207 protein-coding genes, 2 tRNA genes, 1 other RNA gene and 1 pseudogene are annotated in these 230,686 nt (G+C 68.3%); 119 read left to right on the top strand and 92 right to left on the bottom strand.

Going from position 1 to position 230,686, the window contains the following annotated elements; genetic code table 11:
• Nucleotides 1-99 precede the first annotated feature (99 nt).
• From IU452_RS01060 to IU452_RS01035, 6 genes are all read right to left on the bottom strand, one after another.
• A complete protein-coding gene (locus IU452_RS01060) occupies nt 100-1,350 on the bottom strand; it encodes a KasA/KasB family beta-ketoacyl-ACP synthase (protein ID WP_195106960.1) in 1,251 nt (416 codons plus the stop codon).
• 293 nt (nt 1,351-1,643) lie between these two features.
• On the bottom strand, nt 1,644-2,156 hold the full coding sequence (locus IU452_RS01055; protein WP_195106959.1) for a DUF1772 domain-containing protein: 513 nt from the start codon (nt 2,154-2,156) through the stop codon (nt 1,644-1,646).
• 80 nt (nt 2,157-2,236) lie between these two features.
• Nucleotides 2,237-2,974 carry a respiratory nitrate reductase subunit gamma gene (narI, locus tag IU452_RS01050; RefSeq protein WP_195106958.1) on the bottom strand — a complete coding sequence of 246 codons (738 nt, stop codon included), beginning with the start codon at nt 2,972-2,974 and terminating at the stop codon, nt 2,237-2,239.
• Complete coding sequence (gene narJ, locus IU452_RS01045) at nt 2,971-3,651, bottom strand: nitrate reductase molybdenum cofactor assembly chaperone (RefSeq protein ID WP_195106957.1); 681 nt, start codon at nt 3,649-3,651, stop codon at nt 2,971-2,973. Before narJ ends, narI begins: the two co-directional genes overlap by 4 nt.
• The gene (gene narH / locus IU452_RS01040; RefSeq protein ID WP_195106956.1) at nt 3,648-5,357 is read right to left on the bottom strand and encodes a nitrate reductase subunit beta; all 1,710 of its coding nucleotides are present in this window, start codon (nt 5,355-5,357) and stop codon (nt 3,648-3,650) included. Before narH ends, narJ begins: the two co-directional genes overlap by 4 nt.
• Before the next feature lie 2 nt (nt 5,358-5,359).
• The gene (locus tag IU452_RS01035; protein ID WP_195106955.1) at nt 5,360-9,070 is read right to left on the bottom strand and encodes a nitrate reductase subunit alpha; all 3,711 of its coding nucleotides are present in this window, start codon (nt 9,068-9,070) and stop codon (nt 5,360-5,362) included.
• Nucleotides 9,071-9,521: 451 nt separating this feature from the next.
• On the opposite strand from IU452_RS01035, the gene IU452_RS01030 reads away from it, so the two are divergent.
• Nucleotides 9,522-9,962, top strand: coding sequence for a YdeI/OmpD-associated family protein (locus IU452_RS01030; protein ID WP_195106954.1), 441 nt, complete (start codon nt 9,522-9,524; stop codon nt 9,960-9,962).
• Here IU452_RS01030 and IU452_RS01025 read toward each other — a convergent pair whose 3' ends face one another.
• From IU452_RS01025 to IU452_RS00995, 7 genes are all read right to left on the bottom strand, one after another.
• Nucleotides 9,963-12,260, bottom strand: a complete 2,298-nt coding sequence (locus tag IU452_RS01025; RefSeq protein ID WP_195106953.1) for an arylsulfatase — start codon at nt 12,258-12,260, stop codon at nt 9,963-9,965.
• Nucleotides 12,261-12,341: 81 nt separating this feature from the next.
• A complete protein-coding gene (locus tag IU452_RS01020; RefSeq protein ID WP_195106952.1) occupies nt 12,342-13,130 on the bottom strand; it encodes an alpha/beta fold hydrolase in 789 nt (262 codons plus the stop codon).
• A 4-nt stretch (nt 13,131-13,134) separates the two neighbouring features.
• A complete protein-coding gene (locus IU452_RS01015; RefSeq protein ID WP_195106951.1) occupies nt 13,135-13,506 on the bottom strand; it encodes a nuclear transport factor 2 family protein in 372 nt (123 codons plus the stop codon).
• 117 nt (nt 13,507-13,623) lie between these two features.
• A complete protein-coding gene (locus tag IU452_RS01010; protein WP_195106950.1) occupies nt 13,624-15,360 on the bottom strand; it encodes an NTP transferase domain-containing protein in 1,737 nt (578 codons plus the stop codon).
• A 49-nt stretch (nt 15,361-15,409) separates the two neighbouring features.
• On the bottom strand, nt 15,410-16,153 hold the full coding sequence (locus IU452_RS01005) for a VOC family protein (protein ID WP_195106949.1): 744 nt from the start codon (nt 16,151-16,153) through the stop codon (nt 15,410-15,412).
• Between the two features lie 40 nt (nt 16,154-16,193).
• Entirely contained in the window at nt 16,194-16,508 is a 315-nt protein-coding gene (locus tag IU452_RS01000; protein ID WP_195106948.1) for an MGMT family protein, read from the bottom strand.
• A gap of 1 nt (nt 16,509) precedes the next feature.
• Nucleotides 16,510-17,271 carry an alpha/beta fold hydrolase gene (locus IU452_RS00995; RefSeq protein ID WP_195106947.1) on the bottom strand — a complete coding sequence of 254 codons (762 nt, stop codon included), beginning with the start codon at nt 17,269-17,271 and terminating at the stop codon, nt 16,510-16,512.
• A gap of 85 nt (nt 17,272-17,356) precedes the next feature.
• Between IU452_RS00995 and IU452_RS00990 the strand changes: the two genes are divergently transcribed.
• The 4 genes from IU452_RS00990 to IU452_RS00975 all read left to right on the top strand — a co-directional run bounded on the left by IU452_RS00990 (nt 17,357) and on the right by IU452_RS00975 (nt 25,658).
• Nucleotides 17,357-17,947, top strand: coding sequence for a TetR/AcrR family transcriptional regulator (locus IU452_RS00990; protein WP_195106946.1), 591 nt, complete (start codon nt 17,357-17,359; stop codon nt 17,945-17,947).
• 185 nt (nt 17,948-18,132) lie between these two features.
• Nucleotides 18,133-21,756: an ATP-dependent helicase gene (locus tag IU452_RS00985; protein WP_195107450.1), complete on the top strand. Its 3,624-nt coding sequence runs from the start codon at nt 18,133-18,135 to the stop codon at nt 21,754-21,756.
• Nucleotides 21,757-21,769: 13 nt separating this feature from the next.
• Nucleotides 21,770-25,270: an ATP-dependent helicase gene (locus IU452_RS00980; protein WP_195106945.1), complete on the top strand. Its 3,501-nt coding sequence runs from the start codon at nt 21,770-21,772 to the stop codon at nt 25,268-25,270.
• Between the two features lie 124 nt (nt 25,271-25,394).
• Nucleotides 25,395-25,658, top strand: coding sequence for a hypothetical protein (locus IU452_RS00975; RefSeq protein WP_195106944.1), 264 nt, complete (start codon nt 25,395-25,397; stop codon nt 25,656-25,658).
• A 9-nt stretch (nt 25,659-25,667) separates the two neighbouring features.
• Here the strand turns inward: IU452_RS00975 and IU452_RS00970 are convergent, their stop codons facing one another.
• Nucleotides 25,668-26,066 (bottom strand): DoxX-like family protein, encoded by a 399-nt coding sequence (locus tag IU452_RS00970; RefSeq protein WP_195106943.1) that lies wholly within the window; start codon nt 26,064-26,066, stop codon nt 25,668-25,670.
• 77 nt (nt 26,067-26,143) lie between these two features.
• Here IU452_RS00970 and IU452_RS00965 point away from each other — a divergent pair, with 77 nt between their 5' ends.
• The 3 genes from IU452_RS00965 (at nt 26,144) to IU452_RS00955 (ending at nt 30,484) form a co-directional block, all read left to right on the top strand.
• Nucleotides 26,144-27,229: a potassium channel family protein gene (locus IU452_RS00965; protein WP_195106942.1), complete on the top strand. Its 1,086-nt coding sequence runs from the start codon at nt 26,144-26,146 to the stop codon at nt 27,227-27,229.
• Between the two features lie 23 nt (nt 27,230-27,252).
• Nucleotides 27,253-28,161 carry an NAD(+) diphosphatase gene (nudC, locus tag IU452_RS00960; RefSeq protein WP_195106941.1) on the top strand — a complete coding sequence of 303 codons (909 nt, stop codon included), beginning with the start codon at nt 27,253-27,255 and terminating at the stop codon, nt 28,159-28,161.
• 271 nt (nt 28,162-28,432) lie between these two features.
• Nucleotides 28,433-30,484 carry a CocE/NonD family hydrolase gene (locus IU452_RS00955; protein ID WP_195106940.1) on the top strand — a complete coding sequence of 684 codons (2,052 nt, stop codon included), beginning with the start codon at nt 28,433-28,435 and terminating at the stop codon, nt 30,482-30,484.
• A 3-nt stretch (nt 30,485-30,487) separates the two neighbouring features.
• Here IU452_RS00955 and IU452_RS00950 read toward each other — a convergent pair whose 3' ends face one another.
• Entirely contained in the window at nt 30,488-30,739 is a 252-nt protein-coding gene (locus IU452_RS00950) for a mycoredoxin (RefSeq protein ID WP_324192376.1), read from the bottom strand.
• A 62-nt stretch (nt 30,740-30,801) separates the two neighbouring features.
• On the opposite strand from IU452_RS00950, the gene IU452_RS00945 reads away from it, so the two are divergent.
• The 3 genes from IU452_RS00945 (at nt 30,802) to IU452_RS00935 (ending at nt 33,869) form a co-directional block, all read left to right on the top strand.
• Nucleotides 30,802-33,003 carry an ATP-dependent DNA helicase UvrD2 gene (locus IU452_RS00945; protein ID WP_228816392.1) on the top strand — a complete coding sequence of 734 codons (2,202 nt, stop codon included), beginning with the start codon at nt 30,802-30,804 and terminating at the stop codon, nt 33,001-33,003.
• Between the two features lie 107 nt (nt 33,004-33,110).
• Nucleotides 33,111-33,425, top strand: a complete 315-nt coding sequence (locus tag IU452_RS00940; RefSeq protein ID WP_195106938.1) for a hypothetical protein — start codon at nt 33,111-33,113, stop codon at nt 33,423-33,425.
• 159 nt (nt 33,426-33,584) lie between these two features.
• The gene (locus IU452_RS00935) at nt 33,585-33,869 is read left to right on the top strand and encodes a WhiB family transcriptional regulator (RefSeq protein WP_416382269.1); all 285 of its coding nucleotides are present in this window, start codon (nt 33,585-33,587) and stop codon (nt 33,867-33,869) included.
• 71 nt (nt 33,870-33,940) lie between these two features.
• Here IU452_RS00935 and IU452_RS00930 read toward each other — a convergent pair whose 3' ends face one another.
• Nucleotides 33,941-34,549, bottom strand: coding sequence for a helix-turn-helix domain-containing protein (locus IU452_RS00930; protein ID WP_324192375.1), 609 nt, complete (start codon nt 34,547-34,549; stop codon nt 33,941-33,943).
• Nucleotides 34,550-34,689: 140 nt separating this feature from the next.
• On the opposite strand from IU452_RS00930, the gene IU452_RS00925 reads away from it, so the two are divergent.
• Nucleotides 34,690-35,799: an aryl-sulfate sulfotransferase gene (locus tag IU452_RS00925; RefSeq protein ID WP_195106936.1), complete on the top strand. Its 1,110-nt coding sequence runs from the start codon at nt 34,690-34,692 to the stop codon at nt 35,797-35,799.
• 386 nt (nt 35,800-36,185) lie between these two features.
• Here IU452_RS00925 and IU452_RS00920 read toward each other — a convergent pair whose 3' ends face one another.
• A complete protein-coding gene (locus tag IU452_RS00920; protein ID WP_195106935.1) occupies nt 36,186-37,529 on the bottom strand; it encodes an ABC1 kinase family protein in 1,344 nt (447 codons plus the stop codon).
• 199 nt (nt 37,530-37,728) lie between these two features.
• On the opposite strand from IU452_RS00920, the gene IU452_RS00915 reads away from it, so the two are divergent.
• Nucleotides 37,729-38,001, top strand: a complete 273-nt coding sequence (locus IU452_RS00915) for a hypothetical protein (protein ID WP_195106934.1) — start codon at nt 37,729-37,731, stop codon at nt 37,999-38,001.
• Here the strand turns inward: IU452_RS00915 and IU452_RS00910 are convergent.
• The 4 genes from IU452_RS00910 to IU452_RS00895 all read right to left on the bottom strand — a co-directional run bounded on the left by IU452_RS00910 (nt 37,929) and on the right by IU452_RS00895 (nt 43,285).
• Nucleotides 37,929-38,864, bottom strand: coding sequence for a hypothetical protein (locus IU452_RS00910; protein ID WP_228816257.1), 936 nt, complete (start codon nt 38,862-38,864; stop codon nt 37,929-37,931). The genes IU452_RS00915 and IU452_RS00910 overlap by 73 nt on opposite strands.
• A gap of 271 nt (nt 38,865-39,135) precedes the next feature.
• Entirely contained in the window at nt 39,136-40,674 is a 1,539-nt protein-coding gene (locus tag IU452_RS00905) for a cytochrome P450 (RefSeq protein WP_195106933.1), read from the bottom strand.
• 147 nt (nt 40,675-40,821) lie between these two features.
• Nucleotides 40,822-41,625 carry an alpha/beta fold hydrolase gene (locus IU452_RS00900; protein WP_195106932.1) on the bottom strand — a complete coding sequence of 268 codons (804 nt, stop codon included), beginning with the start codon at nt 41,623-41,625 and terminating at the stop codon, nt 40,822-40,824.
• 250 nt (nt 41,626-41,875) lie between these two features.
• A complete protein-coding gene (locus IU452_RS00895) occupies nt 41,876-43,285 on the bottom strand; it encodes a zinc-dependent metalloprotease (RefSeq protein WP_195106931.1) in 1,410 nt (469 codons plus the stop codon).
• A 50-nt stretch (nt 43,286-43,335) separates the two neighbouring features.
• Here IU452_RS00895 and IU452_RS00890 point away from each other — a divergent pair, with 50 nt between their 5' ends.
• Complete coding sequence (locus tag IU452_RS00890) at nt 43,336-44,361, top strand: PDZ domain-containing protein (protein ID WP_195106930.1); 1,026 nt, start codon at nt 43,336-43,338, stop codon at nt 44,359-44,361.
• 114 nt (nt 44,362-44,475) lie between these two features.
• On the opposite strand, the gene IU452_RS00885 is transcribed toward IU452_RS00890, so the two are convergent.
• On the bottom strand, nt 44,476-45,072 hold the full coding sequence (locus IU452_RS00885; protein ID WP_195106929.1) for a PPA1309 family protein: 597 nt from the start codon (nt 45,070-45,072) through the stop codon (nt 44,476-44,478).
• Nucleotides 45,073-45,262: 190 nt separating this feature from the next.
• Between IU452_RS00885 and IU452_RS00880 the strand changes: the two genes are divergently transcribed.
• Nucleotides 45,263-48,259 (top strand): UPF0182 family protein, encoded by a 2,997-nt coding sequence (locus IU452_RS00880; RefSeq protein ID WP_195106928.1) that lies wholly within the window; start codon nt 45,263-45,265, stop codon nt 48,257-48,259.
• Nucleotides 48,260-48,435: 176 nt separating this feature from the next.
• On the opposite strand, the gene IU452_RS00875 is transcribed toward IU452_RS00880, so the two are convergent.
• On the bottom strand, nt 48,436-48,984 hold the full coding sequence (locus IU452_RS00875) for a transglycosylase family protein (protein WP_195106927.1): 549 nt from the start codon (nt 48,982-48,984) through the stop codon (nt 48,436-48,438).
• A gap of 626 nt (nt 48,985-49,610) precedes the next feature.
• On the opposite strand from IU452_RS00875, the gene IU452_RS00870 reads away from it, so the two are divergent.
• Nucleotides 49,611-49,684, top strand: a tRNA-Met gene (locus IU452_RS00870).
• Nucleotides 49,685-49,763: 79 nt separating this feature from the next.
• Here the strand turns inward: IU452_RS00870 and IU452_RS00865 are convergent.
• Nucleotides 49,764-50,747 (bottom strand): YafY family protein, encoded by a 984-nt coding sequence (locus IU452_RS00865; protein ID WP_324192373.1) that lies wholly within the window; start codon nt 50,745-50,747, stop codon nt 49,764-49,766.
• Between the two features lie 62 nt (nt 50,748-50,809).
• Here IU452_RS00865 and IU452_RS00860 point away from each other — a divergent pair, with 62 nt between their 5' ends.
• Nucleotides 50,810-52,180 carry an FAD-binding oxidoreductase gene (locus IU452_RS00860; protein ID WP_195106926.1) on the top strand — a complete coding sequence of 457 codons (1,371 nt, stop codon included), beginning with the start codon at nt 50,810-50,812 and terminating at the stop codon, nt 52,178-52,180.
• Here IU452_RS00860 and IU452_RS00855 read toward each other — a convergent pair.
• Both IU452_RS00855 and IU452_RS00850 read right to left on the bottom strand, forming a co-directional pair.
• Nucleotides 52,133-53,011 carry an NAD-dependent protein deacetylase gene (locus IU452_RS00855; RefSeq protein ID WP_195106925.1) on the bottom strand — a complete coding sequence of 293 codons (879 nt, stop codon included), beginning with the start codon at nt 53,009-53,011 and terminating at the stop codon, nt 52,133-52,135. The two genes, IU452_RS00860 and IU452_RS00855, sit on opposite strands and share 48 nt — an antisense overlap.
• A gap of 88 nt (nt 53,012-53,099) precedes the next feature.
• A complete protein-coding gene (locus IU452_RS00850; RefSeq protein WP_195106924.1) occupies nt 53,100-53,339 on the bottom strand; it encodes a CsbD family protein in 240 nt (79 codons plus the stop codon).
• Between the two features lie 144 nt (nt 53,340-53,483).
• Here IU452_RS00850 and IU452_RS00845 point away from each other — a divergent pair, with 144 nt between their 5' ends.
• From IU452_RS00845 to IU452_RS00830, 3 genes are all read left to right on the top strand, one after another.
• Nucleotides 53,484-53,759: a YggT family protein gene (locus IU452_RS00845; protein WP_195106923.1), complete on the top strand. Its 276-nt coding sequence runs from the start codon at nt 53,484-53,486 to the stop codon at nt 53,757-53,759.
• 91 nt (nt 53,760-53,850) lie between these two features.
• Nucleotides 53,851-55,980 (top strand): bifunctional serine/threonine-protein kinase/ABC transporter substrate-binding protein, encoded by a 2,130-nt coding sequence (locus tag IU452_RS39105; RefSeq protein ID WP_416382255.1) that lies wholly within the window; start codon nt 53,851-53,853, stop codon nt 55,978-55,980.
• Between the two features lie 289 nt (nt 55,981-56,269).
• Nucleotides 56,270-57,751 carry a bifunctional phosphatase PAP2/diacylglycerol kinase family protein gene (locus tag IU452_RS00830; RefSeq protein WP_324192371.1) on the top strand — a complete coding sequence of 494 codons (1,482 nt, stop codon included), beginning with the start codon at nt 56,270-56,272 and terminating at the stop codon, nt 57,749-57,751.
• Between the two features lie 10 nt (nt 57,752-57,761).
• Here the strand turns inward: IU452_RS00830 and IU452_RS00825 are convergent, their stop codons facing one another.
• Both IU452_RS00825 and IU452_RS00820 read right to left on the bottom strand, forming a co-directional pair.
• On the bottom strand, nt 57,762-59,525 hold the full coding sequence (locus IU452_RS00825; RefSeq protein ID WP_195106922.1) for an Hsp70 family protein: 1,764 nt from the start codon (nt 59,523-59,525) through the stop codon (nt 57,762-57,764).
• A gap of 60 nt (nt 59,526-59,585) precedes the next feature.
• A complete protein-coding gene (locus tag IU452_RS00820; RefSeq protein ID WP_195106921.1) occupies nt 59,586-60,509 on the bottom strand; it encodes a LysR family transcriptional regulator in 924 nt (307 codons plus the stop codon).
• A gap of 486 nt (nt 60,510-60,995) precedes the next feature.
• On the opposite strand from IU452_RS00820, the gene IU452_RS00815 reads away from it, so the two are divergent.
• Together IU452_RS00815 and ald are read left to right on the top strand one after the other, a co-directional pair.
• Entirely contained in the window at nt 60,996-61,442 is a 447-nt protein-coding gene (locus IU452_RS00815; RefSeq protein WP_195106920.1) for a hypothetical protein, read from the top strand.
• Between the two features lie 215 nt (nt 61,443-61,657).
• On the top strand, nt 61,658-62,767 hold the full coding sequence (gene ald / locus IU452_RS00810; RefSeq protein WP_195106919.1) for an alanine dehydrogenase: 1,110 nt from the start codon (nt 61,658-61,660) through the stop codon (nt 62,765-62,767).
• 304 nt (nt 62,768-63,071) lie between these two features.
• On the opposite strand, the gene IU452_RS00805 is transcribed toward ald, so the two are convergent.
• Nucleotides 63,072-63,587: an Lrp/AsnC family transcriptional regulator gene (locus tag IU452_RS00805; RefSeq protein WP_195106918.1), complete on the bottom strand. Its 516-nt coding sequence runs from the start codon at nt 63,585-63,587 to the stop codon at nt 63,072-63,074.
• Nucleotides 63,588-64,084: 497 nt separating this feature from the next.
• Here IU452_RS00805 and IU452_RS00800 point away from each other — a divergent pair, with 497 nt between their 5' ends.
• From IU452_RS00800 to proS, 14 genes are all read left to right on the top strand, one after another.
• Nucleotides 64,085-64,504 (top strand): hypothetical protein, encoded by a 420-nt coding sequence (locus IU452_RS00800; protein WP_195106917.1) that lies wholly within the window; start codon nt 64,085-64,087, stop codon nt 64,502-64,504.
• The gene (locus IU452_RS00795; RefSeq protein WP_195106916.1) at nt 64,501-67,638 is read left to right on the top strand and encodes a type I polyketide synthase; all 3,138 of its coding nucleotides are present in this window, start codon (nt 64,501-64,503) and stop codon (nt 67,636-67,638) included. The genes IU452_RS00800 and IU452_RS00795 overlap by 4 nt, the downstream gene beginning before the upstream one ends.
• A complete protein-coding gene (locus tag IU452_RS00790) occupies nt 67,622-72,907 on the top strand; it encodes a non-ribosomal peptide synthetase (RefSeq protein WP_195106915.1) in 5,286 nt (1,761 codons plus the stop codon). The genes IU452_RS00795 and IU452_RS00790 overlap by 17 nt, the downstream gene beginning before the upstream one ends.
• A complete protein-coding gene (locus IU452_RS00785) occupies nt 72,904-75,963 on the top strand; it encodes a type I polyketide synthase (RefSeq protein ID WP_195106914.1) in 3,060 nt (1,019 codons plus the stop codon). Before IU452_RS00790 ends, IU452_RS00785 begins: the two co-directional genes overlap by 4 nt.
• A 1-nt stretch (nt 75,964) precedes the next feature.
• Entirely contained in the window at nt 75,965-81,691 is a 5,727-nt protein-coding gene (locus tag IU452_RS00780; RefSeq protein ID WP_195106913.1) for a non-ribosomal peptide synthetase, read from the top strand.
• The gene (locus IU452_RS00775; protein WP_195106912.1) at nt 81,688-83,469 is read left to right on the top strand and encodes a fatty acyl-AMP ligase; all 1,782 of its coding nucleotides are present in this window, start codon (nt 81,688-81,690) and stop codon (nt 83,467-83,469) included. The genes IU452_RS00780 and IU452_RS00775 overlap by 4 nt, the downstream gene beginning before the upstream one ends.
• On the top strand, nt 83,466-84,449 hold the full coding sequence (locus tag IU452_RS00770; RefSeq protein ID WP_195106911.1) for a hypothetical protein: 984 nt from the start codon (nt 83,466-83,468) through the stop codon (nt 84,447-84,449). The genes IU452_RS00775 and IU452_RS00770 overlap by 4 nt, the downstream gene beginning before the upstream one ends.
• 2 nt (nt 84,450-84,451) lie before the next feature.
• Complete coding sequence (locus tag IU452_RS00765) at nt 84,452-86,227, top strand: HAD-IIIC family phosphatase (protein WP_195106910.1); 1,776 nt, start codon at nt 84,452-84,454, stop codon at nt 86,225-86,227.
• A complete protein-coding gene (locus IU452_RS00760; protein WP_195106909.1) occupies nt 86,217-86,468 on the top strand; it encodes an acyl carrier protein in 252 nt (83 codons plus the stop codon). The genes IU452_RS00765 and IU452_RS00760 overlap by 11 nt, the downstream gene beginning before the upstream one ends.
• On the top strand, nt 86,465-87,982 hold the full coding sequence (locus IU452_RS00755) for an SDR family NAD(P)-dependent oxidoreductase (protein WP_195106908.1): 1,518 nt from the start codon (nt 86,465-86,467) through the stop codon (nt 87,980-87,982). The genes IU452_RS00760 and IU452_RS00755 overlap by 4 nt, the downstream gene beginning before the upstream one ends.
• Complete coding sequence (locus tag IU452_RS00750) at nt 87,945-88,925, top strand: ABC transporter ATP-binding protein (protein WP_195106907.1); 981 nt, start codon at nt 87,945-87,947, stop codon at nt 88,923-88,925. Before IU452_RS00755 ends, IU452_RS00750 begins: the two co-directional genes overlap by 38 nt.
• Nucleotides 88,912-89,703 (top strand): ABC transporter permease, encoded by a 792-nt coding sequence (locus IU452_RS00745; RefSeq protein ID WP_195106906.1) that lies wholly within the window; start codon nt 88,912-88,914, stop codon nt 89,701-89,703. Before IU452_RS00750 ends, IU452_RS00745 begins: the two co-directional genes overlap by 14 nt.
• 47 nt (nt 89,704-89,750) lie before the next feature.
• A complete protein-coding gene (locus IU452_RS00740) occupies nt 89,751-91,019 on the top strand; it encodes an AbrB family transcriptional regulator (protein WP_195106905.1) in 1,269 nt (422 codons plus the stop codon).
• Nucleotides 91,020-91,206: 187 nt separating this feature from the next.
• Nucleotides 91,207-92,646 carry a proline--tRNA ligase gene (proS, locus tag IU452_RS00735; RefSeq protein ID WP_195106904.1) on the top strand — a complete coding sequence of 480 codons (1,440 nt, stop codon included), beginning with the start codon at nt 91,207-91,209 and terminating at the stop codon, nt 92,644-92,646.
• Nucleotides 92,647-92,656: 10 nt separating this feature from the next.
• On the opposite strand, the gene IU452_RS00730 is transcribed toward proS, so the two are convergent.
• From IU452_RS00730 to IU452_RS00720, 3 genes are read right to left on the bottom strand one after another with little or no spacing between them, the layout of a single operon-like run.
• Entirely contained in the window at nt 92,657-94,027 is a 1,371-nt protein-coding gene (locus IU452_RS00730) for a DUF2252 domain-containing protein (protein ID WP_195106903.1), read from the bottom strand.
• 59 nt (nt 94,028-94,086) lie between these two features.
• A complete protein-coding gene (locus IU452_RS00725; RefSeq protein ID WP_195106902.1) occupies nt 94,087-94,479 on the bottom strand; it encodes a rhodanese-like domain-containing protein in 393 nt (130 codons plus the stop codon).
• Nucleotides 94,480-94,514: 35 nt separating this feature from the next.
• Nucleotides 94,515-95,039 (bottom strand): cysteine dioxygenase, encoded by a 525-nt coding sequence (locus IU452_RS00720; protein WP_195106901.1) that lies wholly within the window; start codon nt 95,037-95,039, stop codon nt 94,515-94,517.
• Nucleotides 95,040-95,222: 183 nt separating this feature from the next.
• Between IU452_RS00720 and IU452_RS00715 the strand changes: the two are divergent.
• Together IU452_RS00715 and IU452_RS00710 are read left to right on the top strand one after the other, a co-directional pair.
• Nucleotides 95,223-96,202: pseudogene (locus tag IU452_RS00715) on the top strand (ABC transporter substrate-binding protein).
• 1 nt (nt 96,203) lies between these two features.
• A complete protein-coding gene (locus IU452_RS00710; RefSeq protein ID WP_195106900.1) occupies nt 96,204-97,811 on the top strand; it encodes an ABC transporter substrate-binding protein in 1,608 nt (535 codons plus the stop codon).
• Between the two features lie 3 nt (nt 97,812-97,814).
• Here IU452_RS00710 and IU452_RS00705 read toward each other — a convergent pair whose 3' ends face one another.
• Nucleotides 97,815-98,879 carry an aminotransferase class V-fold PLP-dependent enzyme gene (locus tag IU452_RS00705; RefSeq protein WP_195106899.1) on the bottom strand — a complete coding sequence of 355 codons (1,065 nt, stop codon included), beginning with the start codon at nt 98,877-98,879 and terminating at the stop codon, nt 97,815-97,817.
• Between the two features lie 64 nt (nt 98,880-98,943).
• On the bottom strand, nt 98,944-99,888 hold the full coding sequence (locus IU452_RS00700; RefSeq protein ID WP_195106898.1) for an MBL fold metallo-hydrolase: 945 nt from the start codon (nt 99,886-99,888) through the stop codon (nt 98,944-98,946).
• Between the two features lie 47 nt (nt 99,889-99,935).
• Between IU452_RS00700 and IU452_RS00695 the strand changes: the two genes are divergently transcribed.
• From IU452_RS00695 to IU452_RS00665, 7 genes are all read left to right on the top strand, one after another.
• Nucleotides 99,936-100,364 (top strand): MerR family transcriptional regulator, encoded by a 429-nt coding sequence (locus IU452_RS00695; RefSeq protein WP_195106897.1) that lies wholly within the window; start codon nt 99,936-99,938, stop codon nt 100,362-100,364.
• Between the two features lie 384 nt (nt 100,365-100,748).
• Complete coding sequence (locus tag IU452_RS00690; protein WP_324192369.1) at nt 100,749-101,540, top strand: hypothetical protein; 792 nt, start codon at nt 100,749-100,751, stop codon at nt 101,538-101,540.
• Between the two features lie 91 nt (nt 101,541-101,631).
• Nucleotides 101,632-102,345, top strand: coding sequence for an SDR family NAD(P)-dependent oxidoreductase (locus tag IU452_RS00685; protein WP_195106896.1), 714 nt, complete (start codon nt 101,632-101,634; stop codon nt 102,343-102,345).
• Nucleotides 102,346-102,470: 125 nt separating this feature from the next.
• Nucleotides 102,471-104,357, top strand: a complete 1,887-nt coding sequence (locus IU452_RS00680) for an elongation factor G (protein WP_195106895.1) — start codon at nt 102,471-102,473, stop codon at nt 104,355-104,357.
• Between the two features lie 41 nt (nt 104,358-104,398).
• Entirely contained in the window at nt 104,399-105,409 is a 1,011-nt protein-coding gene (locus tag IU452_RS00675) for an isopenicillin N synthase family dioxygenase (protein ID WP_195106894.1), read from the top strand.
• A gap of 18 nt (nt 105,410-105,427) precedes the next feature.
• Nucleotides 105,428-106,624 (top strand): GNAT family N-acetyltransferase, encoded by a 1,197-nt coding sequence (locus IU452_RS00670; RefSeq protein ID WP_195106893.1) that lies wholly within the window; start codon nt 105,428-105,430, stop codon nt 106,622-106,624.
• Nucleotides 106,625-106,723: 99 nt separating this feature from the next.
• A complete protein-coding gene (locus tag IU452_RS00665; RefSeq protein ID WP_195106892.1) occupies nt 106,724-107,662 on the top strand; it encodes an NAD-dependent epimerase/dehydratase family protein in 939 nt (312 codons plus the stop codon).
• Between the two features lie 2 nt (nt 107,663-107,664).
• Here IU452_RS00665 and IU452_RS00660 read toward each other — a convergent pair whose 3' ends face one another.
• Entirely contained in the window at nt 107,665-108,186 is a 522-nt protein-coding gene (locus tag IU452_RS00660; protein WP_195106891.1) for a dihydrofolate reductase, read from the bottom strand.
• Between the two features lie 468 nt (nt 108,187-108,654).
• On the opposite strand from IU452_RS00660, the gene IU452_RS00655 reads away from it, so the two are divergent.
• From IU452_RS00655 to IU452_RS00640, 4 genes are all read left to right on the top strand, one after another.
• Nucleotides 108,655-109,545: a DMT family transporter gene (locus IU452_RS00655; RefSeq protein ID WP_195106890.1), complete on the top strand. Its 891-nt coding sequence runs from the start codon at nt 108,655-108,657 to the stop codon at nt 109,543-109,545.
• Between the two features lie 90 nt (nt 109,546-109,635).
• Nucleotides 109,636-110,355: a methyltransferase domain-containing protein gene (locus IU452_RS00650; RefSeq protein WP_195106889.1), complete on the top strand. Its 720-nt coding sequence runs from the start codon at nt 109,636-109,638 to the stop codon at nt 110,353-110,355.
• A gap of 287 nt (nt 110,356-110,642) precedes the next feature.
• On the top strand, nt 110,643-112,199 hold the full coding sequence (locus IU452_RS00645) for a mannitol dehydrogenase family protein (RefSeq protein ID WP_195106888.1): 1,557 nt from the start codon (nt 110,643-110,645) through the stop codon (nt 112,197-112,199).
• Complete coding sequence (locus IU452_RS00640; protein ID WP_195106887.1) at nt 112,196-112,885, top strand: HAD family hydrolase; 690 nt, start codon at nt 112,196-112,198, stop codon at nt 112,883-112,885. The genes IU452_RS00645 and IU452_RS00640 overlap by 4 nt, the downstream gene beginning before the upstream one ends.
• 144 nt (nt 112,886-113,029) lie before the next feature.
• Here IU452_RS00640 and IU452_RS00635 read toward each other — a convergent pair whose 3' ends face one another.
• Nucleotides 113,030-113,332 (bottom strand): hypothetical protein, encoded by a 303-nt coding sequence (locus IU452_RS00635; protein ID WP_195106886.1) that lies wholly within the window; start codon nt 113,330-113,332, stop codon nt 113,030-113,032.
• Nucleotides 113,333-113,459: 127 nt separating this feature from the next.
• Between IU452_RS00635 and IU452_RS00630 the strand changes: the two genes are divergently transcribed.
• The 3 genes from IU452_RS00630 to IU452_RS00620 are packed head-to-tail and all read left to right on the top strand — an operon-like array spanning nt 113,460 to nt 118,176.
• Nucleotides 113,460-116,324 (top strand): FAD-binding and (Fe-S)-binding domain-containing protein, encoded by a 2,865-nt coding sequence (locus IU452_RS00630; RefSeq protein ID WP_195106885.1) that lies wholly within the window; start codon nt 113,460-113,462, stop codon nt 116,322-116,324.
• Nucleotides 116,321-117,421 carry an enolase C-terminal domain-like protein gene (locus tag IU452_RS00625; RefSeq protein ID WP_195106884.1) on the top strand — a complete coding sequence of 367 codons (1,101 nt, stop codon included), beginning with the start codon at nt 116,321-116,323 and terminating at the stop codon, nt 117,419-117,421. The genes IU452_RS00630 and IU452_RS00625 overlap by 4 nt, the downstream gene beginning before the upstream one ends.
• Before the next feature lie 41 nt (nt 117,422-117,462).
• Entirely contained in the window at nt 117,463-118,176 is a 714-nt protein-coding gene (locus IU452_RS00620) for a TetR/AcrR family transcriptional regulator (RefSeq protein ID WP_195106883.1), read from the top strand.
• Nucleotides 118,177-118,237: 61 nt separating this feature from the next.
• Here IU452_RS00620 and IU452_RS00615 read toward each other — a convergent pair whose 3' ends face one another.
• Together IU452_RS00615 and IU452_RS00610 are read right to left on the bottom strand one after the other, a co-directional pair.
• Nucleotides 118,238-119,236, bottom strand: a complete 999-nt coding sequence (locus IU452_RS00615; protein ID WP_195106882.1) for an AurF N-oxygenase family protein — start codon at nt 119,234-119,236, stop codon at nt 118,238-118,240.
• A 70-nt stretch (nt 119,237-119,306) separates the two neighbouring features.
• Nucleotides 119,307-120,368 carry a glucose 1-dehydrogenase gene (locus tag IU452_RS00610; protein WP_195106881.1) on the bottom strand — a complete coding sequence of 354 codons (1,062 nt, stop codon included), beginning with the start codon at nt 120,366-120,368 and terminating at the stop codon, nt 119,307-119,309.
• Between the two features lie 258 nt (nt 120,369-120,626).
• On the opposite strand from IU452_RS00610, the gene IU452_RS00605 reads away from it, so the two are divergent.
• Together IU452_RS00605 and IU452_RS00600 are read left to right on the top strand one after the other, a co-directional pair.
• Nucleotides 120,627-121,739, top strand: coding sequence for an NAD-dependent epimerase/dehydratase family protein (locus tag IU452_RS00605; protein WP_195106880.1), 1,113 nt, complete (start codon nt 120,627-120,629; stop codon nt 121,737-121,739).
• 100 nt (nt 121,740-121,839) lie between these two features.
• Complete coding sequence (locus IU452_RS00600; RefSeq protein ID WP_195106879.1) at nt 121,840-122,406, top strand: hemerythrin domain-containing protein; 567 nt, start codon at nt 121,840-121,842, stop codon at nt 122,404-122,406.
• A gap of 85 nt (nt 122,407-122,491) precedes the next feature.
• Here IU452_RS00600 and IU452_RS00595 read toward each other — a convergent pair whose 3' ends face one another.
• The 3 genes from IU452_RS00595 to IU452_RS00585 form a co-directional block, all read right to left on the bottom strand.
• Nucleotides 122,492-122,896 (bottom strand): hypothetical protein, encoded by a 405-nt coding sequence (locus IU452_RS00595; protein ID WP_195106878.1) that lies wholly within the window; start codon nt 122,894-122,896, stop codon nt 122,492-122,494.
• Between the two features lie 10 nt (nt 122,897-122,906).
• Nucleotides 122,907-123,587, bottom strand: coding sequence for a DUF6745 domain-containing protein (locus tag IU452_RS00590; RefSeq protein WP_195106877.1), 681 nt, complete (start codon nt 123,585-123,587; stop codon nt 122,907-122,909).
• A gap of 466 nt (nt 123,588-124,053) precedes the next feature.
• Nucleotides 124,054-125,016, bottom strand: a complete 963-nt coding sequence (locus tag IU452_RS00585; RefSeq protein WP_195106876.1) for an enoyl-CoA hydratase/isomerase family protein — start codon at nt 125,014-125,016, stop codon at nt 124,054-124,056.
• A 158-nt stretch (nt 125,017-125,174) separates the two neighbouring features.
• On the opposite strand from IU452_RS00585, the gene IU452_RS00580 reads away from it, so the two are divergent.
• On the top strand, nt 125,175-125,384 hold the full coding sequence (locus IU452_RS00580) for a hypothetical protein (RefSeq protein WP_195106875.1): 210 nt from the start codon (nt 125,175-125,177) through the stop codon (nt 125,382-125,384).
• A gap of 16 nt (nt 125,385-125,400) precedes the next feature.
• On the opposite strand, the gene IU452_RS00575 is transcribed toward IU452_RS00580, so the two are convergent.
• Together IU452_RS00575 and IU452_RS00570 are read right to left on the bottom strand one after the other, a co-directional pair.
• Complete coding sequence (locus IU452_RS00575) at nt 125,401-126,687, bottom strand: diguanylate cyclase domain-containing protein (protein WP_195106874.1); 1,287 nt, start codon at nt 126,685-126,687, stop codon at nt 125,401-125,403.
• A gap of 29 nt (nt 126,688-126,716) precedes the next feature.
• Entirely contained in the window at nt 126,717-127,526 is an 810-nt protein-coding gene (locus IU452_RS00570; protein WP_195106873.1) for an SAM-dependent methyltransferase, read from the bottom strand.
• A gap of 169 nt (nt 127,527-127,695) precedes the next feature.
• Between IU452_RS00570 and IU452_RS00565 the strand changes: the two genes are divergently transcribed.
• The 4 genes from IU452_RS00565 to IU452_RS00550 all read left to right on the top strand — a co-directional run bounded on the left by IU452_RS00565 (nt 127,696) and on the right by IU452_RS00550 (nt 130,303).
• Nucleotides 127,696-128,754, top strand: a complete 1,059-nt coding sequence (locus tag IU452_RS00565; protein ID WP_324192368.1) for a low specificity L-threonine aldolase — start codon at nt 127,696-127,698, stop codon at nt 128,752-128,754.
• A gap of 160 nt (nt 128,755-128,914) precedes the next feature.
• The gene (locus IU452_RS00560; protein ID WP_195106871.1) at nt 128,915-129,091 is read left to right on the top strand and encodes a CopG family transcriptional regulator; all 177 of its coding nucleotides are present in this window, start codon (nt 128,915-128,917) and stop codon (nt 129,089-129,091) included.
• 1 nt (nt 129,092) lies between these two features.
• Nucleotides 129,093-129,440, top strand: a complete 348-nt coding sequence (locus IU452_RS00555; RefSeq protein WP_195106870.1) for a VOC family protein — start codon at nt 129,093-129,095, stop codon at nt 129,438-129,440.
• A gap of 5 nt (nt 129,441-129,445) precedes the next feature.
• Nucleotides 129,446-130,303 carry a class I SAM-dependent methyltransferase gene (locus IU452_RS00550; protein WP_195106869.1) on the top strand — a complete coding sequence of 286 codons (858 nt, stop codon included), beginning with the start codon at nt 129,446-129,448 and terminating at the stop codon, nt 130,301-130,303.
• On the opposite strand, the gene IU452_RS00545 is transcribed toward IU452_RS00550, so the two are convergent.
• Nucleotides 130,300-131,085, bottom strand: a complete 786-nt coding sequence (locus IU452_RS00545) for a maleylpyruvate isomerase N-terminal domain-containing protein (protein WP_195106868.1) — start codon at nt 131,083-131,085, stop codon at nt 130,300-130,302. The two genes, IU452_RS00550 and IU452_RS00545, sit on opposite strands and share 4 nt — an antisense overlap.
• Before the next feature lie 181 nt (nt 131,086-131,266).
• On the opposite strand from IU452_RS00545, the gene IU452_RS00540 reads away from it, so the two are divergent.
• Both IU452_RS00540 and IU452_RS00535 read left to right on the top strand, forming a co-directional pair.
• Nucleotides 131,267-132,484: an oxygenase MpaB family protein gene (locus tag IU452_RS00540; RefSeq protein ID WP_195106867.1), complete on the top strand. Its 1,218-nt coding sequence runs from the start codon at nt 131,267-131,269 to the stop codon at nt 132,482-132,484.
• A gap of 215 nt (nt 132,485-132,699) precedes the next feature.
• Entirely contained in the window at nt 132,700-133,527 is an 828-nt protein-coding gene (locus IU452_RS00535; protein WP_195106866.1) for a DUF6319 family protein, read from the top strand.
• Nucleotides 133,528-133,593: 66 nt separating this feature from the next.
• Here IU452_RS00535 and IU452_RS00530 read toward each other — a convergent pair whose 3' ends face one another.
• Nucleotides 133,594-135,129 carry a GGDEF domain-containing protein gene (locus IU452_RS00530; protein WP_195106865.1) on the bottom strand — a complete coding sequence of 512 codons (1,536 nt, stop codon included), beginning with the start codon at nt 135,127-135,129 and terminating at the stop codon, nt 133,594-133,596.
• 458 nt (nt 135,130-135,587) lie between these two features.
• Here IU452_RS00530 and IU452_RS00525 point away from each other — a divergent pair, with 458 nt between their 5' ends.
• The 3 genes from IU452_RS00525 (at nt 135,588) to IU452_RS00515 (ending at nt 139,234) form a co-directional block, all read left to right on the top strand.
• Nucleotides 135,588-137,333, top strand: a complete 1,746-nt coding sequence (locus tag IU452_RS00525; protein ID WP_228816254.1) for a sodium:solute symporter family protein — start codon at nt 135,588-135,590, stop codon at nt 137,331-137,333.
• A 12-nt stretch (nt 137,334-137,345) separates the two neighbouring features.
• Entirely contained in the window at nt 137,346-137,594 is a 249-nt protein-coding gene (locus tag IU452_RS00520; RefSeq protein WP_195106864.1) for a hypothetical protein, read from the top strand.
• Between the two features lie 104 nt (nt 137,595-137,698).
• Complete coding sequence (locus tag IU452_RS00515; protein ID WP_195106863.1) at nt 137,699-139,234, top strand: M28 family metallopeptidase; 1,536 nt, start codon at nt 137,699-137,701, stop codon at nt 139,232-139,234.
• 195 nt (nt 139,235-139,429) lie between these two features.
• Here the strand turns inward: IU452_RS00515 and IU452_RS00510 are convergent, their stop codons facing one another.
• Together IU452_RS00510 and IU452_RS00505 are read right to left on the bottom strand one after the other, a co-directional pair.
• Nucleotides 139,430-139,624: a hypothetical protein gene (locus IU452_RS00510; protein WP_195106862.1), complete on the bottom strand. Its 195-nt coding sequence runs from the start codon at nt 139,622-139,624 to the stop codon at nt 139,430-139,432.
• A 3-nt stretch (nt 139,625-139,627) separates the two neighbouring features.
• The gene (locus IU452_RS00505) at nt 139,628-140,080 is read right to left on the bottom strand and encodes an STAS domain-containing protein (protein WP_195106861.1); all 453 of its coding nucleotides are present in this window, start codon (nt 140,078-140,080) and stop codon (nt 139,628-139,630) included.
• A gap of 297 nt (nt 140,081-140,377) precedes the next feature.
• Between IU452_RS00505 and IU452_RS00500 the strand changes: the two genes are divergently transcribed.
• On the top strand, nt 140,378-140,701 hold the full coding sequence (locus IU452_RS00500) for a hypothetical protein (protein ID WP_195106860.1): 324 nt from the start codon (nt 140,378-140,380) through the stop codon (nt 140,699-140,701).
• 6 nt (nt 140,702-140,707) lie between these two features.
• Here IU452_RS00500 and IU452_RS00495 read toward each other — a convergent pair whose 3' ends face one another.
• The 4 genes from IU452_RS00495 to IU452_RS00480 all read right to left on the bottom strand — a co-directional run bounded on the left by IU452_RS00495 (nt 140,708) and on the right by IU452_RS00480 (nt 143,144).
• Complete coding sequence (locus IU452_RS00495) at nt 140,708-141,121, bottom strand: arsenate reductase ArsC (protein ID WP_195106859.1); 414 nt, start codon at nt 141,119-141,121, stop codon at nt 140,708-140,710.
• A 16-nt stretch (nt 141,122-141,137) separates the two neighbouring features.
• The gene (gene arsB / locus IU452_RS00490) at nt 141,138-142,196 is read right to left on the bottom strand and encodes an ACR3 family arsenite efflux transporter (protein ID WP_195106858.1); all 1,059 of its coding nucleotides are present in this window, start codon (nt 142,194-142,196) and stop codon (nt 141,138-141,140) included.
• Nucleotides 142,193-142,564 (bottom strand): ArsR/SmtB family transcription factor, encoded by a 372-nt coding sequence (locus IU452_RS00485; RefSeq protein WP_195106857.1) that lies wholly within the window; start codon nt 142,562-142,564, stop codon nt 142,193-142,195. The genes arsB and IU452_RS00485 overlap by 4 nt, the downstream gene beginning before the upstream one ends.
• A gap of 67 nt (nt 142,565-142,631) precedes the next feature.
• A complete protein-coding gene (locus IU452_RS00480; protein WP_195106856.1) occupies nt 142,632-143,144 on the bottom strand; it encodes an ArsI/CadI family heavy metal resistance metalloenzyme in 513 nt (170 codons plus the stop codon).
• 99 nt (nt 143,145-143,243) lie between these two features.
• On the opposite strand from IU452_RS00480, the gene IU452_RS00475 reads away from it, so the two are divergent.
• Complete coding sequence (locus IU452_RS00475) at nt 143,244-143,603, top strand: Rv2640c family ArsR-like transcriptional regulator (RefSeq protein ID WP_195106855.1); 360 nt, start codon at nt 143,244-143,246, stop codon at nt 143,601-143,603.
• A 2-nt stretch (nt 143,604-143,605) separates the two neighbouring features.
• Here the strand turns inward: IU452_RS00475 and IU452_RS00470 are convergent, their stop codons facing one another.
• From IU452_RS00470 to IU452_RS00445, 6 genes are all read right to left on the bottom strand, one after another.
• Complete coding sequence (locus IU452_RS00470; protein WP_195106854.1) at nt 143,606-144,013, bottom strand: RidA family protein; 408 nt, start codon at nt 144,011-144,013, stop codon at nt 143,606-143,608.
• A gap of 18 nt (nt 144,014-144,031) precedes the next feature.
• On the bottom strand, nt 144,032-145,498 hold the full coding sequence (locus IU452_RS00465) for a PepSY-associated TM helix domain-containing protein (protein ID WP_228816253.1): 1,467 nt from the start codon (nt 145,496-145,498) through the stop codon (nt 144,032-144,034).
• Nucleotides 145,499-145,732: 234 nt separating this feature from the next.
• On the bottom strand, nt 145,733-146,311 hold the full coding sequence (locus tag IU452_RS00460) for a hypothetical protein (RefSeq protein ID WP_324192367.1): 579 nt from the start codon (nt 146,309-146,311) through the stop codon (nt 145,733-145,735).
• A gap of 64 nt (nt 146,312-146,375) precedes the next feature.
• On the bottom strand, nt 146,376-148,034 hold the full coding sequence (locus tag IU452_RS00455) for an acyl-CoA synthetase (RefSeq protein ID WP_195106852.1): 1,659 nt from the start codon (nt 148,032-148,034) through the stop codon (nt 146,376-146,378).
• A gap of 208 nt (nt 148,035-148,242) precedes the next feature.
• Nucleotides 148,243-149,910, bottom strand: a complete 1,668-nt coding sequence (locus tag IU452_RS00450; RefSeq protein ID WP_195106851.1) for an acyl-CoA synthetase — start codon at nt 149,908-149,910, stop codon at nt 148,243-148,245.
• A gap of 127 nt (nt 149,911-150,037) precedes the next feature.
• Nucleotides 150,038-150,877: an NAD(P)H-binding protein gene (locus tag IU452_RS00445; protein WP_195106850.1), complete on the bottom strand. Its 840-nt coding sequence runs from the start codon at nt 150,875-150,877 to the stop codon at nt 150,038-150,040.
• An 89-nt stretch (nt 150,878-150,966) separates the two neighbouring features.
• On the opposite strand from IU452_RS00445, the gene IU452_RS39100 reads away from it, so the two are divergent.
• Nucleotides 150,967-151,854, top strand: a complete 888-nt coding sequence (locus tag IU452_RS39100; RefSeq protein WP_195106849.1) for an AraC family transcriptional regulator — start codon at nt 150,967-150,969, stop codon at nt 151,852-151,854.
• A 10-nt stretch (nt 151,855-151,864) separates the two neighbouring features.
• Here IU452_RS39100 and IU452_RS00435 read toward each other — a convergent pair whose 3' ends face one another.
• The 4 genes from IU452_RS00435 to IU452_RS00420 all read right to left on the bottom strand — a co-directional run bounded on the left by IU452_RS00435 (nt 151,865) and on the right by IU452_RS00420 (nt 156,697).
• Complete coding sequence (locus IU452_RS00435; RefSeq protein WP_416382268.1) at nt 151,865-152,815, bottom strand: alpha/beta hydrolase; 951 nt, start codon at nt 152,813-152,815, stop codon at nt 151,865-151,867.
• 80 nt (nt 152,816-152,895) lie between these two features.
• Nucleotides 152,896-153,921 carry an asparagine synthase C-terminal domain-containing protein gene (locus tag IU452_RS00430; RefSeq protein ID WP_228816346.1) on the bottom strand — a complete coding sequence of 342 codons (1,026 nt, stop codon included), beginning with the start codon at nt 153,919-153,921 and terminating at the stop codon, nt 152,896-152,898.
• Nucleotides 153,922-154,036: 115 nt separating this feature from the next.
• Nucleotides 154,037-155,275, bottom strand: a complete 1,239-nt coding sequence (locus IU452_RS00425; RefSeq protein ID WP_195106847.1) for an acyl-CoA dehydrogenase family protein — start codon at nt 155,273-155,275, stop codon at nt 154,037-154,039.
• 30 nt (nt 155,276-155,305) lie between these two features.
• A complete protein-coding gene (locus IU452_RS00420; protein ID WP_416382254.1) occupies nt 155,306-156,697 on the bottom strand; it encodes an acyl-CoA dehydrogenase family protein in 1,392 nt (463 codons plus the stop codon).
• Between the two features lie 264 nt (nt 156,698-156,961).
• Between IU452_RS00420 and IU452_RS00415 the strand changes: the two genes are divergently transcribed.
• A complete protein-coding gene (locus tag IU452_RS00415) occupies nt 156,962-158,440 on the top strand; it encodes a glycosyltransferase family 39 protein (RefSeq protein ID WP_324192365.1) in 1,479 nt (492 codons plus the stop codon).
• 94 nt (nt 158,441-158,534) lie between these two features.
• On the opposite strand, the gene hisN is transcribed toward IU452_RS00415, so the two are convergent.
• Together hisN and IU452_RS00405 are read right to left on the bottom strand one after the other, a co-directional pair.
• Nucleotides 158,535-159,320, bottom strand: a complete 786-nt coding sequence (gene hisN, locus IU452_RS00410; RefSeq protein ID WP_195106845.1) for a histidinol-phosphatase — start codon at nt 159,318-159,320, stop codon at nt 158,535-158,537.
• Between the two features lie 37 nt (nt 159,321-159,357).
• Nucleotides 159,358-159,966: an NAD(P)H-dependent oxidoreductase gene (locus IU452_RS00405; RefSeq protein WP_195106844.1), complete on the bottom strand. Its 609-nt coding sequence runs from the start codon at nt 159,964-159,966 to the stop codon at nt 159,358-159,360.
• 155 nt (nt 159,967-160,121) lie between these two features.
• Here IU452_RS00405 and IU452_RS00400 point away from each other — a divergent pair, with 155 nt between their 5' ends.
• The 13 genes from IU452_RS00400 (at nt 160,122) to ssrA (ending at nt 171,103) form a co-directional block, all read left to right on the top strand.
• On the top strand, nt 160,122-160,985 hold the full coding sequence (locus IU452_RS00400; protein WP_228816252.1) for a helix-turn-helix domain-containing protein: 864 nt from the start codon (nt 160,122-160,124) through the stop codon (nt 160,983-160,985).
• Between the two features lie 63 nt (nt 160,986-161,048).
• A complete protein-coding gene (gene prfB, locus IU452_RS00395) occupies nt 161,049-162,167 on the top strand; it encodes a peptide chain release factor 2 (protein ID WP_195106843.1) in 1,119 nt (372 codons plus the stop codon).
• 218 nt (nt 162,168-162,385) lie between these two features.
• On the top strand, nt 162,386-163,243 hold the full coding sequence (locus tag IU452_RS00390) for a mechanosensitive ion channel family protein (RefSeq protein ID WP_195106842.1): 858 nt from the start codon (nt 162,386-162,388) through the stop codon (nt 163,241-163,243).
• A complete protein-coding gene (locus tag IU452_RS00385; protein WP_195106841.1) occupies nt 163,230-163,388 on the top strand; it encodes a hypothetical protein in 159 nt (52 codons plus the stop codon). Before IU452_RS00390 ends, IU452_RS00385 begins: the two co-directional genes overlap by 14 nt.
• An 86-nt stretch (nt 163,389-163,474) precedes the next feature.
• Complete coding sequence (ftsE, locus tag IU452_RS00380) at nt 163,475-164,164, top strand: cell division ATP-binding protein FtsE (protein WP_195106840.1); 690 nt, start codon at nt 163,475-163,477, stop codon at nt 164,162-164,164.
• Nucleotides 164,164-165,069 (top strand): permease-like cell division protein FtsX, encoded by a 906-nt coding sequence (gene ftsX / locus IU452_RS00375; protein ID WP_195106839.1) that lies wholly within the window; start codon nt 164,164-164,166, stop codon nt 165,067-165,069. Before ftsE ends, ftsX begins: the two co-directional genes overlap by 1 nt.
• A gap of 185 nt (nt 165,070-165,254) precedes the next feature.
• Entirely contained in the window at nt 165,255-167,312 is a 2,058-nt protein-coding gene (gene recQ / locus IU452_RS00370; protein ID WP_416382253.1) for a DNA helicase RecQ, read from the top strand.
• A 153-nt stretch (nt 167,313-167,465) separates the two neighbouring features.
• Nucleotides 167,466-167,699: a hypothetical protein gene (locus IU452_RS00365; protein ID WP_195106837.1), complete on the top strand. Its 234-nt coding sequence runs from the start codon at nt 167,466-167,468 to the stop codon at nt 167,697-167,699.
• A 5-nt stretch (nt 167,700-167,704) separates the two neighbouring features.
• Complete coding sequence (locus tag IU452_RS00360) at nt 167,705-167,929, top strand: hypothetical protein (RefSeq protein ID WP_195106836.1); 225 nt, start codon at nt 167,705-167,707, stop codon at nt 167,927-167,929.
• Nucleotides 167,930-168,220: 291 nt separating this feature from the next.
• Nucleotides 168,221-168,868 (top strand): slipin family protein, encoded by a 648-nt coding sequence (locus IU452_RS00355; protein WP_195106835.1) that lies wholly within the window; start codon nt 168,221-168,223, stop codon nt 168,866-168,868.
• Nucleotides 168,869-169,076: 208 nt separating this feature from the next.
• Complete coding sequence (gene smpB / locus IU452_RS00350) at nt 169,077-169,550, top strand: SsrA-binding protein SmpB (RefSeq protein ID WP_195106834.1); 474 nt, start codon at nt 169,077-169,079, stop codon at nt 169,548-169,550.
• On the top strand, nt 169,547-170,410 hold the full coding sequence (locus IU452_RS00345; protein ID WP_195106833.1) for an EamA family transporter: 864 nt from the start codon (nt 169,547-169,549) through the stop codon (nt 170,408-170,410). Before smpB ends, IU452_RS00345 begins: the two co-directional genes overlap by 4 nt.
• A gap of 320 nt (nt 170,411-170,730) precedes the next feature.
• Nucleotides 170,731-171,103, top strand: a transfer-messenger RNA (tmRNA) gene (gene ssrA / locus IU452_RS00340).
• 41 nt (nt 171,104-171,144) lie between these two features.
• Here the strand turns inward: ssrA and IU452_RS00335 are convergent.
• Nucleotides 171,145-171,834, bottom strand: coding sequence for a DUF899 domain-containing protein (locus IU452_RS00335; protein WP_195106832.1), 690 nt, complete (start codon nt 171,832-171,834; stop codon nt 171,145-171,147).
• 180 nt (nt 171,835-172,014) lie between these two features.
• Here IU452_RS00335 and IU452_RS00330 point away from each other — a divergent pair, with 180 nt between their 5' ends.
• Complete coding sequence (locus IU452_RS00330) at nt 172,015-172,464, top strand: phospholipase A2 (RefSeq protein WP_195106831.1); 450 nt, start codon at nt 172,015-172,017, stop codon at nt 172,462-172,464.
• Between the two features lie 83 nt (nt 172,465-172,547).
• Here IU452_RS00330 and IU452_RS00325 read toward each other — a convergent pair whose 3' ends face one another.
• From IU452_RS00325 to IU452_RS00315, 3 genes are all read right to left on the bottom strand, one after another.
• A complete protein-coding gene (locus IU452_RS00325; protein WP_324192364.1) occupies nt 172,548-174,143 on the bottom strand; it encodes a putative glycoside hydrolase in 1,596 nt (531 codons plus the stop codon).
• A 175-nt stretch (nt 174,144-174,318) separates the two neighbouring features.
• Nucleotides 174,319-176,337, bottom strand: a complete 2,019-nt coding sequence (locus tag IU452_RS00320; protein ID WP_195106830.1) for a glycosyl hydrolase family 18 protein — start codon at nt 176,335-176,337, stop codon at nt 174,319-174,321.
• Nucleotides 176,338-176,607: 270 nt separating this feature from the next.
• Nucleotides 176,608-176,781: a hypothetical protein gene (locus IU452_RS00315; protein WP_195106829.1), complete on the bottom strand. Its 174-nt coding sequence runs from the start codon at nt 176,779-176,781 to the stop codon at nt 176,608-176,610.
• Nucleotides 176,782-177,025: 244 nt separating this feature from the next.
• Here IU452_RS00315 and IU452_RS00310 point away from each other — a divergent pair, with 244 nt between their 5' ends.
• Entirely contained in the window at nt 177,026-177,841 is an 816-nt protein-coding gene (locus tag IU452_RS00310; RefSeq protein ID WP_324192363.1) for a lytic polysaccharide monooxygenase, read from the top strand.
• 93 nt (nt 177,842-177,934) lie between these two features.
• On the top strand, nt 177,935-178,132 hold the full coding sequence (locus IU452_RS00305; protein ID WP_195106828.1) for a hypothetical protein: 198 nt from the start codon (nt 177,935-177,937) through the stop codon (nt 178,130-178,132).
• Between the two features lie 29 nt (nt 178,133-178,161).
• On the opposite strand, the gene IU452_RS00300 is transcribed toward IU452_RS00305, so the two are convergent.
• Nucleotides 178,162-179,610: a sensor histidine kinase gene (locus IU452_RS00300; protein WP_195106827.1), complete on the bottom strand. Its 1,449-nt coding sequence runs from the start codon at nt 179,608-179,610 to the stop codon at nt 178,162-178,164.
• Nucleotides 179,603-180,280, bottom strand: coding sequence for a response regulator transcription factor (locus IU452_RS00295; protein ID WP_195106826.1), 678 nt, complete (start codon nt 180,278-180,280; stop codon nt 179,603-179,605). Before IU452_RS00295 ends, IU452_RS00300 begins: the two co-directional genes overlap by 8 nt.
• 121 nt (nt 180,281-180,401) lie before the next feature.
• Between IU452_RS00295 and IU452_RS00290 the strand changes: the two genes are divergently transcribed.
• The gene (locus IU452_RS00290; protein WP_195106825.1) at nt 180,402-180,761 is read left to right on the top strand and encodes a PepSY domain-containing protein; all 360 of its coding nucleotides are present in this window, start codon (nt 180,402-180,404) and stop codon (nt 180,759-180,761) included.
• A 92-nt stretch (nt 180,762-180,853) separates the two neighbouring features.
• Here the strand turns inward: IU452_RS00290 and IU452_RS00285 are convergent, their stop codons facing one another.
• Nucleotides 180,854-181,615, bottom strand: coding sequence for a 3-hydroxyacyl-CoA dehydrogenase (locus IU452_RS00285; RefSeq protein WP_195106824.1), 762 nt, complete (start codon nt 181,613-181,615; stop codon nt 180,854-180,856).
• A 156-nt stretch (nt 181,616-181,771) separates the two neighbouring features.
• Nucleotides 181,772-182,203, bottom strand: coding sequence for an SRPBCC family protein (locus IU452_RS00280; protein ID WP_195106823.1), 432 nt, complete (start codon nt 182,201-182,203; stop codon nt 181,772-181,774).
• Between the two features lie 113 nt (nt 182,204-182,316).
• Here IU452_RS00280 and IU452_RS00275 point away from each other — a divergent pair, with 113 nt between their 5' ends.
• Both IU452_RS00275 and IU452_RS00270 read left to right on the top strand, forming a co-directional pair.
• Entirely contained in the window at nt 182,317-182,976 is a 660-nt protein-coding gene (locus IU452_RS00275; protein ID WP_324192362.1) for an ABC transporter ATP-binding protein, read from the top strand.
• Nucleotides 182,973-183,749 carry an ABC transporter permease gene (locus IU452_RS00270; protein WP_195106822.1) on the top strand — a complete coding sequence of 259 codons (777 nt, stop codon included), beginning with the start codon at nt 182,973-182,975 and terminating at the stop codon, nt 183,747-183,749. The genes IU452_RS00275 and IU452_RS00270 overlap by 4 nt, the downstream gene beginning before the upstream one ends.
• Before the next feature lie 7 nt (nt 183,750-183,756).
• On the opposite strand, the gene IU452_RS00265 is transcribed toward IU452_RS00270, so the two are convergent.
• Entirely contained in the window at nt 183,757-183,915 is a 159-nt protein-coding gene (locus IU452_RS00265; RefSeq protein ID WP_195106821.1) for a hypothetical protein, read from the bottom strand.
• 441 nt (nt 183,916-184,356) lie between these two features.
• On the opposite strand from IU452_RS00265, the gene IU452_RS00260 reads away from it, so the two are divergent.
• From IU452_RS00260 to IU452_RS00245, 4 genes are read left to right on the top strand one after another with little or no spacing between them, the layout of a single operon-like run.
• The gene (locus IU452_RS00260; protein WP_195106820.1) at nt 184,357-184,689 is read left to right on the top strand and encodes a hypothetical protein; all 333 of its coding nucleotides are present in this window, start codon (nt 184,357-184,359) and stop codon (nt 184,687-184,689) included.
• Nucleotides 184,670-185,188, top strand: a complete 519-nt coding sequence (locus IU452_RS00255; protein WP_195106819.1) for a DUF6879 family protein — start codon at nt 184,670-184,672, stop codon at nt 185,186-185,188. The genes IU452_RS00260 and IU452_RS00255 overlap by 20 nt, the downstream gene beginning before the upstream one ends.
• A complete protein-coding gene (locus IU452_RS00250; RefSeq protein ID WP_195106818.1) occupies nt 185,185-186,027 on the top strand; it encodes a helix-turn-helix domain-containing protein in 843 nt (280 codons plus the stop codon). Before IU452_RS00255 ends, IU452_RS00250 begins: the two co-directional genes overlap by 4 nt.
• Before the next feature lie 28 nt (nt 186,028-186,055).
• Nucleotides 186,056-187,009, top strand: coding sequence for a TIGR03557 family F420-dependent LLM class oxidoreductase (locus IU452_RS00245; RefSeq protein ID WP_195106817.1), 954 nt, complete (start codon nt 186,056-186,058; stop codon nt 187,007-187,009).
• A 14-nt stretch (nt 187,010-187,023) separates the two neighbouring features.
• On the opposite strand, the gene IU452_RS00240 is transcribed toward IU452_RS00245, so the two are convergent.
• Nucleotides 187,024-187,458: a DoxX family protein gene (locus IU452_RS00240; RefSeq protein WP_195106816.1), complete on the bottom strand. Its 435-nt coding sequence runs from the start codon at nt 187,456-187,458 to the stop codon at nt 187,024-187,026.
• Between the two features lie 99 nt (nt 187,459-187,557).
• Between IU452_RS00240 and IU452_RS00235 the strand changes: the two genes are divergently transcribed.
• On the top strand, nt 187,558-188,124 hold the full coding sequence (locus IU452_RS00235; protein WP_195106815.1) for a TetR/AcrR family transcriptional regulator: 567 nt from the start codon (nt 187,558-187,560) through the stop codon (nt 188,122-188,124).
• A 2-nt stretch (nt 188,125-188,126) separates the two neighbouring features.
• Here the strand turns inward: IU452_RS00235 and IU452_RS00230 are convergent, their stop codons facing one another.
• Together IU452_RS00230 and IU452_RS00225 are read right to left on the bottom strand one after the other, a co-directional pair.
• A complete protein-coding gene (locus tag IU452_RS00230) occupies nt 188,127-189,029 on the bottom strand; it encodes a PE-PPE domain-containing protein (protein ID WP_195106814.1) in 903 nt (300 codons plus the stop codon).
• Nucleotides 189,030-189,044: 15 nt separating this feature from the next.
• Entirely contained in the window at nt 189,045-189,872 is an 828-nt protein-coding gene (locus tag IU452_RS00225) for an IclR family transcriptional regulator (protein WP_195106813.1), read from the bottom strand.
• A gap of 88 nt (nt 189,873-189,960) precedes the next feature.
• On the opposite strand from IU452_RS00225, the gene hutH reads away from it, so the two are divergent.
• The 5 genes from hutH to hutI all read left to right on the top strand — a co-directional run bounded on the left by hutH (nt 189,961) and on the right by hutI (nt 196,948).
• Nucleotides 189,961-191,508 carry a histidine ammonia-lyase gene (gene hutH / locus IU452_RS00220; RefSeq protein ID WP_195106812.1) on the top strand — a complete coding sequence of 516 codons (1,548 nt, stop codon included), beginning with the start codon at nt 189,961-189,963 and terminating at the stop codon, nt 191,506-191,508.
• Entirely contained in the window at nt 191,505-193,157 is a 1,653-nt protein-coding gene (gene hutU, locus IU452_RS00215) for a urocanate hydratase (protein WP_195106811.1), read from the top strand. Before hutH ends, hutU begins: the two co-directional genes overlap by 4 nt.
• A complete protein-coding gene (locus tag IU452_RS00210) occupies nt 193,154-194,365 on the top strand; it encodes an allantoate amidohydrolase (protein WP_195106810.1) in 1,212 nt (403 codons plus the stop codon). Before hutU ends, IU452_RS00210 begins: the two co-directional genes overlap by 4 nt.
• A complete protein-coding gene (locus IU452_RS00205; protein ID WP_195106809.1) occupies nt 194,362-195,657 on the top strand; it encodes a formimidoylglutamate deiminase in 1,296 nt (431 codons plus the stop codon). Before IU452_RS00210 ends, IU452_RS00205 begins: the two co-directional genes overlap by 4 nt.
• A gap of 103 nt (nt 195,658-195,760) precedes the next feature.
• Nucleotides 195,761-196,948, top strand: coding sequence for an imidazolonepropionase (hutI, locus tag IU452_RS00200; RefSeq protein WP_195106808.1), 1,188 nt, complete (start codon nt 195,761-195,763; stop codon nt 196,946-196,948).
• A gap of 4 nt (nt 196,949-196,952) precedes the next feature.
• Here hutI and mscL read toward each other — a convergent pair whose 3' ends face one another.
• On the bottom strand, nt 196,953-197,396 hold the full coding sequence (gene mscL / locus IU452_RS00195; protein WP_195106807.1) for a large conductance mechanosensitive channel protein MscL: 444 nt from the start codon (nt 197,394-197,396) through the stop codon (nt 196,953-196,955).
• A 148-nt stretch (nt 197,397-197,544) separates the two neighbouring features.
• On the bottom strand, nt 197,545-199,368 hold the full coding sequence (locus IU452_RS00190) for an APC family permease (RefSeq protein ID WP_195106806.1): 1,824 nt from the start codon (nt 199,366-199,368) through the stop codon (nt 197,545-197,547).
• Between the two features lie 144 nt (nt 199,369-199,512).
• Here IU452_RS00190 and IU452_RS38780 point away from each other — a divergent pair, with 144 nt between their 5' ends.
• Complete coding sequence (locus tag IU452_RS38780) at nt 199,513-200,244, top strand: helix-turn-helix domain-containing protein (protein ID WP_324192361.1); 732 nt, start codon at nt 199,513-199,515, stop codon at nt 200,242-200,244.
• On the opposite strand, the gene IU452_RS00180 is transcribed toward IU452_RS38780, so the two are convergent.
• Nucleotides 200,226-200,606 carry a VOC family protein gene (locus IU452_RS00180; RefSeq protein ID WP_195106805.1) on the bottom strand — a complete coding sequence of 127 codons (381 nt, stop codon included), beginning with the start codon at nt 200,604-200,606 and terminating at the stop codon, nt 200,226-200,228. The genes IU452_RS38780 and IU452_RS00180 overlap by 19 nt on opposite strands.
• A gap of 171 nt (nt 200,607-200,777) precedes the next feature.
• Between IU452_RS00180 and IU452_RS00175 the strand changes: the two genes are divergently transcribed.
• Nucleotides 200,778-201,785, top strand: coding sequence for an AraC family transcriptional regulator ligand-binding domain-containing protein (locus IU452_RS00175; protein WP_195106804.1), 1,008 nt, complete (start codon nt 200,778-200,780; stop codon nt 201,783-201,785).
• Here the strand turns inward: IU452_RS00175 and IU452_RS00170 are convergent.
• The 3 genes from IU452_RS00170 to IU452_RS00160 form a co-directional block, all read right to left on the bottom strand.
• Complete coding sequence (locus tag IU452_RS00170; RefSeq protein WP_195106803.1) at nt 201,782-201,973, bottom strand: hypothetical protein; 192 nt, start codon at nt 201,971-201,973, stop codon at nt 201,782-201,784. The two genes, IU452_RS00175 and IU452_RS00170, sit on opposite strands and share 4 nt — an antisense overlap.
• A gap of 312 nt (nt 201,974-202,285) precedes the next feature.
• Nucleotides 202,286-203,989, bottom strand: coding sequence for an AMP-binding protein (locus tag IU452_RS00165; protein WP_195106802.1), 1,704 nt, complete (start codon nt 203,987-203,989; stop codon nt 202,286-202,288).
• Nucleotides 203,986-205,662: an AMP-binding protein gene (locus IU452_RS00160; RefSeq protein ID WP_195107434.1), complete on the bottom strand. Its 1,677-nt coding sequence runs from the start codon at nt 205,660-205,662 to the stop codon at nt 203,986-203,988. The genes IU452_RS00165 and IU452_RS00160 overlap by 4 nt, the downstream gene beginning before the upstream one ends.
• A 68-nt stretch (nt 205,663-205,730) precedes the next feature.
• Here IU452_RS00160 and IU452_RS00155 point away from each other — a divergent pair, with 68 nt between their 5' ends.
• On the top strand, nt 205,731-206,582 hold the full coding sequence (locus tag IU452_RS00155; RefSeq protein WP_195106801.1) for a helix-turn-helix transcriptional regulator: 852 nt from the start codon (nt 205,731-205,733) through the stop codon (nt 206,580-206,582).
• A gap of 187 nt (nt 206,583-206,769) precedes the next feature.
• Here the strand turns inward: IU452_RS00155 and IU452_RS00150 are convergent, their stop codons facing one another.
• Nucleotides 206,770-207,309, bottom strand: coding sequence for a YceI family protein (locus tag IU452_RS00150; protein WP_195106800.1), 540 nt, complete (start codon nt 207,307-207,309; stop codon nt 206,770-206,772).
• 93 nt (nt 207,310-207,402) lie between these two features.
• On the opposite strand from IU452_RS00150, the gene IU452_RS00145 reads away from it, so the two are divergent.
• Nucleotides 207,403-207,726: a hypothetical protein gene (locus IU452_RS00145; RefSeq protein WP_195106799.1), complete on the top strand. Its 324-nt coding sequence runs from the start codon at nt 207,403-207,405 to the stop codon at nt 207,724-207,726.
• A gap of 170 nt (nt 207,727-207,896) precedes the next feature.
• A complete protein-coding gene (locus tag IU452_RS00140) occupies nt 207,897-209,255 on the top strand; it encodes an MFS transporter (RefSeq protein WP_195106798.1) in 1,359 nt (452 codons plus the stop codon).
• A gap of 21 nt (nt 209,256-209,276) precedes the next feature.
• Here IU452_RS00140 and IU452_RS00135 read toward each other — a convergent pair whose 3' ends face one another.
• Nucleotides 209,277-209,483: a CsbD family protein gene (locus tag IU452_RS00135; RefSeq protein WP_195106797.1), complete on the bottom strand. Its 207-nt coding sequence runs from the start codon at nt 209,481-209,483 to the stop codon at nt 209,277-209,279.
• A gap of 173 nt (nt 209,484-209,656) precedes the next feature.
• Between IU452_RS00135 and IU452_RS00130 the strand changes: the two genes are divergently transcribed.
• The 9 genes from IU452_RS00130 to IU452_RS00090 all read left to right on the top strand — a co-directional run bounded on the left by IU452_RS00130 (nt 209,657) and on the right by IU452_RS00090 (nt 213,720).
• Nucleotides 209,657-210,223: an RNA polymerase sigma factor gene (locus IU452_RS00130; protein ID WP_195106796.1), complete on the top strand. Its 567-nt coding sequence runs from the start codon at nt 209,657-209,659 to the stop codon at nt 210,221-210,223.
• The gene (locus tag IU452_RS00125) at nt 210,214-210,798 is read left to right on the top strand and encodes an Asp23/Gls24 family envelope stress response protein (protein WP_195106795.1); all 585 of its coding nucleotides are present in this window, start codon (nt 210,214-210,216) and stop codon (nt 210,796-210,798) included. Before IU452_RS00130 ends, IU452_RS00125 begins: the two co-directional genes overlap by 10 nt.
• Nucleotides 210,795-211,172 (top strand): Asp23/Gls24 family envelope stress response protein, encoded by a 378-nt coding sequence (locus tag IU452_RS00120; RefSeq protein ID WP_195106794.1) that lies wholly within the window; start codon nt 210,795-210,797, stop codon nt 211,170-211,172. Before IU452_RS00125 ends, IU452_RS00120 begins: the two co-directional genes overlap by 4 nt.
• Entirely contained in the window at nt 211,169-211,510 is a 342-nt protein-coding gene (locus IU452_RS00115; protein WP_324192360.1) for a hypothetical protein, read from the top strand. Before IU452_RS00120 ends, IU452_RS00115 begins: the two co-directional genes overlap by 4 nt.
• 94 nt (nt 211,511-211,604) lie before the next feature.
• Nucleotides 211,605-212,096 (top strand): Asp23/Gls24 family envelope stress response protein, encoded by a 492-nt coding sequence (locus IU452_RS00110; RefSeq protein ID WP_195106793.1) that lies wholly within the window; start codon nt 211,605-211,607, stop codon nt 212,094-212,096.
• Nucleotide 212,097: 1 nt separating this feature from the next.
• Nucleotides 212,098-212,286 (top strand): hypothetical protein, encoded by a 189-nt coding sequence (locus IU452_RS00105; protein WP_195106792.1) that lies wholly within the window; start codon nt 212,098-212,100, stop codon nt 212,284-212,286.
• Entirely contained in the window at nt 212,283-212,612 is a 330-nt protein-coding gene (locus IU452_RS00100) for an Asp23/Gls24 family envelope stress response protein (protein WP_195106791.1), read from the top strand. Before IU452_RS00105 ends, IU452_RS00100 begins: the two co-directional genes overlap by 4 nt.
• Nucleotides 212,609-213,148 carry a DUF6286 domain-containing protein gene (locus IU452_RS00095; RefSeq protein ID WP_195106790.1) on the top strand — a complete coding sequence of 180 codons (540 nt, stop codon included), beginning with the start codon at nt 212,609-212,611 and terminating at the stop codon, nt 213,146-213,148. The genes IU452_RS00100 and IU452_RS00095 overlap by 4 nt, the downstream gene beginning before the upstream one ends.
• Entirely contained in the window at nt 213,145-213,720 is a 576-nt protein-coding gene (locus IU452_RS00090; protein ID WP_195106789.1) for an alkaline shock response membrane anchor protein AmaP, read from the top strand. The genes IU452_RS00095 and IU452_RS00090 overlap by 4 nt, the downstream gene beginning before the upstream one ends.
• A 72-nt stretch (nt 213,721-213,792) precedes the next feature.
• On the opposite strand, the gene IU452_RS00085 is transcribed toward IU452_RS00090, so the two are convergent.
• Entirely contained in the window at nt 213,793-214,047 is a 255-nt protein-coding gene (locus tag IU452_RS00085) for a hypothetical protein (RefSeq protein WP_195106788.1), read from the bottom strand.
• 323 nt (nt 214,048-214,370) lie between these two features.
• Between IU452_RS00085 and IU452_RS00080 the strand changes: the two genes are divergently transcribed.
• Together IU452_RS00080 and IU452_RS00075 are read left to right on the top strand one after the other, a co-directional pair.
• Nucleotides 214,371-214,721 (top strand): Asp23/Gls24 family envelope stress response protein, encoded by a 351-nt coding sequence (locus IU452_RS00080; RefSeq protein WP_195106787.1) that lies wholly within the window; start codon nt 214,371-214,373, stop codon nt 214,719-214,721.
• Nucleotides 214,718-215,893 carry a DUF6286 domain-containing protein gene (locus IU452_RS00075; RefSeq protein ID WP_195106786.1) on the top strand — a complete coding sequence of 392 codons (1,176 nt, stop codon included), beginning with the start codon at nt 214,718-214,720 and terminating at the stop codon, nt 215,891-215,893. The genes IU452_RS00080 and IU452_RS00075 overlap by 4 nt, the downstream gene beginning before the upstream one ends.
• Here IU452_RS00075 and IU452_RS00070 read toward each other — a convergent pair.
• Complete coding sequence (locus IU452_RS00070) at nt 215,791-217,089, bottom strand: D-arabinono-1,4-lactone oxidase (protein WP_195106785.1); 1,299 nt, start codon at nt 217,087-217,089, stop codon at nt 215,791-215,793. The two genes, IU452_RS00075 and IU452_RS00070, sit on opposite strands and share 103 nt — an antisense overlap.
• A gap of 56 nt (nt 217,090-217,145) precedes the next feature.
• Nucleotides 217,146-217,802 carry a TetR/AcrR family transcriptional regulator gene (locus tag IU452_RS00065; protein WP_195106784.1) on the bottom strand — a complete coding sequence of 219 codons (657 nt, stop codon included), beginning with the start codon at nt 217,800-217,802 and terminating at the stop codon, nt 217,146-217,148.
• 171 nt (nt 217,803-217,973) lie between these two features.
• Here IU452_RS00065 and IU452_RS00060 point away from each other — a divergent pair, with 171 nt between their 5' ends.
• Complete coding sequence (locus IU452_RS00060) at nt 217,974-219,473, top strand: MFS transporter (protein ID WP_195106783.1); 1,500 nt, start codon at nt 217,974-217,976, stop codon at nt 219,471-219,473.
• Between the two features lie 71 nt (nt 219,474-219,544).
• On the opposite strand, the gene IU452_RS00055 is transcribed toward IU452_RS00060, so the two are convergent.
• Nucleotides 219,545-220,768, bottom strand: a complete 1,224-nt coding sequence (locus IU452_RS00055) for a lipase family protein (protein WP_195106782.1) — start codon at nt 220,766-220,768, stop codon at nt 219,545-219,547.
• Nucleotides 220,769-221,427: 659 nt separating this feature from the next.
• On the opposite strand from IU452_RS00055, the gene IU452_RS00050 reads away from it, so the two are divergent.
• The 4 genes from IU452_RS00050 (at nt 221,428) to IU452_RS00035 (ending at nt 225,706) form a co-directional block, all read left to right on the top strand.
• Entirely contained in the window at nt 221,428-221,832 is a 405-nt protein-coding gene (locus IU452_RS00050) for a DUF190 domain-containing protein (protein WP_195106781.1), read from the top strand.
• Nucleotides 221,833-221,950: 118 nt separating this feature from the next.
• A complete protein-coding gene (gene pgm / locus IU452_RS00045) occupies nt 221,951-223,588 on the top strand; it encodes a phosphoglucomutase (alpha-D-glucose-1,6-bisphosphate-dependent) (protein WP_195106780.1) in 1,638 nt (545 codons plus the stop codon).
• 109 nt (nt 223,589-223,697) lie between these two features.
• Complete coding sequence (locus IU452_RS00040) at nt 223,698-224,906, top strand: MFS transporter (protein WP_324192359.1); 1,209 nt, start codon at nt 223,698-223,700, stop codon at nt 224,904-224,906.
• A gap of 62 nt (nt 224,907-224,968) precedes the next feature.
• Complete coding sequence (locus IU452_RS00035) at nt 224,969-225,706, top strand: DsbA family protein (protein ID WP_416382252.1); 738 nt, start codon at nt 224,969-224,971, stop codon at nt 225,704-225,706.
• 74 nt (nt 225,707-225,780) lie between these two features.
• Here the strand turns inward: IU452_RS00035 and IU452_RS00030 are convergent, their stop codons facing one another.
• Nucleotides 225,781-226,017 (bottom strand): hypothetical protein, encoded by a 237-nt coding sequence (locus IU452_RS00030; RefSeq protein ID WP_195106778.1) that lies wholly within the window; start codon nt 226,015-226,017, stop codon nt 225,781-225,783.
• Nucleotides 226,018-226,061: 44 nt separating this feature from the next.
• Nucleotides 226,062-227,480, bottom strand: a complete 1,419-nt coding sequence (locus IU452_RS00025; protein ID WP_195106777.1) for an HNH endonuclease signature motif containing protein — start codon at nt 227,478-227,480, stop codon at nt 226,062-226,064.
• A gap of 155 nt (nt 227,481-227,635) precedes the next feature.
• Here IU452_RS00025 and IU452_RS00020 point away from each other — a divergent pair.
• A tRNA-Ala gene (locus tag IU452_RS00020) sits at nt 227,636-227,711 on the top strand.
• Between the two features lie 504 nt (nt 227,712-228,215).
• Here the strand turns inward: IU452_RS00020 and IU452_RS00015 are convergent.
• The 3 genes from IU452_RS00015 to IU452_RS00005 form a co-directional block, all read right to left on the bottom strand.
• Nucleotides 228,216-228,680, bottom strand: a complete 465-nt coding sequence (locus IU452_RS00015; RefSeq protein ID WP_195106776.1) for a GNAT family N-acetyltransferase — start codon at nt 228,678-228,680, stop codon at nt 228,216-228,218.
• Between the two features lie 69 nt (nt 228,681-228,749).
• Nucleotides 228,750-229,547 (bottom strand): IS21-like element helper ATPase IstB, encoded by a 798-nt coding sequence (istB, locus tag IU452_RS00010; RefSeq protein WP_195106775.1) that lies wholly within the window; start codon nt 229,545-229,547, stop codon nt 228,750-228,752.
• Nucleotides 229,547-230,548 (bottom strand): IS21/IS408/IS1162 family transposase, encoded by a 1,002-nt coding sequence (locus tag IU452_RS00005; RefSeq protein WP_416382251.1) that lies wholly within the window; start codon nt 230,546-230,548, stop codon nt 229,547-229,549. The genes istB and IU452_RS00005 overlap by 1 nt, the downstream gene beginning before the upstream one ends.
• Nucleotides 230,549-230,686: the final 138 nt, after the last annotated feature.

Genomic DNA, 230,686 nt, shown 5'->3' with positions numbered 1-230,686 from the left:
TGCCCTTCGCGCCGTTCTCTTTCATGCCCTTCGCGCCGTGTCCTCTTTCATGCCCTTCGCACCGTGTCCTCTTTCATGCCCTTCGCACCGTGTCCTCTTTCATGCCCGGCCGAAGGCCAGGGCGACGTTGTGCCCGCCGAAGCCGAAGGAATTGTTCAGCGCGTAGTCGATCCGCTCGTGTCGCGGTGCCCCCGCCACGATGTCGAGATCGACCTCGGGGTCCTGGTTGTCGAGGTTCAGCGTCGGCGGAATCACCTCGTCGCGGATGCTGAGCACGGTGAGCACCGACTCCAGCGCACCCGCCGCCCCGATCGAATGGCCCAGTGCCGACTTCGGCGCGTAGACCGCCGGATGGTTGCCGACGGCCGCGCTGATCGCCTTGGCCTCGGCGGTGTCGCCGATCGGTGTCGCCGTCGCGTGGGCGTTGACGTGGGTGATGTCCTGCGGGGTCAGGTCCGCGGTCTGGATGGCCCGCGTCATCGCGCGGGCCGCGCCCTTACCCTCCGGGTCGGGCGCGACGAGATGGAAGCCGTCGGAGGTGATGCCCGCGCCGAGCAGGCGGGCGAGGGCCGTCGCGCCGCGCGCCTCGGCGTGCGCCTCGGTCTCGATGACCATGAGCGCACCGGCCTCGCCGAAGACGAAGCCGTCCCGATCGCGGTCGAACGGGCGGGAGGCGCCCTTCGGGTCGTCGTTGCGGGTGCTCATGGCCCGCATCATCGAGAACGCCGCCAGCGGCACCGCATCGATATAACCCTCGACACCACCGGTGACGACGATGTCGGCATCGCCCATGGCGATCATCCGCCAGGCATTGGCGATGGCCTCGGACCCGGACGAGCAGGCCGACACCGGCGTGACCACACCGGCCCGCGCGCCGAGCTCGAGACCGACCACCGCGGAGGGCCCGTTGGGCATCATCATCTGCACGGCCAGCGGCGAGACGCGCCGATAACCATGGGTGGCAAGGGTATCGGTGGCCTGCACGACCGCATCCCCGCCGCCCTGCCCGGTACCGATCGCCACCGCCAGCCGGTCCCGGTCCACCTCCGGTTCACCCGCGGCCCGCCACACCTCCCGGCCGAGAACCGTCGCCAACTGCTCCACATACGCCAGCCGCCGCAGTTCCACCCGGCTCAACAGCGTCGCGGGCTTCACCTTCAACGGCCCCCCGATCCGCACCGGCAGATCGAACTTGTCCACCCACGGTTCCTCGAGCCGACCGATGCCGGATTCCCCCGCCAACAGCCCGGCCCAGGTCTGCTCGACGTCTCCGGCGATCGACGTGGTCGCGGCCACCGCCGTCACCACGACATCCGGGAACCGCCCGTCCGCCGCAAACGGATTGTGCATCTGCCTCACCCTCCCATGCCCCGACCCCTCTTGACCCATCTGCTCCACCCTAGGGATAAAACGGACGCCGCGCCCGACGAGCGGAAGCAGTTCGCCGACGCGCCCGGCGAACTCGGTGTCCTTCACGGGAATTGCCGCCGTTACATGGCACTATCGTGTCGACCCGGTGACCGCGCCTCGCCCGGACGACATTCTCGATGAGGCGCGGGCACCGGGTGGAGTGATCGGAGACGGGAAAGCGGGTGCTCGTGTGAGCACCCGCTTTCTTGTTCCCGACGATCCGCCGCCGGTGATCAGCCCCGTCCGGCGCGCAGGGCCATGGCCAGGAAGCCGATGGCGCCGGTATTGGCCACCGCGCGCAGGATGTTCAGGGTCACCCAGGGGTTTTCGAACTGTTGGCGCAGGGCGGCGAAGTCACCGCCGCCGGCCTCGGCGAGTTGGTTGTTGAGCGGGATATTGCCCACGGCGGTGATCAGCAGGCTGACCACGTTGAGGGCCAGCGCGATCAGGATCCACCACAGCACCGTGCGCTGGTCGGCGCGCAGATGCAGGGCGGCGGCGAGGCCGGTGAGCACGACCGACCCGAGGAAGCTGAGCAGGAACATCGGGTTGACGATGACCACGTTGATCTTGTTCATCACGTCCACGAAGGTGCGGTCGTCGACCTTGCGCAGGGCGAGCATCACCGAGCTGGCGTAGGCGTAGTAGACCCCGGCCAGCAGGCCGGTCGTAATGGTGGCGGCCACCAGGGAAATCGTGCCGATCGAGGTGGTGGCGGAGGCGGTGGCGGTTGTCGTCGCTTGCATGTCTACGAGTACACCGTGCCGGAGTGAGACTGCACATCGTTGTGACGCTCGCTCGCATAATCGGCCGTCCACGACCTCCGTCACCGAGGCGGCGGCACCACCGGCGCGTCCCAGGCTCGGGCATAGCGCCGCTTGTCCACCACTTGCGGTTGCTTGCTGCGGTAGACGACATAGGGCCGCACCAGGTAGCCGATGGGTGCGCTGAACATGTGTACCAGGCGGGTATAGGGCCACACCCCGATCAGCGTGAGCACGATCAGCCCGTGCGCCTGGAAGGTCCAGGGCGTGCCGACCATCAGCTCCGGATGTGGGTTCACGGTGAACAGGCTGCGGAACCACGGCGACACCGTCTCCCGGTAGTTGTAGGTGCCCCACAGCAGGTTGCTGCCCATCGTGTTGAGCAGTCCGGAGCCGAGTGCGGCGGCCAGCAGGATGTACATCAGCTTGTCGTTGCGGGTAGTGGCCTTGCGCACGGCGGGCACGGTGATGCGGCGATACAGCAGGATCGTGATCCCGGCGACGACGGTCAGGCCCGCGACCGACCCCGCCGACACCGAGATCAGGTGGTAGACGTGCTCGGAGATGCCGACTGCCGCGGTCCACGACTGCGGGATGAGCACACCCAGGACATGGCCGCCGATCACGCCCAGCATCCCGAAATGGAACAGCGGACTGCCCAGCCGCAGCAGCCGCGACTCGTAGATCTGGGAAGACCGTGTCGTCCAGCCGAATTGGTCGGTCCGATACCGCCACAGATGGCCGAGGACGAACGAGGTGAACGCGATATAGGGCAGGGTCGCCCAGAGCGTGGCGGTCATCGCCGGCCCTCCGATCCGGTGAACAGCAACGGGTCCATGGCGAACGGCTCGAGGCCGACCTCCTCCTCGGGCGGGCCCGCGGCGGCGAGTTCGGCGATGCGGCGGCGGTCGGCGGTGGTGAGCGGCGGCAGCGTCGCGACCACGGCGGTCAGCACATCGGCATACGGGGAGCCCATGTCCGCCAACGACAGCCGCAGCAGCTCGATCACGGGCACGTGCTCGCCGAGCAGCCGTTCTCCGCCGAGGGGATCCACGGTGGCGGCGAATTCGAGCAGTACCGGCAGGTGATCGGGCAGTTCGCCGTCGCCGAGTTCGACTCCGGCGTGCCGGTAGGCGTGTTTGAACCGCAGCAGCGCCAAGCCGCGTTTGCGGGTGTCGCCGTAGGCGTAGTAGGTCAGGTGCAGGCTCGCCCGGCGGCGCAGGTCGAAGGTTTCGACGTACTGCTGTGCGAGGGCGATCGGGTCGGCGGCACGCAGATGGGGCAGGAAGGCCTCGAGGCGACCGCGCACTCCGGCAGGCAATTGCGCTGTCGCCGCAGACAATTCGTCGACCATCGCCAGTGTCTCGGCGCTCGGATAGTCCAGCAGCAGGGCGGCCAGGCGCCACACCAGCCGCCGGTCGCGCTCGGACATCGGCACGGCCGGTTCGGGGCGCCGCCTGACCCTCAGCAGACTCATCGGATCGCTCCCGTCGGTTCCGGCGTGGCAGTCGGATCGGTATCGGGAAGCGAAGCCTCGTTCGGCGCGGAACCGTTGTGCCCGTTGGCCTTCGGCCCCGAACCGTTGCCGTTGCGTGCGGGCAGCAGTCCGTCGGTCGACCTGCCGTCCCAATTGAGCAGGTTCACCCGCGTCGTTTTTTCCTCGGGTGCGGCGTCATTGGTGTCGGTGAGGTGGAACTTCTCGGCCATCACGTCGAAGGCCGTCATACCCGGGCCGCCGTCGGTGTCGAGGCTGCACCCGGTCGCCAGCGAATCGAGTTCGTGGGCCCGGGAGGTGGCCCCGCTCGGAATCACGTAGCGATGTTCGTATTTGGCGATGGCCAGCAGCCGGTACATCGCCTCGATCTCCTTGGGGGCCAGCCGCACCGATTCGGGAATCGACAGATCCGGCTCCTGACCGAGATTGATCGAGCGCATGAACGACCGCATGGCCGCCAACCGCTGCAACGCGGCCCGCACCGGCCCGACATCGCCCGCGGTGAACAGTTCGGCGAGATATTCGACGGGGATACGCAGCGCGTCGATGGCGCCGAACAGATTCGACGCGCGTTCACCATCGTGACCGGTCTGTGACAGCACGTCCACCACCGGCGACAGCGGCGGCACGTACCAGACCATCGGCATCGTCCGGTACTCCGGATGCAGCGGCAGCGCGATCTGATAGTCGACGATCAGCTTGTAGACCGGTGAATCCTGGGCGGCGGCAATCCATTCCGGGGAAATCCCGGCGCGTTCGGCCTCGGCGACGACCCGCGGGTCGTGCGGATTGAGAAACACCCCCAGCTGCGCCGGATACAGATCCTTCGGATCGCTGACCGAGGCCGCCTCCAGCACCGCGTCGGCGTCGTAGAGCAGCACTCCGATATAGCGCAGGCGCCCCACGCAGGTCTCCGAACAGACCGTCGGAATGCCGACCTCCACCCGCGGATAGCAGAAGGTGCATTTCTCGGCCTTGCCCGTCTTGTGGTTGAAGTAGATCTTCTTGTACGGGCAGCCGGTGATGCACTGCCGCCAGCCCCGGCAGCGATCCTGATCGACCAGCACGATGCCGTCCTCGGCGCGTTTGTAGATCGCCCCGGACGGGCACGACGCCGCGCACGACGGGTTGAGGCAGTGCTCGCAGATGCGGGGCAGATAGAACATGAAGGTCTGCTCGAATTCGAGCTTCACCTGGTCGGACAGCTTCGCCAGCAGCGGGTCCCGGCCCACCTGATCCGGGCCCGAGCCGAGGTCGTCGTCCCAGTTGGCACCCCAGGTGACCTTCGTATCCTCGCCGGTGATCAGCGATTTCGGCCGCGCCACCGGGGTGGTGTCCATGGCCGGGGACGACAGCAGGGTGTCGTAGTCGTAACTCCACGGGTCGTAGTAGTCGCCGATGGTGGGCAGATCCGGATTGGCGAAGATATTGAGCAGCCGCTTGAACCGCGACCCCGACTTCAGCGTGAGCCGCCCGCGCTTGTCCAGCGTCCAGCCGCCCTTCCACCGCTCCTGATCCTGATACTGGCGCGGATAACCCTGTCCGGGACGGGTTTCCACGTTGTTGAACCACACGTACTCGGTGCCGGATCGGTTGGTCCACGCCTGTTTGCAGGTCACGCTGCAGGTGTGGCAGCCGATGCATTTGTCCAGGTTCATCACCATGGCCAGCTGTGCCATGACACGCATCTCTAGTACTCCACTTCCTGCGAACGTTTCCGGATTGTGGTGACCTCGTCGCGCTGATTTCCGGTGGGGCCGTGATAGTTCAGAGCGAACGACTGCTGCGCGTATCCGCCGATGAGATGGGACGGTTTGATCATGATGCGGGTGAGCGCATTGTGGATGCCGCCCCGTTTACCCTTGGCGCCGAGGGGAGTACCTTCGCCGTCTTTTTGGGGACCCTCGATGCGCGGGACATCCACGGCCCGGTCCTGCGCGTGGTACATGAACACCGTGCCCTCGGGCATGCGATGCGAGACGATGGCGCGGGCCACAACGATCCCGTTGCGGTTGCTCGCCTCGATCCAATCGTTGTCCTGCACACCGATTTTCGCCGCGTCGCGATCGGACATCCAGATCGCCTGCCCGCCCCGCGACAGCGTCAGCATGTGCAGGTTGTCCTGATACGCCGAGTGGATCGACCACTTGGAGTGCGGCGTCAGATACCGCACGGTCACACCGGCCGCGCCGACGCTGCCGATGCCGGGCTCGCGGAACAGCGCCGACATGTCCAGCGGCGGGCGGAAGATCGGCAGTTGCTCACCCAGTTCGATCATCCAGTCGTGATCGAGGTAGAAGTGCTGGCGACCGGTGAGGGTGTGCCAGGGCTTGAGCCGTTCGGTGTTGATGGTGAACGGCGAGTAGCGCCGCCCGCCGGTCTCGGATCCGGACCATTCCGGCGAGGTGATCACGGGGACCGGCCGGGCCTGGGTGTCGGCGAAGGTGATGCGCTTGCCCTCGTGTTCGGCGGCCAGATCCGCCAACCGGGTTCCGGTGCGCCGCTCGAGAGCGTGGAATCCCTCGACCGCAAGCCGCCCGTTGGTGGTGCCCGACAGTGCCAGGATGGCCTCGGCGGCGTGGGTGTCCTTGGCCAGCGACGGGCGGCCCTGCGCGATACCGGAGACGATGGTGCCGTTGACGCCCTTCAGGTAGTCGACCTCGGCGTCGGGGTGGGTGGTGACGCCCTTGGTGGTCACGCCGAGAGTGTCGATCAGCGGGCCGAGCGCGGCCATCTTCTCCGCGATCCGCAGGTAGTCCCGTTCCACCACAACCAGTTTCGGCATGGTTCTGCCGGGAATCGGCTCGCATTCACCGGCCTTCCAGTCCAGCACCCGCCCGCCTGGCTGGGCCAGGGCGTCGGCCGAATCGTGTTGCAGCGGAACGGCGACCAGATCCTTGCGGGTGCCCAGATGCTTCTCGGCCAGCCAGGAGAAGCCGCGGGCAATGCGGTGGAACGCCTCGAAATCGGTCTTGGCCTCCCACGGCGGGGAGATGGCGGGGGAGAAGGCGTGCACGAACGGGTGCATATCGGTGGAGGACAGATCGTGCTTCTCGTACCAGGTCGCCGCGGGCAGTACGATATCGGAGAACAGCGTGGTGCTGGTCATCCGGAAATCCAGCGACAGCAGCAGATCCAGCTTCCCGGTGGCCGCCTGGTCGCGCCACTCGAGCTCCTGCGGGCGGACGCCGGTGGCCTCGGTGGTCTGCAGGTTCGAGTCGGCGCCCAGCAGATGCTTGTGAAAGTATTCGTTGCCCTTGCCGGAAGAACCGAGCAGATTGGCCCGCCACACCGTGAGGCAGCGCGGAAAGTTCTCCGGCGCATCGGGGTCCTCGCAGGCGAACCGCAGCGCACCGGACTTCAGGCCCGTCACGACATAGTCCTGCGGCGACCAGCCCGCCGCTTCGGCCTCGTCGACCAGATCCAGCGGATTGCGGTTGAGGGTCGGATAGCTGGGCATCCACCCCAGCCGCGAGGCCAGCGCGACGTTGTCGGCGGCGGTGCGGCCCGAGAAACGTCCCGAACCCAGTGGGGAGGCGAAGGATTCGGCGGTGAACGGGTCGTAGCGCCACTGATCGTTGGCCAGATACCAGAACACCGTGCCCTGCATCTGCCGCGGCGGCCGCTGCCAGTCCAGGCCGAAAGCCAGTGTCGACCAGCCCGTCACCGGGCGGCACTTCTCCTGCCCGACGTAATGCGCCCACCCGCCGCCGTTGACGCCCTGGCAGCCGGTCAGCAGCGTCAGGGTGAAGAATGCGCGATAGATCTGGTCGGAGTGGAACCAGTGGTTGGTACCCGCGCCCATGAGAATCATCGAGCGCCCGCCGGAACGCTCGGCATTGTCGGCGAATTCGCGGGCGATCCGCTCGGCCTGGACGGCGGGGACGCCGGTGATCGCCTCCTGCCAGGCGGGGGTGTAGGGCTGGCTCGCATCGCCGTAGCCGGTCGGCCACTCGCCCGGCAAGCCCGCGCGCGCCACACCGTACTGGGCCAGCAGGAGGTCGAAGACGGTCGTGACCCGTTTGCCCGCGACCATCATGGTCGGCACGCCGCGGGTCACCACCGCCGCGGCATCGTCGTAGCGGGGAAGCTGCACGGCCGCAACATCGTCGGTGCGGCCGTACAGAGTCAGCAGGGGATCGGTTTCCCCGAGGTCGAGATTCCACCGGCCGGCGCCGGATTCGGTGAAGCGGTGGCCCAGCGAGCCATTGGGCACCACCGGCCGGCCGTCGGCGTCCAGCAGCACGGTCTTGTGCTCGGCGCCTTCGGTGGTGTCGCCGAGATCGGCGGCGGTGAGGAACTTTCCGGGCAGCCAGGTGTGTCCCACATACTCGCCGTCGGCGCTCCAGCCCCCGTCCTTGTCGTCGAGCGCCACCAGGAACGGCAGATCGGTGTAGCGCTTGATGTAGTCGAGAAAGCGCGGCGTGGACCGCTCGACGAAGAAGTCGGTCAGGATCACGTGACCCATCGACATGGCCAGTGCCGCATCGGTTCCCGGTCGCGCGGCCACCCACTCGTCGGCGAATTTGGTGTTGTCGGCGTAGTCGGGGGAGACCACGACCACCTTCTGACCGCGATAGCGGGCCTCGGTCATGTAGTGCGCGTCCGGGGTCCGGGTAACCGGGACATTGGAACCCCACATGATCAGGTAACCGGCGTCGAACCAGTCCGCCGACTCCGGCACGTCGGTCTGATCGCCGAACACCTGGGGTGAGGCCACCGGCAGGTCGGCGTACCAGTCGTAGAACGACAGCATCGACCCGCCCAGTAGCGATATGAACCGCGCGCCCACCGCATGGGAGACCATCGACATCGCGGGAATCGGCGAGAATCCGGCGACGCGATCCGGGCCGTACCGCTTGATCGTGTACACATGTGCCGCAGCGGCGATTTCGGCCGCCTCCCACCATTCGGCGCGCACGAATCCACCCTTGCCGCGGGCGGCCTTGTAGCGCCGGGCGCGCTCGGGATCCTCGACGATCTCCTCCCAGGCCAGCACCGGATCCTTGCGGCGGGCCTTGGCCTCCCGATACATCTCGAGCAGCGCGCCGCGCACGTACGGATAGCGCACGCGCGCAGGCGAATACGTGTACCAGGAGAACGAGGCGCCGCGCGGGCAGCCGCGCGGCTCGTACTCCGGCTTGTCCGCACCCACCGAGGGGTAGTCGGTCTGCTGGGATTCCCAGGTGATCACGCCGTCGGAGACGTAGATCTTCCACGAACAGGATCCGGTGCAGTTCACGCCGTGGGTGGAGCGCACCACCTTGTCGTGTGCCCAGCGGTTGCGGTAGAACTCGTCGGCGTCGCGCCCGCCCACTTTGTGCACGGTGCGATGGTCGGGCGAGACCTCACCGCGGGTGAAGTATTTGCCCACCTTCAACAGCGCGTCACCGGCGTCCATCGACGGCTTCCCGGATGAATCGGAGGGGGTCGGTCCCTTTGTCTGCGCAATAACCACAACGCCCCCTTCGAGCTGTCACACCTGGCTACTGACTCGACTGTAAGTACCCGGAAGAGGCGGGCAAAACGGTTCTCTCACACCGCTCGAACGGGTTCGGTGAGCTGTGAGATCGGAGAAACGTGCCGGTCACTGGACAATTGCGGCAAACCGTCCCGGAGGCGGGGCCGACCTGCGGCAATGCGCCGACCGCCGCGGAAATCGACCGCACGGCAGGAGCTGTCGCGACCCTGCGGTGATGCTTCGGAAACGACGGGTTCTCGGGTGCTTTACAAAACTTTACAAATCCCGCCGCCGACTTCTCTCCCGCGTAATACTACCGAACGGAATATTTGCCGGAAGATCGCGCGAGGCATCCACCGGTCCCGGCATCGGCCGAACTAGGGTGCGATACATGCAGCGATTCGAGGCGACCATCGAACCCGCGCGCGGCGGCGGGGCCTACGTGGCGGTTCCGGCGGCGGTGATCGAGGCCCTGGGTGGCGGCGGCCGGATTCCCGTGCGCGCCACCTTCGACGGCATCGACTACACCGGCTCGATCACCTCCATGGGTGCGGGCCCGTGCATCGGACTGCTGAAGTCGATCCGCACGGCACTGGGCAAGGGCCCGGGCGACACGGTCACCGTGACCGTCGAACGCGACAGCACCGAGCGGACTGTCGAGGTCCCCGACGATCTCGCCGCGGCACTCGCCGAGGCCGGTCTGCGCGCGGCCTTCGACAAACTCTCCTACTCCCACCGCCGCGAGCACGTGCGGGCCATCACCGACGCCAAACGGCCCGAAACCCGTGCCCGGCGCATTGCCAAGGCCGTGGACATGCTGCGCGAGGGGTAGTCACTCCGCGACGAGTTCGGCCTCGGACTCGACCGCACGCACTGCCCGCTCGGGCACCCGCAGCGGGCCGGGGGTATAGGTGACCGCGCGCAGCTCGCCGGTATAGCGGAAGGGGCCGCGTCGCTGCCGCAGCTCCCAGGCGACCGGGCCGCGAGCGTCGACCCCGACGGAGATGCCGGTCCACGGCGCCATGCCGACCAGTTGCACTCGGTCGAGCAGCTGGGCGACCGGGTCGCCGTCGATGCTGATGGTGAAATCCCAGCGCAGGCGCGGCCGGACGAGCGCCGTCACCGTGACCCACCGCGCACCTGCCGGAATCGGCGCGTCCGTCTCGGCATAGCGGCCGTAGCTGTTGAAGCCGAACACCACTCGCCCGTCCTCCACGTAGAGCAGATAACCCCCTTGGGGATCGCCGTGTGCGACCAGCACGCCCTCGTCGCCGGGCCGATACCCGGTCAGCTCGGCGGTGACGGTGAAGTCGCGGTAGGCGATCAGGCGCTGGGAGCGGTAGCGCTCCAGCGTCGGGGTGCCCGGCAGGATGCGCAGTGGCCGCGACAGCCGCGCCTCCTCCGGGCGTCGCCGGGCCAGATCCTTGCGGGTGATCAGCGGAAAGACGGTATTGCGCCAGGCCGCCTCGTCCCAGGCGCGCGCCAGTTCGGCCACCTTCTGCGGGTGCTGCGGGGCGACATCGTGCAATTCGGTCGGATCGGTGCGTACATCGAACAGCTGCCAGCGCGGGGCATCGATATCGGTGCCGGGTTCGTGCAGTGCCAGCAGTTTCCAGCCGTCTCGGTAGAAACCGCGATGGCCCGTCATCTCCGAGTACTGCTCGACGTGGCGGGACCGGGCCTGCGCCTCGCGCAGGACCTCGACCGCGGAGACGCCATCGAAATCCTTGGCGGGCAGGCCGTTGCGGGTGCTCGGCCGGTTCACGCCCGCCAGCTCCAGCAGCGTCGGCGCGAGATCGGTGACGTAGACGTATTCGCGGCGAATCTCACCTGCGGGCAACCCTTTCGGCCACGACACGATGAACGGTACGCGCACGCCACCGGCGAAGGTCTGCCCCTTGTAGAACCGGAACGGTGTGTTGGACGCCTGCCCCCATCCGCGCGGATAGTGCACACCGAGCCGGGCGGTGCCGATCAGCTCCTCGTCGTGCGGGACGTCGCCGACCCAGCCGGGATCGTCGACGTGCGCGAATTCGGCCAGATAACTGCGGGTTCCGACCGGCCCGCCCTCGGCGGTGCCGCCGTTGTCGGAGGTGAAGACGACGATGGTGTCGTCGAGTTCCCCGAACCGGTCCACCACCTCGAGCAGGCGGCCCAGGTTCTGGTCGATGTTGTCGACCATTGCCGCGTAGACCTCCATGTAGCGGGCGAAGCGTCGCTGCTGGTCGGCGGGCAGCGAATCCCATTCCTGCGCCTCGTATCCCGGCTCGGTATTGCGCGGCTTCTGTCGCGTGCCCTCGGGGAACAGGCCCTGAGCCAGCTGTGCGGCGAATCGGCTCTGCCGCAACCGGTCCCAGCCCGCGGCATAGCGGCCCCGGTACTTGGCCAGGTCGACATCCTTCGCCTGCAACGGCCCATGTAACGCGACATGAGCGAAGTAGAGGAAGAAGGGCTTGGTCGCGTCGTGGGCGCGCAACTCCTTCAGATAGGAGATCGCCTTGTCGGTGAGATCGTCGGTGACGTAATAGCCCTCGGGATACTGCTCGACATCGACGACGGAGCCGTCGGAGACGATCTGGTTCGGGTGGTAATACGAGTTGAACCCCTCGAGCGAGCCGTAGTACCGGTCGAAGCCGCGCCGGGTCGGCCACGAATCGCGAGGAGCCGCCGGGTTCATCGTCGCGTCGCGCACCAGATGCCACTTGCCGACCGCATAGGTGGCATACCCGTTGTCCCGCAGTATCTCCGGGAGTGCCAGCACGTCGTCGGCCAGTTCCAGCCGCAGCCCGGGGTAGCCGGGATCGGCATTGGCGACGAACCCGAAACCCGCGCGGTGGGCATTGATTCCGGTCAGCAGCGCCGCCCGCGACGGTGAGCACAGGGGAGTGGTGTGATAGTTGGTGAGCCGAATCCCGCGCTTTGCCAGACGATCCAGCGTGGGTGTCTCGATCTCGGCGCCGAACGGCCCGATATCGCTGTAGCCCATATCGTCCACCAGCACCACGATGATGTTGGGTGCGCCCGCGGGCGCGGTCGGCGGATACGTCCATCCCGGCGTGGAGTCGGCGGTGGTGCGCCCGATCCTGCCGGTGAAGTCCTCGTATCCGCGGGCGTATTCGGGCACAGGCATGACCACCAGCAAACAACCCGGCCCGCCCGGTTCACCAGGGTTTCGCGCAGGGTGCGCACAAACGGGCCGGGGCGCGCGGTCTCAGGCGAAAAAGTCTCTGACGCGGGTGGTCCAGGTTTTGATGTCGGCTACCGATCTCGCTATGTGCAGGGTGGAGTTGGGCATCAGGTCGTGCAGTCGGTGGGCGGTGGACAGCGGGTGTAGGGGGTCGGTATCCCAGGCCAGGATGAGGGTGGAGTGGGGCAGTGTCGCGATGTCGGTGGGGTTCGGGAGTTCGGACATGCCGACTCCCCGCAGGATCGACGCGAGCAACTCGTCGGGGACATCCGGGGTCGGGTCGAATTGCGGATAGTCGGCGAAGATGGGCAGCGGCTGCGCGTGGGCCGCCTTCTCGCGCCAGGCCGCGGCTCCGATTCTGTCGATCTCGTCCGCCGCATCGAGGTACCACCGCGCCGCCCGGTCGGGTCCGGTCTGCCAGGAGGCGGGCGGTATCAGCAGGGCCAGCCGGCGGAAGCGGTCCGGGGCCGCGATCGCGGCACGCAGCGCGCAGTCCGATCCCAGGGAGGAGCCCGCGAAGTCCATGGGCTCGTCGAGGTCCAGAACATCCAGCAGCGCAAGCAGGTCCGCGGTGAAGTTCTCGAAGAGGTAGTCCTCGGCCACCGGTCGGCCGGTCGATCGGCCGTGGCCGCGCTGGTCGTAGGTGAGCAGGCGGCGGCCCGCGCCCAAGGCGTCGAAATCGAACAGATCCAACCGCCGAACGGCCGCCCGGCTCAACGGAACTCCGTGCGCATAACCGACCGGTGAGCCGGAGCCGGTGAACTGGTAGGCAATTCGCGCACCCGGCCGCTCGAGATATCTGTCCGAGCTCATCGGTCTACCCGGCGGTCATCGCGGTGAACGGGGCCATGTCGAAATAGTCTCGCCATGCCACGATTTTGCCGTCGCGGACCTCGAAGGTGCCCATGACCGGGAGTTCGATCTTGTTGTCGCCGATGGTGAAGCGGTCGGTGCGCTCGTTGAGGACGGTGTCGCCGACCCCGGCCTGGTGATGGACGGTGAAGTGGATATTGCCGAAGCTGCCGAGGAAACCGCGCAGGAACTCCAGGATGGCGGGCTTGCCGACCAGAGGTTCCATCGGAATGTTGTGGTAGACGGCGTCGTCGCTGAAGTATTCGGCGATGGATTCGGGGGTACCGGTGGCCCATTCCGCGCAGAAGGCGGTGACGAGATCGCTCGCGGTGGTCATGCGTCCTCCTCTTTTAGAACGCGTTTCAGGATGCCGGGCTGTCGTGATACGCGCAACCTACTGTCCCGGTGAAACGATCCGACGCCACCGCGCGCTCGGAACGGTAGTGACCGGCAATCACCCACGCAGGGGCAGGAATTCGACCAGGTCGCCGTCGGTGGCGTTCGGGGGGACGACGGCCAGGCCGTCGCGGTCGAGGAGGCCCGCGAGATGGGCCGTGCGGATGTGGGGGTCGCCGGTGCAGCCGCCCTCGGGGTGGGCGCGGGCGGGCACGATTCGTGGGACGGGGCCCGCGATTTCGGCGGCATTGGCCAGAGGCAGGAGAAGGGGGCGCGACGGTGTGCGGCCGATGCGGCCCTCGACGATCGCCGGGGCCAGCGCCAGCAGCGTCGCGACCGCCGCGTACGGGTTACCGGGCAAACCGAGAACCGTGGTGCCGCAGCCTGTTTCGGCCACCACCGTGGATCCGCCCGGCCGCAGGTGCAGACGGTGGACGAGGATCCGCGCCGCGGTCCGCTCCAGGGCGTCGCGGAGCTGATCGGCGGCTCCGCCGCCGGTGGCGCCGACGACGACGAGCAGGTCGCAGTCGTCGGCGGCGACCAGCACCTCGTCGAAGCCGTTGGCGGTATCGCGCAGGTGCACGCGGTCCAGCGCCTGAATGCCGTGCCAGGACAACAGCTCCGGCAGTACCGGCCCGATCGAGTCGCGGGTCTGCCCGGCGCGCAGGGGTCCCTCGCTGCGGATCTCGTCACCGGTCATCACGATGCGCGCCCGCAGCGGTCCGCGGACCACGGCCGCGGCGACCTCGGCGGCGGTCGCCACCGACACCAGCGCGGCCGAGACCGGCGTGCCCTCGGCGGCGAGGAGATCACCCGGCTGCCAGTCCTCGCCGCGGTGGCGGACGTCGTCGCGGACCGGGGTGTCCGGCAGTCGATGCAGCAGGCCGTCCGCGTCGATCCGGACGAATTCGTCGCGCACGACGGTGCTCGTCCCCTCCGGCACGTGCGCGCCGGTGGCGATGCGCACCGCCTCCCCGGCCAGCAATCCGACCGGGCGCTGACCGCCCGCGAAACCCACATCGCGCCGCAATCGCCACGGCCCGTCGCCGGAGACCGCGTAGCCGTCCATGGCCGACACATCGAACCGGGGCAGCGCGTCGGCGGCCGTCAGCGGCACCGCCAGGGCCGCGCCCCGGGCCGAGCGCAGCGCAACCTGGTGGGAGGGGAGCCGGGAAAGACCCTCGCGCAAGATATTTCGCGCCTCGTCCAGCGTCAGCGGCGACGCCTTGGCGCGGGCCCGGCGGATATCGTCGGCGGTGTCACAGTCGGCGACGCCCTCCAGGGGCACCATGACCGTATCCATCGGCACCAGCGCCTTCATGGGCTGGTTGACCAGCGAGTCCAGGCGGTCCACTCCGGCCAGCAGGGCCGAGCGCCGCCACAATCCCACCAGATACTGCGGCCGACCCGAGTCGTCGGCCGCGAACACCGCATCGGCGCCGGATTCGGTTGCCTGCCCGATCAATTCGTCGACCGCGGCGGCGGTGAGGAACGGCATGTCGGCGGCCAGGACGACGATCAGGTCGGCGGGGAAGTCGCACTCCTCCAGGGCCCGCAGCCCGGCCGCGATCGCCGCGACCGGACCGGAGCCGGCCGGGACCTCCTGAACCTGCCGGATCCCCGGGGCGAGTTCCGGCCGGTGCGGGCCGACGACGACGGTGCGGACACACCCCGCCACGGCGGTGAGGGCCGTCTCCAGCATCGACTGCCCGCCGACCACGATCGCGGGCTTGTCCACCCCACCCATCCGGGTGGCTCGCCCGCCGGCCAGCACGATCGCGTCGACGGTGGTCACGAGCGCTCACCCCGCAGGTTGATCATGGCGCCGATGGTAGGCGATCGAGTCAGTCGGCTCGCGCCCGCAGCAGGCGGAACTCGTAGGTCTCCGGATCGGACAGGACGGCGTGCGCAGTGTCGACGGAGTGGGACGCGTGCGGCCGCACCGCGGTCGCACCCGCCGCGCGCAACCGGGCCAGGTCCTCGGCCGGATCGTCGGTGGAAAACGACGCCAGTTCCAGATGGACGCGGCCGCGGGCTCCGCTGTCGGTGCGGGACCGGACGAATTCCACCCACGGTCCCTGCTCGGTCGCGGACCGGATCCCGGCCGAGTCGGCCTTGTCGTGGACGATCGGCCAGCCCACCGCGGTCGACCAGAATCGAGCCAGGCGGGTGGGGTCGTGAGTCTCGACGACAATCGCGGCCACCGCGCCGGTGCCGAGGTACTCCTCGCGCGGCTCCAGCACGCAGAATTCGTTGCCGTCCGGATCGGCCAGCACCGTCCACGGCGCCGCGCCCTGGCCGATATCGACCGGTCGCGCACCTAGCGCCAATGCTCGGTCCACTTGCAGCCGTTGGTGATCGGGTGAGCGGGCGGCCAGATCGAGGTGGATGCGATTCTTACCGGACTTCGGCCGCGTCGCGGGCAGGAAGGTCAGCGCCACATCGGGTGCATCCGGATCGGGTGCGGCCACCTCGATCCGGTCGGGCCGGTCCACCGCGACCTCCCAGCCCAGCAGCCGGGCCCAGAAGCGCGCCACGGCCCGCGGGCGGACCGCGTCGAACGCCACGCACGCCAGACGGGTGGACATGGTTCCACCGTAGCCGCCCCGCCGGGACGTCCGGGCCGTTTCAGGCTGTGCCGCGGCGGGATTCGAACCGGAACCGGGCGGCGGCCAGGTCGACCCGGTCGCCGCGAATCGGGCAGCCCTCCTCGGCGAGGTGCCGCAGCTGCCGGTGCGCCAGATGCGGTGCCGGGGTGCCGTCCGCGCGCAGCACACGATGCCAGGGTAGGTCCGCGGCATCGGTGCGCATGATCCAGCCGACCGTGCGCGGGGTCGACAATCCGGCCGCCGCGGCGATATCGCCGTAGGTGGCGACGCGGCCCGGCGGGATCGCGGCCACCAGCTCGCGCACGCGCTCGATCTCGGCATCCGTGGTGGGCATCTCAGAGCACCGATCGGATGACGGCGGCGGTTTCGGCCGGGCGGGCCTGGGGGACCATATGGTCACAGTCGAATTCGTGGATGGTCAGCCGATCCTCCAGTTGCTGGGCGAGCGCGGTGCACAACCGGTCGGTGACGAACGGCGATTTCATCGCCCGCACCAGAACGGTGCGCAACTGTGCGGGCGGCGCGACGACCTCGCGGGCCAGCTGTCCCCAGTAGGAGACGACCGCGGGCAGGCTCATCCGCCACGCCATCCGTCCGGCGGGAGTGGCGACCAGGTGCTCGGCGAGTTCGTCCGCCAGCAGTCGCGGTTCGACCTCGCCCCAGGCGGTTTCGAGCTTGTCCAGCCGCGCCGCATCGACGTCGGCGTAGTCGGGCGCGGCCAGCATGCTCTCGGTGATATTCAGCAGGAACTGCGGGTCCAGGCCGATGGCCGGATCGAGCAGGGCCAGCGCGCGCACCAGATCCGGTCGCCGGTGTGCCAGATGCATCGCGGCCGCGCCGCCGAACGAATGCCCCACCACCACCGCCGGTCCGTCGTCCAGCAGCCCGATCAGATCATCGACCACCGCCTCGAACGTCCACGGCGGTAATGCGGTGGACCGCCCGTGCCCGCGCAGGTCGGGGGCGACGATGCGCAGATCCGGCAGGTGCTCGGTGGCCAGTGCCGCCCAGCGCCTGCCGTGTCCGGTCAGGCCGTGCAGGGCGAGGACGAGCGGGCCGTCGGACGGGCCGAAACGATGAACGTGGAGAGCGGACACTCGATCATTGTGCCGCGTAGAGAGCTGGTGCCCTATCCCTAATAGTATTAGGTTGAGCGTTGATCGCCGAGGAAGAGAGGTTGTGATGTCACCCCGAGCAGGACTGACGGTGGAGCGTGTCGTCGCCGCCGCGGCCGAACTCGCCGACGAGATCGGGTTCGACAATCTGACCCTCTCGGCGGTCGCCCGGAAATTCGGCGTGAAGGATCCGAGTCTGTATGTGCACGTGCGCAATCTGCACGATCTGCGGGTGCGGGTGGCGCTGCGGGCCAGTGCCGAACTGAACGATCGGATCGGCCTCGCCGTCGCGGGCCGGTCCGGTAAGGATGCGCTGGTCGCCTTCGCCGACGCGTACCGTGCCTATGCTCTCGACCATCCGGGCCGGTATGCGGCGACGCAGATCCGGATGGATCCGGCCGAGGTCGCCGACGAGCCCGCTTTCCGGCGCGGTGTCGAACTGACCGCGTCGATCCTGCGCGGCTACGGTCTGGCCGACCCGGTGGGTGTGGACGCGGCCCGCCTGCTGCGCAGCACCTTTCACGGTTTCGCCACCATCGAGGCCGCGGGCGGCTTCGCCCACTCCCGCCCCACCGACGTCTCCTGGCGGCACATCCTCGACGTCCTGCATCAGACCTTGTCGAACTGGCCGACCGGTGCCCGGGAAAGCGACACCTGACGAAATTCGAAAGTGTGTTCGAATTTCGGTAGTCCGGATTTGCGGGCAGTGCGGCAGAGTCGGTTATGCGCGCGCGGCGCGGGCTGGGTGGCCTATCACAAGATGGCCACTTTCGGTGTGAGCGACACAGTTTGCGGGGCGGAAAAGTATTTCTGTCGGGGGTGTCTGTTGAAATAGCGGCCGTGATGCGATCGGATAGCTCGGTGCGACTGGTGCGCCGCGGCGAGACGGCACCCCGCCTGCGGGAGTGGGGGGCCGACGTCCGGACGCTGTTCGCGAGCGGGGGAGTGGATCCGGGGTGGCGGCCCTGGCAGGTGCTGGGCGGGCCGGGGACGGGGAAGACGTCGCTGCTGGTCGATGTCGCCGCCGATCGGATCGCCGACGGCGACGATCCGGAATCGGTGCTGGTGCTGACCCATTCGAAGGCCGCCGCGCTGCGCGTACGCAATGCCATCACCCGGCAGTTGGCGTCCCCGCACGGTGGCGTGCCGGGTGCGACCCGGGAACCGCTGGTGCGCACGGTGCATTCGTATGCCTTCGCGATCCTGCGCATGCACGCCGCCACCCACGGCAACCCGCCGCCGCGCTTGCTGACCGGTGCCGAACAGGATGTGGTGCTGCGGGAGATGTTGCGCGGGGAGCTGGAGGATATCGCCCGCGGCGCCGAGGAATTGTGGCCGCAGCGGTTGCAGCCCGCGCTGGGGACGATCGGATTCGCCGAGCAATTGCGCGACCTGATGTTGCGCGCCACCGAACGCGGCCTGGGGCCCGAGGATCTGGTCGAATTGGGCCGCCTGCACGACCGGCCGGAATGGGAGGCGGCCGGTCGCTTCCTGGAACGCTACGAGCAGGCGATGCTGCTGCGCTGGTCGGTCGGCATCGAGGCGCCGGAGGCGACCGCGCCCGCCCTGGACGCGGCCGAACTGGTGGGTGCCGCGCTGGATGCGTTGCTGCTCGATCGGGCGTTGCTCGACGCCGAACGCGACCGCATCCGCTGCCTGCTCGTCGACGACGCCCAGCACCTGGACCCGCTGGCGGCACAGCTGGTCCGGGCCATCGGCGGCGGCCCGGCGACGACGGTGGTGGCCGGGGACCCGGATCAGGCGGTGTTCACCTTCCGCGGGGCCGACAGCCATTTCGTCGCCGATCTCGATGCGCCCGCCGAGCGGCGAATCATCTTGCGCGACAACCGCCGATCCGCCGCGGCGGTGCACGGTGCCGTCGCCCGCATCTCGGCGCGCCTGCCCGCCCTGGCGCCGCATCGGTTCGAGGTCGACGACACTGCCGACGGAGCCGCGGGCGAGGTCCAGGTGCGGGTGCTCACCACCCCGGCCAAGGAGGCGGCGCTGATCGCCGACCACCTGCGCCGCGCCCACCTCACCGACGGCGTGCCGTGGTCGCAGATGGCGGTCGTCGTGCGCTCGGTGCCGCTGTCGCTGGCCCCGCTGCGCCGCGCCCTGCTGGCCGCGGGAGTGCCTGTGCAGCAACCGAAACCGGACGTCCCCCTGGCCCGCCGCCGCGGTGCGGCCTGGATGCTGCTGTCGCTGCGCGCCCTGCTGTCCGGCGAACGCGCCCGCCCCGACATCTTCACCGACGACGACGCCCTCGACCTGCTCACCGGCCCCCTCGGCGGCGCCGACCAGATCAGCCTGCGCCGCCTGCGCCGCGGCATCCGCCGCACCCTCCTGGAACGTGCCCCTCGCCGCCCCGAGCATGTCGATCCCCGAGAGGCCACCGCCGACCCCTGGGCCGACGACCTTCCGACCGGCGGCGACCCGCCGGTGGTTTCCGATCCCGGCACGGCCGGGAATTCGTCCTCCGAGCCTCGGACTACCGAGAATGCTGAAGATGCGGGTGGCGAGGACGGCGACGGAGCGGCGGATGCGAACCCTGAGGTCAGCGACGGCAATCGGGGTGCGGTAGCGGTAGGGGACCGGCAAGCGAAATCCGGGTCCGAGCGCAGGCGGGAGTCCAGCGTCGATGACGACTTCGCTTGGGAGGCCGTGGATTCGGCGTGGTCGGCGGATCTGGATCGGTCGTCGGCCGAGGTGTTGCGGGATCTGGTCACCGGGGTGGGGGACTTTTCGATCCTGGAGCGGTTGACCGAGGTGGAGGCGGCGCCGCTGCGGCGGGTGCTGAAGGCGGTGGCGCGGGCGCGGCGGGCCTGGCGGCGCGGGGCGGGGCTCGAGGATGTGCTGTGGGCGCTGTGGACCGGATCGAATCTGGAAAAGCGCTGGGTCGGGCAGTCCGAACGCGGCGGGGCGGTGGGCATGCAGGCGGATCGTGACCTGGACGCCGCGGTGGGACTGTTCGACGCCGCGGCCGCCTATGTGGACCGATTACCGCGCGCGACCGTCGAAGGCTTCGTGGAATATCTGGAACAGCAGGAGATTCCGCAGGATTCGGCGCCGCTCACCGATCCCGGCGAGGCGGTCGCCATCGTCAGCGCGCACGCGGCGGCCGGGCGGGAATGGGAGGTCGTCGCGGTCGCCGGTGTGCAGGAGGGGATCTGGCCGAATCTGCGGCCGCGGGGCACCCTGCTCGGTGTCGAGGATCTGGTGGATCTGGTTGGGGGAGTGTCCGATTCCGGCGAGCGCGTGAGCCGGGCCGCGCCCATCCTGGCCGAGGAGCGCCGGCTGCTGTTGCTCGCGTGCAGCCGAGCCCGGCGGTCGCTTCTTGTCACGGCCGTGGAATCGGTGAGCGGTGACCGCGATCTGGTGCCGTCGCGATTCCTGGCCGAACTCGATCCGCAGGCCGCCCCGGGCGAATCCGGACGCATCCCCGCCCCGGTCGATCCCGGCCGGGCCCTGGTGATGCAGGCTCTGATAGCCGAATTGCGCAGTGTCGCCTGCGACCCCGAGGACGCCCCCGACCGTCGACAGCGGGCGGCCCAGCAGCTGGCCCGGCTCGCGCGCGCGGGCGTCCGCGGCGCGCACCCCGACGACTGGTACGGGACCGCCGCGGTGAGTTCACAACTGCCGCTGTGGGATGACGAGCAGGGCCCGGTGTCGCTGTCGCCGTCGACGGTCGAACTGCTGAAGACCTGCCCGCTGCGCTGGGCGCTGGAACGCCACGGCGGCAGCGACGGCGACAATCCCCATGCGGTCAAGGGCAATCTGGTGCACACCCTGGTGCAGGCCCTGGCCGGGCAGGTGACCGAGGCCCAGGTGAAGGCCGCGCTGGTGCGGGCGTGGAAGGCGATCGACCCCACCTCCGGCGACACCGGACCGCACAGCTGGCATTCGCGTCAGGAGCTGCGCCGCACCGAATCCATGCTGGACACCTTCCTCGCCTGGCTGCGCAACACCCGCACCGAACTGACCCAGCTCGGCGTGGAGGTGCCGGTGGACTGCGTGCTGCCGGCCCGCGGCCCCGACGAATATCCGGTGCGCATCCGAGGGCGCGTCGACAGGGTGGAGCGAGACGCGTTGGGCCGCTTCGTCATCGTCGACGTCAAGACCGGTAAGACACCGATCACCAAGCAGGCCGCTCAGGATCATGCCCAGCTGGCCACCTACCAGGTCGCCGCGGCGGCGGGCGCGCTCGACGACGGTTCCGCCGATGCCGAACCGGGTGGGGCGCGGCTGGTGTACGTCGCGAAGCCGAACAGTAAGGAGGGCGCCACCCAGCGGCTGCAGACCCCGCTCGACGAGGAGGGAATCGACCAGTGGCGCGGCACCATTCACGAGGCCGCCGCCGCCACCCGCGGACCCAGCTATCTCGCCATGCGCAACGACGGCTGCCGGCACTGCTCGGTCTCCGGCAGCTGCCCCGTGCAGGACAGCGGCCGCCAGGTGACCGATACGTGAGCGGGCGCGGGGCATGAGGATCACGCCGTGGCAGCTGGCCGATGCCCTCGGCCTGCCGCCGCCGACCGACGAGCAGGCCGCCGTGATCGCCGCCCCGCCCGGGCCGACGCTGGTGGTCGCGGGCGCCGGAGCCGGTAAGACCGAGACGATGGCCGCGCGCGTGGTGTGGATGGTCGCCAACGGGCTCGTCGTGCCCGATGCGGTGCTCGGCCTGACGTTCACGCGAAAAGCCGCCCAGCAGTTGACGACTCGCATCCGCACCCGGCTGGCGCGGCTGGCCGGATCGCCCCTGCTGCGGGAGATCGATCCGGACGGGCGGCTGCGGGCGCTGTTGACCGGCTCCGAACCGGAGATCAGCACCTATCACTCCTACGCCGGGCGGCTGCTGTCCGAGCACGGCCTGCTGCTGCCGGTGGAACCCAACGCGACCCTGCTCACCGAGACCCAGCTGTGGCAGCTCGCCCATCGCGTGGTCACCACCTGGGACGGCGATCTGGACACCGAGCGCACCCCGGTATCGGTCACCGAGGCCGTGCTGGCGCTGTCGGGTCAGCTGGCCGAGCACCTGGTGGAGCCCGAGCAGCTGGCCGAGGCGCACACCGAGCTGGAGAAGCTGGTGTTCACCCTGCCCGCGGGTCCTCGTCAGCGCGGCGGGCCCAATCAGGAGCTGCAGAACATCGTCGCCGTGCAGAAGGAGCGCGTGGCCCTGCTGCCGCTGGTGCAGCGTCTCACCGAGGAGTTACGCCGCCGCGGCGCATTGGATTTCGGCTCCCAGATGTCGCTGGCCGCCCGCCTGGCCGCCGAACATCCGGAGGTCGGCCACGCCGAACGCGACCGCTTCCGCCTGGTCCTGCTCGACGAATACCAGGACACCGGCCACGCCCAGCGCATCCTGCTCGCCGCCCTTTTCGGCGACCTCGGCAATACTCACGGAAATCCGGATTCCTCGGTGGAACAGGGTGTTTCGGTCGACCTCGGCGAATTCGAAGGGCGCGATGAGGAATACGGCCCAGGTCGGCTGGCGGTGACGGCGGTGGGCGATCCCATGCAGTCGATCTACGGGTGGCGTGGAGCTTCGGCGGCGAATCTGCCTCGCTTTGCGACCGATTTCCCCAGGGCGCCGGGGGTTCCCGCGCCGATTCTGCCGTTGTTGACCAGTTGGCGCAATCCGCCGGAGGCGCTGGATCTGGCGAATCTGGTGGCCGAACCGTTGCGGGAGGCCGAGGGCGGCGTCGGTGTGGATGCGCTGCGTCCGCGACCGGATGCCCCGGCGGGGACGGTGGCCCTGGCGCTCACCGAAACCGTTGCGCAGGAACGAGAGTGGGTTGCCGAGCGGATTGCGGCCGAATGGGAGGCGCATGCCGATGCGGGCGCGCCGCCGCCCACCTCCGCGGTGCTGGTGCGCCGCAACGCCGATGCGGCCCCGCTGGCCGAGGCGTTGCGCGAGCGCGGGCTACCGGTGGAGATCGTCGGATTGGGCGGCCTGCTGGCCACTCCCGAGGTCGCCGACGTCGTGGCCACCCTCCGGCTGATCGCCGATCCCGCCGCGGGCAGCGCGGCCACCCGGATTCTCACCGGTGCGCGCTGGCGCCTCGGCGTCACCGACCTGGCGGCACTCGCGCGCCGCGCGCGGGAACTGTCGATCGTGAAGCCGCGCGATCAGGCGGCCGCCATCACCGACGGCGCGGCGCTGGCGCAGGCGCTGCGCTCGGTCGCGCCGGAACCGGCCGAACAGGCGGGCCTCGTCGACGCCATCGCCGATCCCGGTGCACCCGAACAGTATTCGGAGCACGGCTACCAGCGCATCGTCGCACTGGGCCGGGAGCTGGCGGCCCTGCGCGAACGCAGCGGCCAATCGCTCCCGGAACTTGTCGCCGACGTGGAGCGCACCATCGGCGTCGGCGTGGAGACCCAGGCCCGCCGGGCGGCGGCCGGTGGCGGCGCGGGCCGCGAACATCTCGATGCCTTCTCCGAGGTCGTCGCCGGATACGCCGCCGACCACCGAGCCACGCTGCCCGGCCTGCTGGCCTTCCTGGCCGCCGCCGAGGAGGTCGAAAACGGTTTGGAGCCCGGCGAAGTCGAGGTGGCCCGCGACCGGGTACAGATCCTGACCGTGCACGCCGCCAAGGGGCTGGAGTGGGAGGTGGTGGCGGTCCCGCATGTGGTCCGCGGCGTCTTCCCCTCCGGCACGGCCGCGGGCACCTGGCTGGGGGCGCTCGCCGAACTGCCGACCTCGCTGCGCGGCGACCGGCAGCGCGACGACGCCCGCGACGGCGTGCCGGTGCTGGATCTGGCCGACCTCTACGACCGCACCGATCTGGAACAGGCCATCAAGAAACACAAGGACGCCCTGGGCCGGCGCCGCTTCGACGAGGAGCGGCGCCTGTTCTATGTGGCGCTCACCAGAACCGAACGCGCACTGTTCGTTTCGGGTCATCACTGGGCCGAGACCGGCGCCACCCCGAAGGGCCCCTCGGATTTCCTGCTGGAGCTGAAGCACGCGACCGAGGCGCCCGGCTCGGCACCGGCCACCACGATTCGCATCGACCACTGGGCCGACCCGCCCGCCGCCGAGGCGGTCAACCCCTTCACCGACAACCCGGCCTCGGCCGCATGGCCGCGCGACCCCCTCGGCAAACGCCGCGGCGCCGTCGAGGAGGGTGCGACGCTGGTCCGCGACGCTCTCACCGACCTGCCGCCGGAATCGAGAGAATCGGCCCGCGGTTCCGGCCAGCAATTGACCCTGTTCGCCGAGGAGGGCGGGGAGCCCGACGAGCCCGACGACGACCCCGAGGGCTGGGCCGCCGATGTCGACGCCCTGCTCGCCGAGCATTTCGCCGCCGCGGACGGTGTGCGCGAGGTCGAACTGCCCGAGCAGCTGCCCGCGACGGCCCTGGTGGATCTGCGCGCCGATCCGGCGAAACTGGCCGCGCGCCTGCGCCGCCCGCTGCCGTATCCGCCGAGCCCGTTCGCCCGGCGCGGCACCGCATTCCACGCCTGGCTGCAGCGCTGGTTCGGGGCGACGCGCCTGCTGGATCTCGACGAACTGCCCGGCGCCGCCGACAGCACCGAAACCGATGCCGAGCTGACCCGGCTGCAGGAGGCGTTCCTGTCCTCCCCGTGGGCCAACCGCAATCCGGTCGAGGTGGAGGTCGCCTTCGAAACCTCGATCGCGGGCACCCTGATTCGCGGCCGCATGGACGCGGTCTTCACCGAACCCGACGGCCGCTGGCTGGTGGTGGACTGGAAGACCGGCGCCGAACCCACCCGCGCCGAGGAACCCGCGGTCGCCATGCAGCTGGCCGTCTACCGCCTGGCCTGGGCCCGCCTGATCGCCACCCGCACCGGCGCCACCGAGGCCGACATCCTCGAAAAGACCGGCGCCGCATTCCATTACATCCGCACCGGCCGCACCATCGCCCCCGCCGACCTTCCGGGCCCGGACGAACTCGCGCAGCTGATCCAGGCCGCGGCCCCCGACTGGTCCACCCCCACCGAGGACGAACCGGCCTGAGTCGAGTACCCACATCCATACCATCCGGTTACGGGGGAATCGAGACCGGCATCGTCGAGCGGATGCCGCACGGGGAGTACGTTGAGGGCGAGTGTCAGAGGAAGGCGAAAGCGGAGGACGAGCAGTGAGATTCGTCAGGCGGGCCATTGCGCGCCGCGCGACCGCGGACGACTACGGCCTGCTGGTCCCGGTGGCGACGGTGTTCGACCGGGATGCCGCCGAGGCCGTGCGTGCCCTGCTGCGGTCCTGTGGCATTCGCGCCACCGCGGGGCCTGCGGCGCCCGGTCGGGTACAGCGCGCGCTGCGCCGGACCGAGGGTCTGCGCATCCTGGTATTCCCCGAGGATGCCCACCGCGCTCGCGAATTCCTGTACCGCCATACGGTCTGAGCGATCCGGCTACGGCCGGGCGGACTCCCGGCTCACCTTCAACGACTGGGTGACCAGTGGAACCTGCATCGGCAGGCGTACCACGGAAATGAACTTCAACAGGGGAGATGCCTTCGAGTTGCCGAGGCAGTCGGCGGTGAACTGGACGTTGGCCGGGAACACGGCGATGAACAGCAGCGCCGCCAGCAGGCCGCCCAGTCGCCTGGTCCGTGGGATCGCCAGCGCCGCGCCCACCGCCAGTTCGGCGGCACCGGACCAGTAGGTGTAGGTCCGCGCCCGGCCCGGCAGCATGCGCGGGACGATCGCGTCGTAGAACTTCGGCACGGTGAAATGCAGGACACCCGAACCGAACAACAGTGTGGTGAGCAGGTACAGGCGCCGAGGATTCGACGGGCGGTCGACTGTCATGTCACACACCCTGTCATTCGCGTGCCGCCGCGTCGAGTCCACCCGCTCCCGGTACGCTGCGGTTCTGTGGCGCAGATATGGCTCGACAGGCCCCGGTGATCCCCGTGTTCGACGACCCTCCCCATGGTCTGCGTCGGTTGACCGACCGTCCCGATTACGCGCTCGTCGGCATCCTGCGCATCCCGGAAATCCAGACCAGTCCTTGGGTTTCGCTGGCCCGGCGGGTCACCTTCGCGGTCTTCCTGCTGGTCGCCGCCACCTTGGTGGTCTACTTCGGCCGCCACGGATACCGCGACAACCAGGGCGGCGAACTGTCGCTGCTGGACGCGGCGTACTACTCGACGGTGTCGCTGTCCACCACCGGCTACGGCGACATCACGCCGGTCACGCCGGAGGCGCGGTTGATCAATACGATCGTCATCACGCCGTTGCGCGTCCTCTTTCTGATCGTCCTGGTCGGCACCACCCTGCAGGTGCTCACCGAACGGTCCCGGCAGGTGTTCAAGATTCAGCGATGGAGGCACAGGGTGCGCAATCACACCGTGGTCATCGGGTACGGCACGAAGGGCCGCACCGCCGTCGACGCGATGCTCGGTGATGGGGTGCAGCCCGCCGATATCGTCATTGTCGACACCGATCACGTGGTGCTGGAGGCCGCGGCGAATGCGGGCCTGGTGACCGTGCACGGCTCGGCCACCCAATCCGATGTGCTGCGGCTGGCCGGTGTGCAGCATGCGGCGTCGGTGGTGGTGGCCGCCAATCGCGACGACACCGCGGTGCTGGTCACGCTGACCGCCCGGGAACTGAACCCGAAGGCCAAGATCGTCGCCTCCATCCGCGAGGCGGAGAACACCCATCTGCTGCGGCAGTCGGGCGCCGATTCGGTGGTGGTGTCCTCCGAGACGGCGGGCCGGCTGCTCGGCATCGCCACCACCACTCCGAGCGTGGTCGACATGATCGAGGATCTGCTGACCCCGGAGGCCGGATTCGCCATCGCCGAGCGGGATGTGGAAGCCGACGAAGTGGGCGGCTCACCTCGGCACCTGCGCGACATCGTGCTGGGCGTGGTGCGCGACGGCAGCCTGATTCGCGTGGACGAGCCGGAGGTCGATGCGCTCGAGGCCGCCGACAAGCTGCTTTACATCCGCCGCGTGCCCAAGTGAGATCGCCGGATACGCTCGGTGGCGTGTCCGGATTCGAGCTGCACCACGTTCCGCTGTTGTCGCGCTCCGCGCTCGATCGTGCCGAGGAGTTGCGCTCGGACGAACAGGCGCTGAAGGAGGGCTGGTCGACCGCGAAACTGTTGCGGATGAATCGGCGCGGTCAGGTCCGCATCGAGGGCGAGGAGATCGTCTGGGATGCGGCCACCTCGCTTGCCGCCGAACCGATTCCGGAGGCGGTATTCCTGGGCGTGGACGGCGGGATCCACCTGTGGGCCACGCGCGACAACGATCTCGACGGCCGGTTGATGGATCTGCGCACGGTCGGCATCGTCCTGCGTCTGGATGATCTCACCCTGGGCGTGCTGTCCACCGCCCTGGCCCTGCTCAACTGGCACGACAAGGCGAAGTTCAGCGCCGCCGACGGCACCCCCACCCGGCCCGCGAACGCCGGGTGGACGCGGTTGTCCGAAGCCGGGCACGAGGAGTTTCCGCGCATCGACCCGGCGGTGATCTGCCTGGTCCACGACGGCGGGGATCGCGTCCTGCTGGCCCGCCAGCACACCTGGCCCGAGGGCATGTTCTCGCTGCTGGCCGGTTTCGTGGAGGCGGGGGAGTCGCTGGAGCGCTGCGTCGAACGCGAGATCCGCGAGGAGGTCGGCGTCGACGTCCGCGAGATCCGCTATCTGGGCAGCCAGCCGTGGCCGCTGCCGCGGTCGCTGATGCTCGGCTTCACCGCGGTCGCCGACCCGGATCAGCCGCTGACCTTCGCCGACGGCGAGATCGCGGAGGGGTACTGGTTCACCCGTGACGAGGTCCGCGAGGCGCTGGGCCGTGGTGCGTGGGGGTCGAAGGGGTCCGAGGGCGCGCGCCTCATGCTCCCCGGTTCGATCTCCATTGCCCGGACCATCGTCGAAGCCTGGGCCGCCGCCTGAGTGTGAGTTGAATCACCAACTGATCTTTAGCTGTCTGATTGCCCTTGTTTAATTCCGCCGGAAACAGAGGTGTCGGTCGTCACCTTCGGGCCGGTCGGACCGTAATGTGAGGGCATTTCCTAGGGCTCCTTTGCTGGTCAAGTAGGCCGGTGTACGGCGTGAGAATGTGAGCGATATCTGTTTCATTTGCCGTAACCGGCAGTTGCTTATTGTCTGCTGATGGCTACACTTCCGGACATCTGACCATTTCGAGAGAGGTGGGTCACAGACGATGAAGTACGCACTGCTCGCCACGGCGACCGCGACCGCTGCCGCGCTCACTCTCCCCCTCCTCGCCGTTCCGGCCTCCGCCGCGCCGGTCGCGACCGGTCCCGACGGCGGCGTCGCCGGGGCGGCCTGGACCGCCACGGAGGACGGCCCGCAGCAGTACCCGAACATCAACATCCAGTGGGATGTGCCGATCACCATGAGTGACGGAACAGTGTTGAAGGCCAATGTGTATCGGCCCGCCGACGCCGCAGGACGTCCCATCGATGTGCAGACGCCGGTCATCGTCAGCCTCACGCCCTACACCAAGCTGGTCTCCAACATCGTCGACCATGCGATTTCCATTCCGGGACTCTCGGATGCGCTGATCAACCTGCTGCGGATGATCGACCTCAGCGGGACTCCGCTGTCCGGCGTCACCGATATCACGAAAGCGTTCGGCGGCGGCGAGCTGCGCAGCTTCACGGTCGACCGGCAGCTGATCAAAAGCGGCTACGCCCAGGTCGTCGTCGATACTCGTGGCACCGGATTTTCCCAGGGCGTCTGGGACGCGCTACGCGAGCGTGAGCAACAGGACTCGGTCGAGGTGATCGACTGGGCGTCCAAACAGCCGTGGTCGGACGGCAAGGTCGGGATGAGCGGGATCTCCTATTCCGCGATCAACCAGTTGCAGGCCGCGCAGATGCATCCACCGGCGCTGAAGACGCTGTTCACCATCGTGCCGGGTAGCGACCTGAACCAGGACGTACTCTTGCCGGGCAATGGCTTCGGGATCACCTTCATCTCGCTGTGGCTCACCGCGATCAACACCCTCAAGTGGGTGCCCGATGCGCAATCGATCCTGACCGGCAAGTTCGACACCAAGTGGCTGACCGATCGCATCGATAGCCCGCTCACCTTCATGGATCTGCTCCTCAACGCCTATGCCAGCGTGCGGGTCGAAGATATGAGTCCGTTGATGAAGGACGTCCTCACCCAGTTCTCGTCGACTCGCCGGGCGTGGCTGGGGCATGCGGACCAGGTGCAGGTGCCGACCTTCGTCGTCGGTGGCTGGCACGACCTGTTCACCTATTCGGAATCCAAGATCTACAACGACCTGCCGCTGCCGCCCGGACAGAAACAGTTGCTGATGGGCAACACCTATCACATCAATTCCGGCAATGAATACGGCAAGCCCGGCCTGCCGCCGCGGGTCGACGTGCTGCAGCGGGCGTGGTTCGACAAGTGGCTCAAGGGCATCGATAACGGTATCGACACCTACGGCCCCGTGACGCTGCGTCAGCAGGGTGGCGGCTGGATCACCCAGGACGGTTTCGGGCCGTCGGCCCCGGCCGAGGAGGCTTCGCAGTATCGGCGGATGTACCTGTCGGCCAACCGCAGTGGCACCGCGACCAGCGTCTACGACGGTTCGCTGACCGCCGGGCCGAACGGTGATACCGCCCGGCTGACGGTGGCGCCGGGGCTGACGACGCTGTGCTCCAACGACTCCGCTCAGGCCACGGTCGGCGAGCTGTCGATCATCGACGGGTGTGCGAAGGATTCCCGGATCGCCGAATTGAACGGGCTGACGTTCACCAGTGCGCCGGTGGCCGAGCCGACCTCCATTTCCGGTCCGATCGCGGTGCGGCTCAATACGGTTCAGGACGCGGCGGACGGCTATTGGACGGTCACGGTCAACGACGTGGCACCCGACGGGCAGTCCACCGTGCTGACCTCCGGCCAGCTGCTGGCCTCCGCGCGAGCCATCGACGAGGAACTCAGCTCCCGGTCGCCCAACGGCGACTACACCGATCCGCGCCCCTATGCCTCCCTGGACAAGCGGCAGCCGACGGTGCCGGGGCAACCGACGACCCTCGATATCGGGCTGTCGGCAACCGAGGCGGTGCTGCAGCCGGGGCATCGGCTGCGCCTCGACGTGTTCGCGCTGAACCTCGCCAAGAGCCTGCCCATGACGCCGTTCCTGATCGACAGCGGACTGAAGCCCGAACACGTGCAGCTGGATCCCGACGCACCGAGCTTCGTCAACGTCCCGGTGCGTGGCAATCCCGGCTGGTAGTTCTCAGGCGATCGCGGCCAGTGCCTGCCTGACCTGGACGAGGGTGGGGTTGGTCGCGGTCGAGCCGTCACGGTACTTCACGGTCGGCACCACATGGTTGCCGCCGTTGACGCTGCCCACGAACTCGGCGGCCGCGGGATCCTGCTCGATGTCGACCTCGGTGTAGGTGATGCCGGCCTCGTCGAGTTGCTTCTTGAGCCGACGGCAGTAGCCGCACCAGGTCGTCGAGTACATGGTCAGGTCGGTAGCTGTCACGCATCCTGTAACAGGGCAGTAGCCGAACCTGTTCCCCGGGCTTGTCGGACCCCGCTGTCATGATGGACCCCGTGCCCGCACCGACGACTTCGCCCCAGCCTCGGCTCGACGGACTCGATGCCGAGCAGGCCGCCGCCGTGCTGGCGCCGCGGGGGCCGGTGTGTGTGCTCGCGGGCGCCGGGACCGGGAAGACGCGCACGATCACGCACCGCATTGCCCATCTGGTGTCGGCCGGACATGTGCGGGCCGGTCAGGTGCTGGCGGTCACGTTCACCGCGCGGGCGGCGGGGGAGTTGCGCAATCGGCTGCGGGCGCTGGGGCTCGGGGGCGAGGCGAATGCGGTGCAGGCGCGCACCTTCCACGCGGCCGCGCTGCGCCAGCTGCGCTATTTCTGGCCGCAGATCATCGGTGACGTGCCGTGGCGATTGATCGACAGCAAACTCCCGATCGTCGCGCAGGCCGCCCACCGGGCGGGGCTGGCCACGGTCACCGAGAGCGTGCGCGACCTGGCCGGTGAGATCGAGTGGGCGAAGGCCTCGCTGATCGCCCCGGAGGACTATGTCGCCGCCGTGGTGCGCCACCACCGCGAGACCCCGTACGAGGCGCGCAAGGTCGCCGACGTCTACACCGGATACGAGGAGTTGAAGCAGAGCCCCGCCGGGGCGGAGGGGCGGGACGGTCCCTGCCTGCTGCTGGACTTCGACGATCTGCTGCTGCACACCGCCGCCGCGCTGGAGGACTATCCGGCCGTGGCCGAGGAGTTCCGGGGCCGCTACCGCTGCTTCGTGGTGGACGAATATCAGGACGTCACCCCGCTGCAGCAGCGGGTGCTCGACGCCTGGCTCGGCGATCGTGACGATCTGACGGTGGTCGGCGACGCCAACCAGACCATCTACTCCTTCACCGGTGCCAGTCCGGGCTTCCTGCTGGACTTCTCCCGGCGCTTCCCGGATGCCACCGTGGTCCGGCTGGAACGCGACTACCGGTCCACCCCGCAGGTGGTCTCGCTGGCCAATCAGGTGATCGGTGCTGCCCGTGGCCGTATCGCGGGTACCCGGCTGCAACTGGTCGGGCAGCGCGCCGACGGCCCGGAGCCGGTATTCGCCGAATACGACGACGAGTCCGCCGAGGCCGCGGCCGTGGCGAAGGCCATCGCGCGGCTGATGGGCAAGGGCATCCCGGCGGCGGAGATCGCCGTGCTCTATCGCATCAACGCCCAGTCCGAGGCGTACGAGCAGGCGCTCACCGAGGCCGGTATCCCGTATCAGGTGCGCGGCGGGGAGGGTTTCTTCCAGCGCGCCGAGGTGCGCCAGGCCGTCTCGGCGCTGCGCCAGACCGCCGCCCGCGACGACCTGCCCGATGCCCGCGGTGCCGAACTGGTCACGCTGGTGCGTGCGGCCCTGGCCCGGCTGGGCCTGACCGCCACCGAGCCCAGCGGCGCCCAGGCCCGCGAACGCTGGGCGTCGCTGGTGGCCCTGGTGCAGCTCACCGAGGAATTGACCACGCACGATGCGGAGCTGGACCTCGCGGGCCTGCTGCGCGAACTCGCCGCCCGCGCCGAGGCCCGCCACCCACCGACCGTGCAGGGCGTCACCCTCGCCTCGCTGCATGCGGCCAAGGGGCTCGAGTGGGATGCGGTATTCCTGGTCGGCCTCGCCGACGGCACCCTGCCGATCGCGCACGTGCTGGGCGAGGGCGGCGCCGTCGTGGACGAGGCGGCGCTCGAGGAGGAGCGGCGGCTGCTGTACGTCGGGGTCACCCGCGCCCGCGAGCACCTGCATCTGTCGTGGGCGCTCTCGCGCGGCGAGGGCGGCCGTAAGACACGGCGGCGCAGTCGCTTCCTCAACGGCCTGATCCCCGAGGATTCGCCCGCCTCGCGCATCGCCCATGCGTCGGGTGACCGCCGCGGCGGGCCGAAACGCAGCCACCCCGCCTGTCGCGTGTGCGGCCGCCCGCTGCTCGGCACCACGGCCACCATGCTCGGGCGCTGTTCGCGCTGCCCGGCCGACCTCGATGCCGTCCTGCTGGATGCGCTGCGGGAGTGGCGGCGGGAGAAGGCCGACGAGCTGTCGGTCCCGCATTTCGTGGTGTTCAGCGACACCACGCTGACAGCCATCGCCGAGCAGCTGCCCACCGACGACCGGGCGCTGGTCGCCATCCCCGGAATCGGCGCCAAGAAACTGGGGCAGTTCGGTGCCGATGTCATAGCGATAGTGCGTTCGAGGCTGCGTGCGCAAGACCATAAAACTGCAGGTGAAAAATAGGTTGTGCGGTTGTGATTCGCCCCCGTAGGGTGGGGATCACGCACCGGGAGGTCATTCCGGCGCGCACAGTGACCAAACGGATTACGAGTAAGGAGGGAGGCAGACCAATGAACGGCATCACCACCAACACAGCGTTGATCGGCGTTGCGCCGACGGCGATTCCGTGCGTGCCTGTCTCCCGGGGGGTCCTCGCTTTGCAGGGGACCGGTCTGTCCGCCGTAGCCATCTTCGGAACCGAACACCTCGGGCCGAAGCATGTCTTCATGACGGACAAGCCCATGCGGAGCTGGCACCCGGTGTATGCCGACGCATTTGCCGGCGCCAACGCAGCAGCCGACCGTATTACGGCTGGCCTGCAGGCAGCCCGCCTCCGCGACGCAAGCCCAGCGACCGTGTTCAGGAGTCGTCACCGACTCAGGTAGGGGTCACCTCCCCAAGCCTCCTGGCCACGGATCGCAAGAAGCGAGACCGTGGCCATAGTTTTATCGGCACTTCAGCCATCGGCACCGGTTTCGCGGACAACCAAACGACCGCTGCACGAGCTGAAGGAGCAAGACGTGTCTACCGCGACCGTTACTCGCGTGACATGCCGATCGACCGTGGCCCCGACTTCCCGCACCCGGGGAGTCGCGCTCACCCTGCCTTGCCGGGTCGGCGACCCCGACCTGTGGTTCGCGGAGAGCCCGGCCCAGCTGGAGGAGGCCAAGGCACTGTGCGCTACCTGCCCGATCCGTAAGGGCTGCCTGGCCGCCGCGCTGGATCGTGGTGAGCCCTGGGGTGTCTGGGGCGGGGAGATCTTCGACCAGGGTGTCGTCATCGCCCGCAAGCGGCCGCGTGGCCGCCCGCGCAAGGTGGCCGTGGCGTAATGGTCACCGCGCATGATCGGGAACGCGAACGAGCCCCGCATCTCTGTCCGAGGTGCGGGGCTCGTCCTCTCTCAGCGCCTCCGATGCGGCGGATGGCGGACCACCAACCCGTCGGTGACCGCCAGCAGGACGGTCACCGTGTCGTCGGTGTGCGCCCACCAGCGGTGTTGCACGCCTCCGGTGCAGTAGTACGCGTCCCCGGTGGACAGCACGATCTCCTCGCCGTCGGCGACGACGGTGATCGTGCCGCGCACCACATAGATCAATTCGTCGTTCTCGTGGGCGAATTCGCGCCCGCCGCGGCCGGTGCCGCCGGTGAACTCCAGGGCGCGCAGGTCCCGGCGGCCGTGCACCAGCGAGCGGACCGATCCGTCACCACCCGGATCGGCCTGGGCGAGAACCGAATCGGTGCCCGCGCGCACCACCGCCTCGCCGGGCGTGGGGTCGGCCTCGGCGAGCAGTTCGGTCGCGGTGGTGCCCAGCGCGTCGGCGATCCGCTGCAGTGAGCGCAGGCTGGTATTGGTGCGGCCGTTTTCGAACTGACTGAGGAACGAGGGCGAGAGCGCGGTGCGCTCGGCCAATTGGGCCAGGGTCAGCTTTGCCGCCAGCCGCCGATTGTGCACGACATCGGCCAGGCTCAGTCGACGCGCTCGTTCCAACACCTCACTGTCCGCGTGCACTCGACCCAACCTCTCGCCGGTATGCCTCATTGTCGGCCCCGCGCCGACGTAGCCCAGTTTTTACCTCACGATGATCGCAAGTGTTCAGCGAACCTCCTCTGTACTGAATATTCAGTATCAGTAGATTTTCAGGAGGTGTGGTGGAGCAGAACACGCTCAGGCGGCGGGGAACAGGTCTGATCGGGATCGATCCGGAGCTGTCGTGGCCCGGGTACACGCTGTATGCGCCGCTGGCGAGCCGGGGTGTGGTGGAGCTGGTGGATGCGCAGGGCGAGCCGGTCCACCGGTGGTCGCTGCCGTATCGGCCGGGGCGGCACGCGCGGCTGCTTGCCGACGGCACCCTCGCCTACAACGGAGCGACGCTGGCGATCGAGCCGCCGTTCGCGATGTGGCGCAAATACAGCGGCGGGTCGATGGGCAAATACGACCCGAACGGCGTGCTGCTCAGCGAATTTCGCGACGACTACCAGCATCACGACGCCCATCACTACGACGACGGACGCATCCTCTACACCGCGGTGGAACCGCTCACCGGTGCGGCCGCGCGGCGCATCGAGGGCGGGGTTGCGGGCACCGAGGCGGACGGTGTCGTCTGGGCGGACGTGATCCGCGAGGTCGCGGCCGACGGCACGCCGCTCTGGGAATGGCGAGCATTCGAGCAGCTGGATCCCGCCGAATTCGGATTGCAGCCGCACTACTGGCGCGAGCATTGGCCGCTGATCAACAGCGTGCACCCGCTCGACGAGCACACCGTGGTGGCGAGCCTGCGCAGCGTCTCGGCGGTCATCACCATCGATCGGCGCACCGGCCGGTACACCACGCTCGCGGATCGGACCACCGTCGCCCAACAACATCACGCCACCCCGGTCGGCGACGGCAAGATCCTGATCTTCGACAACGGCACCTTCCGCACCGGCGAATCGGTCCCCTACAGCCGAGTCATCGAAATCGACGCCCGCACAGGCGAACTCGTCTGGACCTACCAGGACTCCCCACGCGAGGCCTTCTTCACTCCGTTCATGGGCGCCGCCCAACGCCTCCCCAACGGCAACACCCTCATCACCGAAGCCGCCTTCGGCCGCATCTTCGAGGTAACCCCCACCCTCCGCACCTGCTGGGAATACATAGTCCCCTCCTTCCCCACCTACCCCGACCCCACCACCGCCAAGCTCTTCCCCGCCCCCTCCAACGCCATCTTCCGCGCCTACCGCTACACCCCACCCGAAATCCCCTGGCTAAACCCCCGCTGAACCCCACCCTCACCCAACGCAGTCCCTTCTTCCCGCCGCCCACCTCCGCATCTCCACACACGAGCGCCCGTCTTAGTCTTTCCCCGCCCAAGTAGGTGCGTCTGCCGTTTCCCTGTACTCGCGCATGCCTTCGCCATTCCCAGAGCGCTCGCCTTCGCCATTCCCAGAGCGTGTGTCTTCGTCACCCCTGAGGCGTGTGCCTTCGTCACTTCCAGGGGGCCTGCCTCGGTCACCCTCGAGGCGTGTGTCTTCGTCACTTCCAGGGCCAGCCTCGGTTACCCCCGGGAGCCTGCCTTCGTCGTCCTCTGTCGGGTGGGTGCTGTCTTCATTCCCTGCACCCCGGCGCCTCAGCGCCGGGGTGCAGGGCTCGTGAGGTGGGTGGGAAGTCAGCTGGCGGTTCGGTATTCGGCGTAGCCGGGGACCCAGTCGTGCATCAGGCGCATGAAGGGGACCTCGGCCTCGAGTTGGGCGCAGATGCCGATCGAGCCCATCAGTACCCGGAAGACCATGGCGTGTTCCGGGGGGAGTTGGAGCGCCCAGGAGGTCTTCATTTCGGGGCTCGTGATGTCGGTTGCCTTGCTGGCGACGCGCTGCATCCACCGGCGGGTGAAGTGGAAGGTTTCGGTGCGGATGGGGTCGGAGAACGGGCGCAGGAAATCGGCGATCTCGCGATGGGTCACCGTCTTGCCGGGTAGCACCCAGCCGTTGTCGTGCATCAGCTGGGTCAGTTCCTCGTAGCGGTCCTCCACCGCCAGCGCCACCATCCGGCCGAGGATCGGCGGGAAACCGTTCGGCAGCGGTGCGCATGCGCCGTAGTCGATGACCGCGAGCTTGCCGTCGGGCAGCATCAGGAAGTTGCCGGGGTGCGGGTCGCCGTGCAGCAGCCCGACCGTGGCCGGGGAACAGAAGTCGAATTCGGCCATCAGCCCGGCCACCCGGTTGCGCAGGTCACGGGTGCCCTCCGGATCCGCATTGCCCCGGGCGATGATCGCCGACACCGGGGTGGCGTCGAGCCATTCGGTCACCAGAACCTTCGGCGAGCTGGCCACCACCTTGGGCACCCGGAAACGCGGATGCCCGTCGAAACCCTTGGCGAATGCGCGCTGGTTACCGGCCTCGATGCGGTAGTCCAGCTCCTCTTCCATCCGTTCGCTGATCTCGGCCAGCACCGGCTTCACATCGGCGGTCTGCAGCAGGGTGGCGATCATTCCGGCCATCCGGTTCAGCGTCTTCAGATCCGCGCGCAATGCCTCGTCGGCGCCGGGATACTGCACCTTCACCGCGACCGTGCGGCCGTCGGACCAGACGGCCTTGTGGACCTGGCCGATACTCGCCGAGGCGGCCGGGGCGTCGTCGAACTCCCGGAACCGCTGCCGCCACGCGGTGCCCAGCTGCTGATCGAGGACCCGGTGGACGGTCGCCGCCGACATCGGCGGGGCCGCGGCCTGCAGTTTGGTGAGCGCCTCGCGGTAGTGCTCGCCGAACTGCTCGGGCACCGCCGCCTCCATCACCGACAGCGCCTGCCCGAATTTCATTGCGCCGCCCTTGAGTTCGCCCAGGACGGTGAACAGTTGCTCGGCGGCCTTCTGGTTCAGTTCCGCGTTGATTTCACCCTTGTCGCCCCCGGCGAGCTTGCGACCGAATCCCACGGCGGCGCGGCCCGCGATCCCGAGCGGGATCTTGGCCAGTTTGGCGTTGCGGGACGAGCGACGGCGCACAATCTCGGACACCTCCCCATCATGGCGGACGTACCGTGCGGTGTGCCATGAGAATTGGGTGAACCGGACGGTCGCCGCAGGGTGTGCATTCCGTCACAGCACGGTGGCCGCCCGGTGTTTGCCGGTGGCGGGCCCCGGACGATCGGGGCTGTACCTGCCGCTGACCGGCGCCGATACTGGCCGACGACTCACCTCGAGGAACGGAGGGAAGATGCGAGCTCGACGACTGGCCGCCGGTGGTGTGGTGGCCGCCGCACTGCTCGTACCGGCGCTGTCGACAGCGGCGGCGAATGCTTCGGAACCCCTGGTCGCCGACTCCGCGGCGATCCAGCCGATCGACGAGGTTCCGCCGGTGGTCACCGGATCGGCCGTCGTCGATGGCGTGCTCGGTAGCTGGGGACATGTCGTGCCCTATCTGATGGCGGGTCGCTGGGGTTGTGCGGTGCTGGCGGCGGCCGGATCGTCGTACGCCTGCGGCGGCTGAGCGTCGGCATCGGACCGCCGTGCGGCGCGACAGCCACAAGCCGCATGCGGGCCCCACTGCCGCCGCTCGATGCGATGCGACTGGGGGTCCAGTTCCAATGTGGTGTCCAGGGTCTGCGGTGGACTCTCGGCCCGCCCGGCCATGATCGTCTCCAGCTCGCGCAGCACCAGCGCCGTGGTGGCGGCGATGGTCGCGGGCGAGGCGTGCCCGACCCGTCCGAGCAGCTGTCCGGCCAGATGCGGCCACTCCGCGTCCAGATCGCGGCGGGTCAGATCGGCACAGCGCAGACAGCTGGTGCCGCCGGGCAGCACCAGCGGGCCGACGATGCCGCGGCCGTCGCGGATGCGGACCTGAAGGTGCGGAATCCGGTGCAGCACGAGGTCGTTCACCAGATGCGGTTCGGGCACCAGGGCGTCGGCGAGCACCACCAGATCTGCCGACCATGCGGAGACGGGGGAGCGGGCGTCGTATTCACGGGACCGGGTCGGCCGCAGCCCCAGTGTGCGCGCGCCCGCGGCGATCGCATCCGACAGCGGCCCGCGCCCGTGCACCCGCACGGCCCGTACCTCGGCCGCGCGGGCATGCGGCCGCACCAGCAATCCGGCCCCGTCCAGTTCGGCGAGCACCGCCAGCGCATCCGCGACGGCCACGCCGAAACGGGCTGCCTGCCACACGATCTGCGGATGGCTGCGCAGCCCGTCCAGTAACCGCAGGAATTCCAGCACGGTATCGGCCTGCCACCCCGGCGGATCCAGCACCATCGCCCGCTCCGGATCCCACCCCAACTGCACCACCCCCGACGGCCGGCGCAACACGGCCAGCCGCGGATGCAACATCGGCCCGCGTGGGCAATTCAACGTCATATCCGCAGTATCGCGGGCCCGTCCGGGACGGCAGTTGCCGAAAGCCCTGGTTATCCACAGAAAACCGGCTCATCCACAGGGCACCTCATGAGGACAACGTCCTGTCCGCGCCCGCTCGCCCATGTCCGCCCCACCGCCTCCCGTCCACGCCTGCGGAATTCCGCGTCTCAGCCCTTCCTGTCCGCTATGCCGCGTTCCGGTATCCCGCTGCCCGCCACCGTCTTTCCGGCGCGCTGGTCGAAATGTCGGAACCGGGTCGACAGGGCCGCAGTCACACAGCTTGATGGTGGCGGCGGGCCGGGCGTTCGGTCGGGTGCATCCATACCGGCTCGTCCGGGCCGCCGGTGAACGAGATCTGGGGGCGAATAGGCTTGTCGTTCACGGGGTTCAGCTCCAGGCGCTGGGCCATGGTGGCCAGTACGAGCACGGCCTCCATGGTGGCGAAGCCGTAGGCGACGCACATGCGCTTACCGGCGCCGAAGGGGAGGGACGCCTGCTTCTGTGGTGTCTGCAGGTTCTCGGGCAGGTATCGGGTCGGGTCGAATTCGTCGGGGCGGTCCCAGATTCGGTCGTTGTGATGGACGCCGTGCAGCATGACCGCCACGGTGGTGCCCGCCTTGATCGGGTATCCGCCGAGCACATCGTCGCCGACCGCGACGCGGGCCAGCCCGATGATCGGCGGATAGACGCGCATGGTCTCCGACACCACGGCCTTGGTCCACACCAGCCGGTCGACGTCCTCGGCCGTCGGCACCCGCCCGGCCAGCACGGTGTCCAATTCCTCGTACAGCCGTTCCCGCACCTCGGGATGCTTGCCGAGCAGATGCCACGTCCACGCCAAGGCCGTTGCGGTCGTCTCCATTCCGGCGCCGATGAAGGTCATCAGCTCGTCGCGGATCTCCTGATCGGTGTAGGCGTATCCGGTCTCGGGATCGCGCGCATCCATCAGCAGCGCCAGCAGATTGTCCTTGCGGGTGATCCGCCCGGACCGATGATCGGCAATGAGCTGATCGATCACCGTCTCGACATGCCGCAGATCGCGCATGGCCCGGGGCGCGGTGAGCCAGCCCGCGGCGCGCATCAGCCGCATGGGCAACCGCGGGTTGTCGGCCGCCTCGGGATGCGGACCGTGCCGCAGCACCCACGTCGACATCGCCCGGATGGGTCGGCTCAGATTGGTCATGAAACCGACCCCGAAGAACCGCAACAGATTCGCCAGCCGCACCTGCGCCATCGGCCCCGCCAGATCGGTGCCGAACATGGTCCGGGCGATGATGTCCAGAGTGAGGCGGTTCATTTCGAAATTGACGTCGACCGGGCTGTCCGGCCCCGCGGCCGCGATGCGCTCGACGGCATCGAGCGCCGCCTCCGTCATCGGACCGGCGAACCGATCGACATTGCGCTTACCGAATACCGGTTGCACGAGCCGTCGGTTCCGCATCCACCGCCGGTCGTCGAGATCGGTCACCAATCCGCGCCCGAAGGCGACCGCGAGCATGTCGTACTCGGCGCTCTTGGCGTAGTTGTTCTGGTTGGTCACCAGGACGTGGCGGGCCAGTTCCGGGCTGCGGACGACCACGAACCGCAGAAACGGTATCCGCGCGACCATCACATCGTCCTGACCCGGCATGCGGGTCGCGTATTCGGTGATGGTGTGGTCGCGCACCCGGGGTACGGTCTTCACCGCCAGCTTCCACGACTCCCACCACGACACCCGCGTGTCGTGCCAGCGGATGAAGGTGGGCAACCAGCGGGATGGATGCAGGACCGCAGGATGCGATGCCCCGGTCGTCTTCGAGAGCGCTGCCATCGTTGCCGTGACTCCCTCCGCTACCCCTGAATGCGGCCAGTGTACATATGTGCACCGAATCATCCAAGGGGGTTGGAGGGGCCTTCAGCTGCCCCGACTCGTCCCGCTCGCATGTCGGTCGGGGAAACGAGTGAACGGCGAGAGATGTCAGCGGGTCGCGGCATCGGCCTGCCGGACGAGTGCGGTCACCGCCTCGGGATGGGAGACGAGTACCGCGTGCGAGCCCGAGATCTCGGTGACCCGGGAGTGGCAGCGTCCGGCCATGGCGCGTTGCGCGGCGGGCGGGACCGCGTTGTCCTGCTGGGGGATGAGCCACCAGCTCGGGTGCGCGTCGCAAGCCGGGGCGCCGTTGGGTTCGAGGAATGCACCCGGCGCGACCGAGTGCTGGGTCGCGGCCATCCGAGCGGCGGTATCCGCGGGGACGTCCGCGGCGAAGGCGTCGTGGAAGTACGCGGGGTCGATGTAGAGGTCGCCCGCGCGGCCGTACGGATCGTCCGCGAGCTTCGGCGCCACCACCGGCGGCATGAGCTTACTGCCCGGATATCGGATCGGGTCGGTGCCGAGCGCGGCCGGCTCGCCCTGTCCGGGCGCGAGGGCCGAAACGTACACCAGGGCCCGCACATTCGCCGCGCGCCCGGCATTGTTGATCACCGCGCCGCCGTAGGAGTGGCCGACCAGGATCACCGGGCCGGAGATGCTGTCGAGCGTGGAGCCGATGGCGGCCGCGTCGGAGGAGGGCCCGCGCAGTGGGTTGCCGGGGGCCACCACGGGGTAACCCAGCTCGCGCAGCTGACCCGCGACACCGTCCCAGCTGGCCGGGTCGGCGAAGGCGCCGTGCACGAGGACGACGGTCGGCAGCTGTTCCGGCGCGGCGGCGGCCACACCGGAACTCAACGCCAGCGCGGTCAGCGGCGCCGACAGGGCCATCAGCATCCGGCGGCAGGCTCGCATGAGCACTCCTCTCCTCGGCCGCAACGGCCGCCCAGCTCGGTCCCACATGAGTGGGCGGCACCGCGGAACGTGTAGTAGCCAGGAGATCGCTATTGGTTGGCGATCAATCCTCGCGGGTCACCATACTCCCGCGGTGCAAGGTCACCAACCCTTGATAGCCGCCGATAAACGCGCAATTACCGCCACATGCAGCGGTCCGGTCGAGGGCTTGGAGCGCTGGTTTGCTGACTATTGCCTTGGGTGGAGCGGATCAGGAATGCTCGCCCTCGCCGCCGTCGGCATCGTCCTTCGGCTTCGACTCACCCCGGCGCTGTTCGCGCTCGCGCGCTTCGGTTTCGGCCAGCTGGGCCAGCGGGTCGTCGAAAACGTTTGCCCCACCGCCGATCACGCCGTCGATGAAACCGGCGGGATTGTCCAGATCCTCGGAGCTGGGGAGCAGATCCGGATGCGACCAGACCCCGTCGCGGGCCTCCAGACCCGCATCGGTGGTCAGGCGCCGCCACAGCGTGGCCGCCTCGCGCAGCTTGCGCGGCCGCAGTTCGAGTCCGACCAGCGTCGCGAAGGTCTGTTCGGCCGGACCGCCCGTGGCGCGGCGCCGCCGCAGCGTCTCGGCGAGCGCGCCCGCACCGGGCAGCCGATCGCCGACCGCATCGGTGACGACGACCTCCACCCAACCCTCGATCAGCGCCAGCAGCGTCTCCAGCCGTTCCAGCGCGGACTTCTGCTCGGGAGTGGTCTGGGGCTCGAAGGTGCCCTGCGCCAGCAGTTCCTCGAGCTTCGACGGGTCGGTGAGCATCATCGGGTCGATGCCCTGCGCGGCCTGCTCGATGGCCGAGAAGTCCATGCGGATGCCGCGCGCGTAATCCTCCACCGCGCCCAGCACCTGCTGCCGCAGCCACGGCACGTGGGCGAACAGTCGCTGATGGGCCGCCTCCCGGGCGGCCAGATACACCAGGATCTCGCTCTCCGGCCGCTCCAAGCCCTTGCTGAATTCGGTGATCGCCGTCGGCAGCAGCGCGGACGTCCCGGCCGGACCCAGCGGCAGGCCGATATCGGTGGAGGTCAGCACCTCCTGGGCGAGCTGACCCAGCGCCTGGCCCAGCTGCGAGCCGAATGCCAGGCCGCCCATCTGGCCGAGCATGCCGATCATCGGGGCGGCGAACTCCTTCGCCTCCTCCGGCAGGGCCGCTGTCCACATGCCCGAGACCTGCTCGGCAACCGGATCGCACAGGCGCTTCCAGGTCGGCAGCGTCTGCTCGATCCAGTCGTTGGCCGTCCAGGCCGCGGTCTTGGTCGCACCGGCGGGCAGCATGGTGGCGGCATCCAGCCACAGCTCGGCCAGATGTGCCGCATCGTCGACCGCGCGCTGCGCACCCGAGGACACCGGGGGTACGGTCGCGCCCAGCTGCTGGCGGGCCAGCTGCTTGGCGACGTCGTAGTTCACCGGGCCGCTCGACTGCGAGCCGGGCTGGCCCATGGTGGAGAACATTTGGCCCAGCGAGGTCAGCATCTGCCCGAGCGCGGCCGGATCGAATCCCGCGCCGGACCCGCCGATCGAGAACCCGTGCGGGTTGTTCGCGCCCGAGGCCGACGGATCGTCCCGCTTGTTGCGGTCATCGTCGTCGTCACGGTTCGAGAATCCGAAGGGCACGTCACTCATACCCCTAACGCTACTCGGGTGCCAGAACCCGAGCCGCTACTGTTGGCCGGGTGAACCGTCGGATCCTCACCCTCTTGGCAGCCCTGATACCCGTGCTGGTGCTCGGTGTCGTGGGCAGTGCCGTCACGGTGCCGTTCGTCGCACTCGGGCCTGGTCCCACGTTCAATACGCTGGGTGAGGTAGATGGCAAACAGGTCGTCGACGTGCAGGGCGCACCGGTGGATCCGACCGCCGGCAACCTCAACATGACCACCGTCTCTGTTCGCGACGGGCTGAATATCTTCGAGGCGTTCGGGTTGTGGGCCGACGGCCGCTACGGACTGCGGCCGCGCGCGGAGGTGTATCCGCCGGGTATCCCGCGTGACGAAGTCGACAAGTCCAATGCGGAGGACTTCAAGAATTCGGAGAACAACGCCGAAATGGCGGCGCTGCACTACCTGAAGTACCCGACGGTGGTGAAGGTGCGCACCGTCACCGACAACAGCCCCGCCAAGGATCTGCTCCGGACCGGTGACGAGTTCGTCAGTGTGGCCGGGAAACCGATCACCGCCGCCAAGGACGTCGTGGAGACCGTCCGCGCGACCCCGCCCGGGACCGCCGTGCCCGTGGTGGTGCGCCGGTCCGGACAGGAACAGACCGTCGAGGTGAAAGTCGGTGCCCAGCCGGAGGACTCCGGTAAAGGATACCTGGGAGTCACGCTGGACGAGCAGCCGAACGGTCCCGTTCACGTCGACTTCAATCTCAGCGATATCGGCGGCCCGTCGGCGGGCCTGATGTTCAGCCTGGCCCTGGTGGACAAGATGAGCACCGGAAAACTCAACGGCGGCAAGTTCATTGCGGGCACCGGCACCATCGATCCCGACGGCAAGGTGGGCCCGATCGGCGGCATCCAGTACAAGATGATGGCCGCCCGCGAAGCCGGCGCCGAGGCGTTCCTGGTCCCCGCGGACAACTGCGACGAGGCCCGCCAGCGCATCCCCTCCGGCCTGAAACTGGTGAAGGTCGACAACCTCACGGGCGCGGTCCAATCCCTCGAGGCCATCACGACCGGCAAGGACGCCCCGACCTGCGGGTGAGGGATCCCGGCGAAAAGCATGCCGGGAAGTGAGGTTTGCGGCATGCCGGGAAGTGAGGTTTGCGGGCACGCCGGGACCTGAGGCTCGAGCAGGCGGGGACGAGCCCGGCGGGTGCTAGTCCGGCACGTTCTCCAAGGTGTGGCGCAGGGCCTCGATGAGGTTGGGGGCCAGGTTGGGGTAGGTGCGCAGGTCGATGTCGTCGGCGAAGGGGTCGTCCTCGTCGTCCTCAGGGCGCACCTGCAGCAGGCACAGCGAGGCGCCGTCGCGCAGGACACCGGCGAACAGGCGGGCGTCACGCCGGCCCGGATGGGTCTCGGCGGCATCGCGGGCCGCGCGGTCGGCGGCGTCGCGGTCGGCCAGCAGCGGGGCGATCGCATCGTCGAGGGTCTGCTCGGCATCGGGCGGCAGCACCACGATCTGCTGCACCAGGACGCAGCCCTGTACCGCCGGGGGCCAGCTGGTGGTGGCGAGGAATTCGTCGAGCGCCATCTGATCGCGGCTCACATCGTCCGGAAACGGTTCCTGGGCAATCGGAGTCAGCTCCGCCCCGTCGTCGAGCTGATCCTGCAGGGTCGGCTCCGCGGCCACCAGGTCCACGGTGGGGACCAGCGCGAACATCTGCGGCGGCCGATCCCATCCCTCCGCATCGGCGAACTCCGCCACCTCGCGGATGCAGCGGTAGAGGGCGGCGGCCGGGTTGTCCAAAGTCACGCGCGCAGAGTCTAGGGTGCCGATGCGCCACCACGATCGCGGGCCCGCGCCATCGGGCGTTGACGGCAGTAGTGCTGTATTACTAGTCACACGGCGAGGACTGCCGTCCCCACCGGTGCGTTTTACGTAGAGTGGGGCGCGAACGGTCCGCAAGGACCACCCGCAACAACGGAACTGGGAGAGTGGCATCGTGGGCATGCGCCCCCCGACAGGCTTACCTTCGCTGTCCCGACGCAGCCGGGTGCTGCTGGTGACGGCCCTCGTATTGGCGGCACTGCTGCTGATCGGGCCACGATTGACCGACGCCTATACCAACTGGCTATGGTTCGGCGAGGTCGGATTCCGACGCGTCTACACCACCGTGCTGTTCACCCGGATCCTGCTGTTCCTGGTGGTGGCCGTGGCGGTGGGCGCGCTGATCTGGCTCGCGATGCTGATCGCCTACCGCACGCGTCCGGTGTTCGTGCCGGTCTCGGGGCCCAACGATCCGATCGCGCGGTACCGCACCACGGTGATGGGGCGGCTGCGGCTGTTCGGGATCGGCATTCCGGCCGTGGTCGGCCTGCTCTCGGGCCTGGTGGCGCAGTCGAGTTGGGTGACGGTGCAGCTGTTCCTGCACGGCGGCTCGTTCGGCATCAAGGATCCGCAGTTCCACCTGGACGTCGGTTTCTACGCCTTCGATCTGCCGTTCTACAAGATGCTGTTGAACTGGCTGTTCGTCGCGGTCGTGATCGCGTTCTTCGCGAACCTGGTGACCCACTACGTCTTCGGCGGCCTGCGGCTGTCCGGCCGCGAGGGCAACCTCACCCGCCCGGCCCGCATCCAGCTGGCGGTGATCGCCGGACTCTTCGTGCTGCTCAAGGCGATCGCCTACTGGTTCGACCGGTATTCGCTGCTGTCGAGCACGCGGCAGGAGCCGACCTTCACCGGCGGTTCCTACACCGATATCAATGCCGTGCTGCCGGCCAAGCTGATCCTGATGTCGATTGCGATCATCTGCGCGCTGGCCTTCTTCGCCGGGATCGTGCTGCGGGATCTGCGGGTTCCGGCCATGGCGGCGGCGCTGCTGGTGTTGTCGTCGATCCTGGTCGGCGCGGTGTGGCCGCTGATCGTGGAGCAGTTCGAGGTGCGCCCGAACGCCGCCGCCAAGGAGGCGACCTACATCGAGCGCAATATCGATGCCACGCGCCGGGCGTACGGGCTCACCGACGTGCAGTACGTCGATTACAAGGGCAGTACCGACAGCAGGAATCTGGCCGAGCTGTCACCGGCCGACCAGCAGACCATCCGCAATATCCGGCTGCTGGATCCGAACCTGCTGACCCAGACCTTCATCCAGCGCCAGCAGCTGCAGAACTTCTACGGTTTCCAGGATCCCCTGGACATCGACCGCTACGCCATCAACGGCGAGATTCAGGACTACATCATCGCGGCCCGAGAACTGGTGCCGCAGAACCTGTCCGGTAACCAGACCAACTGGATCAACAAGCACACCGTCTACACCCACGGCAACGGCTTCGTCGCCGCACCGGCCAACCGGGTCAATGTGGCCCCGCCGAAGGAGACCCAGCAGGCGGCCTCGGCCGGAGGCAACAGTGCTTCCGCCGGCGGCTACGGCTACCCGGTCTTCAACGTCGGTGACCAGTCGACGGTGAGCGATCTGTTCACGCCCAAGGACAAGCAGGCGATCAAGGTCGATCAGCCGCGCATCTACTACGGCGAGCTGATCGCCAAGTCCGACGCCGACTATGCCATCGTCGGCGGCAACGGCGACCAGCCGCACGAGTACGACACTCCCAACGAGCTGTACACCTACACCGGTAAGGGTGGCGTCCCGATCGGGAACTGGTTCAACCGCTTGGCGTTCGCCGCCAAGTACGCCGAGCGCAACATCCTGTTCTCTGGCGCGATCGGCTCGGATTCGAAGATCATCTTCAACCGCAATCCGCGCGACCGGGTGCAGCAGGTGGCGCCGTGGCTGACCGCCGACGGCAACATCTATCCCGCGGTCGTCAACGGGCGCATCCAGTGGATCGTCGACGCCTACACCACGCTCGACAATTACCCCTACGCGCAGCACGCCTCGCTGGACGGCTTGGTTGCCGACAGCATCGACCAGACCACCGGCCGCATGCTGCCGCGCAAGGAGGTCAGCTACATCCGCAACTCGGTGAAGGCCACCGTGGATGCCTACGACGGCACGGTGACGCTGTACGAGGTGGACAAGAACGATCCCGTGCTGAAGGCGTGGGAAGGCGTGTTCCCGAATGCGGTGAAGCCGGAGAGCGCGATCACGCCGGAGCTGCGGGCGCACTTCCGCTACCCGGAGGATCTGTTCAAGGTGCAGCGGGAGATGCTGGCCAAGTATCACGTCAACGATCCGCGAGAGTTCTTCACCAACAACGCCTTCTGGTCGGTGCCCAGCGATCCGACCTCGGACACGCCGACCAGCGCCAACCAGCCGCCGTACTACGTGCTGATCGGTGACCCGAAGACCGGGAAGCCGGCATACAAGCTCACGAGCGCGATGGTGGGATTCAAGCGGCAGTTCCTGTCCGCCTACATCTCGGTCGGCTCCGATCCGGACAACTACGGCAAGTTCACGGTGTTGCAGTTGCCGACGGATTCGCAAACCCAAGGCCCGCAACAGGTTCAGACGTCGATGACCACCGATGCGCGAGTATCGAACGAGCGGACGACGCTGACCGGCGGCAATACCAACAAGATTAAATATGGCAACTTGTTGACGCTTCCGATCGGCGAGGGCGGCATCCTCTACGTCGAACCCTGGTATCTGGAACGCAATGCCGGGCCCAATACCGCATCCTTCCCACAGCTGGTGCGCGTGCTGTCCAGCAACGGTGACAAGGTGGGCTATCAGCCGACACTGGGTGACGCCCTCAACGACGTGTCGAGCGGTTTGGGCAATGCGGCGACCCAGCAGCCGGGGCAGGCGGCGATCAATCCGTCGCCCAACGCCAATCAGCCCCCGCCGACACAGGGAACCACGCCACCCCCGGTGACTCCGCCGACCGGTTCAGGGGGTAAGGACGCCGCGGTGAGGGGACTCAACGACGCGCTGAAGGGCGTCGAGGACGCCCAGAAGTCCGGCAACCTCGGCCAACTGGGCCAAGCCCTGGAGAACCTCCAGAGGGCGATAGACGAGTACAACAAGGCCGGAGGCTGATCCCGGGAAGGCCGGAGGCCGATCCCTTGTCGGAACGGCGAAACGCGAACGGCGCTGCCATCACCATCGATGGCAGCGCCGTTGCCGTTCGGGCCGCCGCACAGCAGTGTCGTCCTGTCGCCGTACGGCCGCACCGGGGCTCTATTGGGTTCCCCCGCGCGCTTTTTGCGCGGGGGTCAGCGGCCCAGCGTTTCGATCAATCCACTGTTCTGCTGCAGCAGCTGCTGGTACTGGTCGCCGAAGCCGAACTGCTTGGCCAGCTGGTCGCCGGTGGTCTTGGCCTGATCGATCAGGGCCTGGCGCTCGGTGGGAGCCGGGACCGGGACGGCCGGCGCCGGCTCGGGCGTGGGTTCGGGCTCGACGGCGGCCTCGTCGGTGGAAGCGCCCCAGCGCAGGTACTGGCCGCAGACCGGCCAGGCGCCCACGCCCTGGGTGGCGAGCACGTTCTCCGCCACGCGGATCTGCTCTTCCTTGCTGGCATTGGCGGGATTGCCGCTGCCTCCGTTGGCGGCCCAGGTGCTCTGCGTGAACTGCAGACCACCGTAGTAGCCGTTGCCGGTGTTGATGTGCCAGTTACCGCCGCTCTCGCACTGAGCGACGCCGTCCCAGTCGTGGGCCGGGGCGGCGGAGGCGGTGTTGGCCGTGGCGAACGGGACGGCAACAAGGGCACCCGTGACGGCGGCGAGGCCGAGGGCGCGACTGCTGATCTTCCGGTTCTTGTTCATGGTGGTTTCCCTCCCTGCGCCCACCAGCACGGCGGTTGCCCGTCGTGGCCCTGCCCCCAGGAGGTCGGGGTTCCCCGAACCGCGGGGCAGGGCACCGGTGTGCAGCGGTTCGGGTCGGAGCCCATCACGGTTTGATCCGGGCCGAGACAGACCATAACGAACCGATCTCAACAGATCACGTCTTGATAACAGAGAGAATTGCATGAAACGAATAACTGCCGAATCAGCGTCGATGCAGGTTGGCTATGCTGAATTTCAATATTCTGGTCGGTCTGTTATCTACCCGTTATGTGTTCCATATCACTGTGAAATAGTGACGTAGGTCACGTTTTAACGCCCTTGCGTTGGCGTTACGCATGTGCGTGGGGGTGAATCGGACAGCGACATGCGGCTAGGGCCGGGGTAGGGACCCTGAGTGTCTCGGTGTTCCGCGCCCCTCGCGCGCGCCGGGCGTCTCCCCGGAGTTCGCTGGACGCTTAGCCGCGTCTTAAGGTGACCTTCGTCACCGGCGCTGGCAGCAGGCTCATCCGACCCTCTCCCATGATCAACTCTGCGAGCTTGTAAATGCCGTCCGACCAGGCGATTTGCTATCGACTCGAACCCGTGTGTAATGTTGTGTTCACCGACGCGGGGTGGAGCAGCTCGGTAGCTCGCTGGGCTCATAACCCAGAGGTCGCAGGTTCAAATCCTGTCCCCGCTACTAGCGGCCCGGGCCGGAGAAATGAAAGTTTCTCCGGCCCGGGCCATTTTGTTTTCGAACTGCCGGAAAGATGGCCGGATCAGGTTCCCGGCAGCTCCTCGCGCAATCGGCGCAGTCGGTCGGTGACGTCCTCGGATGCCTCCAGCAGGGTGACGTCGGTGTCGAGAGATGCAATGGCGGCGACGTACTGGGTGATCAGTTCGGCGGATTCGCCGGTGAGCCGGACGAGGCAGCCGCGCGGTCCGCGTTGTTCGATGGTGCCCGGGACCTGGGCGAACAGCTTGGCTCGCAACGTGTCCGGGGCGAGGGCGACCTCGAGCCGGGCGGTGTGGCGGTACGTGGCGGTGGCGAGCGATCGCGCCAGGTAGGTCGTGGGGTCCGGAGCCGGGAGCGGGCGCGGGGTGAAGCGGGCGTGTGCGGGCAGTGGGCGCGCGATCCGGTCCACCCGGAATGTGCGCCAATCCCCGCGGTCGACGTCGTAGGCGATCAGGTACCAGCGGTCTTCGAGAGTGACCAGGTGATGCGGCTCGACCCGGCGGGGGCTGCCGGTGCCGGTGCGGGCGAGGTAATCGAAGCTCACCAGGTGATGGTCATGGCAGCAGGAGGCGAGCGCGGCCAGCGTCGCGGGGTCGGTGAACGGGATATTGTGTGCGGGGGCCGCGACGGCCGTGCGTGCCAGCGCGGACAGTAAGGGGCGCAGGCGATTCGGCAGGACGCGTTCGAGTTTGGCCAGCGCACGGACCGTGCTGTCCTCGATCCCCGGGAGGGCACCGGCACTGATCAGCCCGATCGCGACCGCCAACGCCTCCTCGTCGTCCAATACCAGCGGGGGCAGGTTTCGACCGGAGACCAGCCGATAACCGCCCGCGGTCCCGGAGGTGCTGTCGACCGAATAGTCGAGCGCACGCAGCCGGTCGACGTCGCGGCGCAGCGTCCGATCGCTGACGCCCAGCCGGGCCGCGAGTTCGGCACCGGACCACTCGCGTCTGCCCTGTAATAAGGACAGCAGCCGCAGCAGGCGTCCGGGCATGTTCTTGCGCACCGATCCCGATTCCTCGCTCACCTCACCAGATTGCCTGTCCTCGCGGACAAGATGTGGCCGCAAGGGCTCATAGCGTGGATTTCATGAACGATCTGAACAATCGACTCACTGCCCGTGTGGAGGGCCCGGTATATACAGCACAGACCGACGGATACGACGACGAGCGGACCGGCTTCCAACTGCTCGACCCGCACCGGCCCGCGGTGATCGTGGGTGCGACCGGGACCGCGGACGTGCAGACCGCCGTCGAGGCGGCCGCGGCGCATCGTGTCCCGGTCGCCGTCCAGGCCACCGGCCACGGCCTCGCCGCCCCAACCGACGGCGTCTTGATCAACACGAGCCGCATGTCCGGCGTGTGGGTGCATCCCGACGACCGCACTGCGTGGGTGGAGGCGGGTGCGACCTGGTCGGACGTGATCGCGGCCGCGGCGCCGCACGGTTTGGCGCCGCTGTCGGGCAGCCTTCCCGGAGTCGGCGCCGTCTCCTACACCCTCGGCGGCGGCATCGGCCTGCTCGCCCGTCGATACGGTTTCGCCGCCGACCATATTTCTCGCATCGATCTGGTCACCCCGGACGGCCGACTTCGCCGGGTGACCGCCGATTCCGACCCGGATCTGTTCTGGGCGCTCGGGGGCGGCGGCGGCAACTTCGGCGTGGCCACCGGCATGCTGATCGACCTCGTGCCGGTCACCCGAATCTACGGCGGCAGCTTGTATTTCGACGTCGAAGAAGAACCCGGCGTACCCGAGGCGTGGCTGCGCTGGACCGCCGACCTGCCGGAGGAGATGACCTCGGCAGTGACGATCATGCCCTTCCCGGATCTGCCGATGCTGCCGGAACCGTTGCGTGGCAGGCACATCGCCCAGATTCAGATCTCCTACCTCGGTGCACCGGAGGACGGGGACCGGCTGGTGAAACAGCTGCGCTTGCACGGACCGCTCGTGCTCGACACCGTGCGCGACATCCCCTTCACCGAATCGGGCGCGATCTTCGACGAACCGGACCAGCCGCATGCCTACCGATCCCGAAATGCGTTGGTGGACAAGCTCGATCCGCAGGCTCTCACCGACCTGACGAAGACGTGCGGTCCCGCGGCTCCCGTCATGACGGTCGTGGGCGTGCGTCACCTGGGCGGTGCACTCGCGCGTTCACCTCGGATCCCCAACGCAATTGGCCACCGCAATGCCGCCTACAGCGTCTCTGTCCTGTCCCCGGTACCGAACGGTGCCGAGGACACGGTGCGCGCCGCCCACTACGACGCGTTGAAACCGTTCGCCCCCAACACCGTCGGCTGCTCGCTGAACTTCACCTTCGGCGCGCTCACTCCCGACGAGATCCGCTCGGCCTTCGCGCCCGCGGACTACGAACGGCTCACCGGAATCAAGGCACAGTACGACCCGCACGGGCTATTGCGCCCCAACCATCCCATCTCGTCGCCTCAGCGGGTCCGATAGGCGATCGGCGAGCCGGGCCAAGGTTTCCGAGCATCCCGCATCCAGTCGCAGCGTCGCCAGCTCGTCACCCCGGGTGCGCCCGCGATTGATGATGATCACCGGCTGCCCGGATCCGGCGGCCCGGCGGACGAACCGCAGGCCCGACATGACCGTCAGTGACGACCCGGCGACGAGCAGCACCTCCGCCTCGTCGACCAGGTCGTAGGCGGCGGCCACCCGGTCCTTCGGCACGTTCTCGCCGAAGTAGACGATGTCGGGTTTGAGCATGCCGCCGCAGCGTTCGCAGTCGACCATCCGGAAGCTCGCGGTATCGGTGACCACCGCATCGGCATCGGGGGCGACCTCCAGCCCGTCGGTGGTGACGGCCTCGGCGAAGCCCGGGTTGGCGGCCTCGAGCCGGTCGGCCAGGGTCATGCGGGAGATCAGCGCTGCGCAACCCAGACAGCGCACCCGCGCATAGGTGCCGTGCAGATCGATCACCCGGCGCTGGCCCGCCTTGGTGTGCAGCAGATCCACATTCTGGGTGATCAGGCCGGTGATCACGCCCGAGCGCTCGAGGCGGGCCAGCGCCCGATGCCCGGGATTCGGCCGGGAAGCGTCCATGCGCCGCCAGCCCACGTGATTGCGCGCCCAGTAGCGCTGCCGGAAGACCGGGTCGCCGACGAACTGCTGGTAGGTCATCGGCGTGCGCGGTGGTGAATCCGGGCCGCGGTAGTCGGGGATGCCGCTGTCGGTGGAGATACCGGCACCGGTCAATGCGGTCACCCTGCGCCCCGCGACCAGCTCCACCAGCCGATCGAGGTCGGCGTCCCCGGGGTGGGCAGCGGACATGAGTCCAGCGTACGACGGCGGCGGAACCGCACGAAAAACGGTGGGTGTCCGAATCGGACACCCACCGTCTTCCGTGACACCGGCTCGATTACTGTTGGTAACCCTGTTGCCGTGCCTTGTCGATCTCGGCCTCCGCGCGAGCCTTCTCGGCCGCGGCCTCCTTTTCGGCCGCTGTGCGCTGCGACTCGGCCTTGTCCTGTTGGGCGCGTCCCTCGCCTGTGAGATTCTCGTTACCGGTGACGATGCCGCCGGCCTCCTTGACCTTGCCTTTCACGTCCTCGACGACACCCTCGACGCCTTCGCGGGGGCCACTTTTGTCCTTGGACACATCTACCTCCGAAGTCGGACACTGCCGGGACGTCTCTGGCATACCCGGCGAGACGAATCGGAAACGACCGCGGGCAACTTCGATCCGCGCTCGCGCGTTGACACTGTGAGGAGGTCGCCCCGGCCACCCACGAAGGAGTTCGCCATGGACCTGATCGGAACCCTGCTCGGGTATGTGCTGACGGCGTTCCTCTTACTGCTCATCGCCCGTGTGATCGTGGACTGGGCGGAGGTGCTCGGCAATCCTCCGCACTGGGTGAGCCGGGTTCGCCGCTTCACCCATGCCTGGACCGAGCCGGTCATCGCCCCCGTGCGGCGGGTCCTGCGGCCGATCCGTGCCGGTGGGATATCGATCGACCTGGCGTTCACCGCCGTGTTCATTGCGGTGCTGATCCTGCGCTCGATCGCCTTCGCCCTCTGATTCGGGCCTTCGCCGAGAGCGAACCCGCACCTGCGCAACGCTTTCCGTTACGCGCACAACGCCGCGGATGCCGCATACGATGAGATCGTGAATGAGCGGTGCGGGTGAGATGCTGCGCGCTGGTGAGGTTTTCGCCGGGTACGTGATCAAGCGTCAGCTGGGACACGGCGGTATGGGAGCCGTGTATCTGGCGCGACACCCGCGCCTGCCCCGGCTGACCGCGGTGAAGCTGCTGAATCCGCAGTTGTATGCGAACGAGGAGATCCGGGCGCGATTCGAACGCGAGGCGGATCTCGCTGCGCAGCTGGACCATCCGAATATCGTCACGGTGTACGACCGCGGTGTCGAGGACGGCCGGTTGTGGATCTCGATGCAGTACGTGGACGGCCTCGACGCCGGAACCCTCGACCCGCGGACGCTGGCCCCGGAGCGGGCGGTGGAGATCATCGCCGAGACGGCGAAGGCGCTGGACTATGCCCACGCGGTCGGCGTGCTGCACCGCGATGTGAAACCGGCAAACATCATGCTGGCCCGCGGACGGGCGGGGCAGGGTGAGCGAGTCCTGTTGACGGACTTCGGCGTTGCCCGATTACGGGACGAGGAACAGCGTCTGACGCGGCCGGGATCGATCGCCGCGACCCTGGCCTACGCCTCGCCGGAGCAGTTGGCCGCGGTCGCGGTCGGCCCTCGATCGGATCAGTATTCGTTGGCGTGCAGTCTGTTCTGGCTGCTGTCGGGCTCGACCCCGTTCGCCGCGGACAGCACCGCTGCCATGGTCGCCGGTCATATGCAACAGCCACCGCCACCGGTGAGCAGCCGACGCCCCGGCCTGCCGCCCGCCCTGGATGCGGTGCTGGCCAAGGCCATGGCCAAGCGACCCGACGAACGATTCGGATCCTGTACGGAATTCGCCCTCGCGGCGCGACAGGCGTTGACCGAGGCGGCCGGGCACCCGCAGCCGTCGGCGGATCGGCCGATGGGCATCGCCGGTGTGGGTGGATTGGTCATGGCCGCTGTCCTCGCGATCGCGACGGGAATCATGACCGCCGATTCACCTCCGATGGCGAGTTCCCTGGCCCGGACCACCGTCACATCCGGCGCCGAGGCGCAGCGAAGCATTCACGGCCCCGGGCCGATTCAGCCGGTGGTGCAGATCGATGCCCAGGGCGCGCAGGCTCCCGAACTGGACACCGCCGCCACTCCGGCCGGAGACGGCAAGGCGGTCTGTCAGCCCATAGCGATCGCCGTAGCCGCACCCGTCTCGGGGCAGAATTCGAAGCTCGGCGCCACGGTGAGCGGTGGGGCGAGGCTGGCCGTCGACCAATTCGTGAAGGCGAACCCCGGATGCCACGTCTCGCTGCTGCCGTTCGATACCACCGACAACCCGCAGGTGGTCACCTCGTTCGCGCCGCGGATCGCGAACGATCCGTCGATCGTCGCCGTGATCGGCCCGGTCTGGGGCAGTGACGTCCGCATCGTCGGACAATCCTTCAGCGACGCCGAACTGCCGTTCCTGACTCCGACGTCCACCAGCCAGAGTCTGTCCAAAATGGGCTGGCGCAGCTTCTTTCGCGGCCTCGCCGCCTCCAACGTCCAAGGCCCCGCCCTGGCCAGATATCTCGTCGACACTGCGCGCTTCCGCAAAATCTGCGTCGTCAAGGACAACACCGACTACGGTGCCGATCTGTCGAAGGCCGTATCGGGCGCCCTGGGTGCGGTGGCCGATTCGGGCTGCGCGGCCGACATCGCGGTGGGCGAGCGAGATTTCACCGCGGCGGTGAGCAAGGTCGCCGCCGCCGCCCCGGACGCGATTGTCTACGCCGGTGCCTATCCCGAGGCGGCCGTGCTGGTCCGGCAGCTCAAACAGGCCGGGGTCACCGCCGCCTTCGCCGCCCTCGACAGCACCTACAACCCGAATTTCCCTGCCCAAGCTGGAGAGTCGGCCAAGGGCACGATCATGTCGTGTGCGTGCGGACCCTTCCACACCCAATTCACCACCGATTACAAATCCCTCCACGGCCTGCCGCCGGGCGCCTACTCCGTGGAGAGTTACGACCTCACCACGATCGTCCTGAAGGGCATCGCCTCCGGCCACACCACCCGCCGGGCCATGCTCGACTACCTGCGCGGCTACCACGGCCCCGGCCTGGCACGCACCTACAAGTGGACCGACACCGGCGAACTGGCATCCCAGCGGATCTGGATCTACAAGGTCAACTGACCTCCGACCTAGCGTTGCAATCGCTGAATCGGGGAGATCGGTCGGTAGTGTCGACCCGGTGAGCAAGCTTGCGAGCGAACTATTGGCACAGTGCGTTTGGCGCACGGTGCCGACGAGCGTTGGCGAGGAGGTGCGGTGAGCGAGCTTGCGAGCGAAGCATTGGCACAGTGCGTTTGGCGCACGGTGCCGACGAGTGCTGGCGAGGAGGTGCGGTGAGCGAGCTTGCGAGCGAAGCATTGGCACAGTGCGTTCGGCGCATGGTGCCGACGAGCGTTGGCGAGGAGGTGCCGTGAGCCGAGGGGTGCGCCGGAATTTCTTCGGGGTCGGTCGGTTCGATCGAGCCGTGAGCGGGGCGGTGGCCCAGTTGCCGGTTTCCGCGGTGGATCGCGGGATGCGGCGATTGACGCGGTCGGCGGACCACGGCGTGGTGTGGTTGACCTTGGCGGCGGTGCTGGCCGGGCGCAAGGGGGCGCCGCGGCGCGCGGCCCTGCGCGGGGTGGCCTCGCTCGCCGGTGCGAGCTTCCTCGCCAATATCGTCATGAAGGGGATCTTCGCCCGCCGCCGCCCGGCCGCCGAACTCCTGCCGCCGCAACGGCGATTGGTCCGGCGGCCCGCCTCGTCGTCGTTTCCGTCGGGTCACAGCGCCTCGGCCATCGCATTCGCCACCGCGGTGGCGATGGAGAGCCCGCGCAGCGCGGCGGCGGTCGCCCCGCTGGCCGCCACCATCGCCTACTCCCGGGTGCACACGGGCGTGCACTGGAGTTCGGATGTGGTCGCGGGCGCGGCTGTCGGGGCCGGGGTCGCCTTGGCCACGCGACGCTGGTGGCCGGTGCGCGAACCCGCCACGCATGCCCGCCCGGTCAGCCCGGTGCCCCGGCTGGTGGACGGTAAAGGCTTGGTGGTGCTGGTGAACCCGATGTCCGGCGACCCCGGACACGACCCGTTCGACGACATCGCCGCGACCTTGCCCGCCGCGCAACTGCTGCGCACCGCGCCCGACTGCGACTGGGCCGACCAGTTGGAGCAGGCGCTGGCGGCCCGCAGCGAGCCGACCGAGGCCATCGGCGTCGCGGGCGGCGACGGTACGGTCGCGGCCGTGGCCGAGGTGGCGCTACGGCATCGGCTGCCGCTGGTGGTGATTCCCACCGGCACCTTCAATCATTTCGCGCGGGACGTCGGCGTGGACGGTCTGGTCGAGGTGGTGGCGGCAGCCGAATCCGGCGAGGCGGTCTCGGTCGATGTGGCGCGAGTGCGGCTCGACGACTCGGCCACCCGCTATTTCGTCAACACAGCCAGCCTCGGCGCCTATCCGGAATTGGTGCGGCTGCGGGAGAAGTGGGAGCGCCGCTGGGGAAAATGGCCGGCCTTCGCCGCCGCCCTGCTGGTGACCCTGCGACGCGCAGAACCGATCCGGATCCGGATCGACGACCGCTGGCACAAGGTGTGGTTCCTGTTCGTCGGGAACGGCCCCTACGACCCGCACGGGGCAGTCCCCGCATTTCGGCCCCGCCTGGACACGGGGCTACTCGATATCCGTTGGCTGCGTGCGGATCTCGAGTTCTCTCGCGTTCGGGCGGTACTGGCCCTGCTGCTCGCAGCGATCGGGCACAGCAAGGTCTACGCCGAGCGGACGGTGCGCGAGCTGACCGTGCACCTGCCGACCCCGCGGCCGCTGGCCACCGACGGCGAGGTGCTCGACGAGGCGGCCGTCCTGCATTTCGAGGTAGCCGGGCAGATCGCGGTGTACCACAGAAAGGAACCGGGAGACTGACCCGGATCGGTCAGTGTCCCGGCGTGGAATGCCCGGAGAAGCCGGAACCGCCGCCGGAGAAATGAGTGGCGGAAGCGCCGGTCGAACCGGTGGTGGCGGTGCCGCCGGAGATGGGGGCGTGACTCGTGGACGCGGATGTACTCGAACCGGCTGAGGACGTATCGCCGGAAACCGCTGTGCCCGAGGGGCTTCCGGTATTCGATGGAGTGGGGGAGGTGCCGGACGTGGTCATGCCGCCCGTCGTCGTCTCGGAGGTGGTGTCTCGGGTATCCGAGGTGCCGGTGGTGCTCGATCCCTTCGAATTACCCTGTCCCGTAGATGAATCCGTACCCGTCGACGAAGTCCCTTGCCCCGCAGGCGTATTGGGCTTACCGGTAGTCGAATCCCCTTGACCGGCAGTCGAAGACGATCCATCCGTCGCGGAACCGGACGTCCCCGAATCGGTTGGCGACGTGGTTGCGGGCTGGCCGATGGTGATTCCCGACGGTTCGGTCCCCGAGTGGTCGCCGCGGGGCGTCGGAGCCGCGGGTGCGTCGAACGGTAACGGATTACTGAATCGGGACGGATCGCCGTAGGTCGCGGCCGGTACCTGTGCCGGTGTGGAATCGGACAGGGGGCGCTCGGTACCGACCGATGCCGGGGGCGCGGAATCGCTTGCGGGAGCGGAATTTTGCGCCGGATCAGGAGCGGTGTCGGCAACCGCAGCGGACAGCACCGGTTCGGGGAACCCGGCCCCCACCTCGGCCTGTGCGCCGGACTCCGGCCCGGGCAGCCTATCGATCACCGGCACCTGCGTCCACAGCGCATCCGAGTCGCCCGACGACGTCAGCAGCGACGCCGCCGACAAGGCCAGCACCGACAGGGCGGCGGCCCCGGACACCAGTGTCGGCCGGATCCGCCGCTCCCGAGCGCTGTGGTCCGCCGGAGGCACCGCGGCCAGGGCCGCTCCCGATGCGGCGCAGTGGCCCGGATCGGCCGACATGACCACCGGCGGTCCGAGTTCGGCCAGTACCCGCGCCACCTCCGGGGCACGAGCGGCCCCGCCCACCACCAGGATGCGCCCGATATCGCCGATGCTCAGCTGTGCCGCGCGCAGGCAGTCCCACACCACCGCGAGCGAGTCGCGCACATGCCAGCCGCGCAGTTCATCGCTGTCGGCTACCGACGACGGCAACTCGCCGTCCACCGGGGTCATCACCTCGCCGACATAGCGCACGATCATCGCGCCCAACGGCCGACCGCCGAAATCGTAAGAGCGCAGGGGACTTCCGATAATCCTGCGATCCTCGCCGTCGGCCACCTCGACCACCGTGACATCCAGGCTCGTCGCGCCGAGGTCGTACACCAGTACGAAGCCGGGGCGAAGGGGGCCGTGCTCGTGCTCGAGCCACGCCACGGCCGCGACCGGCTCGGGCAGCAGCCGCACCCGCCGCGCACCGGTCAGGTCGAAGGCCTGGCGCAGCAGCGCCACCTGTTTGTCGTCGTAGCACGCCGGATAGGTCGCCACCACACCCGCGGCGGGCGGCACCGAGCCCAGCAACTCGCCCACGAGCGCGGCGGTCAGATTCGCCGGGGACCACAATCGCCCGCCGACGGTCACCGTCTCCGGACGGCGGGCCAGATCCGCGAAATCGGTGACGGCTCCGCCGGAGTCGACGGCCACCGCGGTCGGCCGGGTCGTCACCGACAGACTCGAGTCCGCGCACACCGCGGCCGACACGGTGTTCACCGCACCGACGCCGATTCCCACGCCGACCGTATTCGGACCAACCATATGAATTCACCTCGGGAGAATGTGGGAATGACGTATGCGGGGCGTCTGACCGACGGCCTATCAGCGCGCCTCGAGTAGGCCTGCGGCCCGGAACTTGCGAACCAGTTCCATATCGCCGATGACGCCGAGGAATTTTTCGATGTAGGGCGACATGTCTTTGACGTGAACGGTGAGTTTCCGTTTTATCCGAGGGGCCGGTCGAGTAATCGACAACAGACGCGAACAATTATGCAGAGCCATTTTCGGTACCAGGGCGACGCCGATTCCGTGTTCCACCAGACTCAATGCGGTGGGCACATCGGGCGCGGTCACGACATATTTTATCTCGACATTTGCCCGGCCCGATTCCTGAACCAGGGTGCGGGCGATGTCGGAACTGGCGCAATAACCGATCCACGGCACCTCGGCCAACCGCTCCCAGCTGCCGTCGAATCGGCTCTCCTGGCTGCGATGGCACGCGACGACGAGCTCCTCCTCGCCGACGGTGTGCACGAACTTGGCCGAGGACCGGGTGAGCGGGCCGATGGCGACGTCGACGGCGCCGCGGTCGAGCGCCGCGCCCAGCTCGGACATGGTCGCGAACGACCGCACCTCGATATTGTCGATGTCGCACTGCAATCGGAGCCGATAGATCAGCGGCGGCATCAGCTTGTGGGCGACGGTGGAGGTCGTCCCGATGGTCAGCACGCCGTCGCTGAACGATTGCCCGATCGCCAGCGCCTGATAGGCGTGATCGATGACGTTCGAGGCCTGGGCGAAGAACTCGCGGCCGAACTTGGTCAGGCTCGAGCGGCGCGACTGCGGGTCGAACAGCTTGCGGCCCAGCGCGACCTCGAGCGCGCCGATCTGCTGCGACATCGCCGAGGGGGTGACGCCGAACTTGCGGGCCGCCGCCGACATCGAGCCCAGCCGGACCGTGCTCACGAAGTAGTCGAACTGTCGTAACGTGATGCTGTTGGGGGTGGAGAGTGGATTTTCAGCCATCGGTGACCTCCGTGCGGGGCGGTCGACTCATCGGCCGCGTCCGGACGGCCGAGGCCGACGGCCGAGGGGGGAGCGGGTCACCGGGTGCAGATGTGCGCCGATCGACGGGATCGGCAATCCCAAACGTTCCATTGCTTCATTTCATGTTCATGGAGATTCGATCCGGCGTAATTGCAGAAAAGGGCTCCGAGACGCCGTGCCGGGTTGTGGGGCGATGGTATCCGTGCAGTAGTTCTAGCGTCAAACTTCCGTTTCTGATTCGGGTGTTAACTAGATCACCTTCGAACGTCAAGTGCATTATCGTACAAGCGTCAACCCCGCCATCGAAAATTCAGTGAACGAGGGCGCGACGGGCCGGATCCTGCACCGATGTCTTAACTTCTGTGAAGAACCGCTAACGTTTCTGTTCGGAAGTACTTGCGCCACTTAGGCTTTCGCCGTGAAACGGCCCGGGCACGATCCGGGGATTTCCGAGGAAAGTAGCTGATGGGTAGACATAGTGCACAACGCAGGCCCGTCGTCTCCGTGCAGTTGGCGATGATCTCGACAGCCGCGCTGCTCACGGCCGCCATCTCCGCCGACCAGGTGTCTTCGCATTCGGAGCGATTCACGGCGGGCCCGGTCACTCCGAAGCAGGCCGCGCCGGGCCACTTCGAGGGCTCGACAGCGGTGCCGCCGATCGGGGGAGCGGCAGTCGCTCCGGCTCCGGACGACAGGGTTTTCGCAGGTGAGCCGGTGCCGGGGAGCGGCACCGACGAGGTTGCGTATCGAGGACGCGGGGGCGTCGCACCCGAGACGGCCGCCCCCGGCGAGCCGCATACCGATCTGCTGGGGGCGATCGTGGAGGCGTGGACCGCGGGGGCCGTCCGCGGCTTCGATGCGCTGTCGAAGTTCGAGCGCTACCTCATCTCGCAGATCCCTGGAATGCCGTGACCGAGCCGAGCCGCCGACGGGGTCGAAGATGTTTCGAGATGACCGGGGGCGGCGGTCGCCGATCCGACTATATGAATGAAAGGCGCGGCCTCTGAAGAATTATCTTCACTGAACTGGATCTGTTTGCGCAGTTTCTTCATACTTCCTGGTAACGGGGTGAACCAGCTCATAGCCGGTCACCCGTCGATCGTCCAGTGGAGACAGAAGGAGTTCAGGTGAAGATCGGGATCCCCCGCGAGGTGAAGAACCACGAGTATCGCGTGGCGTGCACCCCGGCGGGCGTTCGTGAGCTGGTGTCGCGTGGGCACCAGGTGTTCATCGAGTCCGGGGCCGGTGCCGGATCGGCCTTCGCCGATGACGCCTACACCCTGGTCGGCGCGCGTGTGCTGGACACCGCCGACGAGGTCTGGGCCACCGCGGATCTGGTGCTGAAGGTGAAAGAGCCGATCGCCGAGGAATATTCGCGGATGCGCGAGGATCAGGTGCTGTTCACCTACCTGCATCTGGCCGCCTCCGCCGAGTGCACCGACGCCCTGCTGAAGTCGGGCATCACCTCGATCGCCTACGAAACGGTCACCGGCCGTGACGGTTCGCTGCCGCTGCTGGCCCCGATGAGCGAGGTCGCCGGCCGGCTGGCGCCGCAGGCGGGTGCCTATCACCTGATGCGCAGCGGCGGCGGCCGCGGTGTGCTGATGGGCGGTGTGCCCGGCACCCGCCCGGCCAAGGTCGTCGTCATCGGCGCGGGTGTCGCCGGGCGCAATGCCGCCGCCGTCGCGGTCGGAATGCACGCCGACGTCACGGTTCTCGATCTGAACATCGCCCCGCTGCGGGAGCTGGACGCGCAGTACCAGGGCCGGGTGCGCACCGTCATCTCCAACTCCCAGGAGGTGGAGAACTCCGTGCGCGAGGCCGATATGGTCATCGGCGCGGTGCTGGTGCCGGGCGCCAAGGCGCCCAAGCTGGTGTCCAATGAGCTGGTGGCGCAGATGAAGCCGGGTTCGGTGCTGGTCGATATCGCCATCGACCAGGGCGGATGCTTCGCCGATTCGCGCCCGACCACCCACGCCGAGCCCACCTACCGGGTGCACGATTCGGTGTTCTACTGCGTGGCCAACATGCCCGGCGCGGTGCCCTACACCTCGACCGTCGCCCTGACCAATGCCACGCTGCCCTACGTCATTTCGCTGGCCGACAAGGGTTGGCGCGAGGCCACCGCGGCCGATCGCGGCCTGGCCGACGGCCTGAGCACCCACCGCGGCATGCTGCTCTCGGAATCCGTTGCCGCCGCTCACGGATACGAGGCCCAGTCGCTGTCGGCGGCGTAATCGGTGTTCCCCCGACACCCGTGGTCCCGGCGAAAAGCGTGCCGGGACCACGGGTGTCGGGGAAGCCAGGGCTGCTGGGGGCCCGGTGCTCGAGAGCCTGAGCCGCGGGCGGTGGAAGGCCGGGGCTGCTGCTGGCCCGGTGCTCGAGAGCCTGAGCCGCGGGCGGTGGAAGGCCGGGGCCTCGGCTGTCCTACTCATTTCCGGCGTGCCATCCCCGTGCCCGGCCTGCCATCCCTTGTTCCCGGCTCGTCGCCCTTCGTTTCCGGCTCGTCGCCCTTCGTTTCCCGGCCGCTTGCGGCCGGGATCAGCGCAGTGGGCGCGTGCGGGGGCGGACGTGCTCGAAGATGAGGATCGTTTCGGTGCGGGCGACGGCGGGGTGGGCGCTCAGATGCTCGAGGACGAACAGTCGCAGTTCCTCGGTGTCGGCGGTGGCGACGTGGATCAGGTAGTCGTCGGCGCCGGCGATGAAATACACATTGAGCACCTCGTCGAGGGTGGCCAGCTGTTCACCGAACGCGGCCAGCTGCGGGCGCGCATTGGCGTGCACGCGCACCGAGATCATGGCCTGCAGGCTGCGCCCCAGCGCCGCGGGATCGATATCGGCGTGAAACCCCCTGATCACACCGCGTTCTACCAGCGAGCGCACGCGGCCCAGACAGGTTGACGGCGCGATACCCGCCGCCGCGGCCAGGGCGTTGTTGGTCATCCGTCCGTCGCGCGCCAGCTCATCGAGCAGGATCCGGTCGACGTCGTCGAGAACCACGCTCTGCCGCGGATTTGCTGCCGCGGTAGGGCCGACGGCGCGATCGTTCTTCTTCACGACCCACACCGTACCGAACGGGATTCGTAACGCCGGGTGCTTCCGGAACGATCTTCGGGGCAGTACCCGATCCCGTCGGCGTTCGCCAGGTCGTACGGGGTGGTTGAAGAGCTAGCTAACGGTTAGCTAACGAACCTATCAATTCATCGTGATATGCGGCCTGAAATATGTCGAGCTAATGCTCGGCGAACCGGCGAAAAATGGTGCAAATCGGGCATTCGGGCCTTCGCCGACATAGCTTGAAGCTGCAATAAACCGGTGCTTGACGTCACAGATCAGGGCCTATTCCTGCTGTGGACAGTACTTCCGGGTGGTAGTACTGTCCTCTCATGTCCACGACGTTCGGTAGTTGGCAGCACATTTCCGGCGCCATGTGTTGCTAGAGCCTGGTGAACCGTCGCTGAGGCACAAATGAATGAGGGGTGAACGGTCTCCAATGACGCCGATCGCATTCGCCTGAAACTAATTTTCACCAAGACTTCGAGCGGATTCTGGCGATGAAACTCTTTTGCGTGTTGTTCCTGGCCTATCTCGTGCTGGCAGAGCCCTACTTCGAGATAAGCTCGGTCAAGAAATTCACCCAACAGTTCGGCAACCGAGCCGACGCGCGCATCAAGCTCTACCAGGGCGGTGTGCTGCGGACCTGGCTGGCGCTGGCGGTGGTGGTCGTCGCCTTCCTGATCAGCGGGACCTCGCTGACCGAGTTGGGCCTGGGCGGCTTCGACACAGCGGTGTTCCAGCACTTCACCACGGCTGAGAAGATCATCAGCCTGGCCATCGTGGCGATCTACGTCGGATACCTGACCGTGCCGGCGGTGGTGCCGCTGACCGGCAAGGCCGGTCGCGAGTGGATCGCGGAGAAGATCGAGTACGTCGTCTTCATCACGCCCGCGGACTCACCTCCGCGGTTGCGGTGATCTTCGTCGGCCGGGTCTCCGCCTGGCTGGGGAAGTCGCTGCCGCCGACACTGCCGTGGGAGTTCCCGACCGTGAGTGCCATGGCCGACGGCCTGGCCTCCGGGGCCGTCGACCAGGTGGAGCCCGAGGCCGAGCCGGTCGTCGAGGCGGCGCCCCGGACGCGCGGCGCCCAGGAACCCGTCGCCATCATCGGCATCGGGTGCTCGGTCGGTGACCGTCGCGGACCCGAGCAGCTCTGGGAGACCCTGCTGCAGGGCCGGGAGCTGGTCGGTGCGGCTCCGGTCCACCGCGGCGGCGGGCCGGTCGGCGACACCTCCGAGCAGCGGGCCCGGTTCGGTTCGTTCGTGCCGGACCCGTACGCCTTCGACGCCAAGTACTTCGGCGTCTCGGCCGACGAGGCCGCGTTCATGGACCCCCAGCATCGGGTCCTGGCCGAGACCGTGGCCGATGCCCTGGCCGACGCTGGTCTGCCCGCCGACCGGCTGGCCGGGTCCGCGACCGGCATGTTCGTCGGCATCAGCTCCGGTGAGCACGCGCGCAACCTGGGGCGGACCGATCAGAACGGCACCTCCATCGCGGCGGTGATCGGGACGGCGAGCAGCATTGCGGCCAACCGGCTCTCCTATCACTACGACCTGCGCGGCCCGAGCATCAGCGTCGACACGGCCTGCTCGTCGTCGCTGGTCGCGGTGCACATGGCGCTGCGCAGCCTGCACGACGGCGACTGCGATACGGCGGTGGTGGGCGGTGTCCAGCTGACCCTGGAGCCGCAGATCACCGATTCGCTGGCCGATGCGGGCATGCTGTCCCCCGACGGGCGCTGCAAGACCTTCGACGACCGCGCCGACGGATATGTGCGCGGCGAGGGCAGCGCCGCGATCGTGCTGAAGCCGCTGTCGCAGGCCGAACGCGACGGCGACCGGGTCTACGCGGTCCTGCTGGGCAGCGCCGTCAATCAGGACGGCCGCACCAACGGGTTGACCGCCCCCAACTATCGCGCCCAGGTCGACGTGCTGCGCCGCGCCTACCAGCGGGCCGGTGTGTCACCCGGCGACGTCCAATACATCGAGGCGCACGGCACCGGCACCGCGCTGGGTGATGCGGTCGAGGCGCGCGCCTTGAGTGCGGTCCTCGCCGACGGCCGTGGCGAGCAGAAGGCCCTGGTCGGTTCGGTGAAGACCATGGTCGGCCATCTCGAGGCCGCCGCGGGCATCATGGGCCTGATCAAGACCGCGCTGGCCCTGCACCACGAGCAGGTCCCGGCCAATCTGAACTTCGACACCCCCAACAAACATCTCGACTTCGAGCAGCTGCCGTTCCAGGTGGCCGCGCAGAACACGTCCTGGCCCGCCCACGAGGGCCGGGCCCTGGCCGGTGTCAGCTCCTTCGGCATGGGCGGCACCAATGCCCACGTCGTGCTGACCGCCGGTCCCCGCCCGGTCCGCCCGGCGGCGGCCCCGGCCAAGGCGCCCGAAAAGCCCTACCTGTTCACGGTTTCCGGCCGCACCGAACAAGCCGCGCTGGCCTCGGTGGACCAGTGGGTGGAGCTGTTGGGAACCGAGGTGGATCTGCCTGCGCTGTCGTATGCCTCGACCGCGCGCAGCACCCATCATCCGTATCGAGTGGCCGTGGTGGCCAGTGGTCGCGACGAGCTGCGGCAGCGGTTGGAGGCCGTTGCGGCGGGGTCGCTGCCGCTGGGGGCCGCCGCGGGACGGGTGCCGCGCGGCGGGGCCGGCGGAGTCGGCTTCCTGTTCGCGGGGCAGGGCAATCAGTGGCTGGGCATGGGCCGCACGCTGGTCAAGCGGCAGCCGGTGTTCCGCGACACCCTGATGGCCGTCGATCGGGAGCTGCGCCCGCTGCTGGGCTGGTCGCCGTTCGCGATCGTCGACCGCGGGCGCGACGCCGACGAGCTCGCCGACACCGCGGTGGCGCAGCCGGTGATCTTCGCGGTGCAGATCGCGCTGGCCGAACTGTGGAAGTCCTGGGGCATCATCCCGGACGCGGTCGGCGGGCACAGCGTCGGCGAGGTCGCGGCCGCCGTGGTGAGCGGCGCCCTCGACCGCGCGACCGGCGCCCGCATCATCGCCGCGCGCGCCCGGGCCACCGCCAAGGTGCGCGGCAACGGGATCATGGCCGTGGTCAACCTGCCCGCCGACGAACTCGCGCCCCAGCTGCCGGCGACTGTGCACATCGCCGGCCGCAACGCGCCCCGTTGGACCCTCATCGGCGGCGATGCCGAGGCCCTGGAGGCACTGCTGGCACGGCTCGAGCAGGACTCGGTGCTGACCCGGCGGCTGCCGGGCGAGCACGCCTTCCACACCCCGGCCATGCAGGACTGCCTGGCGCAGTTCCGGGCCGAGCTGCCGGAGTTCACCCCGAGCGCGGGGCAGATCCCGTTCTTCTCGACGGTCACCGGCGGCCTGCTGGAGGGCACCGCCCTGGACTCGCAGTACTGGCTCGACGAGGTGGTACGCCCGGTGGCCTTCGCCGATGCCGTCGGCGCGATGATCGAGGCGGGTGCCAACACCTTCGTCGAGATCGGACCGCATCCGGTGCTCGGCGGCATGGCGAAAGCCATACTGCGCCATCAGGATCGCAGCGGTATCGCGGTGCCGTCGCTGGCGCGCGATCTCGACGATCTCACGGTGCTGCTGTCCTCGGCGGCCGAGCTGCACGTGCGCGGCCACGAATTGGACTGGGGCGCCATCGATTCCGCCACGCGTCCGCTGGTGCGGTTGCCGCTGTACCCGTTCGACCGCAGCTCGTACCGGGTCGTGGACGGCGCGCCGCACATCGAACCGGCTCCGGCGAGCGAGCGCCGCACCACCCTGTTCGACGAGGATGCCGATTTCGTCGCTCCCCGAACCGAATACGAGCAGTTCGTCGCCGAGATGTGGGCCGAACTGCTGGGTCTCGAGCGCATCGGCGTCTTCGAGAACTTCTTCCGCATCGGCGGGCATTCGCTGCTCGCCACCCGGTTCGCCCGCCGGGTCCGCGAACTGTTCGACATCGAGTTCCCGCTCCGCGTCATGTTCGAGGAGCCGACCGTGGCCAAGGTGGCGGCCGCGCTGGAGGAACTGCTCGTCGAGCAGGCAAATGCGTTGTTGGAGAACGAACATGAACTCACCAGCTAGCAATCTGGCACTGGCACGGCTGCGCGAGAAGCGCGCCGCGGGCGCCGGCGGCACCGGAATCCCGGTGCGCAGCGGCAGTGGTCCGTTCGCGGCCACGCCCGCCCAGCGCGGAATCTGGCTGCACGAACAGCTGGCCGACAATGCCGCGCTCTACCACGTGCCGGTCGGCCTGCGGATCACCGGCGAGCTCGACCCGGAGGCGCTGCGCAGCGCCGCCGCGGCCGTGGTGCGGCAGCAGCACGCCCTGCGCACGGTGTTCACCGCGACCCCCGATCTGCAGGCCGAGGTCCGCGACGACCTCGAACTCGATTGGCAGCTGCACGATCTGCGGCTGGTGCCCGGGTCGGCGCGCGAACAGGCGGCCGATGAGCTGCTCGTCTCCCGCGCGACCACCCGCTTCGATCTGCTGTCCGGCCCGCCGGTGCGATGGACGCTGGTGCGCCTGGCCGAGGCGGAGTGGATTCTCGCGGTGGTCGCCCACCACCTGGTGCTCGACGGCCTGTCGATGACGCTGCTGGTCGACCAGCTGTGGTCGGCCTATGGCGGCTCGGCCGCAGCGCCGGCGCGTCAATACGCCGACTTCGCGGAATGGGTTGCGGGACAACCGGCCCGGACCGCCGCCATCGAGCGGCGCGCCGGTCGGCTGCGCGGCGCCCCGGCGCTGGACGTGGCCGTCGGCCGTCCCCGGCCCCCGCGGGTCCGCAACGACGGCGCCCGCCTGCACGAGCCGGTTCCGGCCGCACTGGCCGCGACCATCCGCGATGCCGCCGCGGCACACGGCGTTCCGCCGTTCGTGTACCTGCTGGCCTGCTACCAGTTGACCCTGGCGGCGCACACCGGGCAGTACGACTTCTGCGTCGGCATTCCGATGGCCGCTCGCCCGCACGACGAGTTGGCCCGCACCATCGGCCATTTCGTCAACACCGTGCCGGTGCGTTCGGACCTTGCTGCGGGACAGACGTTCTCGGAGCTGCTGCGGCTCACCCGGGATACGGCGCTGGCCGCCTACGAGGACGAGACCCTGCCGTTCGAGCGCATCGCCGAGGCGGTCGGCGGGCCGTGGGATCCGCGCTTCAGCCCGGTGTTCCAGGTGCTGTTCGTGCAGCAGCGGCTGGAGCGCCCGGATCTGAGCAAGTTCGACCTGACCGTCGACTGGCAGACCATCGAGACCGGCGCCACCCTCTACGACCTGGTGATGCACGTCGCCGAGGCCGGGACCGATCTGGCCGTCGAACTCGCCTACAACACCGCCGTACTCGACGCCGCCGCGGCCGATCGCCTGGTTCGCGACTTCTTCGCACTCGCGCAGACGGCCGCCGCCGATCCGAACGCCGCGGTGACGGATCTGCTGGCCGGGCTGCCGCGCCACCACCTGGCCGTGCGCGTGACGGGCGACCGTCCCGAGCTGATCGCGGGCCTTGCCGAGGCACTGCATCGCGGCGGCGTGCCCGCGCAGGTCACGGCGGCGACCGAGACGGCCGACGGCCGTGCCGACCTGATCGTGGTGGATGCCGAGACGACCGCGGCCGCGGCGGCCGTGCACACCGGCGTCGGCGTGCTGGCGGCGCCCGCGCTCGACTCCTACGAGTCCGGCTGGCAGCTGGGTCGGCAAGTGCTGGCCTGGACCAGCGAGCGTGCGCCGGAGCAGGTGCCCGCCTCGGTCGCCGACTGGCTGGCCGCGCAGCAGGCCGAACCGATCTCCGAAACCCCCGAACGCCCTGTCGCAGTAGCGGATTCGCCGGAGGCCGACGGCTCCGCCGAACCGGTGGGCCCGCTGGAGACCCGCTTGGCCGAACTCTGGGCGCGGGCGCTGGACGTGCCCGCGGTCGGACGGCACGATGATTTCTTCCTGCTCGGCGGCACCTCGATCGCGGCCACCCGGCTGCTGTCGCAACTGGTCGACGAATTCGGCGTCAACATCTCGCTGCGCGATCTGTTCGAGCGCCCCACCGTCGCACAGGCCGCGAAACTGCTGGAATCGGCCGCCGTGCAAGGTGATTCGGTCACCCCGCTGCGCCCGGCGCCCCGTGCGGAGGGCGACCTGCTGCCGGTGGCCTACGCCCAGGAGCGGCTGTGGTTCCTGGAAACCTTCGCCCCCGGCAACAGCACCTACATCATGCCGGGCGGGCTGCGGCTGCGCGGCAAGGTCGATATCGCCGCGCTGGAGTCGGCGCTGGGCAAGATCGAGCAGCGCCACGAGGTGCTGCGCACGGTCTACCTGACCACCGACGAGGGCGAACTGCGCCAGCAGGTCCGCCCGTTCACCCCGCGCCCGCTGCCGGTCACCGACCTCACGACCCTGCCGCCGCAGGAGCGCGCGAAGGTCGAAGACGAGCTCACCACCGCCGTGTACGGCGGGCCGTTCGATCTGGCCGAGGGCCCGGTGTGGCGGTATCACCTGCTCGTCACCGGCCCCGACGAGTACCTGCTGATGGTGGCGCTGCACCACATCGTGTGCGACGGCTGGTCGATCGCCGTTCTGAGCCAGGAGATTTCGGCACACTACGCCGCCGGGCGGTCCGGTGCCGAGGCCGAGCTGCCGCCGCTGTCGGTGCAGTACGCCGACTACGCGATCTGGCAGCGCGAGAACGCCGACCACCTGGACAACCAGCTGCAGTACTGGCGCGAAACCCTCGCCGGGGTTCCCAACACCGAGATCGCGGGCGACCGCCGCCGCCCGCCCCGCCGCAGCTCGCGCGGCGCGGTGGAGCGGTTCACCGTCGATCCCGAGGTCATGGCGGAGATGCGGAAGATCGCCTCCGCACAGGGCGTGACGACCTTCTCGGTGCTGCTGGCCGCGTTCTACACCCTGGTGCACCGCTACACCCGCCAGCAGGATCTGGTGGTCGCCTCGCCGATCGCGGGCCGCACCCGCTCGGCCACCGAACCGCTGGTCGGCTGCTTCCTGAACACCCTGGCCCTGCGGGCCGAGGTCGATCCGGACGAGCCCTTCACCGGACTGGTGTCGCGGGTCGGCAAGGTGGTGCTGGCCGCGCACGCCAACCAGGACTGCCCGTTCGAGAAGGTCATCGCCGCGCTGGTGCCGGAGCGGGACATGAGCCGTACCGCGCTGGCGCAGATCATGTTCAACTACCTGAACACCCCGCCGCCGACGTTGGCCAACCCGGACCTCGATGTCGAGATGGTCGACGCCCCGCGGCGCACGGCCAAGCTGGATCTGGACCTCACCGTCGACGAGACCGGCGGCGATATCAAGCTCAGCCTGGAATACAGCACCGACCTCTACGACGCCGACACCGCCCGGCGCCTGCTGCGGCACTATGCCGGGGCCCTGGAAAGCATTGCCGCGCAGCCCGATCGCACGGTCGCCGAGATCACCCTCGGGGACAAGCTGCAGCCCACCCGCGCCGGTGCGTGGGAGCTGCCCGGCACCCCGTCGGTGCCCGATCCGGAGCCGGGCGAGACCCTGGCCGACCGGCTGGCGCAGGTGGCCCGAACCCGCTCCGCGGCAAAGGCATTGAGCAACGACGAACGCGTCACCACCTACGCCGAGCTGGACGCGCTCGCCGACGATACCGCGCGGCAGCTGCTGCGGGCGGTGTCGGCCGGTGGCCGGGTCGCGCTGCTCTACGACCACACGCCGGAAAGCTTCGTCGCGGTGTGGGCGGCGTTGCGCGCGGGCGTCACCTATGTGCCGCTGGATCCGCGGGCGCCGCAGGCGCGGTTGACCGAGATCCTCGGCGAGGCGAATGTGACGGCGCTGCTGTGCGATCCGGCCCGGATCGAGACGGCCCGGGCCATCGCCGGGGACATCCGCATCCTGCCGGTCTGCGCGCGGGCCGGCGAGGCGCACCTGTTGCCGGGACCGATCCATCACGTCGAGCCCGTCCACGCCGACCAGCCCGCCTACATCACCTACACCTCGGGCTCCACCGGACGTCCCAAGGGTGTGGCGCAGAGCTCGGAAAACGCTCTCGCCCATGCGGTCTGCTACGCACAGCGGCTGCGCATCGGACCCGACGACGTGGTGGCGGCGCCGGCTCGGTACACCTTCGATGCGGGCATCCTCAACTCGTTCGGTGCGGCGGTGGCCGGTGCCGAACTGCATGTGATCGACCCGCATCTGTTCAGCCCGTCGGCACTGCGCGCGGAGATCGAAAGCGCCGGGGTGACCGTGCTGCACTGCACGCCGACCCTGTTCCGCTATCTGCTCAGCGACGCCGCCGAACCGTGGCTGCCGCCGAAGATCCGCGTGGTCGGTCTCGGCGGTGAGCAGGTCGTCCCCGGCGACGTCTCCGATTTCGGGCGGCACTTCGGACCGGAAACGCGACTGGTGAGCCTGTACGGCCCGACCGAATGCTCGGTGGCCCTGCAGCACATCGTCACCCCGGACGATGTGGATCGCGTCGGCGTGCCCATCGGCCTGCCGGTAGACATCATCGATGTCGATATCGTCGATGAAAACGGCCGTCCCACCGAGGTTTTCGGTGAACTCACGCTGCGCAGCCCGCACGTGGCGCTGGGCTACTGGCAGCGCCCGGAGCTGACCGACGGCGTCTTCGGCGTGAGCGAGGACGGGGTGCGCTACTACCGCACCGGCGATCTCGCGCGCCGGCTCACCGACGGGCAGCTGGTCTTCGTCGGACGCAAGGACCGGCAGGTCAAGATCCGCGGGCACCGGGTGGAGCCGGGTGAGGCCGAGACCGCGCTGCGGTCGCATCCGACGGTCGGCGAGGCCGCCGTCGTCCTGGATCGGCACGCCGGCGAACCCCGCCTGGTCGCCTATGTCACGCAGGACGGACCGCTCGCGCCCGACTACGCCGAGCTGTCGGGATATCTGCGCAAGCGGTTGCCGGAGTACATGATTCCGTCGGCCTACATGGTGCTCGACTCGCTGCCGCGCGGTCTGACCGGCAAGTTGGACCAGAACCGGCTGCCCAAGATCGAGCCCGCCGCCGATCCGGTGTTCGTGCCGCCGCGCACGGACCTGGAGAAGGCCGTCGCCGAGGTGTGGGGAGAGGTGCTCGAGCGCGAGGTCGGGCTCGGGCAGAACTTCTTCGACCTCGGCGGTCACTCACTCGCCCTGGCCCGCGCCCGCGGCCTGCTGGAACGGCGCCTGGGTGTGCAACTGGCCATGACCGATCTGTTCGCGGCGCCGACGGTGGAGGACCTGGCCCGCCTGCTGGCCGGCCGCACCGCGCAGCCGGAGGAGGACACCGACCGCGGTCAGGAACGGCGCGCCGCCGCCGCTCGCCGCCGCGCCCACCGCCGCCCCGGTTCGCCGGAAACTCACGGGAGTGACGAATGACCGACGTAGACAACGACTTCCGCATTGCCGTGGTGGGTATGGCCTGCCGCTTCCCGGATGCGGATACGGTCGCCGACTACTGGCGCAACCTGTGCACCGGCCACGAGTCGATCCGCCCGCTGCACTCGGCGGATATGCCGGTCGATCCGCCCGCCGGTTACGTGCACGCCGGGTCGACGCTGGCCGACTACGACCGCTTCGACGCCGAGTTCTTCGAGATGAGCCCGCGCGAAGTGCAGTTCCTCGACCCGCAGCACCGGCTGTTTCTGCTGTGCGCCTACGAGGCGTTCGAGGATGCGGGCATCGTGCCGTCGGACAACCCCAACCCGGTCGGTGTCTTCGCCGGTGCCGGCATCAGCACCTATCTGCTGCGCAACCTGGTCGGGCACGCGAGCCTGTTCGACAGCCCCTCGGCCCAGCTGCACGCCCTGCACGGCAACGCCTCGGACTATCTGGCCAGCAAGGTCTCCTACAAGCTGAACCTGACCGGACCGGCCGTCGCGGTGCAGACCGCCTGCTCCACCTCACTGGTGGCCGTGCATCAGGCCGTGCAGGCGCTGGTGGATTTCCAGTGCGATGTGGCGCTGGCCGGTGGTGCGAGCGTGCAGGTGCCGCACGAATCGGGCTACATCTACGAGGAAGGCTCGATCCTGTCTCCGGACGGGCACTGCCGCGCCTTCGACGCCGACGCGGCGGGCACGGTCTTCGGTTCGGGCGTGGGCACGGTGGTGCTGAAGCGGCTGAGCGACGCACTGGCCGACGGTGACCACATCCACGCGGTGATCGTCGGTTCGGCGGTCAACAACGACGGCGCCCGCAAGGTCGGCTACACCGCACCCGGTATCGCCGGACAGCGCGCGGTGATCCGGGAGGCGCTGTCGGTGGCCGGAATCGACGCCCGCAGCATCGGTTACGTCGAGGCGCACGGCACCGGCACCAAACTGGGCGACCCCATCGAGGTGGCGGCGCTGACCGCGGCCTACCGCGAACACACCGAGGAGAGCCAGTACTGCGCGCTGGGCTCGGTGAAAACCAATGTGGGACACCTCAACTCCGCCGCCGGTGTGGCCGGGTTCATCAAGGCCGTGCTCGCGGTGCGGGAGGGTGCCATTCCGCCGAGCCTGCACTTTTCCCGGCCGAACCCGGAAATCGATTTCGCGGCCAGCCCGTTCTACGTGAACACCGAGTTGCGGGAGTGGGACGGGCAGCTGCGCCGGGCCGCCGTGAGCGCCTTCGGCATCGGCGGCACCAATGCCCACGTCATCGTGGAGCAGCCGCCGGTCGCGGCCGCAACGGCCTCGAAAGGCATCCGGGCCCTGCCGGTTTCGGCCCGCACCCCGGAGGACGCCGACCGGTTGGCGCAGCGGCTGTCCACGCATCTGAGCGGGACGACCCAGGATCTGGGCGCGGTGGCCCGCACCCTGGACCGCGGTCGGCGCCGATTCGCCCACCGCCGCCTGGTGATCGCCGAGACCGCGGCCGAGGCCGCGGAGGCACTGCGGCGACCCAGCGCTGGGCAGGCGCTGGTCGACCCCGCGCCGGTGTGGCTGTTCGCCGGGCAGGGGATCGCCGTGGGCTCGATGTTCGCCGAACTCGCGAGTTCGGTGCCCGCATTCGGTGACCGCCTGCGGGAGTGCGCGCGGCTGCTGCGCGAGCACAGCGGATTCGATCTGGACGCCGCCCTGCTCGGTGGCGAGGGAACCGAGCAGACCCAGGTGGCGTTGTTCGCGATCGAATACGCGCTGGCGGGCATGTGGCGCGAATTCGGCATCGCGCCGCGGGACATGCTGGGGCACAGCCTCGGTGAGCTGGTATGCGCGACGGTGGCCGGTGTCTTCGAGCTGCCCGACGCGCTGAAGCTGGTGGTGGCGCGCGGCAAGATCATGGCCGCCGCCCCGGCCGGGAGCATGCTCGCGGTCTCGGTGGGCGCGGACAAGCTGGCCGAGCGCCTGCCCGACGATGTCTGGCTGGCCGCCGACAATTCCGCGACCCGCTGCGTAGTCGCCGGGTCTCCGGCGGCGGTGGGCCGGTTCGCGGAGGTGCTGTCGACCGACGGTATCGCCAGTTCGGCGCTGCCGGTGGCACATGCCTTCCACACGCCGCTGATGGACGAGGCGGCCACCCGGTTCGCCGAGGTGGTGGGTTCGGTCGAGCGGCAGGCGCCGCGGGAACCGTTCTGGTCCAACCTGACCGGCGCCCCGATCACCGCCGAGCAGGCCACCGATCCGGAGTACTGGGCGCGGCAGATGACCAGCACTGTGCGGTTCCGGGAGGCGAGCGAGGGGCTGGTGGGGCGCCATCAGAACGTCGTCGGCCTCGAGGTCGGCCCGGGTAAATCGCTGGTGTCGTTCCTGCGCACCGCCGATCGCGGCGTCCCGACCGTCGCCTCGGCCGGTACCGCGCCCGGTGGGCGGCCCGCGGCGGCGTCGATCGTGGAGGCGGCCGGTCGGCTCTGGCTGACCGGAGTCGAGGTCGATTTCGCCGCCGTGCACGGCGATACCGAGCACAGCCTGGTGAGCCTGCCGACCTATCCGTTTGCGCTGCAGCGGTATTGGATCGATCCCCCGGAGGACAGGGATCCTCGTCGCTCCGCGACGAGGAATGGGGGGAGTGCCGCGACGAGGAATGGGGGGAGTGCCGCGGGCGAAGGCTTGCGGAACGCTTCGGCGGAAGGTGTCCGGACCGCGGCGGTTCCCGAGGGCTCCACCACCGGGGCGCAGGACGAACTCGCGGCCGACGAGGTGGACGAATTCACCGAATCCATTCGCGGGCGGGTCGCCGAGGTGTGGCACGAGGCGCTGGGCGCCGACGGTATCGCCGCCGACGCGAACTTCTTCGAGGTGGGCGGCGATTCGCTGATGGCCGTCCACGTCGCGACCCGCCTGCGGGCGGTGTTCCCCGTACAGCTGGTGCTCGGCGACCTGTTCGCCCGGCCCACGATCGCCGGCATGGCCGACGTCATCGCACAGGACCTGATCAGCCGGTTGGACGACATGTCCGACAGCGAGGTCGAGCTGTTGCTCGCCGAGCGCGGCACGACCGAGGAGCGCTCCTAAAATGCCTGAAACCGTTGACATCCGCGGATCCCGCCGAGAACTGTTGAAGCGCTGGGCGGCCGGGCGCACCGACCGCTCCGCCATCCCCCGCCGTGCCGACCGCGGGGCGGTGGGACTGTCCGCGGCCCAGCAGCGGCTGTGGTTCCTGGAGCAGCTGTTCCCGGGCCGCGCCACCTACACCATGCCGCTGGCGCTGCGGCTCTACGGCCCGCTGGATGTGGACGCGCTGCGTGCCGCGCTGGCGCTGATCATCGATCGCCACGACTCGCTGCGCACCAGCATCGAACTGCGCGACGGACTGCCGGTGCAGGTCGTCGGGGAGGCCGGGCCGGTGCCGTTCACCGTGGTCGAGCGGGCGGATCTGGATCCCGAGCGGCCCGAGGCCGATGCGGTGGCGCGGGTGGAACAGTTCAGCCGCACCGTCTTCGACCTGTCCGGATCGCTGTTCGAGGTGCTGCTGGTGCGCCTGAGCGACGAGGAGTCGATCTTCGCCGTCGCGATGCACCACATCATTTCCGACGGCTGGTCACTGGGCGTCTTCGCCAGCGAGCTGATGGCCGCCTACGGCGAACTCGCCGCCGGCCGTACCCCGGCGCTGCCCGAACTGTCGGTGCAGTACACCGATTACGCGCACTGGCTGCGCGATCGCGTGGCGCGCGACGACTTCGACCGCGACCTCGACTACTGGCGCGGCGTCCTCGGCGACGAGCCCCCGCTGGTCACCTTCCACCCGGACCGCCCGCGCGCGCTCAAGCCCGACAGCCGCGGCGCGCGACTGCCCTTCACCATCCCCGCCGAGGTGGTGAACGGCCTGCGCGCCCTCGCCAACGACGTGCGTCGAAACGACCGCCCCGCAACGCTTTTCGTCGCACTGATGGCCGGATTCAAGGCGCTGCTGCGCTACTACACCGGCGCCGAGGACATCACCGTCGGCACCCCGATCGCCAACCGCACCCGCCCCGAGGTGGAGTCGCTGATCGGCTTCTTCGTCAACGCGCTCGCGCTGCGCACCGACCTGTCGGGCAACCCGAGCTTCCGTGAGCTGCTGTCGCGCGAGCAGGGCGTGATCTTCGATGCCTTCGACCACCAGGAGGCCCCCTTCGACCTGGTCGTCGAGCACGTCCGCCCCGACCGCGAACTGAGCCACTCGCCGCTGTTCCGCACCGCCGTGGTGCTGCAGAACACGGCCATGCCGGAGCTGACGGTGGGCGGAGTCCGCGCCGAATACCTCGAGGTGCACTCCGGCACAACCAAATTCGACGTGCTGATCACCCTGACGCCGGTCGGTGAGGAACTGGTCGGCGCCATCGAATACGACGTCGACCTCTACGACGAGCCGACCGTCGCGGGCATCCAGCGGCATTTCGTCTCCCTGGTGTCGGCCGCCGTCGCGAACCCGGACACTCCGCTGGCCGAACTGGACTTCCTGGAGGCCGACGAGCGCGACCGCGCCATCGCCGCGGCGCTGCCGGTGGAGTCGGGGGACGAGGTCCGCCACACGCTGCACGAGCTGTTCCACGAGCAGGCCGCCCGCACCCCGGACGCGGTCGCGGTCTCCTTCGGCGACGGCCACACGACCTACGCCGAATTGGCCGAAGCGGCAACGCAACTGGCGCGCCGCCTGCACAGCCACGGCATCGGCCGCGGCGATTTCGTGGGCATCCACCTGGAGCGCTCCGCCGACGTGGTGGTCGCGATCCTCGCGGTCCTCGAGGCCGGCGCCGCCTATGTGCCGCTGGATCCGATGAACCCGGCCGACCGCATCGAATTCATGATCTCCGATTCCGGTGCGCGCCTGGTCATCACGCAGTCCTCGCTGGCCGACTCGCTCGCGCGGCCCGAGGGCCCGCAGCTACTGCTGACGGATGAGGCCCCGGCTGACGCCGGGGAATCGAAAGGGGCAGCCGGGGAATCGAAAGGGGCAGCCGGGGAATCGAAAGGGGCAGCCGGGGAATCGAAAGGGGCAGCCGGGGAATCGGAGGGGGCGGAGGGACTCGGCGCCGGACCGCACGACCCCTGCTACGTCATCTACACCTCGGGCTCCACCGGTGTCCCCAAGGGCGTGATCATCGAGCACGCGAATGTGGTTCGCCTGTTCTCCACCACCGCCCGCTGGTTCGACTTCGGACCGCAGGACGTGTGGACGATGTTCCACTCCTACTCCTTCGACTTCTCCGTCTGGGAGATGTGGGGTGCACTGCTGCGCGGCGGCCGGGTGGTCGTGGTGCCCAGCGATATCAGCCGCACCACCGAGGCATTCGCGGATCTGCTGGTGCGCGAGAAGGTGACCGTGCTCAACCAGACCCCGTCGGCCTTCCTGCAGCTGATCCCCGCCCTCGACGGCCCGCGCGGCGACGAGCTGGCGCTGCGCTTCGTGATCTTCGGCGGTGAGGCGCTGGATCTGCCGAGCCTGCGGCCCTGGTACGACCGCCACGGCGAGGCCGTGCAGCTGGTGAACATGTACGGCATCACCGAGACCACCGTGCACGTCACCTACCGCGCCCTGAGCAGCGCCGACGTCGACTCGGCGGCGGGCAGCCTGATCGGCGTGCCCCTGCCCGACCTGGGTGTGCTCATCCTGGACCCGGCCGGTCGCCCGGTGCCCGACGGCGTCTCCGGCGAGATGTTCGTCTGCGGTGCGGGCGTCGGCCGTGGGTACCTCAACCGCGACGAGCTGACCGGCGAGCGATTCGTCCGGCATCCGCTGCTGGGCGAGCGCCGCCTCTACCGCACCGGCGACCTCGCGCGCCGCCGCGCCGACGGCGATCTGGAATACCTGGGCCGCATCGACCATCAGGTCAAGGTGCGCGGCTTCCGGATCGAACTGGGCGAGATCGAGGCCGCCATCGACGCTCACCCGGGCGTGGAGCAGTCGGTGGTGCTGGCCCGCGAGGACGCCGGTGGCACCGTCGCCCTGGTCGCCTACCTCACCCCGAGCGAGCAGGCCTACCGGCAGGCCGAGGACGCCGAGGCCGATCAGGTCTCCGACTGGGAGGTCGTCTTCGACAGCACCTACGGCCAGCACCGCGACGACGTCGACGCCGATTTCAACATCACCGGCTGGAACGACTCCTACACCAATGCCGCCATTCCCGAGGAGCACATGCGGGAGTGGGTCGAGTCCACCGTGTCCGCCGTGCGCGGTCTCGCACCCCGGCGCGTGCTCGAAATCGGTTGCGGTACAGGTCTGTTGCTGTCGCGACTGGCTCCCGGCTGCGAGATCTACGACGGCACCGACATGTCCTCCACCGCGCTCGGCCACGTGCGCGACAACATCGTCGGGGCCGATGCCGATCTCGAGCATGTGCGGCTGTTCCAGGGCGCCGCCGACGAACTGCCCGACGAGCTGACCGGTCCCTACGACGTCATCCTGATCAACTCGGTCGTGCAGTACTTCCCGAGCGCGGAGTACCTGACCCGGGTGCTGGAACAGGCCGCGGAACTGCTCGCCCCCGGCGGCGTGCTGTTCGTCGGTGACGTCCGCGACCTCGGCCTGCTCGAGGCGTTCCACACCACCGTCGAGATGGCCGCCGCCCCGAATGCGGGCGCGTCCGAACTGGCCGCGGCGGTCCGCGCCGCCTGCGACCGCGACGCCGAATTGCTGCTGTCGCCACGGTATTTCAGCGAGTTCGCCGCCGAGAACCCAAAGCTGAGCGGTGTCCGCATTCGGCTGCGCCGCGGCGAGCACCTCAACGAGATGTCGCGGTTCCGCTACGACGCCGTGCTGTATTCGGGGACCGCGGACCGACCCGCGCTGGCTCGGGTGCTCGACCCCGGCACCAGCCCCGCCGCCCTGGCGGACCTGCTGGAGCGAGAGGGACCCGAAGCGGTCGTCATCCCGGACGTGCTGGACGGCCGCGTCGCCGGTCCGCTGGCCGTGGCCGCCGAACTGGGCCGCGGACGAGCCGGTGCGGCGGAATTGCGCGGCAAGCTCGCCGATGCCGGTGGCATCAACCCCGAGGCATATCTGGCGCTCACCGATCAGGTGTCCTACCGCATCGAGGCCCTGCGCCGTGCGGACGGCCGCTTCGACGTGATCGCCACCCGCTGGGACGTCGGCCTGGCGCAGGCTCCGGCCCGCGGCGACAAGTGGCGCGACACCGCGCTGGCCTCGGACCCCTTGCGGGTCAAGGCCCATGACGATCTGGCCGTCGCGGTGCGGGCACATCTGTCGCGCCGACTGCCCGCGCACATGGTGCCCGCCGGTGTGGTGGTGCTGGAGCGATTCCCGTTGACCACCAACGGAAAACTGGATCGCAAGGCCCTGCCCGCGCCGGTGCTGCGCCGCAATCCGGTGGCCTACGAGCCGCCGCGCACCACCCTCGAACAGCGCATCGCCGCGGTCTTCGCCCAGGTGCTGGGCGTGCCGAAGGTGGGCCGCGAGGACAACTTCTTCGATCTGGGCGGCCACTCGCTGCTGGCGGCGCAGCTGATGCTGCGGCTGAAGGAGACCTTCGGCGAGGACATCCCGCTCGGCTCGCTGTTCGCCCGCCCGACGGTCGCCGGGGTGGCCGCGCTGCTGTCCGGCGATGCCGCGGTCGAGGAGGCCATCGACTACGAGGCCGAGGTGCGCGCGATCGTCGCCGACTGGCCCGCGGGTCCGTGGTCGATCACCCCGCACGCGGCGACGGGCGCGGTGCTGCTCACCGGTGCCACCGGCTTCGTGGGTGCATTCCTGCTGCGGGAGTTGCTGTCCCGCACCGACTTCCAGGTGCACTGCCTGGTGCGTGCCGACAGCAGGGCCGAGGCGCTGAACCGGTTGGCCCGCACCTTCGACAGCTACGAGCTGCCGCGCGAGCACTTCGACCGGGTGATCCCGGTGCTCGGCGACCTGGGCGCGGAGCGCCTGGGCCTGAGCGAGAAGGAATTCCTGCTGCTGGGCCGCAGCGTCGACGCCATCTACCACAACGGTGCGCAGGTCAATTTCGCCCTGCCGTACCGGCTGCTGGAGGCGGCCAACGTGACCGGCACCGACCAGCTCATCGAGCTGGCCCGCACCGCCGGGACGCCGCTGCACTTCGTGTCCTCGCTGTACGTGCTCGGACCCGGGGATGGCGAGGACGGCCGCGTGCACACCCCGGCCCCGCCGCGGGACCCGTCCCAGCTGCGGCTGGGCTACCTGCAGACCAAGTGGGTGGCCGAACGCCTGGTGTGCGAGGCGGGTGAGCGCGGCCTGCCGGTCGGCGTCTACCGCCTCGGCCGCATCGCGGGTGACAGCACCACCGGCGCCTGCCAGACCAGCGACTTCTTCTGGTTGCTGGTCAAGGCCAGCCAGGAGGTCGGGCTGGCACCGGATGTGGAGTTCGCCGTGGATCTGGCACCGGCCGACTTCGCCGCGGGTGCGATGGTGGAACTGGCGCGCCGCAGCGAACCGGGCACGCACATCTACCACCTGCGCAACCCCGCGCCGGCCGCCTTCGCCAACGCCGTCACCTGGATTCGGGAGGCGGGCTGGCCGGTGCGCCTGATCGACCCCATGGCCTGGCGCGACGCGGTCGAGGCCCATGCGGCCGCGGCCGGGCCGGATTCGGCGTCCTACCGCGTGCTGAGCCTGCTCGGTACCGGTGAGGGCCTGAGCCCGGCGCTGCGCTTCGACGTCGACGAGCAGATCGGCCGGTCCGGTGTGGCGTGCCCGCCGGTGTCGCGCGAGCTGTTCCTCCGCTACCTGACCTACTTCCACAAGATCGGTTTTCTGGCGCCGCCGTCCCGACAGGAGGTCGAAGTATGACCGCCACCATTCCGACCGCGCCCGAGCTGCGCTACGACACCATGGTGCGTGCGCTGCAGGCGCAGAGTGAGATCCGGCCCGATGCGGTGGCCTACGCCTTCCTCAACTATCCGGATCCGCAGGACGCGCACGGCGTCAAGGAGGTCATCACCTACGCCGAGATCGACCGGTACGCACGGGCATTCGCGGTGAGCCTGCTGCAGATCGCGTCGCCGGGAGAGCGTGCGGTGCTGCTGCTGCCGCCCGGACTGGACTACGTGAAGGCGTTCTTCGGCTGCCTGTACGCCGGAATCGTTGCGGTGCCGCTGTATCCGCCGAGCATGCACAACGCCAACGGGCGCCTGGACGCGGTGTGCACCGACGCCGACCCGGCCTGCCTGATCACCACGGACGGCGAATTGTCCAGGGTCACCGACTGGCTGGACAACTCGCCCACCGACACCACCCGGTTGATCCTGACCACGGGTGAGGTGGACGAGGCACTCGCCGACAAGTGGGAATACCCGGACATCGACGCCGAGCAGATCGCGTTGCTGCAGTACACCTCCGGCTCCACCCGCACCCCCGCCGGGGTGATGGTGCCGCACCGCGGGCTGCTGGCCAACGCCACCCAGATCTACGACGTGTACGCGCGGGTCGGCCTGGATATCGAGGGCGACGACATCGCCTTCGTCAGCTGGCTGCCGCTGTTCCACGACATGGGCCTGATGGTCGGTGTCGTCTTGCCGGTCCTGCACGGCCACCACGTGGTGCAGCTGTCGGCCTCGGCGTTCCTGCGGCGGCCCGAGCGCTGGCTGCAGGCCATCAGCGACCTGCCGCAGCAGACCTTCTCGGCCTCGCCGAACCTCGGCTACGAGCTGTGCACCCAGCGCATCGACGCCGATCGGCGCGCCGAACTGGACCTGAGCCGCTGGCGCTACGGCCTGGCCGGTGCCGAACCGGTCCGGGTGAGCACCGTGCGCAAATTCAACGAGCTGTTCGCTCCGCAGGGCCTGAGCGACAAGACCTTGTGCGCGGGCTTCGGCCTGGCCGAGGCGACGCTGATCGTCTCCGCGCCCTGGCGCACCGGCGGCGGCATCCAGATCGTCAGCGTGGACCGCGAAGAGCTGGCGAAAGGCGTTGTGGTGCCGACCGATTCCGACGGCGCCGAGATCGTCGGCGCGGGATCGGCCGTGCCGGGCACCGAGATCCTCATCGTCGATCCCGAGACCCGCGAGCGGCTGCCCGAGGACCGCCTCGGCGAGGTGTGGACCACCGGCCCGGCCATCGCCGCCGGCTACTTCAACCGGCCGGAGGAGACCGAGGCCACCTTCCGCGGCGAACTGGCCGAACCCGACGGCGTCCACTACATGCGCACCGGCGATGTCGGCTTCCTGCACGACGGTGAGCTGTATCTGACCAGCCGCCTGAAGGATCTGATCATCGTCGACGGCCGCAACTTCTATCCGCCGGATCTGGAAGCGACCGCCGAACACGCCCATCCGCTGGTCCTGCCCGGCCGCTGCTCGATCTTCTCCATCGACGACAACGACAAGGAGAAGATCGTGGTGCTGGTGGAGGCCCGGCTCAACCTCGGTAAGCCCGAGGGCGTCGCGACCGCCACCGAACTGCGGAATGCGGTGCGGCAGGCCATTTTCGAGACCCACGAGGTCGGCGTGCACGAAGTCGCGCTGGTCGCTCCCGGTGCCATTCCGCGCACCTCGAGCGGCAAGATCCAGCGCTCGGCCTCGCGCAAGGCCTATCTCGACGGAACCCTGCGAGTGCTGAGGGCGCGATGACGACGACACTGCTGGACCACGGCGACAAGCTGAGCTGCTTCACCGCGGCCCTGGCCACCGCGCTCGAGGCGCGTGGCGAGGCCGACTGGTGGCGTGCGCTGCTCAGCGAGGGACCGTTCCTGGCCGTCGCCCCGGCCGGAGATCACCTGCGTTTCGAACACCACGCCACCGCGCCGCTGCCCGCCCTCGGGCTGCGGATCACCGGCAGCGACGACTGGGATACCGCGTATGCGGCCCTGTCGGAACAGATTTCACGCCACGGCGTGGTGGTGCTGCTCGCCGACTACTTCAACCTGCCCTGGCAGCGCGCCTACAAACAGCTGCACGGCACGCACTGGCTGGCCATCGTCGACGCCGGTGACGGCTGGCTGATCGAGGATCCGCTGGATTTCGCCACCGACCTCGGACCGCAGTCCGGGAGCCGGGTCCCCGTTCCCGATCCGTCGGCGTTGCGCTCGTGGGCAGTGGGCCTGGGCAAGCACCACCCGGTGTCGACGCTGCGCGAGGAGGCGATGGCCGGTACGGCCGATATCGCCGCCGACAGCACCTACCGCTGGCTGGCCCCGGCGGAAAGCACGCCGGGGCCGGGCAACGACAACACTCATGAGCCCACCCCGCTGCCCTCGTCGGGGCGCCTGAGCGGTTCCGACGCCCTGCTGGCCCTTGCGGCACGTTACCGATTCGCCCGTACCGCAGCCGATTTCGAGCAGATCGACGACCTGTGGCAGGCGCTGCGCCAGCGCGAGACGCTGCTGTGGGCGGCCCAGCAGGACCGGGAGCTGCTCGACGACGCCGGTCTCGTGCACTGGGAGCGGGCCGTCGCGCGCTGGCGTGCCCTGCCGCCGCTGCTGCTGCACGCCCGCCTGCGCGCCGCCAACGGCGGCACCGTCAACACCGGGCTGATCGCCGAAACCTTGACCGAGCTGGCCGATTTCGAAGGCAAGCACCTGGCCTACGCGGCACGTGCGAAGGGAGATTGATCGTGCACAGACAGCTCGCGGTGGAGCTCTCGCCCGCCGACGGCTACGCCGAATGGGCTCGGCGGGCCGCCACGCATGCGCGGGAAACGGAGGATCAGAAGCAGGCCGGAATCATCGATACCCGTAGGGTTCCGGTGCGGATCGCCCTGCTGTCCACCTACACCACCGATTTCCTCGCCGAATTGCTGCCGCTGGCCGGCGCCCGTGCGGGCCTGGCCCCGGAACTGCTGCGCTTCCCCTTCGGCCAGCTCGAACAGATCCTGTTCGATCCGCAGACCCCGCTGCGCGAGGGCGACTATGTCGTACTCGCGGGCACCCACCACGACGTGTTCGACACCGTCGAGGAGACGGTGCGCCGCTGGGTCGGGCTCTGGGACGCCGCCGCGCGGCTGGGCGTGCGCGCCGTCCAGCTCGGCTTCGCCCCGCCCGCCGTGGACACCTACGGCCCGGTGGCCTGGCGCACCGCGAAATCGCGGTCGGCGCTGGTGCGCGAGGTGAACGCGCAGCTGGCCGAATTGGCCGCGGGCCGAGTGCGTTTCGTCGACGTGGAACAGCTGGCCGCCCAGGTCGGACTGCGGAACTGGGAGGACCCCCGCAGCTGGTTCCGGGTGCGCCAGCCCTATGCTCCCGACAGCCTGCCGTGGCTGGCCAGTGCGATCGCCGACACCGTCGCCTCCGATCGCGGCCTGTCGGCCCGCTGCGTGGTGGTCGACCTGGACGGCACCCTGTGGGGCGGCATCCTCGGCGAGGACGGGATCGACGGCATCCGCATCGGCACCGGGCCCGAGGGCGAGGCGTTCGCCGAATTCCAGCGCTACCTGAAGTCGCTCACCGAGCGCGGTGTGTTGCTGGCGGTGGCCAGTAAGAACGATCGCGATCTGGCGGTCAAGGCCATCGCCGAGGCGCCCGGAATGGTGCTCGGGGTCGACGACTTCACCTACATCGTCGCCGACTGGCGTCCCAAATCCGAACAGCTGCAAGAGATCTCGGACAAGATCCGGCTCGGCCTGCACAGCTTCGTGTTCGTCGACGACAACCGGGCCGAATGCGCCCAGGTCGCGGCCGCGCATCCGGAGGTGCGCACGCTGACCCTGCCGTCGTCTCCGGCGAAGTACCCCGCCGCCCTGGCGGCGCTGCCGTGGCTGCATCCCGGCGCGCTGTCGGACGAGGACTTCGCACGGCAGCGCTCCTATCAGGCGCTGGCCGCCGCCGAGGAGTTGGCCGAGGGCCGGTCGCTGGACGAATTCCTGGCCAGCCTGGACATGGAGGCCACGATCGAACCGATCAACAGCACCACCATCGACCGGGCCGCGCAGTTGATCGCCAAGACCAACCAGTTCAACCTCACCACCCGCCGGCACACCCAGACCCAGGTGCTGAAGGTGTCGGAGGATCCGCAGTGGTTCGCCGCGACCCTGCGGTTGCGCGACCGCTTCGCCGATCACGGCATCGTGGGCGTGCTGCTGGCCGAGGACCGCGGCGGGGTCGCCGAGATCGACACCCTGCTGCTGAGCTGCCGCGTCATCGGCCGCGGCGCCGAGGACAGCCTGCTGGCCGCGGTGTCGGAGTGGGCGCTGGCCCGCGGCTGCTCGCGGCTGCTCGGCCGCTACCTGCCGACACCGCGCAACGGACTGGTCCGCGAGGTGTATTCCGCCCGCGGATTCGTCACCGACTCCGAAACCGAGCAGGGCGGCTCGGTATTCGGTTACGACCTGACCGCCGGGGCCCTGCCACGCAGCCCCCATATCAGAGAGGCCCAGCTCCAACATGGCCACTGATCAGATCACACAGGAACTGCTCGACGTGTTCGCCTCCGTGGTGGGCGAACCGGCGGTGCACGGCCTCGACACCGCCCGTAGCGATATGGAGGTCTGGGATTCGCTGGCCCAGGTCCGGCTGGTCTACGCCGTCGAACGCGCCTTCGACATCGAACTGCCCGAGCGGCTGCTGACCTCGGAGGTGTCGCTGGCCGACATCGCCGCGGCGGTCGTCGACGCACAGACGGCGACCACGCCATGACCACCCGGGCATTCCGGCTCACCGACGCCGACGTGACCGATTACGCCCTGGCCACCGGGGACCGCAATCCGCTGCACGTCGACGCCGACTTCGCGCGCCGCTCACCCTACGGGCGGCCGATCGCGCACGGCGCGCTGATCGTGACGCTGGCGCTGGGCGCGCTGTTCGAGACCCTCGATCCGCGCGTGGTGCGCCAGATCCGGGTCACCTTCCGCCAGCCCGCGATTCCGGGCCGCCGCTATGAGGTCGAGTGGTCGGTCTCCGAGGGGGAGGCGCGCGGGCGGGTCAGCTTCGGCGGTGTCGAAGCGGTCGGCATCCGCTGCGGGCTGGGTCCGGAACTGCCCGGATCCGACGAACAGGCCGCCAGCTTCCCCTACCGCCGCACCGCCCGCCGGCTCAATCCGGCGAATCCCCCCGGACCCGAGGAAGGGGCGTTCGCCGTCGGGTACCGGGTGATCGCGGATCTGGTCGAGCGGGTGATCGGCGGGCACGTGCCCGACCATATCGCCACCGTGCTCGGCTGGGTCAGCTACTGGACCGGGATGCACACCCCGGGGCGCGATGCGCTGCTGGTGGCGGCCACGGTCGAGCTGGAGCGGGCGGGCCACGGCGCCATCGAATTCCGCACCGAGGCACCCGATATCGACCGGCGTTCGGGTCTGATCACCCTGCGGGCCACCACCACCTGCGGCGCGACCGCCAAGGTGTCGGTGGAAAGCCTTGTCCGCGAAGCGGTTCCGGGCCCCAACCTGAACGAGCTGGCGGGCGTGCTGCCGCCGTCGCAGGCCCTGGCCGACCGGACGATATTCGTGGTCGGCGGCAGCCGTGGCCTGGGTGCGGCGATCTCGCTGGGACTGGCCGCCCAGGGTGCGCGGGTCTTCGTGGGCTGCACCCGCGAACCCGAGGAACTGCTGAACGCGGCCCAGGACCTGCGCGAGCGGCTGCATCCGGTGATCGCCGACGCCGCCAACCCGCGGGCGCTGGCGGCCGCGCTGCCCGAGGAACCGCTCGACGGTGTGGTGGTGTCGGCGGCCCCGGCCATCCCGACCCTGCCCCTGGCGCCCGACGCGGTGGACGCGGGTATCGAATTCCTTTCCGACAGTTCGCGTCTGGTGCTGTCGCCGCTGGCGGTGTGCGCTCAGCGGCTGCGGCCCGACGCCACGGTGGTGCTGGTCTCCTCGGAGGCGGTCACCGATCCGCCGCGCTGGTGGCCGCACTACGCCGCCGCCAAGGGCGCGCTGGAAGGCCTGGCCCAGTACGCGGCCCGGCACCATCCGTGGCGCGTCGTGGTGGCCCGGCCACCGCGGCTGTGGACCGAACTGACCAATACCCCCGGCGGGCGTGCGTTGAGCAACCCGATTGGGCCGGTCGCTGCCGGCATCGTCGGAGCGTTCACCGCTCCGGGTTCGGTGCCCGGCGAAGTGACCGTACTCGGGGGCTCACATTCGTGGACGGCACCGAGCGAGGAGGTGTGGCGTGCTGGAAATCCGCGACCTGAACAAGTCCTACGGTAAGAAGAAGGTACTCACCGGAATTGACCTGACCGTGCGGCCCGGCGAGGTGCTGGGCCTGCTCGGACCCAATGGTGCGGGCAAGACCACGACCGCCTCGATCGTGGCCGGCCTGACCGCCGCCGATTCGGGCACCGTCCGCGTGGACGGTGTCGACATCCGCAAGAATCCGCGCCAGGCGCGGCGGCGGCTGGGTCTGGCGCCGCAGGAGTTGGGCGTGTACCCGACACTGACGGCCAAGCAGAACCTGCAGTTCATGGCGCGCATGATGGGTGTGCCGCGCGGCGCTCTGCCGCAGCGGATCGAGGAGGTGTCCGACGGACTGGGGCTCACCCCGTTCCTGGACACCCGGGCACACAACCTGTCCGGCGGACAGCAGCGCCGACTGCACACCGCGATGGCGCTGCTGCACCAACCGCCGGTGCTGTGGCTGGACGAACCGACCGTCGGTGCGGACGTGTCGGCACGACAGGATCTGCTCGGTGAGGTGCGTCGCCTCGCCGATCAGGGCGCCGCGGTGGTGTACGCCACCCACTATCTGCCCGAACTGGAGGTGCTCGACGCGCGCGTGGTCGTGCTGCACCACGGGCGCATCCTCGCCGAAGGCGCCGCGGGCGAACTGGTCGAGCGTTATGCGAAATCGGCGGTGAGCCTGGAGTTCTCCGCATCGGTGCCGGACGGTCTGGGTGCCTACCGGGCCGTGCCGGGCGCGTCCGTGACCGATTCCCGGTTGCTCACCATCCCCACCGATACCCCCGGACAGCTGCTGGCGCAGCTGCTCACCACCCTCAACGGCGACACCGACCGGTTGCTGTCGGCCGAGATCCACCACCCCAACCTGGAGAACGCCTACCTCGCCATCATGGCCGCGGCGAAAGACGCCGAGGCCGAGGAGGCCGAAATCGGTTGGGAAGCCTCGGAGAGGAGTTCCGATGCTGTTGCATGATTCCGCCGTCGAGCGGGTCCGCGCGCTGTCCTGGGCGGACTTCCATCGCATCCGTTCCGATCCGGCACAGCTGATCATCATGACGCTGCTGCCGATCGGCTTCATCGCATTCCTGACCCCGATCGACAAGTATCAGCTGCGGCTCGCGGGTGGCTACCCGCACGCCAACGGCGTCGAGCAGGCCGGTCCGGGCGCGATCGTGCTGTTCGCCTTCTTCATGACGACGCTGCTGGGCGCCTCGTTCTTCCGAGAACACGAATGGGGCACCTGGGATCGCCTGCGGTCCGCGCCGGTGCGGGCCGTGGAGATCATCGCCGGGAAATCGTTTCCCCTGCTGGTGTTCTCGGCACTGCAGATGACCATCGTGTGGGTCGTGGCCTTCAAGGTCTTCGACCTGCACAGCGAGGGATCGGTGGTCTGGCTGGCCCTGCTGACCGCCTGCTTGTCGGTGGCGACCTGGGGATTCGGCATCGCGCTGGTATCGATCTGCAAGTCCATCGACCAGCTGTCGATCATCGCCCAACCGATTTCGCTGGCCCTGGGCGGGCTCGGCGGCACCATCGCCCCGCGGGACACGCTCCCGGACTGGGCGAAGTCCCTGTCTCCCCTCACGCCGCAGTACTGGGCGCTGAAGGGATTCAAAGAGGTCATCTTGGAGGGCGGAGGCTTCAACGCCGTGGCCACGCCCTGTCTTGTCCTGCTCGGCGTCGGCGCCGCTGGCGCGCTGATCGCCGTGTTCCGATTCAGACTGAGCCACACCAAGATCGGACGGAGTTGATCGGCGTTATGTCCGAAGTAGTAGTACCCCGGCCCGTACGGGCCGAAATGACGTGGAGGCAGGTGATCGGCTGGGTTTTGTTGCTGGGGGCAGTGCTCGCTCTCGCCGAGGTGCTCGACCGGGTTCGATTTCCCGCGCCGCAGATGATTCTCGCGATCGTGGTCGGGGCCGGGCTGGCTCTGACGGGACGGCTACCCGCACCGCTGCCGCGGCAGGTCTCGGTCGGTGTGCAGGCCATGCTGGGCGTGCTCATGGGCAGCTATCTCGAAGTGTCGCTGCTGGGTTCGATCGGGCTGGCGCTGCTGCCGGTGCTGGCGATCACCGCGGCCACGCTGGTGGTGAGCGTGCTGGTGGCGCTGGTATTCGCCCGATGCACGAAGGTGGCGCTGCCGACCGCGACGCTGGGTCTGCTGGCCGGTGGATCGGCGGCAGTGGTGTCGTGTGCCGACGATATGGACGCCGATCCCCGCCAGGTGGCGTTCATGCAGTACCTGCGAGTGATGCTGGTGGCGGTCAGTGCACCGGCGGTGGCGGCGCTGCTCGACGGCGGCAGCCACACCGAGAAGGTCGCCACGGTGGCCAGCAAGGTCACCGATGATTCGCTGCCGCACTGGATGCTGGTCGGCCGCGGCGATCAGATCGCCGGACTGTGCACCGCGATCGTGCTGTGCCTGATCGGGATCCGGCTCGGGCGCTTGCTGCGCATCCCCAGCCCCACGCTGATCGGCCCGATGTTGCTCACGGCCGTGCTGACCGCCCTGGGCCTCAGCCACGGCTACGCACCGACGAACCTGTTCAAAGAGCTGTTGTTCGTGATGATCGGCTTCGACGTGGGCACCCGCTTCACCCGCGCGGTGGTGGCGGAGATGGCCCGCATGATCCCCGGCATGACCATCGCCATCGGCGCCCTGTCGGTGGCCGTGGCCGCCCTGGCCTACCTGCTGTCGCTGTTCGTCGACCTGGAACTGTCCGACCTCTACCTGGCCACCACTCCCGGCGGGATCAACGCCGTGCTGGCCGCCGCCGAGGGTATGGGCGCCAATATGCCATTGATCACCAGCGTGCAGAGCGTGCGCCTGCTGTTCATGGTCGCCATGCTCCCGGTCATGGGCCGCCTGTTCAAATACTGGACGGACCGCACCACCCGAAACCGCATCGCCACGAAAATAGCCGAGGCCCAACCCTCTTCACCCCCGAGGCCCGACCACCCCGCCGCCACCCCGGACCAGTACGAACTCGAATTCGCCGAGCTTTCCCCCGTCGACGACCCCCAGGTCGCCCCACCCCAGCCCCAATCCGCCACCGCCGCAACCTGAGCCTTCCCGACCACCTACCGGTCGGCAGAACACCCCCAGCCGCACCCTTTCCCGCGATCCGCACCCCCTACAACGCCCGTAAGGAGTGCGTTTGCCCGCAAGGGGTGCGGCTTTCGTCGCTCTGCCGACTCCGCGGCTGTCGAATCCGCGTCGCGGCGACCGTGCCTGCCTCAGTACTCTCTGGGGCATGGCACGGGATGAGCGCGGTGTAACCGCCCAGAGTGAGGACTTCGCTGCCTGGTACAACGAGGTGGTCTTCAAGGCCGGCCTCGTGGACCGAGGCCCGGCCAAGGGCACCATGGTCATCCGACCGTACGGGTACCGGTTGTGGGAGCAGTTGCAGTCCGAACTCGACCGTCGCATCAAGGACACCGGCCACGAGAATGCCTACTTCCCACTGCTGATCCCCGAAAGCTATCTCGGCCGGGAAGCCGAACACGTCGAGGGCTTTTCGCCGGAGCTGGCGGTGGTCACCCACGCCGGTGGCAAGGAGCTCGAAGAGCCGCTGGTGGTGCGCCCGACCTCGGAGACGATCATCGGCGAGATGATGTCCAAATGGATCGGCTCCCATCGCGATCTGCCGCTGCTGCTCAACCAGTGGGCGAATGTGGTGCGGTGGGAGCTGCGTCCGCGAATGTTCTTGCGCACCACCGAATTTCTGTGGCAAGAGGGGCACACCGCGCACGCCGACGAGGCCGACGCCCGCCGTGAGACCATGCTCTGCCTCGGCATCTACCACGAGGTGGCACGGGATCTGGCCGCGATGCCGGTGATCGCGGGCGAGAAGACCCCCGGCGAACGCTTCGCCGGTGCCGTCGCCACCTACACGATCGAGGGCATGATGCGCGACGGCCGGGCCCTGCAGTCGGGCACCTCCCATTACCTGGGCACCAACTTCGCGAGGGCGTTCGATATCCGCTACACCAGCGAGGCGGGCCGAGACGAGCTGTGCCACACCACATCCTGGGGGATGAGCACGCGGATGATCGGCGGCATCATCATGACCCACGGCGATGACAAGGGGTTGGTGTTCCCACCCCGGCTGGCGCCGTACCAGGTGGTGATCGTCCCGATCACCCGCGGCGACAACACCGCGGTCGAACAGGCCGCCGACGACCTGGCCCGCCGCCTGCGAGCGGCGGGCGTGCGCACGCACGTCGACGCCCGCCCCCAGCTCACCCCGGGTTTCAAATACAACGAGTGGGAGCTGCGCGGCGTCCCGATCCGCCTCGAACTGGGCCCCCGCGACCTGGAGGCGGGCACCGCCATGATGGTGAAACGCCTCGGCGGCGATGGCAAACAGGCGATCCCGATCGACTCCCCGCCGACCGCGATGCCGGAGATCCTGGACCGGTTCCAGACCTTCCTGCTCACCCGCGCCACCGAATTCCGCGACGCCCACACCCACACCGTCGACACCTGGGACGACTTCACCACAGCGGTCTCGACGGGGTGGGCCCTGGCCCTGCACTGCGGCACGACATCCTGCGAGGACGACATCAAGTCCCACACAACCGCCACCCCCAGATGCATTCCGCTGGACGGCGATCCGGCCACCGGCCCCTGCATCCGCTGCGGGAGCCCCTCGGCGTACGGCAAGCGGGTGATCTTCGGCCGCGCCTACTGACGGAAGGTCGTCACTCGTCGGCGGCGGTGATTCGGCCGGTGTCGATGGCGGTGAGCAGGTCCTGGTAGTCGGCGGCGGTCTGGTCGGCGTAGGCGAGAGCGAAGGCGGCTATGGCCTTGTCGAAGGCCTCGCCCGAGCCGAGGTAGGAGGCGATGGCTACCCGGTCGCCGGAGCGGGCGTGCCCGCGGGCCAGTGTGTGGCCGCACAGGCCCGCATATGTGCGCAGTTGTGCCGGGGACAGGTCGTCGATGGTCAACGAGCCCTTCATGTCTCGGAGTTGGCGGAAGTAGTAGAACAGGCCGTCCCCGCCGGTAGCCCAGCCCAGGAATATATCGCTCGCGGCCTGGATCAGGCGTTGACCGTGCACGACGCGATGGCCTTGGTTCCGGAAGATGCTGGGGCGCAGATAGGGTGCGAGGACCGATTCCTCGGCCTGCTTGATCTGTATGAACAGGGGATCGCCGACGGTCTTTCCGGTCAACAGGGCGACGAAGCAGCGGGTGCCGACGCTGCCGACGCCGACCACCTTGGAGGCGAAATCCCTGATCTCGTAGCGGTCCACCAGCACCCGCCGCTCCTCGGGCAGCGAGTTGCGGTAGTCGGAGATCACCCGATCGATCACCGGGCGTTCGATGTCCGGCATCGGCATCAGCAGCGGCGGATCGTGGCGAATGCAGGGCGCGCCGTCGGCGCCGGGCTCGGTCAATTTGTCCAGCGCCTGCAGACTGGTGCGGTTCTTCGCCTTGGTGATCGCCTTTTCGGCCTGCTTGCGATCGCGCGGGCGCAACACGTCGGCCGCTTGCTCGGCGTCGACCATCTCGTACCAGACCTCGGTTTCACCGAGTGCGGCCAGCCGGTTCATCGACTCCCGATACACGGTTGCGGCCTCCATCGCCGCCGCGGACGCATCGGAGTCGCTGTGCCCATTGGCGCGCGCCGACACCGCGATGCTGGCGGCCAACCGCTTGACATCCCATTCGAACGGCCCGGGCAGTGTTTCGTCGAAGTCGTTGAGGTCGAAGACCAGCGACCGCTCCGGCGAGGCGAACAGCCCGAAGTTCGACAGATGCGCATCCCCGCACAACTGAACGGTGAGCCCGGTATTCGGCCCGGCGGCGAGATCGGCGGCCATGATCGCGGGCGCACCCCGGAAGAAGGGGAAAGGACCGACTGCCATCCGCGCATACCGGATCGGCACCAACTCCGGCACCCGTGTGGCAGCTTGTCCCTCCAGCACCGCGATGGGATCGCGCCGATCCGCGGGCGCCTCCCACTGCCCCAGCGCCGATCGCGGCACCCGCTTGCGCACCGCCCGGCCCGCCTCGGCCGAGGCGAGGTCCGCCCCCCGGGCCGCTCTCACCCCGACGCTCGATGTCGCCATAGCTGGACTTTAGCTGGTGGAGATCTAGCGATGCTCGGTATCGGGCTGGCGGTGCTAACTCAGTCGACCGGCGGTGAACCGCCCGCGACCACCGGCAGGCCCGCGGCCTTCCAGGCTCGGAAGCCGCCGATGAGGTCGGTGGCGTGGGTGAGGCCGAGGTGCTGGGCGTCTGCGGCGGCGAGGCTGGAGGCATAGCCCTCGTTGCAGACGATGACCACCGGAGTGTCGGCGGTCAGGCCGGGAAGGCGGTGGTCGCCCGTCGGGTCCAAGCGCCATTCCAGCACGATTCGCTCGACGATCACCGAGCCCGGGATCTCGCCCTCGGCGGCGCGGTTCGCGTGCGGGCGGATGTCGACCACCAGGGCTCCGTCGGACTCCAGCGCCGCCGCCTGCTCCGGGTCCACCCGCAGCAGCCGCGCTCGGGCCTGCTCCAACCGCCGGTCGACACTCATCGCTGCCCTCTCGTACTCATGACCGTTCCGCCCGCTCATATTCCCGCGAAATCGCTCAGCGCGCGATATTCGCGGACCGGCCGCAGCGGCGGCGAGTACGCGTGCACCGAGGCGGCCGGTCGGCCGCTGGTGTTGCGCAGCTGGTGGGCGCGTTGCGGGCCGAAGGCCACCGTATCGCCGGTCGACCAGGTCGCGCTGCGCGGCTGACCGCCCGGATGCACGTAGTGCTCGCCGAGCTCGCCGATGGTCACGGTGAACGCGCCCGAGGCGCCGCCGTGGTCGTGCGGTTCGGTGCCCTGACCGGGCGCCCACGACAGCAACCACAGTTCCACGCCCATGGTCAGCGCCAACCGGGTCCACCACCGCTGCCGGTCGTCGAAGCGCACGATGTCCAGCAGCGGCGTGGCGAGGGCACCGGCCACCTCACTGGTCAGCTCGTGCAGCTGGGCCGCCGACCACAGCGTGCGCTCCGGGCGCACGGCCTCGTGTAACAGCGGCACATCGACACCGGGATGAATGTCCTTGGCGTGCTCGAGCTTCACCGGTAGTGACGTGGTCACCGTGCTCCTGACGGGTCGACTGGACAATTGGGTGCACCGCGGGGCCGCAGTGCGGCGATTTCCGAATTGTCCGCCCGCACCCGGCCCGTGCCACTGGCCACGATCAGCGTGAGCGTAATTCCGGACATTCCCGACCGCGGGGCCTACCGTCACGAAAGCCGTTCCGGATGTAAAGGAAGTCCCATGCTCTTCGCCCGCACCGGCCGCCGCCGACGTGCCCTCGCGCTGGCCGCAGCGCTCGTCACCACGGCCATGCTGGCCGCCTGCGGTGGCTCCGACGCGGGGGAGGAGGTGCGCACGGTGAACGGGCAGAGTTTCGATCTGTCGCCGCAGCAGGAGGGCCGGGTGCGGGCCGACAAGGTCGACGCCCTCGCCGCGAAGGTGCCGCAGGCCATCCGGGATCGGGGCACGCTGATCGTCACCGGCTCCGCCACATCCGGTGCGCCCCTGCGCTTCTACGCCACCGACGACCGCACGTTCGTGGGCTCGGAGGTGGATTTCGCCTACCTGATCGCCGACATCCTCGGCCTGAAGGTGGATCTGCGCTCGGCGGACTGGGCGCAGAATTTCGTGGGCATCGACTCCGGCGCGGTGGATGCCTTTCCAATGTGACGGTCACCGAGGAGCGCAAGGACAAATACGACTTCGCGACCTACCGGCTCGACACCATCGCGCTGGAGGTTCCGAAGGACGAAACCTGGACCTATACCGATCGGAAGTCGCTGGCGGGCAAGCGAATCGGCGTCGGCAGCGGCACCAACCAGGAGCAACTGCTGGTGCAATGGAACGACAAGAACGTCGCCGAGGGCCTGCCGAAGATCGATATCGCCTACTACCAGCAGTCCACCGACTACTACCTGGCCCTGGCCTCGCACCGCATCGACGGCTTCCTCGGCCCCAATCCGGTGGCCGTCTACCACTGCGCCACCAGCGGTCAGACCAAGATCGTCGCCACCTTCTCCGGTGCGGGCGATGCCCTGCAGGCCGAGATCGCCGTGCTCACCAAGAAGGACAACGGTTTGATCGGACCGGTCCAGGAGGCGCTGCAGTACGCCATCGACCACGGCACCTACCGGAAGGTCCTGGACCGCTGGGGCCTGCAGACCGAGGCGGTCACCCAGTCACGCCTCAACCCGCCGGGCCTGCCGCGGAAGGGTGCATGAGATGAGAAGCCTCATGGCCCTGCTGAGCGTCTGCGCCGCGGCAGCGACTCTCACAGCCTGCGGCGGCGTCGACATCACCTCCGGTGACCCGGCGGGCCCACCCCGGCCGGGCGGAACCCTGCGCTACGGGCTGTCCCTGGCACCTACCTGCTCGGATCCGGCGCAGTCGGGAACCAACCAAACCCTGTATGTCACAAGGCAGATCGTCGATTCGCTGACCGATCAGAACCCGGCGACCGGCGCGATCGAACCCTGGCTGGCCGAGAGCTGGCAGGTGAGCCCGGACGCGAAAAGCTTCACCTTCCGACTGCGGCCCGGAGTGACCTTCAGCGACGGGACACCACTCACGGCGCACTCGGTACAGAAGAACTTCGACGCCATCGTGCACACCCTCACCGGGGCGAAGGCACCGCTGGCGGCCAGCTATCTCGCGGGCTACACCGGTACCACGGTGGTCGATCCGCTGACCGCCCGCGTGGACTTCGATCACCCGAACGCCCAGTTCCTGCAGGCGGTTTCGACACCGCAGCTGGGCATTCTCGCCGAGGCGACGACGGCGAAACCGGCCGAGCAGCGCTGCCTCGGCGACGATATCGGCAGCGGGCCGTTCGTCTACGCCGACTACAAACAGGGCGCCTCGGCCACAGTGACTAAGCGCGCCGGATACCACTGGGGCTCAGCGGTTTTCGGGCATCATGGCGAGGCGTACCTGGATCGCATCGAATTCCGCGTCGTCCCGGAATCCGGGGTGCGGGCGGGCAGCCTGAGCTCGGGCCAGTTGGACGCGGTCAGTGACGCCCTGCCCCAGGACGCGCCGCAGATCGAGGCGACCGGCGGAAAGGTGCAAGTCACCTCGAATCCGGGAGTGCCCTTCGGTATTCAACCGAATCTGACCCGAGGGCCACTGCGCGATCCGGCCGTGCGCGCCGCCCTGCGACCGGCCATCGATCGCAAGGAACTCGTGGATACCGTCCTCGGCCCGCAGTTCGAGACAGCAACCAGCTCGCTCGCCTCGAAAATGCCTGCATACGTGGACCTTTCGGCACAGCTGGGTCACGACGCCGACGCCGCTCGCCGAATCCTGGATCAGGCCGGTTGGCTGCCCGGAAGCGACGGTATCCGGGTGAAGGACGGCATGCGGCTGTCGTTCGGGATCCTGTTCGGGCGCGTCTTCGCCGGTAATCAGGCCATCTTGGAGCTGGCCCAGCAGCAGCTACGCAAGGTCGGAATCGAGGTGCGACTGGAACCGGCCGCCGAGTCGGAGTATTCGGCCCGGCAGAGCAGCAGGAACTTCGACGCCCTCTACTACAACATCACCCGCGCCGACGGCGATATCCTGCGCACCACCTTCGGACTCGACGGTCAGAACTACAACGTGCGCGGCCCGATCCCGGACCTGGACCAGGCGCTGTCCGGCGAGCTGCAGACCGCGGACCCCGCCGCCCGCGCCCAGCTGATCGGCCGCGCCCAACAGCTGGTGCTCGACAACGGATTGTGGATACCCACCATCGAACTGTCCCAGGCGATCGGCGTGTCCGGTGCCGTCTCGGACCTGAAGTTCGAGGCCTCCGCCCGGCTCCAGTTCTTCGACACCTGGCTGCACCGGTAGGGGCTACCGCTGCTGAAATCCGAGCCCTGCCAAGGCCTTCAGGGTGCGTTCGACATCGTCGAGGCTGTTGTAGATGTGGAACGCGCAGCGCAGGCCTCCCCCTCGGGCGGTGGTGATCACCCCGGCTTCGGCCAGGCGATCGGCGGCTTCACCTGCGCCCGGAATGGTGACGATGGGGGAGCGGGCGGGGGCGGCGGGCAGGCCCACATCGGCGAGGCCGTCGCGGAAGTGGGTGGCGAGCGCGAGGTCGTGGGCTTGGATCGCGTCGACGGTCAGTTCCTCGATGAGCTGCAGACCGGCGAGCGCGGCGACCACGCCCAGCCAGTCCGGGCTGTGATCGAAGCGGCGCGCGGTGTCGGCCAAGCGTTGCGATGCATACATTTCCGCCCAGCGGTCGGCGGCCGCATACCAGCCAGGGGAGACGGGCCGGTTGGTATCGAGGGCATCGGGCTGCACCGCAAACAGACTCACGCTGCGCGCGCCGAGCAACCATTTGTAGGTGGCGCACACCCAGTAGTCGGCGTCGGCGAAATGCAGTGGCAGCCAGCCCGCAGCCTGGCTGGCGTCCAGCAGTAGCCGTGCTCCGTGCGCCCGGGTGACCGCCCGCAGTTCGGCGGGATCGATGGTCCGCCCGTCGGCGGACTGGGTCACGCTCACCGCCACCAGCGCGGTCTCCGCCCGCACCTCGGCGGCCAGGCGTTCCAGCGGCATGGTGCGCACGGTCAGGTCGCCGCGATACCGGAACGGATTGGTCACCGACGCGAAATCGCCCTCCGCCATCAGCACTTCGGCACCGGCCGGGAGTCCGGCCACGATCGGCGCGATGAGGGCGCTGACATTGTCGCCGATCGCGATGTCGTCGGGTGTGGCACCGCCGAGCAGCCGGGCGAATGCCGCTCGCAACTCGTTCACCTTGTCGTTGTGAGCATGCGGCGTAGCAAGGCCGGCCGCCCAGTCCTCGGTGACGGCACGCACGGCGGCGAGTCCGCGGGCGGGCGGCAGGCAGTAGGCCGCGGTGTTGAGATACACGGTGTCGGGGCGGAATTCGCCGGGTGCCAAGGGGTTCATGATCGCAGTGTCGTCTCGCGTGGGCGGGAGCGTCCATAGCCACCCGGCCCTCCCTGGACTGATTTCACGAGACCAGTTGCGCGCGATCGTCTTCGGCGCGCAGCGTCCGGGTGGCGTGGTGATCGTGAGTCGGGACGATCCGCACGGTGTGTCTGGCCAGGTGGAGACGGTGCAGGGTGTCGAATGTCCGGTCGCGATCGTGATCGGCGAAATTCCCCGGGTACGCGGATTTCTGCCGGATCCGGTCGATCTGCAGGCCGTGCCAGGCCGCGTCCCCGGCCAGCAGGATCCATCCGCGCGAGGTATGGGCGAGCACGCCGACGCTGCCGGGTGTGTGCCCCGCCAGGTCGACCAGCACGACGCTGCCGTCGCCGAACACATCATGGCTGGCGGTGAAGGTGAGCACCGGCGGACCGTCCAGCTCATAGTCGATCACCGGACGGTTGCGCAGCGAATCCCGCACACCGCCGACGGGAGCCGTGTGCCCGGCGAAGATCCACTCGCGTTCCCGTCGATGCAGATGAACCGGCAGGTCGGGCAGGTCGAGCAGGCCGCACACATGATCCCAGTGGGCGTGGGTGGGGAGCGCGAAGTCCAGTGTCGCCGGATCGGTCAGCGCGGTGATCGTGGCGATGGTCTTCGCGGGAGGTCGCACCGCGACCCGCAGCACGGTCGGCAGCTGGGCGATGGCGCGGCGCTCGGCATCGAGGCAGACGCTCGGGTCGACGATGAACCTCGCCTGCGGATGTTCGATCACGAACGAGGTCAGCGAGTTGTCGGTCCGCCGCGGTGTGAATACGCCCTCGACGACCGCCGGGGTGGGCACCGAGCGCGGCACCTGACTCAGCGCGGTCACGGTGACCGTGGTCTTCGCGGTGGGCAGCCCGGCGTCCACCACCGACCGCAGCAGCCGCTGATCGGGCCGTCGCGGGCGGATGAGGCCGCGGACGAAACCGACTGCTGCGCCGCAGCATTGGACCACGCTCGGACTGTGTACGGGATCGGTCATGGCGCTACCGTAAAACTTCACGTCGACATGAAGTAAAGTCCTGCGCTGTGACCGTGCGAGAGGGCATGAAGATCGGTGATGCGGCGGCGGCGCTCGGCATCGAGGCGCACGTTCTGCGGCATTGGGAATCGGTCGGCCTGCTCACGCCGCCGCGCAGCACGTCCGGCCACCGCGTGTACGACGAGCAGACCCTGAATCAGGCCCGCCTGGTCCGCACGTTGCAGCGGGCAGGCATGTCCCTGCCGCAGATTCGCCGGCTCGCCGCGGGCGATCGCGACGAGCGGATGGCGCTGATCGATGCGAAGCGCGCCGAGGTCCGGGATCAGCTGGCCCTGCTTCGTGCGATGGACCGGTTCCTCGGGCACATCGTCACCTGCACCCATCCGGTCATCGCCGAGTGCCCCGAGTGCGTGTCGTTCGCGGCTCGGCAGGGGTCGCCTGCGACATTTCATGGTCAGGTTCGCAAAGCTCGCTGACCGTCCTGAAACCGGCTGGAATGCAACCTATTCGATAACTTGATCTCCAAGAGATGCACTCTTGGTCTATAACTCGCCGTGCTTGCCTCAGTCCTATTCTGTCGGAAGAAATTTGGATTTTTCGTAGTGGCCCGGCGAGCTAGCATCAGAGGCCATAGTAGCGGCTCTTTCGAGCTTGCCGTTCACCATTGTGCCCCTACACGTCTCCTCCGAAGCGAGGTCCCCGTGAACCGTAAATACCTTCTGCCCGTTGCCATTACCTGTCTCGTCCTGTCGCTGGGGCCCGGTTCCGTCGCCGTGGCCGCTCCCGAGATCAGCGGCCAGCCCAGTGATTCGACAAGTGCCCCTTACTGTTACGAAGAACCTTCCAACCCCAACGCCGATGTGAGCGACCTGAAGGCCCGTTTCAACCGCTCGAACTGGATGCAGACCCTGCAGGCCATGTACAACCGCCGCTGGCCCAGCGGGGAGAAGTTGGCGATCGCTCAGGCCAGGGACCCGTACTGGGATCAGTTCGTGGACAAGAGCAGCTTCGAGGCGTTCGCCGAGTCGATGATGGTGGCCATCCACGAGGAAACCCATATGTGGGATCTCGATGGGTCCCGCACCGAATGGGATGTGCGCACCGCATCATGGATCAAGGCCGACCAGCAGATGCTGAATATACCGCTGCACGGCGGCTTTCCGCGCCGGGAGATCCTGCCGCTGATCACCGACCGGCTCAGCAATGATATGGACAACATCTACCTTCGGGACCGGGAGCAGGGCGCCTACCGCCTGCAGGGTGTGCTGACCGAGTTGAACGCCGGGCTGATGGGTTTGCCCGCGGTCACTGTCGTGCAGGAATACATCAAGGGCATCGGTGCGAGTAACTCCCGCGACATCGCGGCCACCAACCTGCGATATCTGCTGCTGTACCTGCGGGTCGCCAAGGATAAGCATCCCGACTACTGGGCCAAGATCAAGAACGAGCCCAAGCTGCGCGACCTGGTCCTGATCCAATTCCTGCGCACGGCCTACTGGTTGGAGAAGTCCGCGCCCTACACCGGCAAACTCGGTAGCCCGGACGCCGACAAGATCACCGCGAAGAACTACGCCCCGGAGAACATCGCGATCCTCGAGGAGTTCACCGGCCGCAAGGTGCGCGTCGACGCCCAGAAGAACTGCACTGCTTGAGATGAGGGAGCAGTGACATAACTTGAGTGGGGGCTCAACTTGACCTAGGCTCGGGGAAGTTGAGGCCCCACTCGAGTTTGGAGAGCGATTCATGGCCCCCACGCGTACAGCGGCGATCATCGGCGTCGGACCGGGCTTGGGCATGTCCATGGCCCGCCGCTTCGGCCGGGAAGGCTTCCGCATCGCGCTGGTCTCCCGCGGCAGCGACCGGCATCCCGCCTACCTGGCCGACCTTGCGGCACAAGGCATCGAGGCCACGGCCCATACCGCCGATGTGACCGACGTGGACGGCCTGGCCACCGTACTCGCGAAAATCGGCGACGTCGACCTCGCCTACTATGGCCCCGGCCCGACCACTCAGCAGATCGTCCCGATCACCGAAATAGACATCCCCACAGCACAATCGGCGTTCGACTGGGTGTGGCCCGCCGTCCAGGTCGCCGGTGCCGTCCTGCCCGGCATGCTGGACCGCGGCACCGGCGGCCTGATCTTCGCGGGCGGCCTGTCCAGCGTCCGCCCCCTCCCGATGCTGGGCCAGATCGCACTCGCCGCCGCGGCCCTGCGCAACTACGCCCTCACCCTGCACGCCGCCCTGGCCGACACCGGCGTCTACGCGGGCACCCTCACCATCGGCGGCTTGGTAGAACGCGGCGACATCCACGCCATGGTCACCGCCAACCCGGCGAAATACGGTGTCGCAGAGGACCATACCCTCAACCCCGACCAGCTCGCGGACGCCGCCTGGAACATGTACACCACCCGCACCCACCCCGAGGAAGTCTTCGACGCCCTGGGCCGAAAATAGGTTGCCCATCCCCGGCGTCGGTGTCAGCCTCCAGGTGAGACCACGAGCAGGAGGCACAATGCGCCGATTCTTCGAAACACCCCAGTTCCCCTATCGGACGGTGATTTTCGAGGACTCCGGCACATATGCAGACCCACCCGACCCTCACTATCGGCATTCTGGCCCATGTCGACGCGGGTAAGACCAGCCTGACCGAACGCCTGCTGTTCGACTGCGGCGCCATCGACTCGCTCGGCAGCGTCGACTCCGGTACCACCCGAACCGACACCGGCACGATCGAGCGTCAGCGCGGCATCACGGTGCGCCCGGCCGTCGTTTCGTTCACCGTCGGCAGCACCCAGGTCAACATCATCGATACCCCCGGCCACAGCGATTTCGTCGCCGAGGTGGACCGGGCCCTGGAAGTGCTCGATGCCGCCGTACTGGTGGTGTCGGCGGTGGAGGGCGTGCAGGCCCAGACGCGTGTGCTGATGCGCATCCTGCGGGATATGCGGCTACCGGTACTGATTTTCGTCAACAAGATCGATAGGCCGGGTGCCCGCGGCCACGGCCTCCTGCCCGAGATCCGGCGGCGGCTGGCACCGCACGCCTTCGTCGCGGACAGTGTGTCCCGCACCGAACTCACCGAATTGCTGGCCGATCTCGACGACACGCTACTGGAACGGATCGTGGCCGGTGTCGAACCGACAGCCGCGCAGCTGGAATCGGCGCTGGTCGATCAGGTCGGCCGAGGTGCCGTCCATCCGGTGTATTTCGGGTCGGCACGCACCGGCCAGGGCATCGACGCACTCCTACAGGGCATCACCTCGCTGCGGCCTCGCGGTCTCGCCGACACGGAACCGGACCGCCACAGGGCGAGCGGGATCGTATTCGCTGTCGAGCGCTCCCCGTCCGGCACCAAGACCGCCTATCTGCGGCTGTTTCGCGGCACGGTCGAGGCGCGCCGGGAGGTGACCCTGCATCGTCGCGAACACGACGGCGAGCTACGTCGTTACACGGGCCGGATAACCTCGCTGGAGGTCGTCGGTCGAACCGGTCCCGACGCCCGGCGACTGACCGCGGGCAATATCGGCAGGATCACCGGACCGACTCAGGTGCGAGTCGGAGACCGGCTCGGCGACGACGCCCCGGTGACCACCGATGCCGATCGGCGCTTTCCGATGCCTACCCTGCGGTCACTGGTCCGTCCCCGTCATGGATCGGCAGCCCGTCTGCACGCGGCTCTGCAGCAGATGGCCGAGCACGATCCACTGCTGCACGTGCGGGCCGAATCCGAGGGCGCCACATCGGTTTTGCTCTATGGGGAAATTCAGCGGCAGATCGTCGCGGCCACCCTCGCCGACGAGTTCGGCATAGACGCCGATTTCGAACCCAGCCAACCGATCTGCCTCGAACGGGTCGTCGGTGTCGGCGAGGCGTGCGAGGAGATGGGGCGGCGCGCGCCGAGCCCGAGCGGATTCTGGGCGACCGTCGGACTGCGCATCGAGCCCGCACCGGCGGATTCGGGGGTGAGTTTTCGTCACGAAACCGAGCTGGGCGCACTACCTCATGCATTCCATTGCGCTATCGAGGAATCCGTCCGCGGCACCTTGCGGCGCGGCCCCCGCGGCCGGACCGTCACCGACTGCCTCGTCACCCTCACCCGGTCCGGCTTCGCGGGACCTGTCACCACCGCGGCGGATTTCCGCGGTCTGACTCCACTCGTGCTGGAGCGCGCCCTGGACCGCGCGGGTACGCAGGTCTTCGAGCCCTGCCACGCCGTCGAGGTCGAGGTGCCTGCCGATGCGTTCGCGGCTGTCACCGCACTGCTGACCGGTCTCGGCGGCCGCCTCAGCCACACCGCGGCGAGCGATTCGGCATGGTGGATCGAAGCAGTGGTTCCCGCCCGTCACATTTACACCGCGCAGCAGCGTCTACCTGGCCTGACACGGGGAGAAGGCACCTGGTGGTCGCGACCGAGCGGCTATCTTCCGGCCGGTCGGGAAGCGGTTTCTTCTATTCATGGTGAGTAGAAGGGTGTCTCGTTCGGGCGGTTCGGCTCTACCATCCGCGCATGACCGCCCGCTTGCCGCTCATCGATATCTCGCGATTTCGCGGGTCCGCCGGGGAGCGGGCCGAATTTCTGGACGAGCTGCGTTACGCCGCCCATGAGGTGGGGTTCTTCTATGTGGTCGGGCATGGGGTTTCCGAGGCGTTGACCTCGGGGATCTTCGAGGTGGCGCGGCGGTTCTTCGGGTTGCCGCTCGAGCAGCGGCTCGAGATAGCGAATATTCATTCGCCGCAGTTCCGCGGGTACACCAGTACCGGGCACGAATACACCGCGGGCTCACCCGATCGGCGCGAGCAGCTCGACATCGGGCCGGAGCGTGAACCCGTCGAGCTCGCCCCCGGCGATCCGGCCTGGCTGCGGCTGATCGGGCCCAACCAGTGGCCGCGATCGCTGCCCGAACTGCGCGAGGTCACGCTGGCCTGGCAGGCCGAGGCGCTGCGGGTGAGTCGAGAAGTGTTGCGAGCCTTGGCCGTAGCGCTGGGGCAGGAGGAAGGATACTTCGACGCCTGGTTCGACGAGGAGGCGGCGGCGCATGTGAAGATCATCCACTATCCGGGCCGCGACACCGCGGACTCCGACCAAGGCGTCGGCGCACACAAGGATTACGGATATCTGGCCCTGCTGCAGCAGGACGAGGTCGGTGGTCTGCAGGTCCAAGGCCCGGACGGCTGGATCGACGCGGTACCCGTCGCGGGCAGCTTCGTCTTCAACATCGGTGAAATGCTCGAGATCGCCACCCAGGGGTATCTGACCGCGACCCGGCACCGGGTGGTGAGCCCGCCCGCCGGAGTGGACCGCTATTCGGTGCCCTTCTTCCTCGGGCCGCGCCTGGATGCGGTGGTCGAGCCGTTGGTGTTGCCGCCGGAACTGGCCGCCCGGGCGCGCGGGGTGAGCGAGGACGCCGACAACCCGCTGCTGGCGGCCTTCGGTGAGAATGCCTTGATCGGCTGGTTGCGCTCGCATCCGCAGGTGGCCGAACGCTGGTGGTCGGATGTGCTCGCGCAGCGGTCGTGAGCGCCGGACGGTGAGACGATGACTCTCGCGGTCGAGGTGCTGGTCGCCGACGACGAGATCCGCTGCGCCCATGAGGTTTTCCGGACCGCCATGGTCGGGCTGCCGCCGCTGCCGCCGGACGCGGACGGCTTGTGGGAGCCGGGCCGGGTGCTGGGCGCGCGCCTCGGTGGTGCCCTCGTCGGTACGGCGAATTCCTACACCGGTTGGCTGGTGGTGCCCGGCGGCGACCGGGTCTCGCATGCCGCCGTCACCCATGTCGGTGTGCTGCCGACCCATACTCGCCGCGGTGTGCTGACGGCCCTGCTGCGTCGCCAGCTGGCCGATATCGCCTCCCGCGGTGAGGTGGTGGCGACCTTGCGTGCCTCGCAGGGCGGCATCTACGAGCGGTTCGGTTACGGCGTGGCCACCTCGTTCGCCCGCCTCGACATCGACACACGCCGGGCCCGGCTGCGCGAGACCGTTCCCGCGTCCGGCCCGGTTCGATTGGTCGATTCGGAGACCGCGTGGGAGATCTTCGCCAAAATCTATGCCACCGCGAATGTTTCGTGTACCGGAGCAATCGACCGGCCTCAATACTGGTGGCGGCTGCAGGAACTGACACACGGGTCGGCGGGACACGCGGTGGTGCACGGGAACCCCGGCAGCGAGGACGGTTTCGCCCGGTACCGACCGCTGAGCACCGTGGAGTGGCCGCGCAGCTCCCAGCGCACGGTGGTAGTCGACGACCTGATCGCCACCACCCCGCATGCGTATGTGGGCCTGGTGCGCCATCTCTTGGCCGCCGACATCGTGGACAAGGTTGTCATTCCCGCTGTCGCGCCGGACAATCCGCTGCGTCAGCTGTTCACCGACCCGCGCGCGGTCACCGTGTCCGAGGTGCGCGACGAGACCTGGCTGCGGCTGATCGATGTCCTCGCGGCCCTGCGGCGCCGCACCTTCGGCCCGGGCGAGCCCGTGATAGTCGCGGTCACGGACCCGATCCTGGCCGCGAACACCGGGACCTATCGCGTATCCGCCGAGGGTGTCACCCGCACCGACGCACCCGCCGACCTCACCGCCGACGTCTCCGCCCTCGCCACCGTCTACCTCGGCGGGTCCAGCTGGCACCACCTCGCCCTGGCAGGCCGCGTCACCGAACATCACGCCGGTGCCCTCGACCGCGCCGACGCGCTGTTCGCCACTCGCACACAGCCGTTCAGCGGCACCTGGTTCTGACGAATCCGCACCCGGCGGGGGAGCAAGGTTCCGGCTCGTATGCGCCGCGGCCTGACACAATGTAGGGGCAGGCAGTCGGGCAATCGGGGAGCCGAATCGATGAAAGTCGTTGTGGCAGGGGCAACCGGCGCGATCGGGCGGCCGTTGGTGGCGCGGCTGCGCGCGGCCGGGCACGAGGTGGTGGGCTTGGCCCGTACCCCGCGCGGTGCCCTGCAGCTGACCGAGGCGGGCGCACGACCGGTGATCGCGGACGTGCTGGATCGCACCGCGCTGCTCCGCGCGGTGGACGGCATCCGCGCGGACGCGGTGATACATGAGCTGACCGCCTATCGGCTGGGGCCTCCGACGCACTATCACAGCCCGGGCCTGCGCCGCACCAATATCTTGCGCACCACCGGCACCCGGCATCTGCTGGATCTGGCGAAATCCGTTGGGGCGACCCGATTTCTCACCCAGTCGCTGGTCTCCGGCTACGGCCTGCGCGACCACGGCCTCGACCCGGTGACCGAGGACAGCCCGTTCGGCCGGCCGCAGGGCGATAGGGCCGACGACTCGATCGAGGCGCTGCGCCTGGCCGAACAACAGCCGTGGGACGAGCCCGGACTCGACGCGATCGCCCTGCGGTACGGACTGTTCTACGGACCGGGCGCCTCGGATCTGTACGTGCGGGCGCTGAAACTACGGCTGCTGCCGGTGCCCGCCGGTGGCACCGGATTCTGTGGCTGGCTGTACGTGGACGACGCCGCCGAGGCCACGGTGGCCGCCCTCGAACGCGGGCGCGGCGGCCAGGCCTACAACATCGTCGACGACGAACCCGCCCGCTGGGAGGACGTTTTCGACGCGCTCGCCGCCGCCGTCGGCGCTCGCCGCCCCCGCCGGATACCCGCCCGGCTGTTCCGGATCGCCGCCCCGCTGGCCGCGAAGCAGATGCTCGACATGTCGCTGCGCGTCTCCAACGCCAAGGCCAAATCCGAACTGCGCTGGTACGTTTCGCGACACAGTTACCGTGAGGGCGCGGCGACGCTGCGTGGGCGGTAGCGCTACTTGCGGGCGTAGCTGCGCAGGACGTAGGTATCGCGCCCGTTGGACGAGCGCTTCGAGCCGATGGTGTAGGTCATCATGAAGTCCTCGGCGGGGATCTTCGGGGCGAGGACGTCGCCGTCGGTCTTCGTCTCCACCTCGGTCACCGCGATGACCGTCGCATAGCCGATGGCCTCGCGCAGGATCTCGCCGCCACCGACGACCCACACCTCCTCCGGGTCGGTCAGCGCCAGGGCCTCTTCGACGGATCCGGCCCGTTCGGCGCCCTGGGCGAACCAGTCCGGATCGTGCGTGACGACGATGGTGCGATGCCCGGGTAGCGTCCCGAACAGCTCCGGGTGCGCGTCCCAGGTCTTGCGCCCCATGATCAGGGTGCGGCCGGAGATCGTGTCGAGGAGATACGCCTGATACTCCGGGATATCCCACGGTATCCGGCCGTTCGCGCCGATGACGCGGCCGGGGGTCTGTGCCCAGATCAGGCCGATCGTCCGCTTACTGGTTTCGATCAACTCCGAGCTCATGCACCCAGGATAGTAGGTAGCTACCGGCGCTAACTTTCTCGATCGTTGCGAGAACGGACGTCGTGCTCTAGATCACATCCCTTTGCTACGCCAGAGATCCGGCATCTTCACAGCATTTTCCCAGGTTAACGCCCGATTCGACGCTTTCGTCCGTTAGGTCGCTGCCGGTCCTACCAGCGTCAGTGTGGATTGCTATGTGATTGCTAGATCCCTGCGGGTACGTCCGCTTGGGTCGGCTCCCGCTTCTACGTAACCGCCTCTGAAGGCGGATCTGCGGAGAGAAAACGATTTCCCGCAGGAAAGTACTTCCGATTGGAATTTAATTCGACAGATCCCTACTCGCTTCGGTCACCCCGGCGATCGTCGCTCATAACCGGCTTGTGCTGCCCCGGTTTTCCGGGGCACGGAGGTGTCGGACCGCTCTGTCATCGTGATCGCTGTGCATAGATTCATACGGAAGGGCGGGCGATGACCCGGCGAGGGTGGGCGCTGTTCGTATCACTCGGTGTCATCTGGGGCGTGCCCTACGCGATGATCCGGATCGCCGTGCGCGACTTCGATCCGGTGGTCGTCGCGGGCGGACGGGTCGGCATCGCCGCCCTGCTGCTGTTGCCCATCGCGCTGTACACCAAATCGCTGGGTCCGGTGCTGCGCCGCTGGCCGTGGCTGCTGGCCTACACGCTGGTCGAGATCAGCGGCCCCTGGTTTCTGCTGGCGCATGCCGAGACGACATTGAACAGCTCCACCGTGGGTCTGCTGGTCGCCACGGTGCCCCTGGTCGCGATGGTCCTGCTCGCGGTGCTCGGCCATGACGCCTTCGATCGCCGCCGCGTCGTCGGCCTGCTGATCGGGCTGGGCGGGGTGGTGGGCATGGTCGGCCTGGACATCGATCTGTCGGACTACGGCGCACTCGCAGCCGTGGGCTGTACCGCCGTCGGGTATGCGATAGGGCCGATCATCGTCAATCGCCGGCTCGCCGATCTGCCGCCCATGGGTGTGGTCACCGCGTCGCTGCTGGTGGCCACGGCGGGCTATGCGCCGTTCGTGGCGTGGCGATGGCCCGAGCGGATCACGGCCGCGGCCGGGTGGTCGGTGCTGGGGCTGGCCGTACTCTGCACGGCAGTGGCCTTTCTCGTGTTCTTCGCCCTGATCGGCGAGGTCGGCCCGGCGCGCACGACGGTGATCACCTACCTCAACCCCGCGGTCGCGCTGCTGATCGGCGTGGCCCTGCTCGACGAGCCGTTGACCGCCGGGATGGCGATCGGATTCCCGCTGGTCATCCTCGGATCGGTGCTCGCCACGGCCCGCACTCGCACCCGGGTCGCCAGCGAACCGCAGCCGGTGGACACGATGAGCTGATCGGCCACGGCACGCGCAGCCTCCGATTCGAGCGCACACGCTCGGGTATCCGGCACCTGGCTATCCGAGCGAAGGTACGAGGAGGGTGTGATGACGGTGCCGTTCACCGAGATGTCGCCGCGGCGATGGCAATTGCGCGACGAGCAGTTGACTGCCGCGGTGCACGAGCTGATGCGCCACGACCAGCGCCTGCGCGGCACCGAGGTGGCCGTCGAGTTCCGGCGCGGGGTGGCGCATCTGACCGGCGCGGTGGACGGGCCGCAGCGGCTGGACACCGTGCGCGAGCTGATCGGCCACCTCGCCGGCGTGCTGGCGGTCTGGGATCGCGTGCGGGTCAACGGAGATCGACCGCGGATCCTCGACGTCGGCTGCGGTGGTATGAAGCAGTACCCGGACAATATCGGATTGGATATGCGTCCGGCGCCCGGTGTCGATGTCGTAGCGGATTTACGAAATGGAATTCCATTCGCAGACAATTCTTTCGATCGAGTATTTGCCGTTCATGTGCTGGAGCATTTAGCCGATTTCCTTCCGTTGGTCGACGAGTGCCATCGGGTGCTGCGTCCGGGTGGGGTGCTGCATGTGCTTTCGCCCTGGTGGCGCTACGTGAACGCGGTCGCCGACCCTACCCACCTGCGGCTGCTGGACGTGCAGACCTTCAAGGGGATCTGCGCGCGGCCGGACAGCGACCGGCGCTGGTACCCGCTGCATGCGGGCTGCGACGGCGCCAGCGTCTTCGCTGATCTGCGGCCGCTGGAGCCGGGTATGCCGGGGCCGTCGGACCTGCAGCTGGCCCGCTTCTTCGACTGAGGGTCTCGCGGAATCGGACAAATCGGGCCCGTGGTGAGCAAGGTCACCACGGGCGTCGCCGTGCCCGGATCCCGCGCCTTCGGTGGGGCCGATTCTTCCGCTCTGAAATGGGCTTTTACGCCCTATTTGCGGTATGCATCGGAATGCTACGAGAACGTTAAGACACACCTCTGGGTGTTGCGGAAGCTCGAAATCTCGGACGAGCGCGTCTACCGTTTGAAACGTTGCTGAGTCAGTGCTGACCGGCGCTATTGAAACCAGCTTCTAATACAGACGGAGGCCTGTGCATGCTTGTAGCACGGAACACCGTTCTCGCCGAACCGGCGTCGACTGAAAATTCCGATCCTGATTTAGTTCCCCGCCTTTCGGCGGGAGTTCTGCCCACCCTGCCGTCGACGGTGACCCGGCCGCGGTTCGCGCCGCGCAGCCTGGGCACCGGCATCGTGCACTTGGGTTGTGGCTCGTTCCACCGCGCCCACCAGGCGCTGGTGACCCAGCATGCGATCGAGGCGACCGGTGACCGGCGCTGGGGCATCGCTGCGGTGGCCATGTCCCGTCCGGACGTGGTGGAGGCGCTGCGCGCCCAGGACAACCTGTACACCACGCTGCTGCACGACGGCAGCCAGGTCAGCGCCGAGGTCGTCGGCACGATCCGGGAGGCCGTCCACGCGCCCTCGGACCACATCGGCGTCGCCCGGCGCATCGCCGACCCGCGCGTGCGGATCGTCACCCTGACCGTCACCGCCGGTGGTTACTGCGTGTCCCCGGCCACCGGCCGCCTGGATGCCGGGTCCGAACCGGTGCAGCACGACCTGCAGTGCCGCCACGACCCGCACACCGCGATCGGCATGCTGGTCGAGGGCCTGGCGGCGGTGCGGCGCGGCGGTGGTGATCCGCCGGTCGTGATCAGCTGTGACAACATGACCGCCAACGGCCGCCAGCTGCGCCGTGCCGTGCTCGATTTCGCGGCGCTGCGCGACGACCGGCTGGCCGACTGGATCGAGCGCAACGTGCAGTTCCCCTGCAGCGTCGTCGATCGCATCGTGCAGCCGGCGACCCCGGCCGACGCCGCGGTGACGCGCAATTGGCTCGGCGGCGTCGAGGATCATGCTCCGGTGTCGGCCGAGCCGTTCCTGACCTGGACCATCGAGGATTTCGAGGGTGAGCGCCCGGCCTGGGAGCTCGCCGGTGCCCAGTTCGTGACCGATGTCACCGACTACGAGCTGGCAAAGCTGCGGCTGCTCAACGGCACCCACATGCTGCTGGCGTATCTCGGCGCGCTCGACGGGCACGCCACGATCGCCGACGCCAGTTCCGATCCGGTGCTGGGTGCCCTGGCGCAGCAGTTCATGCTGTGCGAGCAGGGGCCGACGGTGTCGCTGCCCGATGCCGAATTGCGCCGCACCGTCGACGATCTGATGCATCGTTTCCGCAACCCGGCCATTCGCCACGACATGTCGCGCGTGGGCCGCAACGGCTCGGACAAGATGATTCCGCGGGTGATCGACGCCATGTCGGACAACATCGCCGCCGGGCGTGCGACCCCGGGTGCGGAGCTGCTGATCGCGGCCTGGATACGCTGGTTCGACGCCGTCGGCGCCGACGATGCCGTCATGGAGCTGATCGATCCGCGTGCCGATTCGCTCGCCGAACTGGCCCGCATCGCCGATCCGCACCGGAAGGCGCGTGAATTCCTGCAGCGCACCGACATTTTCGGCGAACTGCCGGAACCGGAGCGGGTGCAGCGTGAGGTCGGCGATGCGCTGGCCGATCTGACCCGCGACGGCGTCGCGCCCGCGGTGCGGCGGCGCCTGCTGCCGGAGTTCGAAAGGAGTAACCGATGACCGCCGACAAACCCGTGCAAGCCGTGGTCTTCGACATGGACGGGCTGCTGCTGGATTCCGAGCGGCTGGCCATCGAGTCGCTGACCATCGCCGGCGCCGAACTCGGCTACGACATGCCGCTCGAGTTCTGCCGCAGCCTGATCGGCATGCCCGCCGACCGCTGCCGGGAGCTCGCCGCCGAGGCCTTCGGCGAGCGGTTCCCGCTCGACGACTACTTCGCGCGGCACGACACCACGCTGACGCGGCTGGTCGACGACGGTCGCCTGGAGACCAAGCCGGGCGTGACCGAACTGCTGGACGAGCTGGACCGCCAGTCCATCCCTCGCGCCATCGCCACCTCGTCCGGCCGCGACCGCACCGTCCACCACCTGGAGGTCGCGGGCATCGGTGGCCGCTTCGACGCGATCGTGACCCGCACCGACGTCACCCGCGGCAAGCCCCACCCCGAGCCCTACCTGACCGCGGTCGCCGCCCTGGGCGCCGACCCGGACCACACCATCGCCGTGGAGGACTCCCCCAACGGCCTGCGCGCCGCCCACGCGGCCGGCCTGCGCTGCCTCCTGGTCCCGGACCTGGTGGCCCCCACCACCGAAACCCGGGCCTTGGCCCACCGCGTTTTCCCGGACCTGCACCAGGTCATCACCTACATCACGTCCGCCAACACGGCCCCCGCCCCGGCCAACTAGCGTCCTGACCCCGTCCTCCCGGCCTGGGGGCCGGGAGGACGGGGATTCGTGCTGCGGCCCTGGTGCGGAGGACTCGTGCTACGGCCCGTGGTCTCGACGGTTGGCTATGCCGTCCAAGGGCGCGGGGCCGACGCTCCGGCACGGTCAAGCCGTACCGGTTGATGGCCGCAGGCGCGCGGACAGCCGATCGAAGCGGATTCCCAGTTCGGTGAAGGTTTCCAGCCAGCCGCTGCTGGCCGCGACCTCACAGACGGGGCCGGTCGTGGCTAAAAGGAAATCGAGATCCCGCAATCGGCTCGTATCGCCGCGCCGGAGCCGCTCGGAGTGCTCGGCGAGCAGCTCCGCCTCGTCCGCATAGCCGGACCAGCTCAGATCCTGCGGCCCACTCCGCACGATGGCCAGTATTCGGTCGAGAATGCCGAGAATCTCCCCCAGATCCGAATCCACCGCGCCAGCATGCCATGCGAGGTGGTCCGCGTGTGCTCGACGGGGGAACGGGTAACCGGCCGCTGTCGGGGGGCGGTCGGGCGACCGGTCCTCGACAGTGTGTGTCGAGCGAGCGGAGGTGTGCGGGATGGGTACGCATGGTGGCCGTGGGGCGGGAGCCGCGCTGGAACAGGATCTGCGGCGAGTGGTGGCGGGGGAGGTGCGGTTCGATGCCGGGTCGCGGGCGGCCTATTCGACCGATGCGTCGAACTATCGTCGGGTGCCGATCGGGGTGGTGGTGCCCGAGACTCCGGAGGATGCGGTGAGGGCCCTCGCCGTGTGTCGGGAGCACGATGTGCCTGTGCTGTCGCGCGGAGGCGGTACCAGCCTGGCCGGGCAGTGCTGCAACACCGCGGTGGTCATCGACTGGAGCAAGTACTGCGATCGGGTGATCAGTGTCGATTCGGCCGCTCGGACCGCGGTGGTGGAGCCGGGAATCGCGTTGGACCGCTTGAATTCTCGCCTGGCCGAACACGGGCTCATGGTGGGTCCGCGGCCCTCGACCCATGTCAGTTGCACCATCGGCGGCATGATCGGCAACAACTCCTGCGGCTCGACCGCGCAGTCGTACGGCAAGATGTCGGATTCGGTGCGGCGCCTCGAGATCGCGACCTACGACGGCACGCGACTGTGGGTCGGCAAGGGTGAGGAGGCCGAAACCGGGGATGGCGCAGGCGAACTGCTGCATCGGCTGCGCGAGATTCGCGACCGCTACGCCGACGAGATCCGCGTGAGATTCCCCGACATCCCGCGCCGGGTCTCGGGATACAACCTCGACGCCCTACTGCCCGAACGCGAGTTCCATATCGCGAAGTTCCTCGTCGGCAGCGAGAGCACCCTGGTGACGGTGCTGCGCGCGGAACTCGACCTGGTACCTCGGCCACCCGCTATCGCCCTGGCCGTCTTGGGTTTTCGCGACATCTTCGAGGCCGCCGACGCGGTCCCGCTGGTGCTGCCGCACGGGCCGATGGCCCTGGAGGGCATCGACGACCGCCTGGTCCAACTCGAACACAGCCGCCGACTGGCCGAACGGGCGATCCAGCAGTTGCCCGAGGGCAACGGCTGGTTGATGGCCCAGTTCGCCGGGCAGGATCAGGACGAGGCGGATCGCAAGGCGCGCAGCATGATCGACGATCTGAAGTCCCATCTCGGGATCACCGCCGAACTTCTCGACGATCCGCAGCGCGAGGCGGAGATCTGGGCCGCGCGTGAGGCCGGGCTCGGCGCCACCGCCTTCCCGCCCGACGGCCCGGAGACACACGAAGGCTGGGAGGACGCCGCCGTGCCGCCCGAGCGCCTCGGCGACTATCTGCGCGACTTCCATGACCAGCTCGACCGCTACGACTACGGAACCGCCTCGCTCTACGGCCATTTCGGCCAGGGCTGCGTGCATACCCGCATCCCGTTCGATTTGCGGACCGCCGAGGGCATCGCCAAGTACCGCTCGTTCGTCGAGGACGCCGCCCGGCTGGTGGCCCGCTACGGTGGATCACTGTCGGGCGAGCACGGTGACGGCCAATCGCGCGGCGAGCTGTTGCCGATCATGTTCGGCGAGCGCCTCGTCACCGCGTTCGGTGAGGTGAAGGCCCTGTTCGATCCCCGCAATCGGATGAACCCCGGCAAGGTGGTCACACCCCGCCGCCTCGACCAGGATCTGCGGCAGGGCGCGCACTACCGTCCGTGGGAGCCGCAGACGAATTTCGGCTTCCCGCAGGACGATCACCGCTTCAGCGTCGCCGCCGCCCGCTGCGTCGGCGTGGGCAAATGCCGCGGCGCCGAGGGTGGGGTGATGTGCCCGAGCTACCGTGTGACCCGCGAGGAGGAGCACTCCACCCGCGGCCGCGCCCGACTGCTGTTCGAGATGCTCAACGGCGACGTGGTTCAGGATGGTTGGCGCTCGGAGGCGGTACGCGACGCGCTCGATCTGTGCCTGGCGTGCAAGGGCTGCCGCAGCGACTGCCCGGTGAATGTCGACATGGCCACCTACAAGGCCGAATTCCTCTCCCACCATTACGAGCATCGGCTGCGACCGATGGCGCACTACTCGATGGGCTGGATCCCGCTGTGGGCGCGCCTGGCCACGAGCATGGCCCGCCCCGTCAATACCGTGACTCACGCGCCCGGCCTGCGCCGAGTCGTCCAGAAGCTCGGCGGTATCGCACCGGAGCGGGAGCTGCCGCGCTTCGCCTCACCCCGGTTCACCACCCGATTCCGCCGCCGGGTCCATAGCGTCGGCCGCCGCGGCCCGGTCCTGCTGTGGCCGGACACCTTCACCAACAACTTCGAGCCGGCGATCGCCGAGGCCGCGGTGCAGGTGCTCGAACACGCCGGTTTCACGGTCGAGATCCCACCGCGCACGGTGTGCTGCGGGCTGACCTGGATTTCGACGGGCCAATTGCACACGGCGCAGCGCGTTCTGCGCCGCACGTTGCGGGCGCTGGCGCCGCAGCTGCGCACCGGCACCCCGATCGTGATGCTGGAACCCAGCTGCGCCGCGGTGTTCCGCGCCGATCTGCCCGAACTGTTGCACGGCGATGAGGACGCCCATCGCCTGGCCGGTCAGACCCGCACTCTCGCCGAACTTTTGGCGGAACGAGCCCCCGACTGGCACCCCACCGGGCCGGAGGTGCGGGCGCTGGCGCAACCGCACTGTCACCAGCATGCGGTCCTCGGATTCGGCTCCGAACGAACGCTGCTCGACCGGGCCGGAGTGCGCACCCAGGTGCTCGATGCCGGATGTTGCGGGCTGGCAGGCAATTTCGGTTTCGAGCGCGGTCACCACGAGGTGTCGGTGGCCTGCGCGGAAGACAAGCTCATGCCCGCCGTCCGGCAGCGGCAACCCGGAACGCTGGTGCTGGCCGACGGCTTCAGCTGCCGCACCCAGATTCGTTCGCTGGCACCGGATATCGAGCCGCAGCATCTGGCGCAGGTCTTGGCGGAGCGGCTGTCATGACCGAGGACCAGCCCACCGTCTGCGACAAGATCGAGGCCGCGGCCTACCGGTTCCCCACTCCGGAACCGGAGGCCGACGGCACCCTCGAATGGGATGCCACCACCGCCGTCACCGTCACCGTCGAGGCCGGGGGCCGCACGGGTCTGGGGTGGACCTACAGCAGCGCCGCGGCGGCCACGGTGATCACCGACATCCTGGCGCCGGCGCTGCGCGAGAGGTCGCCGTTCGACATCCCCGGCTGCTGGCAGGCGATGCGGCGGGCCTGCCGCAATATTGGCGCCAAAGGCATTGGCGCCCATGCCATCAGCGCGGTCGATATCGCGCTGTGGGATCTGCAGGCCAGGCTGCATGCCATCCCGCTGCCGACGCTGTTCGGGGCGACCCGCACCGCGGTGCCGGTCTACGGTTCCGGCGGCTTCACCACCCTCGACGACGATCAGCTCGACGAGCAGATCGACCGATGGCATGCGGCGGGCTGTGCCGCCATGAAGATCAAGATCGGCGAAAACTCCGGGGGCGCAGTGGATCGCGATCTGCACCGGGTGCGCCGGTTACGGCAGCGGGCGGGCCACGGCGTGCGGCTGATGGTGGACGCCAACGGCGGCTACACCCGGGGGCAGGCCCGCCGCGTCGGCGCCGAACTCGACGAACTGGGCGTGGCCTGGTTCGAGGAGCCGGTGACCAGCGACGACATCGGCGGACTGGGTTCGGTGCGGGCCGCGCTGCGCTGCGAGGTCGCGGCGGGGGAGTACATCTACGACGACTATGACACCACCCGCCTGGTCACCGCCGTGGACTGCCTGCAATTGGACGTCACCCGCTGTGGCGGCTACACCGGTCTGCTCCGCTGCGCCGGAATCGGCGCGGCCAACGGCCTCGAGGTCTCGGCGCACTGCGCGCCCGCACTCCACGCGCCCATCGCGGGCGCGGTGCCCAACCTCCGCGATGTGGAATGGTTCGCCGACCACGCCCGGCTGGAACCGCTGCTGGCCGACGGCGTGCCGCCGGTGCGCGGAGGCCTGCTGCACGTGCCCGCGGATCGGCCCGGCCACGGGATGCGGCTCTCCGCCACGGCCGAGGAGTACCGCGTGCGCTGATCGGTTCGGCACCCGACCCGCCGACTGCCTACACTCGGGGCGTGTCGACAGGAGCGGTGGTGGTCGAGGGGCGGCGGGCGCGATGGCAGCCGCACAACGACGAGCGCCGCGCGCGCATCGTCGAGGCGGCCATCGCGCTGCTGGAGGAGACGCCGCCGGGTGCCGATATCTCGGCGCAGCGGATCGCCGCTCGCGCGGGGCTGGCGAAATCGGTTCTGTACCGGCAATTCTCGGGTCGCGACGAATTGGATCGGCGCGTACGATCCGCCATCGGCGAGCGGTTCATCGACACCCTCGATGCGGCCCTGGATATCGGGTCGGGCTCGATCCGCGAGATCCTGGCGCGTGCCGTCGGCGCCGTTGTCGGTTGGATCGGCGACCATCCCCGCCTGCACGAGTTCCTGCGCAGCGGCCCGGCGACCGGCGACGATCAGGATCAGGACGCGGTCACCAGCCTGCTGGCCACCGTCACCGAGCGCCTGGGCCGGCTGGTGTCCGGGCTGGCCGGAGTGGTCGGCGTCGCGGACCCGCCCGTCGTCGACACCATGACCTTCGCCATCGTCTCGATGACCGAGGCCACCGTCACCCGCTGGGCCCGCGACCCGAACCCCTCACTGACCCGAGACCAGCTGATCACCGAGGTATCGAGCTATGCCTGGAGCGTCCTCGACGGAGTAGCCCGCGCCCACGACGTAATCCTCGACCCCGACCAACCGTTCCTGCAGGTGATAGAGGCCCTGGCCGCCGCGGAGTAGCGACCACCCGTCCTGCCTCATCCCCAATCCCGCCAACCCGACCGGCGTACACCCCTCTCGGTTACCCGACCCGGCGCGTGCGCCGGTCGGGTTCGCTGCGGTACCGCGACGGCGGTCCGTCGATATGCAATGCGCGCCACAGCAATCGGGTCGCCGGGTTCAGCATGCCCAGATCTCCGGCGAGCTTGCGAACGTCGTCGAAATATCCGGACAGAATCCGGCGGGAGGTGGGTGCGCGCCAGAACGCCTCCTTGATGACCTCGCGCGGAATGTCGAAGCGGGCGGCGAACGAGCGCGGAGGTGCCATGATCTCACCCACCAGCCAGCGCATCGCCAGTGGAAATGCCAATGCGCACACGACTTTTCCGGCGGGATTCGAGCGCTGGATGTGGGCGGTGAGGTACTCGTGGGCGAAGGAGATGTGCCGCGCTTCCTCGGCGATGTGGATCTCCATCGTCCGCACGACCGCGGGCGGGAGGTGCGAACCGGCGCGGATGACCGCCTTCTGATAGTGGTCGATGGGCTCCTCGCCGCCCAGGATGCCGATGAACAGGATGACGTGGAAATAGCCACCGGCCACCCCGATGAACGGCGAGAGCACCCGGAAGATCGGCCGCATACCGGGCACGTCGACACCGATCCGGTTCACCAGCTCCTGGAACATCTGGATGTGGTTGCACTCTTCGGTCATCTCGTGCAGGCAGTACCGGAACTCCGGTGAACCGTTGGGCAGCGTCATGATGTACTGCATCAGGCCGCGGATCAGCACACTCTCGAAGGCGGCACCCACCTTGACGACATTGGCGATCCGCCACTTCCCGATCTCGATCTGCCGCTGCAGCGGTAATTCGCGATACCACTGCGTCGCGCCGAGCGGGTCGATGCCGGGATCGAGCACCCAGCGCGGATCGTCGGGATCGATCGCGAATTCCGGTCCGTCCCAGTCGATATCGCGATAGGGATCGAAGTGCCGGTGTACCGACCCTTCCGACAGCGTCGCGAGCGCTTCGCGATAGTGCGGCCCGAACAGTTCACCCTGGCGGATTGCGGACAACGTCATCGGTGCCTCCTGAACCTCTCCGCCTCCAGGATATATGGGACTCGGAGTCCCATACAATCCCCGATTCGGCTCAGAGTTGGCTGTCGTCCAGTGCCACGACCACTTTCACGTCGTCTTTCTCCGCCGCAAAGCCCTTGGGTAGCTGCTCGAGGCCGATGCGACGGGTGATCAGGCGCTCGAGCCAGCGGCCGTCGGCCGCGGCGAGGGCGGCCACGGCCTGGCGGTAGTGCTCGACGCTGGCGTTCACCGAGCCGACCACAACCTCGTTGTCCAGCACCAGGGTTCGATTCAACGCACCGGCATCGATGGTGAGGGTGCGACCCCGAGGCGAGACGCCGGTCAGGCAGACGATGCCGGTCGGGGTGGTTTCCGCGATGACGTCGAAGACCACCTCCCCGGCGCCGGTGGCCTCGATCACCACGTCCGGATCGATGTGCTGGGCCAGCTCACCCGGGTCACCGTGGTGGTAGGTCGCGCCGAGCGCGCGCACCAGTTCGGGTTTCGGCCCGCTGGTGACGCGGTCAAGGACATGGACGTCGAGCCCGCGCTGGGCGCCGATCAAGGCGGCCAGCAATCCGATCGGACCGGCGCCGGTGACCAGCACCCGCTCCGGATCGAAACAGCTGCGCTTGCCGATCGCGTCGACCTGATCCCACGCCTTGGCCACCACGCTGGTCGGCTCGGTCAGCATCCCCGTCCGTTCCAGGTTCTTCGGCAGCTTCACCGCGTAATCCGCAGATACGGACCACAATTGGCTGCCGTAGCCGTCGAGCCCCTTGATGCCGCGCTCGGTGTAGCGGCCGTTGCGGCACATATCGAACCGGCCCCGCGCGCAGGCCGCACACGGCACCGGATCCGGGCGGCGCACCACACCCACCACGAGATCGCCTGCGGCGAAGCCACTTTCATCGGGTGCGTGCTCGACCCGCCCCAGCGATTCGTGGCCGAGCACCAACTGCTGCCGACCCGGTGGCGGCGAGCCGTACTCGGCTGCGGCGATCTCCCGGTCGGTGCCGCAGATACCCAGGGCCAGACCGCGGACCAGCATTTCGCCGGGGGCGGGGCGGGGAGCGTCGACCTCCTCGACGGCCAGCGAATCGGGCTTGCCGGGAATGACGGTGAGTGCTCGCATGCGATCAGCCTTTCGCGAGCTCGGTACGCGGCGGTCCGGCCTTCTCGCTCCGATCGGCGAGGTCGTCGCATTCGCGGAACGGATTCCGCCGCTGGGCCCTTGTCGCCCACGGCACCGGCCGGCCCATCACGTGCTCCTTTCGGGGGATGCAGACGTGCACGACGTTCCCGGATCCGCGATCGGCAAACCGGGCGTGTGCTCGGCCCGGGTCCGGGTACGCGGCTAACGACAGCAGATGCGCGATGGAGGAGGTACGCCATGCGGGTGGTAGTCGTGGGCGCCACCGGGAACATCGGGACCGGGGTGGTCTCGGCCCTGGCGCAGGACCCGGAGGTGACATCGATCCTCGGGCTGGCGCGCAGGGTGCCCGGCTGGCGGCCGGACAAGACGGACTGGACCAGCGCCGACGTGCGCGACGACGATCTGGTGCCGCTGTTTCGCGATGCGGATGCCGTGATCCATCTGGCGTGGCTGTTCCAGCCGACCCACCGGCCGCTGCAGACCTGGCGAGCCAATGTGATCGGCAGCGGCCGGGTATTCCGTGCGGTGGCGCAGGCGAAGGTGCCGACGCTGGTCTACGCGTCGTCGGTGGGCGCCTATTCGCCGACCCGCGACGCGCATCCGGTGGACGAGAGCTGGCCGACCCATGGCTGGCCTGCCGCCGCGTACACCCGCGAAAAGGCCTATGTGGAACGGCTGTTGGATATTTTCGAACGCGAGCACCCCGGCTGCCGGGTGGTGCGCCTGCGCCCGGCGTTCGTCTTCCAGCGCGGGTCCGCGAGCGAGCAGCGGCGCCTGTTCATCGGCCCGTTGCTGCCGAACCGGCTGGTGGGTCCGGGCACGGTGCCGGTCGTGCCCGCGCTGCCGGGACTGCGCTTCCAGGCCGTGCACACCGACGATGCGGGGCAGGCGTTCCGGCTGGCGGTGACGCGAGATGTCCACGGCGCCTTCAATATCGCGGCCGATCCGGTGATCGATGCGCAGCGGCTGGCCGAGCTGTTCCGGGCGCGGACCGTGCCGCTGCCGCAGGGCCTCGCACGGGCCGCGACCGCGGCGGCGTGGCGGCTGCGTCTGGCACCGGTGCCGGCGGATCTGCTCGACGCCTTCCTGCATCTGCCGGTCATGGACACCACCCGTGCCCGCACCGAGTTGGGGTGGTCGCCACGATTCGGCGGGCTGGACGCGCTCGGTGAATTCGTCGACGGCCTGCGCGACGGCGCGGGACTGGGCACCCCGCCGCTGGCCGCGCAGACGATCGGTCCCTGGCGCATCCGCGAATTCGCCTCGGGAATAGGCGGTTTCGACCCTACCGACCGCGATTTCGAGGTGGTGGAGGCGCTGCGGGCGGAGACCGGTCTCGCGCGCGGCTGAATCCGGCTCGTGCGCCGTCGTTTGTGACTCGGTGGGCCGGGTACGGCGTCGATGGATGGCTACCAGCCCGGCCATCCATGCCGACCAGGAGGTACCAACCATGGCAGCACAACGCATCGAAAGCACTGCGGACGTCGTCGACTTCCTGCTGGACCAGCACAACCGGATTCGGCAGCTGTTCGCCGAAACCGCCGAGGCGGCGACCCCGGAGGAGCGGGAGCAGAAGTTCTTCGAGCTGCGCCGGCTGCTGGCGGTTCACGAGACCGCCGAGGAGGAGATCGTCCATCCGCGGGCTCGCCGTGAGATCGATAACGGCGATGCCATCGTGGACGCCCGGCTGCAAGAGGAGAACAAGGCCAAGAAGGCCTTGTCCGAACTCGACGATATGGATATTTCCTCACCGGAATTCGGCGTGAAACTGGCCGCCCTGCGTGACGCGGTCCTCAACCACGCCGGTCACGAGGAGAGCGAGGAATTCAAGCAGCTGCGCACCCAGCTCGACCAGGACGACCTCGAGCGCATGCGCACCGTCGTCGAATTCGCCGAGAAAACCGCCCCGACGCGCCCCCATCCGGGCGTGGAGTCCGCACCCGCGAACATGTTCGTGGGACCGTTCGCCGCGGTCCTCGACCGCGTCAAGGACGCAATCACCAAACCGCGTCACTGACAGCACATTCGCGACCTCGAGAGAGCGGCGAAGTAGGACGACGGCGGCCGGCGCGCACAGCGCCGGCCGCCGTCGCACGAGGCGGTCAGTCGGCAACCAGAGACGAACCGAAGCTACTGAATTCGCGCTGGCGGCGGATCAGATAGGTGCCCGGTGCGCTGCCGGTGGCCCCGTGTTCGGGATGCATCAGGTAAGCCACGGTGTCGGTGGTGAACATGCCCAGCGCCAGTCCTTCGGGGTCGTGGACCTGTGTCGTCCAGCGGCAGGAGCCGGGCTCGGCGACGAGAGTATGCGGGTTGCCACCCGCGGCGCCGCGCAGCACCTCGATGCCGTCCGGCGGCACATACCGCCAGGTCGCCTCGGGGATTGCGGCGACCGAGGCGAGCAGCCGTATCGGGATGACGATCAGGTCGCCTTGGGCGTGCATGCCGTCGACAACCGGGATGTGCAGGGACTGCTCGAGGTTCTCGAGCGCAAGGGAATCGGTCATGGGGGTCACCTCAGGTGCGTTGTACGAGTCGGGAGTACTGCGCCGCGGTCAGGCCGTAGGTCCAGGCCGCTGCGGCGACGGGTTCGGTGAAATGTCCCGGCACGCCGAGACCGTAGCGGCGGCGGGTGCCGTCACGCTCGAGCGAGCCGTTGGTGACGACCAGCACGCGCTGGTTGCGGGGCAGGTCGTAGAGCATCAGCTCGAAGCCGCGGTTTGCCGGGTCGGGAGCGGTTGCGACCAAACGCATTCCGGCTTGTTCGAGATAGGCGGGCCAGCCGAGACGTTCGATCGCGCACCGGCGCACCTCGATATTGGGTTCGGCGTCGATGGCGGCGGCGGTGGGCGCTTCGATCACCCATCGCGGCACCCGCGTGCCGTGCCAGAAGTGCAGCTCCCAGCCGTCGGCATAGCGCACCGCCGGACCGTCGGCGCAGTGCAGTCGCACCTCGCCGAGGTCACCGGCCGGTTCGGTGCGGACGATCTGCGGCCGTTCGGAGATCACGCAGATCCGCTCGCCCGGCCACCATGGCCCGCACGTGCGGGTGACGGTCGCCCACGAGTGCCACAGCCGCGCCGAGCGCCGGTCCGGGCCGATGGGAAAGTCGGCCCATGCCGCATACCAGCCACATGTTCGGTGCCAATAGCGCAACGGATTCCACCGATCGTGCGCCGCATCGAGGGTCGGCTGCACGCACTGGGCCCAGGACCGCGACAACGGCGCGGAGACCCACAGCTCGAACAGCCCCGTACCGGCGGCGGACCGGTAGCCGCAGTCTCACTACAGAGTGCCGAAAGGCGCTTCAGTACAGGGCAATCCGAGGTATCCCACTGCCATACCGGCCGCCGGTCGACTCTTCCGGGCTCACCGGTGCACATGGCCTGCAAGGGGGAATGAACCCAACGAAACCGCGGCGGAGGTAATTCCACCGCTCGGTAGAGTTCGGATAATGCCGCTTCCGCGGCGGAACGATCGGCCGGTGCGGTGGACAGCATCCACCCCAGCCATTTTCGACGAATTTCTGCAGCGTCCCGCTGCCCGAATACGCTCACCGGATGAGGGTGGCGTTGTCCTTTCCAACGAACATGAACCCATAGTGACAGACGGCCTGTCAATCCGGCAAGACGTCCCACCGCGGCAATGAGATTCCGTGACCGCTTTACTTCGTTCCGTTCGTGAAGTCTATGGCGGTGCCGTCCAGCAGACGGGGGAGTTGTTCGGTGACAAAGTCCTGCAGTCCCGTGCCGGAGCGTTCATAGTCGGCCACGGTGTCGCGGTAGGTGCGCATGGCCGCCCGGGTGTCGGGGCGAGTTGCCAAGGCTAAGAAGGCAATTCGTTCCATGGCGAGGCCGCGGCCGAGCGGGACCGTGGCGCCGTCGTAGGCGGCGTGCTTGACCGCTCGCACGGCTGCGGGGGACCGGCGGGCGAGTCGGGCAGCGATCTCCTGGGCCCGGGGTACGGTCTGGTCCGGTGGGGTGAGGTGGTGGATGATGCGGGCGTCATAGGCTTGTCGCGGGGTGAGGGGACGTCCCTCGAGGGCCAATTCGACCGTCGCCGACAGGCCGATACTGCGAGTGAGGGCCGCAATGCCACCCCCGCCGGGCAGCAATCCGATCAGGATCTCCGGCTGTCCGATCTCGTAGGGGCCGTCGGCCATCACCCGGATATCGCAGCCGAGCGCCAATTCCAAGCCGCCGCCCAGCGCGCGCCCGTTCAGCGCCGCGACGAAAACCGTTGAGCTGTGGCGCATTCGGGAGATGACCGCGTGATAGCGCAGCAGCCCGGCCACCCCGGCCGCCGGGCCGTGATCGAGCAGCCGCCGCACACCGGGCACCCGGCGCAGCGGAGCCAGTGTCCGCAGGGCGACCGCGGCCACCGGTGCGGGAACCCGCATTCCGGCCCGTTCGCTCCCGTCGAGTATCTCCCCGACGTCGTAATGGCTGATGAACACCTCGGGCACCGCACTGGTCAGCACTACCGCCCGCACACTCGAATCGCGGTCGACACTCGCCAGCAGCTCCTCCAACTCGCTCATCAGCGCGGCATCGAGAAAGTTGAACGGCGGATTGTTCATGGCCACCGTGAGCACCGCCCCAGCCTGCTCGGTAATCAACAACGACATAGCGACCTCCTGAGACCAGCTCAGCCGACCGCCACCCTCCGCGTCCATCGGCAAAACCACGAAAGCCGCCCGGTCACCCCATGCACCCTGCTGCGGTGTGGTTCGGGAAAGGGCGGGTATGCCCGGGGTGACCGTGTTGTCGCAGGAGGAGGTCGCCCATGCCGATTCGGGATGCCATCGAGAACTTCGGCGCCGCTGTGGGCTCGGGGCTACGCCGCCTGTTCGGACGGGGCAGCGCGCGGCCCGCCGAATCGCGGGAGTCCGATGTCGGGGACGAGCACGGATCGGTCACCGCCGAGCCGCGGGGCGATGCGCGGCCGGGCGAGCCGGAGTCCTCGCCGCGCGGGATCGGCGGCATGGATTTCTGAGCCCGATGAGCGCCGGCTAGAGGGGCTGGCGCGGACGAGGCCGGTGCCGCCGGGATTTGTTGCGGTACATGGCCGTATCCACCGTGTGCAGGAGATCGTCGATATTCTCGGGGTGCTCGGCGACCAGCGTGGTCCCGATCGAGGCGCCGACCGAAATGGAATGTCCCGCAAGATGAATGGGTTCGGTGAGGGCAGCCAGGAGCCGACCCGACAGTGCCACGAGCCGATCCTGTCCCGCGCAGCCCTCCACCAGCACGATGAATTCGTCGCCGCCGAGCCGGGCGACCAGCCCCGGGGCCGCGGCGCCGCGCAGCCGGTCGGCGACCACCGCCAGCACCTGATCACCGACGGTGTGGCCGTACTCGTCGTTGACCTCCTTGAAACCGTCCAGATCCAGATAGCACAGCCCGATCGGCAAGACGGCCTGCGCGAGCCGATCCAGGAACAGCACCCGGTTGGCCAGGCCGGTGAGATTGTCGTAATGCGCGTCGTGCCAGAGGCGGTCGGCGAGGGCCTTGCGCTCGGTGACGTCCACCGCGACGCCGACCAGGAAGCGCACCGCACCGCTGGCATCGCGCACCGCGGACATCGACAGGTCGATGATGGTGTGATCGCCGTCCGGGCGGGTGTGGTCGGTCTCCAACCGGAATCGGTCGATGCGACCGGCGAGCAGCTGCTGGAACTGGTGGTAGGCGGTGCCGATATTGGCGCCGCCCAGGACATCGGCGACCGCCCGGCCGGGAATCTCGGCCGCCGGTACCCCGAGCATGTCGGCCATCGCCGCGTTCACATCGACCACCGTGCCGGTACCGACGTCGATGGTGCCGATACCGACAGAGGCACCGGCGAAGATCGCCGCGAACCGAGCCTCCGACAGTTGGCGTTGAGCCTGCGCCTCCTGCGCGGCCGCCAGCGCCGCGGCCAGCGTGGTCTCCTGTTCGGCCAGCGCCGCCGTCCGCAATGCGGCGGTGAATCCGGCCGCGAAGTCGGCGGCCACCGTGACGGCCCGCTCGCGAATGTGGTCGTACTGCGGGCCCGTACGGCCGGGGCACAGCGCATCCACCAGGTCCTGGCAGATGAACCGGACCGACCGGCTCACCGCGGCCTCGTCGCGGTAGTTGACCGCGACCAGCGCCGAGGCCGCCAGCCGGGCCGTATCGGTGTCGACCGTCCCGCGTAGCACCGCGAGCAGTTCATCGGTCAGCCCGGCCAGCAGGGCCTCGATCTGGGTCCGCGTGAGGGTGGGGGCCACGACGCCGTCGAGCGCGTCGGCCCACCGCACCGCCAGCTCGTACGAACCCACCTCGGCCCCTGTCTGCCCCGTCGTCCCGCTCAGACCTTGCGTCCCATACCCGCCAAACCGAGTGAGCGGCCGGGCGCTTCGTGCAGATCGCGGTCGGATTCCGGATGCCACAGGGGCAGTTCGACCACGCCGGGCTCCACCAGCTCCCAGCCGGTGAACATGGCAGTGATGGCGTCGCGGTCGCGGAATCTGATGCCGACGCCGCTCTCGTTTGCCGAATTTTCGCCCAGGCGAGCCGCATCGTCGGGCCGCTGCGCCGAGGTGAGATGTGAGATCGCCACATGGCTGCCGACGGGCACCGCCTCGCGCAGCGCCGAAACCAGCTCCACCGGCCGCTCCTCGTCCTGTACCAGATGCAGGACCGCGACCAGCAGCAGCCCGACCGGCTCGGCGAAGTCGATCAGTCCGGTGTCTCGGGCCCGGGCCAGTAGTTCATCGGGTTTGCGCAGGTCGGCCTGGATCGCATCGGCACGGTCGTTGCCCGCCAGGATGGTCCGCGAATGCGTGACCGCCACCGGATCGATGTCGACGTAGAGCACCCGGATATCCGGGTCCAGCTCCTGCGCCACTTCGTGCACATTGCCCGCGGTCGGGATGCCCGAGCCGATGTCGAGGAACTGCCGGATCCCGGCGTCGGCCAGGAACCGCACCGCCCGGCGCAGGAACGCCCGGTTGCTCAGCGCCAGTCGCGGCAGGTCCGGAACCAGCTTCTTACCCATCTCCGCGGCACGGCGGTCGACCTCGAAATTGTGCGAGCCGCCCAAAAGGGCGTCATACATCCGTGCCGGGCTCGCATGCGTCATGTCCACGCCCTCGGGCGCCCACGCCGGCCTATCCACCTCGAAACCCCTCTTGCGTTGCCGATCGGGCCGTCACAGCGTGGCGACCCGCCCCCTGCGGATGGGTTGCTCATCGATCACCCGCACGGGTGTACTGCGCATGGTAGTCGCGTTTGCTATGACTCGGAGCGGCGCTGCCGATCTTGACCCGCGAGGAGAGGAAGAATCCGTGACCGATGTCGTCAGCCGACACGATCCGACCGCACGCGCATTCGCCAGCGACAACTGGGCGGGGATCCATCCGGAGGTGCTGCAGGCGCTGGCGTCGGCCAACGGCGGTCACCAGGCCGCCTACGGGTCCGACGAGTACACCGCCGCGGTGCGGGAGATCTTCGCCCGGCACTTCGGCGAGCGGGCCCGGGTCTATCCGGTCTGCACCGGTACCGGCGCCAATGTCGTTGCGCTGCAGGCACTGTTGCCGCGGTGGGGTGCGGTGATCGCGGCCGAGACCGCGCATGTGCACGCCGACGAGTGCGGTGCCGCGGAGAAGGTGGCCGGGATCAAGGTCTATCCGGTCCCCACCCCCGACGGCAAGCTCACTCCGGAACTGGTCGACCGCCAGGCGTGGGGGCGGGGCAACGAACACCGCGCGCAACCGTTGGCGGTCTCGCTCACCCAGAGCACCGAACTGGGCACCTGTTACAGCGTCGACGAACTTCGCGCGCTCTGCGATCACGCCCACGACCTGGGCATGCTGGTCCACGTCGACGGCGCACGGCTGGCCAATGCCGCGGCGCACCTCGGCGTCCCGCTGCGCGCGATCACCACCGACGTCGGGGTGGACATCGTGTCGTTCGGCGGCACCAAGAACGGCCTGATGCTGGGGGAGGCCGTCGTCGTACTCTCCCCGGACCGCATCCACGACCTCGAATACCTGCGCATGCTCTCCACCCAGCTGGCCTCCAAGATGCGCTTTCTCTCGGTCCAGTTCGAGGCCCTGCTCGGCGGCGATCTGTGGTTGCGAAATGCCTTGCACGCCAATGCCATGGCCACGCGCCTGGCCCGCTCCGCCGAGGCCCTGGACGGCGTCCGTATCGCGCGCCCGGTCCAGGCCAACGCCGTCTTCGCGATCCTCCCCCCGGACGTGACTGAGCGCCTGCGCCACCGCCACCCCTTCCACGTCTGGGACGAGGACACCGGCGAGGTCCGCCTGATGTGCGCCTTCGACACCACCCCCGAGGACGTCGACGCCTTCACCAGCGCCCTCGCAGAAGAACTGAAGCGGTAACGCACCCTCCTCGTTCCCACCTGCGCGCCCTCCTCATCGGCGTGTGCGCTCTCCTCATCGGGCGTGTGCGCTCTCCTCATCCCGGCGTGTGCCGCCCTTCCTCATTTCCCGGCGTGCTTTTTGCCGGGATCTAGCTTGCTAGCATGCTAGCATCGGTCGGGTGGCCGACGAGGAAGTCAAACAGTTCAACGTGTACCTGCCGGTCGAGCTGATCAAGCAGGTCAAATTTCGCGCCATCGAGACGGGTAGCTCTCTGTCGGCGCTGGTGGCCGAGGCGCTGCGCGCCTACCTCGACGAGCCTCGTGAGCAACCGAGAACGCAGGACAAGGAGAGCTGACATGTCGACCGAAGGCTTCGAGGCCGTATTCGTCGAGACCCACAACTGGGGGAAGGCCGCCCGGTTCTTCCAGGCGCTGGGCTTCGAACCGGAGTTCACGACCGACCACAATTCGGGCCTGTTCCGCAACGGCGAGGGTCCGTACCTGTTCCTCGCCGAGGTTCCCGCCGATCACGAACCGCGGGTGCAGATCGCGTTGAAGGTCGCCGACGCACGGGAATTCCGCCCGGGCCCCGATGTCGAGGTGGTACAGCCGTTCGAGGACACCCACTACGGCACCCAGGAGGCGATCATCCGCGACCCGGACGGGCACCTGTGGAACCTGCAGGCCCCGGGCAAGGAGAGCTGAGCACCATGGCCGATGCGTGTTCCGTCGGCCCCGATCACACGGCCGTGCGGGTCGCGCTGTGGCGGGCCCTCCATACCGAGATCGATCCGCACCCGCACGTGCTCGACGATCGGATCGGCCTGCGGATGATCGCCCCGGACGACGATTGGCGCGGCCGACCGGATATGGCGCCGGGGTTCTCGAAGAGCATGCGCGCCAACGTCGTGGCTCGCGCCCGTTTCGTCGAGGATCTCGTCGAGGAGCGGGCCGCTCGCGGCGTGGACCAGTACGTCATCCTCGGTGCCGGACTCGACACCTTCGCGCAGCGCCGACCCGAGATCGCCTCTGGACTCGGCGTTTTCGAGGTCGATCAGCCCGAAACGCAGGCATGGAAGCGGCAGCGCCTGACCGAACTGGGCTATCCCATCCCGGAGTGGCTGCGGTTCGTGCCGGTCGATTTCGAGGCGGGCGATTCGTGGTGGGACGGGCTCGTGGCCGCCGGTTTCGACATCGCCCGCCCGGCGCTCGTCGCCTCCACCGGCGTCAGCATGTACCTGACCGAGGACGCGATCGCGGCCACTCTCCGCCAGGTCGCGACCCTGGCCGCCGGGTCCACATTCGCCATGACGTTCATGATGCCGCTGGATCTCACCGATCCGTCCGAGCGCCCCGGGCGGGAGACGGCCGAGCGCGGCGCACGGGCCGCCGGAACCCCGTTCATCAGTTTCTTCACCCCCGAGCGGATGCTGGAACTGGCACGCGAAAACGGTTTCGCCGCAGCCCATCACGTCTCGGCGGCCAGTCTCGCCGACCGCTATCTCACCCACTGGCCGGACGACCTGCGCCCATCGGGCGGGGAAGAGTTCCTGGTCGCCACCACCTAGACCAGGTTGATCGAATCCAGGACCCGCGCACCGAGTTCGGCGTCGCCGGTCACGGCCACCGCGCAGGCGCGCCACGGCACCCGCCGCGTCGACCACTGCGGGAATTCCAGTGCCAGACCCGCGATATGCGCCGCGGCACCGGCGGCCTCCCCGCGGTGGACGCGCAGTCGGCCGCCCCGGGGTTCGAGGCGCCAGGTGCCGCCGCCGGGACCGGTGAGGGTCAGCGCCACGGGTGCGTCCAGCCAGCCCAGCGCCTCTCGGTGCGAGCGCTCCAGCAGTGCGGTCAGCCAGGCCAGCACCGCGGTCATGCGGCGCGGATCGGTCGGCGGCGGCGGGCGGTTCAGGGCCGGGGCGATGTCGTGGCGCAGATGGGTGTGCCAGTCGAAGACGAACATCGCGGGCACGAGATCCAGGGGATACCAGCCCAATTCGCCGATCGGAATCCGGAGCAGATGCGGGCCCGGCGCGGTGAGTACCGTCAAGGCGCGGCAACTGCGCGCACTCCAGGTGGTGAAGTCGCTGATCAGGTATTTCGTGGTGTGCGACCGTCTTTCGTCCACCAGCTGATCGTTGAGCCGCTCGATATCGCGCGAGGTCAGCACCGCGGCCGCGGTCGGAGTGACCAGGGCGCGAGCCAGCGTGGTCATATGCAGGAGCAGGTCGGCGATCGACCAGCCGGGTGCGGCGCTGGCGGCCGCCCACTCCTGATCGCCCAGGTCGCGGCAGAAATCGAGCACGGCCCGGCGTTCGTCGCGCAGGGCGGGTAAATGCTGCGAACTCATCGGATGGCCCCGACAACCACCGAACTCCTCATGGAAGAGGCACGCTACCGGGTCTATGTGACGAGCATATAGAGGACATGACAGCAACGGTTGACGCGACTGACTCAATGAGAGAAACTTACCTACATTGTTTCATGGCGCTCGTCGCTCATGCATGTCGCCGGCTCAAAGGAGAGCACCGATGAATACGACCATTCCGCGCCGACACCCCGAGTCGCCACGGAAGGTTCCGGGGCTGCGGCCGTTCGCGCTGCTGATGGGCATCGGCAAGCCGTCTCCGCGGCAGTGGCATGCCCTGGGGGAGGCGCTGCTCGTCGGCGACGAGCCGATGGACCGGGTGGTCGAGTGGATGTACGCCGAGGGGATGGATCGCACCCGGCCGCTGTTCGAACAGGCACTGGCCGAGGGCATCGACAGTGTGCCGCAGGCGCCGCGGCCGCTGCGGGAATTCTTCGTTCGCTACGAGGCCGTGCCGGACTGGGTCGACTGGGACAAGATTCGCCGAGCCGAACGGGTCTTCCGTGCGGGCGGTGCGGACGGACTGTACGTGGCCCGCGACGTGGCGCTGCTGGGCGGCTATCTGGCCTCCGGATTCAACAAGACCCTCGTCCGCACCGGCGCGCTGGAGAAGGGTCCGGCGAAGCGTTTCGCCGAAACCCTGCAGTGGGCGTTGGACGTCACCTCCGACGACGGGATGCGGCCGCGGAATCTGGGCTACCGCTCCACGATTCGGGTCCGGCTCATCCACGCGTTCGTGCGCCGGCACGTCGCGGCGCTGCCGGACTGGGACAGCGACGAGTGGGGCGTGCCGATCAATCAGACCGATATGGCCGCGACCCTGGTCGGTGCGCTGATCGCCCCGTTCGTCGGTGCCATACCGATGGGATTCGTGCCCACCCGCTCGGACCTGGACGCCGCCGCGCATCTGACCCGCTACGTGGGCTGGCTGATCGGCGTGCGGGACGAGTGGTTGCCCAACGGTTTCCGTGAGGCTGTGCAGATTCTCTACCACTGCATGACCGCGATCACCAATCCCGACGAGACCACTCCGCAGCTGGCGATGCCGATGGCCGACGAGCCGCTCGGCTGGCACTTCCGCAATCTGGCGGGCCTGCGCGGACGCCTCGCGCGGGCACAGCACCTGTCCATCGCGAGCACATTCCTGGGACCGAAGGCGATGCGTCATCTCGGGCTGCCCGCCTACATGCCGCCGTGGTATCCGCTGGTGCGTATCCCGGTGAACCTCACCCGCAGCGGTGCCGCACTGTTGCTGCCCGGCGGTGCCGAGCGTGCCGCGGCCCGAGGTCGCCGCGAGCAGTTGCAGTTCCAGCGCATGCTGATCGGCGATCGCGAGGCGGTCATCGGCGAGTCCGCGCGGCATGTGAGCCAGGCTGCCTGAGCATCGCACGAGGGGAAATGCGGTAAGTCGCCGCGCGTGGGCGCGGTGGCGCCTACGATCCTTCTGGTTGGATGAGATCGGACCGAACCTGTATGTAGCTCAACATTTGCCGGAACGAGTGGGGCAGCGCGGATAAACCGGGCGATGTGGACTTGTCGGTGCCATGGGGCATGCTCTTGACACGCAGATGTCTACGAGTCCGTCCGGAGTGCACCATGTCGTCCCGTCGAACGAAGCCACAACCGCTGTCCGACACCGAGATTCGGCAGATCGCCACGGAAATCGCTGGTGGTCGGCCGCCGATGGTGTGGTTCACCGCGGCGGCCGTCGGCGTGCCCGAGGGGCGCTCGGGGAAGGTGGTCGCGCTCGGTGATCCCGCCGAGGGTGACTTCCTCCAGGTACGGCCCACCGGATCCAAGGACGTGCTGTCGTTCTCGCCCTCCGAAGTGACGCTGACCAAACCGGCCCGGCGCACCGCGGCCGGGGCGAAGAAGTCCGCGAAGCAGACCCAGGCAACCAGGAAGGACACCGCAGTGACCATGTCGTCGCCCGTGACCACGCCCGTGCCCACGTCGCCGCCGCCCGGCCCGACACCGGCGAATCCCGCTGCCGCCGCGACCGAATCGGCCGACCGATCGACCCCCAGGCCCGCCGACGCCACCTCCAGGCCCGCTGACTCCTCGGCCAAGCCTGCCGATTCCTCCACCAAGCCTGCTGCGAAGCAGTCAGGCGCCGCTCGCCCCGCGCGTGAGAAGGCCGCGCCCGCACGCAAGGCCAAGGCGCCCGAGGTGACGGTCACGCTGTCCGGCACCGCCGACGGCGAGTGGACCGTCGATGTGGTGAACGGCAAGAAGCGCACGGTTCGCGGCCTGTCGGTCTCGGGTTCGGCCGTCGCGCAGGCGGCGAAACTGCTGCACCCGGAGGTCGCCGAGGTCGTCGATTCGGTGCTGGAGTCGGTGCGCACCGCCCAGCGCGCCAAGGTCGAACAGCTGCAGGCAGAACTCGAGCAGGCGCGCCGGATGCTCGACGACCTGTCGGGCTGACGGTCGGCGGATCGGTTGCCGAATCGCGATGGTTCACCGATTCGGCAACCGCGGTGCCGAGGTGGATCAGACCGCGGTCTCGCGCTGCCACGGCCGCCGGGCGACCTCCGGATGCGCTCGGTGCCGCGCGTCGTCGTGGAACGCGTACCCCAGCGAGTACTGCTTGGCGTGGTACATCGCCGAATCCGCCTCGCGCAGCAGGTCGTAGACGGTGGCGTCGGCGCTGCGCGGCCCACCGCAGGCGATTCCGATGCTGGCACCGACTCGCGCCTGGCCGCCGCTGAGCTCGAACGGTGTGTCGAAGGCCGCCAGCAGCCGCTGGGCCAGCACCGTGGCCTCCGCGCGCCCGCCCGCGGCCAGGACGACGAATTCATCCCCGCCGTATCGCGCGGCCAGATCGTCGCGGCGGATCACGCGCCGAATGCGGGCCGCGGCATTGGCGAGCAGCTCGTCGCCGACGGCATGGCCGTGCCCGTCGTTGATCGCCTTGAATCCGTCGAGGTCGATGAACAGCATGCACAGCGGCCGTCCGGCCCACCGGTCGTAATCGACGATGGGTGCGCGCAACAGGGCCGAGCGGTTGAGCAGACCGGTCAGCATGTCGTGATCGGCCTGGTATTGCGCGCGCCGCTCGCTGCGGGCACTGCGCAGGATGGCGCGCTCGCTGCGGGCGAGCACCCCGACCAGCAGGAACGCCAGCAGCGACGACACCACGAGCCGATCGACGGTGCCCAGCCGGGCCCCGACGGTCGGCACCAGGGAGGCCATCACCAGCGCCACCGCGATGAGGCTGGCCCGCCGTCGGGACTGGTGTGGCTCGATGCGGCGGGGCCGGCCGACGGTGACCATGGTCGGATGCAGCGCGGCCAGGCCCACCATTAGATAGGCGGCCAGCATGGGCACCAGCAGCGCGCCGTGGCTCAGCCGCAGCGAGTCGGCGGCCTGCAGGCTGCTGCCGAGGTCGGCGAGCACGATCGACAGCAGGGCCACATGCACCAGTCGCAGCGAGATCTCCGAACGGCTCGAGGACACCATCGAATGGGTGACCAGCGTCAGCACCAAAGCATCGATCACGGGGTAGGCGACCGCGACGACCGTGCTCACGTCCCAGCCGTGCGCGGCATGCAGCAGCGGGGAGATCAGGAAAGTCCACGCCGCCAGCAGCGCACCCAGCCCGATCAGCCCGGAGTCCAGCATCTGGTCGGGATGACAGCTGTGGCTGCGGCGGGGTCGCAGCCACAGGAATGCCGCCACGCCCACGCCGACGTAACCGATGAGCGTCGCCGCGTCGGCGAGCGGAGGCCGGTGATCGGCGAGGCCGTCGCGCGGCATGCCGCCCACCGAGAAGAGCACGACGGCGGCGGCCAACAGGTACCACGCGGTCGGCGCCGTGGGACGATGACGACGAACCCCGGTGCCGACCATCGTCAACGTAGCCGCCATCACCGCGGCGGTCACCACGAATGCCACCGCGCCGGTGTCGGCGATCAGCGGTATCCAGAGGATCGCCGCGCCGACCGCCGCCGCAGTGCGCCAAGACTTTTCGAACCGCCCGCGAAGCAGGCGCCGGATGTCGGTGAGCTGCGGTTCGTCCGGTGTCATCGGCCCCCTTCCGTTCGCTTCGTCCCCGTGGACGACGCCTTCCGTTTCACCCCGATGGACGACGTCTTTCGCTTCGTCCCGATGGACCGTGCCTTTCGCTTCGTCCCGACGGACCGCGCCTCTCGCTTCGCCCCCCGCGCCTTTCGCTTCCTCCCTACGGACCCGCCGGATGGCGGGTGCGAATCCCGAACCGCGGCTTTTCCGTTCGTTCATCGGGAGAGCCGGGGCGTCGAATCACACACGGTGCCTTCAGGATATGGGCAACCGATTCGATCATGGAGGGAAAGACTCGCCTTGTCATGCCCTCTAAACTTGCTGCCCGCGCTTGCGCATCCGGGCCGATGGTCGCGGACACGCACCGGCAGCCGCGTGATCTCACCCTGTGAGCGCTAACAACCCGCTAGGATCCGGACACGGCCCGACCGGTCACACGATGATCCCCTCGACAGGAGAGCTGTATGCCACCCGCTGCTGCGCCCCCAGGAGTTTTCGATTCGGTGCTGGCAGGGGGCACGGCACGCACTTCCCTACTGGCCGAGGGCACCACCCTGCGACTGGATGCGGCACCCGTCGACTACGCCCTGGTCGCACTGTATTTCGTCTTCGTGCTCGGCATCGGCCTGCTGGCCCGCCAGCGCGTGTCGTCGAGTATCGACTTCTTCCTGTCCGGCCGTTCGCTGCCGGCGTGGGTGACCGGCCTGGCATTCATCTCGGCGAATCTGGGTGCGGTCGAGATCATGGGCATGTCGGCCAACGGCGCCCAGTACGGCATGCCGACCATGCATTACTTCTGGATCGGCGCGGTGCCCGCCATGCTGTTCCTCGGCGTGGTGATGATGCCGTTCTACTACGGCTCGAAGGTGCGCAGCGTTCCCGAGTTCATGCGCCGCCGCTTCGGCACCGGTGCACATCTGGTGAACGCCATCAGTTTCGCGCTGGCGCAGGTGCTGATCGCGGGCGTGAACCTGTATCTGCTGGGCTCGATCCTGAATGTGCTGCTGGGATGGCCACTGTGGGTGTCGGTGATCGTCGCCGCGGTGATCGTTCTCTCCTACATCACCCTCGGTGGCCTGTCGGCCGCGATCTACAACGAGGTGCTGCAGTTCTTCGTCATCGTGGCCGCGCTGCTGCCGCTGACCCTCGTCGGCCTGCACCGGGTCGGTGGGATCGACGGATTGAAGGACAAGGTGACGGCGTCGCCGGGCGGCGCCGAGCAGTTGCACTCCTGGCCCGGTAACGAGCTCAGCGGTTTCGGCAACAACATCCTGTCGGTCGTCGGCATCGTGTTCGGACTGGGTTTCGTGCTCTCGTTCGGGTACTGGACGACCAACTTCGTCGAGGTGCAGCGCGCGTTGGCGACGCATTCGATCTCCGCGGCGCGGCGCACCCCGATCATCGGCGCCTATCCGAAGATGTTCGTGCCCTTCATCGTCGTGGTGCCCGGCATGATCAGCGCGGTGCTGGTGCCGCAGATGGCCGAGTACAAGGCGACGGGACAGGGCGACGTCACCTACAACCAGGCGCTGCTGTATCTGATGAAGGCCGTGCTGCCCAACGGACTTCTGGGGGTGGCGCTCGCGGGCCTGCTGGCCGCGTTCATGGCCGGTATGGCGGCCAACATCTCGGCGTTCAATACGGTGTTCAGCTACGACCTGTGGCAGCAGTACGTGGTCAAGGACAAGCCGGACGGCTACTACCTGACCGTCGGGCGGCTCGCGACCGTGGGCGCCACCGTGGTCGCGATCGGCACCGCGTTCATCGCAGGCAGCTTCTCGAACATGATGGACTACCTGCAGACGCTGTTCTCGTTCTTCAACGCGCCGTTGTTCGCGACATTCATCCTCGGTATGTTCTGGAAGAGGATGACGCCCACGGCCGGTTGGGTCGGCCTGGTGTTCGGAACCCTCTCCGCGGTCGTGATTTTCGTGCTGCACCAGACCGAGGTGTTCCACCTGTCCGGTCAGGGCGCGAGTTTCCTCGCCGCCGGTGTGGCGTTCGTGGTCGACATCGTGCTCAGTGTCGCGGTGAGCAAGGTGACCGCGCCCAAACCCGCCGCCGAGCTCGTCGGCCTGGTGCATTCCGAAACCCCGAAGGAGCAGCTGCAGGATCCGGAATCCCCCTCGCTGCCCTGGTACCAACGGCCCGTACTGCTGGCCGGTATCGCGCTGGTGATCGTCATCGCGCTGAACATCTTCGTCGGATAAGGAAGTGACGCAATGCTTTTCGATATCCGTACCATCGTAGGCGCGCTGCTCGGCTGCTACGGCGTGATCCTGGTCGTCACCGGCCTGGTGGGCGAGACCGCGGAGGAACGCGCCCGCGCCGGTGGCTGGAACCCCAACCTGTGGGCGGGCATCGGCATGGTCGTGGTCGCCCTGGCCTTCGTCGCCTGGGTCGTGCTGCGCCCGGTCAAGGAGCTGGTTCACGAAAACCCGGAGACTCCGGAGGCTCCCACCACCGACTAGGCCGTCAACCCCTTACCTTATTTTTTCCGTTGAGGTTTCACAAAGGCGACATATCGGCTTGACTCCGATCATCGGGATTAACCCGTTTCTTTGGAGGAGCCGATATGACCCGCATCTTCCGCCGTGCGAGAACCGGCCGCGTCATCGCCGCGGCCGTCGCTCTGCCGCTCGTACTACCGCTCGTGCTGACGGAGTCCGCGACCGCCGACCCCGGTGCGCCACCCGAGCGACAATTGGCCAACTCGGTCCAGCCGCCCAATATCAGCAGGCACCTGCAGGAGTTCCAGAACATCGCCAACGCCAACGGCGGCACCCGCGCCGCGGGCACTCCCGGCTACGACGCCTCCCGCGACTATGTGGCAGGAAGGCTCCGCAGCGCGGGCTACCAGGTGACGACGCAGCAGTTCGATTTTCCGTTCTTCCGCGAACGGTCGACGGCAGTCATGGAGCAGGTCTCACCCGAGCCCAAGACGTACAAGCCGACGCCGCCGGACGGCGAGGAACTCGGCGACTTCGCGACCCTGACCTATTCGGGCTCGGGCGAGACGACCGGGACGGTGCAGGGCGTCGATCTCGTGTTGCCGCCGGGGCCGGAGCCGAACTCCTCGACCTCGGGCTGTGAGGCCGCGGACTTCGCCGGCTTCACCCGCGGCAATATCGCCCTGTTGCAGCGCGGCACCTGCCCCTTCGGCGACAAGGCCCGAAATGCGCAGGCCGCCGGGGCCTCCGGCGTGATCATCTTCAACGAGGGGCAGCCGGGCCGTACCGATACCTTCGCCGGGACGCTCGGCGAGCCGGGCATCACCGTGCCGGTGGTCGGCGCGAGCTTCGCCGTCGGCGAGGACCTCGCCTCCCCGGCGAATACGGTCGTCCGGCTGAAGACCGATACCGAGAGCATGATCCGCACGACACACAACGTGGTGGCGGAGACCAAACAAGGCAACCCCGACAAGGTCGTCATGGCGGGGGCGCACCTCGATTCCGTGGTCCACGGCCCGGGCATCAACGACAACGGTTCCGGCAGCGCGGGTCTGCTGGAGGTCGCACTGCAGATGGCCACGTTCCAGCCGCGGAACAAGGTCCGGTTCGCGTGGTGGGGCGCCGAGGAGCTCGGCCTGCTCGGCTCCGAGCACTACGTGGCGAATCTGCCGGAGGCCGAACGCAACAAGATCGCCCTCTATCTCAACTTCGACATGATCGGTTCGCCGAATTTCGCGTACAAGATCTATGACGGCAGCGAGGGAGGACCGCCCGGATCCGCCGAGATCGAGAAGACCTTCGCCCGCTACTTCGACTTCCTCCGCATCCCGCATGTCCCCACGCCGTTCGACGGTCGCTCGGACTACGGCCCGTTCATCGCGGTCGGAATCCCGGCCGGTGGCCTGTTCACCGGCGCGGAGGGCATCAAGACACCCGAAGAACAGCAGATGTTCGGCGGCCAGGCAGGCCAGCCCTACGACCCCTGCTACCACCGTCCCTGCGACACCACCACCAACATCAGTGACAGGGCGCTGACGGTGAACACCGGCGCGATCGCCTACGCGGTCGGGACCTACGCCTTCAGCGCAGACCCACCCGTCCGCAAGCCGGCGTCGAGGCCCGCCCCCTTCACCGCGGAAGGCCCCATATCCCATAGGTAGCGCCTAACCGGGAAACCAACAGCCGCACCCTTCGTGCGCCTTCGCACCCACTACGACCCGCCGTAGTGGGTGCGAACCGCGAGAAGGGTTGCGGCTGTTCACCGTTCGTCGCTCTCGTCAGATAACTGCAGCACTGCTCCAAGTAGAAACATATTGCGAAGTGGATCATTCAGAAGGTGTAAGGCCGAGTAAAAGTCAGTCGGACTGGGACTGCTGCAGACCTCGAATCATTGCCCTGGCCTCTTCCAGGAGGGTCAGCAACTGGTTGAGTTTCGCGGCGTTCGGGCTTTCCGGATCCTGGTAGGCAATTTCCAGGCGAATGCTCTCCGTCGTAGCTGCCGCGCGTGCCGCCAGCTCGGCGAGTCTGTGATCGAGATCATCCGTGTCCATGGTCTACACGTCCTCCCCCGGATCTACACGTCCCCTGCATGTATCGGTGCCGATACGCCGCAGCGCCGTGGCGATGTCGGGGTACTGGGGGATCTGTTCGTCCAAGCCCGCGACGGTGAGCATCCAGGCCGCCACCGGCGGTACCTGCGCCAGACACAGGGTCTTTCGGGCTGTCTTGCCCAGACTGGAGGCATCGGTCAGGACGTGCAGCCCCGCCGAACCGAGAAAGCCCAACCGTGATAGATCGATGACCACCGCACCGCCGGCTGGGACCAGGGCGACGGCGAGCTCGAGGTGATTGTGCCAGGCGGCCTTTGTACTCTGGTCGACGTCTCCATCGACGTGTAGCACGACCGCCGATCCGGTGGTTCGATGCCGGACCCGCAACTGCTTCGTATCCCGAGACCGTTCGGAGCCGACCGGGTGGCGCGGCGAGCGCCATCGGTACTGGGTCATGGCATGCAACCTCTCGTCCTCAACTATTGATCGGGGAGACGCCGGTGCCTTTTCTCGACAGCCAACCGCCTGGAGAATCGCTGCAATAGGTAATACCCGGACCGCAGTTTATGAAACCGTAATTGTCGCGTGGTGGGTCGTTATCTGAACCTTATTGGCGGACAACCTTCTTCGATGCGTGAGTTGGTTTGCCTGCCGCCTGCCGAGGTAATCCGGTCACAGGCGCATCGTCGTTGTCGGCGCCCAGGACGGAGGGACGGCATGGGGTGCGGCTCGTACAGGGGGGAGGGGCCCGGGATGGATGATCTTCAACGCAGAGTCCTGACCGCTGTCCGGCACGCCCGCAGCGGGCTGGAGCCCGCCGACGCGCGGCTGCTCCACAAACGTGTCTTGGAGCTACGTGCCGAGGTCGTCGATGCCGACTACAACCCCGCCGATCGGCTTCGGCTCATCACCTTCTGCGCGGAAGCACACGCCGCCGCTCAGTGGGCGCTCGGCCGACCCAGCACGAATCTGGTTGCACCGCATCCGACGTCGAACGCAACGTATCGACCCCGCCACGATCTGGCGGGCCGACGGAGTTTCACCAAGAGCGTCGCCGGCGGCCGGCTCACCCGGTAGCGATCGTCATGCCCGTGACGGAATGCCGAGTTCGTCGAGCAGGCCGCGGATCCGGCGCTCGATCTCGTCGCGAATCGGGCGGATCGCGTCGATGCCATGCCCGGCAGGGTCGTCGAGTGTCCAGTCCAGATAGCGCTTTCCCGGGAAGTAGGGGCAGGCGTCACCGCAGCCCATCGTGATCACCACGTCCGACGCCTCGACCGCTTCGGTAGTGAGGGCCTTGGGCATTTCGGCGGAGATGTCGATGCCGATCTCCCGCATTGCCTCCACCACAGCCGGATTGACCCGGCCGGCCGGGGTGGAGCCCGCGGAACGCACCTCGACGTGGTCTCCCGCGAGATGGGCGAGGAATGCGGCGGCCATCTGGGAGCGTCCGGCGTTGTGTACGCAGACGAACAGCACACTGGGTATGGAAGACATTGGCACCATGAGGCTTTCAAGTGGTGGGGAAGCGATTGCGCAGGGCGAGAGAGACGTAGACCAAGCCCACCAGGACGGGGACCTCGATGAGAGGTCCGACGACACCGGCGAGAGCCTGGCCGGAGGAGGCGCCGTAGGTGGCGATCGCGACGGCGATAGCGAGTTCGAAGTTGTTGCCCGCGGCGGTGAATGCCATGGTCGTGGCGCGGGCGTAGCCCAGCCGCAGCAGCGCGCCGAGCAGGTAGCCGCCGCCCCACATGAGCGCGAAGTACGCCAGCAGCGGGATCGCGATCCGCACGACATCCACGGGATGAGAGGTGATCTGCTTGCCCTGCAGGGCGAACAGGATGACGATCGTGAACAGCAGCCCGTACAACGCCCACGGTCCCAGTCGCGGCAGCAGCGCGGACTCGTACCAGGCACGGCCCCTTGCCCTTTCGCCGAGGCGGCGGGTCAGGAATCCGGCCAGCAATGGGATGCCGAGAAAGATCAGCACGGATGTCGCGATCTGCCACGGTGAGATGTCGATCGTCGTCTGGTCCAGATCGAGCCATCCGGGCAGCACCGACAGGTAGAACCAGCCCAGCACGGCGAACATGACGACTTGGAACAGCGAGTTCAGCGCCACCAGTACGGCGGCGGCTTCCCGGTCACCGCAGGCGAGGTCGTTCCAGACGATCACCATCGCGATGCACCTGGCCAGGCCGACGATGATCAGGCCGGTGCGATATTCGGGCAGGTCGGGCAGCAGCAGCCAGGCGAGCGCGAACATCAGCGCGGGCCCGATCACCCAGTTCAGGATCAGTGAGCCGAGCAGGAGGCCGCGGTCGGCGGTGACGGTGTCCAGTCGGTCGTAGCGGACCTTGGCCAGCACCGGATACATCATCACCAGCAGGCCGATCGCGATCGGCAGCGAGATTCCGTCGAACTCGACCGCCGACAGTCCCGTGCCCAAGCCCGGAATCAGGCGGCCCAGCAGCAGGCCCACTGCCATCGCCGCGCCGATCCACACCGGCAGGAACCGGTCGAGGCCCGACAGTTTGCCTACGACGGCCGGGCGTTCGACCGTCGTCATGCGGTCACTCCCATGCCCGCCTCGATCGCCAGCATGTGCGAAAGTCGTTGCAGTGCTTCGGGAACCACGCGGTAGTACACCCAGGAGGCGCGGCGTTCGCTGGTCAGCAGGCCGGCCTCGCGCAGCACCTTCAGATGATGGGAGACGGTCGGCTGCGTGACGTCGATGCCCTCGGACAGGTCGCAGACGCACGCCTCGCCTCCGGTGCGGGAAGCGATCGCCGACAACAGCCGCAGTCGCACCGGATCGGCCAGCGCTTTGAACAGGGCGGCCAGTTCGGTCGCGTCCCGTGCGGTCAGCGGCGGCCTCGTGCGAGGTGTGGCCTCGCAGGACGAGGCCACACTCAACGGCAGTTCCGACTTCGACATCCATCTATATTGACAAATATCGAATCCGGGAGCAAGCGAACGGCAGGTGACTTCCCTCGCTCTCGGGTCAGCCGCAGCAGCTCGCGCCGGACGCCACGGCCTTCTGCTTGGCATCGGTGCCGCAGCACGCGCCCTCGGCGGCGGCGTCCTCGGCGGTGCCGCAGCAGGCCTGGACGGCCTCGGCATCGGTGAGTTCGGTTGTGGTGCCGAATGTTTCGGTGTCGGCCAGGACGGTGTAGACCTCCCAGCGCTCGGCGTCGGGACCGGTGACCCACACCTTGTCCTGAGTGGCGAAACAACAGGTTGTCGCGATCTGCTCCTCGGTGAACAGGCCCGCCTCGGACAAGCGGGCGATCTCGGTATGTACCTGGTCGGAGGTTTCGACCTCGACGCCGAGGTGGTTGATGCTGCCGCCGTGGCCGGAGTTCTCGATGAGCACCAGCTTGAGCGGGGGCTCGGCGATGGCGAAGTTGGCGTAGCCGGGCTTGCGCTTGGCGGGTTCGGCGCCGAAGAGGGTCGAGTAGAACGTGACGGCCTGATCGAGGTCGTCGACGTTGAGGGCGAGTTGGATGCGGGACATGGGGGAACCTCCACTTGTGTGACATATGTCGAAGAACCGACGTGACCGAGTCTGCTCACCTTTTCGACATATGTCAATGCCTCGGGTACTGTTGATCTCATGCCCAAGGCATTGCCCGTCATCGATATGTCCGCCCCGGTCTGCTGCCCGCCCGTCGCCGCGCGACCGGTCGGCGACGACGATGCCCTGCAGGTTGCCTTGCGGCTCAAGGCGATTGCCGATCCGGTGCGCGTCAAACTGATGTCGCTGCTCCTGACCAGCCCCCTCGGCGAGGAGAACGGCGGCGACCTCGCCACGGCGGTCGGCCTATCCGAGTCGACGGTCAGTCATCACCTCGGCCAGCTCCGCAAGGCCGGCTTGATCGAATCCGAACGCCGCGGCATGAACACCTTCCACCGCCCCCGCCGCGACGCCCTCACCGCCCTCTGCGTGGTCCTGGACCCGAACTGCTGCCCCTGACGTCAATCCAGCACGGCGGCAACCGCTTCGATCTCGACCAGTTGGTCGTCATAGCCGAGCACCGTGACGCCCAGCAGTGTGCTGGGCGCATCGTGCTCACCGAACGTGTCGCGGACAACCTCCCAGGCCGTGATCAGGTCCTCCTGCCGGGAGGATGCGACGAGCACCCGCGTGCTGATCACATTCTCGAGTTCGGCACCCGCCTCGCGCAGCGCAATCCTCAGGTTTTCGACCGCCTTCGCCGCCTGGCCCGCGTAGTCCCCGACGGCTGCCGTGCTGCCGTCGGCGTTCAGCGGGCAGGCACCGGCGAGGAAGATCAGCCGCGCCTCCGCCGGCGCCGTGGCGGCGTAGGCGTACTCGGCGACATCGGACAGCACGCGAGACCTGATCAGGTTCACACTCTTCGGCACGAGCCCATTCTGCCGTTCTCAGGCGGGCGTGCGGCGGCGTTGCACAAGTCCCACAACCACATCCACGATCAGGAAGCCCAGCAGGGTGATGCCTACCAAGGGGGCGAACCATCCGACCAGGGCGGCGATGACGATGAGCGGGAGGGTGAGGGCCAGCGGGGCGCGTCGGAGGGCGCCGCGGCGGGGGCCCTTGGCCAAGGCGAGACCTGGTCGGGTCGGGCGGCGCCGCCACCACATGACATAGCCCCGCACGATCACCGTGATCAGCGCGATCATCGTGGCCAGCAGGAGCAGTTGGTTGGCCAGGCCGAACAGCAGGCCCATGTGCAGGGCGATGCCCCAGTTGGTGAGTTTGGCCATCAGTGGCCAGTCCGAATAACGCAGGAGGTCGACGACATCGCCGGTCTTCCCGTCCACCGCGATGGAGTCCTGTGTGTAGACCCCCGGCATGCGGCGCTCCTTCGCGACGAAGGCCACGCCGTCGGTGGACGGGACGGAAATCTCCACCGGCCCCTCGATGCCGTGCCCGCGCGCGACCGCGAACACCTTGTCCAGCTGGGCGGCTCGGTCCGCGGGGACGGGCGCACCCATCCGATGCCCGCCACCGTGGTTGTCGTGCTCGCCGCCCGCCGCCACGGCCGGACCGGTCGAGCCGGGGAGCTTGGTGTCGACCGCGGGCGTGGTCCAGCTCAGCTGCTGCCGCAGCTGGTCGACGTGTTCACCGGCGTAGGTCGACCACGTCATGCCGGTCGCGGAGAGGAACAGCACCGGCAACAGCACCCAGATACCCACCGCCGCATGCCAATTCAACGTGCGGCCGCGCCCGGTGCGGGAGCGGTCCGGCCACAGCAGCCACCGCGTCGAGCGGCGCTCGCGCCGCGAACGCACCCGCCGCCACCAGACCACCAGCCCCGCCAGCGCGACGATCCACATCCACGACGCGGCCATTTCGCTGTAGAGCCGCCCGAACTGCCCGAGGTGAAGATCCTTGTGCAGCACATCGATCCAGGTGCGCATCGGCAGCGCGCCGGAGCTGCCGTACACCACACTGGTGCCGACCGGCCGTGCCGTCGAAGGATCGACGAATACCGCCCGCCGCTCGGATTCACCCAGCGAGGGGTCGGTGAAGATCACCCGCGTGGTGTCGCCCGCATTCTGTGCGGGGGAGACGGCCGCCAGCGTGAGATCCGGCTCGGTCGCGACCGCGGCCGCCACCTGCTCCGACAGCGGCCGCGCGGGGCCTGTCGAATCCACGTGCAGCAGACCACGATCCACGATCGTCTCGAGAGTGGGCGCAATCGAGTACAACGCGCCGGTGATCGCGGCGATCAGAATGAACGGCGCCACGAAGACACCCGCATAGAAATGCAGCCGCATCGCCAGCGCCCGCAGCGCGTTCCCGGCCTGCGGTCGATCGGTGCCGGAGGGCTCCGGCGACGGTTGCTCCGATTGCGAGTCGGCAGCCGGAATTTCGGTAATGCTCAAGGGAAGTGCTCCTGTTCGAGAGGCACCCACAGGTAGGCAGACTCGGCCTCTCGCCATTCCGGCCTGCACCGCCGGCGCATCGTCGATTCGACGTGCTCGGCCGGAGGATCCCGGCCGAAAGCACGCCGGGATGACGGGAGCCCTCCGTAGGGGCCGTGCCGGGACCACAGAGTGAGCGCCCGAGATCGAGGCGCGATCGGTCTGTTCGCGAAAGTGCCCGTGGATGTAAGGAAATCAGACTCGAACGGGCAGGGGAGGGCCGCGTGTGCGGAAGGTGTCCGCCGCGAAGATGCGCAGGATTACGCGATCGCGGTGGGTGATGCGGTAGCACGGAGGGCCGGGGATGGGTGGGGTGTGCAGGAGGACCGGAAGGACACGGGACAGGACACCGGTGCCGATTCGGTAGGCGGCTTCCGCGCCGAGGATCACGATGGCGGCGCAGACGGTGGCCAGGATGTGGGCGGTCACCATCGTCGGGGTCCATACGGACTTGGCGTGGTGCATCATGCCGACCGACATCGACGTATGCCCCAGCAACTGACCGCCCACCAGCGCGGCGACCAGACCGATCGCGGTGCTGCGCAACGGACCGAGGCCCACCACCAGCGCACCGACGATCATGGAACCGGCCGCGAGCAGCGCCACGGTGCTGGACTGCAGGCTCATCCCGTCCGAGGCCCAGCCGTGCGCCGCCACCGACAACGCCCCCGACACCGATCCGGCCGATCCCCCGCGCAACCGCGCCACGGCGGCCCGACGCGAATGCGCCGCCGCCGTCTCGCGGGCCGGGGATCGGCCGGAATCGATAATCACGCGCCGATTTTAGCCGACCATTTACGGCATTATTCCCGGCGCTTCACGACAATTCCGAATGGAATCAGTCGCCGACCGCTTCCATTTCCGCCAGCGACTTGCGCAGCAACTTTCCGGTGGCGTTGCGGGGCAGTTCGTCGAGGAAGATGACCTCACGCGGCACCTTGTAGCGGGCCAGGTTGGCCTTCACGTAGTTCTTGATCTCCTGGGCATCCCGCTTGGAGTCGGGTCCCGGGACGACGAAGGCGCGCAGGCGTTTGCCGAATTCCCGATCGTCGACGCCGATGACGGCCGCCTCGAGCACATCGTGGCGATTGGCGATGAGGTGTTCGACCTCCTGCGGGAAGACGTTCTCGCCGCCGGAGACGATCATGTCGTCGTCGCGGCCGTCGATGAACAGCAGCCCGTTCTCGTCGAAGTGGCCGACGTCGCCGGAGGACATCATGCCGTCGACGGTCTCCTTGGTGCGGCCGTCGGTGTAGGCCTTGAACGAGTGCGCGTTCTCGATGAAGATCGTGCCGGTCACATTCGGCTCGGTGATGCGCTTGCGGTTCTCGTCGTAGAGCGCCAGCCGGATGCCGAGCGGCGGGCGGCCCGCGGTATCGGGCGCTATGCGCAGGTCCTCCGGCGTCGCGACGGTGATCACCGCGCATTCGGTGGAGCCGTACACGTTGTAGAGGACGTCGCCGAAGAAGTCGAGGCTGCGGGTGACCACGTCCGGCGGGATCGCCGATCCGGCGGCGAAGACCATCTGCAGCGACGACACGTCGTATTTGGCGAGGGTCTCCGGCGGCAGGTCGAGCATGCGCTGCAGCATGGTCGGCACCACGACCAGCGAGGTCGCCTTGTACTTGTCGATATTGGCGAGGGTCGTCTCCGGATCGAAGCGGCGCTGCTGGAAGATCATCCGATTGCCCAGGGCCAGGCCGAGGGTGAACTGGGACAGGCCGGTCGCATGGAAGACGGGCGCGGCCACCACCATCGAACCGTTGCGGGGCAGCGGGATCCGGTCCAGGAACTGCGCGGAGATGAACGGGCTGACCTTCTCCCGCGGTGCGCCCTTCGGGGTGCCGGTGGTACCGCTGGTGAGGATGACCATGCCGCCCGGCTTCTCGGGGGCGGGGACCGGGTCGGGCGACTGCCCCGCACGCAGCGAATCCAGGGTCGGGGTCGACGGATCGACGCCGTCCTGCTCGTCCACCCAGGTCAGCACGCGCGGGATGGCGGCGGGGATGGCGCTCATCAGCTCCACGAACTCACTGTCGTGCAGCACCGCCTTGACCTTCTCCCGCGCGGCCACGTCCGCGAACTGCGGTTTGGCGAAGCCGGTGTTCATCAGCACCGCCCGCACGCCGAGCTTGCCGGTGGCGGTCAGGCTCAGCACCATGCCGCGATGGTCGCGCGCCAGCAGCGCCACCACATCACCTTGGCGCAGCCCCTGTGCGGCCAGGCCGCGGGCGAGCTGGTTGGACTGGGCGTCGACCTCCCCGAAGGTCATCTCGCCGCGCTCGTCCACCAGGGCGGGAAGGTTCGGAGTGGTCTGCGCGACGTGCATGACGACGCCGGCGAACGGGCCGAATTTGCCCACATTGAGCGCGGAGCGGACCGCATGATCGGGGCGCAGGGGATTGAACAGCCCCCGCTTGCGCATGGTGTTGGCGCCCAGGGCCAGATCTCCGGCCTTACGGAGCGCAGTGCTGACTGACGGAAGGACAGCTGACATAGGTACAACCTTCCGCGATACCGCCGGGTGGCTGGCGGACCGCAACTTCGAGATCCAGTGCAGCGCTAACCCTAGCAAGCACTCCAGCCGCGTTGTGGTCAGCGTCTCTGTAACCGACAGTACCGTTATAACTGGCAGGTTGCTCTGTGAGATTTACGTCATTACTACGGGCCCGGTACCCCGTGCCGCCCGGTCAGGCGCTCTTCCGTTATTCCGGTTTGCTCTCGGCCGGGATCTCGTACTCCACCAGCTGCCTACGCAGCAGTTTTCCCGTCGCATTGCGGGGCAGCTCGTCCAGGAATACCACGTCGCGGGGCACCTTGTAGCGGGCCAGATTGCCCTTCACGTACGCCTTGATGTCCTCGGCGTCGGGTGTGGCGCCCGCCTCGGGCACGATGAACGCGCGCAGCCGCTTGCCGAATTCGACGTCGTCCACGCCGACCACCGCGGCGTCGAAGATGTCGGGCCGTTCCAGCAGCAGGTTCTCCACCTCCTGGGGGAACACGTTCTCGCCGCCGGAGACGATCATGTCGTCGTCGCGGCCGTCGACGAACAGCAGCCCGTGCTCGTCGAAGTGCCCGACATCGCCGGAGGACATGAAGCCGTCGATGACCTGCTTGTGGCGGCCGTCGGTGTAGCCCTCGAACGCGAGGATGGAGCGGACGAAGATGCGGCCGGTGACGTTGCGTTCGTGAATGCGGCGGCCCTCGTCGTCGAACAGCGCCACCTCGCAGGTGACCGGGGAGCGTCCCGCGGCGCCGGGAGCCAGCGCCAGGTCCTGTGGGTTGGCCACCGTGGCGACCGCGCATTCGGTGGAGCCGTACAGGTTGTAGAGCACCGGGCCGAACGCCTCGGTGGCGCGGAGGGTGAGTTCCGGTGACAGGGACGACCCGGCCATCAGGATGATCTTCAGCGACGACAGGTCGTACTTCGCACGGATCGCCGGGTCCACTTCGACCATCCGGTGCACCATGGTCGGCACCGCCACCAACATCTCGACCTTGTGTTCGGCCATCAGGCGCAGCGTGTTCTCCGCGTCGAAGCGGCGGACGAGCACGACGGTGTTGCCGAATCCGGTGCCGATCAGCCAGCCGGTCAGGCCGGTGCTGTGGAAGATCGGCGACACGATCATGATCGTGCCCTGGTGCGGGAACGGGATGCGGTCGATGATCTGGGCGGTCGACAGCGGCGACACCGTCTTGCGCGCCGCACCCTTGGGCAGGCCCGTGGTGCCGCTGGTGAGGATGATGAAGCCGCCGGGCTTCTGCGGCAGCGGCAGCGGTTCGGTGGAGTTGGCCGCGATCAGCTCGTCGAGAGTGGTTGCGCCGGTGGGAAGTTCGGCGCCCTCGTCGACCCAGGTGAGCACCCGCGGCAGGTCCGCCGGCAGGGCGTCGAGCAGGCCGACGAATTCGCTGTCGTGCAGCACCGCTCGCACGTTCTCGCGCTGGCACACCTCGGCGAACTGTGGTTTGGCGAAGCCGGTGTTCATCAGCGCCATCCGCACACCGAGTTTGCCCGCCGCCGCCATGGTCAGCACCAGCCCGCGGTGGTCACGAGCCAGAATCCCGATCACCATGCCGGGTGCGATACCCATCTCGCGCAGCCCGCGTGCCAGGGCCGTGGACTGCTCGTCGAGCTGCCGGTATGTCAGCGGTCCGCGCTCATCGATCACGCCCGTCCGCTGCGGCCACATCCGCGCCGCATGCCTGATCTGGGTTGCCTGCGGGCCCAGGACCTTGACCTCCTTGGCCGTGCGCAGCACCTCCCGGGGTTTGCCGAGGTCGATGAATCCTCGTTGCCGCAGTACGTCGATTCCTCGCACGGCCTCCGCCGTGCGAGTCATCTTGCGCTGCAGACCCTGCAGAACCGAGACCATCTCGACCACCTCCATGCCACGGTCTAGCCGCACGGCCGCACCGGACCGGCCGCGTGGTGTGGACGCTAGCAGCCGGATGTGGCCAGGGATGCGGAAATTCGGACAACTCCCTGGCCGCCAACCACATTCAGACCTGCAGGTCCCATACGCCGCTCGGGGCGGTCTTGCCGGCCCACTCCTCGATGCTGCCCGGTGCGCGGCCGAGCACCTGCTGGACCCCGTCGGTGAGTCCGGAGAGGTGTCCGGCCCGGAGCAGGCCGAACAGACTGTCCATGGCCTCGACGACGGCCTCGGGCTGCCCGGCGGCGCGCAGGTCGTCGCGGTACTGCTCGGGGGTGATGTCCTCGAAGACGATGGGGCGTCCGGCCGCGGCGGAGATCACCTCGACCGCTTCGCCGAACCCGACCCGTCGGGGTCCCGACACCCCGTAAACCCTTCCGGCATGGCCGGGTTCGACCAGAACGGCCGCGGCCACCGCGGCGACGTCCTCGACGTCGACGAAGGGTTCGAGCGCACCGCCGACCGGAAGGGCCAGCCGACCCGAACGCAGCGGGTCGAGCCAGAGATCCTCGCTGAAATTCTGCAGGAAATTGTTGGCGCGCACGATCGTCCACTCCACTCCGGAGGCGCGCACCGCGGCCTCGGCCGCGGCCATGCCCTGCCCGAAGCGCTCGTCGATGTGCTCGATGCCGTTCCCGGACAGGGTCACCAGGCGCTGCACACCCGCGGCGACCGCCGTGTCGACGAAATCGGCGATCGGTTCCGGTTCGTCGGGGGCGACGAGGTAGACGGCCCGGGAACCGGTCAGTGCGGGTTGCCAGGTGGTGGGATCGCTCCAGTCGAACGGGGTGGGGCTGGTGCGCGAGGCCGGGCGCACCGGGACCTCGGCTGCGCGCAGGTTGCGGACCACTCGCCGTCCGGTCTTCCCGGTCGCGGCGAGAACGAGGATGTCGCTATTCCGTGTCATATCCCCATTCCATCGAGCGGTGACGGCCGCGGCCATGGCCGATCGTCCGGGGTGCATAGGCGTCCGTTCGGCCCGCCTACGCTGGCGTGGTGGATGTGTTCGACGAACTGTTGCGGGGCGTGCGGGGCAGGGGAGTCCTGTTCGGGCGGTCGGAACTGCGGCCGCCGTGTGCGCTGACCCTGGGTGAGGGTGCGTCGCTGACGCTGTGCGTGCCGATGCGCGGTGACGGCTGGATCGTGCCGCAATCCGGTGCGCCGCATCATATTCGGGTGGGTGAGGCGGCCGTGGTGTGCGGTCCGGCTCCGTTCGTCTTCACCGACGATCCGGGGGATGGCCGTGCGACCGAGGCGGCGGGGGAGGCGGTTCTGCTCGCCGGGACCTATCACATGGCCGAGCAGGTGCCGCGGCGGTTGCTGCAGGTCTTGCCGCCCGTGCTGGTCGTGCCCGATGAGCACGACTGTGCGGCGATGCGGGACTACCTGGAATGGCAGCTGGACGCCTCGCGCCCGGGGCGGCAGGTGGTGCTGGATCGGTTGCTGGACTGGATGCTGGTGTGCACGCTGCGGGATTGGTTCGACCGGCCCGAGGCCGAAACGCCGGGCTGGTACCGCGCCCTCGGTGACGATGTGGTCGGACCGGCCCTGCGCGCCATTCACGAGGATCCGTCGCATCCGTGGACCTTGGCCGAATTGTCCTCGCGTGCAGGAGTTTCGCGCACCACCTTCACCACCCGGTTCACCGAGCTGATAGGTGCAGGACCAGTCGCCTACCTGACCGAGTGGCGCATGACCAAGGCGGCCGACCTCTTGACCGGCACCGACCTGACGATCGCCGCCATCGCCCACCGCGTCGGCTACGCAGACGCTTTCGGTTTCAGCGCCGCCTTCAAACGCATCCAGGGCACCAGTCCCAGCGACTACCGCCGAGCCGCGACCGGCCGGGCAACCCTCGAAGCCCAACCGGCCGCCGCGACCTGATCCTGCAGGTCTATTCGGCCAGGGCGCGGCGCAGGGCCGCGGCGAGTTCGGCGAGCTGGCGCTGGGACACCTCGGCGGACAGGATCGCCTGCGAACCGTGGAATGTGCCGGGCCACTGGTGCAATTCGACCGATACACCCGCCTGCAGCAGGCGCAGCGCGTAGTCGAGGTTTTCGTCGCGGTTCGGGCACAGCTCGGCGGTGGCAATGTAGGCCGGTGGCAGGCCGGACAGGTCGGTGGCCCGGGCTGGGGCGGCGTACGGCGACGCGGGCGCGGAGCCCAGGTAGTGCCCCCAGGCCGCGGTGACCTTGGCGCGATTCATCCAGGGCGTATCGGTGAACTCCCGCGCCGACCACGTCTGCTGCCGATCGTCGAGGCCGGGCTGATTGAGCAGCTGGAACCGAATGGGCGGCCCCTGCTCATCACGCGCCCGCAACGCCACCGCGGCCGCGATCCCCCCACCGGCGCTGTGCCCTCCCACCGCAATCCGCCCCGGGTCGATTCCGAGTTCGCCCGCGTGCTCGGCCGTCCAGACCAGCGCGGCATAGGCGTCATCGAAGGCGGCCGGAAACCGATTCTCGGGAGCCAGGCGATAACCCACCGAAACCACCACCGCCCCAGAGCTTTCCGCGATCCGGCCGGCCCACGGATGCTCGGTCTCCACATCCCCCATGACAAACCCGCCACCATGCAACCAGACGATCGCCCCCTGCGCCCGCAGCGGCCGATAAACCCGCACCGGCACATCCGCCTCACCGGGCACGATCCGATCCTCGATCTCCATCCCCGAGGTATCCGGCAGCGGCACCGCCGCCGCCAATTTGGCGAAGTTCTCCCGCGCGGCGATTGGATCAGTGAGATCGGCAGGCGGGAACAACGAAAGAAATGCTTCGAGTTCGGGATCCATGACAGCAATCCTCGCGGCCGCACCCGCGAAGATCATCCGCCAACCGTCGCGCATACCGCCCTCACCGCGCGACGATCGGCTCTCTCGTGCCAGCACTGCGGGTCATTGCGGTAGCGCCCGGCATCACCATCCCGCTATATCTGCCGCACTCGGTCGCGGTCGAGTATGGCGAGGTAGAGCCGGGTAGCGACGGCTTCGGGGTCCTCGGTCAACGGATCGGTGTACGTCTGCGCTCCCTGGAGCGTGGCGGCGTAGGTTCTTGCGGCGAGGGCGAGTGTGCCCATCAGACCGGAGGACCGCTGAATCGGTGACTTGGTGCTCCACGCAAGGTGTTTCGCACCGTCGGGGAGTCGGTGATCACAGGCGATGCGGAGTGCGAGCTTATCGACCGCCTGACCGTTGCGCTCGCCGAAAAGTGCCGGCGGCGCAAACCGTTCCGCGATCTTCCACCATCGAACAGTCTGGAAGGTCTGAACGAAGTTGTCGGCGTAGTGCTCCAGCAGGGCTGCGTAGAAGTGCGGAACCAGGCGGTGATAGCGGAAGTTCGATACCGACTCCGTACGGGCCAGTCGGTCGAGCTGTGCGCGGGCATCAGCGGATTCGAGTGGATAGGTCAACGTCGTACCGCCCGCGAGGATCGCGTCGGCGCCGCCGCCGCTGAGAATCGCTCCGAGCTGGGGGATCTTCTCGAGACTTCTCCGGGAAGCGAGGATTGGTATTCCGGCGGTCACCTCCCACAGCTCGGATGTGTCGAGTCGCGCGATCACATCTCCGGCCAGATCGACCACCTCGCCGGCGGTCAGACGGATGACGTCGTGGGAGATCCCCAGAGCGCGCGATGCCGCCTTCGCGTTTTCCCCATCGGACTCGTTCTCCGTGACGATCGTGATGGCGTGCGGCCGGTAGCCGAGGTCAACGGCGACAGACGCTACATAGATCGAGTCCACGCCGCCACTCAGCAGAACGGCGGGCGTGCCACCGAAGCGTTCGAGTACTGCGGTCAATCGCGAGCGGGTCTCGGCATCGATGATCTCGGCGACCTCCTCCGGGTCGGCAAGGATGCGGGTATCCGGGTTCGGTTCCGTCATTCCGCAGAGGACATCGGTCACGTACTCGATCGGTTCGGATGTCTGAGGCGGAAGGACCAGATCATTGCTCATGCTCACCGTTCCGATTGTGTCGTGCAGACGAGGCGGTAGCTGATCGAGTCCGGAACGAGAAAACCGGTGCGGGTCGCGTCATGGACCCACACCGGTTTTCTCGCTGTGTCGCAGGCTACTTCAGCTTGTCGCTGGACAGGTTCAGGACCCGGCGGGCGACGATGAGCTGCTGGATCTGCTGGGTGCCTTCGAAGATGTCCAAGATCTTCGAGTCGCGGCTCCACTTTTCCAGGAGGGTGCGCTGGGAGTAGCCGATGGAGCCGGCCAGCTCTACGGCCTTGAGGGTGACGTCGGTGCCCATGCGGCCGGCCTTGGCCTTGGACATCGAGGCCTCGAGCGAGTTGGGCTTCTTGTTGTCGGCCATCCAGCCGGCGCGCAGGGAGAGCAGGTAGGCTGCCTCCCAATCCGCTTCCAGGCGAAGGAATTCCGCGGCGGCGGCGTGCTGGTTGTTGGCGGGGCGGTCGTAGTCGATCTCGACACCGGCCTCGGTGAGGATCTTGCGGAGCTCCTCGAGGGCGGCGCGGCCGACGCCGACGGCCATGGCGGCCACCAGCGGGCGGGTGTTGTCGAAGGTCTGCATGACCCCGGCAAAACCCTTCTCCACGTTGACTTCCGGGCTGCCGAGGATGTTGTCCTTCGGGATCCGGCAGTCCTCGAGCCGTAGCTCGGCGGTGTCGGAGGCCTTGATGCCCAGCTTGTGCTCGAGGCGAGCGACGGTGAGGCCCTTGGCATCTCGCGGCACCACGAACGACTTGATGGCGGCGCGGCCCTTGGTCTTGTCGACCGTCGCCCACACCACGATGTGGGTGGCGCGCGAGCCGGCGGTCACGAAGATCTTGGTGCCGTTGAGAACCCATTCGTCGCCGTCGAGCACCGCGGTGGTGGACACGGCCGCGGAGTCGGAACCGAACGACGGCTCGGTGATGGCCATGGCGGCCCACACCTTGCCGAAGCGCTTCAGCTGCTCGTCGGTGGCGACCGCGGCGATGGCGGCGTTGCCCAGCCCCTGATAGGGAATCGACAGCATCAGGCCGACGTCACCCCACGAGGTCTCCAGGGCGTTCATCAGCGCGGACATATTGCCGCCGTTGGTGTTTCCGAGCAGCTCGGTGGCGTGCTCGTCGGTGGCCGCCTCACCCTCCTTGGCCTTGCGGCCGCCGGTGGCGCCACTGATGTCCTGCGCGCCGGAATCGGCCAGGCCCTCCACCATGGCGGCCATGGTGTCCAGCTCGACCGGGTACTCGTGCTCGGCGAGATCGTATTTGCGCGAGACCGGGCGGAAGATCTCCGCGGCGACCTGGTGGGCCTGATTGGCGCTGGCCCGCAGCTTCTTGGGGAGTTCGAGATTGATCATGGAATGTCTCCGTAACGAAGTTCGGGCGGATCAGACGAGGACGACACCTTCGGCGACGCCGATGGCGCGCAGATCGCGGTACCAGCGCTCGACCGGGTGTTCCTTGGTGTAACCGTGGCCGCCCAGCAGTTGCACACCGTCCAGGCCGAACTGCATGCCCTTGTCGGTGGCCAGCTTCTTGGCCAGGGCGGCCTCGCGGGCGAACGACAGTCCCTGCTCCGCGCGCGATGCACCGCGCAGCGTCACCAGGCGCAGGCCGTCCAGTTCGATCGCGATATTGGCGACCATGAACGCCACCGCCTGCCGGTGGGCGATCGGCTCACCGAACGCCTCGCGCTCCTTCACGTACGGAATCACGTAGTCCAGCACGGCCTGACCGGTGCCGACGGCCAGCGACGCCCAGCCCAGCCGGGCCAGCCGCACCGCGTCGGCATAGTCCTCGGCGCGCTGCGCAGCATCGCCCTCGCCCAGGATGGCCTCGGTGGGGACCGCGACATTGTCCAGGATCAACCGGCCCAGGCCGGCGGCCCGCAGACCCATGCTCGGATCGGCCTCGATCACCACGCCCGGGGTGTCGGACTCGACGATGAACAGCGCCGGGCGGCCGTCGAGTTCGGCGCCCACGATGAACAGTTCGGCGTCACCGGCGGCGGGGACCAGGCTCTTCACGCCGTTGAGGCGGTAGCCGCTGGGGGAGCGGGTGGCCTTGGTCTGCAGCGCGAACGGATCGAACAGCGCGCGCGGCTCGGCGAGCACCACCGACGCCTGCGGCACGTTCTCCCCGGTGAAGGCGCCCAGGTAGGTCTTCTGCTGCGCGTCGGTGCCCCACTGCGACAGCGCGACAGCGACACCCGACGGAGCCAGAATCGGCAGTGCCAGGCCCATATCACCGTGCGCGAGCGCCTCGGCTACCAGCGAGTTGGTGACCGCACCGCGCTCGGCGGCCGCACCCTCGAGCTCCTCGGGCACGTTGATGAGGGTGATGCCCAGTTCGGCGGCGCGCTCGAGCAGATCGCGCGGGGCCTTGGCCGCATTGTCGGCCTCGTAGGCGGCCGGGCGCAGGATCTCCGCGGCGAACTCCCGCACCGTCTCGACGATCATCTGCTGGTCGTCGGTCGGGGTCAGGTCGAAGTAGTCCTTGCTGCGGGACTCGTTGGCGGGCAGCCGCTTCGGCTTGCCGCCGCCGGAGACCTTGTTGAAGGCCCGGGTGGCCGCGCCCAGGGTGCGGAAACCGGTCTTGGTGGCCTCGTAGGTGACCCGTTCGATGGGCTTGCGCAGCTTGTACTTCTCGGCGAGCTCCGACCCGGTGATGGTCGTCATGACCCGCATGGCCGCGCCCATCCAATCGCGCTTCTGCGGATTCAGGCCGACGGCGGAATCCGGACGTCGCTTCGTTGCGGTGTCTCGAGTGCTCATAATCACCAGTCTTCTCGGGTGGTGGGTGATCGGGTCCCAGCATCTTACTTGCGAGTAAGTCTATCTTACTCCAGAGTAAGAACGCCGTCGAGCGGCAGCATACACACGGCGATCGCGAGGTCGGCAAATTCGTCGTCGACGTGACGCTCACCTGGGGGATACCGCGGACGGGACCGTATAACCGTCCGGTCGGAACGGTTCGGTTCGATGATGCCGGACCGCCGGGGAGACCGACGCCGATTCGGACATTTGCCGCACCCGGGAGCGGTCGTGTGGGGCGAGACGGCCGCGGGTGCGGTGCGGGTGTGGCAAGGTAGCGGAATGTATTACGTCGCGGCCGTTTTCGCGGCGGTGCTGGTGGCGTTCGCGAACCGATACGGCTACCACCGTGACGAGTTGTATTTTCTGGCCGCGGGACGGCGTCTCGACTGGGGGTATGCGGATCAGCCGCCGCTGGTGCCCGCTGTCGCACGGATGATGGCGTCGGTCGATGCGGATTCGCTTGTGCTGCTGCGGCTTCCGGCCGTGGCGGCGGCCACCGTGGTGGTCCTGTGCGCGGGGTGGATGGCGCGGGAATTGGGCGGTGGGCGCGGGGCGCAGGCGCTGGCGGCCGGGGTGGTGGCCTCGTCGGCCCTGGTCGTGGCGGCCGGTCATCTGTTCGGCACCACCGTCTTCGACCTGGCGGTGTGGTCGTTGATCGTGGTGGTGATGTTGCGGCTGCTGCGGGACGAGCCGGATCACCGCTGGTGGTTGGCCGTGGGTGCGTTGGTGGGTGTGGGACTGCTGAACAAGGCGTTGCTGATCGTCTCCGTCGGTGCCCTGGTGATCGCACTGCTGCTGGCGGGGCGGCGAAAAGTGTTCGCCACCAAGTATTTATCGTGGGCCGTCGGGGTCGCGGTGCTGATCTGGCTGCCGTATCTGTGGTGGCAGGCGATGAACGGCTGGCCGCAGTGGCAGCTGAGCCGCGCCATCGCGGAGGGAGGGTCGGGGACATCGAATTCGCGGCCGATGTTCGTGGTGTTGCAACTGGTGCTGATGGGCGCGCTGGTGGTACCGGTGTGGGTGCTCGGGCTGTGGCGGTTGTGGCAAGCGCGGCGGTATCGCGCCTTCGCCGTCGCGTATGTGCTGCTGTTCGTGGTATTCGTCGCGGTCGGCGGCAAGGCCTACTACCTGGGCGGCATGTATCCGCTGCTGCTGGCCGCCGGATGTGTGCCGGTGGTGGCCTGGTTGAGCAGGCATCGGAAGGCGTGGGCCGCAGTGATTCCCGCGCTTGCCGTGCACACGGCGGTGTCGGTCCTGCTGTTCCTGCCGGTGCTACCCGTCACCGCGCTGCCCGGTTCGCCGGTTCTGGCCGTGAACTACGACGCGGGCGAGACCGTCGGCTGGCCCCAATTCGTTCGCCAGGTCGCCGACGCCCGCGCCCGCCACTCCCCCTCGGCAGCACTCCTCACCGCCAATTACGGCGAGGCGGGAGCGATCGAACGTTTCGGCCCCGCCTACGACCTGCCCACCCCGCACAGCGGCCACAACGCCTACTGGTGGTGGGGCGCACCGCCCGGCGCGACCGAAGTCCTCACCGTCGGCATCGCACCTCGCCGCGTCGCCGCCATCTGCGCCGATATTCGCCCGGCCGGTCGTATCGATAACGGCCTCGGCCTCGACAACGACGAACAGCACGCCCCGATGTACGTCTGCGCACCCCGCGCCCCGTGGGCGACCCTCTGGCCAGCCCTGAAAGTCCTGGGCTGACCAAGGGACGTCATCTCCTCCCGGCATGCCGTCCTCTCGCCATCCCGGAATCAGAGGTGGGTTGTGACGGAAGGGAGGGCGGGCTGGGTAGTCCTCAGCGACGCAGGCGGGGCAGGATCTGGTCGTGGAGCAGGCCGTTGGTGGCCACCGCGCTGCCGCCGTGCGGGCCCGGGGTGCCGTCGAGGGCCGTGAAGGCGCCTCCGGCCTCGCGGACGAGCACGTCCAGGGGAGCCAGATCCCACAGCGATACCTCGGGTTCGGTGGCGATGTCGACCGCGCCCTCGGCGAGCAGGCAGTAGCCGAAGAAGTCTCCGTAGCCGCGGGTGCGCCAGACCTCGTCGGTCAGGGCGATCAGCTGATCGCGCAGGCCGCGGTCACGCCATCCGGACAGGCTCGAGATCGCCAGGCTGGCCGCGGTCACCTCGCGCACCGCCGATACCGAGATCGCCCGCGGCTCGTCGGATTCGAACCGGGTCCAGGCACCTGCACCCGTCGCCGCCCACCATCGCCGCGCCAACGCGGGAGCGCTCACCACTCCCACCACCGGCACACCCTCCTCGAGCAGTGCGATCAGTGACGCCCACACCGGCACCCCGCGCACGAAATTCTTGGTGCCGTCGATGGGGTCGATCACCCACTGCCGTCCGGTGAATTCGGCCGTGCCGCCGAACTCCTCGCCCAGCACCGCATCGGCGGGGCGCTCCCGCTCCAGCGTCGCCCGCACCGCCTTCTCCACCGCCAGGTCGGCATCCGACACAGGCGTCAGATCCGGCTTGCTGTCCACCTTCAGATCCAGCGCCCCGAATCGGGCACGGGTGATCGCATCGGCCTCGTCGGCCAGTCGCAGGGCAAGCTCGAGATCGCGGGAGTGCTCGGTCACCCGGCAAACCCTAATCGTCGGGCGGGAAGGCCGGTCATCAGGCAGCCTGCTCGGACGCCGAGCCCACCCCCTCGCGCGCCGCCGCCAGTGCGCTCGCCCACCAGTGCAGCTGATCGAGCATCGAGTCGGCCGCGGCCTCGGCGTCGGCGGGGTCGTGCAGTCTGCCGTCGGCGTCGAACAGCTGGTAGTAGCGCGGAAAGGACACGTAGTCGCGGACGGTGTGTGCATCGAGTTCGTTGAAGACCTGACGCAGGTGCTCGATGGCGAGCAGCCCACCGCTCGCGCCGCTGTAGCCGACGAAACCGATGGTCTTGCGATCCCATTCGGCGGCGTGCCAGTCGATGGCGGTCTTCAGCGAGGCCGGGTAGCTGCGGTTGATGTCCGGGGTGACGATCACCATCGCATCGGCCCGGTCCAGCCGCCGGGTGAGCTCGGCCGTCCCGTCGGGGCGGGGCGGATGGGGGTCCATGCGCAGCGGGATCGCGGGCAGGGCCGTGGGTAGCGGGAACTCGGCCAGATCGATCACATCGACATCGAATGCGCCGTGCGCGCGAGCCTGGTCGGCGAACCAGTTGGCGACCACCGGACCGAATCGGCCGTCCCGGACGCTGGCGATGATCACGGCGAGACGCAGAGTGCTGGACATTTCGATCTCCTTCGAGGCAGTTGTGCACCGTGCGTTCGACTTTGCGCGCCGCCGCGTTCGTGAGGGAGTCCGCCGTGAGAGTGGTAGTAGCAGGGCCACCCTCGGTTCCTCCGGCGTTGCTACCGTCGAACCATGAGCGAGCTTGCGAGCGGGCCATGGGTACAGTGAGCGACAACGAGCTGGGGCTGTACCTGCGCACACTGCGCGAGTCGGTGACCCCGGCGGATGTCGGGCTGCCCGCCGGGCCGCGTCGTCGCACACCCGGTCTGCGCCGTGCCGAGCTGGCGACCATGGCCGGGGTGAGCGTGGAGTACGTGATCCGACTCGAACAGGGCCGTGACCGCCATCCCTCGTCCGCCGTGCTGTCGGCCCTCGCCGAGGCGTTGCGCATGACGCCGAGCCAGCGGATACATCTGTATTCCCTGGTCAAGGCGGCCGATCCCGGATTCCACTGCCTCGGGACGGTCCCGACCCGCATCGTCCGCCCCGCGGTCTGGGCCATTCTCGATCAGCTCGACCCCACGCCCGCGGCCGTATTCAATCGGCTGGGCGAGGTGCTGGCTTTCACCGGTGGCTATCGGCGCCTCATGGAGGCCACCGGATTACTGGACGGCGGTCTGCCCGCCAGCTTCCCGCACTACCTGTTCACCGACCCGCGGGCCCGCGATGCCTATCCCGATTGGGAGAAGCGCGCCGACAAGGAGGTCCGGACGCTCAAACAGGGTCCGGTGCGATCCGATCCGCTGGTAGCGGCCCTGGTCGACGAGCTGACATTGCTGGCGGGCGAGGAATTCAGCCGGCGGCTGAGAACCATCTCCGGGCAGCCCGATTCCTCGGGTATCACCCGGCTGAACCACCCCGAGGCCGGGCTGCTGCGGCTGGCCTACGAGCGGCTGGACCTGTCCGCCGACGACGACCAGCACATCCTCGTTCATCTGCCTGCCGACGACGCCACCGCGGCCGCCCTGGACCGGTTGATCGGACGGCAACCGGGCGGGTTGCGTGCCGTGTCGGCCTGAGCTCGACGAAAGCATCCTCGGCGTATTTCACCGCATCGACGCTCACCGGTAGATTGGACCATCGTGCATCCTGACGTCTCCGCCGATCTCGCCGAACTCGACACCACCTTGAAGACCGTCGAGTCGGTGCTCGATGTCGACGAATTGCGCCGCCGCATCGACGAACTCGAACATCAGGCCGCCGATCCGGACCTCTGGAACGACCAGGAGCATGCGCAGCGGGTCACCAGCGAGCTCTCGCACGCGCAGGGTGAGCTGCGCCGGGTCACCGAGCTGCGCCAGCGCCTGGAGGACCTGCCGGTCCTCTACGAACTGGCCGAGGGCGAGGAGGGTGACGCCCGCGCCGCCGCCCTGGCCGACGCCGAGGCCGAGCGCTCCGCCCTGCACGCCGACGTGGAGGCGATGGAGGTGCGCACGCTGCTGTCGGGCGAATACGACAAGCGCGAGGCGCTGGTCAACATCCGTTCCGGCGCGGGTGGCGTCGACGCCGCCGACTGGGCGCAGATGCTGATGCGCATGTACGTCCGCTGGGCCGAGCGGCACAAGTACCCCGTCGAGATCTACGACACCTCCTACGCCGAGGAGGCGGGCATCAAGAGCGCCACCTTCGCGGTCAAGGTGCCCTACGCCTACGGCACCCTGTCGGTGGAGATGGGCACCCACCGCCTGGTCCGGATCAGCCCCTTCGACAACCAGGGCCGTCGCCAGACCTCCTTCGCCGAGGTCGAGGTGCTGCCGGTGGTCGAGCAGACCGACCACATCGAGATTCCGGAGTCGGAGATCCGCGTGGACGTCTACCGCTCCTCGGGTCCCGGTGGTCAGAGCGTCAACACCACCGACTCCGCGGTCCGCATCACCCACGTGCCCACCGGCATCGTCGTCACCTGTCAGAACGAGAAGTCGCAGCTGCAGAACAAGGTGTCGGCCATGCGCGTGCTGCAGGCCAAACTGCTCGAGCGCAAGCGGCAGGAGGAGCGCGCCGAACTGGACGCGCTCAAGACCACCGAGGGCGCGTCGTGGGGCAACCAGATGCGCTCCTACGTGCTGCACCCGTACCAGATGGTGAAGGATCTGCGGACCAACTACGAGGTCAACAACCCGACCGCGGTCCTCGACGGCGATATCGACGGGTTCATCGAGGAGGGGATCCGCTGGCGGATGCGCCAGGGCGCCGAGCAGTGATCGGGCTGCGGCAAACCGGATCACAACAAAATGGGATTAGCGGTCGGCGCAGCGTCTATTCGTCCTTTCGTGAAGCGTTTACAGCACCGCCACGCCGACGATCACGGCGCAATCACAGCGTTTGATTGCCTGCTGCGCCGTAGTAGCCTGACAGGCGTGTATTTCGGCGGCGCGATGATTCCGGGCGGTACGGACGAGGCACCGAAGCGGGTGTGTCGATGACCGCCGATCTCGCGCTCGGAATCAACGGTGACGCCACCACCTGGCTGCGCGGGCCCGGGCTGGAGGTCGTCCTGTACATCCTCAGCGCCGTGCTGTTCAGCCGGTTCGCAACCTTCGTGCGGGACAAGATCACCCACAAGATCGATGCGGGCTTCCAGAGCAGCGACTCGCTGGTGCGCTCGGAGGCGGCCAAGCATCGGCACGCGCTGGCGCAGGTCGTTACCTGGGTGGTGCTGTCTGTCGTGTACTTCCTGGTGGGCCTGGAAGTATTGCGCCGCTTCGGTTTCGAACTCGGCGGATTGGTCGCACCGGCCGCGGTCCTGGGTGCCGCCCTCGGTTTCGGCGCCCAGCGCGTGGTACAGGACCTGCTGGCCGGGTTCTTCCTCATCACCGAGCGGCAGTACGGATTCGGTGATGTGGTGCGCATCGCAGTCACCGGACAGGCCGACCCCGCCGAAGGTACGGTGGAGGACGTCACGTTGCGGATCACCACCCTACGCAACGCCGACGGTGAGGTGATCACGGTGCCGAACGGCCAGATCGTGAAAGTCACCAATCTGTCGAAGGATTGGGCGCGTGCCGCGATCGACGTTCCGGTGCCGGCGAGCGCCGATATCAACAGGGTCAACGAGATCCTGCACGACGTGGGAACCAAGGCGTACCAGGACCGCAGGCTGAAATCGCTGCTGCTGGACGAACCCACCGTCATGGGTCTCGAGAACTTCACGGTCGACCAGATGAACATCAGAATGGTCGCCCGGACGTTGCCAGGCAAACAATTCGAGGTCGGGCGCGAGCTGCGTGTACGGGTGGCCGCGGCCTTGCGCCGGGAGGGAATGAGTGAAACCGCGTAAGTCGACGGCGATCCTGATCGCTGTCTGGGTCGCCACGTTTGTGCTGTATCTGTTCGTCAAGCCCACTACGGTGACGCAAGCGGGTTACTCCCCGATCGCGAATATCGTGACGAAATCCGTGGTTACGCCGACCCCTGGCCGCTGAGGTGGCTGCGGCGTAACTGTGACAAATCACCTCCGCGGAGTGTGGTCACGGGGACGCGCCGGATTCGCTGGCTACACTGGCTCCCCGTGATCACCCTGCGGAACGTCACCAAGTCCTACAAGACCTCGACGCGACCCGCGCTGGACAATGTTTCCGTCGAGGTCGGCAAGGGCGAGTTCGTCTTCATCATCGGACCGTCCGGTTCGGGCAAGTCGACGTTCATGCGGCTGTTGCTGAAAGAGGAGAAGCCGACCACCGGTGAGGTGCACGTCGCCGATTTCCGGGTGGACCGGTTACCCGGCCGCAAGGTGCCCAAACTGCGTCAGCGCATCGGCTGCGTATTCCAGGATTTCCGGCTGCTGCAGCAGAAGACCGTCGAGCAGAATGTGGCATTCGCGCTGGAGGTGATCGGCAAGAACCGCAAGTTCATCAACCGTGCGGTGCCGGAGGCGCTGGACCTGGTCGGGCTGTCCGGGAAATCCGACCGGCTGCCGAGCGAGCTGTCCGGCGGCGAACAGCAGCGGGTGGCCCTCGCGCGCGCATTCGTGAACCGGCCGCTGGTGTTGCTGGCCGACGAGCCCACCGGCAACCTCGACCCCGAGACCAGTCAGGACATCATGACGCTGCTGGAGCGCATCAACCGCACGGGCACCACGGTGCTCATGGCGACCCACGACAACCACATCGTCGACGCGATGCGCCGGCGGGTGGTGGAGCTGGACAGGGGGAGGCTGGTGCGTGACGAGGCCACCGGTGTGTACGGGGTGGGCCGGTAATGCGCGCCAGCTTCCTGTTCGGCGAGGTCTTCAACGGGCTGCGCCGCAACGTCACCATGACCGTCGCGATGATCCTGACCACCGCGGTATCGCTGACCATGCTCGGCGGCGGCCTGCTGGCGGTGCGGATGGCCGATAAGACCGAGCAGTACTTCATGGACCGGCTGGAGGTGCGGCTGTATCTGACCGAGGATGTGTCGGCCTCGGATCCGGACTGCGCGAAGGATCCGTGCAAGACCTTGATGTCGGATCTGCGGAACACCTCCGGCGTGGTGACCGTGCAGTTCCTCAACCGCGACGACGCCATCCGTGAGGCCAAGGAGAAGACCTTCAAGGATCAGCCGGAGCTGGCCCATTACGTGAGCCAGACCCCGCTGCCCGCCTCACTGCGGGTGAAGATGACCGATGGCGACCAGTACCAGCAGATCCTCGCCAAGTTCCAGGGGCGTCCCGGTGTGTGGACCGTGCGCAACGACAAGGCCATCGTGGACCGGCTGGTAAGCCTGTTCGACGGCCTGCGCAACGCGGCGTTCGGACTGGCGGTGCTGCAGGCGCTGGCGGCGCTGCTGCTGATCGCGAACATGGTGCAGATCGCGGCGTTCACCCGGCGCACCGAGGTCGGCATCATGCGCCTGGTGGGTGCCACCCGCTGGTACACCCAGCTGCCGTTCCTGCTGGAGGCGGTGGTGGCGGCGCTGGCCGGTTCGGTGCTGGCCATCGCGGGCCTGCTGATCGCCCGCCCGCTGGTGATCGACCGGGCCCTCGGCGACCTGTTCAACTCCAGGGTGTTCCCGCGCATCACCGGCGACGACATCGGCGTGGTCGCGATGACGATCTTCCCGGTGGGCATCGCCTTCGCGGCTCTCACCGCCTACGGCACCCTGCGCTACTACGTGCGCGAATAACGCTCAGGCAAGGTGCTTCTCGAACAGGACGACCCCGCTGCAGCCGCCGAAACCGGACGGCAGCGAACCGCGGGTCGACGGAGCGGCCTGGTCTTTTGTGGTCGTAGAGGGTGCGTTTGCCGACAAAGGGTGCGGCTGTGCGGATGGGGGTTTCGCGGGGAGCGGAGATCCGTAGGATGGCCAGAGTGAGTTCCCCGGAGACGCTCGAGACGACAGCCGATCAGCCCGGTGCGGGCGTGGAATCCGATGCGGCACACCAGGTTCTACGGCGTGTGTTCGGCTACGACACCTTCCGGGGGTTACAGCGCGAGATCGTCGATCAGGTCGTCTCGGGCGGTGATGCGCTGGTCCTGATGCCGACCGGCGGCGGTAAATCGCTGTGCTACCAGATCCCGGCGCTGGTACGGCCGGGAGTGGGTGTGGTGATCTCACCGCTGATCGCGCTCATGCAGGATCAGGTCGATGCGCTCACCGCGCTCGGTGTGCGCGCGGGCTTCCTGAATTCGACCCAGTTCCCCGACCAGCGGCGGGCGGTGGAGGCGCAGTTCCTCGCCGGGGAGCTCGATCTGCTCTACCTCGCCCCGGAGCGGTTGCGTATCGAATCGACCATGCAACTGCTGGATCGGGCGAAGGTGTCGGTGTTCGCCATCGACGAGGCGCACTGCGTCTCCCAGTGGGGTCACGACTTCCGGCCCGACTACCTGGCGCTGTCGGTGCTGCACGAGCGCTGGCCCGATGTGCCGCGCATTGCGCTCACCGCCACCGCGACCGAGGCCACGCGCGTCGAAATCGCCGAACGCCTGGACCTGACGGGCGCCCGGCATTTCGTCGCCAGCTTCGACCGGCCCAATATCCAGTATCGGATCGAACCGAAGAATCGGCCCGAGCAGCAGTTGCTGGCCTTCATCCGCGCCGAACACCCGGGCGATGCGGGCATCGTGTACTGCCTGTCCCGCAATTCGGTGGAGAAGACCGCCGAATTCCTCAGCCGCAACGGTGTTCCGGCGGTGCCGTATCACGCCGGACTCGACAATCGGACGCGGGCCACCAACCAGGCCCGCTTCCTGCGCGAGGACGGGCTGGTGGTGGTCGCGACCATCGCCTTCGGCATGGGGATCGACAAACCCGACGTACGCTTCGTGGCCCACCTCGACCTGCCCAAATCGGTGGAGGGCTACTACCAGGAGACCGGCCGCGCCGGGCGGGACGGCCTGCCGTCCACCGCGTGGATGGTCTACGGCCTCAACGACGTCGTGCAGCAGCGCAAACTGATCGACTCCTCCGAGGGCGACGCCGCGCACCGGCGGCAGCTGCAGCTGCACTTGGACGCCATGCTCGCGCTGTGTGAGACCGTGCAGTGCCGCCGTACCCAGCTGCTGGCCTACTTCGGTCAGCGCGGCGAGCCGTGCGGCAATTGCGATACCTGTCTGACCCCGCCCGAATCCTGGGACGGCACCGTCGCGGCCCAGAAGGTGCTGTCGGCGGTGCTGCGGTTGAAACGCGAACGCGGTCAGAGCTTCGGCGCGGGTCACATCATCGACATCCTGCTCGGCAAGTCGAATCCGAAGGTGCTGCAGCACAACCACAACGAGCTGAAGGTATTCGGCGTCGGCGGCGATCTGCGCGATACCGAATGGCGTGGGGTGATCCGCCAGCTGCTCGCCCAGGGGCTGCTGGCGGTGCACGGCGATTACGGTGTGCTCACCCTCACCGAGGCCAGCGACGACGTGCTGTTCCGTGGCCGAAAGGTGATGCTGCGCCGCGAGCCGGAGCGCGCCAAGGTCGCAAAGGCCCCGCGGGCCAAGGCATCTCGCCTCGCCGCCGCCGACCTCGCCCCCGGCGACGCCGATCTGTTCGAGCGCCTGCGGGCCTGGCGTGCCTCGGTCGCCAAGGAACAGGGTGTGCCCGCCTACGTCGTCTTCCACGATGCCACCCTGCGCGAGATCGCGACCCGCAAGCCCGCCACGCTCGCCGAACTCGGATCCATCGGTGGTGTGGGTGAGAACAAGCGCGCCAAATACGGCGAGGGCGTGCTGGAAGTCGTTGCGTCCGAGGGTGCCTCGCCCGCATCCGCCGATCCTCGCGCCACACCGCCGACCAAGTCGTCGGCAGCGCGACCCGCACCTGCTCCGGCATCGAATTCCCGGTCCGCCCAGGCAGCCGATATTCCGGAACCGGCGCAGTGGGATCACGAACCGCCGCCGGATTGGGATTTCGAACCGCCGCCGGACGACAGATACTGAGCCCCGTGAGCTCTGCCCGAGGTCGAGAAGACCTGTGTCGGAAGGCGTTCCGGCGGCAACAGGGCGAAATGGACAATTGACCGGTTTGCCGGGGCGGCGGTACGCGGTGTGAACTGCGTTTATAACAGTCACCTATCCGGGTACCGTTTGAATATGGCGCTCGGTGACGACGAGGTGATCCGCGGGGACGGTCTGCCGACGGATCGGAGCACCTTTACGGTGTCCCAGCCGCCACAGCCCCGGGCGGCGGAGGCAGACCCGCCGGTCCGCAGACACCGGCTGTGGTCACGAAAACTGCTGGGTGGGCCGCGTGTGTCGACCCTGCTGCTGATGTCGGCCTGGGTCGCGCTGTTCGTCCTCTATCTGCAGATTCGGCCGGGTGGGTAGCCCGCGTGTTCGACGACGATCGCACTGACGAGTCCTCCGACTCCCGCGGCGGTGAGGCGCCGGATGTCGCCGCCCGGAGCGGCCGCCCGATCGATGGATCGGTGGACGTCGGGTGGTTGCGCCCGCATGCCAGCCGGGTCCGGGGCAGGCCGCGGGCGTCCACCGTGGTGCTGGTGCTGATCTTCATCGCCGTTCTGGTGCTCTACCTCCAGATCCGTCCGGGCGGCTAGAAAATCGCTCGCGCGCCCGAGGCCGGTTGTCTACCGTTGTCTTCGGTCGCAGCCAGGGGCGCACCGGAATCTCCGGACCGCGTACCCCGTCTCGGGCGACCAGCCATTCTGGTTGGCACAGACCTTTCAGTCTGTCGGGGTTCGAATCCCTTTCGATGCGTCCTGCTCCGGTCGGATGCGCCGGCACGGCCCTGCGGGCTCTCCGCCTCGGCGGAGGATGCTCCCGCCGCGTCGGCGCGACCGGGCAGGACGCATCCGTGTCGGCCACCGAGTGGGGGAAGGAGTTCGGTCATGCACACCACTGTCATGGATTGGCAGCGCACGCTGCTGTATCGCGACGGCAAGCTCGACAAGGTGCTCGAGCCGGGCCGTCACCGCTACGACCGGCGTCGCTGCACGCTGGTCGAGATCGACATGCGCCCGCGTCAGCTGCAGGTCACCGGGCAGGAACTCCTCACCCGCGACGGCCTGTCGCTGCGGGCCAGCTTCACGGTGAACTGGACGGTCACCGACCCGGTCGCCTTCACCACCGGCGCCCAGTACTCCGAGTCGGTGCTCTATGCCGCGGTGCAGGAGGTTGCTCGCGACAAGGTCGCCGCACACACCCTCGACGATCTGCTCGCCGACCGCACCCTGCTGACCGGCACCGCCGAGGTGGCCGCTGCGGTCACCGACCTCGGAATCCAGGTGTCGAACGTGCGCGCGCGTGACTTGATGCTGCCGGGCGAGCTGCGCAAGGCCGCCCTGGAGACGGTGCTGGCCAAGGAGCGCGGCCGCGCCGACCTGGAGCGGGCCCGCGCCGAGGCCGCGGCCCTGCGCTCGCTGGCCAACACCGCCCGCCTCCTGCGGGAGAACCCCGCCCTGCTGCACCTGCGCACCCTCCAGGTCGCCGCCACCCCGGGCGCCCAGGTGATCCTGGACCCGCGCGACCACACCTGACCCTGCCGCCCGACCGCCGGGTGATCGTGCCGGAAGAAAGTTGGTCCCGGCGCCGTTGACTGGTGCCGGGGTGGCGGCAGGGGGATCCGTAAGCTGGTTGGGCATTCCGGCCCGGGTGACGCGGGTTGGGCGGTGCGGTGGGAACGGGACTGGCCCCGGCGGGAGCGTGGATGCCTCCCGGCCGGGCAAACGGTGTAGAGAAGGGAACATGAAGGAGAAGGGGCGCAAGGTCATCGCCACCAACCGGAAGGCGCGGCACAATTACACGATCCTGGAGACCTATGAGGCCGGGGTCGCGCTGGTCGGTACCGAAGTGAAGAGCCTGCGCGAGGGTAAGGCGTCGCTGGTGGACGCCTACGCCACCATCGACGACGGGGAGGTGTGGCTGCGCGGGCTGCACATCCCCGAGTACGGGCACGGAACCTGGACCAACCACGCCCCGCGACGCACCCGCAAACTGCTGCTGCATCGCCGCGAGATCGACAAGCTCACTGGTAAGACGAAGGAGACCTCGCAGACGTTGGTGCCGCTGTCGATGTACTTCTCCGACGGCAAGGTGAAGGTCGAGCTGGCCCTGGCCAAGGGTAAGCAGGACTACGACAAGCGCCAGGATCTGGCTCGTCGCACCGCGGAGCGGGAGGTGACGCGCGAGCTCGGCCGGCGGGTAAAGGGCATGAAGTGACGGCGCTGCTGCTGGCGCTGGTGGCGGCCCTCGGGTACGGGGTCAGCGACTTCGTGGGCGGGGTGGCCTCACGCCGGGTCGCCGCCCTGCGCATCGTCATCGTTTCCTACCCCCTGTCGGTGCTGCTCATGGCCGCAATCGCGCCGTTGGTCCACGCCCAGGTGGATATGGCAGCGCTCGGCTGGGGCGCCGCGGCGGGTGTGGCCAGCGGACTGGCCGTGTGGTGGTTCTACGCCGCGCTGGCGACCGGTCCGATGGCGGTGGTGTCGCCCCTGACCGCGGTGCTGGTCGCCGGAGTTCCGGTGGTGATCGGGTTGGTCTCGGGCGAGCGCGCCAATCCGGCCGCCTACGTCGGCATCGGCTGCGCGCTGGTGGCGGTGGTCCTGGTCAGCAAGGAATCGCCCGACGCCGTCACCGAGGAGATCACCGGCGGGCGCGAACTGCGCTTCGACCGCCGGGTCGCGCTGCTCACCGTGGGCTCGGGCATCGCCTTCGGCTTCGCGTTCGTCTTCCTGCACGAGGCGGCCGGACCGGCGGGCCTGTGGCCGCTGGTGTCCTCGCGTCTGGCCGCGACCGTCGTCGTGTGGGTCGCGGCCCTGGCCACTGGGCATTTCCATGCGCCGACCGGTAAGCCGCTGCGGCTGGCGGCCTACGTGAGCGTGCTGGACGTCATCGCCAACGTGGCCATGCTCTACGCCTTTCACGGCTCGATGCTGTCGCTGGTGAGCGTGATCGGCTCGCTGTATCCGGCGGCGACGGTCCTGCTGGCGATGGTGCTGCTGGGCGAGCGGGTGGGCCCGCTACAACAGATCGGCATGGTGCTGGCACTGGGCTCGGTCGCTCTGATCGCCACGGCATGATGTCCGACCGCCGGCATCTCATCTCCCCTCCGTCGATGAGATGCCGACGCGATTCGAATCTAGGAACTTCATCGCGGCACCGCCGACCTCAATTTCCATGAGAAGAGAAGAAAGGCGAGGTCAGAGCCCATCCATGAACATTCCGGACCGGACATTCGGAACTCGGATCGAGCGGTCCCAGACTAGGGGACGAGGGGGCCGGGCGCGTGACGCAGACCACGTCGCAGCTGGTGTCCGGCGGTGGAATGAACCGTCAACAACGGGTGTTAGTATGGACAGCCCGGCCACTGGCCGGGGTCATCTGATTCGATAACACAGACGGGGCTGAACGGTTTCGACTGCGTACGTCGATTCAGGGGAAGCGTGTCGGTGCAGGCAGGAGACCACCGTAAGCGTCGCTGTAACCAAATAAGCGCCGACTCTAAAGTTCAGCGCGACTACGCTCTCGCTGCCTAAGCAGTAGAGCGTGTCTGTCAGCCCGGGTTCGCCCTCGGCCCGGTCCCTGGCATCAGCTAGAGGGCTCACCGTCCGCCTCGGTCGCGGAGACGGACGGGACACCACACAGCGACTGGGATCGTCATCTCGGCTTGTTCGCGTGACCGAGAGATCCGAGCAGAGGCACAGCGAACTGCACACGGAGAAGCCCTGGAGAAGCGGCGGAGGACCCGGGTTCGATTCCCGGCAGCTCCACTCTCGAAGGCCCGGTCCACACGGACCGGGCCTTTGTCGTTCCGTCACGCATCCGGGTCGCCGTAGGCGGCGGCTATGTCTTGGGAACTGCTCCAGCGGCTGTAGGTGGGGGACTTGGGCCAGCCCTCGGGGGAGTCTTGCCATTCCTCCTGGCGGCCGTAGGGGAGTAGGTCGATCAGGGGGAAGGTGTGGCTGAGTTGTTCTACGCCGCGGCCGGTGGTGTGCCAGGTGCGGTAGACGGTGTTGTTGGTGCGGAGGAAGACGTTGATGGCGAATTCGCCGCCGGGTGGGGCGCCGACGTCGGTGCCGAACGGGCTGTGTGCCGTGGAGTACCAGGGCATCTTGTTTCCGACTCGGCGCTTGTAGGCGAGGGCCTCGGCGATCGGGCCCTGGGTGACGATGACGAAGCGGGCGTCGTAGTTGGTCAGGAACTCCAATCGGGTGAACTGCGAGGTGAATCCGGTGCAGCCGCTGCATTGCCACTGCTCGCCCGGGAACCACATGTGGTTGTAGACGATCAGTTGTGACATGCCGCCGAAGAGGTCCACCAGCCGAACCGGTCCCTCCTCGCCCTCGAGGGTGTAGTCGGGCATCTCGACCATCGGCAGGCGGCGGCGCTGGGCGGCGATCGCGTCGAGCTCGCGGGTCGCGGCCTTCTCCCGGCGGCGCAGCGCGTCGAGTTCCCGCTGCCAGGTCTCGGTGTCGACGACGGGCGGCAGTGCTGTGGTGCTCATGGGGTCCTCCCTGACCGTGTTCACAGGTGTGTGGGCTGTAGGTGTAGACCTCGTCCGTTCACCGAATTCATCGGTGCGGGAGGGGTTCCGAACTTTCGGTGGTCGGCAGGGAACCGATTCGGGAGGGGCTGCGTCAAAGCTAGGGACAACTGAAAGACCCATGAACGGGGGAGGACACAAATGAGGAATCCGATCACGCGGGCGGCTGTCGTTGCCGCTGCCGCCGCGGCGACGGTGTTGTCGGGTGTTGTCGGGGCGGGTTCGGCATCCGCGGACGATCTGCGGGCTGTCGCGGACAACTACATGAACATGTCTGCCGACGACTTCGCCAACGCTGCCAAGGATCCGCGGTTCGACTGGAGCACGGATGGCTGCAGCGGGCCGACCGAGCCCATCTTCGCCAACGCCTGTCTCCAGCACGATTTCGGTTACCGCAACTACGGCAACCACGGCGCGTTGAAGCTCAGCCCGACGGCTGAGACGAAGGAATGGATCGACGGGCAGTTCCTGGAGCAGATGCGAAATGCCTGCGGGGACAAGTATCCGCCCGACGTCGTGGGCAGCTGCATCGACAACGCCCAGTACGCGTGGCAGGCGGTGCACAGCGCCGGTGGCGGGTCGTTCTTCTGACCGCCGACGGCGAGCCGAGGTGATGCCGGTCCGGTAGCTACCGCGGGCCCGGTCCACCGGGACCGGGCCCGCGGCCATCGCGGTCAGCTCGGGGCGAGGGCTCCACCGTGGTAGGTCACCGTCGGGCTCCACAAGAAGAAGCTGTCTATCCCGGCGGCGTGGGTGGCCTCGATCTGGGCGGCGACCTCGGCGTCGCTGTAGGCGTAGCCGAGGGTGAAGTCCTGCAGCCACGGGATGATCGGGGTGGTGGTGCGGGCGCGGAAATCTTGGAGGGAGCGCAGGACGATGTCGTAGGGCTGGGCGTTCGGGTTGGGGACGTTGTATTCGCCCGGGTTCCAGTGCGAGGGGTACAGCATCGGGGCGATGAAGTCGACGTGGCGGGAGATGGCGGCAATGTCCTGGGCGATCTGCTCGGGCCGATTGACCGCGATGCCGTAGACGGCCGCGCTCAGATGAGCCCCCGCGTCGTGCACCGGGTCGCGGCTCTGCCGGAGGAAATCGGCAACCGCGGCGCTCGGGGTATCGATCAGGCCCGGGAAGTGCATGCTGGACAGGTCGCCGTCGGGGCGGCGGACGTAGTCGTACATGATGCCGTCGAAGCCGAGCCGGGCGGCCTCCACCGCGAGGGCGATGTTGTAATCGCGGATCTCCGGATGGGCGAAATTGGTGAACGCGATGGGCCCGTACTTGCTGGAATACGGCTGTCCGGACGGGTTCTGGATCACCCAGTCGTGGTGGCCGGCGTTCCAGGCCCAGCCTGCCAGGGCCGGGTCGCGGAATGCCACGATCCGCCCCACCACCCGTAGCCCGAGGTCGTGCAGGTGACGCAGGGTGGCGGGCGCGTCGTAGATCGGTTCGACCGCACCCGATTCCCGGGCGAGCGGGACCTGCGAGTCGTAGCCGACGACGCCGTCCTCGTCCTTGATGTCGAGCTGCACGGTATTGATCCGGCCCTGCCGCGCCAGCTCGAGCACGGCCTCGCGCAGCGGATCGTAGGACCATGCATGCGCCGTGACATGGACCGCCTTCATCCCGCGAAGATCCACGGCGGCGCTGAGCGCACGGACCGTCGTATTGCCCGCGTCGTCCACCGCGACCACCTCGGCGCCGGCCGGCGCACGCGGCACCGAGATCTCGAAGCGTCCGTCCAAACCCGGCACCACCGACCGCGTGCCGAGGGATACGCGCTCGGCCCCGGTCGCCGTGCCGCGCACCGTCACCGGCTGACGGAACGAGGCCACGGTGTCCGGCTGAACCACGTCCAGCTCCGGCGGCACGGTGTCGACCGTGAACGTCGCCGACGTTCCCGGACCGGTTCGCAGGAATCTGAACGGCCCGTCGGGCGGGATCTCCGCGACGAAGGTGTGCTTACCATCGCTCAGCTGCCCGGGGCGATAGACCACCGCGTCGCCGTCGACTCGGCCCGGCACGGTCGCATCGTCGAGCGTCAGCCGCATGGTGTGTGGATCGTGACCGCGGGCGTCCACCCGCAATTCCAGTCCCGCCAGCGCGGCCGCTCCGAGGCGTCGTTCCGGCAGGCCCCGCAGCGACAGCCCCGAGGGCTCACCGCGACCGGCGCTGATGATTGTCGAGGTGAGCAGGACCAACAGGACCGTCCCGACCGCCATGATCGCCGCCCGCCGTCTGTCGAGCGACCGCATTCGCACGAGCAACTCCACACCGCCTTCCATGGACCCCCGCTCCGGTCAGTTTGTCCACTATGTCCGGTACAGAGGTGAAATCGGTGTATTTCCCTTCGGGCATTTCCGCAGGCGTCGGCAACGCTGTCGCGCGACGAAGAAACCCCGGTCCGCACGGCGAGTCGCGGACCGGGGTCACCCTTTCGTGCAGGACCTACTTCAGCGTGACGTCATCGGCGTAATAGGCGCCCTGGGAGTACCAGCCGTGAAGCCAGACGGTGACCTTCGTGGTGCTGGGACCGGTGGTGAACTTGGTCGACAGCTGTTGATAGGCACCACCGGTGGACTGGGTCCAATTGGCGGTGTCGGTGGTGCCGCTGTCGGTGACGCCGAGGTAGACGTAGTTGCCGTTCACCCAGGCCGAGAGCGTGTAGGGACGGTTCGGTTCGACGGTGACCGACTGGGAGCACTGGGCGGTGTCCCGGTCGGTCGGAGCGGCGGACAACGCCGACTTGCCGCCGTGGACCGAGGTGGTGACGATCGAGCCGAGATTGCCCGTGCAGGTCCAGGGGGACAGGGCACCGGACTCGAAGTCTCCGTTGATTACTCCGGTGCCGCCGGGCGGCTGCGTGGTGGTGGGCGGAGTGGTCGTCGGCGGTGTGGTGGTCGTGGTCGGAGTCGTCGTCGGAGGCGTAGTAGTAGGCGGCACTGTCGTTGTCGTCGGCGGCACCGTCGTGGTCGTTGTCGTCGGCGGTGTGGTTGTCGTCGTCGGCGAGTCGCAGTTCGGTGCGCTGCCGTTGACGGCGTCGACTACCGCGTTGAACAGTGTCGTGCGCGGATCCAGGCTCTCGAGCGAATACATCATCGCCCCACCGAGTCCGCGGCAGTGCAGGTAATCGGCCTTGGCCTTGATGGCCTCGGGCGAGTCGCCGGTCCACCAGTTCGTGCCGTCGTAGAAGTAGGCGGCCTGCGCCTTCTTGTCGAAGAACGTGCGCTGCGGATTGTCGACTGTCCCGCCCAGTTCCTTGTACATCCGCACGCCCGGAACGTTCCCGGAATTCGGCGCACCGGGTGCCGGTCCCGACGCGGGCTGGAAGAGTCCGTGTTCATTGCCCGCCGGCACACCCGTCCAGCCTCGGTAGTAGAACGGGAATCCGAGGGTCAGCTTGTTCGCCGGGAAGCCGCCGGGAATGCCGTAGGCGCTGTTGCCGGTGATCCACGCCTTGACCGCTACGTCGATGTTGTACTTGTCGTTGCCCGGCGGGACCGGAGTCATCGGGTCGTCGGGCCGGCTGTAGATGGGATTCTGGAAGTTGGTCGGGCCCTTCGCTTCCCACGCGCCGTGCATGTCGTAGGTCATGAGGTTGACCAGGTCGAGATGCTGGCCCAGTTTGTCGGTCTCGTAGTGGCGGATCTTGTCCTGCCCGGCCGCGACGGCGGCGGTCAGCGCGTAACGCTTGCCGTCGGCCGTGCCCTGCTCGTCCAACTGCCTGCGGAACTCCGCCGTCAAGAGCGTGAAGTTGGCCCGATCGGCCGGGGAGGCATGGTTGCCGAGGTGGCCGCCGCCGCCCGGGTACTCCCAGTCCAGATCGAAGCCGTCGAAAACACCCTTGCCGGTGCCGGGGCCGCCGTAGCCGTTCTGCTTGGGCAGATTGCCCTTGATGAACATGTCGATGCAGGAGGAGACGAACTTCTTACGGGCGGCGTCGCTGGCGGAGACGTCGGAGAAGTACTTCGAGTACGTCCAGCCGCCGATGGACAGCAGCACCTTCAGTTTCGGATGCTTCGCCTTGAGTTGCTTGAGTTGCTTGAAGTTTCCGACGATCGGGTCATCCCACTTGTCGGCGGTGCCGTCGACGCTGGAGGATGCGTCGAACGTCTTGCCGTAGTCGGCGTAGGAGTCGCCCGCACCGTCGCCGGCGTTCGGATCGTTCTCGTCCGGGTTGGCCGCCTTGTTCGCCTCGAAGCAGGTGAGGTCCTGTGGATGGATATTGGCGAAGGCATAGTTGAGGTAATCGAGTTTGCCTGCGACGCCGGTGGTGTCGACATGTTTCAGGTAGTAGGCGTTCTGGTAGACCGACCACTGGGTGTAGTAGGCGATCTTGGTGCCGCCGGAGGTGGGCGGGGCCGCCGCGGTGCGCGAGGCGTCGAACGGCGCGACCAACGCCAGGGCGATACCGATCACCGTGCTCGCGATCAGTGCGAGGATCGCCGGGTATTTCGTCGTCCGCATGGGGGTTCCTCCCTGGGGTGACGTATATCGAATGGCATTGCACAACAGCCGGTTCGGTCGATACAGCGTCGATCCGCCGCAGACGGCGCGCTGCGCACCAGAGTCAGAACTGAGAACTGTTGTACGAGAATATGTCTCGGCCGACTGTCACCAGGCCATCCCTGGGCCGGGCAACCGTCTAAATCATGGCACGCTGCACAGGTGCCGCGCGGCGTGTGACGAAGAATGCGGAAAGCTTTCGCCACCACCGGGATTGCTGATCGATGCCGATCAGCCTGGTGCGCGTCTCGAATCAGGGAGCGCCGCAGAGATGCGGCGGCGCTGCGCGGCCGTGGTCAGCGCGCCGATCGGATCGATCAGGCGGCCCGGAATTTTTTCGGCGGCACCGAGACCGCCTGTGCCGCTGACCCGTGCTCCGAGGCCGTCGCGCACCCTGTGACACATGGCGTGTATGCGACAGCCCCTCGTCGAAATTTCGTAGCAAACTACGACGAACAGCGGAATTCGGGCGGGAAGCGTTTGTAGATTGCTGAACAATACTCGCTGGTCGCTTGACCATCTGGAGGGCTCCTTCTAAGGTCCGAGCAGATCACAAATCGGCAACGGTGTGATCACGGATAATCGGAAGAATTTTATGGCGGCACGCCGGCCCCTGCCGTCCGACGACGCGTGAAGGAGATAGTTCATCGTGAGAATTCGGATGCTGTCGGCGATCGGGGCCGCGGTGGCTGTGCCAGCGGCGATGGTGACGGTATTACCGGCCACGGCCTGGGCACACGGCTATGTGTCGTCGCCGCTGAGCCGCCAGGCGCAGTGCGCGCAGCACGTGGTGTCGTGCGGCGAGATCACCTATGAGCCACAGAGTGTGGAGGCGCCGAAGGGCTCGCACAGCTGCAGCGGCGGCAATACGCGGTTCGAAGAGTTGGACGACGACAACAAAGGCTGGCGGGCGCAATCGGTGGGCCGATCGGTCGATTTCACCTGGACCAATACCGCCCAGCACCGTACTGCCAATTGGGAGTATTACATCGGCGACACCCGGGTGGGATTCATCGACGGAAAGAACGAGCAGCCGGGTGAGAAGGTCACCCACACCATCGACCTCGGTCAATTCAGCGGCCGCCAGAAATTGCTCGCCGTTTGGAATATCGGCGATACCGAAAACGCCTTCTATTCGTGTGTGGACCTGCAGATCGGCGGCGACGGGTCCGCGCCACCCTCCGCAACCCCCACGCCCAGCAACCCGCCGACGACCACCCCGGCACCGACCACCCCGCCCTCCTCGAGTCCGACACCCACGCCACCTTCCTCGAGCCCGACGACCACGCCGCCGACCTCGACCGGCGGCACCCCCGATGCCCGGCAATGGCAGGCACATGCTTCCTATCGGATAGGAGATACCGTGACATACAACGGAACTCGCTACCGTTGCCTGCAGGCACACACCGTCCACGACCCCAACTGGACCCCCGACGCCACCCCGGCACTGTGGGAACAGGCCTGACCCGGCGCACGGTGGAGGCCCGTCAGCCGGGGCGGGCCTGCACACCGAATGGTCGGCTCGACTGAACGGTCCCCGTCTGGGTACCACCCCACTATGTTCGCCATCGCAGCCGCAGTTCTGTTCGCCATCGCCTTGTTGCTGGAACTCGTCGACAGGGCCATGACCTTCGGGGTCGAGGTCTTTCTGATCCTCGGGTTGCTCGGCATGGCCCTGCACCTCGCGGGGTTCAGTGCCCGCATCCCCGCACGCGGCCAGTGGCGTACGCGCAATCGGTGGGGACGTCGGCGCTGAGCGCCGGATTCGACGGGATGCTTTGTTGCTCAGCGTATTCGGGGGAGCATGACGACGAATCGGGCACCGTTTTCGGGGCCGTCGGTCACGTGGATCGTGCCGTCGTGGCGCGTGACGACGTCGCGGACGATGGCAAGTCCGAGGCCGGTGCCGCCCGCGTCGCGAGTGCGCGCGTCGTCGAGGCGGGCGAAACGCTGGAAGATGCGCTCGCGGTCGGCGGGCGGGACGCCCGGTCCGTCGTCGATGACCTCCAGGACGGCCGTGTCGCCGGTACCGGTCACCGTGACCCGCACGACGGTGGTCGCATGGCGTTGGGCGTTGTCGACGAGGTTGGTCAGCACGCGGCCGAGTTGAATGCGGCTGCCCAGCACGGTCACCGGCTCACCGGGTGTGCTGATGTCGACAGGGTGGCGATCGCCGACGCGTTGGCTCGCGTCGGCGCGAACCAGTTCGACGAGGTCTATGCGGTCGCGCCGGGGCCGTTCCCCGGCGTCGAGGCGCGCCAGTAGCAGCAGATCGGCGGCCAGCTGTTCCAGCCGCACGGTGTCGTCGAGCAGCCCGTCCAGATCGAGCAGGTGCGGATGGGCCCGGGTGACCTCGAGTTGGGTGCGCAGGCTGGCGATGGGGCTGCGCAGCTCATGGGAGGCGTCGCCGATGAAGCGGCGCTGGCGGTCGGCGGACTGCTCCAGGGCGGCGAGGGTTGCGTTGGTGGTCGTTGCCAGCCGGGCGATTTCATCCCGGGACGCCGGTTCGGGGACGCGGCGGGACAGATCGCCGTCCATGATCTCGGCCAGTTCGGTGCGAATCGCCTCCACGGGCCGCAGCGCGCGGCGGGTGACCAGCCACGTCACCGCCGCCACCACGACGAGCAGCAGCGGCAGGCCGATCAACATGGCACGACCGACTCCCGCGAGCGCTTGGTCCGCGGTGGCGAGGGAGGATCCTGCATAGATCGTGAGGTGTCGACCGTCGGGCGTGGTCGATCGCAGTCCCGCCACTCGGAAGTCGCGGCTGCCGGTGTGCTCCTCGGCTATCGGCAACTGCATATCGCGGAAGACCACCGAACCCGTCGCGGACTCGTGGACGCGAGAGGCGACGTCGTCGTCATCATCATCGTCGTCATCGTCATCGTCGTGCTTTGCGGCGGTGACGAAGTCGGCCATGGGTCCGTGATTACGCAGATCGTCGTCGGCCGCCAGTACCCTGCCGTCGGCCGAAATCACCTGCACCGGTTGATTATCCGCGTCGGGTAGCTTCAGATTCGACAGGTCGGTACCCGCGGCGATCTGCGCGGCCACCTCGCGCGCGGTCGTCTCGGCCTGCAGGCCCGCACTGTTGATCAGGTTGTGCCGCAACACGGTCAGCACCACCAGGCCCGCCGCGATCAGTGCCGCGGCCACCACGACCGTCGCGCCCGCCGTCGTGCGGGCCCGCACCGAACTCCACCACCACGGCCGATGCCGCAGCAGCTCAGCCATCGTCGGCCACCAGACGGTACCCGGCGCCGCGCACGGTCAGGATCGAGCGGCGCCCGAACGGCGCATCGATCTTGCGGCGCAGTGCGCTGATGTAGACCTCGACGATGTTCGGATCACCGTCGTAGGCGAAATCCCAGACGTGGCGCAGGATATCGCCCTTGGACACGATCTCCCCGGCGCGCAGTGCGAGCTGCTCGAGGATCGCGAACTCCTTGGCGGTGAGCGTGATCTCCTGCGTGCCCCGGCGGCAGGCGTGCGTATTCGGATCCACGGTCAGGTCGCCGACGCTCAGCACCGGGGCCCCGCCGCGCGTGCGGCGGCGCAAGAGGGCGCGGATGCGGGCCAGCAGCACCACATAGGAGAACGGCTTGCTCAGATAGTCGTCGGCGCCGGTGTCCAGGCCCTCCGCCTCGTCGTATTCGCCGTCCTTGGCGGTCAGCATCAGCACCGGCGTCTCGACCCCGTCCGACCGCAGCGCGGCACAGACCTGATAGCCGTTCAGGCCCGGCAACATGATGTCGAGGATGATCAAATCGTAGTCGCCGCTGCTCGCGCGGTGCAGCCCGTCGGTGCCGTCGTAGGCGACATCCACCGCGAATCCCTCGGCCGCCAGGCCCTTCGCCAGTGTCTCGGCCAGACGCCTCTCGTCCTCCACGATCAGCAGACGCATCCCTACAGCCTGTCAGACGCTTCCTGAAGGAAGTTTCAGGTGTCTTCAGGAAGGCTTCAGCCGGGCACTGCGACAGTGGGAATCGCAGTACGGAACTGGCACTCGCACAGGAGGTTTCACCATGGCTTTCGCTCGTCGCTGGACATCCGGCACCCGCTGGCTGCTGGCGGGCACGGCGGTCACCGCCGCCACCCTCGTCGCCGGTGCCGCGGTGGCGGACGCGGCCGATATCTCGGCTCCTCGCCTGACCGCGAGCCACGGCCCGCGGCTCACGGCGGATCCCGCGGTCAGCATGGATCAGGCCGTGGAGAAGGCGAAGGAGGCCGTTCCCGGTGGCACTGTGGATTCGGTCGACCTCGACCACGAACGCGGCACGCTGGTCTGGGAGGTCGATATCGATACTCCCGACGGCCTCGAGCACGAGGTGCAGATCGATGCGAACAACGGCAATGTGATCGCCAATCACGTCGACGACGACTGATCCGACGATTCAGCAGGCCCGGCCGCGGTGTATGCCCGGCCGGGCCTGGCATGTCAGCGTCACGTGGCTCGTTCGCGTGGCGTGTGACGACGTCAGCGGGGCGCCATGCGGATGGCGCCGTCGAGGCGGATGGTCTCGCCGTTGAGCATCGGGTTTTCCACGATGTGGCGGGCCAGGGCGGCGTATTCCGCGGGGTCGCCGAGGCGGGAGGGGTGCGGGACCTGGGCGCCGAGGGAGGCGATGGCCTCGTCGGGGAGGGTGGCGAACAGCGGGGTGTGGAACAGGCCGGGGGCGATGGTGACCACGCGGATCTTCAGGCTCGCCAGGTCGCGGGCGACGGGCAGGGTCAGGCCGACGATGCCGCCCTTGGAGGCGGAGTAGGCGGCCTGGCCGATCTGGCCGTCGAAGGCCGCGACCGAGGCGGTGTTGATGATGACGCCGCGTTCCTCGCCGACCGGCTCGGTGGCCGAGATGCGTTCGGCGGCAAGGCGTATGACGTTGAAGGTGCCGATCAGGTTGACGTTGATGATCTTGGTGAAGTCGGCCAGCGGGAACGCACCCTTCTTGCTCACCGTTTTGATCGCGTTGCCGATACCGGCGCAGTTCACCGCGATTCGCAGGGCGCCCAGCTTGTCGGCGGCGTCCAGGGCGGCACTCACCTGGTCCTCGCTGGTGACGTCGGTGGGTGCGAAGACGACGCTCTCGCCGAGCTCCTCGGCGATGGCCTCACCGTTGGACGACGGCAGGTCCAGGATGACGACCTTGGCGCCCTGGCTGTGCAATTCGCGGACGGTCGCGAGGCCCAGTCCGGACGCTCCACCGGTGACCACGGCAACGGCATTGTCGATCTGCATGTGACGTTCCCTTCTGCTCTGCGTCGGCGCCAGATTAACCGGCGCCGCGTCGCTAAGTAAATAGAGATTCGCATCCCGTCAGCGCAGAACTAGAACATGTTACACCGTGTTGGCGACCGTCATCCAGGCATCGCGGACGTGCCCGGGCGCGGCGGATTACGCGTACAGCTCGACGAAGCGCGCGAGCGAACGATCGATATCGCCCCTCAGTGCCCGCGCCACCGTCGCACCGATCGGTCCGAACAGCGGCCGCCCGCCGAGATCGATGTCCACGGTGACCTCCGACCCGTCGCCCTTGGGCGCGACGAGCAGCTGCAGCCCGAATTTGGTGCCGCCCTTACCGGCTCCGCTGAGCACCAGCCGGCGGGGCGGTTCGGCGGTGCGCACGGTCCAGCGCACCCGGTTGCGCAGCCCTTTGACCGAGGCGACCCCGACCAGTTCGGTGCCGGGGGTCAACTCCTCCGGCACGCTGCTGCGCCAGGCCTCGTGCATGACCAGCCACTTGTCCAGCTCGCGCAGATTCGACGTATGCGCCCAGGCCTCGTCGGGGGAGATGGGCACATCGACGGAGACTTTCAGTTTTGCCACGCCAGCAGGATATCGGCGGCGAGTGCGAATAGCCGAACGGTGTGTCACACATATCTCCGACGGCGGCGCGTGCCCATGATGCGATGCCGCCCGATCTGGGGCATGGTGGGGCCGTGCACAGCATCGTTCTGGAGCAGGTCGGGGTCAGCCACGGGGAGACGCCCGTGTTCGCCGACATCTGGGTCACCGTGCCGGGCGGCCGATGTACGGCGGTGGTGGGGCCGAGCGGGGTCGGCAAGACGACCCTGCTGCGGCTGCTGAACCGGTTGGCCGAGCCCACGACCGGGCGCATCCTGCTCGACGGTGTGCCGATCACCGATATCGACGTCCTCGAATTGCGGCGCCGGGTCGGGCTGGTGCCGCAGCGGCCGACGCTGCTGGCCGACATCGTGATCGACGAGGTGCGCGTGGGTCGGCCAGCGCTCACCGATCAGCAGGTGGGTGAGCTGCTGTCGTGGGTGGGCCTGCCGGAGACCTTTGCGCACCGCCGCTGCTGTGAGCTGTCCGGCGGTGAGGCGCAGCGGGTTTGCCTGGCCCGCGCGCTGGCCGTCGGGCCCGAGGTGCTGGTGCTCGACGAGCCGACCTCGGCGCTGGACGAGGCGGCGGCCGCGGTGATCGCGGAGTTGATCCGCGCCCACTGCCGCGCGGGCGGGGCCGCGGTCCTGGTCAGTCACGACAGCGGCTTCGTGGGTACGGTCGCCGACGACATCCTGATGCTGGAGGGCGGCCGGCTGTCCCCGCTCGGCGCCCTCGACGAACGGAAGATGCAATGACACAAGATCTTTCGGTGCCGGGCTGGGGCGGGGTGGCGGCCTCGCTGCTGCTGGTCGCGCTGGCCGCCGCCATCGCCTATCGGCAACATCTGCAGGTGACTCGGGAACTGGTGATCGCCGCGGTCCGGGCGGGTGTGCAACTGGTCGCAGTGGGTGCGGTACTGCTGTTCCTGTTCCGCCACACCGGATTACCGGGCGCGCTGGGCTGGGTGGTGCTGATGATCGTCATCGCCGGACAGGTGGCCGGTCGCCGCGGCGCCGGGCTGCCGCATGCGATCCGGTCGGCGACCATCGGGGTGGCGTTCGGCGCGGTGCTGACACTCGGGGCGCTGATCGGGCTCGGCATCATCTCCACCGAAGCGCGGGTCGTGGTGCCGGTGGGTGGCATGGTCGTCTCCGGCGCCATGCAGGCGACCGGAATCGCGTTGCGCCGCTTGCACGAAGACGCGCGCGAGGCGCGGCCGGCCGTGGAGGCGCGGCTGTGTCTGGGCCTGTCGGCACGCGAGGCATTTCTGCCGTACCGGCGGTCGGCGCTGCGCACCGCGCTGGTTCCGACCATCGACGCCACGAAGGTGGTGGGCCTGATCAGCCTGCCCGGCGCCATGACCGGCCTGATCCTGGCCGGGGTGGACCCGCTGACCGCCATCCGCTACCAGATCGTGGTCATGTACATGCTGCTGGCCGCCACCGCCCTGGCCGCCCTCGCCGCCGCCCGGGTGGCCGAGCGATCCCTGTTCGACCCGGCACAACGGCTGGTGGCGCTGCCGGTCTGAACCCGTCTCAGTCCCCCTCGGCGTCCTCGCGGTCGATCCGTGCCCGGATCTCTTGCACAGACCTGCCTTTGGACACACTCTGCGGCCAGAACGTCGCCACGACAAGGACTCCCAGGGGGATGCCGATCGCGATGAACAGGCCGATAGGCCAGCCGAGCAAGCTCACGACGCCTCCATACCGGTCTCGTCGTCCTGGTCATCGGGCATCGGGGAGGCACTGCCGACGCGCCTGAAAAGCTCCAGGTATACGCCTGGACCGCTCTCCGGGTCGGGATCCCCGTAGTCCCGGATCTCCAAAACGCCCCCGGGGAACTCGAAAAGCCTTGTACGCCAATTCATACCCGGCCCCTACTCGGTCGTTGGTGAGGCGGCTCGGGGCCGGGAGCCGATCAGGTCGGAACCGTAGGGGCCGTCTGCAACTCAGTCCCTGCGGGAGCTCCACCAGCCCCGAGCGCGCCATAACCGACGCTACAAACCGCAGATTCAGCGGTCTAGGCTCATGCCTGAATATGCTCAAACTCGTTGATCTGCGCACAGAGCCGACAACAGCGAGGGATCATGGGGAGCGCGCGAGCATGAACGCGCATGATCCGATTGGAGGCCAACCATGCGGTTACATTTCCTCGGCAAGGGTGGGAGCCAAGGGGGTGGCTGTCCCTCGCTGTACGCCACGGATAGCAGCACCTATGTCGTGCAGGGGTGGAAGACGAGCACGCCGGGAACCATCGAGATCCCTCACTCGCTACTCGGATTCGCCCTGCCGGACACGTTCATCGGTGTGACCCTCACCGACACCGGCCGGGGAACATTCACCCTGTCCGGTGCACCGGTTACCGACCTCGAGGCACTGGCGCAGATGGATATCTACCCCGATGAGATGGCTATCGAGGTCGCCAAGCTGGAGAGGAGATTCTACGGCAATGCTGCTGGTGCACGGTGAGGCATTCAACGACCTGTTTCGCGAGGCGAAGAATGAAGCGTTCCATCTGGAGGTAAAGGACTCTTACGAGACACCCGAAGAATCAGAACCGTTCCGCCGGTTTCTGAATGATCAGCCAGACGACTACGCATGGTTGCAAGAGTGGCTGGACCTGATTACGGAGACCACGGCGCGCGGTGTGAAAGTGCACCGCGCTCGCGTGGTCACGGTGCCGCACACCGATTACGTGCGCTGGTCGCTGAAAGTCGCCCTCCAGAACACTCGCGCAGGTGAGGAGATCCGCTATCTACCAAGGCATTCGATCAAGTTTAGTGAACTGACAACTGACGATTGGTGGCTTTTCGATAACGACGTGCTGGGGTTCACCGTGTTCGAGCCGTCTGGCCGATGGGCAGGCGCGGCAGTGACCACCGATCCACGCATTGTGGATTACGCCCGCAAGGTCAAGCATCGAGTCTGGCCGCTGGCAATGCCGTTCAGAGAGTATGCCAACCAGTGACCAGTTCACTTCACGAGGCACAGGAAGCTCTCGGCGCACGGCTCCGGGAGCTTCGCCTAGATGCAGAGATCAGCGGTACCGAGCTTGCCCGCCGTGCCGGTTGGCATCAAACCAAGGTCAGCAAGATTGAATACGGCAAGACCAAGCCCACGGAGGCTGATATCCGGGCCTGGTGTTCCCACACAGGCAGTGAGAGCCAACTACCCGACCTGATAGCCACTCTGCGGAACATTGAGGCTGCCTGGATGGAATGGAGGCGTGTATTGGGCACCGGCACCAAACGGAGGCAACAACTCTCGATCAAACTCGAAGCCGAAACCGAGGTAATGCGATGGTATGAGCCGCGTCTGATACCGGGATTGCTGCAGACGGCGGAATACGCCGAAGAGATCCTACGCAACGTTATCGAGTTCCAGAACGTGCCAAACGATCTGGATGAAGGCGTATCCAAGCGGATGGAGCGCCAACAGATCCTCTACCGTCGTAACCACAAGTTCCATTTTGTTGTAGCGGAGCAAGCATTGAGGACCACGGTAGGCAACGATCGAATTATGCTCGGACAGCTGGACCGGCTCTTGGCCGTGGTCGGAATGCCTCGCGTGACGCTGGGCATTGTTCCGGCCGATGCAAGATACCGAGTGCCTACCTCGAATTTCATCATGTTCGACAACAACAGGGTCATGGTCGAAACCGTGACGGCCGAGCTGACGATCACCCAGCCGCGAGAGATAGCCCAATACGGACGGGCGTTCGATGTGCTGGCGAAACAGTCCGTCACCGGAGACGCGGCGCGGGAGCTGATCCGTAAGGCGCTGGAGACTCGCGTTCGGGCTGTGTAGCCCCGCCCGCATCGGGTAGTCGGCCGCTGTGACGAGTATCGGATATTTTCTTGCCAGTGAGCAGTTCGGGCCGAATGAGCTGGTGGAGCAGGCGAAGCGGGCCGAGCAGGCCGGGTTTTCGCGGCTGTGGATCTCCGATCACTTCCACCCGTGGAACGATGCGCAGGGGAACAGCCCGTTCGTCTGGGGGGTGATCGGGGCGCTGTCGCAGGCCGTCGATCTGCCGGTTACGACGGCCGTGACCTGTCCGACCATGCGGATTCATCCGGCGATCATTGCGCAGGCGGCGGCGACGGCCGCCATTCAGCTCGATGGCCGGTTCGTGCTGGGCGTCGGCAGCGGTGAGGCGCTCAACGAACATATCTTCGGTGATCCGTGGCCGTCTCCGCCGACCCGGCTGGAGATGTTGCAGGAGGCGGTCGAGCTGATCCGGGCCCTGCACCGCGGCGAGATGGTCGACCACGACGGACGGTTCTATCAGGTGCAGCAGGCGCGCATCTATACCTGCCCGAAAGAGCCGGTGCCCATTTATGTTTCGGGTTTCGGGCCGATGGCCACCCGGCTCGCCGGGCGGATCGGTGACGGCTATTGCACGGCGATGCCGGATGCGGATCTGGTGCGGCTGTTCCGGGAGTCCGGGGGCGGGGACCGGCCGGTGCAGGCCGGGACCAAGGTGAGCTGGGACCGCGACGAGGAGGCGGGGCTCGAGGCGGCACATCGGTTGTGGGCCAATGAATTGCTGCCCGGGCAGCTGGGGCAGACGCTGCCGCGCCCGCGGGATTTCGAGGATGCGATGTCGCTGGTGCCGAAGGAGACCACGCGCAGCCACTTCGCGGTCGGACCGGACCCCGAACGCCATATCCGCCAGGTGCGGCAGTTCCTCGACGCAGGGGTCGACGAGGTCTACGTGCAGCAGATCGGGCCCGATATGGAGGGCTTCTTCCAGGCGTGGGAGAAGGAGGTCCTGCCCGCGCTGCAGTGATCGCATGCGCGAGGTCACAGCGCGGCCAGGAGGCACGCGCCGATGAACATCGCCTGAACGACAGTGCGGGCGGGCAGCGGCATGGTCTTGACGCCGATGCCCGCCCGCGCGGCACGCACGTTGGCGGGGAACATCACCACCATCAGCGTGGCCAGGCAGAGTGCGGCGATCGGAGCGACCGGCGGGATCAAAAGCCCTATGGCACCGGCCAATTCGAGAACGCCGGTGAGGGTGACCAGGCCAGCGGGTGACGGTAGCCGTGGCGGCACCATGGCGATGAGCGCGTCGCGGCGCGGCGGCAGGAAGTGGGCCGTCGCGGTGAGCAGGAACATGGCGGCCAATCCGACGCGGACGGCATGCGGCCAGGAATCGAGCCATTCGACGAGGCGTAGCCACCCGGCGAGACGGGCGAGTCCGGTGGTGACGAGGAGAACGAGCAGGGGTGCCACCGGGGGCTCCTGAAGATCAGGCAGTGAATCTTGACAGTGGCTAGATTAGGGATGACCTGCAAACTTGTCAATGTCTAGTTCCTCGTCGACCATCGAGGGGTGACCAAGAGCGCTTACCACCACGGCGACCTGCGCGCGACCCTGTTGCGGGCGGCGGCCGACCAGATCGCCGCCGAGGGCATCGATGCGGTGTCGCTACGCGCATTGGCGCAGCGGGCCGGTGTCTCCCACGCCGCCCCCGCCCACCACTTCGGCAACCGGCAGGGCCTGCTGACCGCCTTGGCCGTCGAGGGGTTTGAGCTGCTCGCCGAGGAAATGCGCCCTGTCGCAGGCGATTTCCGCGAGGTGGCGATCGCCTACATCCGCTTCGCCCGCCGCCACCCCGGCCACTTCGACGTCATGTTCCGCCATGACCTGCTGCGGTCGGACGACGAACAACTGGCCACCGCCCGCACCCGCTCCGGCGAGCTGTTGCGTTCCGGCGTCCAGGGTTTGGGCGTCGCCGCGCAGGACCGCCCCGCCACCGAACTGGCGGCCTGGTCCCTGGTCCACGGCTTCGCCTCGCTGTGGCGGGAAGGGGCCCTGACCGATTCGTCCCTCGGCGGCGACGACCCCGAAGCCCTGGCCCGCCGCATGGTCGCCACGGTCCACTTCGTGGCGAGCTAGCCTCAGCGGCACATCAGGGCTGCCACCGGTGGATGGGCGTCCTCGCAGAGGATGGTGCGCGGGCCCCAGAAGTTCAGGTGGTTGGCCGAGTGGCGCAGGGCGGTGAGGCCCGGAACTATCTCTCGCACACCGTATTTGTCGTGCGGGAAGGTCTGCAGGAACGTCACCAGGGTGGCGGTGGTGATGGCGACCTTGCGGACCATCTGCAGGGGGTCTTCGCCGAGTTCGAGGATGGCGTCGCGCAGGCGACCGAACAGCAGGCTGTCGGCGATGCGGGAGATCATCGTGTACGGGTCCACCAGCGACAGTTCGATGGCAAGGTCGTGTCCCAGGTGCAGATAGGTGTCTCTGAGGTCCGCGTCGCCGTAGATATCGCCGGGCAGGCAGTAGTCGAACCAGTCGATGCTGCCGAAACCGCTCACGGAATCACCGGAAATGCCCTGTCCGACAAGCTGGTTGCCCAGCGGAAAGGTGTGCCCGGGCGTGCGGTGCGGTGAGGCGAACGTGTGCAGCCAGCGGCAGTCGGGCAGCCGGTCCCGCAGTTCTCCGGACACCAGCTTCCGGCCCACCAGCGACGCCACCGCGCCGCCCTGGCTGTAGCCGAGAATGCCGAAGCTGCCCCGATGGGCGCGGATGAGCCGCACGACCTCCGCGACCCCCATATCCCGTGACTGCCGATAGGAGGGCCGCCCCAGCGCGTTCAGCAGGCTCGCACCACCGCACGGTACCGGACCGAAACTGGCCGGATAGTTCACATACACCACGTCGAAGACCGCGCGGTCGAGCAGATCGGTGACACCGGTCAGCATCCCGATCTCGGTGCCCGGATCGATGCCGCCGTGCCGCTCGGCCGCCGCGACGGCCTCCCAGGTGCCCGGAATGCAGAAGAGTTTGTGCTGAGCCACGTTTCGAGCCTGCGCTCAGTGGCGGGCAGTGGCGCGAGTAGTGCGGTACTCGAATTCGCGGCGGCGACCGTCCAGGGCCGCGGTCAGTGCCGCCGCGGTCGTCTTGACCTGTGCGGCGAGCTCGGGCCAGGTCTGCCCGCACACCGCGGACTCGTCCGGACAGTGGTGGCGCACGGTGACACCGACCGCCGCGATGGGCCTGCCCCCGTGATCGAAGACGGCATCGGCGACCGTCGCGAAACCCGCCGTGACGAAGCCGTCTTCGACCGCCCACCCGCGCTGGGCCTCGGCCCGCAGCAGCCGCCGCAGCTGGGCGAGAGTGCGCGGGCCGCGCGGAGTGCGCATCGGAAAGGCGGCCGGGCCGGGGAACAGGGCCCGCACATGCGGGCGGGTCAGATGGGCGAGCATCGCGCGACCGGTGGCGGTCAGGTGTGCGGGCAGCCGCACACCCACATCGGTGACCAGGGTCTGCGGCCGCGGCGGGCGCTGCTCGATCAGATACAGCGATTCGTTGCCGTGCAGGATCCCCAGATGCGCGGTGTGACCGACGGCGTCGACGAGGGTGCGCAGCAGCGGGGCGGCCACCCGTTCCAGGGGATCGTGGCGCAGATACGCCGAGCCGAGTTCGAAGGCCGCGATACCCAGTCCGTATTTGCGTTCGGCGGGCAAATGGACGACGTATCCGGCCGCCTGCAATTCGCCCAGCAGGTGGTAGGTCGTCGAGCGCGGCAGGCCGAGTTCGCGCGCCACGACCGCCGCCGGAACCGGCCCGGCGCGGCGTGCCAGCAGGCCGAGCACCTGCAGCCCGCGTCGCAGCCCCGGAACGTCACTGCTGGATCCCACGGGCGCACTGTAGCAACTGTCTGGAATCCCAGACAGATTCCGTCCGGGACTGCTCGATCCCGACGGGATGAACCGATGGAATGGGTCCATGACGCGAATCGGAATCGACCGGGTGCTGGTGGGCACGAAGCCGTTGACCCCGCAGCAGGTGCTCGCCGTCGCCCGGGACGGCACCGAGGTGACCCTTGCCGACGACGCCCTGGAACGGATAGCCGCGGTCCGCCGCCACATCGACGGCCTGGCCGACAGCGCCCGCCCCGCCTACGGCATCTCCACCGGCTTCGGTGCGCTGGCGCTGCGCCACATCCCGCCGGATCGCCGCGTCGCCCTGCAGCGTTCGTTCATGCGCTCGCATGCGGCCGGTGCCGGGGACCCGGTGGAGCCGGAGGTGGTGCGGGCGATGATGCTGCTGCGGTTGCGCACGCTGATGAGCGGGCACACCGGAGTTCGCCCGCAGACCGCGGTCACGCTGGCCCGGCTGCTCAACAGCGGACTGGTTCCGGTGGTGCCGGAGTATGGCTCGCTGGGCTGTTCCGGCGACCTGGCGCCGCTGGCCGCGGTCGGGCTGGCGATGACCGGCGAGGGTGAGGTGTTCGACCGCGATGGCACGGTGGTGGCGGCGGGACCCGCCCTGGTGGACGCCGGTATCGAGCCGCTGGTGCTCGCCGAGAAGGAGGGCCTGGCGCTGACCAACGGCACCGACGGCATGCTCGGCATGCTGCTGCTGGCCATCGCCGATCTGCATCGGCTGCTGGATGTGGCGGATCTGACCGCGGTTATGAGCGTGGAGGCACTGCTGGGCACCGATCGGGCCTTCGCCGCCGATCTGCAGGAACTGCGCCCGCATCCGGGGCAGGCCCGGTCGGCGGCGCTGATGCGGGCCGCGCTGGCCGGTTCGCCGATCGTGGCCAGCCATCGCGGTGACGACTGCCCGCGCGTGCAGGATGCCTATTCGATGCGCTGCGCACCGCAGGTGCACGGGGCGGCCCGCGACACGGTGGCCCATGCGGAGACGGTCGCCGGACGCGAATTGGCCGCCGCCATCGACAATCCCGTGGTGCTCGACGACGGGCGGGTGGAATCCAACGGCAACTTCCACGGCGCGCCCGTGGGGTATGTGCTCGACTTTCTCGCCATCGCGGTCGCCGACGTCGCGAGCATCGCCGAGCGGCGCACCGACCGAATGCTGGATGTGCACCGCTCCCATGGTCTTCCGGCGTTCCTGGCCGATGACCCCGGTGTCGACTCCGGCTACATGATCGCCCAGTACACCCAGGCCGGAGTGGTGTCGGAGCTGAAGCGGCTGGCCGTTCCGGCGTCGGTCGATTCCATTCCGTCCAGCGCCATGCAGGAGGACCATGTGTCCATGGGCTGGTCGGCGGCACGCAAACTGCGTCGCGCCGTGGCCGGGCTGACCACCGTGCTGGGCATCGAACTGCTCACCGCCGCACGCGCTTTGGATCTGCGTGCCCCGCTGGAGCCCGCGTCCCTGACCGGGGCGGTGCGTGATCTGGTGCGCGCCGAGGTGCCGGGGCCGGGCCCGGACCGCCATCTGGCGCCCGATATCGCCGCGGTCACCGAGCTGATCCGTTCCGGCGCCGTGAATTCCGTACTCGATCGTGAGGTGTCCCTATGACGACGCGAACCGTCCGTGCCGCGCGCGGTACCACCCTGACCGCCCGCACCTGGCAGACCGAGGCCGCGTTGCGCATGCTGCACAACAACCTCGACCCGGAGGTGGCCGAGCGGCCCGAGGATCTGGTCGTCTACGGCGGTCGCGGGAAGGCCGCGCGCGACTGGGCCAGCTTCGACGCGCTGACCCGCACCCTCACCGATCTGGCCGCCGACGAGACGCTGCTGGTGCAGTCGGGGAAGCCGGTCGGTGTGCTGCGCACCCACGAGTGGGCGCCGCGGGTGTTGATCGCCAACTCGAATCTCGTTCCGGACTGGGCGAATTGGCCGGAGTTCAGAAGGCTCGAGGCGGCCGGGCTGACCATGTACGGCCAGATGACCGCCGGATCGTGGATCTACATCGGCACGCAGGGCATCCTGCAGGGCACCTACGAGACGTTCGCGGCCGTGGCGGCCAAGCGATTCGGCGGCAGCCTGTCCGGAACCCTCACCGTCACCGCGGGTCTGGGCGGTATGGGTGGTGCGCAACCGCTGGCGGTCACCATGAACGACGGTGTGGCACTGTGTATCGACTGCAATCCGCTGCATGCGAAGCGGCGCGTGCAGACCCGGTATCTCGACGAGATCGCCGACGACCTCGACGATGCGCTGCGGCGGGTGCTGGCGGCCAAGCAGGAGCGGCGGGCGCTGTCGGTCGGGCTGATCGGCAATGCCGCGGAGGTGCTGCCGGAACTGCTGCGCCGCGATGTGCCGGTCGATATCGTCACCGACCAGACCTCGGCGCACGACCCGCTGGCCTATCTGCCGATCGGAGTGGCGCTGGAGGACTGGGATGACTACGCCGGGAAGAAGCCCGACGAATTCACCCGGCGCGCACGGGAATCGATGGCGGTTCATGTCGCCGCCATGGTCGGGTTCCAGGACCGTGGGGCGGAGGTGTTCGACTACGGCAACTCCCTTCGTGGCGAGGCCCAACAGGGCGGATACGACCGCGCGTTCGACTTCCCGGGATTCGTGCCCGCCTATATTCGCCCGCTGTTCTGCGAGGGGAAGGGCCCGTTCCGGTGGGCCGCGCTCTCGGGTGATCCCGCCGATATCGCCGCCACCGATCGCGCCATCCTCGAGCTGTTCCCGGAGAACGAGTCGCTGGCCCGGTGGATTCGGATGGCGGGTGAGCGGGTGGCGTTCCAGGGGCTGCCCGCGCGGATCTGCTGGCTCGGCTACGGGGAACGAGACCGCGCGGGGATGCGGTTCAACGAGATGGTGGCGCGTGGCGAGCTGGCCGCACCCGTGGTGATCGGCCGCGACCATCTCGATTGCGGTTCGGTGGCCTCGCCGTATCGGGAGACCGAGGCGATGGCCGACGGCTCGGATGCCATCGCCGACTGGCCGCTGCTCAATGCCCTGGTCAACACCGCATCCGGGGCGAGCTGGGTGTCGATCCACCACGGGGGCGGCGTCGGCATCGGCCGGTCCATCCACGCCGGACAGGTCACCGTCGCCGACGGCACGGAACTGGCCGCGCAGAAGATCGAGCGGGTGCTCACCAACGATCCGGGAATGGGCGTGCTGCGGCACGTCGACGCGGGGTATGCGGAGGCGGAATCGGTTGCACGCGAACGGGACGTGCGGATTCCGATGTGGCAGCCATGAGCGCGAACGGGTTGCTCACCGAGATCGAGCGGGTGGGCGCCGATCCGGTGCGTGGCGGCTATTCGCGGCATGTGTTCGGGCCGGCCGAACTCGAGCTGCGGGAGTGGTTCGTGGCGGCGGCGCGTGCGCGTGGTTTGGATGTGCACACCGATCGCAATGCCAATCTCTGGGCCTGGTGGGGGGAGCCGGGCCCGGATGCGGTGGTGACCGGCAGCCATCTGGATTCGGTGCCCGGTGGCGGTGCCTTCGACGGGCCGCTCGGCGTGGTCAGTGCGCTGGCGGCGGTCGATATCCTGCGCGGACAGGGGTTTTCTCCGTCGCGACCGCTGGCGGTGGTGGTGTTCGCCGAAGAGGAGGGCGGGCGGTTCGGGGTGCCGTGCCTGGGGTCGCGGCTGCTCACCGGGACGCTGGCGCCCGATCGGGCGCTGGCGCTGCGTGACGGGGCGGGCGACACCTTCGCCGAGGCCGCCCGGGCCTGCGGCTTCGACCCCGGCAGATTCGGTCGCGACGAGGAAGCCCTGGGGCGCATCGGCACATTCGTCGAACTGCATGTGGAACAGGGCAGGGGACTGGTCCACCTGGATGCGCCGATCGCGGTCGGCAGCGGCATCATCCCGCACGGCCGGTGGCGGTTCACCTTCACCGGCCAGGGCAACCACGCGGGGACGACGCTGCTCGACGATCGCCGCGACCCGATGCTTCCGGCCGCCGACTTGGTCTCGGCCGCACGGCGTCTGGCCGCGGGCGTCCCCGATGCCCGCGCCACCGTCGGGCGCCTCGTTCCCACTCCCGGCGGTACCAATGTGATCGCGTCGCGGGTCGATGTCTGGCTCGATGCCCGCGTCCCCGAACCCGGCAGCGCCCGCGACCTGGTAGCCGAGATCGCCGAAAAGGCGCGCGCCGCAGCGGAACTCGAGGGCTGCGCGGTGGAGGTGCGAGAGGAGTCCTACGAGGGCGCCGCCGCCTTCGACCCGGCCCTGCGCGACGACTTGGTGACATTGCTCGGCGATGCTCCGGTGCTGCCCACCGGTGCGGGCCACGACGCCGCGGTTCTGGCGCCCTTCGTGCCCACGGCCATGCTCTACGTCCGCAACCCCTCGGGCATCAGTCACGCGCCGGAGGAGTACGCAGAACCCGGGGACGTCGACCATGGTGCGCGAGAGTTGGCCCGGGTGCTGGCGAGGTTGGCGGCAGGCGGGAACCGATGAGTACCCACTGGTGTCGGCAGGCATGGTTGCCGAACGGGGTGGCCGAGGGTGTGCGCCTCGAGATCGACGGCGGCGTGATCACTTCCGTGAGTGCGGGGCAAAGCCCGAGTGGCACAGTGCTGTCCGGAATCGTGGTGCCCGGCTTCGCCAATACCCACTCCCATGCGTTCCATCGCGCGCTGCGGGGGCGCACCTTCGACGATCGGGGGAGCTTCTGGACGTGGCGGGAACGGATGTACGCCGTCGCCGAGCGGTTGGAGCCGGACGCGTATTACCGGTTGGCGCGGGCGGTCTATGCCGAAATGGTGCTCGCCGGGTACACCAGCGTTGCGGAGTTCCACTATCTGCACCATCCCGGGCCGGGGAAGCGGTACGCGGACCCCAACGAGTTCTCCCATGCGCTCGTCGCGGCCGCGGCCGAGGCCGGGATCAGGCTGACTCTGCTCGACGTGTGCTATGTCGCGGGAGGTTTCGGCAAGCCGACCGAGGGTGTGCAGGGCCGGTTCGACGACGGTGACGCCGAGGCGTGGGCTCGTCGTGTCGAAAGTTTCCGGCCCGCAGGCGATCTGGTGCGGACCGGGGCCGCGATTCATTCCGTACGGGCGGTGCCCGCCGACCAGATGCCGATCGTCGTTCGTGCCGCCGCCGACGGCCCCCTGCACGTGCATCTGTCGGAGCAGCCGCGCGAGAACGAGGAATGCCTGGCCCGGCACGGCTGCACGCCGACCGAATTACTATCCGGCGCAGGGGCTTTGACGCCGCACACCGTCGCCGTGCACGCAACACACCTCACCGACGGTGACATCGCCGCCCTCTCCGAGTGCTGGGCGAGCCTGTGCCCGAGCACCGAGGCCGACCTGGCCGACGGGATCGGCCCCGCCCGCCGCCTGGCCGATGCCGGGGTCCGGTTGTGCCTGGGCAGTGACGGGCATTCGGTGATCGACCCCTGGTTCGAGGCCCGCGCGCTCGAACTCCACGAGCGCCTCGCCAGCGGCCACCGGGGCCGTTTCGACGTCACCGAACTGCTGACCGCCGCCACCGCACACGGTGCCTCCGGGTGGCCCGACCTCGGCGCCCTCGCTCCCGGCCAGGGCGCCGACCTCGTCCACGTCACTACCGAATCCGCCCGCACCGCAGGCGCGCTCGGCCCCGGGATCCTTTATGCCGCAACCGCGGCTGACGTCACCGACGTGATGATCGCCGGTCGGTGGGTCGTCCGCGACGGTCGCCACCGGACGGTGCACGATGTGGCGAGCGACCTCGACCGCGAGATCGGAGCGCTCTGGACATGAGCCGCGCGAAGCCGGGAATTCGGGAGCCAGGGAAATTCCCCGGCGTTACGGTCGCCGGTGGCTGGGTAGTCCGCGACGAGGACGAGATCGGAGCACAGTGGCGATGAGCGATACGCGCAGCATGCTGATCACCGGCATCGGTGAACTCACCACCAACACAGAGGAATTCGGTGCCCTGCGCGACGCGGCCGTCGTGCTGGAGGATGACCGCGTGCGCTGGGTGGGGCCCGCCGACCAGGAGCCCGCGGCCGACGAGCGCGTCGATGTGGAGGGCCGCGCGGTGCTGCCCGGCTGGGTGGACAGCCATACCCACCTGGTGTTCGCGGGCGATCGGACCGCCGAGTTCGAGGCGCGCATGGCCGGGCAGTCGTACTCGGCCGGGGGAATTCGCACCACCGTCGAGGCCACCCGCGCGGCCTCGGACGAGGTGCTGGCGGTGAATCTGCACCGATTGCGGCAGGAGGCGTTGCGGCAGGGCACCACGTGCCTGGAGACCAAGACCGGTTACGGTCTCACCGTCGGGGACGAGAAGCGGTGTGCCGCACTGGCCGCGGAGGTGGCCGACGAGGTCACCTTCCTGGGCGCCCATATCGTGCCGCCGGAGCTGTCGGCCGAGGAGTACGTGGATCTGGTCTGCGGTCCGATGCTGGACGCGGTCGCCGAGCATGTCGGCTGGATCGATGTGTTCTGCGAGACAGGTGCTTTCGATGCCGAGCAGTCCGCGCGGATTCTCGCCGCGGGCCGATCCCGCGGCCTCGGGCTGCGTGTGCACGGCAATCAGCTCGGCCCGGGACCGGGTGTGCGACTGGCGGTCGAGCAGAGTGCCGCGAGTGTCGATCACTGCACGCACCTCACCGACGCCGACGTCGAGGCGCTGGCTTCGGCCACCACCGTCGCCACCCTGCTCCCGGCCTGCGACCTGTCGACCCGCCAACCCCTGGCCCCGGCCCGCCGCCTCATCGACGCGGGGGCGCGAATCGCCCTGGCCACCAACGCGAATCCCGGCAGCTCCTACACCACGTCCATGGCCTTCTGCGTCGCCACGGCGGTGCTGCAGATGAAACTGTCGATCGCGGAAGCGATCTGGGCCGCCACCGCGGGTGGTGCGCTCGCCCTCGGTCGCGATCTCGATGCCGACGGTGCGGTCGGTGTCCTGCGTCCGGGAGCCCGCGCCGACCTCCACGTCCTCGACGCCCCGTCGGCCGTGCATCTGGCTTATCGCCCCGGTGTGCCACTCACCTGGGCGGTCTGGCACCGAGGTGACCAGGTCGTCGTTCCCGCCGCCCCCTGATTCCTCAGTTCCGATCCACCAGCCTGCTCACGCCGACCCCGCTCGGGCCGGTCTCGCGCTGCTCGGCCTGGACGGCCAGCAGGTCCCGGATCTCGATCAGCAGTGCGGTCTGGGTCGGCTCGACGACGGTCTTCTTCTTGCCGCCGAACCGCTTCTGCACAGTCTTCATCGGCAGGATGAGCACGAAGTAGAGCACCGCGGCCACCATGACGAAATTGACGGCCGCGGTGATGATGGAGCCGAGTGAGACGAAAGTCGCGGGTTTGCCGGACACCAGTTGGACGCCGAGTCCGAGCTGGCTGCTGCTGCCCATCACCGCAAGGAGAGGTTCGACGACGCCCTTGGTGACGGAGGTGACCACCCCCGTGAACGCGGTACCCATCACGACCGCGACCGACAGGTCGATGACGTTCCCCCGCATCAGGAAGTCTTTGAACCCTTTGAGCATGTCGACCCCACAATCCGAACCGGCCTTCTCTACGTCGGCGAAGTCTAACGGGCGAATTTCCGGCAATTGATTCCGGCCGAAAGCAGGCCGGAGAGGGGAGGAAGGCTCCGCCCGCCGGAGAGGGGAGGAAAGCCTGGAATGCCGGATCTCAATCCACGTGGAAGGTGATGGTCGCTGCGATGGCGTCGGTGCGGGCGCGTAGTTCCCTGGTGATCAGCGGGAGGCGTTGGTTGTGCAGCAGGCGGTAGCGCCTGCGGCGTGATTCGATTCGTGGCAGCAGCACGATCACCAGGCGGTCCGGGGCGGCGAGTTCGTCGGCGTAATCCACGATCGGCTCGATCAAGCGGCCGCAGGGGCTGGGTAGCACGCGCAGGTCCACGCCCGGGTCCCACTCCTGCCATCTGTTGCGCAGGGTCGCGGTGACCTCGGGGTCGATGTCGACCGCGACCGCGTGTACCTCGTCGCCCATGCGCCGCGCGGCCTCCAATGCCCGCCGCGTGAGCCAGCTGACCGCGACCACCGGGACGACCACCGTCGTCTGCTGCGCCGGATCGGTCTGCGGCGCAGGGATGGTCGTCCCCATGCCCAGGAAATTGGCGACCTCCCGGTAGTAGTGCTCGGTCCGGTCGAACAGCAGCATCAGCGCCGGTGCGAGAAATATCAGCAGCCAGGCCCCGGCGGTGAACTCCGCGACGAACAACACCAGGGCGGCGAGGGCGGTCGCCGCGGCGCCGATGGCGTTCAGCAGGACCCTCCACCGCCAGCGCGGGCCGTGCTCGTCGACCCAATGCCGCATCAGCCCCGCCTGGGTGAGGGTGAATCCGACGAAGACGGCCACCGCATACAGCGGCAGCAGCCGGTCCACCCGGGCATCGGCGATCGACAGGACCAGCGCCGCGAGCACCGCCAGCGCCACGACCGCGTACCGATAGACCGGACGTTCGGCGCGCAGGGCGAACAGGTGCGGCATCCGATGGTCGCGCGCCAGCTCGCTCAACAGCACCGGCAGTCGGCCGAAGCCCGTCCCGGCCGCCACCCCCAGCGCTCCGGCGATCACGAGATTGGCGATGTAGAACAGGATTCCGGTGCCGAAGGCCGCGGCCGCCAACTGCGCCAGCACCGTCACGCCGTCGCGCGGCAATATCTCATGTGTCGCAATATCTTTCGCGATTCCGAGCAGCAGCACCCCGAGCAGTAGACCCACCGTCACCTCGGCGCGCTGGGCGCGCCGCACGGCCGGTGCGCGGAAGGCCGCCGCGCCATCGGCAACCGTCTCCACCCCGGTCAGCGTCGAGGTTCCGGCCGCGAAAGCCCGCAGCAGTACCAGCGGCCCGATCACCCCGGGCAGGTCGTGCAGATCGGCCGGTGTGCCGATCTCCGCGACCGGATGGGTGCGGATCAGCCCGCCCACGATGATCGCGCCGAGCACCACCAGATAGAGCAGTGTCGGCACCGACAGCACCTTGGCCGATTCGGCGATCCCGAACAGGTTCAGCAGCGTGAGCACGGCCAACCCGATCAGGGCCGTCACCAGTAGATGGTCCGCGACGATCGAGAACATGCTGCCCAGCGCCGCCGCGGCCGCCGCCACACCGATCGCCACCGTGAGCACCTGGTCGATCACCATCGCGGCCGCCGCGCCCAGGCTCGCTCCCCGGCTCAGTTGGCGTTTGGCAATGCCGTAGGAACCGCCACCGTCCGGGAATACCGCGACGGCCTGGCGGTAGGACAGCATCAGCACCAGCAGCAGGACCGCGACCACGACCGCCACCGGGACCGTGTACCGCACCGCCGACGCACCGACGGTGACCAGCGCCGCCAGCATTGCCTCCGGGCCGTAGGCCAGGCTCGACAGCGCATTCAGCGACAGCGTCGCCACCCCGCCGATCGCGGTGAGCCGGTAGGCGTCGCCGCGTTGTCTGCGGCGCTCGCGGCGATCCGGAATCCGATCCACCTCCGCGGTGCCGCCCATGAACTCGCGTCCTCCTTCGACTGATACGGCTGGTCGAGACGGTGGTGCAGAGTAATTGCCGAACGGACCGACAGCGCGGTCGTACTCAGACTAGAGGGATTGCTGCGATCGCGTGCGATGCCGAGGCCGCGCTAGTCTCGAAATGTGGTGATCCATCCGCCCCCGGCCTATCGGGAACGGCCCGCGCGGCGGGTCGAGGGAGCCGTGGTGTGGACGCGCACGATCACCGCGGGCGACGACGATCCCGTCCTGCCCGACGGCTGTATGGATCTGCTGTGGATCGGGGAGCGGTTGTTGGTCGCGGGCCCCGACACGCGCGGGTATTCGACGACGGTCCCCGCCGGGACGACGGTGAGCGGGATCAGGTTCTTTCCGGGGACCGCGCCCGCGCTGCTGGGCGTTCCCGCGCACGAACTGTTGGACCGCCGGGCCGAACTCACCGATATCTGGCCGCAGGCGCGGGTGCGGGAGCTGATCGGAACCGTCGCGGCCGCACCGGATCCGCTGATCGGGTTGGAGAGCATCGCCCGGCGTCGTCTTGCCGAAACCGAACCTGCCGATCCACGGCTACGCCGGATCGTGCATCGGCTGGCCGAGGGTGAGTCGGTGGCCGCCACCGCCGACGAGGTCGGTCTCGGGGCCCGCCGGTTGCATCGAATGTCGGTGGCGGCCTTCGGGTACGGGCCCAAGATGCTGGCCCGGGTGCTGCGGATGCAGCGCGCGCTGGCGCTGGCCCGCGACGGAATCCCGTTCGCGGAGACCGCGTTCCGCGCCGGATACGCCGATCAGGCGCACCTGGCGCGAGAGGTCCGCGAGCTGGCCGGAAAGTCGTTGGGACGGCTGCTGTCCCGCGGGGGTCAGGACAGCGCGGCGTAGAGGTCGATGCCGTTGCCGTCCGGATCGTGCACGGTGGCGTAGCGTTGGCCCCACACCGCGTCGAACGGTTTCAGTTCGCCGTGATACCCGGCCTCGGTGAGCTCCGCATACAGCGCATCCACCTCGGCGGGGGTGTCGCAGCCGAACGCCAGGCCGATCCGCCCGGGCCCGCCCTCCCACCCCGGATGGAATTCGCGGACGTTGTCCTCGGTGTCGAGGGCGAGCCGGAACCCACCGGGCAGCGCCGCCTCTATGTGGCCGCCGATCGGTTCCCCGAACTCCAGCCCCAGTCGGCGATAGAAGGACAGTGCGGCGTCCAGATCGGCGACAACCACGCCGATCACGTTGAGTCGAGCAGTCATACGTCGAACGGTAGGAGCCGGTCCCGTGGCCAGTCTTGAACGAATCGGACAGCGCCGAAGTGTTTGTGACCACAAGTACCAGGATTACGGTTCGGGAACGACTGCGGGCGAATAGCGTTCTGCACAAACTTCGGTACGAATATGGTTCGAAACGCCGACGCTGGGAGGGGTATGGGGACCGATCAGACGCTGTTGCATCGCTTCGTCATCGCACAGCTGGCCGACGCCGGATTGGCGGGCGATCGGCTGGTGCGCGAATGCGGGCTGCCGGAGTGGGCGATGGACGGTCCGGGTGTGCATGTGCCCAGCGACACCTTCTCGCGGCTCTGGGAACTCGGCGAACGGTGGCTCGACGATCCGGATGTCGCCCTGCATGTCGCGAGCCGATATGAACTGACCGCGACCCGGCTCTACGACTACCTGTTCTCCACCGCCCCCACGGTCGGCGCCGGATTGGCCACCTGCGGACCGTACGTCACCGCAGTCACCACCAATCACCGATTCGATCTGGTGGCCGAAAACGACGGCGAGACAACGCTGTACCTGGACATGATCGACGGCGTCGGCCGCGGGCGCGACCACACCCAGCTATGGGGTCTGGTGGCCGTCTTGACCAGGGCCCGCGCCTGTGTGAACGTCCGGCTGGATCCGATTCGGGTATCGCTGCGCCAGCGCGCCCCGCGCAACACGCGCACCTACATCGAGGTGTTCGGCACCGCCGCCATCGAATTCGGCGCTCCCGTCGATGCCATGACGTTCCGGGCCGCCGATATGAACGTGCCGCTGACCACCGCCGATCCGGCGCTGGCCGAGGTGCTGCAGCCGCTGGCCGCGGCGCTGCCACCCCCGCCGCCGCTGGCCAAGGCGTGGCCGGAGCGGGTGGCCGCGACGCTGGCGGAGGCATTCGAGGACGGCGAGGTGTCGCTCGAGCGGGTGGCGCGGCGACTGGCTACCAGCCCGCGCACGCTGCAGCGCCGCCTCGCCGAGGCCGGAACCACGTGGCGGCAGGAACTGGATCGAGCCCGCCTCGCCCGCGCGGCGGCCGCCGGGCCGGTCAGCCGGGAGCGCCAGGCCGAACTGCTCGGCTACGCCGATGCCGCCTCCGTGCGGCGGGCGGCGCAACGCTGGTCGGTCGTCGCGCGCGCCCACCGCAGCGGCGAATTGGATCACCGGCGCTAGATCTTGAGATTGCCGGCCACGATATTCCAGAAGGTGGTGCGGTCGATCGCGGTGAAGTCCCAGCCCTCGGCGATCGCATGCGAGGTGGCGACGATGGCCGGTACGTCGAAATCATGCCGGGTCGCGGTGCCCTTGGCCTCCAGTTCGGCGATCACGTACGCGGTGGCACTTTCGCAGGTTTCCAACACGGCGTTCTCCAATCGGTCGTAGGGACATACGGTCGATCAGGATCCGAGGCGCCGCGGAGGAGACCGCGGCGCGCACCGAACCGACACCGCGGGCGACCCGTCGTCCCGGGAGGATGGATCGCGTCAGGTGGAGGGGAGACGGATCCGAGGACGACGGGCGGTGCCTCGCGGCGGGCACGCATGCCAGTCTGGCGGCTCGATGGCCGAGGGACCAGCGCCGAACGCGCCACATTCGGGCAAACGCGCCAATTTCCGAGAGACGGAAACACGTGAGGGGGCCGAGCTGCGAACAGCACCCGTCAGGGTACGGCACTAGGAGGTGGTTTGCGGCAGCAACTCCTCGTAGCGGTATTCGGTCTCGATGGGCAGGCCCGCCGCATGCGCCTGCTCCTCGCGACGGCGCAGTTCGACGCGGCGGATCTTGCCGGAGATGGTTTTGGGCAGGTCGTAGAACTCCACCCGGCGCACCCGCAGATACGGCGCGAGCCGGTCACGGGCGTACTCGAGGATGTCGCGGGCGGTCTCGCCATCGGGTTCCCAGCCGGCGGCCAGCGCGATGTAGGCCTTGGGGACGGTCAGGCGGGTGTCGTCGGGCTGCGGCACCACCGCGGCCTCCACCACCGCCGGATGTTCGATGAGCACGCTCTCCAGCTCGAAAGGGGACACCTTGTAGTCGGAGGATTTGAAGACGTCGTCGGTGCGGCCGATGTAGGTGATGTAGCCGTCGGCGTCGCGCGCGGCGACGTCGCCGGTATGGTAGTAGCCGCCCGCCATCACCGCCGAATTGCGTTGCGGGTCCTTCAGATACCCGGTCATGAGATTGACCGGGTGGGCGGCCAGATCCAGGCAGATTTCGCCCTCGTCGGCGAGGTCACCGGTGATCGGGTCGACCAGCACCACCGGAACTCCGGGCGCCGGGCGACCCATGGACCCGGGCCTGACCGGCTGCCCGGGCGTATTGCCCACCTGCAGCGTGGTTTCGGTCTGACCGAAGCCGTCCCGGATGGTGAGCCCCCACGCCTTCTCGACACGGGTGATGACATCGGGATTGAGCGGCTCACCCGCACCGAGGATCTCGCGCAGACCCTCCGGACGCTCACCGAGGTCGGCCTGAATCAGCATGCGCCACACCGTCGGCGGCGCGCAGAAGGTGTTCACGCGGGCGCGGCGCAGGTGGTACAGCAGGGCGGCGGGGTCGAATCGGCCGTAGTTGTAGACGAATATCGTCGCCTCGGCGATCCACGGTGCGAAGAAACAGCTCCAGGCGTGTTTGGCCCATCCGGGGCCGCTGATGGCCAGGTGCACGTCGCCGGGCCGCACCCCAAGCCAGTACATGGTGCTCAAGTGGCCGACCGGATAACTGATCTGGTTGTGCTGCACCATTTTCGGCTTGCTCGTGGTGCCGGAAGTGAAGTACACCAGCAGCGGGTCGTCGACATTCGTGACCGCCTGGAAGGGGCCCGCAGAGTCGATCGTGACGGCCTCGGAATAGGCGTGCCACCCCGGGACCGGTTCGCCCACCACGATCCGGGTGTAGTGCCCGCCGACGGCCACGAACTTCGCGGTATCGACACTGTTGGCGATGACGAAACCGACCGCACCCCTGCTTATCCGGTCGCTCAGGTCCTCCGGGCCGAGCGCCGACGTGGCGGGCATGATGACCGCGCCCAGTTTGGCGACGGCCAGCATCGACTCCCACAGTTCGACCTGGTTGCCGAGCATCAGGATCACCCGATCGCCTTTGCGCACACCGCATCTGGCCAGCCAGGTCGCGACGCGATCGGACCGGTCGGCCATCTCGTCGAAACTCACCCGCTGTTCGCGGCCGTCCTCCTCGACGATCCACAGCGCGGTGCGGTGGTTGCCGCGGGCGATGACGTCGAACCAGTCTGTGGCCCAGTTGAATCGGCCCGTCAGCGTCGGCCAGGTGAAGGTGCGCACGGCGGCGTCGTAATCGGTCGACACGGCGACGAGATGGTCGCGGGCCGCGCGATACAGCTCGGTATTCGAGGTCATTGTGACTCTCCTGTCCGATCGGAGTTCCCTGTGGAGGCCACGTTTTTCGGGCCGAACAGGTTCGCGGAGATCTCGCGCATCTCGATCTTGCGGATCTTGCCGGTCACCGTCATGGGGAATTCGTCGACGATGTGCACGTAGCGGGGAATCTTGAAGTGGGCGAGTCTGCCCGTGCAGAACTCGCGCAGCGTGTCGGCGTCCAAAGCCGGTCTGTCCTCGCGCATCCGGATCCAGGCCACCAGCTCCTCGCCGTACTTGGGATCGGGCACGCCCACGATCTGGGCGTCGAGGATATCGGGATGGGTGTAGAGGAACTCCTCGATCTCGCGCGGATAGATGTTCTCCCCGCCCCGGATCACCATGTCCTTGATGCGTCCGGTGATCGCGATGTACCCGTCGTGGTCCATGGTGGCCAGGTCGCCGGTGTGCATCCAGCGCGCGGAATCGATGGCCCCGGCGGTCTTTTCGGGCTCGTTCCAGTAACCGAGCATCACCGAATAGCCGCGCGTGCACAGCTCACCCGGTTCGCCGCGGGGCACGGTGAGGCCGGTGGCCGGGTCGATGATCTTGATCTCCACATGCGGGCCGACCCGCCCCACGGTGGCGGTGCGCTGGGTCAGCGAATCGTCGCGGCGGGTCTGGGTGGACACCGGGGAGGTCTCGGTCATGCCGTAGCAGATGCACACCTCGGTCATGCCCATCCGCTCGATCACCTGCTTCATCACCTCGACCGGACAGGGCGAACCGGCCATGATGCCGGTGCGCAGCGAGGACAGGTCGTAGGACTCGAAATCCGGGTCGGCCAGTTCGGCGATGAACATCGTCGGCACCCCGTACAGCGAGGTACACCGCTCGGCGGCAACGGTTTCCAGGGTTGCGCGCGGATCGAAGCCCGGGGCCGGGATCACCATCGCCGCGCCGTGGGTGGTGGCCGCCAGGTTGCCCATGACCATGCCGAAGCAGTGGTAGAACGGCACCGGGATGCAGATGCGGTCGTCCTCGGTGTAGCCGCACAGCTCGCCGACGAAGTAGCCGTTGTTGAGGATGTTGTGATGCGACAGCGTCGCGCCCTTGGGGAATCCCGTGGTGCCCGAGGTGTATTGGATGTTGATCGGGTCGTCGGGTGACAGTTCGCCCTGCGCCGCGGCCAGATCCGCCGGATTGCCCGCACGGCCGGTGTCCAGCAGCGCCGTCCAGTCGTCGCTGTCGAGGAGGATCACCCGTTCGAGCTGCGGGCAGTGCGGCCGCGCCTGCTCGATCATCGCGACATAGTCGGACCCCTTGAACTCCCGCGCCGCGACCAGGAGTCGAATCCCGGCCTGCCGCACCACATATTGCAGCTCGTGGACACGGTAGGCCGGATTGATGTTGACCAGGATCGCGCCGATCTTCGCCGTCGCGTACTGCACCAGGGTCCATTCGGCGCGATTGGGCGCCCAGATGCCGACCCGATCGCCCTTGCCGATGCCGGCGGCCAGCAGGCCCAGCGCCACCGTCCCCACCTCGGTGGCGAATCGGCGGTAGCTCCACCGCACCCCGTTCGCCCGGTCGACCAGCGCCTCGCGGTCCGGCAGGCGGGCCACCGTGCGGTCGAGATTCGCGCCGATCGTATCGCCGAGTAGCGGCGCGTCCCATACTCCGTGTGTATAACTGGCCGGTCGAGACCGGCCCATAGACGAACTCACAGATATAGGATTCAGGTCACATTTTCCGTCCACTACCCCCGGAAAGGGGTACCGCGATGAGCAGCGTCGACCTGTTGCGACCGCGGGATGCGGATGCGTTGCGGGGGGTGCTGCGGCAGGTGGCAGATGTGTCCCGCATGCCGGTGGTATTCGGCGGTCAGGTGCACGGGGGCACGTTGATCCTGAGCGAGTTCTTCGGCACCCGCACCAATGCCATGCGGGGGCTGGCGGTTTCGCCCGCCTCCGGAGTCGGCGGCGCCGCGGTCGCCACCAAGCGCCCCGCCTCGGTGTCGGACTACCGCATCGCCTCCACGATCACCCACCACTACGACGCTCCGGTGCTGACCGAGGGGTTGCGCGCGGTGGTCGGTGTGCCGGTGGTCGTGCAGGGCGAATCGCGGGCCGTGCTCTATGTCGCCAGCCGCGATGTGGGACCGATCGGCGACCGTGCCGCCGATCTGGTGGTGCGGGCGAGCCGGCGCCTGGCGGTCGAACTGGCCATCCGCGACGAGGTGGACCGCCGCCTGCGCCTGCGCGAGGCCGCCGCCCCCACCGGCCCGAATCCCGTTGTCGCCGAACAACTCCGCGATATGCACGCCGAGGTCCGCGGCATCGCCCAGGCGACGACCGACGCGGGGACGCGCACGCGCCTGCGGGACCTGTCCGACCGTCTGGCCCGCTTGATGGCGGGACCGGAAATCCCGGACGAGGCCCCGGCATTGGCGCCGCGCGAACTGGACGTGCTCGCCCACGTCGCCCTCGGCTGTACCAATGCCGAGACGGCCCAGCGGCTTTCGCTGCGCCCGGAAACCGTGAAGAGCTACCTGCGCAGCGCCATGACCAAACTCGGCGCCCACAGTCGCCACGAGGCCGTCGTCCGCGCCCGCCGCCTAGGACTGCTGCCCTGATCCCGGCAGAAAGCATGCCGGGATGCGTGTGGGCAGGAATGCCGGGCTGACGTGTCGGCCGGCACGCCGGGCTGACGTGTTGACCGGCATGCCGGGCTGACGTGTTGGCCCCATGCCGGGACGGAGTGTGGACTGGCATGCCCGGCTGACGTGTTGGTTGGCATGCCGGGCTGACGTGGTGGCCGGACTACTCCTTGGGCTCGATGAGCTGGATGTCGAGTTCGATAGCGATCTTGTCGCTGAGCATGGCCGACGGGATGGCGGTGCCGATGCCGAAGTCGGAGCGCTGCAGGGTGCCGGTGGCGGTGAAGCCGATGTGGCGGTCGCCGGTGGGCGGGAATACCTGGATGCCGCCCCATTCGACGTCCAGGGTCACCGGATTGGTCTTCCCGCCGACGCTCACCTCGCCGGTCACCTGGAAGTCCTCGGCGATGCGCACCGGCTCGGTGGCGGTGAAGGTCAGCGTGGGGCGGTTCTCGACATCGAGCAGATCGGCGCTGCGCACATGGCCATCCCGGTCGGCATTGCCGGTGTCGAAGGAGTCCAGGTAGATCGTCGCCGAGATCCGCGCGGCGCCGGTCTCGTCCACCACGAAGCCGGTCTCGAACCGGTTGAACCGCCCGCGAATCTTGGAAATGCCAAGGTGGCGCACGGCGAAGGTGACCGAGGAGTGAGCGGGGTCCAGCGGCCAGGAACCGGCCTTCAGGGTCTGTTCGGAAGTCGTCATGGGTACAGATTTGCGGACCACGGTCCGGATATCCAGACCTGCGTTATCCGGGCACTGCCAGGGCGCCTGGCGCGATTTCGTCCGGCTGTCGGGTTGCTGGACGACGAGGCCGACGGGAATCTGGTGCGCTACTTTTTCGCTCACCCGACGGCACGCCGATGGCACGACTGGTCCGCGGTGGCCGATATGGTGACCTTGCGGCTGCGCATGGCCCGCTCTATCCGGTCCGATGACGGCCAACTGGGTGCTATTATTGCTGCGCTGCAAAGCTTTCCGAAGTTCGAGTGTCGATGGCCTGAGCACTGCTGGAACGATTTCCGTTCCAGCGCACTGCAGGTGGGCCATCCGTTGCGCGGCTGCGTCGAGGTCGAGTTCGAAACCCAGGATCCCGCAGCAGATCAGGGCGTGCAGGTGTAGTTCGTGGATCGCCGTCAGGGGCACGCCCCCAGCCTGCGGTTGGTCAACGAAAGCACCGCGGCGACGTGTGTCATTGGTGTTCCCGGCGTGCCCGGAGTAAGTTCTCCAGAAGTTTGCCAACGGATCGACCGGATCCGTTGGCGGAGGGGAACGCCGAGGAGGACACTGCCATGAGCACCGTGATCGACGACGCACCGTTCACCTCCTTTCACAAATGGCTGGCCGTGGCCTGCTCCGGCGGACCACTGCTGGACGGCTACATCCTCAGCATCGTCGGCACCGCCTTGATCGGCATGAAGGGCGACCTCGACCTGAGCACCACCGACATCCAGCTGATCGGGGCGGCCGCACTGGTCGGCATGTTCGTCGGTGGCGCCCTGTTCGGCGTGCTCACCGACCGGGTCGGCCGCGAGGTGATGTACACCGCCGACCTGGTGGTCATGGGACTGTGTTCGATCCTGTCGTTCTGGGCCGAATCCACCTGGCTGATCGTGGTGCTGCGGTTCGTGCTCGGCATGGCCGTCTCCGCGGACTATCCGATCGCGACCTCCCTGCTGGCGGAGTGGCTGCCGCTCAAACAGCGCGGCAAACTGCTCGGCTTCCAGATCGTGGCCTGGTACGCCGGGGCCGTGCTCGCCTACATCGTCGGATATCTGGCCCTCACCTTCGGCGGTGACGGCAGCTGGCGCTGGCAGCTGGCCAGCGCGGCGCTGCTGTGCGCGTTCTTCCTGATCATCCGGCAGAACACCGCCCCCGAATCGCCGCGCTGGCTGGCTCAGCACGGGAAGGCCGACAAGGGCGCGGCGATGATCGAGAAGTTCCTCGGCACCCGCATCGACCCGAAGGAGCTGATCGAGGCGAGCGAGCGGCCCGTGGTCCACGGCTCGCTGCGCGAACTGTTCAGCCCCGTCTACCTCAAGCGGACGCTGTTCTGCAGCGGATTCTTCCTCTGCCAGGTGGCCGTGCTGTTCGCGATGCTCACCTTCGGCCCGCAGATCCTGGCCGCCTTCGGCATGCCGTCGGGCACCTGGATGGACACCCTCGGCACGGCCCTGATCAGCCTGGTGTTCCTGATCGGATGCCTCCCGGCGATGCGGCTGATCGACACCATCGGCCGGCGCAAGACCATCGTCTGGGCGTTCGGGCTGATGGTGCTGCCCACCCTGTTCATCGGGGTCTGGCCGACCATGCCGACCGCACTGGCCTTCACCATGCTGTGCGTCTACGCGTTCTTCTGCGGCGGTCCGAACGTGCTCGACTGGACCTATCCGAACGAGCTCTTCCCCACCCATATCCGCGCCACCGCGGTCGGGGTCGCGACCTCGGCCAGTCGGATCGGCGCCGCGGTGGGCACCTATCTGCTGCCGTGGTCGCTCGACCACCAGGGCCTGGGCCGCACCATGCTCTATGCCGCCGCACTCACCGCCGTCGGCTTCCTGATCTGCGTCTGGGGTGCGCCGGAGACCAAGGGCCGCAAGCTCGAATCGGCCTCCGATATGCGGCGACCCCAGCCCGCGACACCGAGCTGAGGTCGTCAGACAACTCTCAGTTCACCTCTTGAAGGCGTTCTTCACCTTGTCGGCCACGGTGCGGGCGGCGTCTTTGACATCCTCGGCGGCCTTCTTCACTCCGGCCTCGAGCTGATCTCCCTTACCCTCGTCCCGCAACCGGTCGTCGCCGGTCACCGACCCTGCGGCCTCCTTGGCCTTCCCGCCCAGGTCCTCCGCCGCATTGTTGATCTTGTCGTTCAAAGCCATGGAAATCTCCGTATCCATTCGGTCGCGCCCGGGTGGGCGCGGACATCTACCAGGACAGACCGAGACTCGCGAACGTCACGCAGCAACTTTCGAGACAACGATCACGGATAATTCTGCATGACGATTCCCGCTCCCCGGTGTCGATCGGAGGAGCAGTGGGAGGAGGTGCCCGAGTGACCACGACGGCGACGGCACCCGAGGCAGCGCTGGACGACGCGACCCTGGCCGGCCGGGCGCGTGACGGCGATGTCCGGGCCTACGAGCAGCTCGTGCTGCGCTACCAGGGGGCGATGTTCCGGTTGGCGGCGAAGATGCTGGCCGACCGGTCCGAGGCCGAGGACGTCACCCAGGAGGTCTTCCTGACCGCGTGGCGGCGCATTGGCCAATTGCACGACGATGCGGCATTCGCGGGCTGGCTGTATCGGATGACCACCAACCGCTGTCTCAATGTGCTCAGGTCGCGCAAGGTCCCCGCCGACGTGGACCCCGACTCCACCGAATCGCCGCGGACCGAGACCCGGCCGGATCACGCGGTGCAGGTCAGCAGCCAGCTGGCGGCCCTCGAGGCCGCGCTGGCGCAGCTGACACCGGAACAACGGGCCTGCTGGCTGCTGCGTGAGGTGCACGGGCGCTCCTACGAGGAGATCGCCGAGATCGTCGGCACCAACACCACCGCGGTGCGCGGTCGCATCGCACGGGCCCGGGCGCAATTGGCGGAGGTGATGCAGCCATGGCGGTGACCAGCGCCACCGAAAACGACTATCTGCTGCCGTGCGGTCGCGGCCTGGAACAGGTGTGGCAACGCCTCGACGCGGTCGAGGCCGGACGGGCCGACGACCACGAGGCGAGCTGCCCGCACTGCGCCGCGGCGCGGGAGAGCCTGTTCACCCTGCGCACGGCGACGCGGGAACTGATCGAGGAGCCCGATCCGCCGCCCCCGGATCTGTTCGGCCGCATCATGTCCGCGGTCCGGGCGGAGGTGCGGCGCGGCCGCACACTGGCGCTGTCGACCCCGCACCCCGGGACGCTGGAGGTGAGCGAGCAGGCGGTCGCGGTCGTGCTGCGGTATGCGGCCGACACCGTCGACGGTGTGCGAGCCCGCAGCTGCCACGTGCACGGCCGCGGGCCCGGTGCCGACGGTGAACAGACCATCGCGGTCGAGATGACCATCGCGGTGCGCATGGGCGGTCGCGGTGTCGAGGAGCTGATTCCCCGCGTGCGCGAGCGGGTGCGCGCGGCGCTCTCGGCGCGCATCGGCCTGGCCCTGGAACGCCTCGACATCACCGTCGTCGACATCTACGAGGAGGAGCGGTGACCGCCGTCGCGCCGCAGATCGAATACGTGGTCGCCGATGCGGTGATCGCCGGCGTCGCCGCCCGGGCCGCCGCCGCGGTGCCGGGCGTGCTGCGGCTGGAACCGGGCGTGCTCGGGCTGGTCGGGCATCTGGCGCGGTCGGGACGGCAGCTGTGGACCGGGCAGGAGTCGGCGCCGTCGCCGGGTGTGCGGGTGCGGCGAGCGGGCGGATGGCTGAATATTCAGGTCGATCTCGCCATGTCGGCGGGTGCCCGGATCGGCGAGGTGGGACAGGCCGTCCAGCAGCGGGTCGCGCGCGCGGTCACCGAACAGACCGGAGTGGAGGTGGACGCCGTCGCGGTGGCCGTCCTCGATATCGAGCCGGGGGAGTCGTGACTGCTGTGACCACCGAGGGGGATGTGATCGATCGGCTCGTGGCGGCCGTGGAATCGGTGGCCGGACTGCGCCCGGCAGTGCCACTGGCGCTGCCCGATGCCGACTGGCTGCCGTGGGACCGCAGGCGTGCCGCCATCGATCTCTCGCCCGGATCCGTCGAAGTTCAGGTGGTCGCGACCGCGCTGCCGCTGCCGCCCCTGCTGGAACGGCTCACCGAGCTCGTCCGCGACATCGTGACCGATACGGAGTGGGCCGACGCCGCGCTGCGGATCGTCGTCACCGATCTCGATGCGGACGCGTTCAAAGACTCGAATACTGGCAATTCCTCAGTTACCTAGATCACGTGCCTGGGCCGTGACGTTTCACGCGCGGTCGTGTCGATCGGAATGAAGGTCGTTATCCGCTGTACCGCAAGGGAATCGGGAGAACATTATGACGAGCACGACCACCGAGAAGGCCACCGAGAACGCCAAGGGCGGCGACCACGGCAAATCCGCCCGCGACACCTCGGCGAAGAACAGCGCCCTGGTCACCGACAAGGGCACCACCACCATCGCCGACACCGTCGTGCAGAAGATCGCCGGGCTGGCCGCGCGCGAGGTGCGCGGCGTGCACGCCCTCGGCGGCGGGGCGGCCAGGGCGTTCGGCGCCCTGCGCGACCGCATCCCGGGGGCGTCCGCCAGTGTGGGACAGGGTGTTTCGGTCGAGGTCGGGGAAAAGCAGGCCGCCGTCGACCTCGACCTCGTCGTCGAGTACGGGGTGGCGATCGCCGAATTGGCGCGGGCGGTGCGCCGCAATGTGGTCACCGCGATCGAGCAGATGACCGGGCTCGAGGTCGTCGAGGTCAATATCAATGTCAACGACGTCTACATCGAGGACTACGACGACGAGGAACAGCAATCCGGCCGGGATCGGGTGCAGTGAGATGAACGCCACCACGATCTGTCTGGTCCTCGGGCTGGCCCTCGGATTCGCCGCTGCCTTCGGCGGTTTCGGCGCCTTCGCCATCGTGCTGGTCTTCGGCGGGCTCGGCCTGCTCATCGGCCGCTGGCTCGACGGCGAGGTCGACCTGTCCGGGCTGATTCGCTCCGATCGCCCACGGAGCCGGCGATGACCGCCGTGACCGCGCCGGTGCCGGCCGAACTGCCGGGGAGGACCACCGTCGGTGAGCGCGCGGTGCGGCGGATCGCGGCCCGCGCGGCGCGCGAGGTGGCCGGGGTGGGCCCGGACGTGCAGGTGGCGGCGCGAGTCGTCGGGGACTCGGCCACCCTGCACGTGCGGCTGCCGGTCCGGTACCCGCAGCCGGTCGCGCGGGTGAGCGAGGAATGCCGCACACATCTGATCCGGCGCACCGGCGAACTGTCCGGGCTGTCGGTACCGCGGGTGGATATCGAGGTGTCGGCGCTGCCGACCGGCACCGGGGAGAGGAGAGTCCGATGATTCGCAGACCGCGCCGCATCGTGCCCGCCGTCGTGGTGGTGCTGGTGCTGCTGGCCGGATCGGTGGTGGTGGCGGTGTCGCTGATCCAAAGGCTCAGCGGCGCCAGGGAATTCGTCTCCTACGACAGTGTGGCGAACTACCTGCACGACACCACCTGGGACAGCGTGCGAGTGCTCGTGGTGGGTATCGCGGCCGTGGTGGTCGGGCTGGCGCTGCTCGCTGTCGCGCTGCTGCCGGGCCGATCGGTCGTGGTGCCCCTGGAATCCGAGGACGGGGTGGACGCCGGGATCGCGCGGCGCAGTCTGCGCGGGGCGGTGCGCGATGCCGCCGCCACGGTGGACGGGCTGGAATCGTCGCGAATCCGGATGGGGCGCAAGAAGGTTCGAGTCAAGGGTCGATCCGGGCAAGGTAGCGTCGACGCGCTGCCGGAGGCCGTGCGGGCCGCGATCGAACAGCGGCTGCTGCGGATCGCGCCGCGGGTGTTCCCGCGGATCGAGACCAGGCTGCGTCCGGCGAAGGCGGGGGGTGAGCGATGAGCACGGTCAACCGTCCGGCCCGGCTGAATCGGGTTCTGCTGGGTCTGATCGGCCTGCTACTGACGGCCGGGGGCGGTTACGCGATCGCCGCCCACCTGGGGCGGCTGCACTGGGCGGATCCGGACGCGCCGCTGGTTCCGGGCACCGGCGCCCCGCCGCAGTGGGTGCTGTGGTCGGTCGTCGTCGGTGCGGTGATCGTGGCCCTGGCCAGCCTGCGCTGGCTCGCCGCCCAGGTCTCCCGTCTGCCGCGGCCGACGCAGTGGCGACTCGACGCACCCGCCGGCGCCGGTGTGACCCTGCTGCGCTCCGAGACCGCCGCCGCGCCGGTCGCCGCCGATATCGAGTCCTACGACGGCGTCCGCTCGGCGGTGGCCCGGCTCTCCGGTCCGAGCCGCGCACCCGAACTGCACTTGATCGTCACGGCCGAACCGAACGCCGACCTCACCGCGGTCCGCCGCCGCATCCTCGGCCACGCCGTCCCGCGCCTGCGCCAAGCCCTCGAGGTCGACATCATCCCCGTCACCCTCGAATGGCGCCTGGCCGACCGCGGCCGCACGGTGGGCGCCCGCTGATTCCGGGAAACTGAAAACGGCTCGCGGCTCCGCGAGGTGGTCAGGAGCCGCGAGCCGATTCTGTGACAGGCGCTAGTGGGCGAGCCTGTCCTTGTTCTTGCGGGCTGCGTCGTCCATGTTGCGGCCCATGTTCTGGCCGCCGGGCCGGTTCATGTCCCGGTCCATGTCCCGATCGTCGTCGCGGCGATCCGCATCGCGCCGCATGCCCTGTGCCTGCTGACCCCGCTGCGCCTGCTGGGCCTGCTGACCCCGCTGGGCCTGTTCGTTCATGGCCTTGCGGCCCTTGTCGGCATTCTGATCAGCCTTGCCGCCCATCTTGGTGCCCATCGAAACCTCCGTGTCGATTTGAATAGCAACCGTTCAGACAACGGCCATACCTTCAATCCTGAGCTCGCGCGTTCGGGCGTGTCAACGAAACGGTGGAAATGACACCTCGACCTGCGGATCGGGCCTCTACCGGCGAATTATGTGGTGTCCATTCGGAAATAGGTGCTAATCGAGCCCTGCTAAATCGGGCGATTGGACCGCGACGAATTATGTTCTTCCGGGCGTGTCGACTGCCCAGAAGCCGCAATGCAGCTAGTGTTTCGCTACCGAGGGGGCCGGACCGATGCACCACTGCCGCATTCGCGGACAACCAGGAGGAGTCGATGACGAGCACGGTGACCGACATCCCCTCTGCGGCCGTCGAATCCGCGTTCGAACCGCCGAGGCTTCGTACGGTCGACAGCGTGACGGTGGCCGCGGCCGCGGTGGCGGCGGCCCGCGAAATCACCGGTGTCGCCCCCGAGGTCACCGTGCATGCGCGAATTCGTGGCAACACCGCGACGCTGTCGGTGCGGTTGCCGATCCGCTATCCCATGCCGGTCTGGCAGATCGCCACGGTGTGCCGCCGCCATATCGCCGAGCGGGTGCGCCAACGCGCCGGGCTGACGATCTCTCGTATGCATATCGAGATCGCCGCCCTGCCGCTGGTGGATCCCGCACGAGGCAGGCGATGAGGCGTCGCCCGCGACGCGTGGTGCCGGCGGTCGTGGTGGCGCTGACGCTGCTGGCCGGATGTGTGATCGTGGCCCTGTCGTTGATCCAAAGGCTCACCGGAGCAAGCGAATTCATCTCCTACGACGGCGTGATGAACCGCCTGCACGAAACCACCTGGGGCGATCCGCGGGGAGCCGGGGTGGGCGTGGCCGCGCTCGCCGCCGGTGTGATGCTGGTGGCCCTGGCCGTGCTGCCGGGACGCTCGATCGTGGTGCCCCTGGTGGCCGACGACGAGGTGACCGCCGGGGTGGGCCGCCGCGGCCTGCACGAGGCCCTGCGCGCGGCGGCGCAATCGGTCGACGGTGTGCGGTCGGCGCGAGTCCGCCTGCGCCGCAAGCGTATTCGCATCACGGCCCGGCACGACGGCGGTGTGGAACTGGCGCATTCGGTCCGCGCTGCCGTCGAGGAGCGCCTGTCCCGGATCGGGCCGTGTGCGACCTCGCGCCTGCCCGCGGCGCTGCGGCAGATGCCCGCCGACGGAGCTCCGCACAATCGCCCGGCCCGGCTCAACCGCACCCTGCTGGGGGTGATCGGCGTGCTGTGCCTGGCGCTGGGCGGCTATCTGCTCGCCGCGCACTACGCCCTGTTGGGCTGGGTCGACACCAGCGCACCGCTGATCGCCGAGGTGTCCCCGCCGCCGGCCTGGATGCAGTGGACCATCGTCGCCGTCGCGGCCGCGGTGGGACTGGCGTGCGTGTACTGGGTGAGCCTGCAGGTGCGTCGAATTCCTGCAGGATCACGCTGGCGGGCTCGGGTGCCGGGCGCCGAGGACGTCATCACCCTGGATTCGACCACGGCCGCCATGCCCGTCATGGCCGACATCGAGACCTACGCCGGAGTCCACTCGGCCTCGGCATGGCTGCTGGGCCCGGGCGTCGCCCCCGAACTGCACCTGGTGGTCACGACGACACCCGACGCCGACGTGGCGGCGCTACGCCACCGCATCCTCACCCACGCCGTGCCGCGCCTGCGTCAGGCACTCGAGGTCGATGCCGTTCCGGTGACCATGGAGGTGCATCTGACCGAGGCTCAGTCCAGCGCCCCGAGCACCCGCTCGACATACGGATTCGCAAAGCGGCCCTTGGGATCCAAGCGCCGCCGCACCTCCTGGAAACGATCCCAGTGCGGATAGCGTTCGCGCAGCGTCGCCGCCGTCTGGAAATGCCGCTTACCCCAGTGCGGACGGCCGTCGAAGCGATCGAAAACCGCCTCGCAGGCACGGAAATACGGCTCGTAGTCCATGCCCCGGTATTGATGCACCGCGATATAGCAGGTGTCGCGGCCACCGGCGGGGGAGAGGAAGGCATCGTCGGGGGCGACGAAACGCACCTCGGTCGGCATCGGCGACTCGAACCGCTGACCGAGCTGTTTGATCTCCCGAATCGCCTCCGTCGCGTGTTCGCGCGGAATCGCATATTCCATTTCGGTGAAGCGAATCAGCCTGGGTGAGGCGAAGACCCGGTAGGACCGGTCGACCTGGCGGCGGTAGCTGCCCGCGTAGGCCGCGCCGCGGTGGATCCACGGAATCAGTTGCGGCCGACGGCGACTCACCCGGCACAGTGCATCGAAGGTGTAGTTCGACATGAGGATGTCGGCGAACCAGTCCACCGCCTTGCCGCGCGGCTGTTCGGGCAGGGCGACCCGGTTGTTGCGCTTGGTCATCGCCAGCGGGCTGTGGGCGAACATATAGAACTCGAAATGATCGTTGCCGTCGACGTATCCGTCGAGCTCGGCGAGCACCTCCTCGACCGGAACCGGCCGCTCCACGCCCTCGAGCACGAACGACGGAACCATCTGCAGTGTCACCGCGGTGACCACGCCGAGCGCGCCCAGGCTCACCCGGGCCGCCCGCCAGCCGTCGGGGTCCGATGTCTCGTCGAGTTCGACCCGGCTGCCGTCGGCGAGCATCAGCTCCACCGAATGCAGTGCGGCGGAGATGTTCTGGAACCCCGCGCCGGTGCCGTGGGTGCCGGTGGCGGTGGCCCCGGCGATGGTCTGCACGTCGATATCGCCCAGATTCGGAAAGGCCAGGCCCATCGGATGCAGTGCGTTGCTGAGCTCGTTGAGGGTGGCGCCCGCCTCCACCCGGACCAGCCCACTGGCCCGGTCCACCTGCAGAATGCGGTTGAGCTGCGACAGATTCAGCAGCATGCCGTCGGTCAGCACGGTATCGGAGAAGGAGTGTCCCGCGCCCGCCACGCGCACGGCCTGCCCGGCGGCCTCGGCCCGCTCGAGCAGTGCGGCCACCTCTTCGGCCGATCGGGGGGTGGCGACCTCGGCCGGTGCGCACCGCTGGTCCCCGGCCCAGTTCACCCACGAGTTGGTCATGTGTCCAACTTTAGGGTATGGGTGTGAGCGGCGCTACCGTTTGCCGAGTGTGAGTATCAACGCTTGCGGAGGCAGAACACCTCCGCCTTGGCGCGGGTGATCTCGTCGTCGGTGAGCGGCGGCACCGTGAGGGGCTGTCTGGGCATGCCATCGGCGCGCACGCCGTCGAGGACCAGGGCCATATAGCGCCGCCAGGTGTCCGGATTGACCGGGCGGGAGAAGGCGGCCATCGACTCGACCATGTTGACCATGGCGAAGAAATCGGTGCCGGTGATGCCCGGCCGCAGCACTCCGGCCGCATGGCAGCGCTCCATCAGCGTGTGGATGGCCGGCTCGATCCGCTCGCGCACCGACTTGAACCGTTCCATCGCATCCGGCAGCTCCAGCATCACCTCGCTGAAACCGCGGTTACCCGCCATGTGCTGGCAGGACCACTCGAACAGCTCGACCATCGCGATCCAGGGATCGGGGTGGCGGGCGGCCTTCTCGGTCGCCTCGGCCATCGCGGAGACGTGCTGGTCGAACACCTCCTCGATGAGTTCGCGCTTATTGGCGAAGCGGCGGTACACCGTGCCCACGCCCACATGTGCGGCCTCGGCCACATCGTCGAGGGTGACCTCGAGACCGCGTTCGGCGAACAGTTCGCGAGCGGCGGCGAGGATCCGTTGCTGGTTGCGGGCGGCATCGGCGCGCAGGCGTCGCGGCGCGGACATATGCCGAGGTGGGGACGGGGAAGTGGCGCGATTCACACCTTCATGCTAGCAAGCAACGGGATTAACCGGAGGCATTCTCTCCGTTATGGTGGTAGCTTCTTCAGTGAAGCGGAGGTAGTGCCTCCGTTTGACTTTCAATCATTCCCGCCCCACTCCGTCGAAGGAGAGTCCATGGCTACCGCTATCGATATGGAGACCGAGACGGCGTCGTCGTCCAGAGCGGGCCGACGCGGCTCGCACGCTCTGCGCTGGTGGGTTCTCGCCGTCCTCGGCGTTGCTCAGTTGATGGTTGTGCTCGACGCGACCGTGGTGAATATCGCACTGCCCGAGGCGCAGCGTGATCTCGGCTTCACCGATGGCGATCGGCAGTGGGTGATCACCGGGTATGCGTTGGCCTTCGGCAGCCTGCTGCTGCTGGGCGGGCGGCTGAGCGACCTGTTCGGACGGCGCAACACCTTCCTCATCGGCCTGACCGGTTTCGCCGTGGCCTCCGCGATCGGCGGCGCGGCGAACGGCTTCGAGATGCTGGTGGCCGCGCGGGTGGCCCAGGGTGTGTTCGGTGCCCTGCTCGCCCCGGCCGCGCTGTCGCTGCTGACGGTGACCTTCACCGAACCGAAGGAGCGGGCCAAGGCATTCGGCATCTTCGGTGCGGTCGCCGGCACCGGCGGCGCGCTCGGACTGCTGCTGGGCGGGGCGCTCACCGAGTGGGCGTCGTGGCGCTGGGTGATGTACGTCAACCTGATCTTCGCCGCGGTCGCGCTGATCGGCGGCGCCCTGCTGCTGGCCAAGCACACCACCGAGCACCGGCCCAAGCTCGACATCCCGGGCACGGTCGCGGTCAGCGCGGCCCTGTTCGGCATCGTCTACGGGTTCTCACACGCCGAATCGCACGGCTGGTCCAACGGGGTCACGCTGGCCTTCCTGATCGGCGGTGCGGTGCTGCTGGCGGTGTTCGCCTGGCTCGAGACCCGGGTCGCGCACCCGCTGCTGCCGCTGCGCATCGTGCTCGACCGCACCCGCGGCGCCTCCTACCTGACCGTGTTCGTCATGGGCATCGGGATGTTCGCGATCTTCCTGTTCCTCACCTACTACATGCAGCTGACCCTCGGATACTCGCCGATCGTGACCGGTGTGGCCTTCCTGCCGATGGTGGCGGCGATGATCGCCTCGTCCACCACCGCGCCCTCGCTGCTGCTGCCGCGGATCGGCCCGAAGGTGACGGTGAGCGGTGGCTTCCTGGTCGCCGCCGCGGGAATGGTGTGGCTGACCCGCATCGGGCTGGACACCGGGTATGCGACCCACATCCTGCCCGCGCTGATCCTGCTGGGCCTGGGCCTGGGTGCCGCGATGGCGCCCGCGTTCCAGGGCTCGACCGCCGGTGTGCACCACGAGGATGCGGGTGTGGCCTCGGCCATGGTCAACACCAGCCAGCAGGTGGGTGGTTCGATCGGTACCGCGTTGCTGAGCACCATCGCGTCCTCGGCCGCGACGAACTATATGTCCACCCGTCAGCCCACTCCGCTGGCCGTCGCGCAGGCGGCGATCGAGAGCTACACCACCAGCTTCTGGTGGGCCGCCGGATTCTTCATCGTCGGGGCCGTGATCACCGCGATCCTGATGCCGAATACGGTGCCCGCGCCCGCCGAGGGTGAACCGGTTCTCGTGCACTGATTTCCGAGCTTGCCGGAAGCGCTGCGCCCCCGTCCGAATGTATCGGGCGGGGGCGCAGCCACTTTCGTGATTCAGCAGTTGACAGGCGCGGGTAGTCCGGCGAACCGGTCGCCCAGATAGTTGAAGGCATTGACCGCGCCGGGTGCGATCGCGGTGCCATGATCGGCGCCGGGAATGATCTCGAACAGGACCCGGCCGCCGGAGGCGCAATACCGGCCCGCCACATCGCGGGCCAGCCACGGATTCACCTGATCGGCGCCGCCTGCCCACTGATAGATCGGGGCGCGCGGGACACCCGGGTAGGTCTCGAGGCTGTTCTCGTGCAGGACCCGGATATGGTCGCCGTTGACCGCGTCCATGCCGCCGTGGATGTAGTCGGAGTAGCTCTTGTTGGCGGCGGCGTTGATGATCTGGTCGGTGCAGGCGTTGGCGATCCGGTCGCGCAGCTCGAACCCGGCCGGGGTGAGGTTGTCGTCCAGCGACATCACCGACGGATACTCGCGCTCGAGCCCGACCGCGGCGGCAAAGCCCAACCCGAACAGCGGACTCGGGGCCGCGCCCACATCCAGCGCCAGCTTGCCGATGTTCACCGGTACCCCGCCCATGGCCACGCCGATGATCGGCAGCTCCGGCGCGTACTCGGGGGCCAGGGCGGCCGCGAACCCGGTCGCCATGCCGCCGCCGGAGTAACCGGCCAGGCCCACCGGGCTGTCGGCCAGTCCGGCCGGGGCGAATCGTTTGACCGCCCGGATGCCGTCCAGGGTCAGCCGCCCGCCCAGCCGGGCCGCCCCGTAGGCGCTGACCGGGCCGAGGTGATCGGGCACCGCCACCGCCCAGCCGCGGGCCAGCAGCAGATTCAGCGCCGGTGCCTCCTGCAGTGCGCCGTTGAACAGGGTGTGCGACGGCGCGCACTGCAGCCCAAGGGAATTCACGAAGGGCTGATACGACACCAGCGGTCGGTTGCCGCCCCCGCCGGGCAGCAGCAGCGTCGTCACCGCCGCGATCGGCTCGTCGGCGGAATTGGTCGATCGATAGAGAAGCTGCCACGCGACCGCGCCCGGATATCCGTTCGCCGCCACCGGGCGGCTGCGGATCACGTCGCCGGGCTGATAGTCGCCCACATTCGGCGGCGCGGCGTAGAACCCGTCCGGGTCGGGCAGCGGGTAGATCGCCGCCTGGGCGGGCGGCGCGGACAGCCCGGATGCCAGCGCCGAGACCACTGTCGCCACCAAAACCGCTGCGGGACCGCGCAAGCCGCGCCGTCGCGCATTACGTAGAACCCGATCAGCCGCCATCGTCACTCCTGTGTCGCCCGTGTGGGGATGAAGCCGGATGTCGAACCGTCCCGCAAACCGACCGGATGGGACTTATCGAATGAGGCTATTACAGCAGTTTCCCAGCCGCACCCCCTATCGCCGCGCCGGACCGTACAGATCGCCCCCGGCGCGACGCGCCGTGCGCGGGTAAGGGTGCTGGACGCTGCGCCGGTGCGCCGGTGGCGTGCGGGGATGCGGAATCGTCGGGCCGATTCACGGGTGCATGCCGGTCGGTCGGGGGTCGCTGGCAGTTAGCATGACTCGATAGGTTTCGGTCTCGGGTAGGAGGTCCTCCAGGTGGTTTCGCCAGCCGGCGCCCGGGCGGTCGGGCCGCTCGTGCCGCCGGCGATCGCACCCGGCGGCGGGCCGCGGGCGATCGCTCGCGCCGGCGCGAGTCTCCGGCTGCCGCAAGCGAAACGGACGCTGGGGGCCATGGCCGCGGCAGGGTTCGGCGGCGGTCGTCGCCGGGCGTGCGCGGCGGGTCGGGCCACGGACCACCGTCCCTCGGGACCGCTGTGGACATCCGGGTGTGCTGGCCGTTTCCACCACCCCGTCGGCGCCGACGGCAAAGTTCGTAAACTGCTCGAATCGGGTGTGGCGACGCGCTACGGCAACGGCACGACGATTGGGGGCAGGCAATGAGCGAGGTACCGGCGGATCCCGTCGTACAGATCGTGACGGAAGCCGATGCGTGGCAGCCGGATCCGCGGTGGCGTCCGGCGGCCCGGTTGACCGTGCTGCTGGGCGAGGACGACCACTGGAAACATCGGCCCCGGTATCACGAGATCGTCCGGCGCGCCCGGGATGCGGGCCTGGCCGGTGCCAGCGTGTGGCGCGGGGTGGAGGGCTACGGCGTGTCCTCGCGCATCCATACCGCCCGGATGGTCGATCTGGCCGAGAACCTGCCGGTCCTGGTGATGATCGTCGACGACGCGGAACTGCTGCGCGATTTCGTGGCCGCCAACGCCGAACTGTTCGACTCCGGCACCGTCGCATTGTCGCCGGTGCAGGTCTGGAATCCGGACGTCGGGGCGCGACGATGACGCGTCAGGGGCTGTCGGTGCGATTCGATACGGTATCCCTCCTGGGTTCGGTGGGGCGGGTGGGGCCGTGATCCTGATGACCAGCCGGGCGCAGGCGATACGGAAAGGAGGCCCGAGCATGGCCCATGATCGAGCCGGACGACCGGCCCGGGCCACCGACCTGGAGGATCTGCCGCATCTGGTGACGGCGTACTACAGCCGCATTCCGGATCCGTCGGATCCGGCGCAACTGGTGGCCTTCGGCACCTCCGGGCATCGGGGGTCGAGCCTGGACTGCGCGTTCAACGAGGCCCACATCCTGGCCATCACCCAGGCGATCGTGGAATACCGTGCCACCCGCGGCATCACCGGCCCGGTCTATCTGGCCCGCGACACACATGCGCTGTCGGAGCCGGCGTGGACGACCGCGCTGGAGGTGCTGGCCGCCAACGAGGTCACCGCGATCATCGATGCCCGCGGCCGCTATACGCCCACCCCCGTGCTGAGTCATGCTGTGCTGCGCCACAATCGGGGCGGCACCCGGCATCAGGCCGACGGCATCGTGGTCACGCCGTCGCACAATCCGCCCCGCGACGGCGGCTTCAAATACAATCCGCCGCACGGCGGCCCGGCCGACACCGTCGCCACCGACGCCATCGCCGAACGCGCCAACGAGTTGCTGCGCAGCGGCCTGGCCGGGGTCAAGCGCACCACGCTGCAGCACGCGCTGACCACCAGTGTCGAGCGCTACGACTACCTCGACCATTACATTGCCGACCTGCCGAACGTGCTGAATCTGGACGCGATTCGCGGCGCGGGCATCCGGCTGGGCGCCGATCCGATGGGCGGAGCCAGCGTCGACTACTGGGAGGAGATCGGGCAGCGCTACGACCTCGAGCTCGAGGTGGTCAACCCGTTCGTCGATCCGACCTGGCGGTTCATGACGCTCGACAGCGACGGCAAGATCCGGATGGATCCATCCTCGCGCTACGCCATGGCCTCGCTGGTGGCGATCCGCGACGACTACGACATCTCCACCGGTAACGACGCCGACGCCGATCGGCACGGCGTGGTGACACCGGATGCGGGACTGATGAATCCGAACCACTACCTGGCGGTGGCTATCGAATATCTGATCGCCAACCGGATGGGATGGGACGCACTCACCAAGATCGGCAAGACGGCCGTGACCTCCTCGATGATCGATCGGGTGGTGAGTGTGCTGGGGCGGCAGGTGCACGAGGTGCCGGTCGGATTCAAGTGGTTCGTGCCCGGATTGTTCAGCGGCTCTTTGGCTTTCGGCGGCGAGGAGAGCGCCGGTGCGTCGTTCCTGCGGATGGACGGCACGGTGTGGACCACCGATAAGGACGGAATCCTGCTGGCACTGCTGGCCGCCGAGATCACGGCGGTGACCGGCCAGAGCCCGTCGGCCCGCTACGCCGAACTCGAAAAGCGTTACGGCAGCCCGGCATACGCCCGCATCGACGCGAGCGCCACCACGGAACAGAAGTCCCGCCTGGCCGCGCTGACCCCCGACGACATCACCGCCACCGAGGTGGCGGGTGAGCCGATCATCGCCGTGCAGACCCGCGCCCGCGGCAACGGCGCGGCCCTGGGCGGGGTGAAGGTCACCACCGAGAACGCCTGGTTCGCCGCCCGCCCCTCGGGCACCGAGGACAAATACAAGATCTATGCCGAATCCTTCCAGGGCCCCGACCATCTGGCCCAGGTGCAGGCGGCGGCGGAAGAGGTCGTGGGCCGAGCGCTCGGCGACTGAGTGGCGTCTCGCGGCTCGGCGTGCGATAGGGGTCGGCCGGTCGGGTGGTCACGGAAATACCGGCGGGCGGTACGGGGGTTGGGACAGACGTGGATGAATGGTGTGTGTGGTGACGAAAGCCAGGCCCGCGCGGTTGCCGGTCGAGATCTGGGTGCTGGTCGGCGCGTCGTTTCTGATCGCGATCGGGTTCGGCCTGGTGGCGCCCGCGCTGCCGCAGTATGCGCGCAGCTTCGGGGTGGGTGTGGCGGCGGCCTCGGCGATCGTCAGCGCCTTCGCGTTGATGCGGCTGCTGTTCGCGCCGGTCAGCGGGCGGCTGGTGCAGCGGCTGGGGGAGCGGTCGGTGTATTTGAGCGGAGTGCTGATCGTCGCGCTGTCCACCGGTGCGTGCGCGTTCGCGCAGAGTTACTGGCAGCTCATCGTGCTGCGGTCGCTGGGCGGCATCGGATCCACAATGTTCACCGTGTCGTCGCTGGGGCTGGTGATCCGGATGTCGCCGCCGGGTGAACGCGGGCGGGTCTCGGGGCTGTGGTCCACCAGCTTCCTGGTCGGCTCGCTCGGGGGACCGCTGATCGGCGGGGCGCTGGTGGGATTCGGGCTGCGGGTGCCTTTCCTCATCTACGCGATCGTCCTGCTGGCCGCCACGGCCGTCGTCTACTGGAGTCTGCGCGACTCACAACTGGCCGCGCCCGAGGCGTCCGACGCGGTTCGCGTGATGAACTTCCGGCAGGCGCTGCAGCGCCCGGCGTACTGGGCGGTGCTGTGGTCCAACTTCGCCAACGGCGCGGCCGTCTTCGGGGTGCGGATGGCGCTGGTGCCGCTGCTCGTGGTGGAGGTGCTCGGCCAGTCGCGCGAGCTGGCCGGGGTCGCGTTGACGGTGTTCGCGGCGGGCAATGCGGCGGTGCTGTTCGCCTCCGGCAGGCTGTCGGATCGGCTGGGGCGCAAGCCGTTCGTGGTGATCGGGACGTTGGTGTGTGCGGTCGGCACGATCGCGCTGGGCGTGTCGCCGAATCTGGCGTGGCTGCTGGTCGCGTCGTTCGTGGCCGGGCTCGGCTCGGGGATGTACACCCCCGCTCAGCAGGCCGCCGTCGCCGACATCATCGGGCCCCGGGCGCGGGGCGGCCCGGTGCTGGCCGGCTATCAGATGGCCGCTGACCTGGGCACGGTGCTCGGGCCGATCGCGGTGGGCGCTCTCGCGCAACGGATTTCGTTCGGCGTCGCGCTCGCGGTCACGGGTGCGCTGCTGGTGGTGGCCTCCGGCGCCTGGCTGCTGGTGCCCGAGCCGATGCGCCGACGGGCGGTGGTGGACGCCCGCGCCTGACCGCGCGTGTCGGGGCCGTGTCGAGTTCGGGTGTGCGTCCCGGTTTTGGCAGAGTGGACGCCGTGAATTCCTCGGGATCGAAGTACACGCCGCGACCGATGTCCAGCCGCACCACCTACGCCCTGGGTGTCGTCGCGCTGGTGGTGATCGCGCTGATCGTGGTGCTCGTCGTGCGCTGGAACAGTGACAACGACGCGAAGGTGCAGGGCGAGGGCTACGGAGCGGCCCATGAACAGGCCGTCACCGCCCTGTTGGACTCCGACGGCGCGATCGTGCTCGGTAAATCGAACGCCGCCAAGACGATCGATGTCTACGAGGATCCGATGTGCCCGGCCTGCGGTTCGCTGGAACATCTCTACGGCCAGCTGATCGCCCAGAAGATCGATCAGGGCAAGCTGGCGGTCCGGTACCGGCTGGTCAACTTCCTCGACCCCCAGTCGGGCAGTAAGGACTACTCCACGCGCGCCGTCGCCGCGAGCGAATGTGTCGCCGACTCCGGCGACGGACCGGCGTACTCGAAGTTCCACACGGCGCTGTTCACCACGAAACAGCCGAGCGAGGGTGGCGGCAATCTCACCAACGAGGAGCTGGCCGCGATCGCCAAGGATGCCGGCGCCACGCCGGAGGTGCAGCAGTGCATCGCCAAGGGACAGCGGGTCGACTCCGCGCGCAACCACACCCAGGCGGCCATGGCCGCACTCAAGGCCGCGGCCGGACGGGTGCAGACTCCCACGGTGCTCGCCGGCACCGAGAAGATCGATGTGAACGACTCCGGCTGGGTCGACAAGATCGCGCCGTAGGGATCGAGCGCCCGGGCGGCATCCCCTGCTGCCCGGGCGCGACCCCCGGGTTGCGGTCTCCCGCAACTGATGGGCTAACTCTCGTACGGGTCGTCGTTCAACAGCGCCTCGTAGATGCGATTGCGGGCGTCGGCAATGGCGTTGACGGTGTCGCGCAGCTGAGCCGCCATGGCCGCGTAGCCGCAGCCCGCCTCGGCCTTGTCCAGTTCGGCTTCGAGCCGTCGGCGGATGTTCTCCAATGCCGCGATGCGTTCGCGTTCCACACCGACGTCGATGACGGTGGGCGCCGGAGGAGGGTCCGGGAGTTCCATCGCTGTGCCTCGGGGTCGCTGGTGGGTAGCACGGTGAAAGCCGTTCAGCGGCCTGGGCTTTCGGCTGCGAGTCGGCCGGGCAGATCGTCTTCGGGGGTCATCGGCGACAGCTGTCGATGAACGGGAGCATGGTGCTCGATCGGATAGGTGAGATCGAGGGCGGCCGAGTGCCGACGGGCCGGAACCGCGGTCGGGGACGGCCACGGCAGCTCGGGGGCTTCGGTGTCGGTGTGCGGGAACAGATATCGCGCGCCGTCGCGGACGGTGCTGTGCACATCGCCTGTCGGACTGGTCCATTGCAGCCGGTCGGCGTCCAATCTCCTTGTGCGCCAAGGAATCGCCTGCGCGTCGGCGGTCTGTTTCAAGCGATGGTGGCGCGAGCACAGGACCGCCAGATTCGACAGGACCGTGGCGCCTCCGCGGCCGGGATGGGTGACATCGAACGGTTCGCTGTGGTCGATCTCGGCGTCGGCGGCGGGCATCGTGCAGCCGGGAAAACGGCACTGGCCGTCGAGGGCGCGGACCTCTCGGTCCAGCCATTGCGGCGGATCGCGGCGCATCGCCTCCTCGGTGGTGCCAGGCTCGTCGGTGCGTTCCGGAATCACCTGGAACTGAGCGTATTCGGCGATGCGGCGGGCTAATTCGGGGTCGACGGGTCCGTAGCCGGCCAGAAAGGCCGGATCGTTGTGGGTGCCCAGCAGGCTTGCCGCCGAAATGCCGATCTGGATCAGCGGACGTCGTCTCGTGCCGGTGGGTTCCGGTGCCCGGCACCGCTCGCCGCGCCCGCATTCGCACCGCAGCCCGCCCGAGCCGTCGGCGAGCGCGACCAGGGCGTCGGCACGACGCTGCGGCATGGTCCGTGGGTCGGCCGAACAGACCTGGTGACTCATCTCTCGCAGTCGCATGGCTATCGTCTGCGCCCCGACGGCGGGTAGGAGGCCGTCGAAGACCGCCATGCCGTCCTGGACCGCCTTGATCCGCACGTCGCGGTCGTGTTCGCGCAGCTCCCGGCGGCCCTGCTCGCCGTCGGGATCCAGCTTGGTCACCCACCGCCGCGCCGTCTGCCGCAGCCGGGCCGGGCCCGACCGTGCCGCCGCCTCGATCAGCTTCGGCTCCAGTTCCGCGAGCACCTCGCCCGGCAGATCGCGGGCGGTCTCGACGATCACCTGCACCCGCGCCAGATCGATCCGCCCCGAGGCGAACGCCTCCCGCGTGCGCGGCAGCGCATCCAGCCCCAGGCCGATATCGATCAGCGCCGCCGCCACCTGTTCGGAGATCTGCACGGCCACCGCCGCCTCGGTCGCCGCGAACTCTCCCGCTCGCGCATCGCCCGGCCGCGCTCCGCGCCCCTGCTCCCGATGCCGCCGATACAGCTCGCGCACCGCCGACACCTCTGCCGCCTGCGCGAACGCCGCCGCCCCGTGTGCCCGCCGCAGCGCATCGATCAGCCCCTCATCACTCATCGCCTGAAGCTCTCCGCTGTCGAACATGCGTTCGAGATTACTCTTCGAACACCAGTTCCACCACCCCTCCCACCAGCCGATTTGTTTCCCTGACCGGCCGTGGTGTAACTTCATTCAGGCCAACGGGGAGCCCCCGGCGGCACAAAGCACAACACGGGGCTATGGCGCAGCTGGTAGCGCACCACACTGGCAGTGTGGGGGTCAGGGGTTCGAGTCCCCTTAGCTCCACCAAATGTCCCTTACTCGAATCCGGGACCGCGAAAGCACCGGCGAGTGAGGGACATTTCTTTTCTCCGGGGTTTCTACTTGGTCGTTCGAGGATCTTCCTGGTCGCTGGTGTTGCGGCGGTGACGTGAGTCGAACGCTGTTGTGCGCGCAGTTTGGCTGCCGCATGAAAAGTCGTCGAACGGAGCCGTCAGTGTGTTGGTGACGTTGCGCTACCGCCACGGTGTGGACACTCGCCACGGTCAGCACCGACACCGCCGACTTGCGCATGCATCTCGTTGACCCCGGTGGCGTATGAATCGCGCTTGCCGTCGATGCGAAACGGGCAGACGTAGCAGTGGGATTTGTCGGGATTATGGTGTGGACGGTCGATCTGTACCTGCTGTCAAGTCCGGCTGAACCCTGACCCGCCTGGTCCGGTTCAGCCGTGACCCACCCTTTGGCATGAGCATCCCGGGATACCGGTTATGTGTCGTGACTCTCTACGGACCGGTGTGGCCCTGCGGGAGATCAATGGCTGAGCGCGGTCTGCAGCAGTCGATTCGATACCGCGAACCCACAACGGGAATACGCCGGGATTGCTCTCACACTGGAATGTACTGTCACTCGCTCTAATCCGAGCTGACGTGCGAGATCGACCAGTGCGTCGATGAGTTTGCCGCCCAGCCCGGTGCTGCGTCGATCAGGTACCACGTAGACACACTGCACGTCACCGGATGCGCGTTCCAGGACAACCGGAGTCGGCACGCGCTGCGTGATCGCCAGCCACCCCATGCCGATCACCGCCTCGTCGTCGGTGACGACCAAGCAGCGGTGTGATGAGGTGTTGGCCTGCGCCCAGCTCACGAACCACTGGATGAATTCGTCGTGCGTGGTGGTGGGAGTGGCTCCGTTCTCCAGCAGCCACCGCCAGCGAAGGTCGGCAACAGAAGTGAGATCGCGTTCCACCGCAGGTCGGATATCGATCATGCCCATGTCTGCAGTCTGCCGAGGCATACGCCCGAGCGCCCCGAACACCACAGAATGTCCTCTGCGCGAGCGTTTTCAGTCGTTGGTCTTGGCGGCGGGAACGCGGCCGAGGTCACGGTCCCTGAGCCGGTAACTGTCGCCCTTGAGGGAGATGACCTCGGCATGGTGGACCAGGCGGTCGATCATGGCGGCGGCGACGATGTCGTCGCCGAACACCTCGCCCCACCGCCCGAACGGTTTGTTGCTGGTCACGATCAAACTCGCCCGTTCATACCTGGACGAGACCATCTGGAAGAACAGGTTCGCGGCCTCGGACTCGAACGGGATATACCCCACTTCGTCGACCACGAGAAGCGGAATCCGGCCTAGCTTGATCAGCTCTGCCTGCAGTTTTCCGGCGGAATGAGCCTCGGCCAGCCGCGCGACCCACTCTGCGGCCGTCGCGAACGCGACCCGATGGCCGGCCTGGCAGGCGCGGATGGACAACCCGATCGACAGGTGCGTTTTCCCGGTTCCCGGTGGGCCGAGGAACACCACGTTCTCCTTGGCGGTGATGAAATCGAGGGTGCCCAAGTGGGTGATGGTGTCGCGTTTGAGCGAGCGCTGGTGGTCGAAGTCGAACTCTTCCAACGACTTCCGGGACGGAAACCGGGCAGCGCGGATGCGCCCCTCCCCGCCGTGGGCTTCGCGGGCAGCGACCTCACGCTGCAGGCACGCGGCCAGGAACTCCTCATGACTCCAGCTCTCCGCTCGCGCGCGTTCAGCGAGACGATCGACCGCGTTGGCGAGGGTGGGAGCTTTGAGAGCTCTTGCGAGATAGGCGATTTCGGACCCGATGTTGCGAGCGCCGTTGGTGCTGGTTTTGGTGGCCATCAGGCGATCCCTTCGCTGTCGAGGTCGAACAACCGGTCATAGGTGGACAGATCGCGGTGCTCGACGGTCGTGTCGAGCGCGGGGACCGCGACCAGGCGGCGAGACCGGCGCAGCTCTGCCGCCGCGGCGACGTGGTCGGGGTCGCTGATGGTCTGGTGGCTGGCCCAGCACCGCCGATGTCGTGCAACCTCGACACCGGCGCAGGTGACCACCACTTTCTGCAGGCCGGCACGGACGTCAACGGTGCGCCCGATGACCGAGGGATGCACGGAGTAGTCGTTGGAATCCAAACGAATGTAGTGGTCGCGGGGCAGCCGGACCGCCGATCGCCATCCGACGACCGGGTCCACCGGCGGCAGCTCGAGCATTGCGGCCCGATCCGCAGCCCACCGATCGATCGGACGGCAGCCCAAGCGCCGGTGATGACGCTGGTTCGCCCGGCCCAACCAGTCGGTGAGCTGAACGTTGAAATCGCCTGGGCTGCTGAAGGTTCGGCCAGGCAGGAATGAGGTCTCCAGATAGCCGTTGGCCCGCTCGACTAGGCCTTTAGCCTCCGGGTCGCCAGGGCGGCACTGAACCACTTTGATGCCCAGGGTTCCCCGGAACGCGTTCATCGCGTCGGTCAGCTGCGGCTTGCCGCCGCGCCACTGGCCGACCGCGGATTCGTTGTCCCACACTAGCGTTCGCGGCACCCGACCCCACGATGAGATCGATGCCCAATGCCCGGCCAGCAGGTCCGGGCTCTGCCGAGTCGGGATCATCGTGGCGGCGATGATCCGTGAATATCCTGACACCATCACCATCACCAGCACCGGTGGTCGACCTGCATGGCCAAACCCGAGCGGGATGTCCACCGGCGGGAACCAGAGATCGCATTGGGCGAGTTCGCCGGCCTGGTACTCGGTGCGCGAGGCAGGATCTGGTGGTCTGAACAACGGTCGCAGCTGCGCGACGCGCTCGAAGAACACTGTCCGGCCGCGCTGCCAGCCGACCCGTTCCATGATCACTGTCGTCGGCTAGTTAGAGACTGGTGTGTAGATCGGATCCCGGCCAGGATTCGGTTCAGGTGCCCGGTGGGGGTGCTCTCTCATTCGGCTGCCCACCGTCGTCGTTGGTGTGGCTCTCACATTGGCTTGCCT

The organism is Nocardia transvalensis (assembly GCF_015477765.1).
Taxonomy (GTDB): domain Bacteria; phylum Actinomycetota; class Actinomycetes; order Mycobacteriales; family Mycobacteriaceae; genus Nocardia; species Nocardia transvalensis_A.
This window is presented reverse-complemented; position numbering and strand designations above follow the sequence as displayed.

Bases quoted from the DNA above. Each gene is read 5' to 3' on its own strand.
- IU452_RS00775 (WP_195106912.1), top strand. From the start codon at position 81,688: ATGACCGCCACCATTCCGACCGCGCCCGAGCTGCGCTACGACACCATG.
- IU452_RS00940 (WP_195106938.1), top strand. From the start codon at position 33,111: ATGAACGGCATCACCACCAACACAGCGTTGATCGGCGTTGCGCCGACG.
- IU452_RS00445 (WP_195106850.1), bottom strand. From the start codon at position 150,877: ATGACACGGAATAGCGACATCCTCGTTCTCGCCGCGACCGGGAAGACC.
- IU452_RS00075 (WP_195106786.1), top strand. From the start codon at position 214,718: ATGAGGCGTCGCCCGCGACGCGTGGTGCCGGCGGTCGTGGTGGCGCTG.
- IU452_RS00600 (WP_195106879.1), top strand. From the start codon at position 121,840: ATGGCAGCACAACGCATCGAAAGCACTGCGGACGTCGTCGACTTCCTG.
- IU452_RS00800 (WP_195106917.1), top strand. From the start codon at position 64,085: ATGAAACTCTTTTGCGTGTTGTTCCTGGCCTATCTCGTGCTGGCAGAG.
- IU452_RS00665 (WP_195106892.1), top strand. From the start codon at position 106,724: ATGAAAGTCGTTGTGGCAGGGGCAACCGGCGCGATCGGGCGGCCGTTG.
- IU452_RS01035 (WP_195106955.1), bottom strand. From the start codon at position 9,070: ATGGACGCCGGTGACGCGCTGTTGAAGGTGGGCAAATACTTCACCCGC.
- IU452_RS00845 (WP_195106923.1), top strand. From the start codon at position 53,484: ATGGACCTGATCGGAACCCTGCTCGGGTATGTGCTGACGGCGTTCCTC.
- narJ (WP_195106957.1), bottom strand. From the start codon at position 3,651: ATGAGTCTGCTGAGGGTCAGGCGGCGCCCCGAACCGGCCGTGCCGATG.
- IU452_RS00320 (WP_195106830.1), bottom strand. From the start codon at position 176,337: ATGCGGACGACGAAATACCCGGCGATCCTCGCACTGATCGCGAGCACG.
- IU452_RS00155 (WP_195106801.1), top strand. From the start codon at position 205,731: ATGAGCAGCGTCGACCTGTTGCGACCGCGGGATGCGGATGCGTTGCGG.
- IU452_RS00970 (WP_195106943.1), bottom strand. From the start codon at position 26,066: ATGACAGTCGACCGCCCGTCGAATCCTCGGCGCCTGTACCTGCTCACC.
- IU452_RS00895 (WP_195106931.1), bottom strand. From the start codon at position 43,285: ATGAGTGACGTGCCCTTCGGATTCTCGAACCGTGACGACGACGATGAC.
- pgm (WP_195106780.1), top strand. From the start codon at position 221,951: ATGGCCCATGATCGAGCCGGACGACCGGCCCGGGCCACCGACCTGGAG.
- IU452_RS00065 (WP_195106784.1), bottom strand. From the start codon at position 217,802: ATGTCCGCGCCGCGACGCCTGCGCGCCGATGCCGCCCGCAACCAGCAA.
- proS (WP_195106904.1), top strand. From the start codon at position 91,207: ATGGCACGGGATGAGCGCGGTGTAACCGCCCAGAGTGAGGACTTCGCT.
- narI (WP_195106958.1), bottom strand. From the start codon at position 2,974: ATGACCGCCACGCTCTGGGCGACCCTGCCCTATATCGCGTTCACCTCG.
- IU452_RS00510 (WP_195106862.1), bottom strand. From the start codon at position 139,624: ATGGACACGGATGATCTCGATCACAGACTCGCCGAGCTGGCGGCACGC.
- IU452_RS00335 (WP_195106832.1), bottom strand. From the start codon at position 171,834: ATGAGCACCACAGCACTGCCGCCCGTCGTCGACACCGAGACCTGGCAG.
- narH (WP_195106956.1), bottom strand. From the start codon at position 5,357: ATGCGTGTCATGGCACAGCTGGCCATGGTGATGAACCTGGACAAATGC.
- IU452_RS00580 (WP_195106875.1), top strand. From the start codon at position 125,175: ATGCCGATTCGGGATGCCATCGAGAACTTCGGCGCCGCTGTGGGCTCG.
- IU452_RS00080 (WP_195106787.1), top strand. From the start codon at position 214,371: ATGACGAGCACGGTGACCGACATCCCCTCTGCGGCCGTCGAATCCGCG.
- istB (WP_195106775.1), bottom strand. From the start codon at position 229,547: ATGGCCACCAAAACCAGCACCAACGGCGCTCGCAACATCGGGTCCGAA.
- IU452_RS00535 (WP_195106866.1), top strand. From the start codon at position 132,700: ATGTCGTCCCGTCGAACGAAGCCACAACCGCTGTCCGACACCGAGATT.
- IU452_RS00270 (WP_195106822.1), top strand. From the start codon at position 182,973: ATGACACAAGATCTTTCGGTGCCGGGCTGGGGCGGGGTGGCGGCCTCG.
- IU452_RS00855 (WP_195106925.1), bottom strand. From the start codon at position 53,011: ATGTCCGCTGCCCACCCCGGGGACGCCGACCTCGATCGGCTGGTGGAG.
- ftsX (WP_195106839.1), top strand. From the start codon at position 164,164: ATGCGCGCCAGCTTCCTGTTCGGCGAGGTCTTCAACGGGCTGCGCCGC.
- IU452_RS00450 (WP_195106851.1), bottom strand. From the start codon at position 149,910: ATGGTCTCGGTTCTGCAGGGTCTGCAGCGCAAGATGACTCGCACGGCG.
- IU452_RS00315 (WP_195106829.1), bottom strand. From the start codon at position 176,781: ATGTGTCACAGGGTGCGCGACGGCCTCGGAGCACGGGTCAGCGGCACA.
- hutU (WP_195106811.1), top strand. From the start codon at position 191,505: ATGACGACGCGAACCGTCCGTGCCGCGCGCGGTACCACCCTGACCGCC.
- IU452_RS00630 (WP_195106885.1), top strand. From the start codon at position 113,460: ATGGGTACGCATGGTGGCCGTGGGGCGGGAGCCGCGCTGGAACAGGAT.
- IU452_RS00475 (WP_195106855.1), top strand. From the start codon at position 143,244: ATGCCCAAGGCATTGCCCGTCATCGATATGTCCGCCCCGGTCTGCTGC.
- IU452_RS00900 (WP_195106932.1), bottom strand. From the start codon at position 41,625: ATGCGAGCCTGCCGCCGGATGCTGATGGCCCTGTCGGCGCCGCTGACC.
- IU452_RS00495 (WP_195106859.1), bottom strand. From the start codon at position 141,121: ATGTCTTCCATACCCAGTGTGCTGTTCGTCTGCGTACACAACGCCGGA.
- IU452_RS00100 (WP_195106791.1), top strand. From the start codon at position 212,283: ATGACCGCCGTGACCGCGCCGGTGCCGGCCGAACTGCCGGGGAGGACC.
- IU452_RS00520 (WP_195106864.1), top strand. From the start codon at position 137,346: ATGCTTTTCGATATCCGTACCATCGTAGGCGCGCTGCTCGGCTGCTAC.
- IU452_RS00090 (WP_195106789.1), top strand. From the start codon at position 213,145: ATGAGCACGGTCAACCGTCCGGCCCGGCTGAATCGGGTTCTGCTGGGT.
- IU452_RS00660 (WP_195106891.1), bottom strand. From the start codon at position 108,186: ATGAGCTCGGAGTTGATCGAAACCAGTAAGCGGACGATCGGCCTGATC.
- IU452_RS00985 (WP_195107450.1), top strand. From the start codon at position 18,133: ATGCGATCGGATAGCTCGGTGCGACTGGTGCGCCGCGGCGAGACGGCA.
- IU452_RS00365 (WP_195106837.1), top strand. From the start codon at position 167,466: ATGGCGCTCGGTGACGACGAGGTGATCCGCGGGGACGGTCTGCCGACG.
- IU452_RS00585 (WP_195106876.1), bottom strand. From the start codon at position 125,016: ATGTCGTTGTTGATTACCGAGCAGGCTGGGGCGGTGCTCACGGTGGCC.
- IU452_RS00730 (WP_195106903.1), bottom strand. From the start codon at position 94,027: ATGGCGACATCGAGCGTCGGGGTGAGAGCGGCCCGGGGGGCGGACCTC.
- IU452_RS00725 (WP_195106902.1), bottom strand. From the start codon at position 94,479: ATGAGTGTCGACCGGCGGTTGGAGCAGGCCCGAGCGCGGCTGCTGCGG.
- IU452_RS00295 (WP_195106826.1), bottom strand. From the start codon at position 180,280: ATGCGTCTGCTGATCGTGGAGGACGAGAGGCGTCTGGCCGAGACACTG.
- IU452_RS01025 (WP_195106953.1), bottom strand. From the start codon at position 12,260: ATGCCTGTGCCCGAATACGCCCGCGGATACGAGGACTTCACCGGCAGG.
- IU452_RS00785 (WP_195106914.1), top strand. From the start codon at position 72,904: ATGACCGACGTAGACAACGACTTCCGCATTGCCGTGGTGGGTATGGCC.
- IU452_RS00355 (WP_195106835.1), top strand. From the start codon at position 168,221: ATGCACACCACTGTCATGGATTGGCAGCGCACGCTGCTGTATCGCGAC.
- IU452_RS00105 (WP_195106792.1), top strand. From the start codon at position 212,098: ATGAACGCCACCACGATCTGTCTGGTCCTCGGGCTGGCCCTCGGATTC.
- IU452_RS00205 (WP_195106809.1), top strand. From the start codon at position 194,362: ATGAGTACCCACTGGTGTCGGCAGGCATGGTTGCCGAACGGGGTGGCC.
- IU452_RS00430 (WP_228816346.1), bottom strand. From the start codon at position 153,921: ATGAGCAATGATCTGGTCCTTCCGCCTCAGACATCCGAACCGATCGAG.
- IU452_RS00645 (WP_195106888.1), top strand. From the start codon at position 110,643: ATGCTTGTAGCACGGAACACCGTTCTCGCCGAACCGGCGTCGACTGAA.
- IU452_RS00135 (WP_195106797.1), bottom strand. From the start codon at position 209,483: ATGGCTTTGAACGACAAGATCAACAATGCGGCGGAGGACCTGGGCGGG.
- IU452_RS00050 (WP_195106781.1), top strand. From the start codon at position 221,428: ATGAGCGAGGTACCGGCGGATCCCGTCGTACAGATCGTGACGGAAGCC.
- IU452_RS00705 (WP_195106899.1), bottom strand. From the start codon at position 98,879: ATGAACCCCTTGGCACCCGGCGAATTCCGCCCCGACACCGTGTATCTC.
- IU452_RS01030 (WP_195106954.1), top strand. From the start codon at position 9,522: ATGCAGCGATTCGAGGCGACCATCGAACCCGCGCGCGGCGGCGGGGCC.
- hutH (WP_195106812.1), top strand. From the start codon at position 189,961: ATGACGCGAATCGGAATCGACCGGGTGCTGGTGGGCACGAAGCCGTTG.
- IU452_RS00210 (WP_195106810.1), top strand. From the start codon at position 193,154: ATGAGCGCGAACGGGTTGCTCACCGAGATCGAGCGGGTGGGCGCCGAT.
- IU452_RS01000 (WP_195106948.1), bottom strand. From the start codon at position 16,508: ATGCCCACCACGGATGCCGAGATCGAGCGCGTGCGCGAGCTGGTGGCC.
- IU452_RS00910 (WP_228816257.1), bottom strand. From the start codon at position 38,864: ATGACGTTGAATTGCCCACGCGGGCCGATGTTGCATCCGCGGCTGGCC.
- IU452_RS00595 (WP_195106878.1), bottom strand. From the start codon at position 122,896: ATGACCGATTCCCTTGCGCTCGAGAACCTCGAGCAGTCCCTGCACATC.
- IU452_RS00860 (WP_195106926.1), top strand. From the start codon at position 50,810: ATGAACGATCTGAACAATCGACTCACTGCCCGTGTGGAGGGCCCGGTA.
- IU452_RS00955 (WP_195106940.1), top strand. From the start codon at position 28,433: ATGAAGTACGCACTGCTCGCCACGGCGACCGCGACCGCTGCCGCGCTC.
- hutI (WP_195106808.1), top strand. From the start codon at position 195,761: ATGAGCGATACGCGCAGCATGCTGATCACCGGCATCGGTGAACTCACC.
- IU452_RS00990 (WP_195106946.1), top strand. From the start codon at position 17,357: ATGTCACCCCGAGCAGGACTGACGGTGGAGCGTGTCGTCGCCGCCGCG.
- IU452_RS00165 (WP_195106802.1), bottom strand. From the start codon at position 203,989: ATGACCTCGAATACCGAGCTGTATCGCGCGGCCCGCGACCATCTCGTC.
- IU452_RS01005 (WP_195106949.1), bottom strand. From the start codon at position 16,153: ATGTCCACCCGTCTGGCGTGCGTGGCGTTCGACGCGGTCCGCCCGCGG.
- IU452_RS00700 (WP_195106898.1), bottom strand. From the start codon at position 99,888: ATGACCGATCCCGTACACAGTCCGAGCGTGGTCCAATGCTGCGGCGCA.
- IU452_RS00160 (WP_195107434.1), bottom strand. From the start codon at position 205,662: ATGGGCCGGTCTCGACCGGCCAGTTATACACACGGAGTATGGGACGCG.
- IU452_RS00610 (WP_195106881.1), bottom strand. From the start codon at position 120,368: ATGCGAGCACTCACCGTCATTCCCGGCAAGCCCGATTCGCTGGCCGTC.
- IU452_RS00515 (WP_195106863.1), top strand. From the start codon at position 137,699: ATGACCCGCATCTTCCGCCGTGCGAGAACCGGCCGCGTCATCGCCGCG.
- IU452_RS00760 (WP_195106909.1), top strand. From the start codon at position 86,217: ATGGCCACTGATCAGATCACACAGGAACTGCTCGACGTGTTCGCCTCC.
- IU452_RS00285 (WP_195106824.1), bottom strand. From the start codon at position 181,615: ATGCAGATCGACAATGCCGTTGCCGTGGTCACCGGTGGAGCGTCCGGA.
- IU452_RS00070 (WP_195106785.1), bottom strand. From the start codon at position 217,089: ATGACCAACTCGTGGGTGAACTGGGCCGGGGACCAGCGGTGCGCACCG.
- IU452_RS00525 (WP_228816254.1), top strand. From the start codon at position 135,588: ATGCCACCCGCTGCTGCGCCCCCAGGAGTTTTCGATTCGGTGCTGGCA.
- arsB (WP_195106858.1), bottom strand. From the start codon at position 142,196: ATGACGACGGTCGAACGCCCGGCCGTCGTAGGCAAACTGTCGGGCCTC.
- IU452_RS00150 (WP_195106800.1), bottom strand. From the start codon at position 207,309: ATGACGACTTCCGAACAGACCCTGAAGGCCGGTTCCTGGCCGCTGGAC.
- IU452_RS00815 (WP_195106920.1), top strand. From the start codon at position 60,996: ATGGGTAGACATAGTGCACAACGCAGGCCCGTCGTCTCCGTGCAGTTG.
- IU452_RS00915 (WP_195106934.1), top strand. From the start codon at position 37,729: ATGCGAGCTCGACGACTGGCCGCCGGTGGTGTGGTGGCCGCCGCACTG.
- IU452_RS00400 (WP_228816252.1), top strand. From the start codon at position 160,122: ATGGGTACAGTGAGCGACAACGAGCTGGGGCTGTACCTGCGCACACTG.
- IU452_RS00625 (WP_195106884.1), top strand. From the start codon at position 116,321: ATGACCGAGGACCAGCCCACCGTCTGCGACAAGATCGAGGCCGCGGCC.
- IU452_RS00500 (WP_195106860.1), top strand. From the start codon at position 140,378: ATGGATGATCTTCAACGCAGAGTCCTGACCGCTGTCCGGCACGCCCGC.
- IU452_RS00330 (WP_195106831.1), top strand. From the start codon at position 172,015: ATGAGGAATCCGATCACGCGGGCGGCTGTCGTTGCCGCTGCCGCCGCG.
- IU452_RS00745 (WP_195106906.1), top strand. From the start codon at position 88,912: ATGCTGTTGCATGATTCCGCCGTCGAGCGGGTCCGCGCGCTGTCCTGG.
- IU452_RS00175 (WP_195106804.1), top strand. From the start codon at position 200,778: ATGGGGACCGATCAGACGCTGTTGCATCGCTTCGTCATCGCACAGCTG.
- IU452_RS00055 (WP_195106782.1), bottom strand. From the start codon at position 220,768: ATGGCGGCTGATCGGGTTCTACGTAATGCGCGACGGCGCGGCTTGCGC.
- mscL (WP_195106807.1), bottom strand. From the start codon at position 197,396: ATGCTCAAAGGGTTCAAAGACTTCCTGATGCGGGGGAACGTCATCGAC.
- IU452_RS00190 (WP_195106806.1), bottom strand. From the start codon at position 199,368: ATGGGCGGCACCGCGGAGGTGGATCGGATTCCGGATCGCCGCGAGCGC.
- IU452_RS00405 (WP_195106844.1), bottom strand. From the start codon at position 159,966: ATGTCCAGCACTCTGCGTCTCGCCGTGATCATCGCCAGCGTCCGGGAC.
- IU452_RS00140 (WP_195106798.1), top strand. From the start codon at position 207,897: ATGAGCACCGTGATCGACGACGCACCGTTCACCTCCTTTCACAAATGG.
- IU452_RS00015 (WP_195106776.1), bottom strand. From the start codon at position 228,680: ATGGGCATGATCGATATCCGACCTGCGGTGGAACGCGATCTCACTTCT.
- IU452_RS00710 (WP_195106900.1), top strand. From the start codon at position 96,204: ATGAGAAGCCTCATGGCCCTGCTGAGCGTCTGCGCCGCGGCAGCGACT.
- IU452_RS00945 (WP_228816392.1), top strand. From the start codon at position 30,802: ATGGACCCCGTGCCCGCACCGACGACTTCGCCCCAGCCTCGGCTCGAC.
- IU452_RS00030 (WP_195106778.1), bottom strand. From the start codon at position 226,017: ATGGAACTCCCGGACCCTCCTCCGGCGCCCACCGTCATCGACGTCGGT.
- IU452_RS00685 (WP_195106896.1), top strand. From the start codon at position 101,632: ATGGCCCCCACGCGTACAGCGGCGATCATCGGCGTCGGACCGGGCTTG.
- IU452_RS00640 (WP_195106887.1), top strand. From the start codon at position 112,196: ATGACCGCCGACAAACCCGTGCAAGCCGTGGTCTTCGACATGGACGGG.
- IU452_RS00180 (WP_195106805.1), bottom strand. From the start codon at position 200,606: ATGACTGCTCGACTCAACGTGATCGGCGTGGTTGTCGCCGATCTGGAC.
- IU452_RS00480 (WP_195106856.1), bottom strand. From the start codon at position 143,144: ATGTCCCGCATCCAACTCGCCCTCAACGTCGACGACCTCGATCAGGCC.
- IU452_RS00650 (WP_195106889.1), top strand. From the start codon at position 109,636: ATGACGGTGCCGTTCACCGAGATGTCGCCGCGGCGATGGCAATTGCGC.
- IU452_RS00485 (WP_195106857.1), bottom strand. From the start codon at position 142,564: ATGTCGAAGTCGGAACTGCCGTTGAGTGTGGCCTCGTCCTGCGAGGCC.
- IU452_RS00025 (WP_195106777.1), bottom strand. From the start codon at position 227,480: ATGAGTGATGAGGGGCTGATCGATGCGCTGCGGCGGGCACACGGGGCG.
- IU452_RS00790 (WP_195106915.1), top strand. From the start codon at position 67,622: ATGAACTCACCAGCTAGCAATCTGGCACTGGCACGGCTGCGCGAGAAG.
- IU452_RS00390 (WP_195106842.1), top strand. From the start codon at position 162,386: ATGACCGCCGATCTCGCGCTCGGAATCAACGGTGACGCCACCACCTGG.
- IU452_RS00005 (WP_416382251.1), bottom strand. From the start codon at position 230,548: ATGGAACGGGTCGGCTGGCAGCGCGGCCGGACAGTGTTCTTCGAGCGC.
- IU452_RS00780 (WP_195106913.1), top strand. From the start codon at position 75,965: ATGCCTGAAACCGTTGACATCCGCGGATCCCGCCGAGAACTGTTGAAG.
- IU452_RS00505 (WP_195106861.1), bottom strand. From the start codon at position 140,080: ATGACCCAGTACCGATGGCGCTCGCCGCGCCACCCGGTCGGCTCCGAA.
- IU452_RS00095 (WP_195106790.1), top strand. From the start codon at position 212,609: ATGATTCGCAGACCGCGCCGCATCGTGCCCGCCGTCGTGGTGGTGCTG.
- IU452_RS00455 (WP_195106852.1), bottom strand. From the start codon at position 148,034: ATGTCAGCTGTCCTTCCGTCAGTCAGCACTGCGCTCCGTAAGGCCGGA.
- IU452_RS00550 (WP_195106869.1), top strand. From the start codon at position 129,446: ATGGCCGATGCGTGTTCCGTCGGCCCCGATCACACGGCCGTGCGGGTC.
- IU452_RS00540 (WP_195106867.1), top strand. From the start codon at position 131,267: ATGAATACGACCATTCCGCGCCGACACCCCGAGTCGCCACGGAAGGTT.
- IU452_RS00290 (WP_195106825.1), top strand. From the start codon at position 180,402: ATGGCTTTCGCTCGTCGCTGGACATCCGGCACCCGCTGGCTGCTGGCG.
- IU452_RS01060 (WP_195106960.1), bottom strand. From the start codon at position 1,350: ATGCACAATCCGTTTGCGGCGGACGGGCGGTTCCCGGATGTCGTGGTG.
- IU452_RS00680 (WP_195106895.1), top strand. From the start codon at position 102,471: ATGCAGACCCACCCGACCCTCACTATCGGCATTCTGGCCCATGTCGAC.
- IU452_RS00655 (WP_195106890.1), top strand. From the start codon at position 108,655: ATGACCCGGCGAGGGTGGGCGCTGTTCGTATCACTCGGTGTCATCTGG.
- IU452_RS00755 (WP_195106908.1), top strand. From the start codon at position 86,465: ATGACCACCCGGGCATTCCGGCTCACCGACGCCGACGTGACCGATTAC.
- IU452_RS39105 (WP_416382255.1), top strand. From the start codon at position 53,851: ATGAGCGGTGCGGGTGAGATGCTGCGCGCTGGTGAGGTTTTCGCCGGG.
- IU452_RS00260 (WP_195106820.1), top strand. From the start codon at position 184,357: ATGCGGTTACATTTCCTCGGCAAGGGTGGGAGCCAAGGGGGTGGCTGT.
- IU452_RS01015 (WP_195106951.1), bottom strand. From the start codon at position 13,506: ATGACCACCGCGAGCGATCTCGTCACCGCCTTCTGCGCGGAATGGGCC.
- IU452_RS00255 (WP_195106819.1), top strand. From the start codon at position 184,670: ATGCTGCTGGTGCACGGTGAGGCATTCAACGACCTGTTTCGCGAGGCG.
- IU452_RS00965 (WP_195106942.1), top strand. From the start codon at position 26,144: ATGGCTCGACAGGCCCCGGTGATCCCCGTGTTCGACGACCCTCCCCAT.
- IU452_RS00125 (WP_195106795.1), top strand. From the start codon at position 210,214: ATGGCGGTGACCAGCGCCACCGAAAACGACTATCTGCTGCCGTGCGGT.
- IU452_RS00545 (WP_195106868.1), bottom strand. From the start codon at position 131,085: ATGAGTTCGCAGCATTTACCCGCCCTGCGCGACGAACGCCGGGCCGTG.
- IU452_RS00300 (WP_195106827.1), bottom strand. From the start codon at position 179,610: ATGGCTGAGCTGCTGCGGCATCGGCCGTGGTGGTGGAGTTCGGTGCGG.
- IU452_RS00425 (WP_195106847.1), bottom strand. From the start codon at position 155,275: ATGATCAATCTCGAACTCCCCAAGAAGCTGCGGGCCAGCGCCAATCAG.
- IU452_RS00770 (WP_195106911.1), top strand. From the start codon at position 83,466: ATGACGACGACACTGCTGGACCACGGCGACAAGCTGAGCTGCTTCACC.
- IU452_RS00740 (WP_195106905.1), top strand. From the start codon at position 89,751: ATGACGTGGAGGCAGGTGATCGGCTGGGTTTTGTTGCTGGGGGCAGTG.
- IU452_RS00605 (WP_195106880.1), top strand. From the start codon at position 120,627: ATGCGGGTGGTAGTCGTGGGCGCCACCGGGAACATCGGGACCGGGGTG.
- IU452_RS00980 (WP_195106945.1), top strand. From the start codon at position 21,770: ATGAGGATCACGCCGTGGCAGCTGGCCGATGCCCTCGGCCTGCCGCCG.
- IU452_RS00875 (WP_195106927.1), bottom strand. From the start codon at position 48,984: ATGAACAAGAACCGGAAGATCAGCAGTCGCGCCCTCGGCCTCGCCGCC.
- IU452_RS01020 (WP_195106952.1), bottom strand. From the start codon at position 13,130: ATGAGCTCGGACAGATATCTCGAGCGGCCGGGTGCGCGAATTGCCTAC.
- IU452_RS00530 (WP_195106865.1), bottom strand. From the start codon at position 135,129: ATGACACCGGACGAACCGCAGCTCACCGACATCCGGCGCCTGCTTCGC.
- IU452_RS00615 (WP_195106882.1), bottom strand. From the start codon at position 119,236: ATGACGTTGTCCGCAATCCGCCAGGGTGAACTGTTCGGGCCGCACTAT.
- IU452_RS00905 (WP_195106933.1), bottom strand. From the start codon at position 40,674: ATGGCAGCGCTCTCGAAGACGACCGGGGCATCGCATCCTGCGGTCCTG.
- IU452_RS01055 (WP_195106959.1), bottom strand. From the start codon at position 2,156: ATGCAAGCGACGACAACCGCCACCGCCTCCGCCACCACCTCGATCGGC.
- IU452_RS00820 (WP_195106921.1), bottom strand. From the start codon at position 60,509: ATGGCTGAAAATCCACTCTCCACCCCCAACAGCATCACGTTACGACAG.
- IU452_RS00060 (WP_195106783.1), top strand. From the start codon at position 217,974: ATGGCTACCGCTATCGATATGGAGACCGAGACGGCGTCGTCGTCCAGA.
- IU452_RS00305 (WP_195106828.1), top strand. From the start codon at position 177,935: ATGTTCGCCATCGCAGCCGCAGTTCTGTTCGCCATCGCCTTGTTGCTG.
- IU452_RS00555 (WP_195106870.1), top strand. From the start codon at position 129,093: ATGTCGACCGAAGGCTTCGAGGCCGTATTCGTCGAGACCCACAACTGG.
- IU452_RS00110 (WP_195106793.1), top strand. From the start codon at position 211,605: ATGACGAGCACGACCACCGAGAAGGCCACCGAGAACGCCAAGGGCGGC.
- IU452_RS00435 (WP_416382268.1), bottom strand. From the start codon at position 152,815: ATGCGCGACGGTTGGCGGATGATCTTCGCGGGTGCGGCCGCGAGGATT.
- smpB (WP_195106834.1), top strand. From the start codon at position 169,077: ATGAAGGAGAAGGGGCGCAAGGTCATCGCCACCAACCGGAAGGCGCGG.
- IU452_RS00670 (WP_195106893.1), top strand. From the start codon at position 105,428: ATGACTCTCGCGGTCGAGGTGCTGGTCGCCGACGACGAGATCCGCTGC.
- IU452_RS00675 (WP_195106894.1), top strand. From the start codon at position 104,399: ATGACCGCCCGCTTGCCGCTCATCGATATCTCGCGATTTCGCGGGTCC.
- IU452_RS00825 (WP_195106922.1), bottom strand. From the start codon at position 59,525: ATGGTTGGTCCGAATACGGTCGGCGTGGGAATCGGCGTCGGTGCGGTG.
- IU452_RS00085 (WP_195106788.1), bottom strand. From the start codon at position 214,047: ATGGGCACCAAGATGGGCGGCAAGGCTGATCAGAATGCCGACAAGGGC.